Source organism: Amycolatopsis xylanica (genome assembly GCF_900107045.1).
Lineage (GTDB): Bacteria > Actinomycetota > Actinomycetes > Mycobacteriales > Pseudonocardiaceae > Amycolatopsis > Amycolatopsis xylanica.
The window spans coordinates 288,358-517,017 of record NZ_FNON01000001.1 but is presented as its reverse complement, the minus strand read 5'-3'; the positions used below and the strand labels follow the sequence as shown (position 1 = coordinate 517,017).

Genomic DNA, 228,660 nt, shown 5'->3' with positions numbered 1-228,660 from the left:
CGGCGCCGCGTAGACGACGATCTGCCGCGCGGCGGCCACGGCCGGTGTCGCGAGGGCCAAGCACGCGACGGCCAGTAGGGCACCCAGTCTGCGCAAGAACACAGTCGTTCCTTTCAGAGCCAGCCGAGCAGAGCGGTCAGCCGCGTGACCGCGGCTTCGAAGACTGCGGGATCGAGGACGGCGCCGGTGTGCCGTCCGCTGTCGATGGGCCGCGTGAAGAAGCGCGACGGCAAGGTGTCGAGCGCGGGGCGCAGGCCTTCGCGCAGGTTGTAGCGACGCATCAACGCCAGCCGCCGCTGTCCCCACGCACGCAATTCACCGGGGGTGATCGGCCAGCCGGTGACCGCGGCGAGCAAGGAAGCGGCGGAGTCCTCGTCGAGATTGCGGGTCGGCGGCGCGGCGAACAGGCACAGTCCGGCCGCGTCGTAGCCGCTCCACAGTTCCATCAGATCGGCGACGTGGTCCACTTTGGACTCGGTCAGCGTGGCCATCGGCTCCCCGGGGAGGAATCCGTCGACCGGGTCGAAGTCGATGTCGTGCTCGACGGCGTCGTAGCGCGGCCCGAGCGGATGCACCGCGTAGGCCAGCCCGAGCCCCTGGCAGCCACGCGGGTCGAAGGCGGGAAGTTCGATTCCCTTGCTGTGCATGGCATACGGCTCGAATCCGAGCAGCCGTGACGCGCGCGCGACCCCTTTGGCCAGGATGTCGTCGCCCTGGACGATCTTCGCCGCCAACGCCGTCAGAGCGTCGGCATCGCCGAAGGCGGGCCCGGCGAGCAGGCCGTCTTGGGCGAGTTCACAACGGAACGCCAGCACGCCGGCCAGCGATACCGGATCCACGCCGGTCCGGTGACACCAGGCGTTGAGCTCGAGCACGATGCCGAGGTCCTCGATCGCGAGGTTCCCGGCGAACGCGGCCACCGCCTCCTGGTGCAGGGTGTGGCCGTCGAACGACTTGAGGCAGTCCTGCGGACAGCCGGGACAGCCACCCGAAGACCTGCTCAGGCGGGCTCGGTAGGCCTCCGGGGTGAACCCCGCCAGGTTCACCCCGGAGGTGCTGTAGTTGCGGACGCCGAGATAGCCATCGAGCCCGCTCGCGGGCCACGCGCCGAATCCCGGATCCGCTTTTTGGCTCAGCGTCAGCGGATTCGCGTTGATCCTGGCCTGGTAATCGTCGGTGATCCGGACGACCGCGGCCGGATCGGCGAACTCGGCTGGGGAACCACCCGTCACCACGACGGCTTTCAGCAGCTTGGCACCCAGCATGGCGCCGAGTCCCATGCGTGCCGCCGGATGCGAGTAGTCCGCGACGACGCCGGCGAAGCGCACGAGGTTCTCCCCCGCCGGTCCGATCGCCGCCACATGCGCGCCGAGACCGTGCCGTTCGAGCAAGCGATCGGTCGTCTCCGTGGTGTCGGCGCCCCACAGATCGGCCGCGTCGAGCACCCGCGCCGAGCCAGGACCGAGCAGGAGGTAGCTCGGGCGCGGCGCTCGGCCCGTGATCGACACCGCGGTGTGCCCGAGGTCGGCCAGTGCGGGCCCGAACGGTCCCTCGACGCGGCTTTCGGCGATGCCGCCGGTCAACGGTGACCGCGCGACCAGCGAAAACCGGTTCAAGGCGAGCGCACGCCGTCCCGAAAACCCGGCGACGAACACTACCGGCTGATCCGGATGCCACAGCGGCGACGACGGCACGGCGAGCAGTTCCTCGACGGCGAGGAAGCCGCGCCGGTCCACCTCTTCGACCGCAGAGGCGCCGGTGCCGAGGTCGACCCGCAGCAGTGTCACGACCCGGCCCCGGCGTGGATATGGCCCATCACGGCCTGGCTGGTCCGCGGATAGTCGTGATCGTTGACGACCTCGCCGCGCACCGCGAATTCACGCATCACGAAGATCCGGTCGGCCAAGGTGACCATCTCGACCAGATCGCTGGTGATCAGCACCACCGCCAGCCCGTCGGCGGCGAGTTTCCAGATCAGCTCGTGGAACGCCGCTTTGGTACGCAGGTCGATGCCAACGGTCGGTTCGTCGATGACCAGGATCTCGGTGTCGGCCGCCAGCCATTTCGCCAGGCTGACCTTTTGCTGGTTGCCACCGGACAGCTCGCCGACAGCGCGGTCGACCGAGGAGAGCCGGATGCCCAGCCTGTCGACGTACCGGGCCGCGAGCTCACGCTCGGAGCGCGCGGAAATGCCCAGCCGCCGTGACAGCCGGTCCCACACCGGGACCGCGATGTTGCGCGCGATCGACTGCTCCAGAAACAGCCCTTCGTGCTTGCGGTCCTCGGGCACGTAACCGATGCGATGCCGCCGCAACGCGTCCCGCACGCCTCGGATCCGAGTCGCCTTGCCCCGCACGCGAACGGAGCCGGACGTGATGGCCGACAGCCCGAGCAACGACTTCGCGAGTTCGGTCCGCCCGGCTCCGACCAGGCCATACAGGCCGACGATCTCGCCGCGTCGCACAGTCAACGAGACGTCGTGATGCCCGAGAGCGGTGCTCACGGAATCCAGTTCGAGCATCGGCTCGGCGGGTTCGGCACGGGCGGGAAAGTCGAGCACGGTGTGCTCACGACCGACCATCGCGGTGATCAAATCGGTCCGTGACACCGAGGCCAGCGGGACGGATTCGAGCACCGAGACGCCATCGCGCAGCACGGTGACCGTGTCGCACAGGTCGTACACCTCTTCGAGCTTGTGGCTGACGAACAGCACGGCCGTGCCCGCGTCGCGCAGCCGCCGCACGACCGTGAACAGCCGCTCGACCTCGCTCGGCGTGCTCGCCGTCGTCGGCTCGTCCAGCAGCAGGACGCCCGCGCCCAGCGAAAGCGCTTTGGCGACTTCGATCAGCTGGAGCTGGGAAACCGGCAGGCCGCGCACCGGCCGATCCGGATCGAGGTCGAGACCGACGAGGTCCAGGCACCGCACCGCTTCGGCCCGCGCGGCCGCCCGGTCGAGCAGGCCGCGCTTCGACGGCGGGCGGCGCAGCATGATGTTCTCCGCGATCGAGAATCCCGGCACGAGGTTGCGCTCCTGGTGGACCACGGCGATCTCGCCGTCGGACTCCAGCCGCCCGGCGTCGGGTTTGTACACCCCGGTCAGGATCTTGATCAGGGTCGACTTCCCGGCACCGTTCTCGCCGAGCAGCGCGTGCACCGAGCCCGGCTCGATCCGCAGGTTGGCGCCGTCGAGCGCCCTGACCCCGGGGAAAGCCTTGACCAGCCCTTCCGCCCTCATATCGCCACCCGCCGCCGCTGGGTCAGCAGCACCGTGCCGAGCACGACCGCGCCGACCACGAAGCTCACCCAGCTCGGGTCGAGCGAGAACTGTGCTCGCGCGACGTCGACCAGCCGGACGATGAACGCGGCGAGCACCGTGCCCGTCACCGAGACCGCGCCGCCTGCCAAGGCCGTCCCGCCGATGATCGGTGCGGCGAAGCTGGCGAGCAGCCAGTCGCCGCCGATGCTCTGGTTGACTCCGGGCGCGGTCGCCAGCGTGACGACCGCGGCCGCGCCGACCAGCAGGCCGGACAACCCGTGCGCCAGAACCAGTGACCGATCGTTCGAGATGCCGGACAGCTTGGCCGCCAGCGGGTTGCCGCCGCTGGCGAGCATCCGGCGGCCGGCGACGGCGTGCCGCAGGAACCCGGCGACCGCTCCGGCGACGAGCAGGACCAGCACGAACACGACCGGGATGTGGAAGAGCGCGAGCGAGCCGAACGCGCGCAGCGGATAGTCCGACACCGTCGCGGTGCCGATGACCTGGTACTGCAACCCGGTCAGCATGGTCATCGTGGCGAGCGTGACGATGAACCCGTTGATCCTGGTCAGTACGACGAGCACCCCGTTGACCAGTCCGACGGCCGCGCCCAGCGCGAGCGCGCCGAGCACGGTCAGCCAGGCGGGCACACCGAGGTCGGCCATCGCCCGGCCGCCCGCGACGGCGACGAAGCCGCCGAGCGCCCCGACGGACAGGTTCATCTGGCCGACGGCGAGCGCGACCAGCTGCGCGAGCCCGATCAGGATCGGAACCGCGAGGTAGACGAGCATGGTCTGCAGCGAAGGCCCGGCCAGCAGCGAACCTCCGGAGGCCACGGCCAGCGCGGCGAACCCGGCGAGCGCGACCGCGGGAAGTGAGTACTTCATCGGCGCACCGCCCGTCGCTCGCCGATGACGTGCCGGATCCGGTCCAGCGACAACGCGGCCAGCAGGATCGCGCCCAAGGACAACGACAGGCTCTCGACGCTCGCGCCGAGCATCGTCAGCCCCTGGCGGATGACCTGCGTCAACGAGGTGCCGAGGAAGGTGCCGAGAATCGACACCGCGCCGCCGGTCAGCAGCGTCCCCCCGAGCACCGGCCCGAGGAACGACGGCAGCATGAACTCCGAGCCGATCCCCGCGGTGAACGAGCCGCTGGTCACCGCCAGCAGGAACCCGGCCAGCGCGGCGAGCGCGCCCGACAGCGCGTGCGCGCCGACGATCCGGCGCGGCACGTCGATCCCGGACAGTTCCGCCGCGACCGGGTTCGTGCCGACCATCAGCATCTCCCGGCCCGCCCGAGCCCGCCGGAACAAGTACCCGACCAGCGCCATCGCGATCAGCGCGAACACGAACAGCTGCGGCACCGCGCCGGACCCGCACAGGTCGCCGGCACAGACGTCCGCGAGCGAGTACTGCCGCAGCTCGGCCATCCCCGCGGGCTTCGAGACGAACGCCGCCGAGGTCGTGAACTCCGAGTACACCAGTGAAATCAGCCCGAGCAGCGCGAAGTCCATCGCCAGTGTCACGACGAACGAGTTGACGCCCGAGGTCGTGATGATCAACCCGGTCAGCGCGCCGATGGCGGCGCCGGCGAGCAGCCCGACGGCCAGCCCGGCGTAGAGTGGGAGGTGCCAGTTGTCGTACGCGAGGCCCATGAACATCGCGCCGAACGCGGCCATCCGCCCGACCGCGATGTTGAGATGCCCGATCGAGAGCACCGCGAGCTGCGCCAGCCCGACCACGGTCAGCGTCGTGATATCGCGCAACAGCGGGAAGAGCACGAACCGCTCGTCGAAGAAGCCCGCGCGCAGTGAGCCGAAGACCAGCACTAGTGCCACGATCAGCGCGACCAGCCCGGTGCGTTGATCGACCAGTACCCGTTTCGGCGCGAGCACGGTCATGCGACGCGCCGATCGTCCATCGCGTCGCGGTCCCACGCGATGCCGAGCCCCGGTGTCTCCGGCGCGACCGCGTGCCCGTCCACGACGGCCATCTCGGCGGTGGTGATGGCGCGCAGCTGCGGGATGTGCTCGACGTAGCGGCCGTTCGGGATGGCCGCTACGAGGCTGACGTGCAGTTCCATCAGGAAATGCGGGCAGACCTCGACGTTGAACGCCTCGGCCAGATGCGCGACCTTGAGCCAGGGGGTGACCCCGCCGATCCTGGCCACGTCGACCTGGACGATCGACGCGGCGCCGCGTTCGAGGTATTCGCGGAACTGCGCGATCGAGTACATCGACTCGCCGACCGCGATCGGGATGCTGGTCGAGCGCGCGAGCCGGGCGTGCCCGCTGACGTCATCGGCGGGCAGCGGCTCCTCCAGCCAGAACAAGTCCACAGTGGACAAGGCCTTGGCGCGGCGGATCGCTTCGGCGCACGTCATCGACTGGTTGGCGTCGACCATGAGATCGAACCTCGGGCCGACTGCCTCGCGGATGGCGCGCAGCCGCTCCAGGTCCTCGCCCGCGGTCGGCTTGCCGATCTTGACCTTGATCCCGCCCCAGCCGGCGTCGACGGCGGCCTTCGCACCGAGCACCAGCTCGTCGACGCCCAGGTGCAGCCAGCCGGTTTCGGTGTCGTACAAGGGAATCCGAGGACGGAACCCGCCTGCGACGCGCCAAAGCGGCTCGTCGGCACGCAGGCAGCGCAGGTCCCAGAGCGCGGTGTCGACGGCCGCCAGCGCGAGCGAGGTGATCGCGCCGACCGTGGTCGAGCGGGTCGACGCGAACAGCTCGCGCCAGATCGACTCGACCAGCCGTGCGTCGCGGCCGATCAGCCGGGGCAGGAGATTGTCCCTGAGCAGGGCGAGCACGGCGGTGCCGCCGGTGCCGATCGTGTAGGCGTACCCGAGGCCGACCGCGCCGTCATCGGTCCGCAGCTCGACGAAAACGGTCTCCTGCTTGAGAAACGCCTGCACCGCGTCGGTCCGCGTACGCTCGACCTCGACGTCCACGAGGAACGCGTCAGCCTTGACCACCTTGGTCACCGGGTCTCCTTGCAGGTCAGCAGCTGGTCGAATTGGGCAGTGAGCTGGGCGGTCTTGGCCTGCCGCTCGGCGTCGAACGTCGCGACCGTCGCGGCGGTGACCACGAACGAGCCGGAGTCGACGGTGACGCCCGGCTGCTTGAGCGTGCAGGCGCCGGTCGCGAGCTTGGTCAGTACCTGCGTGCCGACATAGGCCTGGCCAGCGGGGTTCTGCGCGACCGTGGCCGCGACCGAGCCGTCGCGGATCCCGGCGAGTGTCTCGGGCGCGTCGTCGATCGCGACCACCTTGACCGGCAGGCCGGACGCCTTGACCCCGGCCGCCGCGGCGACGGCCGGGTTGTACGCGGTGGTGACGATGCCCTGGATGTCCTTGCCGTGTGCGGAAAGCAGGTCCGACACGGCCTTCTGCGCCGACTGCAGGTCCTTGTCGACGTCGGTGATCGTGGTCAGCAGCGTGACCCCGGTTTCCTCGACGGCCTTGCGCACGCCCGCGATCCGGCGCTGGGTGTTGGAGTCGACGTTGTTGCCGGTGAGGTGCACCAGCGTGCCCTTGCCGCCCATCGCCTCGATGGCCGCTTTCGCCGCCTTGTACGCGGCGTCGCCGACCTCGGTCGACAGGCAGAAATCGGCGTCGACCTTGTCGCCAGCAGGACACGAACCCAGCGAGGCGACGGAAGCGCCGCGCGCTTTCAGGTCGCTGAAGGTGCTGTTGATGTCCGTCGGGGACACCCCGAACACGCCGAATGCCGTATATCCCTGCGAAGACAACGCGTTGAGCACGCTGTTCTGCTTGGCCTGGTCCCACTGGCTCGTCTCGTCGAAGGTGACCGCGCCCAGCTTGAAGTCGGTTTTGGCGCGCTGGCCCGCCGGTTTCCAGTCCTGGAAGTACGCGTGCGGGCCGCCGGGCACCAGCGCGACCTTGACCGAGTCGGCGGGCTTGGCCTGCTGCGGCGCGGCCGCGCCGGTGTTCGCGCCCCGGGTGCTGCAGGACGCGGTGAGACCGAGGAGCAGGAGCATCACGGCGAGCTTGCGGGTCGGCATCGTTGCCTCGCAGAATCATATAGGATCTTTGATGCGTGATTCTTACGCCGCGAGCGAGGCGGCGTCAACCACCGAACCAGCGAGACATCCAGCAAGACATCTGATCTATCAGAGCACTCGATCAATCATTAGTAGGACTTTTGCTGCCACAGAAGGGTTTTATCCGTTCGCAGGTTGACACTATCGAAACATAGGTCGTACGTTTCGGCGAGTGTCCGCCCTCCTGTGTTAACCCCGCCGAACGGACCTTTCATGACCAATTCCCGCCGTACCTTCCTCAAGCTCACCGGCGCCGGCCTCGCGCTCAGCGGGCTCCGCCCGTTCGAAGCCCACGCCGAACCCGCCAGACCCGAAGACGTCGACTTCGTGCCGGACGACCAGGCCAGCACGCTCTGGTACCCGGCGCCGGCGACCGAAGCGAAGATCATGGAGCAGGCGCTGCCCGTCGGGAACGGCAGGCTCGGCGCGCTCACCGGTGGCGACCCGGCAAACGATTTCCTCTACCTCGCCGACGCCTCGCTCTGGTCGGGCGACGCCAACGACGTATTGCAGGACGACGGCCAGTTCCCATACGAGACAAAGAAGTTCGGCACGTTCAGCGTGCTGGCCAAGCTCCGGATCAAGATCCCGGCGCACGCCAAGTTCACCGGGTACCGCAGGCAGCTCGACCTGAGCAACGGCGTGGTGTCGGCGAGCTACACCGTCAACGGCACCCGCTTCACCCGCGAGGTCTACGCGAGCCACCCCGATGACGTAGTGATCGTCCGGCTCAGTGGCGGTCCGCAGTCGGGCACGATCACGCTCGAGGGCACCCACGGCGAGAAGGTCACCGACGCGTCGTTCGCCGCGGCGCTGCCGAACGGCCTGAAGTACGCCGCCGTCGTCAGCGCGACCGGGTCCGGCAAGATCGCGGCCAAGGGCGCCGATGTCATCTTCGCCGACTGCCGCGACCTGCTGATCGTGTTCAGCGGCGGCACGAACTACTCGGCCGACGCCACCAAGGGCTTCCGCACCACCGGTGATCCGCTCGCCATCGCGAAGACCAAGGCGCGCGCGGCGGCGACCGCGAACGCGGCGGCGCTGCTGGCCACGCACGTCAAGGACTACCAGTCGCTGTACAACCGGCAGACGATCGACCTCGGCCGGTCGAGCCGGACGCAGCGCGCGCTCGACTCGTGGTCGCGCATCGCCGTCCGCCACACCTCCGGCAAGCCGGACCCGGAGCTGGAGGCGAGCTACCTGCAGTTCGGCCGGTACCTGACGATCACGTCGTCCCGCGACAGCCTGCCGATCAACCTGCAAGGTCTCTGGCTGCACACCAACAACCCGGACTGGATGGCGGACTACCACACCGACATCAATGTCCAGATGAACTACTGGCTGGCCGACCGCGCGGGGCTTTCGCCCTGTTTCGACGCGTTCGCCGACTATTGCGTCTCACAGCTGAGTTCATGGTCTTCGGTCACCCAGAAGCTGTTCAACGATCCCCGCAACCGCTTCCGCAACACCAGCGGCAAGATCGCGGGCTGGGCGGTCGCGTTCTCGACCAACACCCACGGCGGGCTCGGCTGGTGGTGGCATCCCGGCGGCAACGCGTGGCTGTGCAACTCGCTGTGGCAGCACTACGAGTTCACGCAGGATCGCGCGTACCTGCGCAAGATCTACCCGCTGCTCAAGGGCGCCTGCGAATTCTGGGAGTCGCGGCTGATCACGATGAAGGTCAACGGGCGCGAGGTGCTCGTCGACGACAACGACTGGTCGCCCGAGCACGGCCCGCAGGACGCCAAGGGCATCACGTACGCGCAGGAAATCGTCTGGGACCTGTTCGAGAGCTACCGCGCGGCGACGGCGGCGCTCGGTGTCGACACCGCTTACGCGACCACGATCAAAGGCCTGCAGGACCGGCTTCACCTGCCCGAAGTCAGCCCGAAGACCGGCTGGCTGCAGGAGTGGATGAGCCAGGACAACCTCGGCGAGACCACGCACCGGCACCTCTCGCCGCTCGTCGGTTTCTTCCCCGGCGACCGGATCGCCGCGGACACGTCTCCCCCGGCGCTGCTCGACGGCGTGCGGAACCTGCTCATCGCACGCGGCATGGAGAGTTACGGCTGGTCGTGCTCGTGGCGCGCGCTGTGCTGGGCGCGGCTCAAGGACGCCGACCGCGCGTACCAGTCGGTGCTCAACGTGCTGCGGCCGTCGATCAACAAGGGCAACGGCACCGCGGCCAACTTCTTCGACATGTACGCCAACGGCGATCACATGCTGTTCCAGATCGACGCCAACCTCGGCGCGCCGTCGGCGATGCTGGAGATGCTCGTCTACTCACGGCCCGGCGTGATCGAGCTGCTGCCCGCGCTCCCGTCCGCCTGGGCTTCGGGCAAGGTCACCGGCGTCGGGGCGCGCGGCGGGTTCACCGTCGACCTCGCCTGGACCGGAGGGAAGGTCACGCGCGCGACCATTCGCAGCGTCGGCGGGACCAAGACCGAACTTCGCGCGGGCTCGTGGCGCCGCACACTCACGCTGCGCGCCGGCGAATCCGTCACCGTCACCCTCTAAGGAGTCTTCATGCGCCGCTTACTGGCGTTCTTGGTCGCTATGTCGGCTTTCACCATTGTCCCTGCCGCCGAAGCGAGCGGTCAGCTCGCGTCGCCGCCGATGGGCTGGAACAGCTGGAACGCGTTCCACTGCGACATCAATGAGCAGAAGATCCGCACCGCGGCCGATGTGCTGGTCAGCTCCGGCATGCGCGACGCCGGGTACGAGTACGTCAACATCGATGACTGCTGGGCCGAGCCGCAGCGCAATGTCATGGGTGACCTCGAGGCGAACCGCAAGACGTTCCCCAGCGGTATGAAGGCGCTCGCCGATTACGTGCACGCGAAGGGCCTCAAGCTCGGGATCTACACCAGCGCGGGCACCCGGACCTGCGCGGACACCATGCCGGGCGGGCTCGATCACGAGGCCGTCGACGCGCGGACGTTCGCCGCGTGGGGCGTCGACTACCTCAAGTACGACAACTGCAACACCCAAGGCCGCCCGGCGAGCGAGCGCTACCAGGCGATGGGTGACGCGCTCAAGGCGACCGGCCGCGACATCGTCTACGCGCTGTGCGAGTGGGGCGAGAACAAGCCGTGGCTGTGGGGCCGCACGGTCGGCGCGCAGCTGTGGCGGACGACGCTCGACATCGCCGACAGCTGGGACAGCATGACCGACATCCTCGACAAGCAGATCGGGCTGGAGGCGTACTCGGGACCGGGTGGCTGGAACGACCCGGACATGCTCGAAGTCGGCAACGGCGGCATGACCGACACGGAGTACCGCGCGCACTTCGCGCTCTGGTCGATCCTGAACGCGCCGTTGATCGCGGGCAACGATCTCGGCGCGATGACCCCGGAGACGCGCAAGATCCTGCTCAACCGCGACCTGATCGCGGTCAACCAGGACTGGGGCGGAAAGCAGGGCCACAAGATCCGCGACGACGGCGACACCGAGGTCTGGGCGAAGCCGATGTCCGACGGCTCGGCCGCCGTGCTGCTGCTCAACCGGGCCAGCGCGACCAGGACGGTTTCCGCGGAGGCGTCCGCGCTGGGCCTGCGTGCGCGGGACTACCGGGTCCGGGACCTGTGGACCGGCGCCGAGACTTCGAGTGCCGGGGTCGTGCGGGCGAGCGTGCCTGGTCACGGCGCTTCGGTGTTCCGGGTGTGGCCGTCGCGAGGTGTCTTGGCGCCGCACACGACGTTGTCGCTGGACGCGCCCGAACTTTCGGGCAAGGGCGAGCCGCTGAAGACGACGGTCACCCTGTTCAACGACGGCACGACCCCGGTCGCGGCGGTGCGGGTGCGGTTCGCGGTGCCCGCGGGCTGGACGACCGATGGGTCCACCGAGGCGTCCGTACCGGTGGTCTTGCCGGGTAAGTCGTGGCAGCGGACGTTCACGGTGAAGCCGTCCGCGCAGGTTGCGGCGACCGTTTCGCCCAGTGTGTCCGCGGAGTACTGGTCTGTCGGCGGGCGCGGGACGTTGACGACGACCACCGCAACCACGCTGGCCACGGCGCCGCCCGCGGGCACAACCTCACTGTCCACAGTGGACTGGGTGAGCGCGTCCAACGGCTGGGGCCCGGTCGAGCGGAACATGAGCAACGGTGAGCAGGCGCAGGGCGACGGTCACCGGATGCGCATCGGCACCGCCGGGTACGACGACGGGCTCGGCGTGCACGCGAGTTCGCACGTGCGTTTCTACCTGGGCGGGAAATGCCGGACGCTGACGTCACTGGTCGGCGTCGACCTGGAGGCCAATGGCGGCAGCGTCAAGTTCGAGGTCATCGGCGACGGCAAGTCCTTGGCGGCATCGGACGTCGTGCGTTTCCGCGAAGAGGCCCGCCCGCTGCAGGCGGACGTGACCGGCGTGCGCGCCTTGGATCTCGTGGTGACCGACGGCGGCGACGGGTCCACTTCGGACCATGGCGACTGGGCGAACCTCAAGGTGGCGTGTTAGCCGACGACCGGGTTGGCCGATTGCGCGAATCTCGGTAACTTGGGAACTTAGAGGGACCGAGATCTGTGTTTCCAGTGGGCGAATCGACTGTCCACTGTGGAGGTGATGACCACGGCCGACGAGGTTGAAGAGCTGCGGCCAGGGTTCGACGTGACGTGGCGCGGGTACGACAGGCAAGAGGTGCAGTCGTACCTGCGCTGCGTGGAAACCGAGCTCCGGCTCCTGACCGCCGAGCGGGAAGCCGCCCGGGCACACGCGTCCGACGTCACCAGGATCCTGGAGGCGGTCGCCGAAGAGAACCGGGACCTGCGCGCCCGCATCGATCGCATCTGCCGCACCCCCATCGAACCCGACGGCCTCGCCGAACGGCTGGGCCGCATGGTCGAACTCGCCAAGGAAGAAGCGGTGGCCTTGGTCTCCGAAGCCGCCGAGGAGGCCGCCACCACCCGCGAGCGCGTCGCCGCCCAGCTCCGCGAAGCCCAAGCCCACTTAGCCGCCCTGACCCAATCCCCCTGACCACCCGCGCACAGGAACCGCGGACATCCGTACGGCAAGAGCGAACTCGAAGTTCGCCGGTCCCGTACGCGAGTTCGCCGGTCCCGTACGCGAGTTCGCCGGTCCCGTGCGTATGTTCGCCGGTCCCGTACGCGTACATAGATAGACGACACGCGTACCTGAGCGGACGACACCCGTACACAGCCGGACGACACGCGTACCTGGATGGACGACACGCCGCGCCCCAACGCGGAACACGGGGTGCGCGAGTGTGGAACACGCGGTACCTCAACGTGGGACACGGCGCCCACCCCCGCCCCAGCCCGTGTCCCACGCTCGCGCACCTCGTGTCCCGCACTCGCGCACGGCGTGTCCCGCACTCGCGCACGGCGTGTCGTCCGGTTGTGCACGCGTGTCGTCCGGCTGGGGACGCGTGTCGTCCAACCAGGCGCGCGTGCCGTCCAACCATGCGCGCGTGGCGTCCGGGTGGGGACGCGTGGCGTCCGGGTGGGGCGGGGGTCAGGCCAGGGCGGCGAGGCGGTCCAGGAAGGCGTGCTGGGACTTGAAGAGCTTGGTGCGGGCGTCGTCGAGCGAAAACCAGGCCACGCGGTCCAGCTCGGGGAACTCCTGCGTCTTGCCCGAGCGGGGCGGCCACTCCATCGAGAAGGTGCCCGGGACGACCGAGGCCGGGTCGAGGTCCGCTTCCAAAGCCCAGATCGTCACGAGCTTGCCGCCCGACTGCTTGACCTCGCCCAGCGGCACCAGGTCGCCGGAAGGCACGGGCAGGCCGAGTTCCTCCGTGAACTCCCGGCGCGCGGCGGCCTCGGGGGTTTCGTCGGGGTCGTACTCGCCTTTGGGGATGGACCAGGCGCCGTCGTCCTTCTTCGCGTAGAACGGGCCACCCATGTGGCCGAGCAGGACTTCGCGATGGGAACGGTGGAGCAGAATGCCGGCGCTGCGTTTCATGTCCGGCATTCTGCACCGGTGCTCAGTACTCGTCGTGGGGGCGCCACCAGTAGCCGGGGCCGTCGTCACCGCGGCTCTCCTCTTCCCACGCCTCCTGACGGCCGAGCGGGGTAAGATCGATGTAGCGCAGGGTCGAGAGCAGCTGGTCGCCGCCGCGGCCGGTCGTGAAGTACGTGCGGTACACCTTGTCGCCCTCGCGCAGGAAGACGCTGACGCCGAAGCTGACGACGCCGCAGTCGTCGGTGAAGGTGCTGCCCAGCGCGGAGTACCACGGGACGGTCCACTCCATGCGCTTCTTCATCGCGTCGATCTCGTCGACGGTCGCCATCGAGGTGACCACGCGCGAGATGTCGCGGTTGTGGAGCGGCTCCTGGCGGCCCATCGTGTCGACCACGAAAGAACAGCCGGGGCACGGGCCCGCCGAGGTGAACGGCATGAAGTGGTAGACGATCAGCTGGCGCCTGCCCTCGAACAGGTCGAGTAGCGTGGCCTTGCCGTCCGGTCCCTCGAAGACGTACCCGGCGTCCCACTCGACCATCGGCAGCCTGCGGCGCTCGGCGGCGAGCGCGTCCTGTGCCTTGGTGAGCGCCTTTTCCTTGACCAGCAACGCGTCACGGGCTTCCTGCCATTCTTCGGCGGAAACGACCTGTGGCATGTTCATCCCCGTTCACTTGTGAGCGACGCCAGCCGCTCGAACGTCTCCGTCCAGCCGCCCTCGTGTTCGTCGCGGCTGGCGGTGGCCGGGAACCCGACCTGGGTGAAACTCATCTTCGTTTTACCGCCGACATCATCGAACACGACGGTGACCAGCGATTCTTCGATCGTGCCGTCCACCTCGATGCCCCAGGTGAACACGAGCCGCTCCGGTTCGGCGATCTCGCGATAGAGACCGCCGGTGCGCGCCTCGAAACCGTCGGCGTCGCGGACCATGACGGCCCGCCACTCGCCACCCGGGCGGAGGTCGACGCGGATGGTGTCGAGCGGGGTGGTCATCCCGTGCGGGCCGAACCAGCGGGTGAGCTGCGCGGGATCGGTCCACGCGCGGAACACCAGGTCCCTCGGCGCGTCGAAGATCCGCGTGATCTCCAGCCGGAGGGTGTCATCCATCCGTCTTCCCTTTCCGGATCGCCCGCAGGTGGTCGTCGAGCCGGTCGAAACCGCCGTCCCAGAACATGCGGTACCTCTCAAGCCAGCTCGCGGCCGCCCCGAGCGGGCCGGCTTCCAGGCGGCACGGCCGCCATTGCGCCTCACGCCCCCTGGTGATGAGCCCGGCCCTTTCGAGCACTTTCAAATGCTTCGAGATGGCCGGAAGGCTCATCTCGAACGGCTCCGCCAGCTCGGTCACCGAGGCCTCGCCGGCCGCCAGGCGCGCGAGCATCGCGCGCCGCGTCGGGTCGGCGAGTGCCGAGAAGATGCCGCTGAGCTGGTCTGACTCCGCAACCGTCACGCTTAACCACCTAGTTAATTAACCGCCTGGTTCACTATAGCGCCGCGCCTCGTCCGGTCAAGGCCCGGAATAACCAGAAGCCGGGAAGGGTTGTCATGTGCGATCCTCAGTACCCGGCCACTCGGCAGGGGAAAACACACCAGACGAATCGCGTTGCGGGTTTCCGCGCGCGCGAGAAATTCGAGGAGGCGTTGACCATGCCCAAGGACTACATCGACTGGCGCGAAAACGCCGCCTGCCGCGACATAGATCCCGAGCTGTTCTTCCCGGTTTCCGAACTGGGCCCCGGCGCTCGCCAGGTCGCGCAGGCGAAGGCCGTGTGCGGGGCGTGCCCGGTACGCGCGAAGTGCCTGGACTACGCGCTCGACAACGGGCTCACCTCCGGCATCTTCGGTGGCACCACCGAAGGCGAACGCCGGAACCTGCTTCGCCGCAGCCGCGCCGCCTGACCGGCGCCGGGGACCTCGTGTGAGGTCCCCGGCGTCGTTTCAGCAGCCGGGCGTGAACTTGGCCGCGGCGACCCCGGCCATCAGGAACGCGCCCACGCCGTAGTTGCTCGTGGCGGTAGGACTGATCGGCTGGTACTGCGACGGATGCGAAGACGGCCCCTGCACGTAGCCGACCACACCGTTGGAACGCAGCGCCGTGCCGCGCAGCCAGCCCCACGCCTTCTGCACGACCGGCAGGTACGTGGCCGAGTCGAGGTACCCAAGCTGGATGCCTTTCGCCAGGCCGTAGGTGAAGAACGACGTCCCGCTCGACTCCGGCGCCGGATACGCGGCCGGATGGTCGACGTCGGCCGTCCAGTACCCGCCCGCCTGCTGGGTCGCCTTGAGCTTCGCGGACATGTCGCGCAGCAGGCTCACGTAGTGCACGCGATACGGGTCGTCCGCGGGCAACGCGGCCACCGTGTCGGTCAGCGCGATCACGATCCAGCCGTTGCCGCGCGACCAGTGCTGCGTGTCGCCGGCCCAGCGCTTGTCACGCCACCACAGTGACGCCTTCTTGTCGTAGATGTGGCTTTCCGTATAGGAGAACATCTTCGCCATCGCGTCCAGGTTCGCCTGCGTGTGACCCGGCATTCGCGCGAACGCCGACAGCCCGCCGAGCCGCACGGCGTCCACGTAGTCCATGTCGCTGACCTTGCCGCCCTGCACGCGCGTGGTCTGCTTCTTGACGTACGCCTGCGCGTCGGCGATGTACTTCGCCGGATGCGCCGGGTCGAGCTCGTAGAGGTCGAGGTACTCCTGGCTCGCCTCCGGCCCGTCGTAGTTGGGCGCGTTGGTGGGCAGCTTCCAGTTGTTCTTCGCGCCCCAGTCGGTGCCGAACTTGAGGTACTTGGCGTCGCCGGTCAGCCGGAACAACTCGAGGTCGCCCTTGATGAACAGGGAGTTGAACCACGTGGAGTCGGCGGGCTTGGCGTGCCCGGAGATCCAGTGGTCGGCCGCCTGCCGCAGCGGCGCTTCGTCGGGGCAGGCGGCAGTGGGTGCGGTGGGTGCGGCGAACGCCACATCCGGCAGCATGCCGATGGCCACGACCGCCGCGAGCGCGGCCGCGAACCTGGTTCCCTTCACGGAATTCCTCCTTGTGCCAGTGGGTTCCCGGAACTACACGAGAGCCGACGGCGGAGGCCCGGGGTTCAGGGTCGCCCCGTGCCCGTGCGGTGTCAAGCTAAGGTGGGTCTTATGATCACCGTGCGCAAATTGACCGTTTACGGCGCCGGCTGGTGCCCCGACGTGAAGCGCAGCCGCGCGTTGCTGGACGCCGGTGAAGTCGACTACGACTACATCGACGTCGAAGCCGACGAAGCCGCCGAAAAGGCCGTCAGGGAACTCCAAGGCGGTAACCGGAGGATCCCGACACTGGTCTGGCCCGACGGCACCCACCTCGTCGAGCCGACCGACCCCGAGCTGACCGCGCATCTGGAAGGCCGGTGAAACTCGGCTTCCCACTGGGCACCAGGGTGGTCGTGCGCTACCGCGTCGAAGGCGGCTTCACCGACGCACTCGGCTATCTTCGCGCGCTCGACGAGTCCACCTGCGAGGTCGAGACCAAGCGTGGCCTGTCGAGCATCGCGCTCGACGACATCGTGGCCGCGAAGGCCGTCCCGCCGCCACCGGCCCGCCGATGAGCAGGCGCGAGTCGCGAACCCGCCCCGGCCCGTCCGGCCCGCAGGCCGGCAAGTACCCGGTGCGGTTCGGCACCGCGGAGCTGCAGCGTGACTGGGACCGCGACAACGCCTGGCTGCTCAGCGTCGATGGTGTCGCACAGTCCTATGTGGACCTCGACGACCCCGGCCACCTCGAGTTCGACTATGTGCGCCGGATGGGTGACGTCGTCGACTCCCTGCCGCCGGGCCCGGTGGAGGCGCTGCACGTCGGCGGCGGCGCCTGCACGCTCCCCCGCTACATCGCGTTCACCAAGCCCGGCTCGCGCCAGCTCGTGTTCGACGCCGACGACCGGCTCGTCGAACTCGTCCGCGAGGAGCTCGAGCTGCGCAGTGTCGCCGCGCTCAAGGTCAGGGTCTGCGACGGCCGCGACGGTGTCGCGACCCGGCGCGACCACTCGGCCGACCTGCTGGTGGTCGACGCCTACCAGCGCGCCGAGATGCCGGGCGGGCTGGCGACCGCCGAGTTCCTGCGTGACACCGCGCGCGTGCTGCGGCCGTCCGGGACGCTGCTGGTCAACATCTCCGACGGCCAAGGCCTCAAGTTCGCCAAACGGGTGATGGCGACCGTCGCGGCGGTGTACCCGCACGCGCTGCTGCTCGCCGACCCCGGCGTCCTGCGGGGCAGGCGCTTCGGCAACCTGGTGCTCGCCGCTTCGAAGCACGAGCTCCCGGTCGAGACGGTCGCGCGCCGCGCCGCGTCGGCTGTGTTCCCCGCGCGCTGTGTGAGCGGCAGCGAGCTTGAGAAGCTTTTCGGCCGCGCGGAGATCTTCACCGACGAGACGCCGGTCGTCACCCCGCTGCCGCCGGACAACGCGCTCGGGCTCTAGGGCTTTAGCGCGCGAAGAGTCCTTCGACGGAATCGTCGTCGAACACGGCCTGGATGGCATCGGCCAGCAGCGGTGCGATCGGCAGGACCGTGAGCTGCGGGAACCGCGAGCTGTCCGGGATCGGCACGGTGTCGGTGAGCACGACCTCCTTGACGCCACAGGCCGCGATCCGCTCGCCGGCGTCGCCCGAGAGCACGGCGTGGGTGGCGGTGGTGATGACCTCGGTCGCGCCCTCGGAGAGCAGGAGCTTGGTCGCGCCGGTGACCGTGGCGCCGGTGTCGATCATGTCGTCGACCACCACGCAGAGCCTGCCTTCGACGTCGCCGACGACCGTGTGGATGCCCTTGTGCTCGCCTTCGAGGGTGTCGCGGCGCTGGATGATGGCCATCGGCGCGTTCAGCAGCTCCGCCCAGGTCTCGGCGAGCCGCACGCGGCCGGAGTCCGGGGCGACGACCGTGAAGTTCGCGCCCGCGTAGCGCGAGAGGACGTGCTCGGCGAGCATCGGCTGCGCCCGGAGGTGGTCGACGGGGCCGTCGAAGAAGCCCTGGCCCTGCGCGGTGTGCAGGTCGACCGTCATGATCCGGTCGGCGCCCGCGGTGGCGAGCATGTCGGCGACCAGGCGCGCGGTGATCGGCTCGCGGCCGTAGTGCTTCTTGTCCTGGCGGGAGTACGGATAGAACGGCAGGAGCACGGTGATCCGCTTCGCGCTGGCCCGCTTGAGCGCGTCGAGCATGATCAGGTGCTGCAGCAGCCAGGTGTTGATCGGGCGGGTCTCGGTCTGCAGCACGAACGCGTCGCAGCCGCGGACCGACCGGTCGAAGCGGACGAAGCTCTCCCCGTTGGCGAACGTGTGCTCGGTCTGCGGGGTGATCGACGCGCCGAGCTCCGCCGCGATCTCCTTCGCGAGCACCGGGTGCGAACCACCGGAGAAGAACATCATGCGCTTGGTCACCGTCGCCGTCATGGAGGCGAGATTAGTCTCAGGCGGCGACCAGCGGTTCGAGCAGGGCCAGTCCGATCTCGGTCAGCTCGGCGGCGACCCACAACTCACCTGGTCTCGGCCGTCCGGGACGCACGTAACCACTGCGCACCAGCTCATGCGCGACGATCTGGTCGCAGCAGAGCAGCCCGTCGATCCGCATGTCGGGCTCGCAGCTGCAGGTGACCTCCGCACGGCCGGCCGCCACCGCCCGCAACATCGCCTTGCCCCGGTTGGACAAGGTCCCCGGTAATCGCGTCTGTCCCATCCTGAACACCCGCCTTCACTGCCCATTGTGGTCTGGCTCACAACGATGCCGCGCCGACACGCCGAGCGGGACCGGCGAATTCCCCGGTCTTGCGACCAGGGTCATCCCTTACGCCGGGGTCAGGGAAGGGCAGCCGGGGCACTGCCCCTGGTTTCCCCTCGGGCAGGGGACGGGGCCGGCGGCGGTCCCTGCAGCCATCCGCCGGCCCCGTCATCTCAGAAGGCGAACACCGCGCCCGTCTCCGCGCGAAGGACGCAGGTGTTCGCGAAGGTCTGGACCGTGCCCGTCCGCCTGCCGTGCCACCAGCCCTGCGCGGACACGGTCACCGGCGCGTAGATCATCGGGCAGCCGCGGTCGTCCTTGGCGACGGCTCTGAAGTCGCCGTTGGCGTAGTCGAGGTCCGCGCAGGCGTCGGCGGCGGCCGGGTGCGTGCCGCCGGTCGGCGAGCACTCGAGCACACGGTAGTGGTCCACCACCGTGCTCAGGTGGGGCATGCTGACGGTCAGCAGCAGCACCGACCGGGTCGGAACCAGTTCGTCCGCTTGGGCGGCCGGCGCCGCCGTGACGGCCATCGCCGCGCACGCCGCGGCGATGCCGATCGCGTAGGAACGCCTGATACGGCCCATGATGAAGACTCCTCACAACGGGGAAACAATGCCCTGCGAACGCTAGAACCGTTGACTCACAATGGGTTCACTGCTGTGAACGATCGTGAACATTCACTCGTTCGCCAGCCGGGAGCGGCATTCGGAGCGACTACGCTGATCTCCGCCGTCCGTATCCTGAGAGGTTTTCCGTGAGCAGCAGCGCTTTTCCAGTCGACGTCGGGCACCGGATCAGGAAAGCCCGCCGAACAAGGGGGTTGAGCCTGCGCACCACGGCCGAACTCGCCGGGTTCTCCCCCGGTTTTCTTTCCATGGTGGAAAACGGCACGCGCACACTGGACAGGCTGAGCCACATCAGCGCGCTCGCCGACGCGCTGCGCGTCGCGCCTGGCGACCTCGTCGGCACCAGCCTGCCGTCCACGTCGCCGCACTGGGACACCGCGACACGAGACCTTCGCGGCACGTTGCTGGCGGTTTCGTCCGCCGTTCGCCCGCACGAAACCTCGGCCGAACTCACCAGCGCCGTCGACGACGCGTGTCACCTGATGAACCACGGCGAATACCTGATCCTGTTGCGGCGCTTGCCTTCGCTCATCGGGCGCTGCACGGACCTACGCCAGTTACTCCGGTTGTACCACAGCGTCTGCGTCCCGATGCTGCTCGACATCGGCCATCTCGACCTGGCCGCCTTCGTCGTCGAACTCGGCCGTACCCATGCCGAAGTACTCGCCGACCCGGCCGAGAACGCGGTGAACACCTTGTGGCGGAGCAAAACCTGCACGCGTGCCGGCGCGTGGACGGACGGGGCGGCGATGGCCGAGCGCGCGCTCGGCGAGTTCTCGGGTTCACCGGCCGTCCGGGGCAAACTCCATCTCGCCGCCGCGCAGGCGAAAGTCCATTTCGATCAGACGACCGCCTTCAGTCATCTGGCCGAAGCCGAACGGCTGGCCGCCTCCGCCGCGCCGGAACCGTTGGCCGCGTTGCCGTTCACACCCACGCTGGTCCGCTTCCACCGGATGCTGCGGCTGTACGACGTCGGGCGGTTCGAGCAGATCATCGAGGCCGCGGACGCCCCGTACGACGTCACGACCCGGATGTACGCGGCCGGGATCCAGCTCATGGTCGGATGTTCCTACGCGAGGGTCGCCGGGCAGGCCTCGCGCGCGGTCACCCATCTGCAACGGGCGGAACGGATCGCGCCCCTGCCGGTGCGGGTCGACGCGCACACCCGCCAAGCCGTTTCCGCGCTCCTCGGCACCCAGTCACCGGGCCGCACCGGCCGGGACATCCGCGGCCTGGCCCACCGCCTCGGCCTCTGACTTTCGTGGGTCGTGAGGGTTTTCGCCGGTTAGAACCGGCCGTACCACTCACGACCCGGTCGACTCGCGGATGACGAGTTCCGGTTCGTACACCACGGATTCGTGCTCGTGCGTGTCCTCGCCGGAGGTCTCCGCGATCAGCAGCTCGGCCGCCGTCCGGCCCAGCCTGGGCGCGGGCTGGCGGACAGAGGTGAGCGGCACCGCGGCGGCCGCGGCGAACTCGATGTCGTCGTAGCCGACGATCGCCATCTCGGCGGGCACCCGGACGCCGGCGGCGACCATCGCCTGCAGCACCCCGAGCGCGAGCAGGTCGTTGGCGCAGAAGACCGCCGTCGGCCGCGGGGTGAGCGCGAGCAGCCGCGCCCCCGCGTCACGGCCGGATGCGACGTCGAGACCACCGGCGGCCAAGACGATCGGGTCGGGCAGCACCGAGCGGACGCCCTGTTCCCGGTCGCGGCATTGGGCGAGCACCGCGGGACCGTTGACGAACGCGATCCGCCGGTGGCCGCGGTCGAGCAGGTGACGGGCCGCGAGCGCGCCGCCCGCGACGTCGTCGACGGAGACCGAGCAGGCGCCGGGCACCAGGCGATCCACGAAGACGTACGGGATCCCGTTGCGCCGCAAGCCGTCCACCGAGGCGTCGGTGACCGGGCTGAGCAGCACGCCGCGCACGCGTTGCTCCGCGAGCATGGCGAGGTAGGCCGTCTCACGGTCGACGCGCTGGCCGCTGTTGCAGGTGATGACGTTGAGGTCGGCCTCGTAAGCCGCCTCCTCCGCGCCGCGCGCGACGTCGATGAAGAACGGGTTGGCCAGGTCCAGCACGAGCAAGGCGAGCGTGCGGCTGCGGCCGGCGCGCAGTTGCCTGGCGGATTCGTCGCGGACGTAGCCGAGTTCTTCGATGACCGACTGCACGCGGACGCGGGTCTCCGGCGAGACCACGTGGGGGCGGTTGACGACGTTCGAGACCGTGCCGATCGACACGCCCGCCCGGCGGGCGACGTCTTTGATACCGACCATCCGACCTCACCCTTGCCGTGTGCCCGTGGCGGACCATACCATGTGTATGAAACGTTTCAATCGTCGGCGCGGGAGTCCGGATGGACGCGGTGAAAGCGAAACTGGCCGGTCAGCGCATAGAAACGCCTTCATGGGCGTACGGCAATTCGGGGACCAGGTTCAAGGTGTTCACCCAGCCGGGTGTCCCGCGGTCCCCCGAGGAGAAGATCGACGACGCTGCCCAGGTCCACGCCTTCACCGGGGCCGCGCCGAGCGTCGCGCTGCACATCCCGTGGGACAAGGTCGACGACTACGGCGCGCTCGCCCGGTACGCGCGCGACGCCGGGGTGGTGGTCGGCACCATCAACTCCAACGTGTTCCAGGACGACGACTACAAGCTCGGCAGCGTCACGAATCCCGACCCGGCGGTGCGCCGCAAGGCGGTCGATCATCTGCTGGAGTGCGTCGACGTGATGGACGCGACCGGCTCGCGCGATCTCAAGCTCTGGTTCTCCGACGGCACGAACTACCCGGGCCAAGACGATATCCGCGACCGGCAGGACCGGCTCGCCGAGGCGCTGGCGACCGTCTACAACAGACTGACCGGCGATCAGCGGATGCTGCTGGAGTACAAGCTCTTCGAGCCGGCGTTCTACACGACCGACGTCCCGGACTGGGGTACGTCCTACGCGCATTGCCTGAAACTCGGCGAGCGCGCGACCGTGTGCGTCGACACCGGGCACCACGCGCCGGGCACGAACATCGAGTTCATCGTCGCTTTCCTGCTCAGGGAAGGCAAACTCGGCGCGTTCGACTTCAACTCGCGGTTCTACGCCGACGACGACCTGATGGTCGGTGCGGCGGATCCGTTCCAGCTCTTCAGGATCCTGTACGAGGTGGTGCGCGGCGACGGGCTCGAGCTGGTCTCGTTCATGCTCGACCAGTGTCACAACATCGAGCTCAAGATCCCCGGCCAGATCCGCTCGATCTGCAACGTCCAGGAGGCGACCGCCAAGGCGCTGCTGGTCGACCGCGCGGCGCTCAAGTCCGCTCAGGACAGTGGGGATGTCCTGGCCGCCAACGATGTCTTCATGGACGCCTACAACACCGATGTCCGCCCGCTGCTCGCCGAGCTGCGGACCGAGCGCGGGCTCGATCCCGATCCCGTCGCCGCCTACCGGCGCTCGGGTTACCAACAGAAGATCGCCGCCGAACGCGTCGGTGGCGAGCAGGCGGGCTGGGGCGCGTGAACGAGCTGATCGCCCGGTCCAACCGGCTCGGGTCCGACCCTGCCAACACGAACTTCGCGGGCGGCAACACCTCGGCCAAGGGCACCGAGACCGACCCGGTGACCGGCGAGCCGGTGGATCTGTTGTGGGTCAAGGGATCCGGCGGCGACCTCGGCACGCTCACGGCCGACGGGCTCGCCGTGCTCCGGCTCGACCGGCTCCGCGCGCTGGTCGACGTCTACCCCGGCCCCGACCGCGAAGACGAGATGGTCGCCGCGTTCGACTACTGCCTGCACGGCCGCGGCGGGGCGGCGCCCTCGATCGACACGGCCATGCACGGACTGGTCACCGCGGCGCACGTCGACCACCTGCACCCGGACGCGGGCATCGCGCTCGCGACGGCCGCCGACGGCGAGAAACTGACCGAGCAGTGCTTCGGCGACCGCGTGGTCTGGGTGCCGTGGCGGCGGCCCGGGTTCCAGCTCGGGCTGGACATCGCGGCGGTCGAGCGAGACCATCCGGCCGCTATCGGCTGCATCTTGGGCGGGCACGGCATCACCGCGTGGGGCGCGACCTCGGACGAGGCCGAGGCGCACTCGCTGGAGATCATCCGCACGGCGGCCGCGTTTCTCGAAGAACACGGCCGCCCCGACCCGTTCGGTCCGGAAATCCCCGGCTACCAGGCCGATCCCGACCGGCTCGCGAAAGCGGCCGAGCTGGCGCCGGTGCTGCGCGGGCTCGTCTCCACCGACCGGGTCCAGCTCGGCCACTTCACCGACGCCGCGCCGGTGCTCGACTTCCTCGCGCGCGCCGAGCATCCCCGGCTGGCCGCGCTCGGCACCTCCTGCCCCGATCATTTCCTGCGTACCAAGGTGCGCCCGCTCGTGCTCGACCTGCCGCCGTCCGCACCGTTCGACCAGGTCGTCGCCCGGCTGAAGGAGTTGCACGAGGCCTATCGCGAGGACTACCGCGCCTACTACGAGCGGCACGCGACCTCGGACTCACCCGCGATGCGTGGCGCCGACCCGGCGATCGTGCTGCTGCCCGGCATCGGGATGTTCTCCTTCGGCGCCGACGCGCAGACGGCCAGGGTCGCGGGCGAGTTCTACCTCAACGCGATCAACGTCATGCGCGGCGCCGAGGCCGTGTCGACCTACGCGCCCATCGAGGAGCGCGAGAAGTTCCGCATCGAGTACTGGGCGCTCGAGGAGGCCAAGCTCGCCCGCCGTCCGAAGCCGAAGCCGCTGCAGGGCCGGGTCGCGCTGGTCACCGGCGCCGGATCGGGCATCGGCAAGGCGATCGCGCGCCGGCTCGCGGCGGAGGGCGCGTGCGTGGTCGTCGCCGACGTCAACGCCGAATCGGCGCACGCCGTCGCGGACGAGCTCGGGCAGGTGGCAGTCGCGATGGACGTCACCGACGAGGCCTCGATCGATGCCGCGTTCGCCGCCGGCGCGCTCGCGTTCGGCGGGATCGACCTGGTGGTCAACAACGCGGGCCTGTCGGTGTCGAAGCCGCTTGCGGAGACGACGGCCGAGGACTGGGATCGCCAGCACGATGTGATGGCGCGCGGGTCGTTCCTCGTCTCGAAGGCGGCGGCGCACCAAATGGTCGCGCAAGGGCTCGGCGGCGACATCGTCTACATCTCGAGCAAGAACTCCGTGTTCGCGGGGCCGAACAACATCGCCTACAGCGCGGCCAAGGCCGACCAGGCACACCAGGTCCGGCTGCTCGCCGCCGAGCTCGGCGAGCACGGGATCCGGGTCAACGGCGTCAACCCCGACGGCGTGGTCCGCGGCTCCGGGATCTTCGCGGGCGGCTGGGGTGCCCAGCGCGCGGCCGTCTACGGGGTCCCCGAGGAGGAGCTCGGCGCGTTCTACGCCCAGCGTTCGCTGCTCAAGCGGGAAGTGCTGCCGGAGCACGTGGCCAACGCGGTGTTCGTGCTGACCGCCGGCGAGTTGAGCCACACCACCGGGCTGCACGTGCCGGTGGACGGCGGGGTCACCGGGGCGTTCCTGCGGTGAGCGTCTTCGCCGCGGTCGACCTCGGCGCGTCCAGCGGGCGGGTGATGACCGCCGACAGCGCCACGCTCGAACTCCGGGAAGCGCACCGGTTCCCCAACCGGCCCGTACGCGTCGCCGGGACACTGCACTGGGACATCCTCGGGCTGTACCGGGCTGTTCTGGACGGTTTGCGCGCGGCCCGGCCGGTCGACGGCATCGGCGTCGACTCGTGGGCGGTCGACTACGGCCTCCTCGACGCTTTGGGCTCGCTGGTGGGCAATCCCGTCCATTACCGCGACGAGCGCACCGCGGGCGCGGTCCAGCCGCCAGGGCTCTACGCGGAGACCGGCTGCCAGTTCCTGCCGATCAACACGATCTTCCAGCTCGGCGCCGAGCACCGGCCCGCGTCGCGGCTGCTGCTCATCCCCGACCTGATCACCTATTGGCTGACCGGCGCATCCGGCACCGAGCTGACCAACGCCTCCACCACCGGCCTGCTCGACCCGCGCACCCGCGACTGGTCGGCCAAGGCGTTCCTCCTCATCGGCCGCGAGCCCGGCTTGTTCGCCCCATTGCGACGGCCAGGAGACCTTGCCGGGCACCTGCTTCCCTCGGCCAGCAAGGAAACCGGCTACTCCGCGCCGGTGTACACGGTCGGCTCGCACGACACGGCTTCCGCGGTCGCTGCCGTGCCCGCGGCGGACGAGAACTTCGCTTACATCTCCTCGGGCACGTGGTCGCTGGTCGGTGTGGAACTCCCCGAGCCGATCCTCACACCCGAGGCCGAGGCGGCCAACTTCACCAACGAACTCGGCGTCGACGGGCAGATCCGGTTCCTGCGCAACGTGATGGGCCTGTGGCTGCTCGAAGAGTGCCGTCGCGAATGGACAGTCGGCCTCGACGCGCTCCTGGCCGAAGCCGCGACCTTGCCCCGGCGTTCGGTCGTTGACGCGACGGATCCGCGTTTCCTGCCACCCGGGGACATGACGGCCAGAATCGCCCATGCCTGTCGGGAAACCGACCAGCCGGAGCCGGAAACCCCCGCCGAATTCACCCGTTGTGTCCTAGACAGTCTCGCGGAGGCTTATCGCTCGGCCATCGAAGACGCCGCCCGGCTTTCCGGCCGTCGTGTCGACGTGGTGCACATCGTGGGCGGCGGCGCGCGCAACACCTTGCTGTGCCAGCTGACGGCCGACGCGTGCGAGTTACCCGTGATCGCCGGGCCGATCGAAGCGACCGCGCTCGGCAATATCCTGGTCCAGGCGAGAGCGGCGGGCGCGATCCGCGGGGATCTCCGCGAACTGGTGCGCAGGACGCAACCCTTACGCCACTTCGCTTAACCCCGGGATAAAGCCCGCTTTATCCCGGGCCGGTTTGGCCTTTTGTACAAGAGAACTGCCCGCGATACCCACGACCTGTCCTGTTGTCCTGTTGACCTTTCCGGCACGCATCACAAGACTTGAGGATCATGGCGACGTTTTCCGCGATCCTCGCTCTGCTCGCTTCGCTGGTGCCCGCGCCGCAGCCTGCCGCCGGGTGGACGGTCAGCCTCTCGGGCAAAGTCACCGCCGAGGTCACGCAGACCGCCGCGGGCGGGCTGGCGTTCGGCGTCACCAGGGGCGGGCGGCGGGTGCTCGAACCCGCGCCGCTCGGTGTGCGCACCACGACCGGGGACCTGACGAAGAACCTGCGTTTCCTGAACCGCAGCACCAGGATCGTGGACGAGCGGTACACGATGACCACCGGCAAGCGGCTGCAACGGCACGCCCGGTCCGCCGAGACCACACTGGCCTTCGCTGGTGACGGTGGCGCCCGGCTGAACGTGATCGTCCGCGCGTCCGACGACGGCGTCGCCTATCGCTACACGCTGCCCTCCGCCGCGACGATCACCGGTGAGGCGTCGGCGTTCACACTGCCCGCGAACGCGCCGGCCTGGCTGCTCCCCTACAGCCCGAACTACGAGAACACCCGCGTCGAGACCACGGCTTCCGGTGCCGCCGCTGGTGATTTCGGCTTCCCGTCACTGTTTTCCGTCGGCGCCGACTACGTATTGCTCACTGAGTCCGATGTGGATGGACGGTACTCCGGCGCCAGGCTCGCGCACGCGGCCGGTTCGGGTTCCTACTCGATCAAGCTCGCGGACACCCAGGTGCCCGGCGCGCTGAGCACGCCGTGGCGGACCGCGATCGTCGGCGACCTCGCGACGGTCACCGGTTCGACGCTGGTCGACGATCTCGCGAGCCCGTCGAAACTCGCCGACACCTCGTGGATCCGGCCCGGCAAGGTGGCCTGGTCATGGCTGTCCGAACACCAGAGCCCCAGCGATCCCGCGCGGCAGAAGCAGTACATCGACTTCGCCGCCCGCAACGGCTGGCCGTACGTGCTGATCGACGAGGGCTGGGACGCCTCCTGGGTGCCCGAGGTGACCCGGTACGCGCGCGCTCGCGGTGTCGACGTGCTGCTCTGGTTCCACTGGACGCTGCTGGACACGCCCGAGGAACGGGAAAGCAGGCTCGCACAGGTCAAATCCTGGGGCGTGGCGGGCGTGAAGGTCGACTTCATGGACTCGGACTCGCAGGCCAGGTTCGCCTGGTACGACCAGATCACCGCGGCCACCGCCAAGTACCGGCTCATGGTCAACTTCCACGGCGCGACCATCCCGCGCGGCCTGCAGCGCACCTGGCCGCACGTGATGAGCTTCGAGGCCGTCCGCGGCGCCGAGCAGTTCCGCACCCGCGCCGCCACGAACACCATGTTCCCGTTCACCCGCAACGTGGTCGGCAGCATGGACTACACCCCGACCGCGTTCGTCGTGTCCGATCGCGACACCACCGACCTGCACGAGGTCGCGACCTTCCTGGTGTACGAGTCGGGCTGGCAGCACGGCGCCGACAAGCCGGAGAACTACCAGGCGCGGCCCGAGGCGCTGCGCACGCTCGATCAGCTGCCGACCGTCTGGGACGAGACCAGGCTGCTCAGCGGCCGCCCGGGTCAGGAGGCGGTCATCGCGCGGCGCTCGGGTGAGCGCTGGTTCGTCGGCGGGCTGTCCGCGCAGGCGGCGAAGACGTTCGACCTGCCGTTGGGCTTCCTCGGCGGCGGCCGCTGGCTCAGCGACACCCTGCGCGACGGGTACGTCCGCGACCTGCGCACGGTCGGCCCGGCCGACCGTCTGACGGTGCCCACGGCCACGAACGGCGGCTTCGTGTCGATACTCTGCCCGGCCAAGCCGGGCCGGACGAGCTGCGACGAACCGGTCCGGCAGGTGCCGCGCACGACGCTCACCCTCACTCCCCCGTCCGCCGAGGGCACCACAGTGGACGTCACCGGGTCGTTCACGCCGGACGCCGCGATCACCGACGTGCGGCTCGCCGCCACCGCCCCGAAAGGCTGGTCGGTGACCGGTCCGACGCTGAACCGGGACCGGCTGGCCGCGGGTGAGACGCTCACCGGCACCTGGCGGTTCACCACGGCCGGGCAGGCCGTCGGCACCACGGACCTGCCGGTCGCGGCCACGTTCCGCTTCCCCGGCGACCCCGCGAGGCTGCCCGTGCACGTCGAATCCGTGGTCCAGACCTTCGTGCCGCCGCCGAACCCGGCCGGGACGACGCAGGTCAGCGACCTGCCGTTCATCGCGGAAAGCAACGGCTTCGGGCCCGTCGAACGGGACAGCTCCAATGGGGAGGCAGGCGGGGGCGACGGGCGCACGCTGTCGATCGGCGGCACCCGGTACGCCAAGGGCATCGGGATGCACGCGCCCGGTTCGGTCACCGTGTGGCTCGGCGGCGCCTGCTCGACGTTCACCGCGAACGTCGGGGTCGACGACGAGGTCACCTCGCCCGGCTCGGTCACGTTCCGCGTCCTCGCCGACGGCCGCCCAGTGGCAGGCACCGGGGTCGTCCGCAGTGGCGACGGGGCGCAACCGGTCACTGTGGACGTCACCGGGGTGCGGCGTTTGACGCTGGAAGCGACCGACGGCGGCGACGGAAAGAATTTCGACCACGCGGATTGGGCGACCCCGGTCCTTGGCTGTGCGTAATTGGCTATCCTCTCCACCCGGAGGGGGATCCGCATTAATCCACAAAGGAATCCCTGATGCCGAAAACGGTTGGGTGGAACGGTTTCGTCGACACACAGACCCAGGCGGAGTACGAGCGCCTGAGCCTGTTGGAGCAGATCTTTGATCCGTTCAGCCTCCGCAATCTCGACCGTTTCGGAATTCGTCCCGGCTGGCGGTGCCTCGAGGTCGGCGCCGGCGCCGGGTCGGTCGCGCGGCGGATGGCGGAACTGGCGGGCGGCGAGCATGTCGTCGCCACCGATCTCAGCCTGAAGTTCCTGGGACCGCTGGAAGAACTCGGCATCACCGTGCTCCGCCACGACATCACCGCCGATCCCGCGCCCGGCGAGTTCGACCTGATCCACGCCCGGTTCGTGCTCGACCATCTGGCCGAGCGTGAAGCGGTGCTCAAGCGGCTCGCGTCCTGGCTGCGGCCGGGTGGCTGGCTGCTGGTCGAAATGGCGACGACCTTGCCCGAATTGTCGTCCGACCCGGACGTCCGGCGGTCGATGGAAACGCTCGGCCTGGTGTTGTCGCAGCGCGTGGGCACCGATCCGAATTTCGCACGCACGCTGCCGCTGCCACTGGAGCACGCCGGGCTCGTCGGCTGCGATTCCGAAGGCCTGATCATGCCCGCCCGCGGCGGCTCGCCCCTGGCGAGTTTCCTGCGCTCGACCACGCGGCTGGTCGAGGCGCACGCGGTCGAGCACGGGCTCATCACCCAGGACGTGCTCGACTCCGCCTACTCGACCTACGACGACCCGACGTTCGTGGACTACTCGTGGATGACCATCGCCGCGTGGGGGCAGCGCTGAGGGTTTCCCAACGGGTGAAACCGGAATAGCGGCCGGAGCGGCCCGGTTGCCGACAGACATGACTGAGACATATCGCGTCGTCGAGTACTCCGAGCACGGCGACTCCAGCGTGCTCAAGGTGGCCGAGCGCCCGGTCCCGGCGCCGGGCCCCGGCCAGGTCCGGATCACCGTCCGTGCCGCTTCGGTCAACCCGATCGACTGGAAGATCCGCAGCGGGAAGGCGTTCCCCGCGACCTTCCCGGTGATCCCCGGCGGCGATGTCGCCGGCGTGGTCGACGCGGTCGGTGACGGCGTCACCGAGTTCGCCGTCGGCGACGAGGTGCTGGGTTCGGCGACCGGCGGCGGCTACGCGGAGGTCGTGCTGGCCGCGGCCGACGCGCTCACCGCCAAGCCGGCCAAGCTCTCCTGGGAGCAGGCCGCCGCCATCCCGGCGGTCACCAAGACCGCGTATCGGGCGCTCGCCCTGCTCAACCTCGAACAGGGCGAGACGCTCGTGATCGACGGCGCCGCGGGTGGCGTCGGCACCGTCGCGATCCAGCTCGCCGTGCACCGAGGGCTCACGGTGATCGGCACCGCGAGCGAGACCAACCACGAGTACCTGCGCTCGCTCGGCGCGATCCCCGTCGTCTACGGCAACGGCCTCGCCGACCGCGTCCGCGCGGCGGCCCCCGCCGGGGTCGACGCGGCGCTCGACGCCTCCGGGCGCGGCTCCCTGCCCGCGCTGATCGAGCTGACCGGCGGCACCGAGCGGGTCATCACCATCGCGGCCCCGGACGCCGCCGACCACGGTGTCCGCTTCAGTGGCGGCGACCCGTCCGAAAACGTCCCCGGCGCGCTCGCCGACGGCACGCAGCTGGTCGCGGACGGGAAGCTCCAGCTCCCCGTCGCGGGCACCTACCCGCTGGCCGAGGCGGCCGCGGCGCAGGACGAGAGCGAGGCGGGCCACGTGCGCGGGAAGCTGATCCTCCTGCCGTGAAGGCCGCGGGCGGCGACCCGTTATGGTGTCCGCGGGTCGCTGCTCTCGGGGAGGGAAGTCTTGGCGCGGAAGCCGATTCCGGTGCTCATCGTCGCGGGTTTCCTGGGCTCCGGTAAGACGACGCTGCTCAACCACCTGCTCACCAATGACCAGGGCGCGCGCATCGGCGTGATCATGAACGACTTCGGCGCCATCGGCGTCGACGCCCTGTCGGTCGCCGGGCAGGTCGACGCGATGGTGTCGCTGTCCAACGGCTGCCTGTGCTGCGCGGTCGACGCGCGCGGGCTCGACGCCATGCTCGGCAAGCTCTCCGAGCCCAAGGCCGAGATCGACGTCATCGTGATCGAGGCGAGCGGCCTCGCCGAGCCCCGCGACCTGATCCGCCTGATGATCGCCAGCGAGAACCAGGCGATCACCTACGGCGGCCTGATCGAGGTCGTCGACGCGGCCGAGTTCGGCGAGAACCGCGTGCGGCACCCCGAGCTGGACCAGCACCTGGGCTTCGCGGACCTGGTGCTGCTGAACAAGACCGACCGGGTGCCCACGGCCGAGCGGGAGCGGCTCACCTCGCTGCTCGCCGAGCTCGCGCCGGGCACGCCCGTGCTCGCCACCGAGTTCGGCCGGATCGACCCCGAACTGTTCTTCGACCCCGAACCGCGGCCCAAGACCGGCCAGATGTCGTTCGACGACCTGCGCCATGACCATGCGGACCATTCCGAGCACATCCACGCCGCCTACGAGAGCGTCGAGTTCGTCTCCGACCGTCCGCTCAACCCGCGCAGACTGGTGAAGTTCCTCGAAGCCCGCCCGCGCGGCCTCTACCGCATCAAGGGCTTCATCGACTTCGGCCCGAGCGCGGAGCGCCAGAAGTTCGCCATGCAGTCCGTCGGCGCGTTCCTGCGCTTCGAGCGAACCCGCTGGGCCCGTGACGAGCAGCGTCGCACCGAGCTCGTGCTCATCGGCGCGGGCATCGACAGCCAGGCCGTGCACGCCGATCTCGCCGCTTGCGTGGAGAACGACCCGTCCGAGGCCGACGAACGCGGCATGATGCTGGTCCTTCGGCACACCCAGTCGTGAAATTCACCTCCCTGATTCGAGGATGTCAAGTTGACCAAGCGTTTCCTCGCGGCCACGATCCTCGCCGTGACCACCCTGTTGGCCGGCGGGCTGCCGGCGGATGCGGACACCGCCACGTTCACCCGTGAGCTGCCGCTCCCGTATGACGGCGACGCCGGCCAGGTGGTGACCGTCGTCGGCGCCGACGAGACCGCGACCACCGCCGAACTCACCGCCTGGCGCCGGTCCGGCTCGGGCTGGCGCGTCGTGCTGGGCCCGGTCAGCGCGTTCGTCGGCAAACAGGGCATCGGCGAGGCCAGCGAAAGCACCTCGCACACCCCTGCCGGCGTCTGGACGCTCACCGAAGGCTTCGGCAACGAGCCCGGCGACGACTACAAGATCCCTTACCTCCAGATCGACGAGAACGACTGGTGGGTTTCCGACACCGAGTCCGAGTTCTACAACCAGTACTACCGCTGCGCCCCCGGCGAATGTCCCTTCGACGAGGCGGCGGGCGAAGACCTCGGCCGGGTGGGCCGCGCCTACGACCGCGCCGCCGTCATCGACTACAACCGCGACCCGGCCACGCCCGGCGCCGGCTCCGCGTTCTTCCTGCACGTCTCCACCGGCAAGCCCACCGCGGGCTGTGTCTCCATCCCCGCGCGTGAACTGGACCTGCTCCTGAAGTGGCTCGACCCGGCCAAGGAACCGGTCATCGACATCGGCATCGCCTGACCTCCGCGGGTGGACGAATCCGGACGGCCGGATTCCTCCACCCGCGAAAGCCGACCGTGGTGGCGCCGCGTCGTCAGAACGGGGGCTCGCCGCCCACCCCCGCTCCGACCGGCACCGGCGGCGAGGCCCACGGCGACTCGGCGGGCCCGCCGCCGCCCCGGCTCACCTTGGTGAGCTTGGCCGTGACCCAGCGCAGCGAAGGACCGATTTCCTCGACGTCGAGCTCGACGACGGTGCGCCTCTCACCGTCCTTGGTCTCGTAGGATCTCTGTTTCAGTCTGCCTTGGACGATCACCCGATCGCCGCGGTTCAGCGACTCGGCCACGTTTTCGCCGGGCTGTCTCCATAAACTGCACCGCAGCGCGATCTTGTCCTTGTCCCGCCATTCACCGGACTCGCGGTCCAGCATGCGCTGGGTCGAGATGACGGTGAAGTTGGCGACGCCCGCACCGGACGTGGTGAAGTTCAGCTCCGGGTCCGCTGCGAGGTTTCCGACGACCGTGATCACGGTTTCTCCGGCCATGATGTGCTCCTTGCTCGTTCGCGGGCTCCCCGCCTGCCGGGGTGGCTCAACCGCTCACGACCATCGGAACACAGGGGTCCGACACTTTCGCGAACCCTCGGCAGCGCGTGCGGGAATCGAACCCGCGTCGCCCGGGTGAAAACCGGGAATCCGTGCCACTGGACCAACGCGCCCTGCGCACCGGTGTGAGGAGTCGAACCCCATTGCCCGGGTTTGGAATCCGGGCAGTCCCCTGGACACACCGGCAGATGAAAAAAGCCGCCGATCGGCAGCACCGATGGCGGCTTCGTCCGTGACAGGTGTTGTCACGTAAGGAAACCGCCCCCGGGTTCACGCCACGACTCGCTCATGCGGCCCAGTCTGACCGCCTCCGCCCAGCACGGTCAACGCGTTTTTCCTCGCCCTGAGGTCGTGAGCGTTGCGGGCGGTTCTAACCGCCCGCAACGCTCACGACCCACACCGCACAGACCCCTTGCGCGATAACGATTTTGGCGAGGGCCTCCCTCACCCAAGTAGCGGGGTGAGGGAGGCCCTGACCACGTATAGCTTGGTGAGGGAGGCCCTCACCAAGCCGAACCGGGTGAGGGAGGCCCTCACCCACGCGCAACATTTGGCTTTCCGCCCAATAAACCGGCCTAAGCACTCACGACCCTCGCCAGCGTGAAGCTCGACAAGATTCCGTTGGTACCAATCATGATCACGTTCATCTCGCTCGTCGCGGCCAGGATTTGGTCTATGAAGCGGGGTTGGCCGCGTCGAAGCCTTCCCGCGAGCGTGACAACTCCTCGAGGTGAGCACGCGCCCACGCGCGCGCGTGCTCGATCACGCCGAGCAGTGTGCGGCCCAGCGGCGCCAGTTCGTAGTCGATGCCGCCATCGTCGGCGCCGGGGACCGGGCGGCGGTGCACCAGCCCGTCTCGTTCCATGGCGAGCAGGGTCTCCGCGAGAACTTTCGCGCTGATCGGACGGAGGTGCCGCCGGAGAACGCCGAACCGCCGCGGACCGGCTTCAAGACACAGGACGATCATCGCGGTCCATTTGCCGCCGATCTGGATGGGAAAGGCGGCCATCGGGCAAGTCGGGTGGAACGGTGGCATCGGCGCATCAGTCCTGCTCACGGTCTCATCGTAGGTGGTTACGTTGCGGTAACCGGTGCCGTTCCACCTAGGGTCGCGCTCATGCCTGACACCTCCGGCAACACCCGGCATCATGTCGCCGTCCTCGGCGCGGCGGGCCGCGTCGGCCGCGCCATCACGACCGCGTTGCTCGGTGACGGACACACCGTCACCGCCGTGGTTCGGGACCCGGCCCGCTATGACCTGCCGCCCGCCCCAGGACTGCGCATCGTCCAGGGGGACGCCCGGCACCTTCGTCCGCTGTCGGCGGTGCTGCGTGCCGTCGACAGCGCTGTGCTGGCGGTGACACCGTTCACGGCGCCGCCGGAGTCATTCGACGGCTTCGATCTCGACTATTACGCCAAGATCGTCACCGAGATCGACCACAACTGGCACCGTCCTCGCCGACGGCTGGTCGCAGTCGGCCTGACGGCCACGTTGATGCTTGACTCGGGTGCCATCGTCATGGACGACCCGGCGTTGTTCCCGCCTCGGCTCAGACCGTTCGCCGAAGCTCACACCCGGGAACTTGCCGCACTGAACACCACGTCGCTGGGGTGGGCCATCCTGACCCCGCCGGCCGGATTCGGCACCCGGTACGAACCAGAGACCGAACTGGGATACCACCTGATCGCCGAACCCGTCACGCAGCGGCAAGCAACGGCACAGCTGTCCCACACCCTCTACGCCCGAGCCGTGATCGCCGAACTCATCAACCCGACCGTGCACAACAAACGCGTCGCCGTCATCCCCAACGCGACGTGAGAGCAGCCGGGCGGTGGAGGCCCGGGGTTTCATCGAGATTTCATCGGCCGTGGCTATTTTCCCGCCATGGCTAAGGCACGCACCATCGCGGCGGTCGTGGCGTTGCTCGTTTCGGCCACGGCCTGCTCCAGCGTAGTCGAGGGGACGCCGCGGCCGCGGCTGGTCGCGGGCACGATCCAGGCGAGCTTTCCCAGCGCCGACGAGATCAGTGCCGTCGCCGGGACTCAGCTGACGCCGGGTCCCGGGCTGGACGCGCCGCCAGTGCCGCTGGCGGCCGATCCGGCTGCCTGCGCGGTCGCGGTCGGTCCGGCCACGCAGTCGGTCTACGCGCGGGGATGGACCGGCTTCCGGTCGGCGGCCTACGAGGAGCTCGACACCGACAACGGCTACGTCGTGACGCTCGTGCTGGGCGTCTATCCCGACGAAAAGCAGGCGGGCGCGGTCTTCGGCGCCCTTGCCGAAGGCGTCAAGCAGTGCCCGTCCGCGGTGCGGACGGACGGGAACGAACAGACCTCGAAGTGGACCTACCAGGCGGGTGCCGCGACGGCGTCGGCGTTCGAGTGGACGGCGAACCAAACGCCGAGTGCGGACGAGAACGATTGGTGGGCCTGCTATCGGCGGGCGCGGCTGAAAGGCAAGGCCGTCGTCCAGGTCGCCGTGTGCGAGGCAGGTGACGGAAACCAGGCCGCGACGAAACTCATCGACCAGTTCGCCGGAAAGGTCGGTGGCTAGCCGTGAACCCGCGACGCGCGCTCGCCTTCCTGCTCGCCATGATGCTGGCGTTCGCGCTGGGCACCACGACCGCGATGGCCCAGCAGGCCGACGTTCCGTTGCCCGACACCAGCAACGCGCCCGAACCGCTCAAACCCGAAGCCGGCTTTTCCGGCGATCTCAATGCCGCCGTCGCCGCGAACGTGGCACGCCTGACGGCATGGCGGCAACGCGGCGTCGCCCTCACCGCCCAGGCGCAGTCACTCGGCAGCCGCATCGCCGCGCACAACGCCAGGGGTGACGCCTACCCGAACCGGCAAGCCCCGCCCGCGGTCGCCGGCCCGTACAACGCCGAAGCCGCCGCGCTCAACGCGGAACAGCAGTCACTGCGCGGGCAACTCTCCGCCTGGCAGGCCGAAGGCGAGCAACTGCAGGCGGAGCGTCAGCAGCTGCTGCAGCGCATGGCGGCGGCCAGGCAGGCACAGCAGAACGCCCGAGCGGGCATTCCCGGCAGCGCACCGCCCGCCGCGCAGTCACTCGGCGGTGATCGGGCCACCTCGGCGAGCCGCACCCCGCCCAAGGAGTCGTCGAACAACGGCGGCGATCCGGCGTCGCGGAGCAAGCAGGCCGACGCGCTCGCCCAGTACGCCAAGGACAAGGGCGTCCCCGTCGATCAACGGCCGGTCACCACGAGCCTGACGCCGGAGACGCTGCCGAAACTCCCCGCGAAGGAGAGCGCCAAGCTTCCGCTGGACCGCACCTTCGACGGGCTGGTCCGCAAGCCGGACGGCAGCTACAAGGGCCTCTACGTCACGACCCCCGAGAGCCCCAAGCGCAGCTCGGGCGAAACGGCTTTCGACCAGGCCATCCAGCGTGGCGCGCAAGCGTCGGCCGTCGTCGACGGCAGGCGGATCACGATCACCGAGGTCGAACGGATCAAGACCGCGCCAGGCCGGGCGCCTCCCGACTTCAAGTACCGGGGCGGCCTCTATCAGGATCTGGGCCGGGTGAACCCCGCGAAGCCCACCGCCAAGCTCGTCAACCCCGGCACCGAGCGCAACCACATTCCCCCGAAATCCGTCACCGGAATCAGCAAGATGGGCGACGGGCCCGCCATCGAGATGGACAAGCTGGACCACCGCGAGACCGCGAGCTGGGGCCCGAGCAAGGCCGCCATCGACTACCGCGCCAAACAGCTCGACCTGATCAAGAACGGCCGCTGCCGCGAAGCGGTCCAGATGGACCTCGACGACATCCACGCCAAGTTCGGCACCAAGTACGACGCCGCGATCGCCGAGATGATGAAAAGCCTCCCACCCGAATGCCGATAGGCTCCCTACGACGAACAGGAGGCCCGACTTGACCTTCACCGTGCTCGCAGGCCAAGGGCTCGACGTGGCGAAACTGGGCGAACACCGCGACGAGCTGCGCGCCCGCCTGGGTGCGTACGAGTCGTTTCAGCGGACCCCGGACGCGCCGGTGACCGATCATTTCGACCACCTCGACCTCATGCTGACCTACGACGACACCGGCCGACTCGAGCTCATCGAAGTGGCGTCGCCCGCGGACGTGGTGTTCTCGTCCGTCCCGCTGCTCGGCCGCAGCTGCCCCGATGTGGTCGAAGAACTCGCCGAGCAGGGAATCGTCGGGGTGGAACACGACTCGCTGGTGGAGTTCCGGGAGCAAGGCTTCTGCCTGTTCTCCGAAGATCTGCACGATGAGGATGTCGAGCTGGACGGCGTCGGCGTCTTCGCGCCCGGCTACTACGACCGGTAATACCCGGGCATACAATTAGCCGCAGCCAGGCGGGGCGAAGGGCAGGTCGACGAAGCCGTCGACGGTCTCCCCGGTGTCCAACCGCTTGGCGTGTACCGACATGCGGTTGGTCTGGTTGTGCCTGGCCGGGTTCGGGTGGACTTCCCTGATCCCGCCTGCCACGGAGATGTCATCGGGGTTGCCGAAGAACCCGATACCGTTGTCCGCGAAGGAAACCGACCAGTGTTGCCGTGCGGCGGTGGCGATCTCGAACTCTTCGCCCGCGACCAGCGGATTACCGACCGGCCCGTCATCGTCGTACTGGGACTTCAGTTTCCACGAAGTACCCAATGTGCCAACGCCGTCGGTCTTCACCGGCGGACCGCACCGCCGACTACCGGCCTGTGCGACGCCACCTCCCGTCACACTGCTGACGACAGCCGAGAAACTGAGGGCGACGGCGATCATGGCCATTGCTCTGCGCATCGAAGATCCTCCCACTCTGTCTAGATGCTTACATTTGTTGATATGTAAGCGGGTTACAGTCCTGGCTATCTCGCCACATCGTGGCGCGTAACCCCGGCACGTATCCCCTGATGACGCCTCAACGTCTCTATCGAGGGAGGATTTCCATGCGTTTGCCTTTCCGGGTAGCCGTGTTGGCCGCGGGCGCGGTGATCGCAGGTGGCGGCGTGGCTGTACCCGACGCGGCCGCCGCGCCCGCTCCGCGATACCGACTCGTGCTCGGCTCCGCGAAAACCTTGGAATACCGCGGGATCAACGCGCGCGGCGACATCATCGGCGTCGGTCTCGACCCGGCGTGCTTCGGGCGGGAGGAGGGCTTCGTCATCAAAGCTGGTACGACGACACCTATTTTTCTGGCCGACCCTGGCACGAACAACCAGAATTCCGTGCCGCGGTCCATCAATGACCAGGGCGTGGTGGTGGGGCGCTACCTGAAAAACGTCGTGGTCCCCGGCGGGGCGCAGGAGATCACCCGCCCGGCGATCTGGCCAGGGCCCGGCAGCGCCGGATCGGACCTCGGCGTGAACCCCACCGGGTCGGCGGACGCGTTCGGCATCAACGATCACCAGCAGATCGTGGGCTGGCAAGGCGGTCCGACCTCGATCACACCGTGGCAGCGCAACGACACCACGGTGACCAATCTGCCGCCGCTCGGTGGCTCCACCGACACCGAGGCGCTCGGCGAGAACAGCGACGGAGTGGTCGTCGGCGACGCCGCGGTCCCCGGCGGCAACCAAGTGGCACTGGAGTGGGCGAACGGAAAGCTCATTACGCTCGGCCAGCTCAACGGTGGAGCCTGGAGCGAGGCACTGGCCATCAACACCGCCGGCCAGGCGGTGGGTTCGGCGGCACCCGCCGGCAGCTCGCTCCTCGACTCCCACGCGGTGATGTTCAGTGGTGGCAAGGCGATCGACCTGAACGTGCCTCGGGGCGTCAACCAAGGCACGGCGCACGCCACCGCGATCAACACCGGCGGCGTGATCGTCGGCGACGACGCCGTATTCCCCGACATTTCGGGCATCAGCAACGGTTTCGTGTACCGCGACGGCCACGCGACCGAGCTCAACTCGCTGATCAAACGGACCCCGAACGTGCGGCTGGGCGGCGCCACCGGCATCAACGACGCCGGAGACATCGTCGGCACCGCCGTGCTCACCGCGCCGGACGGAATGGTGTCGACCGTCGGCTACGAATTGCTGCCCATCCCCGCCACGTAGCTCAACTCGGTCAGGGGTCGTGAGCGTTGCGGGCGGCTCTAACCGCCCGCAACGCTCACGACCCCTTTTCGCCTCAAGCGGGAGCTGGACGACCTCGTGCTCCAGCCCGCAATACCGACCGTTCTATCCGCTAAACTCGGCGGAATGGTGCACAACCCTCGCGCCCGGGTGTCCGAAGCGCGGTCAAGGCTGCTCGCGACGGCGACCCGGCTCTTCTACGCCGAGGGGCTGCACGCGGTGGGGATCGACCGGATCGTCGCGGAAGCCAAGGTCACCAGGGCCACCTTGTATCGACACTTCGCGAGCAAGGACGATCTCGTCGTGGCGTACCTGCGAGGTATCCACACGATGGAGCGCGATGGTTTCGACAAGGCGCTCGCCAGTGGCCTCCCGGCGGAGGACGTGCTGCGGGCTGTCGCGAAGTCGATCGCCGAGAGCATCCGGTCCGCCCAGTTCCGCGGCTGCGCCTCACTCAACGCGGTGGCCGAGTATCCGGACCCCGAGCATCCCGCTCACCAGGCCGTGCTAGCCCACCGCGAGTGGTTCCTCGATGCCGTCACCGGCTTGCTCGCCCAGGTCGGCGAACACCCGCCGGAGCCCGCGGGACGGCACTTCGTGATGATGCGTGACGGCGCGATGGCGTCGGGATGCCTGTCGGATCCGGCCGAGGTCTGCGACACGTTCCTCCAGGGAGTCGACGGGATTCTGCAGCACCGCGTCGATTCGTCGAAGTAGCGCCGACAGCGATAGCCCCCTTCAGAGCTTCGGATGACCTGGGGTCGCTGCGTTCTCCGGCCGTAAGAATTTGGATAGAACGATCTGTCTTGACTTCGCGACCTGGCGTCGCCAATCTGAGATAGAACGTTCGGTCTTGCCGGGGAGCTTCCCCGCAGCTTGAAAGGGATCATGGTGACTACTGTCGACACGCCCGCCATTGACGGGTTCGCTCCGGCGCTGCGCCGGTTGTATTTCGTGCGGTTCACGTTCGCCCTCGTGTGGGCGGCTCTGGTTTTCCTGACGACCAAGTCGGGCTTGGGTCCGGCGGGCATCGTCCTGGTCCTCGTGTATCCGCTGTTCGACGTGGGCGCGGCCGTGGTGGACGCCCGGTCGGCGAAGGGCGCCGGCCCGGTCCGCGGGCTCTACGTGAACATGGCGATCAGCCTGCTCGCCACCATCGGCGTGGGCGTCGCCGCCGCTTCGGGTATCCCGGCGGTGCTGCGGGTGTGGGGCGCCTGGGCGATCGTGGCCGGTCTCGTCCAGCTGATCGTCGGCGTCGCCCGCCGCGGGATGGGCGGGCAGTGGCCGATGATCCTCAGCGGCGGCATCTCCGTGCTGGCCGGTGCCAACTTCGTCCTCAGCGCCTCCGTGGCGAACCCGGCACTGTCCGGGGTGGCCGGTTACGCCGTGCTCGGCGGCATCTTCTTCCTCGCCTCGGCGATCCGCCTCGGCCGCGCCGCGAAAGGGGAACTGACATGACCGCTTACGACGGCGAGGTCACCGGGTAGGCCAGATGAAGTCACAGGCACGGCGCAGATATGAACGCGGGTTCGTCGACCGCGCGTACATTTCAGTGGGCTACACGAGCGAGGCGCCAGGCTCACCGCTCGCGCTTGTCCGTAAGCTCCTCGATCTTGGCGATGATCTCCCTATCGGATGCGATGCTGATCACCGTGAGCCCGCTAGGACCAGGTTCTCGTTTGAGCAGCCCGAGCTTCACCGACAGCCACGATCGCAGGTCGCCAAGCTCCCGGCGCAGCGCATCCCGCTCCGCGCGCACATCCTCGAAGCGCTCCTCCACGTCGGCCCGCTCTTTCACGATGCCAGTCTCACATATCCCGCCGCCTGGACGCACAGCGCCGATTGACAGGCCGTACTTGGTGTTTCCACGGTCTGACCTCAACCAGCGTGCACCGTCATGATGGCAGGAAGACGGTGGTCACCTCGTCGGCAAGTACCGCGGAGTGCGGGGCGTCCGGATCGGTTTGTGCTAGGTGAACCAGCCCGAGAATGGCCGCGTAGGCGACCCGTGCCCGAGCCGTCGCCCGGTCCGGTGGCAGGCCGAGTTCGCGGTAGGTACGAACCAGGAGCTCGAGCCGGGCTCGGTTCACCCAGCGAACCGCGTCCCTGACCCGAGGGTCGTTGCGGTCGCCAAGCAGGCTCAGGTGCACTGACGGCGCGAGCGGCTGGACGGAGTGCACGACAGTGGTGAGCAGCTCGCGCAGCCGCCGTTCCGGGTCGGTGATCGCGGCGAGTTCGGCGAGTCCTTCATCGCCGTGACTTCGCCGCCATTCCGCGAGTGCCGCCGCGACCAACTCGTCCCGATTGCGGTAGTGCGCGTAGAAACTGCCCTTGGTCACGCCGAGCGTCCGCGCCAGCGGTTCGACCGCGACCGCGGCCAGCCCGCCGTCCGCGATCGCCTTCACTGCGGCCCGCGCCCAGTCCTGGGCGGACAGCCGGGTCGACTCACCGCTCACCACGAGCAACAGGATACGCCGCCGTATTGACGGCGCTCACACGCGGAGGATACGGTGCCGTATCAATACGCAACCGTATCAATACGCGTGAGTATCAAGGAGTGGCCGAATGGAGCACCTGACGATTCGCCGAGTGGTCACCGGGCACGATTCCGCGGGTAAGGCCCGCGTGGTCGACGACTGCCCGGTCGAGCCCATCACGTCCGAGCTCATGCCCGGCTGCGCGGCCTACCGGCTGTGGGGCCGGGACGAGCGACCCGTCTTCCCGGACGACGGCTCGCCACGCCGCGCCACGGCGTGGTACCCACCCCGAGACGGGTCGCGATTCATGATCAACACGATCGCACCCGGCGAACTGGTCCCGCCTCCCGATCTTGACAAGGCGGCGGCCTTGGATGAGCTGGAGCGGCTGATGCCGGGCGCGATGGCCGCGATGGAGCCCGACACACCGGGAATGCACACCACCGACAGCATCGACTACGTCCTGGTCATCTCGGGCGAGGTCACGCTGGAACTCGACGATGGCGAGCAGACGGTGTTGCGGGCAGGCGATGTGGTCGTTCAGAACGGCACCCGGCACACCTGGCGCAACCACGGCACCGAGCCCTGCGCGATCGTCGGCGTCGCCATAGGCGCGGACCGCACCCGGCCCACATAGACGAGCCAGTACTCCGAGCCGATATACCGCGACCCCGCCTCACGATCAACGGGAATCAGCACAAGGTCGCCGTCGAAGCTGGCTGATTGGCACACCAGCTACTCGGCATGAGAGTCGGTTCAGGTCGTGTGAGGTCGGTCGAGGAGGCCGTTGGCTCGTGCTTTCATCAGTTCGTATCGCGCAGGTTTGGTGTTGAGCTTTTCCAATCCGCTCACGGCCCGGGATCGCAGTCGTTCGTTGTCGTTGTGGAGCTGTTCTACGAGTAATGGCAGCGCTTGTGGTGAGCGAGCCGCGCCGATGAGTTCGAGTAGCCAAAGGCGCAGGCCGTGGTCTGCCTGCTCTTGGTTGAACTCTGCGATGAGCTGATCGAGGTGTTCCGCGGCGTGGGGCCGCAGAAGCGCGAAGCCGTCTTCGCGGTCCTGCGGATTGTGCCTGCGCATGAGACGCATGGCTTGCCGGAAACGGTCAGTCACACCGTGGAGGCTAGCGGCTGGGTAGACGAGAGCGATGCCCTGCGGTCACGAGGGCGAGGCGAACATCGAAGCATGGCCGGACGCGGTTCACCGTGGCCCGCTAGCCGAGCGCCACCCTGAAGTCGAAGGTGTTCCACCGTTCCGGCCGCATGGAGATCGCGACGTTGCCAGCCGAGGTCTTCTCCGTCGAGTTCACGTAGCCGGTGGCGCGATCCGGTCCCATGTAACGAACGGCCATCTCGTAGCCCTCCCGCTTCGACGCCGTCCTGATCTCGGTGACCGGCCCCTCCACCGTCACGTAACGATAGTCGTCGACCTCGGCCACCTGCGCGCACAGCGCGAACCGGCCTGCCTGCTCGATCAGCCGGACCTTGCGCAGACCAGGGGGCGTGATCACCTTGACGAGTCCGCCAGGCTGATACTCGTACCAGATCGGGGTGGTCAGCGGCGCACGGTCCGGTTCGGCCGTGACACTCAGGATTCCCACATGCGGTTCCGCGAGGAATGCCTCTCGCTCGGCTTGAGTCATCGGACGCATAACCGACAGGCTAGGCGTTCGTACCGGCCATCACGTCCGCGATTGTTCGCACAGCGGCAGCGAAGCGCGTTCGCCGAACCACACCCTTGGCGGCATGACGATAAACGATCGAGGCGGGCTACCCGTGGAGCGCGGGTAGGCCCCTCGATCGCTCACAGCGTGGGTGAGGTCAGGACGCGGCGAGTTGCTGGTTGAGCACGTCGAATCCGGCGTCGAGGCGGATCACCTGGCCGGTGACCGAGCCGAAGCCGCCGTCGGTGAGCAGTGCGACCGCGGCGCCGATGTCCTCGGGCTCGAGAACTCGGCCGTGAACCGACCGTTGCGCGAAGGATGCGCGCCTGTCGTCGTCGAAGACGGCGGCTGTGGCGTCGGTGTTCACCGCGCCGAGCGCGATGGTGTTCACGGTGACGCCGTACTGTCCTGCGTCCGCTGCGACATGCCGGCTGTAGGTGTTCAGCGCTGCCTTCGCCGTGGAGTGCGCGGCGATCATGCCCACCATGTCGGCGAGGGTGCTGGAGATGTAGACGATCCGTCCGGCACGCTGCTCGCGCATGATCGGAAGGACTCGCTGGGTCAGGTGGTAGGAACCGGCGAGCTCGCCGACCACCTTGCCTGCGAACTTGTCCCAGGGCAGTGACGCGAGCGGCTCGAACGGCGGCTGGACCGTGTTCGCGTTGCACACGAGCACGTCCACCCGGCCATGCTCGGCACGTACCCGATCGACCAGTGCCGCCACCTGCTCTTCGTCGCACACGTCCGCCTGCTCGGCTTGAGCGGTGCCGCCTGCCGCCTCGATGTCGGCGACCACCCGCTTGCCCGCGTCGGCATTGCGGTGATAATTCACGATCACGTGGTGCCCACGCCGCGCCAGGCCGCGCGCGATCGCCGCCCCGATACCGCGGCTCGCTCCGCTGACAAGTGCCACTGTGCTCGTCATCAGGTCCTCCTTGTGTGCCATGGAGAACAGACGCTAACCACCGGGCTTACTTAAGGTAAGGACTTACCTAGGCGTAAGCTCCAAACATGGGAGAAAATGTGGAGGCCAAGCGGCTTCCGCGAAACAGGCACAGTGATCTGTTCCACAGCGAATGCGCGGGCCGGATCATTTTCGACCGCGTCACCAGCCGCTGGGCACCACTGGTCCTGGTCAAGCTCGCCGAAGGTCCGCTGCGGTTCTATGAGCTGCGTGACGAGATCGGCGGGATCAGCGAGAAGGTGCTGTCGGAGAAGCTGCGCCTGCTCGCCCGCGACGGACTGATCGAGCGCACGGTCGAGCCCGCCATCCCGCCACGGGTCAGTTACGCACTCACGGAAATGGGCTACAGCCTCGCCAAACCGCTGCGCCAGCTCATGCGATGGGTAGCCGACCACGGCCCCGCCATCCTGGCCGCCCCGCCACACCACGAAGACCAGAACTGACATCAGGCCCACGTCCGCTCATCGGCAGGAGCGGACGTGTCAGAGGGCGCGAGAAGCGTTAGGCGTCCGGATTCTCCGCCAAGCTGCTCAGGTCGGCGTTTATCTCCTCCGCTATTGAGTCAGCTACTTCGCGCAGGAGCACAACTAGTCGCTCCGGCTCCAGCGGTGGCTCGCTCTTGAAACTGAACCAGCCGAAGTTCTGGGACGCAGACGCGTCGGCGGGATCTGCTGCGGCAACCCACTCAAGTGAGACGACCCCTGTCAACGGCCGCCGTGCCGACTGTGCGCCGCCTTCATCCGCCACATCCTCACTATATCTCCGTGGATAGGCTCGGACATCGGCATGAGCGGGTGCGTTTCGCGGTATGAGGGTGCGTCGTCGATGTGTTCGGCCTGTCCTGCACTGGCATCGTGGCCTTGGACAACCCCGAAGGCGGATGCGCTGACGCGATCATCGGCTGTGGTCGGCGTTGGCTGCGCTGTGTCCAGTGCGTTCCAGCCATCGAGTCCACGTCTTACGGGTGATGTGGACCTGCGGGTTCGCGATGACGTACTGGATGAACTCAGCCCGCAGCGGCTGCTCGCGGTACAACACGTCGAGCCGGTCCGCGTAGTCAACGCGTCGCGCGACCTCGGCGTAGTTCCAGTCCTTGCGTCGGTATGGCCGCCGTAGCACGGCATCGAGCAACTCGACCGCCGAATCCTTGACCCTGGCAGGCACGCCCTCTCGGCCTAACCGACGCAGCGCTCCCTCCTTACGCGCCCACGGCGACCACATGTTCGCGTTCGGCGCGCGCCACTCTTCCGGAAAAGTGACTTCCCAGCGCAAATAAAGCACCGCGTACTCAGGCTCGCCGGTCATACCGAAGATCGTCGCGTCCTGGAACGCGCGCATCTGGGTGTAGGCGTCGCGAGCCCCTTCCGCCATCGGGCCGTAACCGCTCGCCGCCCACAGCGCATTGCCGTGCCGCAACGCACCGCGCGCCTGCACCAGCAGATCCCTGTGCCGTGTCAACGCATGACCACGCACCACGTCATCGGATGAGACCAGGTCATATACCCACGATCGATCCCCCATGCTCCCAGACACTACTCAGCTCACTCCGCGGTTCGCGCGGATTTATGACTTCCCTGCGGCAACCTCGTAGATGACCCCCAGTCCGCCCTCGTACAGCCGACCACGGCCCCGCCACGACCAGAACTGACACCAGGCCCACGTCCGCTCATCGGCATGAGCGTCCAGCACGCGGTCGGCGGCACGAGAGTGTTTGTCGATGTGTTCCGCCTGTCCTGCGCTGGCGTCGGGTGGGCCGTGGTCGGTTGCTATGAGCTGCTGGGTGTAACGGGTTCGACGGGCGAGGGGATGAGTTTCCCGGACCGGCTCTGTTTCACCATCTTCCCGAGTGCCGGTCGCTGGACGCCGAGGAGGCAGATGAAGACCGAGCCGATCACTGAGGACACCCTCGCCGAGATCCGCAAGGATGCCATGGCGCAGCCGGCGGCCGGTTTGCCCAGACTGGCTCGCAGTCTCCTGCAGTTTGGGCGGCAGGTTGACCGAGCCAGCCCCAGCAACCGCATCCCCTACTTCGAAGAGGCCGCGGCCATCTACCGGCGTTTAGTCACCGACGGAACCGAAGAACACCTCGGCGCCGCGATGCACGCGATCTCCTCGCTTGGCCAGCAGTACTCGCTCGTGCACGCCGACAACCTCGCACTGGCCGCGAAACACGAGGCCGCAGCACTCGCCCGCCGAGTCAACTCGCACCGCGAGGACGGCAAACAGGAGACCAAGATCCTCGCTGACCTCGCCAACGGCCTGGCCGAGTGTGGACAGTTCGCTCAAGCCGTGACTGTTGAACGGGAGGTGGTTGACATCCACCGCGCTGCCGTCAGCCGGGACAGCTACGAGGTGTCCGGCCTTCTCGCCTGGTCTCTGCTGGACTTGGCGATCTTCCTCGACCTGGACGGCCAGGGCGAAGCCAGTCTGGAGATCGAGCACGAGGCCCTGGCTCTTCAGCGCCGCGCGACAGAGACCGATCCACACCGGCGGCTGCCCACACTCGCGATCTGGACAGCTGGAGCCTCGCTGCGGCTCGCCGACGCCGGGCACCCGCACCAAGCGCGAGAGCTGCTGCGGGAATCCATCGCCGCCTGCGACCGGCTCCCGGCCGAGGGCGAGCGTGGCAACTTCGGATTTCTCCAAGCCGTGTACGCCGCGCACTTCGCCAGATCAGGCGTCCACGACGAACAGCCCGACGCCGACGGCACGCCCCCGATCGGCGTCAACCCTGACCAGTACTTGCAACCCGTGTTCGGATTGAGTTTCCACCACTGGTCCTTCAGCGTCAGGCATGTCTACCGCACGGGATTGGCCGCCATCGACGAAGTGATCATCGCCAGCTCCCAACCGAGCCCACCCGACCCGGCGCGGCTGGCCGAACTGGGGACCCTGATGCGCCGCCGAAACATCCGTTCCTCGGTGCTCTCCGGCTTCGAATACGGCACCGGCCACTACCCGAACGTGCTCATCCCCGCACTGGCGCACGGCGTCGAGCTTGAGCGCTTGCTCCTCGCCGCCGATCCCAGCCGAAGCCCCCAGCGGCTCGTCCGGGCTCTGACCGACCACGCCACCGCATGTCTAGCCGTGAGCGCGAACGCGAACGCGGCCAACATCCTGCGCGAGGCACATGCTCTCTCCTGACCATCGACAACCGGCCGGACTAGCTGACAAAAAACCATCGACGAACAGACTGCTCATCCAGGCGCTTCTGATATCCGAGTTACGCGCCCCCGGCAGATATGGCCAGGTGCCGGACTCGGATCAGTGCTCCTCGCCCGTGGCCGATCCACTCCGCTCATCGACATGAGCGGACGTTCCCTGCCACGTATCTGGAAGTAGCTCGAGCTAAGAGTGCGATGATGATCTGTGATCAGGGTTCGAGCACAGGCTTGATGAGTGAACTGTCGGCCCGTGGCAACAGCTGTAGGTTCTCGCCACTTGTGACACGTCGATCTAGGGGGACCTGGGCGTTCTCGGTTGTCTCACGATGACGTCGTCATGCTCAGTCTCAAACTCTTGGTATTTCCTCAGATGTGGGATGAGCCTGTATCTGCCGGACCGGGTCGTGCCGCCCGACCGCGTTCTCCCGCGCGGCCATCGGGCGGGTCACGGTCCCGGTCAGCCCGAACGGCTGCTACCGCACCTCCGTCGGTTCGGAAAAGGGGCTTGTCCTCCGGCACCGTCAACTGCGGCCAGCCGGTGCAGAGTGGATCATCCGCGTCGGCCAGCCTCGCGACGTCGCTCACAGCGACCACAGCGCTTCACGACCACAGCACAACAGCAGGCTGCGGCATCTCACCTGATCGTCCGCTGAGGCAGCGGGGGCCGCCGTTGCTGCCGAATCCTCGGCCGCTCGAGGATGCAGAGGACGCGGCCGCGGCGCCGCAGAGGGGTGGACGCGGTATCTATGCTGCTCAGATGATGCTTGGGGGGACCATGAAGAGGTTCATGCTGCTGATGACCGTGCTGCTGGCAGCCGGGTGTGGGTCGGAAGTCGAGGCCCCATCGCGGCCGCAGCCGACGGCGAACGGGCTCGGCCCGGCCACCTCGGCATGCCCGATGCCGATCACCTTCCAGCTGCTCGACGGCTGGCGCGGTGTCCGCCAGACCCTGAAGACACGGCAAGGTGATGTGCTGTGCCAGGTGCTGGTCGGTCCCACGATGGACAGCGGTTCCATGCGGATCTATCGCGTCGCCGGCACCACCGACCCGCGGGCGGCACTGGAGCCGCTCAGCGAGATGCTTCCCGGCGCCGAAAACAAGACCTACCAGCCGGTGTCCGTCGGCTCGGGAGCCGCGACCGAGCTGAATTACGTGGTCAACTGGGGTGACCGGCTAACCAAGTTCCGAATGCTGGCCGTGCCCTACGCCGACGGCGTCGCCGTGCTCCACATCATGGGCGGGAGTGATCCGGCGGCGTTCGACGCCAGCACCAAGGCCTTCGAGCAGGCCAAGAGCACGCTGACCTTGACGTAGATCGTCCCGAAGGACGGGGATGCCTTCGGTGTAGCAGTGCGCACATGGAAGCTGGCAGTTACCTGTGATGCCCAGCCAGGCGAAGGAAATCGGCTGCATGCCGCCTCCCTGTGTCACGCGAGTCCGGACAACGCTACCGAAGCGGTCAACGGTCGATGGCTCCATAGGGGTTAGTTGGGCGGCGCCGCACGCCCCGGCTTCATGCGGCGAATAGAGCTGAAATTGGAAGCGGTCCGTCTGCTCCAGGCCACTTACTGGAGAAGAAGAACTGTCTCGGCCCGACGCGGACAGGACCAACCGGTCGAGGTGAGCCCCGAAACGATGGGAGTTCACCTCGACCGGTGCGTCGCCGCGACTGTGAAAGCGGTGCCCCAGACGGCGCGGTTCGTGGTCAGCTGTCAGCAGAAGACCTGAACGCGGAACGCGCGGTCACGCGAATCCAGTGCTTTCTCACTCCAGGCCGGTACGTCGACGGAGTAAGTCATGGGGTAGGTGGTCTGCCTGTCCTCCAAATAGATTCTAAATGAGTTGCCGTGGGCCTTGGCGTAGTTGTAGTAGTCGTCGAGGCCACTCACACCGCAGCCTTCGATGTTCCAGACCTGCCCGTCGACGTGGTAGACGCAGGCCCGGTCGTCATTGCACCGATAGTTCCAGAACTGCGGCTGGGCCTCCGTCGCAGAGGCGCTGCTGGGGGCGCTGATCAGTGCGGCGGCTCCCACTGCGACCGCCATGGCTGTCCGCGTCCCCAGCTTCGTGATCGACTGCATTCGAACCTTCCTTCTCCAGGTTTCTCGCTGCTGTTGCCCGCACAACTCTGCTGGTGTGCGACGCAGACGAACGGTCTTCATCATGAAGTTGCCACTTCTGTTGGTCGTTCTTTGGGCTTTCTGGCGGCGCGACGTTTCCGGCGTCGTTGCTGCCCGGCTGACATCGCCGAAAGAGAAGCCCGAGTTGTCTGTACTGCTACGCCTTTGTCTCGTTCTAGCTGTTGGCAAGGAGTGTCCAAGCCGCGAGCCGGTCATCGGCGAGGTGTGTCAGTCACTCACTGTGGCGCGCCTTGCGTGGTGTAGGCGGACGGTTTGCGTCCCGCCGCACAAGTTGTATGTCGTCAGATCCCCCTGTCCTCGCGTGTCCCCAGTTGTCGTAGGCAACTCATTGATCGCCCGAACGGACTACGACGGGTACTGCCCCGGTGATCGGGACCGGCCGGTGGCTTCGTCGGTTGAGAGTTGCTTCGGGCTCATGTTTAGCGGACCGAAAGTTGTTCAGTGCCGGTCGTGACGTGCTAAACAACGAGGTGGGGCATGAATTTCACGGCAAGGGGGCATGCCGGGTGCCGAGACCGGAGAATCCGATCCACGATGTGCATGGCGAGTTGACGGCGTTCGCGGCGGACTTACGACGGCTGCGCGAGAGGGCGGGTTCACCGACCTATCGCAGTCTCGCTGCGCGGTCCGGGTATTCGGCTACCGCGTTGTCGCAGGCTGCCGCGGGCCGGAAGCTGCCGACGCTGGCGGTGACGCTGGCCTTCGTCACGGCATGCGAAGGTGATCCCGCTGACTGGGAGTTCTGTTGGCGGGAAGTGTCGGACGTACTGTCCGACAAAGGCACGACTGCATCTCAGGACGCGGCGCCCTATGTCGGTTTGGCGTGTTTCCAAGCGGCTGACGCTGATCGATACTTCGGCCGCGACCTGCTGGTTGAGGAGCTGCGGTCCGCTGTCGCCGACCATCGACTGGTCGGAGTGTTCGGGGCGTCCGGCACTGGCAAGTCCTCACTGCTTCGTGCCGGGTTGCTGGCTCAGCTGCAGGTCGATGGCCGGCCGGCGCTGTTGTTCACCCCTGGGGAACGGCCACTGGATGAGTGTGCTGCGCAGATTGCCGCAGTGACCGGTCAATCGGTGGCTCAGATACGCGCCGAGTTCGACACTGGGCCGGACGCGTTGCCGCGAATTCTCGCGGACCAGGTGCGTGAGCTGGTCATGGTCGTCGACCAGTTCGAGGAGGTCTTCACCCTGTGCTCGGATCCGGTTCAGCGGGATTGGTTCGTCAGGGCCGTTGTGCTCGCCGCGGCAGCGGAGGGCGCCGACATACGGGTGGTGCTGGGCACTCGCGCCGACTTCTATGGGCATTGCGGTCAGTATCCGCAACTGGTGGAGGCGTTGCGTGGCGCCCAGGTACTGATAGGCCCGATGGGTCCGGATGACATTCGCGAGGCCATCACCGGTCCTGCCCTGCAGGCCGGCAACACGGTCGAGACGGCGTTGGTGTCGAGGCTGGTCGCCGATGCTGTGGGGCAGCCCGGAGTACTGCCGTTGCTCTCGCACGCGCTCCTGCAGACGTGGCGGCGCCGTAGCGGCATGACACTTACCCTCGCCGGTTATGAGCAGACCGGCGGTATCGAGCATGCGCTGGCTCGCACCGCCGAGCACGTCTATCGCGGTTTCGACGACGAGGAGCAGGACCTCGCGCGGCACCTTTTCTTGCGATTGACCGCACTGGGGGAAGGCACCGAAGACACGAAACGTCGTGTGTCCCGGCGCGAGCTGGACGCTGATCCGCAACTTGAAGGTGTGCTGAATGCGCTCGCTGCCGCTCGGCTGCTCAGCCTCGGTGAGGATACGGCAGAGTTAGCACATGAGGCGTTGATCCGCCATTGGCCGCGGCTACGCGACTGGCTCAATGAAGATCGAGAAGGATTGCGGGTTCATCGTCATCTGACGCAAGCCACCGACGACTGGGAATTCCTCGAACGCGATGCCGGGGCGCTGTATCGCGGTGTGCGCCTTGCCACCGCGCATGATTGGGCAGCCCAGCACCGCAGGGCCATCACCGCGAGAGAACGGGCATTCCTTCGTGCTAGTCGCCGGGCCGACCGGCGGCGGACCCGACGGCTCGTCCTGCTCCTGATCGCCGCGGTGGTTGTCATGATTACCGCTAGGGATCTGCATAGTGCCGCCGCGCAGCACAATCTCGTCACAGCCCGCGATGCTGTCGACCGCGCGATCCAGTTGGAGAAGTCGAACTCCTCTCTGGCACTGCGCCTCAAACTGGCCGCCTACAAACTCGCGGCCACCCCCGAGACGACCAGCACGTTGCTGAACGCCTTCGCGACGCCCTACGCATCACGACTTGACTTGCCTGCCGGAAAAATCATGGCCTTCACGTTTACCCGGAACGGAACTGTCACCGCGACCGCGAGCGACGATGGCGTGGTTCGCCTGTGGGACACCGGCCGGCCAGAACAGCCACGGCTTCTCACCACGATGATCGACATCGGAAAGGTGACCAGTCTCGAGTTCAGCCCGGATGGCCGTGTGATGCTCTCGACGAACGAGGACCTGACGACCTGGCTCTGGAGAACAGACGACCTGAGCCACCCGGTTCGCGTCCAGGCACTCGGCAACGGCACAAGCGGGGTTTTCAGCTCGAACGGCAAGAGCCTCGCTGTGCACCGCTCAGGACAGATTCAGCTCTGGAACCTCGCAGACCCAAGCTCTCCGGTGCAGTGGGGAGCGCTACCGGGAACCTCGGCGACGTTCAGCCCGGACGGGCAGCTGCTCGCGGTCACCACGGAAAGCGGAGGACGGCTGTGGGACGTCAGCGACGCTCGCCAGCCACGGCCACTGCAAGTGTTCCCTTTTACAGCAACAGGTGCGTCCGTACCGGTGTTCAGCCCCGACGGGCAGACCCTCGCCGTCGACAACACCGGCGTGTGGACCCTGTGGGATATCACCGATCCGGCGAATCTTCGCCAGTTGTCGACCATCGACGGTGGTCACATCCTCGGCTTCAGCCCCGACGGCAAAACGGCCGCGACCAACGACCGCAGCCAAGCAGGCCGATCCGTGCGGTTATGGGACCTCAGTGACAGAAACAGCCCGCGGCAGACTCACAGTCTCGATTATCACGTTGATCGGATCTTGGGACTCAGATTCAGCGCGGACGGCCGCTGGATCACCAGCTTGACGACCAGTTCGATACTGGCTTTGGACCGGGCCGGACTGCCATTGACCAGCCCCACAGGAAGTGCCATGACCTCCGCGACGTTCCTCTCTGACGGCCGGACTCTATTAGTCGGTGAACAGGGCAGCGCCCGGCTGTGGAACGTCGCGGACTTCCGCCACCCCAGCCAGCTCAGCACCATCCAGACGTCCCGGCCCGACAATCGAACGACGGTGTTCTCCGCCGCGGTTACCGACAGCGGGTCCGTCCTACTCGGCGGCAATCAGCTCGATACTCAAATCTGGAACACCACCGAACCTGCCCGGCCCCGTCGGACAGCAACGCTCACCGGCGCCGGCGAAGTCCGGGCGCTCTCAAACCAAGGCATTCTCGCGACCAACTCCGCACACCACGCTCAGCAGGCAACCGAGCCTTCGCCACAACTGTGGGACGCCATCCACGGTCTCAAGCTGAGTACGCTACCCACCACAGCCGACATCGGTTCCGCCGCTTTCGCCAACCGCGTGCCGATTCTTGCCACGGTCTCCTCGCGCGGCGACGCAGAACTCTGGGACCTCAGTGATCCACAGCGGCCATTTCAAACCGGAACACTCCCGGTTCGCGCCGTCGTCGCGGCGATCAACCGTGACGATCAGCTCCTGACCGCTGGCCCAGACGCTTCGGTGAGACTGTGGACGATCGCCGACCCGCACCAACCCACATTGGTCGCGCAGTTCGACACCGCGAGCCCCGTCACCGCCGGCGCCCTCAGCCCCGACGGACACACAGTCGCTCTCGGCGGAAAAGACGGCACGACAAGCTTGTGGTCCATCGCCAACCCGCAGAAGCCACCCCATCTCGCCACCCTCGCAGGGCACACCGACGAAATCACCGACGTCCACTTCAGCTCCGATGGCTACGGCCTCGTGACCACCAGTCTGGACGGAACCGCTCGGCTCTGGAACACCGACACAACCCGGATCATCGAGGAGATCTGCCGCACCCTCCAGCCCATGACCGTGAACGAATGGCATGCCACGGTTCCCGATCTTCCGTACACACCAACCTGTACCTGAACCGGTCTGGCGCGCCCAGTGCGCCAATCCCGTCTACGCCGCCCGCTCGACACCTGACCAGCCGTGCGCAATTCCGCACTTTCGCCGAGAACCGCTCCGCGGCGCGTTCCATGATGGGTGCGGCGCGACCAGACGGGGTACGAGAGGCGTTCAGTGCCAACGGTGATGTACTGCGCGTGGATCCGCGGACCGGATACTTCGGCATCCGGACAAAAGGAGGGCGTTATCCGAGCCACCATCCAGCTGCACCTGCGGGACTTTACCGAGGTGGACAATGGCAAGACGCCTGGCCCGGTCATTTGGAGGACGGCAGCGTGCTCGCCGGGGCCGTGGCCGAGAACCCGCGGATGGGCGGACAGGTCTGGTTCGGCGAGGACGACGCCCGCGACGCCGGCCGTGGCCGGCCGAACGGGGTCGGGCTCGCCGACGGTTCGGCAGTCAACTACAAGCACGTCAATGCTACCCTTGGCAACAAAATACCTTTGGTGAGCTTGAAGCCATCCCGAAATCCGGGCGCCTGGATCCGGGAACACTTGGGGTTCCTCGATGCTGATCGGCCCCGAGGCGGGCGCGAGAGGAAGTCTGAGAGTGTACGGACGCGCGAAGTGGGCACAGACTGATCGGATCGGCGGTCCGCTTGACCACATCTTTGATTCATTGCGGGCGTCCTTTTCCGAGCTCCGGATCGAACGGCTCACCGTGACGAACGAGAGTAATGAAGAGCTCCTTTGGTTCATTTCTCTCCCGGGCAAGCCGGTCGTGCTGCAGATCGAGTGCAGGCCCGCCGGCGAATCTCCCTTTCTCGTCGAGTCGGACGATGAAAGTAAAGAGACGAACGAGGTCGGTGTGGCCGTCGAAACGCTGACCGCTTGGCTCCGCTGACCTTCAGACGGCCGTCGCGAAAGCGGAAATCCGGATGTTGAAAGATCTTTCCCCAGTGTGTCTTGATGTTGTCTACGTTGGTCGGCGCAACGACGGCCTCGCGCCCCGCGAGAAGACCTCCGGCGCCTTCACCGGACGGACCACACTCACCGGCCAGCGACGGGCCCAGTCTGCGCTTCGCCGCCTGGCGCGCGGTCTGGGGCGCCCAGCGCGCCAATCCCGTCTACGCCGACCGCTACCGGCATCTGACCAGCCGCGCCGAGAACAAGCTCACCCCGACCCAGGCGCGAGCCGCGATCGCCGCGAGCATCCTGCGTCACCTGCACGCCGTGATCACCACCGGTCTCCGGTGGGATCCCCAGACCGCAACACACGGCACCGGAAACACCACACCATCGGCTATCGCCGCCTGAACGGAGGCAGCCACCGAGCAGACGGCCGGGGCGAGCCCCACGCGGCATAGAGACACCTTGTGATCTCGACGCTCATCACGGGCAGCCCCGTCCGTCGTCGAACCGACCCGATTACACGCCGCTGGGACCACCCCCATGACCGCTATGCAGGGACCGACGACGGACGAGGCACCGACCATCCGCTTGACACAGAACGCCTTACGCTGATGAGAGTGTGTTTTGCAGCTGCGCGCTTTCGTGTTCGCGGTGGTGCTGCGTCACCTGCCCAGGGCCCCACTCGCCTGGAGCAGTGAGCGTGGGAGCACGTGGTCATAAGGTAACCGTGATGCACAGCAACGAAGAAGCGAGTCCGGCTGGCCGCGCTGACGACCGGAGCAGAGGCGGAACGGAGCCTGCCGGCCAACTTCCGCCGTCGACGCGGGAGGAGGAAGGCCCCACCTATGAGGTCCTGCGATCACGCACGGTCGTGTGGCTCGCGGTCCTCATGTTCGCGATCGGCATCGGCGTCGCGGCGTGGCTGGTGCTTGCCTATGGCCGAGGTGACCCGCAGAACAGCCTGGAGGCGATCAAGACCGCCGGCACGATCGTGATCGGCTCCGGTGGTGCGGTCGCGCTGTGGCTCGCGGTCCGCCGCCAGCGGACCGCGGAGCTAGCCATCGCACAAAAGGATCGTGAGCTCCGCCAGAAAGACCGCGACCAGGACCACACCGCCCGCGACGCGGTGGAACGGCGGGCCACCGAGCTGTACACGATGGCCGCCGTCCAGCTCGGCTCCGAGCATGCCCATGTGCGGATCGCGGGCATCTACGCACTGGAACGCCTGGCGCAGAACAACCCTGACCAGCGCCAGGTCATCGTCAACGTGCTGTGCGCCTACCTGCGCATGCCCCACACCACCGATGACACCGACCCGGCGGAGCCCGACCCGGACCGCGAACTGCGCCGAACCCAGGAACGACAGGTCCGGCTGACCGCCCAACGCCTACTGGCCACGCACCTGCGACGAGGCGGGCCGGCGGACGCGTTCTGGCCCGGCATCACGCTGGACCTGGCCGGCGCCACTCTCCTCGACTTCAACCTCGAGCGCTGCCATCTGCACGGCGCCACGTTCGCCGGTGCCCGGTTCCACGGCGCCACCGACTTCAGCCTGGCCGAGTTCACCGGCCCACTGGCATTCGACAACGCCCGGTTCACCGGCGGCGCCCGGTTCATCAACACCGTCTGCGCGGAGCCGGTCGACTTCACCCAGGCACGGTTCGACCACGACGCCACCTTCGCGCAGGCCACGTTCCGGTCGAGTGCCACCTTCAAGCGAACACAGTTCGACGGCAAGGTCGAATTCAGTGGTACGCGATTCGACTATGTCTGGTTCGACAACGCGCGCTTCGCTCAAACAGCCATGTTCGACGGTGCGCGGTTCATCGGCCCTGCTGAATTCGGTGGCGACAAGCACAGCGCGCCCCATTTCAACGGGTGCACCTACTTCCGTGCCGCGCAGTTCGAGAAGGACGTGGTCTTCGGTGGCACACGCTTCGGCGACACCGTCGTCTTCGACGATGCTGTCTTCCACGAGTTCGCCGGCTTCAACGACGCGGTCTTCGCGGGCAGCGCGATCTTCACCGAGACGAAACTGCTTGCCGAGGCGAGGTTCCGCAGAACCCGATTCGACGGCAAAGCCCTGTTCGGCGGTTCGGAGTTCGGCCGCCACGCCAATTTCGACAGCACCTTGTTCGGCGCGGAGGTCTGGTTCAGCGACGTGACGTTCAGCGGCGCCGCCACGTGCGCGGGCGCATACGCCCGCCTGGACGTAGACGACGTCCGGATCTGGCCAAGCGGCTGGCTGCTCGCCACACCGCCTGCCCCGGACACGGTACGTCTGCCCGACATGCCGGGCCGCTGGGGCCGTCTGTACGACCGGTGACGGTCCTGATCCCAATGTGGCTTTCGTCAGGTTCCGTCTGACGAAAGCCACATTGGCGGACTGAAAACTGACCAAAGCCGCATTGGGATTTTTTTGACCAGGTGAGCGGGGGTCAGAAGTTGAATTGGCCGATGTTGTCCTTGGTGAAGACCGTGGGCGGGCCGAGGATGACCTCGGCTTTCTTGCCGATCGTGTATTCGCCGAGGGAGCCCGCGGTGAACTTCTCGCCCTCGGCGCCGGTGATGCGGCCGGAGATGAGTGAGGCGGCCGCGATGGTCGCGAGGTAGCCGAGCTTGGCCGGTTCCCAGAGCGCGAGGGATTTGACGGTTCCGTTGTTGACGTATTCGCGGAGCTGGTTGGGGGTGCCGAGGCCGGTCAGCGCGACCTTGCCCTTGTATTCCGACGAGCTGAGGTAGCGGGCGGCTGCGGCGAGGCCGACCGTGGTCGGGGCGATGATGCCCTTCAAATTCGGGTGCGCCTGCAGGAGGCCCTGGGTCTTCTGGAACGACATCTGGTCTTCGTCGTTGCCGTAGACCGTGTCGACCAGCTTCAGGCCGACGTACTTGGGCTTGGCGAGTTCCTCTTTCATGATCGCGATCCAGGTGTTCTGGTTGGTCGCGTTGGCGGTCGCCGAGAGCAGCGCGATCTCGCCGGAGCCGCCGATGGCCTCGGAGATCAGCTCGACCTGCTTGACCGCGATCTCGGTCGAGTCGACCTGGTTGATGAACAGGTCGCGCGCGTCGGCCGCGACGTCGGAGTCGAGGGTGACGACCTTCATGCCCTGCGCGCGGGCGGCCTTCAGGGCGGGCGCGACCGCGTTCTGGTCGTTCGCCGCGAGCAGCAGGGCGTCCTGGCGTTGCTGGGCGGCGGTGTTGATGTACGTGACCTGCGAAGCGGCGCTCGCGTCCGAGGGGCCGGTCGCCTTGTACTCGCCCTTGACCTCACCGGCCGCCTGCTCGACGCCCTTGCCCACCACCGAGAAGTACGGGATGTTCACCGCCTTGGGCAGGTAGGTGAACTTGAGGCCGGTCTTCAGCTCGGCCTGCGCGTTGGCCGCGCCGGTGGCGCCGCTGGGGCCGCCGGGCTTGGCTCCGCTGTCCTTGGTGGTGCCGCCGCACGCGGTGAGCACGAGCGCCAGCGCGGCGACCGTGGCCAGTTTTCGGATCATCTTGTCGCTTCCTTCAGTATGGAACGGCCTGCTGTGGAACGGCTGGCTCGCCAGCGCGCGAACCGGACCGCGCTCGGCGGCGCGAGCACGCCGACGAGCAGCAGCAGGCCGGTGACGATGGTGAGCGTTTCGGTGGACACGTCGTCGAGGATCAGCAGATTGCGCAGCCCGCCGAGCAGCAGCACCCCGGCGATCACCCCGCCGAGCGAGCCTTTGCCGCCGAAGATGGACACCCCGCCGAGCAGGACGGCCGCGACGACGGCGAGTTCGAGACCGGTGCCGTTGTCCGCACGCGCGCTGGAGAAACGCAGCGTGTAGACGACACCGGCGAGCGCGGCGACCGCGCCGGTCAGCGTGAACAGGATCAGCTTCGTGCGCTTGACCCTGATCCCGGAGAACCGCGCGGCCTCGGTGTTCGCCCCGATCGCGTAGATGGCCCTGCCGAACGAACTGCCGTGCAGCAGGACGCCGAACGCGACCGCGAGCACGGCGAAGACCATGATGGGATAAGGGAAATCGGTACCCGGGACCGGTGTGGTGCCGAACCGCGTGTAGCTCGCCGGGAAGTCGGCCACCGCCGTGTCGCCGAGCAGCACGAGCGCGAGCCCGCGATACAGCGCGAGCGTGCCGATCGTGACCGCCAGCGACGGCAACCCGAACCCGGTCACCAGCAAACCGTTGACAGCGCCGCACACCGCGCCCGCGAGCACCACGATCGGCAGGATCGTCTCCAGCGGGAGCCCCGCGTTCCACAGTGTCCCGATGAGCGCGCTCGACAGCCCGAGCACCGACGCGACCGAAAGGTCGATCTCGCCCGCGACGATGACCAAGGTCAGCGGCAACGCGATCAGCGCGATCTCGCCGATGTCGAGTCCGAGGTAGAAAAGGTTCTTCCCGTTCAGGAAATCCCCGCCGCCGACGAGCGCGACCACCACGACGGCGAGCACCAGCACGGTTTCCCAGCGCAGCAACCGGTCACGCATCGTGGTCCGCCTTCCGCCGGTCCGGACGCAACGCGGCGGCGAGACGCAGCGACACGATTCTGTCGACCGTGATCGCGGCCAGCAGCAGCGCGCCGGTGATCGCCTGCTGCCAGAACGCGGGCACGCCCAGCACGATCAGGCAGCTGGTGATCGTGCTCAGCAGCAGCGCGCCGAGCGCCGCGCCGAGCACACTGCCCGAACCGCCGAAGATCGCCACCCCGCCGACCACGACCGCCGCGACGACCTGCAGCTCGAGCCCGGTGCCCGCCGCCGCGTCGACCGTCCCGTAGCGCGCCATCCACAGTCCGCCCGCGAGCCCGGCGACCGCGCCGGAGACGGCGAACGCGGTGAACACGCGGCGCTGCACCGGAATCCCGGCGAGCATGGCCGCTTCGGGATGCGAACCCATCGCGTACAGCTCGCGGCCCGAGCGGTACGAACGCAGGTAGAAAGCGGCCGCGAGCACCACGACGAGCGTGATCAGCACCAGGTACGGCACCCCGAGCACGCGCCCGCTGCCGAGCCCGAGCAGCGACGGCGGCAGGTCGGCGGCGTTGACCTGGGTGCCGTGCGCGAGCGCGAAGTCCAGGCCGCGGAACACGTACAGCGTGCCGAGCGTGACCACCAGGCTCGGCACCTGGCCGAGCGACACGACCAGGCCGTTCACCATCCCGCACACCAGCCCGAGCGCGACGCCGAGCAACAGCGCGCCCACGACCGGGATCCCCGGATGCTCGGCCACGATCGACGCGGTGATGAACGCCGACAGCCCCAGCACCGAGCCGACCGACAGGTCGACGTTGCGGGTCACCACCACGATCGTCTGGCCGACGGTCAGCAGCGCGATGATCGACGCGTTGATCAGCAGATCGCGCAGGCTCTGCGGTTGCACGAACCGGGGATTGGCCACCGCCGTCCCGGCCACCACGAGCACCAGCACCAGCCCGACACCCAGCTCACGCACGCGCCCGGCGCGGTCGAGCAGCCGTCGCGCGCCGCGCGAGGGTTCGACGCTTTCGGCACGCGCCTCGACCTGCGCGGTCATCCGCGACCAGCCGCGGCAAGCGCGATCGACTCCTCGGTCAGCGGCGCGGTGAGCTCGGCGGCGAGCCTGCCCTCGTGCATCACCAGCACCCGGTCGGCCATGCCCAGCACCTCGGGCAGCTCGGAGGAGATCATCAGCACCGCGACGCCGTCGGCGGCCAGCTCCGAGAGCAGCCGGTGCACCTCGGCCTTGGTGCCGACGTCGATGCCACGCGTCGGCTCGTCGACGATGAGCACCTTCGGCTTGCGGGACAACCACTTCGCGAGCACGACCTTCTGCTGGTTGCCCCCGGAGAGCACGCCGGCCGGGTCGCTCAGCTTCGCGAACTTCAGGCGCAGCTTGACCGCCCAGTCCTGCGCGAGCGCGCGTTCGTCACGGCGGCGCACGATCCCGCCCTTGCTCAGCTTGCCGAGCGACGCGAGCGCGGCGTTGCGCTCGATCGACGCGTCCATCACCAGTCCCTGCTGCCGCCGGTCCTCCGGCACGAACCCGATGCCCGCCGCCATCGCCGCGCTCGGCGATCCGCTGGGCAGCACCCGGTCACCGACGCGCACCTCGCCCGCGTCGAGCCGGTCGATGCCGAACACCGCGCGCGCGACCTCGCTGCGCCCGGCGCCGACGAGCCCGGCGAGCGCGACGATCTCCCCAGCGCGCAGCTCGAACGAGACGTCGACGAACACGCCTTCGCGGGTGAGCCGCCGCGCGGACAGCGCGACCTCGCCCGGTTCGTTGGCCTGCTTGGGAAACAGCGCCGACAGCTCACGGCCGACCATGCGCTTGACCAGCTCGTCCGGAGTGGTCTGATCCAGTGGTCCGGACCAGACATGGCCGCCGTCGCGGAGCACGGTGGCCTCCTCGCAGAGTTCGAAGACCTCGTCGAGCCGGTGTGAGACGAACAAGACCGCGACCCCCTGTCCCAGCAAAGCCCGTACGACACCGAACAGTCTGGCGACCTCAGCCGCGGACAACGCGGCCGTCGGCTCGTCCATCACGATCACGCGCGCGTCGACGGAGAGCGCTTTCGCGATCTCGATGACCTGCTGGTCGGCGATGGACAGTCCGCGCGCGGGCCGGTCGGGATCGAGTGTCACGCCCAGCCGCTCCAGCAGCGCCCGGGTGGCGTTCTTCGTCGCGGTATGGTCGATGCGACGGCCCGATTTCAGCGGCTGGCGGCCGATGAACACGTTCTCCGCCACCGAGAGATCGCCGAACAGCGTCGGTTCCTGGTAGATCACCGCGATGCCGGCGGCTTGCGCGTCGCCGGGGCCGTGCATGCGGTGCGGGGCGCCGTCGAGGTGGATCTCCCCCGCGTCCGGCCGGTGCGCGCCCGCGAGTACCTTGATCAAGGTCGACTTGCCCGCGCCGTTCTCGCCCAGCAGGGCGTGCGCGACGCCGGGCCGGAGTTCGAGTGAGACGCCGGAGAGTGCCCGAACCGTGCCAAAACTCTTGACTACGTCACGCAGCGCCACGACCGGCGGCTTCGCGGCGACACGGTTCACCGTGCGTTCCCCTCAGACGGTAATGAATCGTTTCAATACAGCGTCAACAGGGTGGTGCCGAAGTAACGGCCGTGTCAAGGGTTAACGAACTACTCGCGTCGCGCAGCGCCGGGAAACCATGCTCAGCGCGGCGTTGAGTCCACTGTGGACAATGAGCTGACCGCGGCGAGCACCCGGCCGAAGAACCGTTCGGCGTCAAGGCCGACCGCGACCCGCGCGTTCGGCGCCAGGCCCAGCCTGCCGTCGAGGTCGACCACGGTCGCCCCGCGAGTGTGCGTACCGGCCGTTTCGATCGCGACATGCGCCTCGACGCAGGGCACCAGCGCCGGATCGATCACCCGCGCGACCGCGACCGGGTCGTGCAGCGGCGGCGCCGGGAAGCCGAACAGCTCACGGTAAGTAGCGCCGAAGAAGGTCATCAGCTCGGCGCACAACCGCCCGAGCTCGGTGCCGAGCGCCTCGAAGCCCGCGACCACCTCCGGCGTGACCAGCGCCTGGTGCGTGACGTTCAGCCCGCACATGGTGACCGGGACCCCGCTGCCGAAGACGAGCGCGGCGGCCTCCGGGTCGGCGAAGATGTTGAACTCCGCGTACGGCGTGGTGTTGCCCCGCTCGGTGGAACCACCCATGAGGACGATCTCGGTGATCCGGGCGGCGTCGCCCGGATATCTGGTCAGCAGTGTGGCGATGTTGGTCAGCGGACCGGTCGGCACGAGCGTCACCGGCCGCTCGGCCAGCAGCCGGTGCATGAGGTCGACCGCGTGCCCGTCCACCACGCCGACCGAGGGCGCGCCGAACGCCGGGCCGTCCAGCCCGGACTCGCCGTGCACGTCCTGCGCCACCCGCAGCGGGCCCGCGAGCGGGCGCGCGCAGCCCGCCGCGATCGGGACGCCGGTGATCCCCGCGACCGTGCACACCCGCCGCGCGTTCAGCGTGGTCTTCTCGAGCGTCTGGTTGCCCGCGACGGTCGTGATGGCCAGCAGGTCCAGCGCCGGGTCGGCGGCGGCCAGCATGATCGCGATGGCGTCGTCGTGCCCCGGATCGCAGTCGAGTACCACAGGGATGCCCATGCGCCCATTCTCGGCGCGAGGGCATCACCCGGCTACTGCGGCGCGGGGCCCGGGTCGGTGGCGTTGCGCACCTTCTGCAGCACCCCGCCGATCTGGCCGTGGTACTTGCCCTTGGTCCGCTTGTCGACGAATTCCGCGGCCTGGCCCGCGATTTTGTTGACCTTTTCCGGGTTCTTCTTCGCGTAACTGCGGACCGCGGCGGCGGTGCCCGCGAGCGCGGCGAGCTTCTTGAGCGACGGCATGTCCCATCCCCTTTCGTCCGATCCCTCTTGCCAGCACAACGTGCGCGGCAGCCCCGAAGTTCCCGTGCGTCCGCGATTCCAAACCGAGCCATGCCTGGGAAAGACAATTTCCGACTATCGGCCAAGCGCTTTTCAGGTTTCCGTTGCATAACCAGAGCCATTTCCGGTAACAGCGTCGCCGTCCTGTTCGACACCCAGATCACAGGGCACGGAGGGGTGGGCCTGATGCCGGTGAACAGCGCGCTGGTGGCGGATACGAGGAGATGGTGGCTGCCCGCCATCACGGAAACCGGCGCGGTGCTGGCCGTCGTGGCACTCGCGCTCTGGCAGTTCGACCGCTGGGACCATCTCACGCTCGATCATGCCGCCTACGACATCTTCGTCGTGCTCGCGCTCGCCGCGGCTGGCACCGCGACGGCGGTCGCCGTGGTGGCGGCCGCGAGCCCGGAATCACCTCGCCTTTCCCACCGCAGGCTCGCCGTGCCACTGGGGTTCTACGGGCTGGTGATGATCCCGGCGGGCATCGTCACCGAGCCGGGCACCGGCGAGATCGCCCGGTTCGTCGCGGCCGGGTGCTTCCTCGTGCTGATGGCCGACGCGCTGCGCCTGCGGCACCGGCTCCGCTGGTCGGTGCTGCTCGGCGGCGCGGTGCTGGTCGTCGGCATGGCCGACGCGCTGGCGGACGGCGTGCCCGCCGCGCCCGCGCTCGCCCAGCGGGTCATCATCGGCGGCTGGTGGGCGGTCGCCACCGGGTTCGTGATGGTCGGCGCGCGGCGGCACCAGCCGCAGACCTGGCGCGTCGGCATCGGGCTCTCGCTGATCGCGGTCGCGCATCTGGAGGGCTTCACCGGCACGTCCACCTTCTCCTCCCCCGCGCTCGAATTCGCCGGGCTGCGACTGCTCGGCCTGCTGATCGTGTTGCTGGTGCTGGCGAAACCCGCGATCGTCACGCTGCGGGCGGCAGGCCGGTCGGCCTCGGAGGCGGCCGTGCGCGAGCACGAGATCCGCAATGTCCTTTCCGGACTGTCCGGGGTCAGCCACCTGCTGTGCGCCGACGCGGAAACGCTGGGGCGCGCCGAACGCGCCGCGCTCGCCTCCGCCGTGCAGGCCGAGCTGGACCGGATGCGGGAGCTGCTCGGCGACGGTTCCGCCGCCGCGACCGGCGCCACCCGGCTGCATCCGCTGCTGACCAGGCTCGCCGCGCTGCGGACCGCGCACGGCGAACGGATCGACCTCGACGTGCCCGCAGGCCTGCGCGCCGACATGCCGGCGCACGCGCTGGCGCAGGTCATCACCAACCTGCTGGCGAACTGCGCCCGGCACGCGCCGGGCAGCGACGTCCGGATCAGCGCCTGGCACGAAGGTGAATCCGTGACGATCACGGTCGCCGACAACGGGCCCGGCCCGCGTGCGGGCCATCGGTCGGCGGGCATGGGCATCGGGCTCACGGTGTGCGAGCGGCTGCTGGCCGAGCACGGCGGCTCACTGCGGATCGGCGGCGGCGAGCGCGGCTGCGTGGTCACCGTCGCGGTACCGGCCACTGTGGACATTCCGGCGCCGCGGCTGCGCCAGACCGCATGACCGGGGTACTGGTGGTCGACGACCACCCGCTGATCAGCACCGCGCTGGTGGTGGCGCTCACCGCGCAGGGCATCGACGCGCGGCGGATCCCGGTCGACGACTCGATCCTGCGTGCCGTCGGCAGGCACGAACCGGGACTGGTGCTGCTCGACCTCGACCTCGGCGAGAACGCGCCGAGCGGGCTCCGGCTCATCGAACCGCTGCGCGCCGGCGGCTGGGCGGTGCTGATCGTCACCGCGTGCCGGGACCGGACCTCCATCGCCGAGGCCGTCGCGCTGGGCGCGCTCGGCTGGGTCAGCAAGGCCGAGTCGTTCGAACGGCTGCTCGCGGTCATCGTCGACGCCGCCGCCGGGCGGGAAGTGCTGTCGAGGGCCGCGCGCGCGGAGCTGATCCTGCTGCACCAAGCCTTCCAAGACGAGCGGCGGCTACTCGTGCAGCGGCTGGGCAGGCTCAGCGCCCGTGAACGCCAGGTGCTCGACCGGCTCGCCGCGGGCCGGTCGGCGGCGGCCGTCGCGGCGGAGTTCACCGTCTCGCTGGCCACCGTGCGGGCCCAGATCCGTTCGATACTCACGAAACTCGACGTGCGCTCGCAGCTCGCCGCCGTCGCGATCGCCCATGAGGCGCAGCAGGCCGGTCTTCCTCAATTTTGACGATGCGGGCGGCCACGCCGGATTCCGACAATGGCCGCGCGGACGTCTGCGGAGGGAGCACCTGCCATGACGCGTTGGATCGTCGGACAGAGCGTGCGGCTCAGGCTGCTGGTGCTGCTCGGCGCGGTCGCCGTGCTGCTCTTCGGGTTCGTGCGGATCCGGGACGCGGCGGTCGACGTGCTGCCGGAGTTCTCCCCCACCTCGGTCGAGGTGCAGACCGAGGCGCTCGGCCTCTCCGCCGCCGAGGTCGAACAGCTCATCACCGTGCCGCTCGAGGCCGACCTCCTCAACGGGGTCGCCTGGCTGGACACCATCCGCTCCGAATCGGTGCCGGGCCTGTCCTCGCTCACCCTGGTCTTCGAGCCGGGCACCGACCCGCTCCGCGCGCGCCAGGTGGTGCAGGAGCGCATCACGCAGGCGAAAGCGCTGCCGAACGTGTCCAAGCCGCCGATCATGCTCGAGCCGCTGTCGTCGTCGAGCCGGGTGCTGATGATCGGCCTGACCCCGAAAGAGCTCTCCCTGATCGACACCTCCGTGCTCGCGCGCTGGACGGTCAAACCCCGGCTGATGGGCGTGCCGGGCGTCGCGAACGTGGCCATCTGGGGCCAGCGCGACCAGCAGCTGCAGGTCCAGGTCGACCCGAAACGCCTGGCGGCCAACGATGTCTCGCTCGCGCAGGTGCTGCAGACCACCGGCAACGCGATGTGGGTGTCCCCACTGTCCTATTTGGAGGCTTCGACGCCGGGCACCGGCGGCTTCTTCGACACGGCCAACCAGCGGCTCGGCATCCAGCACGTGTCGCCGATCGTCTCGGCCGAGGACCTGGCGAAGGTGACCGTCGAAGACACTCCGAACCGGATCGTGCGCCTCGGTGACGTGACCACCGTGGTCAAGGACCACCAGCCGCTCATCGGCGACTCGGCCAACCACGGCAAGCCCAGCCTGATGCTGGTGGTCGAGAAGTTCCCCGGCGCCGACACGCTGGCCGTCACCGAGGGCCTCGACAAGGCGATGAGCGACCTCGCGCCCGGCCTGCGCGGCATCGACGTGGACACCGGCGTGTTCCGGCCCGCGACCTTCCTCGAGTCGGCCATGGGCAACGTCGGGCTCTGGCTCCTCATCGGCGGCGTGCTGATGCTGCTCGTGCTCGTCCTGGTCCTTTCGTGGCGCGCGGCGCTCGTGGCGGCGGTGTCGATCGCGGTCTCGCTGGGCGCGGCGGCGCTCGTGCTCGGGCTGACCGGCGCGACGATCAACCTGATGACCGTCGCCGGGCTGGTGACCGCGGTCGGGTTCGTCGTCGGCGACGTGCTCGCCGATCTCCACGCGGCACGGCGGGGCACGGGGCTCGTCGACGCGTTCACCGCGGCCCGCCGCCCGGCGCTGTTCACGACCGCGATCTCGCTGCTGGTCGTGGTGCCCGTGTTCTTCCTCGGCGGCCAGGCTCGCGAGTTCTACCAGCCGCTCGCGCTCGCTTACGGGCTCGCCGTGCTCGCTTCGCTCGTCGCCGCGCTCACGGTCACCCCGGCGCTGTCCGCACTCCTGCTCTCCCGCGGCGCGAGTGTCCGCCGGGAACCCCGGTTCCCGGCGGGCGCTTTCGCCCACCCACGGCGGATCGTGATCGCCGCGTTCGTGGTGGTCCTCGCGACGCTCGCGCTGACGCCGCTGCTGAACCGATCGCTGCTGCCGTCGGCGAAAGACCCCGACCTGCTGGTGCAGTTCGACGCCCCGCCCGGCACCTCGCTGCCGGAGATGAACCGCATCACCGCGCGGGCGAGTGACGAGCTGAGCCGGATCGGCGGCGTCAAGAACGTGGCCACCCAGATCGGCCGGGCGATGCTCGCCGACCAGGTCGTCGGCACCGGCTCCAGCCAGCTGTGGGTCACCCTCGACACCGGCGCGGACTACGACCTGGCGCTCGGCGAGGTCAAGCGCGCGATCGCGGGCTACCCCGGCATCAAGAGCGACGTGCTGACCTACGACAAGCGCCGGTCGGCCGAGCTGCTCGGCACCGCGAGCAAGGACCTCACCGTGCGCCTCTACGGCCAGGATCCCGCTGTGCTGCAAGGAAAAGCCGCCGAAGTGCTCAAGCTGGTCTCCGGTGTCGAAGGCGTGGTCAAGCCGCGCATCGAGACCGAGGCGGAAGAGCCGACCATGCTGGTCGAGGTCAACCTCACGGCCGCGCAGAAGTTCGGCATCAAGCCGGGTGACGTCCGGCGCGCGGCGGCCACGCTGGTCAACGGCACCGAGGTCGGCAGCCTGTACGAGGGCCAGAAGATCTTCGAGGTCATCGTGCGCGGCACGCCCGACGCCAAGCACAGCCTGTCCGGCGTCCGCGACCTCACCATCGAATCACCGGCGGGCACCCGGGTCCGGCTCGGCGACGTGGCCGACGTGAAGGTCGGGTCCAAGCCGACGGTCATCAAGCGGGAGGACGTGTCCCGGCGCGTCGACATCACCGCCTCGGTGTCGGGCCGGTCCGTCGGCTCGGTGTCGGCCGATGTCGAAAGCAAGATCAAGAACGTGGCGTTCCCGCTGGAGTACCACGCGGCCGTGCTCGGCGACCGCGCGCGCGAACAGTCCGACAACTGGCGCGTGCTGGCGATTTCGATCGCCGCGCTGATCGGTGTGTTCCTGGTGCTGCAGCAGGCTTTCTCGAGCTGGCGGCTCGCCACGGCCACGTTCTTCGCGCTGCCGTTCGCGCTCGCAGGCGGCGTGCTCACCACGTGGCTGGTGAACGGGGAGCTGTCGCTGGGTTCGGTGGCCGGGTTGCTGCTGGTGTTCGGGATCGCGGCGCGCGGCACGCTCGCGCGCGACAACCTGGGCGTGCACCTGGCCGTGGGCCTGTTCTTCCTGCCCGCGCTGTTCTTCGGACCGGCCGCGGGACTGGAGATCATCCATCCGATGGCGATCGCCGTACTCGGCGGCCTGATCACCTCACTGCTGCTGACCACGTTCGTGGTGCCCGCACTGACCCCCGCAGCGACCAAGGAGGGAACCGAAGATGCGCACCAGTAAGCTCGCCGCGCTCCTCGCGGCGGCGGGGATCGCCCTCACCGCCTGCGCCGCGGGCGAAGCGGCGCCCGCCACCGGTGACGAGCCCGCGACACTCGAGCCCTCCGGCGTCGAAGGCATCAGCAGGGTGACGCTGAAAGCCGAAGCGGCGGAACGGATCGGCCTGCAGACGGGCGCGATCGCCGAGGAGGCCGTCTCGGGCGTCCAGCGCAAGGTCATGCCGTATTCGGCACTGCTCTACGACGCGAAAGGCGAGACCTACGCGTACGGGAACCCGTCGGAGCTGGTCTTCGTGCGGGTCAAGGTCACGGTCGACACCATCGCAGGCGACAAGGTCGTGCTGACCGACGGCCCGGCGGCGGGCACGAAGGTCGTGACGGTCGGGGCGCCCGAGTTGTTCGGTGCGGAGTTCGAGGTCGGCGAATAACGCGGGGAGTCGCTCCATGTTGCGGTGGATTGTCGGTTCCAGTCTCAAAGGCCGGTTCCTGGTGCTCGCGCTGGCCGGGGTGCTGCTGTTCTTCGGCTCGGTCGAGCTGAAGCGGTCGCCGGTCGACGTGTTCCCCGAGTTCGCGCCGCCGCGCGTGGAGGTGCAGACGCTGTGTGTCGGCCTCAACACCACCGAGGTGGAGAGCCTGGTCACCGTGCCGCTGGAGCAGGCGTTCAACGGGATCGCGGGGCTGGAGACGATCCGCTCCAAGTCGGTGTCCGGGGTCTCGTCGATCGAAATGATCTTCACCCAGGGCACCGACGTGCTCCAGGCGCAGCAGCTGGTCTCCGAACGGCTCGGCACCGTGCAGCACCAGCTGCCGACGTGGGCCGCTCCCCCGGCGATCCGGCCGCCGCTGTCCGCGACGAGCCGCGCGATGCATATCGGGGTCAGCTCGTCGACCGTCGATCCGCTGGAGATGTCGAACATCGCCTACTGGACGATCCGGTCCCGGCTGCTGCGGGTTCCGGGGGTCGCGAACGTGGCGATCTGGGGTGAGCGGCTGGACCTGCAGCAGATCCAGGTCGACCCGAAACGCTTGCGGGACAACGGGGTCACCCTCACGCAGGTGATGGAGGCGACGTCGAACTCGGTGGACTCCGGGCTGCTGCAATTCACCGACGGCGCGGTCGTCGGGACCGGCGGGTTCGTCGACACCCCGAACCAGCGGCTCGGGCTGCAGAACCTGCCGCCGATCGTGAGCACGAAGGATCTGGCCGAGGTGCCGATCGAACGCGCGACCGGCGGGCCGATCCGGATGGGCGACATCGCCGACGTGGTCCGCGACCATCCGCCGCTCATCGGCGACGCGGTGATCAACGACGGCACCGGGCTGATGCTGGTCGTCGAGAAGTTCCCGTGGGGCAACGCGCTCGACATCGACAAGGGCGTGGAGCAGGCCATCGACGAGCTGCGGCCGGGGCTGCCGGGGCTCGACATCGACACGACCATCTTCCGGCCTGCCACGTTCATCGAGTCGGCGCTGGGCAACCTGACCAGGTCGATGATCATCGGCGCGCTGCTGATGATGCTCATGCTGCTGCTGTTCCTCTGGAACTGGCGCACGGCGCTGATCAGCGTGATCGCGATCCCGCTCTCGGTGGTCACCGTCGGGCTGATCCTCGACGCCCAGGGCTACACGATCAACACCATGATCCTGGCCGGGCTGGTGATCGCGCTCGGCGACGTCGTGGACGACGCGATCGTCGACGTCGAGAACGTTTTCCGGCGCTTGAAACAGAAGCCGCCCGGCCAGTCGACCGCGCGGGTGATACTCGAAGCGTCGATCGAGGTGCGCAAGGCGATCGTCTACGCGACCGCCATCGAGGTGGCCGCGGTGGCCCCGATCATCCTGCTGCCGGGGTTGTCCGGGTCGTTCTTCCGGCCGCTCGCGCTGGCCTACGCGCTCGCGATCCTCGCGTCGATGACCGTCGCGCTGACCGTGACACCCGCACTGTGCCTGATCCTGTTGCGCAAGGCCAAGCTGGACCGTCGTGAATCCCCGATCGTCCGCTGGCTGCAGCCGCGCTACGCCGCGGTGCTCGGGCGCGTGCTTGTGAAGCCTCGCCGCGCTTTCGCCGCCGTCGGCGTGCTGGTGATCGCCTGTGTGGCCGTGCTGCCGTTCCTCGGGCAGTCGCTGTTCCCGGAATTCAAGGAACGCGGCTTCCTCATCCACTGGGTGACCAAACCCGGCACCTCGCTGACCGAAGAACGCCGGATCGTGGAATCGCTGAGCAAGGAACTGCGCGCGATCCCCGGGGTGCGCAATTTCGGCTCCCATATCGGGCAGGCGTTCCTGGCCGAGGAGATCGTCGGCGTCGACTTCGGCGAGAACTGGATCAGCATCGACCCCGGCGTCGACTATGACAGCACGCTCGAGGCGATCAAAGAAGTCGTCAACCATTACCCCGGCCTGTTCCGCAACGTCGAGACCTATCTCGCGGAGCGGATCGAGGAGGTGCTCACCGGGTCGAGCTATCCGGTCACCGTGCGGATCTTCGGCGACGACCTGCAAACCTTGCACGCCAAGGCGGAAGAGGTGCAGAACGCGATCTCGTCCGTGCCCGGCGCCGCCGACGTGAAGCTGGAGCTGCAGCAGGACGAGCCACAGCTGCAGGTCGTGGTCAACCTCGACAACGCGCAGAAGTACGGGCTCAAACCGGGTGACGTGCGCCGGGCGGCCGGCGTGCTGATGGCGGGCGAAGAGGTCGGCGACATCTACCGCGGTGGCAAGACCTACGACGTGCAGGTGTGGTCGAAGCCGTCGACCCGCCAAAGCGTCACCGATGTGCAGAACCTCCTGCTGGACACGCCTTCCGGTACGCAGGTCGCGTTGAAGGACGTGGCGGACATCAGCGTCGTGCCGGTGCCCAACGGCATCAAGCACGAGAACACCGCGCGGCGGCTGGACGTGGTGGCCAACGTGGCAGGCCGCGATCTCGGCGCGGTCGTCGGCGACATCGAGCAGAAGCTGCGCGGCGTCGAGTACCCGCGCGGGTATCACGCGGAACTGCTCGGCGACTACCAGGAACGGCAGTCCGCGCAGAACCAGATCCTGCTCGTCGCGATCGGCGCGGGGATCGTGATCCTCTTGCTGCTGCACGCCGCGTTCCGCAGCTGGCGGATGGCGGGACTGGCTTTCGTCGCGCTGCCGGTGGCGGTGGTCGGCGGGATCCTCGCCGCGCTGTTCCTCGGCGGGATCGTCTCACTCGGCGCGCTGGTCGGGCTGTTCACGGTGTTCGGCATCGCCGCGCGCAACGGGATCATGCTGATCAGCCACTACCACCACCTCGAGGAATCGGAAGGCGAGACGTTCGGGCCCGCGCTCATCGTGCGCGGCGCGAAGGAACGGCTCCGGCCGATCGTGATGACCGCGCTCGCCACCGGGCTCGCCGTGCTGCCGCTGGTGATCGCGGGTGACATCCCCGGGCACGAGATCGAGCATCCGATGGCCGTGGTGATCGTCGGCGGCCTGGTGACCGCGACCGTGGTCAACCTGTTCGTGCTGCCACCGCTGTACCTGAAGTTCGGCAAGTCGAGGAGTTCCGATGCGTCTGTTTAGCCTGCTCGCGGTCTTCACGCTCGCCGCGTGCGCGACGGCGGAAGCACCCACGGCGCCGCCGTCCCCGGTGGCCAAGCCACCGGCGAGCACGAGTTCCACCCCGCCACCGCCGCCCCCCGTGGCCGTGCCGACCTGCGACCCGGTCAAGATCCCGCCGTTGAAGCAGGACGATTTCAAGGATCCCGCGAAGATCGACGGCAAGTGGATGCCGCTGACCCCCGGCAGCCGGATGGTGCTGGAAGGCCGCGCGAACCGGGGCGGCGGCGTGCTGCCGCACCGGATCACGTTCACCGTCACCGGCCTGACCAAGGTGATCAACGGCGTCCGCAACGTGGTCACCTGGGACGTCGACACCAACAAGAAGACCGTCGCCGAGGCCGAGCTCGCCTTCTTCGCGCAAGACAACGACGGCAACGTATGGAACTTCGGCGAGTACCCCGAGGAGTACGACAAGGGCAAGTTCACCGGCGCGCCCAGCACCTGGCTCGCCGGACTGTCCCACGCGGACGCCGGCGTCCAGGTGCCCGCGAAGATCCAGATCGGCGGTCCCGAGGTGTTGCAGGGCTCGTCACCCGACGTCGAGTTCCTCGACTGCGCCAAGGATGTCCAAGCGGATCAGCGGGTGTGCGTGCCGCTGGGGTGCTACGACGGGGTCCGCGTGGTCGACGAGCGGAGCCCGCTGGTGCCGGACAGCGGCGTGCAGCGGAAGTACTACATGCCCGGCGTCGGCAACGTGCAGGTCGGAGCGATCGGCGACCCTGAAGGCGAGACGCTCGTGCTCGTCGAGCGGACCACGCTGAGTCCTCAAGAGCTTGAGAAAGCCAACAAGGAAGCCGAAAAGCTCGACAAGCACGGGCGCGACACCCACCCGATCTACCGCCAGTCGGAACCGCTCAGCCGATGAACAGCGGCAGCTTCGCGGCCAAGTCACCCAGCTCGGCCAGCTCCGCGTCGCTCGCCGCCCGCCGTCCGGTGCCGACCAGCAGCACGTCCTTGTCGGAGAACGACGCCGGGAACTCCGCGCCCGCGAGCCGCTCGATGATCGAGCGGGTCTTGGCCATGGACTCGGCGGGCGGTTCGGTCCGATCGTCGAGGTGCGCGATGAGGTCGAGGTGGTGGAGGGTCCACTCGAGCACGTACGCGGAGAGGTAGTCGCCCGCGGTGAGCACGAAGCCCTGCGTCCCGACGCGCATCCCCGGGTCGGCGAGTTCGGCCGCCCGGCCAGCCGCGGAGCCGACGTCGTCGAGGTGGAACTTGAGCAGCCTCGGTTCCTGGTAGGCGGCGGCCAGCCGGACGACCAGCTCGTCGAGCGGATCGTCGCCGATCGGCGGGTTGTCGCTGACCGCCCAGTAGGTCACGGCGTTGCGGGTCGGTTCGGTTTCGGCGGGGGTCGCCAGCGTGATCAGGACGTCCTGAGCGTCGATCACCAAGTGGCAGACGAGGTCCTGGACAAGCCAGCCCACACAGCCCGACGGCTGGGTGAAGTCCTCATCGGAGAGATCGGCGACGGCCTTGAGCAACGCGTTCCACGAGCGCGAGAAGAGATCCACAGCGGGACGCTAGCAGCACGCGGCCCTTGGAGCGACCAAGTTTCCGGGACTCGTGAGTGTTTAGACCGGTTAGAACCGGCCGGAACACTCACGACCGCGGCAAGCGCACCCGGACCTCCGAGGCACCGGCGACCCAGGCCTCTCCCCCATGCGCGACCGCGACCTCCCGCACGATCGCCAGCCCCAGCCCAGCACCCCCGCTGTCCCGGTCACGCGCGGGCTGCAGCCGATAGAACCGATCGAACACCCTTTCCCGTTCCTCCACCGGAATTCCCGCACCATCGTCGGACACGGCCAGCAAGGCCCACCCCTCCGCGAGCGACAACCCGACGACGACACGGGCGGCCGCGTGCCGCTCCGCGTTGTCCAGCAGGTTGCGCACCACACGGCGCAGCTCGCCGGGATTTCCCTTCAGCCGCAAGGCTTCGAACGGCGACAGCTCCACCGAGACCCGGCCACGAGCACGGAGCGCCTCGACCTCCGCGAGCACCAGCTCGTCCAGGTCGACGTCCACCGGCCGACCGTCCACTGCGGACAGTGCGAGCAGGTCGCCGGTCACCTCGCCCAGCCTGGCCGCCTCGCGATGGGTGTCCCGCGCGAGCGAGACCCAGTCGGTGCGGTCCGGGTGCGCGAGGCCGACCTCCAGCCGCGTGAGCATGCTCGCGACCGGGCTGCGCAGCTCGTGCGCGGCGTCCGCGACGAAGCGGTCCTGCCGCGCCTTGGCCTCCCGCTCGCGTGCCATCGAGCGGCCGACGAGCATCCAGGTCAGCCAGGCGAGCAGCGCGAACAGGACCGGGGCCGCGATGGACAGCGCCGTGGTCGTCGCGTCGACGGCCTCGGCTGCCGGGTCGAGCGAACTCGCCGCGTACACCGTGAACTCGCCTGCCGCGACGCCAGCGACGGTGTAGTCGTGGTCCTCGCTGATGCCCGGATCCATCAGCACCACCGGGCGGGCGACCGGGCCGGTGAGCAGTGGCGGCCTGCCCGCGAGTTCCGGGCTTGACGCGAGCACCCGGCCGCCGAGCACGACCTGCACCAGTGCCGGGCCGCGCGGTATCCCGGGCAGGCCGGGCGACGCGGCCACGTCGTGGGCCCGTTGTGTCGCCTGGTCTTCCGCGGTGGCGGTCAGGCTCTGGCGCACGAGCGTCACCACGACCGCGCCGCCCGCGAGCAGGCCCAGCCCGGCCACGAGCACCACCAGCACGGTCAGCCGGACCCGGACCGTGCCCACGCGTTCGCGGAAAGCCTTACCCGCCATCGGGATCGAGCCGGTAGCCGATACCGCGCACGGTGCCGATCGCGCGGCGCCCGAACGGCTGATCGACCTTGCGCCGCAGGTACCCGATGTACACCTCGAGCACGTTGGTCTCCTCGGCGAGCGCGTGGTCCCAGACCTCGTCGAGCGCGAACCGCCTGGTCACCACCTGGCCCGGCCTCGTCATCAGCAACTCCAGCAGGCTGAACTCGCGCGGCGTCAGCTCGATCTCGGCCGTGCCGCGACGGCAGCGCATCGCGGGCCGGTCGAGCACGAGGTCGCCCGCGGTCAGCACCCCGCGCGGGCCCGCCCGCCGCAGCAGCGCCCGCGACCGCGCGACGAGCACGCGGTAGGAGAACGGCTTGGGCAGGAAGTCGTCGGCGCCGATGGTGAGCGCCTGGACCTGATCGGTCTCGCCGGTCCGGGCCGTGAGCACCAGCACCGGGGTGCCGACACCGGCCCGCCGCAGCCGGGCGCACAGGTCCAGCCCGCCGAGCCCCGGCAGCATCAGGTCGAGCACGATCAGGTCGTAGCGCCGGTTCAGGCCCAGATCGAGCGCGAGAAGGCCGTCGCCGGTCGTCTCGACGGCGAAACCGTCCTGTCTCAGGCCGTCCGCGAGCGCGTCGGCCAGTGTGCGCTCGTCTTCGACGACCAGGACCCGCGCGCTCACGGTCACCTCTCGATGTTAGGCGCTGATCAGCGGTTTTTCCGCAGCCGATACCGGAAAGCACCCGCACCGAGGCCGAGCGCCAGCGGCACGGCGAGCACCACCGGCAACGCGCCGCCCGCGTCCAGCGCCCGCCTGCCCGCGACGTCGACCCGCACGGCCGGGCTGACCGTGAGCGGACCCGGCGACGTCGGCAGCAGCACGGTGTAGACGTCGAACGTCCCGGCGCTGACGGCCTGGATCGGCCAAGTCAGCTTGACCGACTCGCCGGGCTCCAGCGGTTCGATCTCCTGCGTGCGATCCGACGACCAGTCCTCGGGGTCGACATAGACACTCGGCGTCAGGCTCACGATGTTCAGGTGCGCGAGCCGCAACGGCGTCGGCTCCTGGCCGGAGTTGGTGACCGTGCTGGTGAGCGTGATCCGCTCACCGACGGAGATCGCCGCGTTCGGCCGGTCGAAGGTGACGTCCGAAGTGCTCAGCAACAGCAGTAGCAACAGTGTTTTCATGCGAACAACCTCACGAGCCGCGGGCCGCGGACGAGCAGCCAGCCGCCGGCGAGCACGATCACGGCCACCGGCGAGATCAGGTAGTTGAGGTCACGGGCCGCGCCGGTGGTCAGGTAGTGCAGTCCGGACGCGACCGGGTTGGCGCGGAGCAGCACGTCGAAGAACCAGCCCTTGGGTGTGCCGCCGGGCAGCTGCGTCGGCGCGAACAGGGCCAGCAGCAGGAAGAGGCTGATCGCGAGACTCGCCTTGTTGCTGTTGGTCTTCGCGCTGATCAGCAAGGCGAGCAGCGACAGCGCCACGGCCACCAGCGTCCCGACGAGCAGGCCCCGCGTCAAAGCCGCTCGCACCACCGAAATCCCGTGCCCGAGCACCCAGATGTACGGAATCGTCACCAGATACGCACCGAACCAGACCGAAAGCGCGGCCACGAACTTCCCGGCCACGATCGCCCGGCGCGAAACGGGCGTGAGCAGCAGGCTTTCCAGTGTCCCGCGTTCGCGTTCGCCGCTGAGGGCGTCCGCGCTCACCACGAGCGTCATCAGCACGCCGACACCGACCGCGATCTGCAGGGTGAACGTGACGGCTTCGCGTTGCTCCAGGAAGTTGAGCGTCTGGTCGATCGCCGTGAAGTAGGTGATCGCGCTGACCAGCAGGCTGAACCCGAACAGCAGCGTCGGCGCCCGCCCGCTCAGCCACAGGTCCCGGAGTTCCTGCCCCGCGACGATCATCGGGTCATCGCCAGGAAGGCGTCGCTGAGGCGGTCCACCCCGGCGGATTCGGCGATCTCCCGGGGCGTCCCCGCCACCAGCACCTTGCCGCGGTTGAGGATCAGCACGCTGGTGCAGATCTCTTCGACCTCGTGCAACGTGTGCGTGCTGAGCACGACCGTCGTGCCGCGCCGCGCCGCGACCTCGCGCACCAGCGTGAGCACCTGCGCCTGGCCTGCCGGATCGAGGCCGAGCGTCGGCTCGTCGAGGAAGAGCACGACCGGCTCGTTCACCAGCGCCCGCGCGATGCCCAGGCGTTGGCGCATGCCCCGGCTGTAGCCCGAGATCCGGGTGCGCCCCCGGTCGGCCATGCCCACCTCGGCGAGCAGCCGGTCGGCCACCGCGCCCGCGGCCGAGCGCTCGATCCCGAACAGCCGCGCGTGATAGCGGAGGTACTCCCGGCCGGTCTGGATCGCCGGATAGCCCGCGCTCTCCGGCAGCACGCCCACCCGCCGCCTGATCTCGGCGGGCGCGCTCTCGCCCGCCACCGTGAATTCGCCGCTCGTCGCGGTGAGGATGGTGGTGAGCAGCCGGATGGTGGTCGTCTTGCCCGCTCCGTTGGGGCCGAGCAGGCCGACGATCTCACCCTCGTGCGCCGTGAAACTCAAGTCTTCGACAGCGGTCCTGGCGCCGTAGCGCTTGGTCAGGCCGGTCGCTCTCAGCGTGACGACTCCCATGTCAGGCAGTGCACACCTGACGGATGTGAGAACGATAAGACGGAGTGACGCCGGCCACTCCAAGGGATGGGTTTCGTTCTCGCCCGATCGGGGTAGCAAGCGAACGTGCCTGAGGAGGAAACACCGGTCGGCAGGCACGCGCCCGAGGGTGACGTGGATCAGGTCGACCCGGATGAGATCGCCGCGAACATGCGGTCAGCGGTCGCGCGGCTGCGCGGCCAGGTGACCGACGTCTACAACATGGTGGTCAACGACCGCCCGAGACCGGATACCCCGCGAAGCGGGCAGCCACACCTGAACTCGTGAGCCCGAAGTCGGCGAGCGAGTACCGGTGCGCCGGCTTGGCCTGACCCGAGGTGCTCTGCTCGTGCAGACGCCGCATCGCCCCCTCGGCCCGCTCACTGAGCGGCAAGCCGAAATGACGGTAGACCCCCGCCGCCGTGCCCAGCGGGTCCGCGACGAACTCCCGGTAGTCGACATCGAAGAACTGTGACTGATCGTGGCGGGCCCGTTCGGCGGTGAATCGATCCAGCCCACGTGCCCAGGTGTCCACCTGATCCCGGCCGACGACCGAGCCGCGGAACCGCTCGGACCAGCCGGCCGACGCCTGCTCGGTCAGGCTGCAGACCGAGGCGATGATCGTGCTCGGTTCGCGATGGGTCTGCACGATCAGCGCGTCGGGATACACCTCGAGCAGCGCGTCGAGCGCGAACAGATGACTCGGGTTCTTCAGCACCCAGCTTTTCCCCGCGTCGGGCAGGCCGATGAGCTGCAGGTTCCGGCGGTGCCGCCGGTAGGCGCCGGTCCAGTCCTGGCCGTCGAGCCACTGGGCGTAGGTCGGCAGGTGCGCGAGGCATTCGTAGGACACGGACTTCATCGACTGCCGCAGCAGCTGCCAGCACTCCTCGACCTGGTCAGCGGACATGTGGTGCACGCCCATGAACTCGGGATGGTCGATGTGGTGCTGCTCGTACCCGGCTTGGATGTGCTGGAAGACCGGGTCGGCCGCCCACTTGTCGCGCGGCGGGCGGGGCTGCGGGACCTCGGCGAGCCAGACCTCGAGGCCTTGGTGCTCCGGATCGGCGGCGAGCAGGCGATGCAGCGCGGTGGTGCCGGTGCGGGGCAGGCCGGTGACGAAGATCGGGCGTTCGATCGGCACGTCCGCGTGCTCGGGATGCCGCTGCCAGGCCGCTTCGCTGAGCAGCCGCGCCACCAGCGCGCCGCGCAGGAACGACCGGTGGACCCGGTTGCCCAGCGGCGTCAGCTGCTCGTCGCGGGCATAGGACTCCAGCAGGACTTCGAGTCCTTCCAGATACTCGTCGTCGCCGAAGTCCTCGAGACCGGTGATCTTGGTCGCCGAAGCGTGCAGATCGGCGACGGTGCCGACGTTGTCCCGTTGCACAAGCACTCCTCAGTGGTGGTATTCGCCGCCGTTGACGTCGAGACATTGACCGGTGATCGCCCGCGCGAGCGGCGACGCGAGGAACAGGACCGCGTCGGCGACCTCGTCGGGCTCGGGCAGCCTGCGCAGGTCGATGGTCGCGGCGGTCTCGGCGTAGATCTCCTCGGCCGTGACGCCTTTTTCCTTGGCCAGGTAGGCGAAGTACCACCTCAGGTTGTCCGCCCAGATGTACCCGGGCGCGACCGAGTTGACGCGCACCCCGCGCGGCCCGAGCTCGGTCGCGAGGCTCTGGGAGATCGCGAGCAGTGACGCCTTCGCCATCTTGTACGCGCCGAAGGTCCGCCGGGAATGGCGCACCACCATCGAGTTGATCATCACGACCGCGCCGCCGCTGTCCTCGAGCGCGGGCGCGAACAGCCTGGTCAGCCGGAGCGCGGCCAGCGTCGTGGTGTCCAGCGCGGTTTTGAGGGCTTCGAGGTCGATCTCGAGCAGATCGACCATCGGCGGCATCGCGAACGCATTGTTGACCAGCGCGTCCACCCTGCCGAACCCGGTGAGCGCGGCCTCGCGGAGCGCGGCGGCCGACGTGTCGTCGGTGATATCGGTCGGCACCACGAGCGCTTTGCGGCCGAGCGCGTCGACCTCCTTCGCGACCTCGTGGAGACGGGCTTCGTTGCGGGCGGCGAGCACGACGTTCGCGCCCGCGTGCGCGCCGCGCAGCGCGATCGAACGGCCCAGCCCCGGACCGACCCCGGACACGACGACGACCTTGTCTTCGAGCATCAGCCCAGCATCCTTCGCGCGACGGCGGCCTGGCGCGCGGCGATCCGCGCGGCCCAGTCCTCGGGGGTGATCGGGGTGTGGAACGGCAGTTTCGCGGGCAGATCGGCGAAATCGACGATCTCGACCTCGGGGCCGTCGTCGGGTTTGAGGTCCCGCGTCAGCCGTTGCCAGCGGATCTGGACGTAGCCGTGGGCGTGCCCGGTGCGTTCGAGCCAGTTCGCGACGCCGGGATCGCGTTCGCTGATGACGAAGCGGATCTTGCCGTCCGGGTCGGTGTGCGCCTGGTCGGCGGTGAGGCTGGTCTGGCGGTTGATGTAGTCCAGCGACACGTACCATGGGCTGCCGAGCTGGATCCCTTGGTACGGCGCGGTTTCCTTGCCCGCGTTCGGCACGGTGACGATCATGACCTGATCGTCGGTGAGGTCGTAGTGCCCGGCGGAGGAGAACTGCGTGGTGAGCCCGCCCGGCGTCGGCCTCGGCTCGGTCATCGTGTTGACGGGCAGGTCGAGGTAGAACCATTTCGGGAAGGCGAGGAACGTCTTCAGCCTGCTGAGCAGGATCTTCCCGGCGACGCCATAGCGTTTCGCCATGGCATCCCGGCTCAGCGGTTTCGGCGCGCCGCCCCGGGTGTCGACGCACTGGATGGTGATCTCGCCCTTGCGTTCCGACCAGTCGCTGAAGACCTCGCGGACGACGAGCATCGAGGCGCCCGGCCCGAGCGTGAAGTAGTTCGGCCCGGCTTTTCCCGGCCCGAACCGGATCTCGAACGTGCCGTCCTCACGGATCTCGATGGCCCGGTCGTCGAAAGCGGCCAGGCTGTCCGGCACCACGACCGGCGAGTAGTCACCGTTGAGGATCTGGAAACTCAGGTCGGCCGTGGTGCCGCGGACGCCGGTGACCAGGTATTCGCGGTCCTCGCGGATGTTGGCGTTGAAGTACAGCGTGTCCGGGTTGTCGAGGCCCATTTTCGTGTAGGGCCCGGTCGACTGCGTGAAGAACGGGAAGTCGCGCTCGTAGGCCCAGGCCATCTGCAGCGAGGCGCGGATGCCGCCCGCGAGGTAGTCGTACCCCTCGAGCAGATCCTGTTCGGTGCGGATGTGCGGCGCCTCGGTGATGATCTTCTCGGCTTCGGCGATCGCGTCGGCGAACGGCTGCGTGAGCACAAGCGACTCCTCGCGGTACAAATATGGACCGGGCTGGTACAGTTTGCGTTCGCTGAGAGTAGAACCTGTTCTAGGTGGTGGTCAATGCGCACTTCCCCGCCCACGACCCGTGTGCTCCAGGTGCTCGATCACCTGGTCGCGGCGGGCGGCAGGCGCTTCGGCCTGTCCCAGCTCGCGCGCGAGCTGGACCTGAGCAAACCGACCTGCCTGGGCATCCTCACGGCGATGACGGACGGCGGCTACCTCCTGCGCGACCCCGTCACCAAGACCTACGGCCTCGGCCCGGCCCTGATCACGGCCGGTCGCGTTGCCCAGGAAGGCTTCACCGCGGCAGGCCTGGCGCGGCCGCTACTCGAGGAGCTGGCCGAGCGCTACTCGTGCGTTTGCTCGGCATCGGCCGTCGTCGGCGACCAGATCGTGGTGCTGGAACGGACCGGCCCCGGCGTGGCAGGCCAGCGTTACCCGTTCGCTCCCCCGGTCGGCCTGATGTACGTGTTGTGGGGCCCCGACGCCGAGTTCGAGCGCTGGCTCGCGAAGCCGCCGACCCTGCCGGTCAAGCTGAACCGGGGCCGCCTGCGCCAGGTCGTCGCCGAATGCCGCGAGCGCGGGTACCTGGTGGAAAGCCTGACACTGGCCGGCGTGCGGCTGCACTCGCTGCTGGCCGGGGTCGCGGCGTACGAGCTGCCGGCCGAGGTACGGGACCTGGTCGGCCAGATGGTCTCCAACCTGGGCGAACGCTTCTACCTCGCCGAGGATTTGGCTCCCCGCAAGAAGCAGCCGGTCAACTTCATCGCAGCGCCGACGTTCAACGCCACGGGCGCCCAGGAGCTGGTGCTCACGCTGTCGGTCGGCACGACCATCACGGGCGCCGAGATCGCCCGCCGTGGCCAAGCCCTGACCGACGTCGCCGCCAAAGTCACCGCCTCCGTCGGCGGCTGACACTTCGGGGTCGTGAGTGTTGCGGGCGGTTATTGAGGGGAAGGGCAAATGTGGCGTGCCCGATGCGGCTGGGTGAGGGCCTTCCTCACCCGGTTGCAGGTGGTCAGGGCCTCCCTCACCCGATATTTCGGGTGAGGGAGGCCCTGACTCGGTGGGTTCGGGTGAGGGAGGCCCTGACCCAAGCCCACCGACTGCGAGGCGGGTCCCTCGGGGGTCGTGAGTGTTTAGGCCGGTTAGAACCGGCCGTACCACTCACGACCCCCGAGCCCAAGCCGACAGTCACGCCACCTTTGCGTTCCCCCTCAATAACCGGCCAAAACACTCACGACCCCAGCTTGGCGACCAGCTTCTGGGGCGCGATGAGGCGGTAGGCCTCGGTGATGAGTTCCTCGAACTCGGCCCAGTCGGCCGGAACGTCCAGGTAGACGCCCACCCAGCCGGTCCCGCCGAACGGCGGCTCGAAGAAGCGCTCCGGCTCCGCCGCGACCAGCGCCTCGAGTTCGCCGGGGCGCGCCGGGCACCAGAAGCCGACCCTGCCCTCCGGCTTGCGCTCCGAGTACGTGACCAGCGTTTTCCCGCGTACGGCCCACGCGGGTTCGCCATGGTTGAGCCGCTCGGTCACCTCGGGCAGCGCCAGGCACAACTCACGCAGCCGTCGCAGCGGTTCCATGCCCCATTCTGTTCCGGCACGCGCTAACCCGCAGCCCAGCGGTTGGCCGTCAGCTTGAAGCTCGGCATGTCGTCCAGCGACACCGTCGACTCGTAGGTCCGCAGGTATCCGGTGCGCGAGATCCGCCAGCCGGACTCCGAGCGGACGTAGGTGTCCTCGTAGAACGCGGAGCCGCGGATCATCACGCGGTGCTCCGGGACGATGATCGTGTCGTCCAGGCACCAGGTGCCCGTGGCCGTCGAGCCGTCGATCTCCAGCTCGGGGTGATGGCAGTGGTGGACGGTGATGATGTCCGACTCCAGCCAGGTGCGCATGAACTTGACTATCTCCGCGCGGCTGCCGAACCGCAGGTGCTCGCCGTAGTCGGCGGTGGCGTCGGGGGCGAGGGTGGCTTCGAACTCGTCCCACAGCTTCAGGTCGAGGCAGCGGAGGTAGCGGTACTTGAGCCGCTTGAGCTCTTCGAGGGCGACCAGGTCCATGGGTACAGCGTCCTCGCGGGGTTGACCGACCGCAAGAACTTGTTCTAGTTTTTTCGCTCGTGACCACAGCGTACGAGCTCTCCCATCTGGATACGCTCGAAGCGGAGGCGGTGCACGTCTTCCGTGAGGTCGCCGCGACCTTCGAGCGGCCGGTGCTGTTGTTCTCCGGCGGCAAGGACTCGGTCGTCATGCTGCACGTGGCGGCCAAGGCGTTCTGGCCCGCGGCGGTCCCGTTCCCCTTGCTGCACGTCGACACCGGGCACAACTTCGACGAAGTGATCGAGTTCCGGGACGCGCGCACCCAAGATTCCCGGCTCTTGGTGGCGCGAGTCCAGGACGACATCGACGCCGGGCGCGTCACCGACGACGGCGGGAGCCGGAACCGGTTGCAGACGGCGACCTTGCTGCGCGCGATCGGCGAGCATCGGTTCGACGCCGTCTTCGGCGGCGCGAGGCGAGACGAAGAGAAGGCGCGTGCCAAGGAGCGAGTGTTCAGTTTCCGCGACGAGCACGGCCAGTGGGATCCGCGACGGCAGCGCCCCGAACTCTGGTCGCTCTACAATGGACAGCACCGCAAAGGCGAGCACATCCGGGTGTTCCCGCTGTCCAACTGGACCGAACTCGACATCTGGCAGTACATCGAGGCCGAGGACATCCGGCTGCCCGGCATCTATTACGCGCACAAACGCCAGGTCTTCCAGCGCGACGGCATGCTGCTCGCGCACACCCGGTTCGTGACGCCCGGCCCCGGCGAGGAGCCCTACGAGGCGACCGTGCGCTTCCGGACCGTCGGCGACGCGACGTGCACGGGGTGCGTGGAATCCACCGCGGCGACCGCGGCCGAGGTCGTCGCCGAGACCGCGGCCAGCCGGGTCACCGAGCGCGGCGCGACCAGGGCCGACGACCGGATTTCCGAGGCGGGCATGGAAGACCGGAAGAAGGAAGGGTACTTCTGATGGCCCAGCTGCTGCGGCTCGCGACCGCCGGGAGCGTCGACGACGGCAAGTCCACCCTGATCGGCAGGCTGCTCTTCGACTCCAAGACCGTGTTCGAGGACCAGCTGGCCGCCGTCGAGCGCGCCAGTCGCGACCGCGGCGAGGACTACCCCAACCTCGCGCTGCTCACCGACGGCCTGCGCGCCGAACGCGAGCAGGGCATCACGATCGACGTCGCGCACCGGTATTTCGCCACGCCCAAACGGAAGTTCATCATCGCGGACACCCCGGGCCACGTGCAGTACACCCGCAACATGGTCACCGGCGCGTCCACGGCGGACCTCGCGCTGATCCTCATCGACGCGCGCAAGGGTGTCGTCGAGCAGTCGCGGCGGCACGCGTTCCTCGCGAGCCTGCTCGGCATCCGGCACCTCGTGCTCTGCGTCAACAAGATGGATCTCGTGGACTGGTCCCAGGAACGGTTCGTCGAGATCCACGAGGAGTTCCGCCGGTTCGCCATGAAGCTCGACGTCCACGACCTGACGTTCGTGCCGATGTCGGCGCTGCTCGGCGACAACGTGGTGCACCGCAGCGCCGCGATGCCGTGGTACGAGGGCACTTCCCTGCTCCACCAGCTCGAAGAGGTGCACATCGCCTCCGATCGCAACCTGATCGACGCGCGCCTCCCTGTACAGTACGTTATACGCAAGCCTGACTTCCGCGGTTACGCCGGGACGATCCAGGGCGGCGTCTTCAAGCCGGGCGACGAGGTGCGCGTCGCCGGGTTCACGACGACGATCCGCGCGATCTGGGGCCCTGGCGGGAAACCCATCGCCGAGGCGTTCCCGCCGCAGGCCGTCGCCGTCGAACTGGCCGACGAACTCGACGTCGGCCGCGGCGATCTGCTGTGCCGCCCGGGGAACCAGCCGCAGGCGAGCCAGGACATCGACGCGATGCTCTGCTGGTTCGGCGAGCGGTCGGCGCTGACCGAGGGCCACGAATACTCGCTGCAGCACACCACCAGCCGCACCAAGGCGACCGTCCGCAAGCTCGACTATCGGCTCAACGTGACCACCCTGCACCGCGACGAGACCGCGAACTCGTTGTCGCTCAACGAGATCGGCCGCGTCCGGCTGCGCACGCGCCGCCCGCTGCAGTTCGACCCGTACCGCCGCAACCGCGGCACCGGCGGCTTCATCCTCATCGACGAGACCACCCACGACACGGTCGCCGCCGGCATGATCACCGGCGTCGCCTCGAACGTCGTCTGGCACGAAACCGCCGTCACCCGCAACGACAGGCCGACCAGGGGCATGACCCTCTGGCTTACCGGCCTGTCCGCGTCCGGTAAATCGACCATCGCGGCGGAACTCGAACGCCGCCTCGTCACCGCAGGCAGGCCCGCGTACCTGCTCGACGGCGACAATCTGCGCCACGGCCTCAACAACGACCTCGGCTTCAGCGCGGCCGACCGCGCCGAGAACGTCCGCCGCGTCGGCGAGGTCGCGAAGCTCTTCGCCGACGCCGGGATCGTGGCGATCGCGTCGCTCATCAGCCCGTACCAAGCCGACCGCGACCAGATCCGCCGTGCGCACGAGGAAGCCGGACTGTCCTTTGTGGAGGTCTTCGTCGACACCCCGCTCGAGGTCTGCGAATCCCGCGACCCCAAGGGTCTCTACGCGAAGGCACGCAAAGGCGAGATCAGCGACTTCACCGGCATCAACGCGCCCTACGAAGCACCGGTCAGCCCGGACGTCGTCCTCGGCCCCGCCGTCGACGACCCGGCGGGCACCCTGCTCCGGCTAGTCCAGCACGGAGCGCACTGACTCCTCGGACCGCCCGATGACCGCCGCGTCGTCGGCCGTGATGATCGGCCGCTGGATCAGGATCGGGTTCTCGGCCAGCACCGCGAGCCAGCGCGCGCGGTCCTCACGCGGCCACGTCTTCAGCCCGAGCGTGCCCGCGACGGTCTCGCCGAACCGGGTGATGTCCCACGGCTCCAGCCCGAGCCGGTCCAGCACGGCCTCGAGCTCCGCGACCGTCGGCGGCTCCTGGAGGTAGTACCGGACCGTGTACTGGGCCTCCTCCGCGTCGAGCACCGACAACGCGGACCGGCACTTCGAGCACCTCGGGTTGATCCAGATCTCCATAAGCCGGGCAGTTTACTCGGCGAAACCCCGAGCGGCCCGGCCGGAGCGACCCGGCCCGAACGCCGTCGTGTCGTCCATCCGCGTACGCGTGTCGTCCAGCTGTGCACGCGCGTCGTCCGTCTATGTACGCGTGTCGTCCAACCGGGTACGGGCAACGGCCGCGATCGACTACCCCAGCCCCCGCGATGGGCGGGGCGGGCGCAGGTACGCGGATGGACGGCACCCGTACACAGACGGACGACACGCGTACGTCGATGGACGACACGCGTACCTGGACGGACGACACGCTAACCGGAGCGGGTTACTCGGCTGCCAGGAGCTGGGTGGCCGCGAGTTCGCGGTACAGCTCGTCGTCGTCCACAAGGGACCGATGGGTGCCGACCGCGCGGACGTTGCCGTGTTCGAGCACCACGATCTGGTCGGCCTCGATGACCGTCGACAGCCGGTGCGCGATCAGCACGACCGTGCAGTGCGCGGCGAGCCCGGTCACCACCTCACTCAGCGCCTGCTCGTTGCGGGCGTCGAGCTGGGCGGTCGCCTCGTCGAGCAGGAGCACCTGCGGGCGCCGCAGCAGCGCGCGGGCGATCGCGAGCCGTTGCCGTTCGCCGCCGGACAACGTCACGCCGCGCGGGCCGACCGGGGTGTCCAGTCCGTCGGCGAGGCGGGTGATCAGGCCGTCGAGCCGGGTGACGCGCAAGGCCTCCGCGATCTGGTCGGCGGACGCTTCCGGCGCGGAGTACAGGAGATTGGCCCGGATCGTGCCCGCCATCGCGGGTGCGTCCTGCTCGACGTAGGCGATCCGGCGGCGGACCTCGGCGCGTGAGAGCGTCGAGATGTCCACTCCCCCGATCAGGACTGTGCCCGCGGATGGCTCGTAGAACCGTTGCAGCAGCGAGAAGAGCGTGGTCTTGCCCGCGCCGGACAAGCCGACCAGCGCGGTCTGGGTGCCGCCGGGAATGCTGAACGAGATCCCGTTCAACGCCGGCGCCCTGCCGGGGTAGGCGAACTCGACGCCGCGCAGTTCGATCGCGGGTGGCGGTCCGGCGACCAGCGGGACGCCCGGCGCCTCGACGTCCTCCTCGATCGGCATCCCGGCGACCTCGCCGATGCGGCCGACCGCGCCGAGGCCCTGCTGCAGCATGCTCGTGCCGGTCACCAGCGAAGCGATCGGGCTGGCCAGGAAGAACACGTAGAGCAGGAAGGCGATCAGCTCGGACACGGCCATCGAGCCGTTGGCCACGAACACCCCGCCGACCCCGAGCACCACCAGGAACGCCGTTTGGATCGACGCGCCGCCGACCATGCTGACGATCGCGCTGTACCGGGCGCCGACCAGGCCCGCCTGGTACGCATCCTCGACCGCCTCCTGCGCGGCGGCCGTCTCGCGGGCCTCGGCGCCGTTGGCCTTGACGGTCCTGGTCGCGCCGAGCGTCCGGTCGAGCATCGCGCCGATGACGCCGACCGAGTCCTGCGCGCGGGCGACCGCGGCCTTGATGCGCGGCAGCACGATCGTCATGACCACGCCGACCAGCAGCAGCACCACGAAGGTGATCGCGAGCAGTCCGAGATGCAGCGTCGCCATCATGACGATGGCGCCGATGAACGTGAGCACGCCGTTGACCGACATGATCAGGCCCTCGGTCGCCGCGCTCTTCAGCAGCGTGCTGTCCGAGGTCACCCTGGCGATCAGATCGCCGGGCGGGCGCTGGTCCAGCTCGGGCACCCGCAGCCGGATCAGCCGGAAGACCAGGTCACGGCGCACCTGCCGGACGACACGCTCGGAGGTCCGCTGCTGCAGCCAGGCGTTGAGCCCGGTCAGCAGCGCGCCGGCGACGAGCAGGATCGCGAGGATCAGGATCGGCCCGGCCACGCTCGTGCCGAGCGCCAGCCTGCCGAGGATCTCCTGCGCGAACTTCGGCTGGATCAGCCCGGACGCGCTGGCCAGCAGTGTGATGCCCAGCGACGCCGCCAGCACCTTGCGATGCGGCTTCGCGTACGCGAGCAACGCGCCGAACGACCCGGGTGCGCTCATCAGTTCCCCACTTTGACTAGCAGGCCTTCGAGGTGGTCGGCGGCGCCGGTGGTGCCGCCCGCCGCGCGGAAGGAGAGGCCGACGGTTTCGGCCGCCCGGCGGTAGCCCTGGGCGGGGTCGAGCACGGCCGTGACCGCTTCGGCGATCTTGCCGGGGGTGGACCGGCCGAAGCGCAGCCGGACGCCGGCGCCCGCGTCGACGACCTGGCCCGCGACGATCGGCTGGTCGTCGCGGATCGGCGCGACCACCAGCGGCACGCCGTGCCACAGCGACTCGCACACCGTGTTGTGCCCGGCGTGGCAGACCACCGCGTCCACCCGCTCCAGCAGCGGCAGCTGCGGAACATGGCCGCGTACCAGCAGATTCTCGCCGACCGGGCCGAGCACGCCACCGGGATCGAGCACAACGGCGCGGACGTCCATTGAGGACAGAGCGTCGGCCGCGGCGGTCAGGAACCCGGCGCCCGCGTCCACATTGGCCGTTCCCAGCGTGACGAGCACGGTCGGCGACGGCGAATCCAGCCACTCCCACGGGAAGTCCGAAGTGGACGGACGGGTCGCGATCGACGGGCCGATCAGCCAGACGTTGTCCGGCAACGACACCGGTCCGAGCAACTCGCGGGTGGTGAACGCGAGCACGCCGTGCGGCGACATCCGGGGGTCGGCGTCACCACGCCCGGCGATGCGGCCACGCAGGTCGCCGATGAGCCCGTCCAGCCAGGCGGCCACCTTGGGCAGGCCGCTGAGCGGGTTGATCAGCTCGGCGGACGTCGTCGCGGAGGTGACCCAGGTCAGGCCGAGATCATCGGCGATCAGCCCGCCCGCGACGGCCTGCTGGTCGGAGATCACGACGTCCGGCTCGAACCGCTCGATCGCCGCGCGGACCCCGGGTCCCATGTGGTCGGCGAGCGGGATGAGGAAGTCCTCCCAGAGGAACTGGAAGGCAGCCGGTCCTTTGAGGTCGGCCGTGCGCCGCAGCCCGCCTTCGGGCGCGTAGCAGTCGAAGATCGTCGCGGCCGGACCGGCGAGGCGGGTGAGGATCTCCGCGGCGCCCGCCCACGCGACCTCGTGACCGCGCGCGGTCAGCTCGGCCGCGACGCCGATGGTCGGGTTGATGTGCCCGACCAGCGGCGGCACCACGAACAGGAAGCGGCTCACTCCGCCTCCACCAGTGCGTGCTCGGCGACCCAGTCGCCGATGAGCGTGGTGATCTCGTCGGTGCGCTCGACGAGCACCGAGTGGCCCTGGTCCGGCAGCATGGTGACCCGGCCGCGTTCCAGGTACTTCTCCATGTGCTCACGCTGGATGGCCATCGGCGAGTCCTCGCCGAACACCGCGAACACCGGGCACTTGATGTCGCCGAGGTAGTGGTCGATGGTCTTGCTGCGCACCACTTCCTCGGCCAGCGCGGTGACCTGCAGGATCCGCCCGGCGGCCTTGGTCAGCCGGGCCACGTGACTGCCGTGCTCGGCGCTGAGGTTCGCGAGGTAGGCCTCCGAGGCCAGGTTGACCTTGGCGTCGGCCAGCGTGTCGCCGAGCATCTCCGCCCACAGCGGCACCGGCGGCGTGCCCTCGATCGCGACGATGCTCGCCACCCGGTCGGGCCGCGAGGCCGCGTAGCCGTAGGCGACGGTCGCGCCGAAGCAGTTGCCGATCAGGTGCACCGGCCGGTCGACGCCCAGCACGCCGAGCATCAGGTCCAGGTCGTGCACGAAGTCCTCGAGCAGATAGCCGGTCGGCGGGCGGCTGGACTTCCCGTGCCCGCGCAGGTCGTACATGATCACGTCCATGCCCGCGTTCGCGAACGCGGGGCCGAGCGTGAAGTAGAAGCTGGCGAGACTGTCGTAGAGCAGGCCGTGGATGAGCACCACGATCGGCGCCTCCTCGCCGGCGGGCGGGGGCACGACCGGCGGCAGCCGCTGCACGTGGACGTCGATGTCACCGACGCGGATCTTGCTCATGACAACGACTTCACGACGAAGAGCACGAGCTCGCCGACCGTCATCGCCATGATCTCGCCGAGCTCCTTGTCCGCGATGAACTGGGCGAAGTTGATCGTCTCGCCGTAGCGGTCGCGCAGCGAGCCGGACAGCGCGACCAGGTCGATGCTCTCCAGCTCCAGGTCATCGTGGAATTTGGTGTCCATGGTGATCTCGGTGTCGTCGAGGCCGTACTCCTCGAGCAGGTCCCGCAGCATCCCTGAGATGTCCGCGAACACCGACGCTTCGTCCACCACCGTGGTCTCAGTGCTCATTTCTTCTCCTCTTCCTCAGTCCACGCCACGACGTATTCGCGCTCCGGCAGCCCGGCCGGGTTCGCGACCCTCCGGTGCCACACCGGGTACTCCTCGCCGTCCACCCGGACGGTCAGCACCTCGGGGTCGGCCTTGACGACCTCGAAATCCCTCGGCTCGCCCCTGAGCCCGGTGCCGCGCAGCTTCGCGACGGCCTCCTTGGCGGTCCAGAACCGGGTGAACCACAGGTCTTCCGAGTCGTCGTGATGCTTCGCGGCCTCGATCAGCCGCTCCCACTCCCCCGCGGTCAGCGCCGCGGAGAAGGTGGTGTCGCTGCGTTTCATGACCTCTTCGATGTCGATGCCGCAGCGTCCACTTCGGACGATGGCGACGCCTGCCTCGCCGCGGTGCGCGATCGACACGGTCAGCTCCGGCAGCACCTTGCCGTAGGCGCCTTCGACGAGCGGGCGGCCCGCGCGATCGTTGGCCACACGCAGTTCCGCCGGGAAGATGCCGCCCTCGCCGCGGTTCCACAGCCAGCGGCGCACGGCGTCCTTGGCGGCGATGCGGCCGAGCAGCCACTGCCGTTTCCCGCGCGGGGAATGGCTTTCGTACTGCTCACGCTCGGCGCCAGCCAGGATGTTGCGCATGATCAGCTCGCGGGTGGCGAGGTCGGGCCACTGCTCGTGGACCAGCGCCCAGCCGCCCGGCTGGATCTCGGACAGCGTGTTGTGCTCGGGCACGCGGTCCATCCGGCGGATCACCGGGTTGCTGTCGAACCGGCGGTCGACCCAGCCGCTGAACTCGGCCCACACCTGTCCCTTGTGGACAAGCTGCATGTCGGCCTCGAGCAACGCGTCACTGAGCGAGGTGATCCGCACGAGGCATTCCAGCTCCTCACCCGCCGCCGGATGGTCGCCGTAGAACCGGATCTCCTTCATGCCCACCGGGAACACCGTGGTGCGCGACGGCAGCTGCGACATGATCCAGTAGCCGAGCACCTGGCCGACGTTGTCCAGCAGCGCGCCCGGCGCGGCCGGGGTCGTGAGGATAGCGCGGGTGTGCGCGTCACCGACCGCGAGCAGTTCCTTGACGCCCTGGAAACGCGGACCGTGGAACATCCAGCGTTCGGTGTAGAGCGCCTCCGCGGTCAGCTCGGGCGCGCGTTCCTCGTAGGCGGGGAACGTCCACGGCGCGGGCCGGTTCGCCGGGAAACCCGGCGCGAGTTCGACGGTCGCCTGCGAGTAGCCGCCCAGCGAGGCAGTCACCCGGTGCGGGCCGTCCGGCACGATCTTGACCGGCACGTCGTGCGCCGGGATCGCGGTGATCCACTTGTTCAGCCGGACATCGTGCACGGCGACCGCGCGCGTGCCCGGCGCGGCCTGTTCGGCGAAGTCCATCAGATGCCCGATGACCGTGGTCGCGGGCACGACCGGCCACGAGTCGGCCGGGTCCGCGCCGGCCGGCTGCTTGAAGAAGCAGTGGTCGAGCAGGTACGGCATGGTCTCGATCGAGACGCGCAACGTGCTTTCGAGCGCACGCGGAACGGCGGGTCGCTGGATCGTCCGCGTGGCACCGGCCCTGAGCACATCGGACGCGAGCGCCGCGGTGTCCTTGAGCAGCGCGGAGAACTCGGCGGCGATCGGGGAACTCAACGAGTCCAAAGGAGACGGACCGGACGGTGCGAGCCCGGCGGAGACCTCTTTGCGGGTGCGTTCGTCGAGCGAGACGAGCGCGCCGCCGAGGTCGAGCCGGACCGGCTTGCGCGGCGAAGGCTTCTTGCCCACCAACGGTTCGGCGTCGGGTTCGGCGCCGTCCGCCCACAACGCCGTGACCACGCGGTGCAGCTGCGCGAGCCCAGGCCGGTGCGCGGAATGCGCCGGCACGACGAGGTGATCCTTGCCCTGCAACGTGTCGCCGATCAGCGAGCCCAGCTGTCCAGCGCCGAGCTGGATGAACGCGCGGAAGCCCTGCGCGTGCATCGCCTCGATCATCGGGCGGAACCGGACCGGCTCCAGCAGATGCCGGACGAACAGGTCGCGGATCGCCTCGGGTTCGCTGGGATAGGTCGACTCCGTCGTCGCCGACCACACCGGCAGCCGCGCGGGATGCAGTGAGTAGGTCTCGGCAGCCTCGCGGATCGGGCCGAGGTACGGCGCGAGCATCGGCGTGTGGAACCCGGACTGGAACGGCAGGATCTGCGAGATCACCGCCCGGTCGCGGAACCGCCGCACCAGCGATTCGACGGCTTGGGCCGGGCCGCAGATCATGGACTGGTTCGGGGCGTTGTCGTGGGACAGCACGACTTCCGACTGTCCTTTGAGGACTTCGAGGACCTGGGGCGCCGGTGCGCCGATGACCGCGAACGCCAGGCCGGGCACCCGCAGCGAGTCAGGGTCGAACGTGGCCAGGAAAGCGTCGACCTCGTCCTCGGCATGGATCCCGGCGGCGGCCATCGCCGTCCACTCGCCCAGGCTGTGCCCGGCGAGCGCGTCCGGGAGCACGGAAAGCCTGCGCAGCGCGGAGTTCAGCAGCCTGCCGAGTTCGAAGACCCCGGTGCCCTGACGGCCGACGTCACCGACCTTGATGTCCTCAGCGGACAGTGACCAGCGAAGGCCGAAATGACGCGCGATGTCCTCGGAATTCAGTTCGAACTCGGCCTCGAGACCGGGGAAGACGAAGGCGAGCTTGCCACCGCCGGGACCGAGCAACGGCTCCGGCACGAACCACAGATCATTGCGGCCACGCCACGCCTTGCCCTTGGCGACGGCCTTGCGGGCCAGCGCGAGCCGCTTCGCCGTCGGGTCGACGAGGCCGAGGCGAGTCGGGCCACCGGCCTGGATCCGCTCGTCGAGCCCGGCCGCGAGCACCTCGCTGTCGTCGGCGTCGAGAACCTCGGCCAGCTCGGCCGGGCTCGCGGCCGCCAGCCGCAGCACCCGCTCTGGCTCGCGCACCTCGACGGCGGGCCTCGTGGCCGCCTGTTCCAGCACGACGTGCGCGTTGATCCCGCCGAACCCGAACGCGTTGACCCCGGCCCGGCGGACCGGCCGCTCGTCGGTCGTCTGCCACGGCTGGGCAGTGTCCACAGTGGTGAAGCGCGTGCGGGCGAGCGCCGGGTTCGGGTCGTCGCAGTGCAGGGTCGGCGGCAAAACACCGTGGTACACGGCCAAAGCCGCCTTGACCAGACCGGCGACACCGGCGGCCGGCATGGTGTGGCCGATCATCGACTTGACCGAGCCGATCACCGCGCGTTCGCCGTCCGGCTCCCCGAACACCTCGGCGAGCGTGGCCAGCTCGGCGTTGTCACCGGCGGGCGTCGCGGTGCCGTGTGCTTCGAGGAGGCCGACCGAGCCGGGTTCGGCCGGGTCGAGCCCGGCCGCCGCCCAGGCCTGGCGCACCGCGCGGACCTGACCACCCGAGTCGGGGTTGAGCAGGCTCACGGTCTTGCCGTCGCTGGCCACCCCGGTGCCGGTGATGACCGCGTACACCCGGTCGCCGTCGCGCTCGGCGTCTTCGAGCCGCTTGAGCACGACCACGCCGGTGCCCTCGCCGATCAGCACCCCGTCGGCGCCGCGGTGGAACGGCCGGATCCGCTGGCTCGGCGACAGCGCGCCGAGCTGGTTGAACACGCTCCAGAACGTAATGTCGTGGCAGTGGTGCACCCCGCCGGCGAGCACCACGTCGCAGCGCCCGGTCTGCAGCTCGCGCACGGCGTGGTCGACCGCGACCAACGAGGACGCGCACGCCGCGTCCACTGTGTACGCCGGGCCGCGCAGGTCGAGCCGGTTCGCCAGCCGGGACGCGGCGAGGTTCGGCACCAGGCCGATCGCCGACTCCGGCGCCTCGGGGCCGAGCTGGTCGGTGAACGCCTGCCGCACCTGCTCCAGCCGCTCCCCCGAAAGCTCGGGCAGCAGCTCACCCAGGGTCCTGACCAGCTGGCTCGCGGTCCGCACCCGCTGGTCCAGCCGGACGAGACCGGGCGTCAGGTACCCGCCGCGGCCCAGGATGATCCCGGTCCGCTGGCGGTCGGACGGCAGCCGCTCGTCGCCGCCCGCGTCCGCGATCGCCTGCGCCGCGACCCGCAACGCGATCAGCTGATCGGGTTCGGTGGCCGCGACCGAGTTCGGCATGATGCCGAACCCGGTGACGTCCACTTCGGCCAGTTCGTCGACGAAACCGCCGCGCTTGCAATAGATCCGGTCGGCACGGGGTTCCGCGCCCGGCGCGTAGTAGTCGCCGTCCCAGCGCCCGGCCGGCACGTCGGTGATCGCGTCGACGCCCTGCACGAGGTTGCGCCAGTACGTGTCGAGATCCGGTGCTCCGGGGAAGAGCACCGACATCCCCACGATCGCGACGGGCGAGGACGGCACCGTGGTCACCATCCGGAGGCCGTGTAGACCACCGCGGTGGCGTCCTCGGTGCCCCAGGCCAGCTCACGGAGCAGGCTCAGGGTGCCCTCTTCGGGGTCGATCAGCTCAATGCCGCGCTTGGCGTAGTTGCGCATCAGCTCGGGGGTGACCATGCCGTTGTTGGTGCCGGTCGGCGCCCACGGTCCCCAGTGGACGGTCAGCCCGCGCCGTCCGTCCACTTCGGACCAGCGGCGGCCGAGCGTCTCCAGCGCGTCGTTGGCCGAGGCGTAGTCGGACTGGCCGCGGTTGCCGAGCGTGGCGGCGATACTGCCGAACAGCACCGCGAACCGAGGGCCGAGCGGGAGCGTGCCCGCCGCGTCGAGCAGCGCCTGCGCGCCGTCGACCTTCGTGCTGTAGACCCGGCTGAACGACTCCGGCGTCTTCTCGGCGATCAGCTTGTCCTCGATGACGCCCGCCGCGTAGACGATGCCGTCGAGCCTGCCGTGCTCGGTGTGGATCTCCTTGATCGCGCGCTGCACGGCGGCACCGTCGAGCATGTCCACCGAGTGATAGCGGACCTGGCTGCCGAGTTCGGTGAGCCTGCGGACCGTGTCACGGACCTCCCGCTCGCCTTGGATCCGGCCGACCGCCTTCTCGATCTCGGCGGGCTTGCGCAGCCCGCTCGCGATCAGCGCGGAGCGAAGGTCGGCTTCGGTGGACGCGCTCGCGGTCGCGGCGTCCTCGTCGGCGGTGAGCGCGGTCCGGCCGAAAAGCTCGATGCGGCACCGGCTGGCGGCCGCCAGCGCGGTGGCGAACCGGGCGGTGATGCCCTTGCCCCCGCCGACCAGCAGCACCACCGAGTCACGGTCGAGCCCGAGCGCGGCGGCTTCGGCCGCGCCGTCACCGGCGGGCCCTGCGCCGGTGCTGCCGAGCAGCCCGAGCGCGGTCTCCTCCATGCGCAGCCCGTGGCGGGTCTCCCCGGTCCGGATGACGACCGGCTCACGGTCCACACCGGACAGTTCCGCGACCAGCCCGTCCGCGATCACCTCGGTGTCACCCGACTGCTCCACCACGCGGGCGATCATGTCCGGGTATTCGCGGGAGACCGAGCGGAAGAACCCGCGCAGACCCTCGGCCGGTCCGCTCGCGAGCACCCAGCGCGGCGCGGTGGCCAGCACCGCCTGGTAGGTCGGGAAAGCGTCCGGCAGCACCGGGTCGCTCAGGTCGCCGAGGAAGTAGACGCCGTCGAACCTCCTGGACGCCGGGGCCTCGGTGGTGACCAGCGCTTCGGCGCCCTGGGCGCCAAGCTTGGCGGCCAGCGCGTCGGCGAGTTCGCCGCTGCCGAGCACCAGGAACTCGCGTCCGGCCAGCTCGCCAGGGCTGAGTTCGGCCTTCGCCAGCTCGAACTCGGTCATGACCAGGCGCTTGGGCGCGACGATGACCGGCTCGTCGGTGCTGACAGGCTTGGCCGCGACCGGGGCGGGCTCGGTCTCCCCGCCGCCGACGATCAGCGCGGTGATGGCTGCGGCCGTGCGTGCCTTGGCGAGTTCCTCGGAATCCCCGTCGAGTGGCAGGCTGAGCCGGGTCGCGAGTTCACCGGCGATCTCGGCACGCTTGATGGAGTCGACACTCAGGTCGGCTTCGAGGTCGAGATCCGGCTCGATCATGTCGACCGGGTAACCGGTCCGCTCGCCGATCACCTCCAGCACGACCGACAGCACATCCTGCTTCGGAGCCGCAGCGGCCACGGGCGCGGGCGCCCTGCCGCTGATCAGCGCGGTGATGCTCGCGGCGGTCCTCGCCTTGGCCAGCTCTTCGGAGTCACCGTCGAGCGGCAGGCCGAGCCTGCTCGCCAGCTCACCCGCGATCTCGGCACGCTTGATCGAGTCCACACTCAAGTCGGCTTCGAGATCCAGATCCGGCTCGATCATGTCGACCGGATAACCCGTGCGCTCCCCGATCACCTCCAGCACCACCGACAGCACATCCTGCTTGGGTGCGGCGACGACCTCGACCGGCTTCTCCGCCACCACGGGCGCGCTCACCGGAGCGGGATAAAGCGGGCTAGATCCCGCAGCGGAGTTTAGCCCGCTAAATCCCGTTTGGGCGGGGGCGCTGGGGAGGGCGTCGACGTAGGTGATGGCCGGGCGGGCGCCGGGGTCGGTGCCGAGGTAGCCGAGCAGGACGTCACGCTGGGCCGCGACCATTTCCCTGCTGGTGCGCAGGAATTCGGCGATCAGGGCCTCGGAGCCGCTGGTCTGACCGGGGGCGGCGTGTCCGGTGGTTGTCACGAGAGCCTCCGAAATGCGCTGGGCGGGGTGAAGGGCCGTCGCGGGGATCGTCCCGTCGACGGTGCGAAGCAAATGGCCGTCGACCGTCCAACCCGCGCGCTTGCGGCGGGTCGCCTTGGCGGCGTCGACAGCGTCACGACCCTGGAACAGCCAGCCGGTGCGGACGTCCACCCCGGCGACGGCGAGCTGCGCGAGCGCGCCGAGGAACCCGGCGAGCCCAGAGCGGCGCCTGCCCTCCAGCGACACCGTCCGATGTGGATGGTCTTCGAGGATGGCCTGCACCAGCTTGGTCAGCACCGAACCCGGCCCGGCCTCGACGAACACCCGGGCGCCCGCCGCGTACATGGCCTCGATCTGCTCGACGAACCCGACCGGCGCGCCGATCTGCGCGGCCAGCTCGCCGCGGATGGCGGCTGGCTCGTTCGGATACGCGCACGCCGTGCGGTTCGACCAGACCGGGATCTCCGGTTCGGCCACCGGCTCGACGCCGAGCACCTCGGCGAAGGTCTCCCCCGCCGCCGCGACCAGCGGGCTGTGGAACGCGCACGCGACCGTGATCCGCTTGGCGCCCAAGCCTTTCGCGCGCAGTTTCTCGACCGCCGCGTCCACCGCCTCGGTCGGCCCCGAGATCACGGTCTGCTTGGGCGAGTTGCGGTTGGCGGTGACGACCGTGTCGCCCAGCCCGGCGTCCGCGAGCGCCTCGGTGACCTCCGACGCGCCCGCCGAGACGGCCGCCATCGTGCCGGGATCGTCGGCTCCGGTCGCCTTGAGGATCGCCTCGGCGCGGGCGGTGCTGCACCGGAGCAGGCTCTCCGGGCTCAGCGCGCCCGCCGCGGTCAGCGCGACCAGCTCGCCGTAGCTGTGCCCGGCCATCATCGCCGGGCGCACGCCCGCCTTGGCCAGCAACGCGTTCGCGGCCAGCCCGGCGATGCCGAGCGCGGGCTGCGCGACGCGGGTGTCGGTGATCGCGGCGAGCTGCGCCTTGCGCCCGGCCTCGTCGAACGCGGCTGGCGGGAACAGCGCCGCGGCCGTCGCGCCGCCGAGCCGCAGATACCGCTGGATCTCCGGGAAGGCGACGAACAGCTCGGCGAACATGCCGGGCCGTTGACTGCCCTGCCCGGGGAAGAGGAACGCCAGGTCCCCGGTTTCCTCGTCCGAAGCCTGGAAAAGCCCGAGGTCGGGATTGTGCTCACCGTCGATGGCCCGGCGCAGCAGCCCGGCCAGTTCGTCCACAGTGGACGCGAGCACCGCGATCCGGACGCGCGTGCCCCTGGTGGCACCGACCTCGGAGCGGCGCGAGGCACTGAGCGCGAAGTCGCGCAGGCGCCACGGCTCGTGCTTGCCCGGGTCGGCCTCGACCAGCGCGAGCAGCTCCTTCGCCACCTTGGCCGCGGCGGCGTGGTCGGCGCCGCGGAAGGTGAACAGCTCGACCGGCCACTGGTCGGCGGTGTGCACGGGCGGCGCGCCGCCCTGGTGCGCGCGGAGCACGACGTGGAAGTTGGTCCCGCCGAAGCCGAACGCCGAGACGCCGGCGATCCGGTCGGCTGGCGCCGCGGCCCACGGCCTGGCCTCGGTGTTGAACGCGAACGGGCTGCTTTCCGGCTCCCAGGCCGGATTCGGCTTCTGGACGTGCAGTGTCGGCGGCTTGACGCCGGTGTACAGCGCGAGCGTCGTCTTGATGAGCCCGGCGAGACCGGCGGCGCACTTGGTGTGCCCGATCTGCGACTTGACCGAACCGACCGCGCAGGCACCCGGTTCGGCGCCGGCTTCGGCGAACACCTTGGTCAGCGTGCCGAGCTCGGTCCGGTCGCCGACCACGGTCCCCGTCCCGTGCGCCTCGACCAGCCCGACCTCGGCCGGCGAGATCCCGGCGTTGCGATACGCCCTGGTCAGCGCGTTGTGCTGGCCTTCGGGCCGCGGCGCGGTGAGGCCGAGCGCACGCCCGTCGCTCGCGCTGCCGACGCCCTTGATGACCGCGTACACCCGGTCGCCGTCGCGTTCGGCGTCCGCGAGCCGCTTCAGCGCGACGCAGGCGACACCCTCGCCGAGCGCGATGCCGTCGGCCGCGCTGTCGAACGTGGCCGAACGGCCCGTCGGCGAAAGCGCGTGCACCGAGGCGAACAGCAGGTAGTCGTTGATGCCGTTGTGCAGGTCGGCGCCACCGCAGAGCACGAGGTCGCTGGTACCGGCGGTGAGTTCCTTGCACGCCACGTCGACCGCGGTCAGCGAGGACGCGCAGGCCGCGTCGACCGTGTAGTTGGCGCCGCCGAGGTCGAGCCGGTTCGCGACCCGGCCCGCGATGACGTTGGCCAGCACACCGGGGAACGAGTCCTCGGTGAGCTTGGGCAGCTGCGCGTCGAGCGCGGGCGGGATCTCGCCGACGTACGACGGCAGGACGGTCCGCAGGGTCATCGCGTTCGACAGGTCGCTGCCCGCCTCCGCCCCGAACACCACGGAGGTCTTGGAGCGGTCGAAGTCACGGTCGCCGTAACCCGCGTCGACGAGCGCGCGGCGCGCGGCTTCGAGCGCGAGCAGCTGCACCGGCTCGATGCTCGACAGCGACGACGGCGGGATGCCGTAGCTCAGCGGGTCGAACGGGATCTCCGGCAGGAACCCGCCCCAGCGCGAAGGCGTGCGGCTGCCGTCGCCGTCGGGGTCGTAGTAGAGCGACTGGTCCCAGCGCCGGTCCGGCACCTCGGTGACCGAGTCGACGCCGCCGAGGATGTTGGCCCAGAACGTGCCGAGATCCGGCGCCTGCGGGAACATGCAGGACATCCCGACGATGGCGATGTCCAGCGGCTCCGGTGTGGAATCGATTTCCCCGGCGGCAAGACCGAGCTCCGCGACCCGGCCGGCGAGGAACTCCCGCGCGCCCGTCCCGACCGCTTCGTGCAGCGCGGCGATGGTGGTCACCTCGGACCGCAGCACCGCGACCTCACCGGCCATGAACATGCCTTCGGCGAGCTGACGGTCTTCGGCGACTTCACGCAGGTCGTCGCCGACGCGCTCGATTCCCTTGCTGGCGAGGCGAAGCCGCCCGACGTTGAGCTGTTCGAGCTGCTCCCACGCCTCACGGCTGGGCACCTCGCGCTCGGCGAGGTCCTTCTTGATCGCGGCGTATTCGTCGGTGAACGGGCTGCGGACGCAGCGGGTCGCGTGGCCAGGCGCGGTCTCCAGCAGATCGGTGTGCTCGGCCTCGATCACCTGCTGCTGGAACAACGGCAGCACCGCGCCCGCGGCGACGGCCTCTTCGGTGAACAGATAGGCGGTGCCCATCAGCACGCCGATCTTCGCGCCGCGCGCGCTCAGCGGGGCGGCCATCGCGGCGACCATGGCGGCCGACCGCTCGTCGTGCACCCCGCCCGCGAAATAGAGCTGCAGCTCCGGCGCGAGGTCAAGGTAATTGTCGAGCACCCCGAGTTGCGCCTCCCACAAGGGGAAACTGTTGCGCGGGCCGACGTGCCCGCCGCATTCGGAGCCTTCGAAGATGAACTTGCGCGCGCCCGCGTCGAGGAACTGCTTGAGCAGGCCCGGCGAAGGCACATGCAGGAAGGTCTCGATACCCACCTCTTCGAGCGCGGCGGCCTGCGCGGGGCGCCCGCCCGCGATGATCGCGTGCGACGGCCGGATTTCGCGAATCACTTCCAGTTGCGCGGTTTTGACATTCTCATCGGCGAATCCGAGAACACCGACACCCCACGGCGCGTCGTCAAGTGCGGATTTAGTCTGCTCCAAAATCGTGCGGGTCTGTGCGGCGCCGGAAAGCGCGAGCGCGATGAACGGAAGACCGCCCTCGTGCGCGACCGCGGCGGCGAACGCGGCTTGGTCACTCACCCGGGTCATAGGGCCTTGCGCGACCGAAAGCACAGGCGGCGGCACGGCGAGCGCGCCGGTCACCGCGTCCCGCACGCCGCGGACGGCGGCGGCGACGGTGCCCCAGTCCTCCTGGAAGCGGCCGGCGAGAAAACCGTCTTGACCGACCGGGAGCGTCTGGCCGGACGAGTCGGCGCCCCGTCGCTGCAGGTACCGAATACCTTCCACCACTGCGGTTTCCGAGCCGTCGAGCCCGGTGAGCGTGGTGGTGATCTCGGCGGGAAGGTCCACTTCGGCCAGCAGCGCGAGCTGCGTGTCGAGCACCACACCGGCCGCGCCGCCTGCGACCGCCGCGGCCGCGGTGTGCGGACCGGCGCCGCCCCAGACCCACACCGGCAGGTCGTGGGTGGTGTCGGCGAGCAGTTGCTGCAGCAGCACGAAGCTGCTCAGCTCCCCGATCCGGCCGCCCGCCTCGTGCCCGCGCGCGATCAGGCCGTGCGCGCCCGCCGCGGCCGCGCGCCTGGCCTGCTCGCGGCCCGTGACCTCGGCGAGCACCCGGCGACCGGGGAAGTCCTCTGCGGACAGTGCCGTGTCGACGGTCAGCACGACCGTATGCGCCGCCTCCGGGAGAACTTTCACCGGAAAGTCGCCTGTGTGGGCAAGACGCACACCGTAACCGCGCACGCCCCATTCGGCGGTCAGCGCGAGCTCTTCGGTGGCCGCGCGCCCGCCCGCGGTGAGATCGAGAACGCCCAGGCCACCGGCCTGCGCGGCGGCTGCGACGACCCGCGCGGAAGGGAGTCCGAACGGGGTCACCGCGAGGACAAGATCGGCACTATTCGCCGACGCAGCGTCATTGGTGCCGAGTTTCGACACGCGCATGAGAACCCCCGCAACACGGAAGTGGGAAAAAGGGTGACGGTCTGTACTTAAGCGCGCGATCGCGGTCCCGTCAATGGCTAAACGCGGTTAACAGGGGTCGTCTCACGAAATTGGCACAGATCCCATCCAACGGGCAATCCGCGGTCGACTGGAGTTAGCATCGCCGACACACAGCCGACACGAAGCGGCTTTCCCGGTGAACGATCATGGCCTGGCGCTGGGGATCTACCCGGCCAATAGACGGGCGGCCAGGTTATTTTCGCAAAATTAACAACAACAGGGAAGCCGACGGCACTCGCTCCCACTATGTGAGCGAACGCTTTGTGAGGCGCTGATAATACGACCGTCTGAAAGGCTTCCGTAAATGAACAGAAGGTGGACCGCGGCAGCGGATGATCTCGACCGTTAATCGGCGGTTCAGCCAATGGCCGAAGCGCTGGAGCGGCGCTAAGGTCCGCCACCCGGCGCGAGGGTGAAGCCCGGTGCCCCACTCGCGATCGCGCACGTGATCATCAGCCCGCTGGAACCCTCCCGCCTGGATCGGACTCGCCGGTAACTTGCGGCGGTGACTATATCGGTAACCGGGCGATCGCGGTAAGTCCCGTCGGGAATTAACGAACAAAAGGCCGGGACCAGCGTGAACCGGTCCCGGCCTTCCTTTGTGGACAGTGCGATCAGACGTGCACGAGCAAACGCGCGAGCAGCTCGGGGTGACCCTCAAGTCCTTGGCGCAGCGTGGCTTCCGCCCACGGATGGAACATCTCGACCGGCGCCGCGGACCAGTCCAATGGGCCGAGTGGTGGCTCCGGGTCGTACTCGATCATGAACTGGACACCGCGCTGCACCTCGTCGCCCGCGATGCGCCCGACCAAATGCAGTGCCAGGTCGATACCGGCCGAGACACCGGCCGCGGTGATCACCGGGCCGTCCTCCACCCAGCGCTTCGCGACCGGCGTCGCGCCGAACTCCTTGAGCGTTTCGCGGTAAAGCCAATGGGTCGTCGCCTCGCGGCCGTCGAGCAGCCCGGCCGCGCCGAGGATCATCGAACCGGTGCACACCGAGGTGACGAACTCCGCGCGCTCGGCCGCGCCACGCAGATACGACAGCAGGGTCTCGTCGGTGAGCGCGCGAATGGTCGGCGTGCCACCGCCCGGCACCACGACCGCCGCGGGCTTCGGGATCTCCGCGAAGGTGTGCGTGGCGAGCAGCGACATCGGGGTGTCCGTGCCGATCGGCTCCTTGCGCTCGGAGACCGTCACCGCCCGGTAGGGCAGCCCGAGATCCGACAGCGCGCCGAGCACCTGCAGCGGGCCGGCGAGGTCGAGCAGGGTAAGGCCCGGATAGAGGACGAACGCGATGGTCTTGGGTTCATCTGTCATGTCATCGAGGGTCGCGCCGACCAGGCGATCGCGGGGCGTGGATGTCTCAAATCCTGCGAACCACGTCCAACGGCCAGGTGAGACTGCTAGCGTCGCCGACCATGGAGCGCATTCCCCGCCGAGTGGTCCTCGTCGGCTATCCGGACGCGGAACTGCTCGACCTCGCCTGCCCGGCCGACGTCTTCGACGCCGCGAACCGGCTCGGCGTCCAGCCCCGGTACGAGCTGCGCACGGCCACCGTCGACGGCCACGGCATCCGCTGCCAGAACGGCCTCACCCTAGGCGCACAGCAACGGCTTGACCAGGTCGAAGGCGGTCTCGACACGCTGATCGTCTCGGGTGGCCTCGGCTGCGAGAAGGCGGCGGAGGACATCCGGCTGATCAACCACATCCGCCGCCTCGCCGACAGCTCCCGCCGCGTCGCGTCGGTGTGCAGCGGCGCGGCCGTGCTCGCCGCGGCCGGTCTGCTCAACGGCTGCCGCGCGACCACGCACTGGATCTACGCGGCCAGGCTGGCCGAGCGGTACCCGGCGGTGACCGTCGACCCGGTGCCGCTGTTCATCCGCCACGGCTCGGTGTACACCTCGGCCGGCGTGACCAGCGGACTCGACCTGGCATTGTCCTTCGTCGAGGAGGACCACGGCCCGACGCTCGCCCGCGAGGTCGCGCGGATGCTCGTGACCTACCTGCAGCGCCCCGGAAACCAGGCCCAGGTGAGCATGTTCATCTCCGGCCCGCCGCCGGAACATCGCGTGGTCCGCGACCTCGTCGCGCATATCGCCGAAAAGCTCGACGCCGACCTCGGCACGCCCGCGCTCGCCGCGCACGCGGGCATCAGCACCCGTCAGCTCAGCCGCCTATTCGAGGCGCACCTCGGCACGACGCCGAGCAAGCACGTCCGCGCGACCCGCACCGAAGCCGCCGCCCATCTGCTCTCGACGACCGAGCTGCCGCTGGCCGCGATCGCCCGCCGCTGCGGCTTCGGCTCGACCGAAACGCTGCGGCAGGCCTTCCTCGACCATTACGACACGCCGCCTTCGGCCTATCGCCGAGTCCACCTCCGCCACTCCCCCGCCTAACGCATGCGGCGGACCAAGTCCTCGCGGGGCCGGACACCGAGGCCGGGGCCGTCAGGAAGACGGACACGGACCCCGTTGCTGTCCAACGGCTTTTCAAGGATGTCCTCGGTGTAATAGTGGGCGCCAATGATGTCCGACGGGACCTCGGCGCTCAGCTCCGGCAGCGCGCAGGCGACATGTGCCTGCGCGGCGGCGCCGAGCCCGAGTTCGCCGTTGGAACCGACAACGGTGTCCAGGCCGAACGCGGCGGCCAGCGCGCCCATCGCGACCGCGCGGCCGGGACCGCCCGCCTTGCCGACGTACAGGCTCACCATGTCCGCGGCGGCCGCCTGGATCACGCGCACGAGATCGCCGGTGCCGAACACCGACTCGTCGGCGACCACGGGCAGGCCGAACTCCCGCATCGCGGCCATGCCTTCCAGATCACCCGGCACCACCGGCTGCTCGACGAAAGCGGGCCGCGAGACGTCCAGCTCGCGCAAGGCAGCCGCGGCTTGCGAGCGCGTCCAGCCGCCGTTCGCGTCGAGCCCGAGGAAAGCCTGCGCGCCCGCGAGTTCGCGCGCCCGCGCCACCCGCGCGATGTCACCGCGCACGCCGAGACCGACCCGGACCTTGAACGCGCGAAACCCGGCGGCGACCGCGGCCGCGTAGGTCCGCTCGAGCGTTTCGCCGTCGCCGGACAGGGAAAGCTTGATCGGCACCTCGGTCCGGTACGGCCCGCCGAGCACCTCGGCCAGCGGCAGGTTCAGCGTCCGCGCGTAGACGTCCCACAGCGCCGTCGACAATCCCGCCTTGGTGAACGGGTTTCCGGCGAGCGCTCTGTCCATAAGGGACTCAAGCCCGCCGATCGGGGCGAGTTCCTTGCCCAGCAACGCCGGCGTGAGCACGTGCCGGATGAAATGCGCCGCGCTCGCCGCGTCCTCACCGCTCCAGAACGGCGTCGCGCTCACCTCGCCGTAGCCCTCGGCCCCGCAGGTGGTCACCACCCGCACCAGCAGGAAATGCGACCGGTCGTGCGCTCCCCTGGCGCCCCGCACCACCAGATCGGGATCCGGGGCGAGGTCGACGGCTGCGGTGTGGACAGCGGCGATACGCGTCACCGGCGTTCCTTTCCTGCTGCATAGTCGGTTTCATCCCATCAAACCCCTGGCGAGATTGGCGATCCGTTCGCTCAGCGCGAGCGCGGCCAGCCCGTCGGCGAGATCGGGCGTCGGCTCGGCGCGCACACCGGTGATCAGCTCGACGAAGCGTTCCAACTGCAGGTCGAAACACCGCGTGCGGTGATCGGGCTCGAATTCGACGCGCTCGGCGCCGTCTGCGGTGATCAGGTCGAGCACGAAACTCCCGGTGTCGAGCCGCGCGTGCCCGCGATCGCCGACCACGCTCAGCTCGGCGTGCGGGAAAGCGCTTGCCAGCCAGCCGAACTCGGCCAGCACGACCGTCCCTTTGGGATAGACGAGCCGGGCGCCGCACACATTCGGCTGCGCGAGGCCCGACCGGGTGGGGAACGCCCAGGTGTCCTCGACCGTGCGCGGCCCGCCGTCGAACAGATACGACAGCCAGTCGAACACATGCGAACCCTCGTGCAGCACCGGCATGCCGTGCACGAGCGCGGCCTCGATCCGCTCGGTGTGCTTGGGATCGGCGCGGTCGCGCAGCTCGCCGTAAACGTGGACGCGCACGAGCAGCGACTCGCCGAGCTTGCCCCGGGTGATCCAGTCACGCAGCACCGCGAGCGCCGGGTCGTGCCGGTACGCCAGGCCGGTCTGCACCCGCGAGCGGAACTCGGTCGGCAGCGCGGACAGCGGCCGCGCCGCGCGGCTGGTGGTCGCCAGCACCTGGCCGGTGAGCACGCACCGTCCACTTCGGACAAGCCGGTCGAGCAGCGCGGGCGTGACCCACGGCGGTGTGGCGAGGATGAACCCGTCCACCGACGGGTCGTCGAGGAACGGCGTCACGTCACCGAACGCGGGCGCCCTGACGCGCTCCTGCGCGAGCACGCGGCGCCGGTCGATCGGATCGACCAGGCCGGCCACCCGGACCGCCGGATGCCGGAGCAACGCGGGCAGGTGCGCGGTCAGCGCCGTCTCACCCAGGCCCACCAGCACGATCCCCGCCCGGCTCACCGCGGAGCCCCCGAGCCGTCCATCCCCGCTCCCTCCCTCGCCCGTCCCCCGACGGAGCCTGGTGAGGAGGTGTCGCGAAGATCCGCCGCACCCCTGATTCGAAGATAACTTCTCGCGCGCGGCCGCGCTAGAACCTGTTGCCGCTCAGGCAGCCGAGCTTGACGGAAATCTGCTTCGCCTGGCGCACAACGAGATCGGCCGCGGTGTCGAGCCCGGCCCCGGCGAGCTCGCGGGTGAACCCGGTGACCCCGACCGAGCCGGCGACCCGGCCCTGGGCGTCGAAGAAGGGTGCCGCCAAACAGGCGACATCCGTTTCGTCTTCTTCGTCCTCCACGGCGTAGCCCAATTGCCGTACCTTGGCCAGCTGCGAGCGGAAAACCCGCGGCGTGGTCCGGCCGGTGAGCAGCGGCTCGAGCTGGGCATCGGGCAGATGCGCGGCGATCACCCTGCCGAGCGCGGTGGAATTGAACGGCACCGCCTTGCCGGGATAGGTGTCGAACTGGATGAAACCGGGACTCGTCGCCTTCGCGACGTAGACGACCGAAGCGCCGTTCAGCACGCCGACATGAGCGGGCATCCGGAGTTTGTCGGCCAGTAGCCGCAATTGGGGTTCCGCGACTTCCGAGATGTCCTCTTGCCTGATCAACGGCGCGGCGAGTTCGTACAACCGCAAAGTCACCCGCCAGAAATGGCTCCTGCCGACGACGAGCCTGCTCGCGTAGCCGCGTTTCTCGAGCGTGTAGACGATCGACGCGCAGGTGGCGAGCGGGATGCCGGTGGCGCGGGCGAGCGCGGTGAGCGTCAGCCCGCCTTCGGTTCCGACCAGGGTCTCCAGCACCGTGAGCGCCCGGTCCACGGCGGGCGAAGCGGGCCGGGTCGCGGCGACGGGTGCCCCCTCTCCGCCGGATTCGTGCGCCACGGATCTCCCCCGATCGTCGCTTTTTCCCGAATTCCCGGCTACCAGTATGGCTCAGCCGGTGTCCCACCGGCGGGCGGAAAACCGCCCCCGGGCAGAGGTGGCGCGCGGCACTGTGCACGATGTTCGCGTGGATCGTCATTCCCGCGCCGATGAGGGCGACAACGAGGTCACCGGCCCGATTCGCCGGATAACCGACGCGCCGTCCCGTCCGGTGCGGCGCAGGCCACCCCCCGCCCGTGAGTCCGCGCGCCAGGCCGACCGGCCCCGCCGCTCCGCCGCGCGCCCGGAACCACCCGAGCCGGCCAAGCAGGCGGCGACCGGGCACGGACATGGCCACGGTCATGGGCACGGCCCGGCGGCACCGGCCTCACGCCGGGTCCGCCTGCTGCTGATCTGGCTGCTCGCCCCGCTCGCCGCCGCGACGGTGCTCGGCATGATCGTGTTGTACCCGTGGGGCAAGGCGGCGCCGACGAGCGTGGTCCCGCAGGGCACCCCGGTGCACGGCACGATCACCACGACGGTCACCGGGCCGTGCCTCGGCCAAGGCGAGGTTCAGGTCGGCGCGCCCAAACCGGACGCCAAGCCGTGCCTGACGGTCGAGCTGAAACTGACCGACGGCCAGGCGAGCGGGCAGCCGCTCAAGCTGACCGTGCCGATCGAGCCGAGCACCCCGCGGTTCAGCGCGGGCGACACGATCGTCTTGTCCTACAACGGCGGCAAGGCCGACGACCCGTCCGCGTACCAGATCGTCGACTTCCAGCGCGGGCTCCCGCTGGCGCTGCTGGCCGGGCTCTTCGCGCTGGCCGTGATCGTCCTCGGCCGCTGGCAGGGCGTCGCCGCGCTCGTCGCGCTCGGGCTGAGCTTCCTCGTGCTCGCGTTGTTCGTGCTGCCCGCGATCCTCGCCGGGGAAAGCCCGCTGCTGGTCGCGATCGTGGGCGCCGGGGTGATCATGTTCATCGCGCTGTATTTGACGCACGGGCTGTCGGCGAGAACCTCGGTCGCGGTGCTGGGCACGCTGGTGAGCCTGGCGCTGATCGGCGTGCTGTCCGCGGTGTTCTCCGCGGCCGCGTCCCTGACCGGGCTCGACGACAACACGTCCAACCTCATCGGCTCACTCGGCCACGGCATCGACGCCCGCGGCCTCCTGCTGGCCGGCGTGGTGATCGGCGCGCTCGGCGTGCTCGACGACGTCACGGTCACCCAGACCAGCTCGGTCTGGGAGCTGCGCCGCGCGAACCCGGCGCTCGGCTGGCGCGAGCTCTACGGCGCGGGCCTGCGCATCGGCCGCGACCACGTCGGCTCGGCCGTCAACACCCTGGTGATGGCCTACGCGGGCGCCGCGCTCCCGGTGCTGCTCTATTCGTCGCTCTCGGGCATCGGGCTGGGCGCGATCCTCGGCTCGGAGGACATCGCGCAGGAGATCGTGCGCACACTGGCAGGCAGCGTCGGCATCGTCGCGGCCGTCCCGGTGACGACGGTACTGGCCGCACTGATCGCCTCCCGCGAGCCGGTCGAAGAACTCACCAGCACCACCAGTACCCAGTAGTCACAAGGGCGAACCCCCACCGCGGCCGCCGAGGTCAGGTGGGGTACGAAGTGGCGGTGGCCGACCTCCTGTTCGCCCTCCCCCGCGCGATGCTGACGGTGGCTCGCCGCGTACTGACGGCCGTCGACGCGGTCCCCCGGATCGCCCGCGCGCTCGACGACATCCACAAGTCGATGGCGCACGTCGAGCGCCTGGCCACGTTCGCGGCCGAGGAACTGCCCGAGCTCGTATACCAGCTCGAAGCCGTCCAAGAACGCCTGCTCGACCTCGAAAAAGCCATCCGCGAACCACCCCGTCACCTGGGGTCGTGAGTGTTTTGACCGGTTCTAGCGGACGGGTACTTGGCTACCTACCGCCCGAGTCTCGCGCGAGTGGAAGGTTTGCTCCGTTGGGTGCAGAAATTCTTCCACTCGCGCGGGCTCGTCCGCCGTCACACGTGACAAGGGGGACCCTTGTCACGCTCTGGGTGACAAGGGCCGCCCTTGTCACCCAGACCGCGGCCGGGTGAGCGGGAAATAGGCGTTCAACGCCTTAACCAGCACACATAAGCCACTTTCGTTCCCCTGAGCGTGACAAACGCCCCGTCCGGGCGCACCAGCCAAGGCCACGTCACGGGCAGGTCGTCGAATACCGGTTCGCTCTAACCGGCCTAGCCACTCACGACCCCCGATGCGCACCCGCGCGTGATGCGGGAGTTGCCGCAGGGGCGGGTGTGACTCCTGGGGCTCGCGTGGCGCTGGGCCGGGCGGTCGATCCACATGAAAGCCACGTTCATTACGTTGAGCGTTGCGAACGCCCCGTTCATGTCGTCCAACCAGGGCAAAGGGGCCCGGTCGTGAGTGGTTAGGCCGGTTAGAACCGGTCAGAACACTCACGACGCTTTTAGTCGAGGGTGGCGACGAAGCGGCTGACCGCCTCCATGGTGAACCGCTGCGCGATCTTGCCCGAGGGCGCGGCCGAGGCGAGCCGGTAGAGCGGGCGGTCGCCGAGACCGTCGCCGCGCGCCTCGGACTTGAGCTGCGCCACCAGCAGCTCCGAGAACACGAGGCCGTTCGCCTCGACGTTGTTGACCAGCGCGTCGGCCAGCCTGCGCAGCTGCAGGATGCCGAGCTCGCGGCCACCCGTCCCGGCGTACAGGGCGAGGTCGATCTTCACGGTCTTGCGGCGCTGGCCGGCGTTGATCAGCAGCGCGACCGTGCGGGTGCCGCGGATGTCGGTGACCAGCAGGTCGATGCGCTCGGCGGTGACCAGGTCGATCCGGCGGACGCCCCAGGTGCGGACGAGCACGACCGTGCCTTCGAGCCACAGGCGCCTGCGGAGGTTGAACAGCACGACGTAGAGCAGCGCCAGCCCGGCGACGGCCGCCGTGACGAGACCGGCGACGCGGCCGCCGATCAGGCCGGCGATGCCGCCGAACGCGGCGGCGAACACGAGCACGCCGATCATCCCGGACCAGGCTCGGCGGCGGCTCAGCGCGGGGTCGTCGTGGTAGAGCGGGAGCCGTTCGGGCTCGTTGGTCATCGGGTCACTTCTCCGAAGTACGGGTTGGCGGTGCGCTCGGCGCCGATCGTGGTCGCCGGGCCGTGCCCGGGCAGCAGGACGGTGTCACCCGGCAGGGTCATCACTGTGGCACGCAAGGAGTTCCGGAGTTCGTCGGCGTCGCCGCGCCCGACGGACCCGGCGAACACCGTGTCGCCGGTCAGTGCCAGCTTCCCGCCCTCACCGCTCTCCAGCCGCAGCACCACCGAGCCGGGGGTGTGCCCCGGCGTGTGGTCGACGGTGATCGCCAGCTCCGCGACGGTCATGGTCCCGGCCTCGAGCGGGGTGAAGGTGATCGGCTCCGGCGGCAGGTCGCGGTCGGCCTCGTGCAGCCACACCGGCACGCCGAACGCGGCGGCCGAGGTCACATGATCGAAGTGGCCATGCGTGAGGAGCACGCCGTCCGGGGTCAGCCGGTGCCTGCGCAGCGCCGCGGTGATCGGCTCCAGCGCGTCCTGACCGGGGTCGACGATCACGCAGCCCGCGCCCTCCGAGGTCGCGAGCAGGTAACAATTGGCCGCCAGCGGTCCACACGCGAACCCTGCGACGAGCAAGAACCCTCCCTCTGACCGGGTATGAATCCCCATTTCAGGCGATTTCGGCCAGCCTAGCCAACCCTGTACTCCGGCCTTACAGGCTGTGCCCATACACTGCCGCTACCCCAGGCGTGTGACACCTAGTGGAACCGGGAGGACGCGGGTGGCGACCAACCAGCAGCGCCGTGAGGCCGCGAAGCGCAAGCTCGAAAGGCAGCTTGTGCACAGGGCCGAGCGTGCGAAGCGGCGCAGGAACGTCGGTATTGGCGTGACGATCGGTGCCGTGATCGCGGTCGCCGGCGCCATTTGGTTGATCGTCGCGACCAACGGCAGCGACTCGACCGACACGCAGGCCTCGGCCACGCCGACCAAGCCGCCGGAGATCAAGATCCCGACGCAGCGCGCCGAGCCCGTCAAGCGGCCGACCGCGCTCGCGAACCCGATCTCGTGCGAGTTCAAGGCCGAGGCCGACCGCCCCGCGTCGAAGCCGGCCAAGGCTCCCGCGAACGGCAACTTCGCCTCGACCGGCACGGTCAACGCGACGCTGAAGTCGACGGCCGGTGACATCAAGATCACCCTGGACCGCTCGCTCGCGCCGTGTGCCGTCGAGAGCTTCATCAACCTCGCCAAGCAGGGCTACTTCACCGACACCGAGTGCCACCGGCTGTCCACCGAAGGCCTGCAGATGCTGCAGTGCGGTGACCCGACGGCCAAGGGCACCGGCGGCCCCGGCTACTCGTTCAAGGACGAGGTCTTCCCCGAGCTGAAGTACGGCCGCGGCGTGCTCGCGATGGCCAACAGCGGCCCCGACACCAACGGCAGCCAGTTCTTCATGGTCTACGGCGACGCGGGCCTCCCGCCGAACTACACGGTCTTCGGCAGCATCTCCGACGAGGGCCTCCAGGTGCTCGACAAGGTCGCCAGGGCGGGCATCGACCCGGCCAGCGCCGCGACGAGCCAGGACGGCACCGGCAAGCCGGTCACCCCGGTCAAGTTCACCGCGGTGAGCGTCGAAGGCTAAACGCGCTTCGCACCAGGGGCCCCGCCGGGCGGTTGACGGCGGGGCCCTTCTTCGTGGTCGCTCTGGGGTCGTGAGTGGTACGGCCGGTTAGAACCGGCGAAAACACTCACGACCCCAGCCTTGGAAGCGGAGCACACGTGACAAGGGGCGCCCTTGTGACGCTCTGGGTGACAAGGGCCGCCCTTCTCACCTCACGACCCCCAGGCGGCAAGCTTGTCCGCGCGCGAATGCCGAGTTTGGGGCGTTGGGTGTCCAGGTTCGCGAGCACGCGTCCCCAACGTTCGGGTCGTGAGTGGTACGGCCGGTTCTAACCGGCGAAAACACTCACGAGTACTTGAAGCGAGGCACCCGCCTGCTCAGGAAGGCGTCGACGCCCTCGGCGTAGTCCTCGCCGTGGAGAGCGTCCAGGCGCAGCTGGTCCACCTCGGCGTCCGGCTCGACCTGCCCGGCCAAGATCTTCTCGATGATCCGGTTCATGCCCCTGATGGACGTCTGAGACCGCGAACAGAGCGTCTCCGCGAACCGCGCCACGGCGTCCTCAAGCTCCGAAGGCGCGAAGACGTCGTTGAGCAACCCGATCTCGCGGGCGCGCGCGGACGTGATCAGCTCGCCCGACAGCAGGAAGTACCGCGCGTGCGCGGGCCCGATCAGCGCGACGAGCTGACGGGTCGAGACGAAGTCGTAGACGATGCCGAGCTTCGCAGGCGTGATGCCGAAGCGGGATCCGTCAGCGGCGAAACGGAAGTCGCAGGCGACCGAGATCTGGCAGCCGCCGCCGATGCAGTTGCCGCGGATCATCGCGATGCTCGGCTTGCGCATGCCGGTCAGCGCGCGCACCGCCGCTTCGATCGCCTTGTCGTAGACGGCGGCGCCCTCGGCATTCGAGCGCAGCTCGCCGAACTCGCTGATGTCGGCGCCCGCCGAGAAGTCCTCGCCCGCGCCGGTCAGCACGAGCACCTTGACCGCCGGGTCCGCCTCGACGCCCGCGACGATCTCCGGGAGCGCCGACCACATCGCGTGCGTGATGGCGTTCTTCTTCGACGGCCTGGCGAACGTCAGCCGGGCGACGGCGCCGTCGCGGGCGAACTCGAACCCTTCAGTCATGCCCGCACCCTAGACGGGACGGCCTAGGAAGCGGAGGTGACGCGGTACACGTCATAGACGCCTTCGACGCTGCGGACCACCTTCAGGACGTGGCCCAAATGCTTGGGGTCGCCCATTTCGAAGGTGAACCGCGAGACCGCGACCCGGTCACGCGAGGTCGTCACCGACGCCGACAAGATGTTCACCTTCTCGTCGGCGAGCACCTTGGTGACGTCCGAGAGCAGCCGGTGCCGGTCGAGCGCCTCGACCTGGATCGCCACCAGGAACACCGACGACGCCGACGGCGCCCATTCGACCTCGACCAGCCGCTCGGGCTGGGCGTGCAGGTCCTCGGCGTTGGTGCAGTCCGTGCGGTGCACCGAAACGCCGCCGCCGCGCGTGACGAAGCCCAGGATCTCGTCGCCGGGCACCGGGGTGCAGCACCGGGCCAGCTTGGCCCAGATGTCCGTGGTGCCCTTGACGACCACACCGACGTCGTTGGAGCCGCGGCGGCGGGTCACCGTGGACGGTGTGGCCCGCGCGGCGAGTTCCTCTTCGGCCTCGTCGACGCCGCCGATCAGCGCGACCAGGCGGGAGACCACGTGCTTGGCGCTCGTGTGGCCCTCGCCGACGGCCGCGTAGAGCGAGCTGATGTCGCCGTGGCGCAGCTCGGTGGCCACCATGCCCATCGACTCCGCCGAGACCAGGCGCTGGATCGGAAGGCCGACCTTGCGGACCTCCTTGGTGATCAGCTCCTTGCCCGCTTCGATGGCCTCGTCGCGGCGCTCCTTCGCGAACCACTGCCGGATCTTGGCGCGGGCCTTCGGCGAACCGGCGAACGAAAGCCAGTCGCGGGACGGGCCCGCGGTCTCCGCCTTGGACGTGAAGATCTCGACGACCTCGCCGTTTTCGAGCTTGCGCTCCAAGGCGACGAGACGCCCGTTGACGCGCGCGCCGATGCAGCGGTGGCCGACCTCGGTGTGCACGGCATAGGCGAAGTCGACCGGGGTCGACTCGACGGGCAGCGTGATCACGTCGCCCTTGGGCGTGAACACGAAGATCTCGCGCGCGGCGAGCTCGTAGCGCAGCGATTCGAGGAAGTCGCCGGGGTCGGCCGCTTCCCGCTGCCAGTCGAGCAGCTGCCGCATCCACGCCATCTCGTCGACGTCGACGGCGTTGGTGTTGTGCGTGCCCTTGGTCTCCTTGTACCGCCAGTGCGCGGCGATGCCGTACTCGGCGGTGCGGTGCATCTCGTAAGTGCGGATCTGGACTTCCAGCGGCTTGCCGTCCGGCCCGATCACCGTGGTGTGCAGCGACTGGTAGACGCCGAACCTCGGCTGCGCGATGTAGTCCTTGAACCGGCCGGGCACCGGCTGCCACAGCGCGTGCACGACACCCATGGCGGCGTAGCAGTCGCGGACGTCCTCGACCAGGATCCGCACGCCGACCAGGTCGTGGATGTCGTCGAGGTCGCGGCCGCGGACGATCATCTTCTGGTGGATCGAGTAGTAGTGCTTGGGCCTGCCCTCGACCTTCGCGGTGATCCGCGAGCCTTCGAGGTTGGCCGTCAGGTCGGTGATGACCGAGCGCAGGTAGATGTCGCGCGACGGTGCGCGGTCGGCGACCAGCCGCACGATCTCGTCGTACTTCTTGGGCTGCAGGATGGCGAACGCCAGGTCCTCCAGCTCCCATTTGACCGTGGCCATGCCGAGCCGGTGCGCCAGCGGGGCGAGCACCTCGAGGGTCTCGCGGGCCTTGCGAGCCTGCTTCTCGGGCGGCAGGAAGCGCATGGTGCGCATGTTGTGCAGCCGGTCGGCCAGCTTGATGACCAGCACACGCGGGTCGCGGGCCATCGCGATGACCATCTTGCGGATGGTCTCGGCCTCGGCCGCGGTGCCCAGCTTGACCTTGTCCAGCTTGGTGACGCCGTCGACGAGCTCGCCGACCTTGTCGCCGAACTCGGCCTTCAGGCTGTCCAGCGAGTAGCCGGTGTCCTCGACCGTGTCGTGCAGCAGGGCCGCGACCAGCGTCGTGGTGTCCATGCCCAGGTCGGCGAGGATGGTCGCGACCGCGAGCGGGTGCGTGATGTACGGGTCACCGGACTTGCGCCGCTGGTCGCGGTGCAGCTCCTCGGCAACGTCGTAGGCCCGCTGGAGCAGCGCGAGGTCGGCGTTCGGGTGCAGCTCGCGGTGCACCACCGCGAGCGGTTCGAGCACCTGCTTGACCGAGGCAGGCCGCTGCGCGGTGATCCGCCTCGCGAGCCTGGCCCTGACCCGCCGGGTGGCCGACGGCGTCGGAGCGGCGCCGTTCTGGGCGGGCACTACGGAATCGAGCTCTTGGCTCACCCGCACCTCCTGCTGCATGTGCTCTGAGCGTCAAGGGTAACGCCCAGCCACGACAGAGCGTCGCGATCCCCGAGCTAGCAGGCCTGAAGTGCGTGTACTCCGTTACCTTCGAGCACCGCCCGGCCACCGAGCGCGGTCAGCTCCATCACGACCGACACGCCCTCGACGACCGCACCACCGTCGCGGAGCAGCTTGCACGCCGCGGCGGCCGTGCCGCCCGTCGCGAGCACGTCGTCCATCACTACAACGCGCTGACCCGGCGAAACGATCCCGGCGGGCAGTTCGACCGAGGCCGTCCCGTACTCGAGCTGGTAATCGACCCGGCCCGCGACGCGCGGCAGCTTGCCCGGCTTGCGCACGAGCACCACGCCGATGCCGCGGGCGTACCCGACGGCGGCGGCGAGCAGGAACCCGCGTGCCTCGACGCCCGCGATCAGGTCGACCTCGGGGCCGACCGTCTCCGCCAAAGCGCCGACCACCGCGGCGAAACCCGCGGGGTCGGCGAACAGTGGGGTGAGATCGCGGAAGAGCACGCCGGGCTCGGGAAAGTCCGGCACCTCGGCGATGAGGCCGAGCGCCTTCTGCAGTTCCATCTCTTACTTCTTGCGCTTCTGGTTCGGCTTGTTCTTCGGGATCCGGCCTGGCACGCTCGCCGCCGCGGCGTACGCCTTCTCCTTGCGGAGTTCGGCGGCCAGCGCGTCGTCGTCGCTCGCGTCGAAGTCGTCGTCGGCGGCGGTCGCCGTCTTGGCGACCTTCGCGCGGCGGGCGGCCACGCGGGCGGCCTGCTGCCGGTACTTCGGGTCACGCAGCTTCAGGTCGACCAGTAGCGGCGTGGCCAGCGCGACCGAGGACAGCACGCCGACGATGGTGCCGGTCAGCTGCACCAGCGCCAGGTCCTGCAGTGTGCCGGAGCCCAGCAGGATGGTGCCGACGACCAGCAGCCCGAGAATCGGCAGCAACGCGATGAACGCGGTGTTGAACGACCGCATCAGGGTCTGGTTCAGCGCCAGGTTGGCCGCCTCGGCGTACGTGCGGCGGGTGAGGCCGAGCAGGCCGCGCGTGTTCTCGCGGACCTTGTCGAACACCACCACCGTGTCGTACAGCGAGAACCCGAGGATCGTCAGCAGGCCGATGACGGTCGCGGGCGAGACCTCGAAGCCGACCAGCGAGTACACGCCCGCGGTCACCACGATGTCGTGGATCAGCGAGATGAACGCGGCGGCCGCCATCCGGAGGTCGAAGTAGATCGCCAGGAAGATGACCACGGCGACCAGGAAGATCGCGAGCGCGATCAGCGCCTTCTCCGAGATCTCGCCACCCCACGACGCCGAGACGGCGCTGTCGGAGATGGCCTGCGGGCCGGTGACGCCGTTCGTGCCGAGCGGAGCCAGCTTGGTGGCGATCTCCTGCTTCACCTTGAACACGTCGGCCGCGTCGAGCGTGCCGGTGCGGATCTGCAGGGTGGTGGCGCCGCCGGTGCCGACCTTCTGCACCTCGTCGGCGTCCTTGCCAAGCGCGTCCTTGAAGGCCTGCTTCGCCTGGTCCTCGGTGATCTGACCGTGCGACCCGTTCGCGGAGAACTGGATCTGCGTGCCGCCCTCGAAGTCGATGCCGAAGTTGAATCCCTTGATCGACATCGACAGGATGCAGCCGAGCACCAGCACGCCGAAGAACATGTACCAGCGCTTGCGGGCGCCGACGATGTCGAACGCGCCGGTGCCGACGTACAGCCGCTGGAAAATGCTTTCCTTCTTGGCAGGCGCCTTCGCGGCGTCCGTGCCCAGGTCTTCAACGCCCACGTCAGGCCTCCTTCACGTTCGCGGAAGCGCCGACCGCGCCCACTTTGGGGGCGGCCGTCTTCACGTGCGAACCCACTTCCTGCACCGCGCCGAGCCCGAGATGCTTCGGGTCCGACAGGAACTTCGACTTCGACTTGGAGATCATCGCGATCAGCGGGTGCGTCACCAGGAACACGACCACGAGGTCGAGGACGGTGGACATACCCAGCGTGAACGCGAAGCCCTGGACGTCACCGACGGCGAACACGTACAGGATCAGCGCGGCCAGGAAGCTGACACCGTCGGACGCCAGGATCGTGCGCTTGGCACGGACCCAGCCTCGCGGCACGGCGGACCGGAAGCTCCGGCCTTCCCGGATCTCGTCTTTCAGCCGTTCGAAGTAGATGACGAACGAGTCGGCGGTGATACCGATCGAAATGATCAGGCCCGCGATGCCTGCCAGGTCGAGCGTGTACCCGATCCAGCGGCCGAGCAGCACGAGCACCGCGTACACCAGCGAGAACGACAGTGCCAGCGAGAAGATCGTCAGCACGCCGAGCAGGCGGTAGTAGAACAGGCAGTAGATGAAGACGATCAGCAGGCCGATGCCGCCCGCGATCAGGCCTGCCTCGAGCGAGGCGAGGCCCAGCGTCGCGGACACCGTGGTCGCGTCCGAGGACTCGAACGACAGCGGCAGCGAGCCGTACTTGAGTACGTCGGTGAGGTCCTTGGCGTCCTTCTGCGTGAACTGGCCGCTGATCTGGGTGTTGCCGTCCAGGATGGTGGCCTGGATGGTCGGCGCGGAGACGACCTTGGTGTCCAGCACGAACGCGGCGCGCTGCTGCAGGTTGTCCTTGGTGAAGTTGCCCCAGATCTTGGCGCCCTCGCTCTTGAAGCTGAGGTTGACGACCCAGCCACCACGCTGGTTGTCGAAGCCGAAGGTCGCGCCCGCGATCTCGGTGCCCGGCAGGAACTCCTTGTCCATCAGGAGCTTCTCGGTGCCCTTGACGTCACAGGTGACCAGCGGGAGGTCGACGCGGTCGTTACCGACCAGCGGGTCCTCCTCGCCGGGGGCGCAGGTGATCGAGTTGTAGGCGGCCTGCAGCGCGGCCTGCGTCTTGGGGTCGTCCGACTTGCCAGCGAGGTCCGGGTTCTGGCGGATCGCCTGCGCGGCCTGGATCTGCTTGGCCGTGTTCGCGTCCGTGTTGCCGTCCTGGGCCGGTGCGGGCGCGGGGGCCGGCGCCGAAGCGGACGGGCTGGGCGTGGGCGTCGGGGTCGGCTGCTGGGCCTGCGCACCGGCGGCGCCACCTCCACCGGGCTTCGCCGAGGAGCTCGGGGCCGCGGGCGAGGAGGGCGCGCCGCTCGACGGCGGCGGGGTCGCGGTGGCCGAACCGGACGGCGGCGGGGTCTGCGGCATGCCGGGCGGCGTCACCTGCGTGGTCGTGATGACCTTGCGGAAGCCGAGCTTCGCGGTCTTGCCGAGCGTCTTCGCCTGGTCGCCACCCTGCTCACCGGGAACGGTGATGACGACGTTGTTGCCGTCGAGGAGCACTTCGGTACCGCCGACGCCGATACCGTTGACGCGCTTCTCGATGATCTGGCGAGCCTGGTTGAGGGACTCTCGCGAGGGGACCCCACCGTCCGGCGTGCGCGCCGTCAGGGTGACCCGGGTGCCGCCCTGCAGGTCGATGCCAAGCTTGGGCTTGGGGCTGTGGTTACCGGTGAAGAACACCAGTGCGTACAGCACGACGACGATGCCGGCGAATAAGGCGAGATAGCGTCCCGGGCGGAGGTGCCCGGCCGGTGATGCCACGGTGCTTCGGTCTCCTCGAACTGAGGGTTTCCCCATGGATGGTGTGTGGTGCTACCGCTTCCACGCGCGAATATATGACGGCGGGCACGCACGCAGCACCGAGACACTACTCGGTGCTGCGTGAGTCCGGCGTAACCCCCGCCCCCGACGAAAGTCGGGAGTTTTCGGGAGCGCGTGTACTACTTCTTGCCGTGCTCCAGCGGCTCGGCGACCTGGGCGGTCGACTTCTGCTCCTCGATGCCCGCGGAGGACTCGATGATCGACGACTCCTCGGCCACGACCTCGTCCTCGGTCTCCTCGACCTCGGGCTGGACCTTCTCGCGCACGGCGAGACGCAGCCACGTGGTGATGACGCCAGGGGCGATCTCGATGTCGATCGTGCTGTCGGAGCTGGCGTCCGCGACGGTGCCGTAGAGACCGGAGGTGGTCATCACGCGGTCACCGGGCTGGATGCTGTCCTGCAGGTCCTTCTGAGCCTGCTGCACCTTCTTCTGCTTGCGGGAGCCCATGAAAAGGGTCGCGCCCAGCACGAGGACCAGAAGCAGGGGCAGCGCTAACTGTTGCATGATTCTCCGTTCGACGGACGCCGTGTGGGGGTCGATACGTCCGGTTTTGGGGTATGTGCTCTTTCGAGTGTGCCAGGTTACGGCTGGTCAAACAGTCCCGGGTCGGGCAGTACGCGTTCCGGGGGCTGAAGGCCGAGGTGCTCCCACGCCGCCGCGGTAGCCACCCGGCCACGCGGAGTGCGCGCGAGCATACCGGCGCGCACCAGGTAGGGCTCACAGACCTCCTCCACCGTGGTCGGCTCCTCACCGACCGCGACGGCGAGCGTCGAGACCCCGACCGGGCCGCCGCCGAACGACTTGACCAGCGCGCCGAGCACCGCGCGGTCGAGCCGGTCGAGGCCGAGCTCGTCGACGTCGTAGACCTCGAGCGCGGCGCGCACGACCTGCTTGGTGGCGACCCCGTCCGCCCGCACCTCCGCGTAGTCGCGCACGCGGCGGAGCAGGCGGTTCGCGATCCGGGGCGTGCCGCGGCTGCGCCGGGCGATCTCGGCGGACCCGAGCGGGTCGATCTCGATGTCGAGAATGCGCGCGGCCCGCCGGACGACCTGGTCGAGCTCGTCGTCGGAGTAGAACTCCATCTGGCCGGTGAAGCCGAACCGGTCACGCAGCGGGCCGGTCAGCGCGCCGGACCGGGTGGTCGCGCCGACGAGGGTGAACGGCGCGATCTCCAGCGGGATGCTGGTCGCGCCGGGGCCCTTGCCGACGACGACGTCGACCCGGAAGTCCTCCATCGCGAGGTACAGCATCTCCTCGGCCGGGCGGGCGATGCGGTGGATCTCGTCGATGAACAGCACGTCGCCTGGCGCCAGGTTGGACAGCATCGCCGCGAGGTCGCCCGCGCGTTCCAGCGCGGGGCCCGAGGTGATCCGCAGCGCCGAACCCAGCTCGGCGGCGATGATCATCGCCATGCTCGTCTTGCCGAGGCCCGGCGGGCCCGACAGCAGCACGTGATCGGGCGGCACGCCGCGGCGGCGCGCGCTCTCCAGCACCAGTTCGAGCTGCTCACGGACGCGGGGCTGGCCGATGAACTCGCCGAGTTTCTTGGGCCGCAGCGTGACTTCCACGTCCTGCTCGCCGGTGTGCGCGAGCGCGGACAGCGTCTCGTCGTCCGGCTCGGTCATGGCTTCATACTCCACGCCGGGCGCCTACCGCTTCCGGCCGAGGGTCGCGAGCGCGGCACGCAGCACGGTCGACGTGTTCGCGTCGGCCTGCTCGGAGAGCACCTTGTCGACGGTGAGCTCGGCCTGCTTGGCCGGGAAACCCAGTCCTGCCAACGCTTCCACCACCTCGGCGCGGATCGCCGACGGCGCTGCCGAGGTGACACCCTCGGCGCCGGGGATGGCGTTGACCTTGTCGCGCAGCTCGAGCGTGAGCCGCTCGGCGCCCTTGCGGCCGATGCCGGGCACCTGGGTGAGCACGGTGATGTTGCCTTCGACGAGCGCGGCGCGGAGCTTGTCCGGGTCGAGCACGGCGAGCGTCGCCAGCGCGAGCCTCGGCCCGATGCCGGAAACCGTCTGCAGCAACCCGAACAGCTCGCGCGCGTCGGCATCGGCGAACCCGAAGAGGGTCAGCGAGTCCTCGCGGACCACGAGCGCGGTGTGCAGCCGGGTCTCCTCGCCGCGGCGCAGCGTGGCGAGCGTCGACGGGGTGCACTGGACCGCGAGGCCCACTCCCCCGACCTCGACGACCACATGGTCGAGACTGACGGAGAGAACTTCGCCGCGTACTGAGGAAATCATCGCCTACCTGCCTGTTTCGCGGCCGCCGCCAGCCTTGCCTTGTGCACCTTCGCCATCTCCTTGGCCCTCGCCTCCGCCTCCTCGAGGCGGACCCGCATGGGCTCGCGCCAAAGATGGCAGATGGCCAAGGCGAGCGCGTCGGCGGCATCCGGCGGGCCAAGGCTTTCGGTGATCTTCAGCAGCCGCATGACCATGCCGGTGACCTGGGCCTTGTCCGCGCGGCCCGAGCCGGTGACCGCGGCCTTGACCTCACTGGGGGTATGGAACACCACCGGCAGGTTCCGCCGCGCGGCGGCCAGCGCCACCACACCGCCCGCCTGCGCGGTGCCCATCGCGGTCCGCACGTTGTGCTGCGCGAACACCCGCTCGACGGCCACGGCCTCCGGCTTGTAGAGGTCCATCCAGCGCTCGGCGGCGTCGGAGATCCCCATGAGCCGCTGGGCGAGGTCCATGTCGGCGGGCGTGCGGATCACGTCGACCGCGACAGCACTGACCGACCGGCCGGTCCCGCCGTCGACGACGCCGAACCCGCACCTGGTCAGACCGGGGTCGACCCCGAATACCCGCACGTGTGGTTTTCCTTCCCGCGAACACCAGTTCGAGGAATCAGGCTACCGTTCGACGGGTGAGCTCAGCCGCAGACATGCCGACCCCTTCGGAGATCATCGAACACCTGGGCCTGGTCCCGCTCCCGGTCGAAGGCGGTCTCTTCACCCAAAGCCACCGCTCTTCCGAGGCCTCGGCGATCTACTACCTGCTGGAGCCGCCCTCGGTCTCGGCGCGGCACCGCTTGGACCGCCTCGAGATCTGGCTGTTCCACGGGGGTTCGCCGGTCGCGATGACCCTGGAGTCCCCCGACGGCTCGATCTCGCACGTGGTGCTCGGCCTGGACGTCGCCGCCGGTCAACGCCCCCAGGTCGTCGTGCCCGCCGGGGTGTGGCAGTCGGCCTCGTCCCTGGGCACCTGGAGCCTGGTGGGCACCGTCGTGGTCCCGCCCTACACCGACGACTCGGTCGAGTTCTCGGGGTCGTGAGTGTTTTGGCCGGTTAGAACCGGCCGCGCCACTCACGACGCCTGAGCACGGCGCTCAGAAAAGCCCGAAAGCCACTTTCGTCAGATGAGACCTGACGAAAGTGGCTTTCGGGCTTTCAAACGCCGTCTACGCCGGGTGTCCAGCTCTCGGGGAGACCGGATTCGGTGAGCACCGGCTGCCAGTCGGCGAAGCCTTCGGGCGCCGAGGGACTCCACGGCCAGTGCCCGTCCGGGGTGGCGACGATCAGCTGCAAGGCCGGGAAGTCGCCGTCGGGGTAGATCAGGAACGCGCTCCCGAAGAACTCGGGATAGTGTCCCTTGGCGACCCATTCGAACGTGACCGAGACGCCCTCGAAGAAGTCGACGTAGCGACGCCCGGTCTCGAAGTCCTCGCCGGCGGCGGCTCGGTCCACATAGGCGTCGAGCAACACCGGGCCCATGTGCGCGGGCAGGCCGATGACGACCGCCTCGGGCACCTCGTGGAGCGCCCAGGCGCAGGCGGTGAAGCAGTAGCCGGCGCCGTCGGAGTCCTCAGGGACACTGATGACGGCGTTGCCCCGCTCCTTCGCCTGCGCCTCGATCCACTCGACAAGCTGAGATTCCTGGGCGGTGAGGGAGTCGGTCGTCGTCACGGCGGCCATTCTGCCCCACGCCCTCGTTCATTCCCAGTGTGCCAACAAAAAAAGTCAGCCGACTTCGGCCATGACCTCATCGGAGACGTCGAAGTTGGCCCAGACGTTCTGCACATCGTCGCAGTCTTCGAGCGCGTCGATGAGCTTGAAAACCTTCTTGGCGCCCTCGACGTCCAGCGGCACGCTGACCGACGGGAGGAAGGTGAGGTCGGCCGAGTCGTACTCGAAACCGGCTTCCTGCAAGGCTTTGCGCACCGGCAGCAGGTCGGTCGCCTCGGAGACGATCTCGAAGTTCTCGTCGAGGTCGTTGACCTCTTCGGCGCCGGCGTCGAGCACGGCCATGAGGACGTCGTCCTCGGTCGCGTCGGCCTTGGGCATGATCACCACGCCCTTGCGGTTGAACATGTACGACACCGAACCCGGGTCGGCCAGCGAGCCGTTGTTGCGGGTGAGCGCGGTGCGCACCTCCATGGCGGCGCGGTTCTTGTTGTCGGTGAGGCACTCGATCAGGACGGCGACACCGTTGGGGCCATAGCCCTCGTAGGTGATGGTCTGCCAGTCGGCGCCGCCCGCCTCTTCACCGGCGCCGCGCTTGCGCGCGCGCTCGATGTTGTCCTGGGGCACCGAGTTGCGCTTGGCCTTCTGGATGGCGTCGTAGAGCGTCGGGTTGCCGTCCGGGTCGCCACCGCCGGTGCCGGTGCGCGCGGCCACCTCGATGTTCTTGATCAACCTCGCGAAGAGCTTGCCGCGCTTCGCGTCGAGGTTGGCCTTCTTGTGCTTCGTAGTGGCCCATTTGGAGTGGCCGCTCATCTCTCCTCCATCTGCAATGCGCAGCTGCTGCGCCTACGCCTCGCGCACGATTTCCACGAACAACCGGTGCACCCGCTCGTCCCCCGTCAGCTCCGGGTGGAACGCGGTGGCGAGCACCGTCCCCTGCCGGACCGCGACGATCCTATCGGCCGCCTCACCGGCCGACGGGGTGCGCGGCACGCGGGCCAGCACCTCGACGTCGTCGCCCGCCTTCTCGACCCACGGGGCGCGGATGAACACCGCGGGCAACGGACCGTCCAGCCCGGCGAACTCCAGATCCTCTTCGAACGAGTCGACCTGCCTGCCGAACGCGTTGCGCCGGACGACGATGTCGAGCCCGCCGAGCTGCTGCTGGTCGGGCCTGCCGTCGAGCGCCTGCTTGGCCAGCAGGATCATCCCGGCGCACGAGCCGAACGCGGGCATGCCGCCCGCGATGCGCTCACGCAGCGGCTCCAGCAGCTCGAACGTCTCGAGCAGCTTCGACATGGTGGTCGACTCGCCACCCGGCAGCACCAGACCGTCCACTTCGGACAGTTCGTCGAGCCTGCGCACGCCGATGGCGCGCGCGCCGGCGTGCTCCAGCATCGCGACGTGCTCACGCACGGCGCCCTGCAGAGCGAGCACACCCACCAACGGCCGAGCGACCGACACCTGACCTCCCGAAGACCTTCCCACTACTCTAGGCGATCCGCCCAGGTCACTGGCGGCTAGGGCACACCTGCCAGGCGAAGCAACGCCGCCGTGGCCGCCGCGGCGAGCACGACGACCACGAACGGCGCCTTGCGCCAGGCCAGCACTCCCCCGACCAGCACACCGGCCGGGCGCGCGATGCCCGCGAAACCGTGACCTTCCGTGAGCGCGGCGATGCCGACCAGCGCGGCCAGCAGCACGACCGCCGAGACGGTCATGAGTTTCTCGGCACGCGGGGACAAGGTCATCTTCGCGCGCAGCACCGGGCCCGCGAACCGGAACGCGAACGTGCCGGCCCCGAGCACGAGCCCGGCGATGACCAGCGTCAACGGCTCCATCAGCTCATCACCTCCACCTTCTGGCGGTCGACCGCCGCGAACACGCCGACCAGTGCCAGCAGCACCGGCAGCCCGGCGGGCAGGAACGGGGTGGTCGCCAGCGCGACGACCACGCCGATCGCGACCGGCAGCCGGGTCGCGCGGTCCTTCAGCGACGGCAGCACGAGCGCCAGCAGCACCGCGGGGAACGCCGCGTCGAGCCCGAACGCGTCCGTGTCACTGATCGCCGTGCCCGCGAACGCGCCGATGACCACACCGATGTTCCAGCAGACGAAGAGCCCGATCCCGCACGCCCAGTACGCCGCGCGGCGCTTGGCCGCGTCCTCCTGCGCCAGCGCGAAGGCGACCGATTCGTCGATCATCAGGTGACTGCCCGCCACGCGGCGCGCCCAGCCCCGGCCGAGCGCGTCGCCGATGGCGAAGCCGAACGGCAGGTGCCGGGCGTTGACCAGCAGCCCGGCCACGACGGCCGCGACCGGGTTGCCGCCGGAGGCGACGATGCCGATGAACATGAACTGCGACGCGCCGGCGAAGACCAGCAGCGACAGCAGCATCGGCGACCACACCGGGAAGCCGGAGCTGACGGCGATGGCGCCGTACGAAACCCCCACAATCGTGTCGGCGAGACAGACCAGGCCGATGTCCCTGGCGAGCCGCCGATCCAAAGTTCGCCAAATCGAACGCATAGCATCATATACTGAACACTTCGCGCCCGTTCGTCAAGTCGAACGGAACGACCGCTGGAGCGAACACATGCAACACGACCAGCCCAAGGGCGGCCCACCACTGGACGTGATCGCGGCGTCACTACGCCGCGAGCGCTCTCACGCGGGGCTTTCGCTCACCGAGGTCGCCAAACGGGCGCGCATCGCCAAGTCGACGCTTTCGCAGCTCGAGTCGGGCACCGGCAACCCGAGCGTCGAGACGCTCTGGGCGCTCGCGGTCGCGCTGGACGTGCCCCTGTCGCGGCTTTTCGAGCCGCCGGTTCCGCAGGTACGGCTGATCAGGGCCGGCGAAGGTCCCCAGGTGTACTCGGAGCGCGCGCACTACCTCTGCACGCTGCTCTCGTCGTGCCCGCCGAACGCGCAGCGCGACCTGTACCAGATCGTCGCGCAGCCGGGCTCGGCCCGCGTTTCCGAACCGCATATGCGCGGCGTCATCGAGCACATCGTGATCGCGACGGGCCGCGCGCTCGTCGGGCCACTCGACGACCCCGTGGAGCTGGGGCCGGGCGACTACATCTCCTACCCCGGCGACGCGCCGCACATCTTCGAAGCACTCGAGCCGGACACGAGGAGCTTCGAGATCTCAGAGCACTCGTGAGTGGTACGGCCGGTTAGAACCGGCCGTACCACTCACGAGCCCCAGGAGTCACACCCGCCTCTGCAGCAACTCCCGTTCCACACGCGGGTGTGGGTATCGGGGTCGTGAGCGTTGCGGGCGGTTAGAACCGCCCGCAACGCTCACGACCTCTGCCACGCTCAGGGGAACGAACGTGGCTTATGTGTGGGTTGATGAGTGGGCGGACGTGCGGCTGGGGTCGTGAGTGGCGCGGCCGGTTAGAACCGGTCAGAACACTCACGACCCGGTCAGCGCGTGAGGCTGGTGTAGCCGGAGGCGACGGGGTCGTGGGGGCGCGGGTTGTCGAACACCGCTCCCCAGGCCCGGAACGTGTAGTGCCCGCTCAACCCCGTGAACTTCGGCGTCCAGCAGCGGGTCTGCCCGGGTAAGACCTTGCCGTTGCCGCCGGAGCTGTCGCAGGTCACGTAGCTCTCCCACTTCCCGTCGCGGTAGCGCTCGAGGTAGCCCTGCCCATGCTGGCCGGACGACGGCGACCGGTTCAGCAGCAGAAAGGCCCAGTACCGGTAACTGCTGTCACGGCAGAGCTGAATGGCGCCCATCCCGCCTACCTGCGCGGAGTCGACGCGGGTGCCGTAGGTGTCGCCGTACTGGCAGTTCGGCGCGGCTTCGACCTGCGCCGTCGCCGCGGGCGCCAGGCTCACCATCGCGGCGATCGCGCAGCCGGCCGCCGACAAGATCCTCTTCATGGTCATGCGCGGCAGCCTGGCAGCGTGGCCGCCCAGATTGCGCCCACGCGCGCCGATCAGTCCACAGAGGACGCTATCGAGGGGCGCGCATGAAGTGCATTTCGATGGAGTTGAGGAACGGCCCGTACTCGATCAACCGCCAGCCCTGCGGTTCGACGCGGCGGGTGATGAGGTCGATTTCCTTGCGGACCATCCTCGCCGTCACCCTGGCGCGCGTATCGATGTCGATGTCGACGGTGAACGTCAGGTCGCCCCTGTTGAACGCGATGGTGGCGTCCGAGACGACCTTCTGGACGCGCCAGGCGTGAAGCAGTCCCATTCGTCCTCCTCGGGGGTCGGGGCCGGAACGCTATGCGGGCGCGATGAAATCCCGATGAAACGGCCTCCGCCGGTACGCTGCGCGGTGATGGACTTGCGCACGCTCCGCTACTTCGTGGCCGTGGCCGAAGAACTCCACTTCGGACGCGCGGCCGCGCGGCTGCACATGAGCCAGCCGCCGCTGAGCCGGGCGATCAAGCAGCTGGAGACCGACCTCGGCGCCACGCTGCTGCACCGCTCCCCCGCCGGGATCACGCTCACCCCGGCCGGGGACGCGCTGCTGGAGCAGGCCAGGCTGATGCTGAACCTGGCCGAGCAGACCAAAGCGCGAGTGGCCGCCGCGGACGGGCCCGGCGTGCTCGGGGTCGGGTTGCTGGGCGAGGGAGACGACGTCGCCGCCACCCGGCTGGCGGACGCGTTCCGGCGGCGGCATCCCGCGGTCGAGGTCCGCGTCCGCGAGACGGACCTGACCGATCCCACCTGCGGGCTGCGAGCCGGGCTGGTCGATGTCGCGGTCACGCGGGCGCCGTTCGAGACGGCGGGGCTGTCCGTGCACGAGTTGCGGGCCGATCCGGTCGGCGTGGTGCTCCGCACCGACGATCCCCTCGCGGAGCACACCGAGCTGGCGCTTGCGGAACTGCGGGAACGACGCTGGTTCCAGTTCCCGGCGGGCACCGATCCGCTGTGGCAGTCCTATTGGAACGGTGGCGAGCCGAGGGAAGGCCCGGTCGTGCGCGCGGTGCACGAGTGCAGGCAGGCCGTGCTGTGGAGCGGCACGATCGGGTTGACGCCACTGGGGAACCGGCATCCGGCGGAGCTGGCCGTCGTGCCGTTGACGGGCATGGAACCCAGCCGGGTCGTGGTCGCCTGGAACGGGAACGACCCCGGACCACTTGTGCGATCGTTCGTCCAGCTCGCCGTGGCCGCCTATCGCGACGTGGGCTGATACCCGGGCGGTTCGGGGAGTGCGGCATCGGTATTGGCGCGCCGCCGAAGCGCCGGTCTCTACTGGGGATCGTGAACGAACGATCAATGACCGTGTGGACCGAACGAGCGCCACTGCCCGAGGCGCGGGCCGAGATCGGGGTCGCCGAACTCGGCGGCGAGATCCACGTGCTCGGCGGCACGCTCCAGGCGGCGGGAGCGCCGCTGTGGGCCTGCGCCCGCAACACCGTCTACGACCCCGCCTCGGACACGTGGCGCGAGCGGTCCCCGTTGCCCGCGCCGCTGAGCCACGCCGGGGTCGCGGTGCTGGACGGGCTGCTCTACGCCGTCGGCGGTTTCCTCGAGCCCGTGCACATGCGGCCGCGTGACTCCGTCTTCGCCTACGACCCCGCGACGGACGACTGGCACGTCTTGCCCTCCCTGCCCGAGGCGATCGGGTCGGTCGCGGTGGCCGCCGCGGGCGGGCTGCTGCACGTCTTCGGCGGGCGGACGTCCAGCCGCATCGTCAAGCTCGACACCGGCCCCGGCGGGCCCGAGCTGTCCGCGGGCTTCGGCACGGTGAGCACTCATCGCACCTACGACCCGCGCACGCGGGCGTGGGCGACGGCCACGCCGGTGCCCGGCCCCGCGCGCGACCATCAGGGCGTCGCCGTGCTCGGCGACCGGGTCCACCTTTTCGGCGGCCGCCGGGAGGACATCAGCGACAACCTTTCCCGGCATGACGTGTACGACACCGCCACCGGTGAATGGTGGGCCGCGGCGGAGCTGCCCGCGCCCCGTTCTTCAGGCGCGTACTGCGTGCTGGACGGCAGAATCCGTTATGTGGGCGGGGAATGCTCCGCCAACGGGGACGCAGCGAGCTTCGACGCCTACACGGACGCGTTCGAGTACGACCCCGGCGCCGACGCGTGGACGACGCTGGTGCCGCTGCCCGCACCGCGCCACGCGTTCGGCGCGGCAGCCGCCAACGGGACCGCCTACTTCATCGGCGGGGCGCCGAAATGCGGGGGCGGAGCGTCCACGACCGTCTTCGCCCTCGGCTGAAAACCGATCAGGCCGCCCACGATCACCGCGAGTTCGGCCGCCACGAGAGCGGCGACGCCGTAGGCCGCGGCCGGTCCCGCGGTGAAGTCCCCTCGGCGGACGAGGACCGCGATACCGATGAGCACGAGCATGACCACCTGAACCTCGAGCTGGAGACGCACTCGCGACGCACGGGCGTCCACCGCGATGAGCACATTGGCCACGCCCAGCGCGTACACCGCGGCCAAGGTCCGCGCGGTCAGCGGAGTGACCGCCCAGGGCCAGAACCCGCCCACCTGGCTCGGCAGCACGAACAAGCCGGTGGCCACCAGCAGTTCGGTCGCGCCGGTCGCGCCGAGCACGATCCGGAAGACCGGGTGCAGACGGGGTTCCCCGGCGGACGCGGGTGCGCGAGACGCCCTGCTGTTCAAGGTGGCGATCAGCACCACGAACACGGGCGCGGTGAAATACAGGGTGGCCCACGCGATGAAGGAGATATGGCCGTGGGTGAAGCGGTCCCAATGCACCACTGTCGTGACGCCCAGCAGGGACGCGAACAGTGCGACCGGCGGAAAACCGAGCGCGATCTCCGACCAGCGCTTCGCCATCGCCACCCGGACGAAGAAGAACGCGCCTCCCAAGTAGACGGAGGCGAGGAGCATCGCCGTGAGCGGAGGTTTGATGCCCCAGGCGAACAATTCGAGTGTTCTGGACGGCATCAGGTAGCAGATCACGAAGGCCGCGAGCAGGAACGGCACGATCACGAGTGCGAGCACGCGCGTGGCCGGGAGCACCCGGTCGCCGCGATCGTGCAGGTTCATCACTCGAATATAAGCGCGGGACCAGGCGAAACAGATGACGAACCGCTTACGTCGAATGTTCGACGCCCAGGGCCCACACGGTGTGGGCCCTGGGCGTCTTGTTTACCGGCGTTTACCAGCCGCGCTCGGCGAGACGGTGGGGCTCGGGCACGTCGTCGACGTTGATGCCGACCATCGCTTCACCGAGGCCGCGCGAGACCTTGGCGATGACGTCCGGGTCGTCGTAGAAGGTGGTCGCCTTGACGATGGCCTCGGCGCGCTGGGCCGGGTTGCCGGACTTGAAGATGCCGGAGCCGACGAACACGCCCTCGGCGCCGAGCTGCATCATCATCGCCGCGTCGGCCGGGGTGGCGATGCCGCCGGCGGTGAACAGCACGACCGGGAGCTTGCCCTTGGCCGCGACCTCCTTGACCAGCTCGAACGGGGCCTGGAGCTCCTTGGCCGCGACGTACAGCTCGTCCTCGGGCAGCGAGGACAGGCGGCGCAGCTCGGCGCGGATCTTGCGCATGTGGGTGGTCGCGTTGGACACGTCGCCGGTGCCCGCCTCGCCCTTGGAGCGGATCATCGCCGCGCCCTCGTTGATGCGGCGCAGCGCCTCGCCCAGGTTGGTCGCGCCACAGACGAAGGGCACCGTGTACTGCCACTTGTCGATGTGGTTGGCGTAGTCGGCCGGGGTGAGCACCTCGGACTCGTCGATGTAGTCGACGCCGAGCGCCTGCAGCAGCTGGGCCTCGACGAAGTGGCCGATGCGCGCCTTCGCCATGACGGGGATCGAGACGGCCTCGATGATGCCGTCGATCAGGTCGGGGTCGCTCATCCTGGCGACGCCGCCCTGCGCGCGGATGTCGGCGGGCACGCGCTCGAGCGCCATGACGGCGACGGCGCCCGCGTCCTCGGCGATCTTCGCCTGCTCGGCGTTGACCACGTCCATGATCACGCCGCCCTTGAGCATTTCCGCCATGCCGCGCTTCACCCGGGCTGTACCGGTCACAGCGTCGTCGGCAGTGGGCTGAACGTCAGTCACTGAAGTGGCCTTTCCAAGAGGGGTCTGTGCCACCCAGTCTAGGTGCCACGTGGACCGCTCACCCAGGCCAGTACGCGACGATTTCAGCAGTCCACTTCGCCACCCGAGGCCACCAGACCGTCGGCGGCCCCGGTCCGCACATAGAGCGTCTCGCGGCCTACTTTCTGTGCGCTGACCAGGCCCGCAGCCCGCAAAGTGGTCAGCTGCCCGCGCACCGCCGCCGGGGTCATGCGGGTCCTCGCGGCGAGCTCGGAAGTGGCCACCGGGGCGGCCAATTCCGTGAGCAATATCGCTCTCCCCCGGCCGACGACCGCGGCCAGTTCGCGGGGCGCGGCCGCGCCGCCCTCGTCCCACAGCCCGGCGAGACCGCGCGCCGGGTAGCGCAGCACGGGCTGCCAGCGCGGATCGGTCTTCGAATACACCTTCGGCCACGCGAAGGCGGACGGCACCAGCACCAATCCGCGCGCTCCGAGCGGGTGGACGGCGTGCAGGTGCGCGTGCGCGACCGTCAGCGCGCCCTCGTGCCAGGCGACCATCGGCGAGAGGTCGTCGAGCAGGCGCTCGGCGCCGTGCTCGGCGAGCAGCCTGGCCCGATGGAGTACCTCGGCCTCGAGCAGCGCGCTGATCCGCCGCCAGCACGGTTCGAGCACCAGCGCCCAGTACGCCTCGATCAGCGACGCCAGCCGCTCCAGGCCTTTCGCCGGATCGCGATAGAACTTCGCGAGACCACCGGAGCCGTACGAGTCCATTGTGTCCAGATCACGGCGGACCACCCGCGCGGGCACATCACGCAGGACGTCGAGTTCGTGCTCCAGGTCCGGGACCGGCGTCGACGGGGTCGGCGTGAGGAACGCGGGCAGCTGCCGGTCGGGCACCAGGTCGCCCAGCAGCCTGATGTCCAGTCCCGCTTGGGAAATCCGCTGCTGGGCCCGCTTGGCCCACGGCAGGTGCACCGCGTGGCCGCCGGGGTCTTTGAGCACGCGCACACTCGCGACGCATTCCCACAGCGGGGAGAACGCGAAGCGAGTGTGCGCCATGTCCTGGGCGGTCAGCGCGAATTGCGGCACCCCGCCGAGTCTAAGGTCACTCCTTTGTAGACAGACCTTGCGCGAACGCGAACAACCCTTCCGGGTCATATTTCCTCGCGACCCGGCGCAGCCTCGGCAGATTCCGGCCGTAATAGGCGTGCGCCCAGTCCGGCATTTCCGGGTCGAGGTAATTCACGTATCCGGCGGGCCCGGTCATCCTGCCGATCTCGTCGCGGACCTGGCCGACCTGCCGCCGCACGGTGGCCTCGTCGCCGGTCGACGGCCCGACGTCGAGCAGGATCTGCGTGCTCGACACCGCGTCGCGGTGCGGGAACGCCGAATCCCCGCGCGCGATCGCCCCGCCGAAGGTGTCGACGATCGTGTACATCGTCGGCGTCGCGGTCACGACCTCGGCGAAATGCGCCGGGTCGGACAGCGGAGCGGAGATCATCCGCGACGCGCCCACGTACGCGCCCCTGGCGTACTGGCCTTTCCCGCCACTCCAGCTCGGGCCGCACTTGGGCGCGGTGAAGTCACCGCAGCCACCGAACCGTTCCATGGTCGCGAAGTAGCTCAGATCCTCCGCCGACCGCGAAGTCGGCTTGCTGCCGACCCGCCGGACGAGGTCGTCGAGGAACGGCGCGGCCGCGCTCGCGGGCCCGGCGAAACAGCCTTCGAGCCCGAACGACGGCTGCACACCACCCGAGATCCCGATGCTCGCCCACATCTCGTCCGGCGTCGACAGCACCCAGTCGTGCCAGGCGGCGAGCACCGACGGCAGCGCCTCCGGCACGAAACCCAGCGCGAACACGGAAAGGTCGCGCGCGGGCGCGGTGTCGAAGGTGAACGAGGTGACGATGCCGAAGTTACCGCCCCCGCCGCCACGCAGCGCCCAGAACAGCTCAGGTTCCGAGGACGCCGACACGGTCCGCAGCCGCCCATCCGGCGTGACGACCCGCATCGAGACCACCCGATCGCAGGTGAGCCCGTATTTCCGGCCGAGGACGCCGATCCCGCCGCCGAGCGCCAGCCCGCCGATCCCGACCGTCGCGCACGATCCGGCAGGCAGCAGCCTGCCCGCTTTCGCGACCGCCGTGTAGACCTCGCCGAGCCGCGCCCCCGCACCGACGACCGCCCGCCCGTCCGGGTGAACCTCGATCGCGTTCAGCGGCCCGAGGTCGACCACCAGGCCCCGGTCAGGCGTCGAATAGCCGACATAACCGTGGCCGCCGCTGCGTGCGGCGATCGGGATGTCGTATCTCGCCGCGAACTCGACGCACGCCTGGACGTCCTCCGGCCGCGCGACCTTGGCCACCGCGGCCGGGAACTGGTCGTCGAACATGGTCATGAAGCCCGTGCGGACACCGTCATAACCAGGATCCGACGGCAGATAGAGCTGCCCCTTGAGTTTGGCTCGCAGCTTGTCCCAGCGCGGATGCGCGAGCCGCGGCGCCGACGCTCCGCTCACCCCGATCACCACCGCGCCCGCTCCGGAAACGCGCAGGAATGTACGCCGATTGAATGTCATACCCCAGCCCCCTAGCCCCAGGTCTTGCCGCCGCCAGCATATCGGGTGTGTGATCGAGGGCACACTGCTCGATGAGGAGAGTGAAATGGCCGACAAACAAAGCAGGAACGGAGACTCCGGGGCCGCCGTCGCTGTGGACGATCCCGCGAAGGTGCGCAATGTAGTGCTGGTCGGCCCGTCAGGGTCCGGCAAGACCACCCTCACCGAGGCGTTGCTGGCCGCCTCGGGCACCGTGAACAGGGCCGGGTCGGTGGTCGACGGGACCACCGTCTGCGACCACGACCCCGCCGCCGTCCGGCAGCAGCGCTCAGTCGGGCTGTCCGTGGCTCCGGTCGTCTACAACGGCTACAAGATCAACCTGATCGACACGCCAGGGTACGCCGATTTCGTCGGTGAGCTGCGTGCCGGTCTGCGCGCCGCCGACGCCGCGCTGTTCGTGGTGTGCGCCGCCGAAGGCGTCGACGCCGCCACCATCGCGCTGTGGGAGGAGTGCGCGGCCGTCGGGATGCCGCGCGCGGTCGTCATCGCCAGGCTCGACCACCACCGCGCCGACGCGCAGGCCGAGATCGCCGCCTGCCAGGCCGCGTTCGGCGGCGGCGTGCTCCCGCTCTACCTACCGGCGGGCAACGGCCTGGTCGGGCTGATCACGCAGCGGTTCTTCGACTACTCGGAAGGGTTCCCGCCGAAGGTCGCCGACCCCGACCCCGCCGACCTGGACCGGATGACCCAGGCGCGCAACGAGCTGATCGAGGGCGTCATCGCCGAGAGCGAAGACGAGACGCTGATGGACCGCTATCTGGCGGGCGAGGAGGTGCCGGAGGCGACGCTCATCGCGGACCTGGAGACCGCCGTCGCGCGTGGTTCCTTCCATCCGGTGATCCCGGTCTGCTCCACGACCGGGCTCGGGCTTTCCGAGGTGCTCGAGGGCATGATCAGGGCGTTCCCGTCACCGCTGGAGCACCCGCTGCCCGAGGTCACGGCGCCTGACGGCACCCCGCACGCGACGCTGACCACCGACCCCGACGGGCCGCTCGCCGCCGAGGTCGTCCGCACGGCCGTCGACTCCTACGTCGGCCGGGTTTCACTCGTCAGGGTGTTCTCCGGGACGCTGCGGCCGGAGCGCCCGGTCCACGTGTCCGGGCACGGCCTCGCCGAACGCGGCCACGAGGACCACGACGCCGACGAGCGCGTCGCGCACCTCTATTCCCCGCTCGGCGCGAACCTGCGCGAGGTCCCGTTCTGCGTGGCGGGCGACCTCTGCGCGCTGACCAAGGTCGGCTCTGCCGAAACCGGCGACACGGTGTCGTCACCGGACGAGCCGCTGCTCATGAAGCCGTGGGCGATGCCGGAGCCGCTGCTGCCGGTCGCGGTCATCGCGAAGACCCGCAGCGACGAGGACACGTTGGCGCGCAACCTTTCCCGGCTCGTCGCGGGCGACCCGACGCTGCGGCTCGACCGCAACGCCGAGACGAACCAGCTCGTGCTGTGGTGCATGGGCGAGGCACACGCCGACGTCGTGCTCTCGCGCCTGCGCGCGGGCGGCGCGGACGTCGACACCGAACCCGTGCGCATCAGCCTGCGCTCGACCTTCGCGGCGCCGGCGCGCGGGCACGGCCGCCACGTCAAGCAGTCCGGCGGGCACGGGCAGTACGCCGTCTGCGACATCGAGGTCGCGCCGCTCCCCCGCGGCGGCGGTTTCGAGTTCGTCGACAAGGTGGTCGGCGGCGCGGTGCCGCACCAGTTCATCCCCAGCGTCGAAAAGGGCGTCCGCGCCCAGCTAGCGCGCGGGCTGGTCGACGGTCACCCGGTCATCGACGTCCGCGTCACCCTGGTCGACGGCAAGGCGCACAGCGTCGACTCCTCGGACGCCGCCTTCCAGACGGCAGGCGCTCTGGCGCTGCGCGACGCGGCCGCCAACGGCCGGGTCTCCCTGCTGGAGCCGCTGGACGAGGTCGCGGTCCGCCTGCCGGACGAACACCTCGGCAACGTACTGGGCGACCTGTCCTCCCGCCGAGGCCGCGTCATGGGCACCGAGGCCGACGACGGCGGCCGCACGATCGTCCACGCCGAAGTCCCGGCAACGGAACTGATCCGCTACGCGATCGACCTGCGTTCCCTCACCTCGGGCACGGCGACGTTCACCCGCCACCACGCCCGCTTCGAACCCATGCCCCAGGGAGCCGCCGCCCACTGACCCGGCCTTGTTTTGCCCGAAAGTGACTTTCGTCAGGTCTTATTCCCCGAAAGTGACTTTCGTCAGGTCGCATCTGACGAAAGTCACTTTCGGGGTTTTTCGAGCCTTAGAAGGTGAAGCCGCCGGGGCGGGCGTTGCGGTCGGCGATGAGGCCTGCCAGGGTCGCGATCGCGATTTCGGCGGGGGTGCGCGAGCCGATGTTCAGGCCGACCGGGCGATGGACACGGGCGATGTCCGCGGCGGGGACGCCGAGCGCGGTGAGGGCGTCGACGTGCGGGCCGGGGTGGCGGGGGTTGCCGAGCACGCCGATCCAGCGTGACGGGCCCGCGAGGACGTCGCGCAGGACGGAGCCCAGCTCGGGGCGGTGGTGGTCGGTGACCACGATGTCGGCGTTGGCGTCGACGTCGGGCGCCGAAAAGAAGACTTTGACACCTGTGGGCAGTTCGCGCATGGGGTCGGGTTCGAAGAGCATCGGACGGTAACCGAGGTCCCGGGCGTAGGTGAGCAGGAAGCGCGCGACGGGCGAGGCAAAGACGGCGACGAGGGTGCGTTCCGCCGTTTTGGGTGCCGCGTTGCCGTGCGCAACTTCGCAAGAGGAATCTGGTGCAGCCATGCGGGCTAGTGTGCCACCGTCACGCACTCACTACCGTTTTCCGTATGACGAAAATCGTTAAGCAAGCCCTGATGATCGCGGCCGCCGTGTCGTTGCTAGGCGCTCCGCTCGCATCCGCCGTCGAGACAAGGGATTTCCGCGGTGACGGCGACAGCAGCTTCGGCCCGGAATTCGCCTTGATGTACGCGCGCTGGGACGCGCAAGGCAAATCCGACGCCGCCGGGTTCACCGATTGCTACGAGGCCGAGAAACATGTGTGGGCCTACAGCGCCTGGGTCATCAGACGCTGCACGCGCTGAGATGGAGGTCCGGCATCACACGATCGTTGTCGTGGACATCGAAGGTTTCGGGGACCGCCGCCGGACGAACACCCATCAGCGCGGTGTCCGTGACGGGCTTTATCAGGTGGTGGAGAAGGCCTTCACCACAGCCGGATTGCCATGGGCGGACTGCTACCGCGAGGACCGCGGTGACGCGATCTTCATCCTCGCCCCGGCAACGGCACCGAAGCCGCTCTTCGTCGAATCATTGCCGCCCAACTTGATCACCGCGCTCCGGGTGCACAACGAAACCCACCCTGACGCGCAACGGATCCGGTTGCGGCTGGCATTGCACGCCGGGGAGGTCTACTACGACGCCCACGGCGTCACCTCGGCGTCGCTCACGCTGGCATTCCGGCTCATCGACGCCGCGCCGTTGAAGGCAGCGCTCGCCGCCTCACCGGGTGTGCTGGCGGTGATCACCTCGAACTGGTTCTTCGACGACGTCGTACGACACAGCCCGGGCGCGGCACCCGCGACCTACCGCCAGGTTTCGGTGGCGGAAAAGGAAACCACCACCACCGGATGGATCACGCTTCCGGACCATCCCTATCCGCCCGATGCCGCGAGCTCGCCCACGGTGCCGCGGAACGTGCCACGACAGTTGCCACTCGCGGTCCGCGACTTCACCGGACGCGCGGAGCATCTGGCCGCGCTCGACAAGCTGATACCGCCCGAAGGCGAGGAGATGCGGGCGGTCGTGATCTCGGCGGTCGACGGGTGCGCGGGTATCGGCAAGACCACGCTGGCGGTGCATTGGGCTCACCGCGTACAGCACCGTTTCCCCGATGGGACCTTGCATATCAACCTGCGCGGCTACGGCCCCGGCGAACCCGCCAGCCCCGGCGAGGCTTTGGACGGATTCCTTCGCGCGCTCGACACCCCAGCCGACAAGATGCCGACCGGAGCCGACGCCCAAGCCGCCCTCTACCGGTCACTGCTCGACGGACGGCGAATGCTGATCGTGCTCGACAACGCCAACAGCGCGGCCCAGGTCCGTCCCCTGCTCCCGGGCACGCCTGGCTGCATGGTGCTCGTGACCAGTCGTGACAGCCTCACCGGGCTTGTCGTCACCGAGGCCGCGTACCGGCTCAATCTGGACCTGCTCAGCCCGCCCGAAGCACTCCAGTTCGTCAGCGGCATCATCGGCACCGACCGCACCGAAGCCGAGCCGGAGGCGGTGAAAGGCCTGATCCGACTTTGCGCCCAGCTGCCACTCGCATTGCGCATCGCCGCCAGCAAGGTCGCCGCGCACCCGCAGACCACAGTCGCGGAGGTCGTCGCCGAACTGGCTGAAGAAGGGCTGAATGCTTTGAGTCGCGGTAGCGACGAGTTAGCCACAGTGCGGACCGTGTTCGACTGGTCCTATCAGCGCCTGCCCGCCGATCAAGCACGGCCGTTCCGACTTCTCGGCCTGCATCCCGGCCCCGATCTCACCCCGCGCAGTGCGGCTGCGCTCACTGATCTCGATCTGCCGACGGCTCGCAACCTCCTGGACGACTTGGCCGCAGCGAATCTGGTTGAGCCAACAGGGCGTGGCCGCTATCGGCTCCATGACCTACTTCGCGCCTACGCCGCTGACAGAGCGCATCACGACGACTCCAATGAAAGCCTCATGAAGGCCATGGAAACTCTTCTTGGCTGGTACACCCATATGGCTCTCGCCTGTGACCAAGTGCTATTCCCCGCTCATCCTCGACTCAGCTTAAGGCTGCCTGCTCCCACTGACGCGGCACCATCTCTTGATCGAGCACGCGCGTTCGAATGGTTCGAGTCAGAAAGGAGAAACCTCCTTGCCGCTCTACACAACGCAGTTAACAACCAATTACACGAGCATGCCCTCCATTTAGCCGAATGTACGCGGTTCCTTGGGTTGTCTGGCAGCTGGGATGAACGTCTCGACAGCGCAAGTTTAGGTCTGGCGGTAGCACGATCCTGCGGAGACCTTGAAGCGGAAATGAAATTCCTTAGCATCCGCGGCGAAGCGTTCATGGACTTGCGACGATGGAACAAGGCGCAAGACGACCTCGACTACGCCTTGAAGCTCGCCCGTACCGCTCACAACCGAACTCAAGAAACAGGGGCACTCAACAACCTTGGCGCTATGTACTGCGACCGAGAGCAGTTCGAGAAAGCGCTACGTTATCTGCAAGAGACGCTGCCCTTGACTCGGGATAATGCCAGCGAACGACAAGAAGCGGTCGTCGAAGGAAATTTGAGCCGCGCTTATTCCGGCCTCAATCGCTACCGGGAGGCAATCGAACATGGGGAGCGCGGTCTCGAGTTCCGCCGACGCTCCGGCGATCTCACTGGAGAGTCAGGTGCTCTGCGCCTTGTGGCCGAAGCATGGCAAGGGCTCGGCAACCACGAAAAGGCGATCATGCTTTGTCGGGAAGCGATCATCCTCAGCCGAGCAGTCGGCCAATTCCAGACCTCTACAGCCGAAGCACTGGCCACGCTCGCGATATCCCTGTACCAAACCGGCGAAGCCGCCGAGGCCATCTCATGCTGGCGCGAGGCCGCAGCGCTCTTTGATGAGTACGGCGGCCCTCACCGTGCCGCCGACATCCGGCAACGGTTGCGCGAGGTGGAAGGGGGTTAGACGTCGGGTTCGGCGATCTCGAAGTACACCGGGTGCGGGGCCGTGCCCGCCAGCTTGAAGTAGCGGACCTTGCGACGACGCCGCAGCGCGAGGGTGTCCCGGACGGCATCGTTGTACATGCGCCGCGCGATGACGACGCGGTGCTCGGCATCAGTGAGCTCGTCGGCCAGCGAAGCAGGCAAGGTGCTGCGGTCGATTTCCGCCAGGCGCAGCGTCAGGTCGTTCTCCTCGAACTCGCGTTCCGCGCGCGGGGCCGCTTCGGCGCGCTCGGCCAGCGCGTGCAGACCGGGGAAGCCGTTCAACGAAGCGACCGTCCGGGCGACGACCGCGCGGCGGGCGAGTGCGGCGTCGAGGGCGAGCCAGCCGGCGTCGAGGCGGACGTGGAGGCGGTCGAGGCGGTTGGCCGTCGCGACCAAGAACAAGCCGCCGAGTACGAGTAGGGCGACGAGCAGCGCGATCAGCCAAGTCACGAGAACTCCCGCTCAGAGTCGCTCACCCGGCGCGGGTCGGCCGCGACCGCGGTCTCGTAGACGCGCAAGACCTGGGTGGCCACCACGGACCAGTCGAAGATCGCGACCCGCTCGCCCGCCGCGGCGGCCAGTGACAGGCGGCGGGCGGGGTCTTCGAGCAGCTCGCGTAATGCCGAGGCGAGTGCGAGTGGGTCGCCTGTTTCGGTGAGGACGCCCGCGCGGCCGTCGTCGAGGACGCGGCGAAACGAGTCCAGGTTGCTGGCGAGTACCGGGGTTCCGGCGGCCATGGCCTCCGTGAGGATCATGCCGAAGCTCTCGCCGCCGGTGTTCGGCGCGCAGTAGACGTCGACGCTGCGCAGCGCGCGTGCCTTCGTCTCGTCGTCGACCTGGCCGAGGAGCTCCAGGTGCGGGGCCAGTGCGGGACCGGCCTCCCGGCGCAGCTCGTCGGGGTCGCCTCGGCCGACGACCAGCAGGCGCAGTTCCGGGAATTCGGGCAGGAGCGAGCGAAGCGCTTCAAGCAGAATGCCCATGCCCTTGCGCGGCTCGGTGAAGCGGCCGACGAAACCGACCGTGCCGCCGTGCCTCGGGTAACCGTCGAGGGGCTTGGCCGAGGCGAAGAAGTCCGTGTCGACGCCGTTCGGGATCTCGACCGCGTCGCCACCGGCGTGCTCGACCTGGACACGGCGCGCCAATGCCGACACCGCGATGCGCGCGGTGATCTTCTCCAGCAGAGGGCGCAGCACCGGCTGGAACGCGGCGAGCGTGCGGGAACGGGGCGTCGCCGTGTGGAAGGTCGCGACGATCGGGCCGTCCGCGATCTTCAGTGCCAGCAGCGAGAGGCTGGGCACCGCGGGCTCGTGGAGGTGCAGCACGTCGAAGTCGCCGTCGTGCAGCCAGCGGCGGACCCGTGCATAGGACACCGGGCCGAACTGCAGGCGGGCGACCGAGCCGTTGTAGGGAATACCGAGTGCCTTGCCCGCTGGGTGCACAAAGGACGGAACGTCGGAGTCCTCGTCGGCGGGCGCGAGCACGGACACGGTGTGGCCGCGCTCGATCAGCACCTTGGCGAGGTCGACCACATGCCCCTGGACGCCCCCGGGGACGTCGAACGAGTACGGGCAGACGATGCCGATCTTCATGCGCCCAGGCTGACTCGGTGCTCGGCCTCGAGGTCGGCGATCCAGAACTTCTGCAGCATGTGCCAGTCCGTCGGATGGGCGGCGATGTCACCGGCGAAGATGTCGGCCAGCGCCTGCGTGGCGGCGGGCACCTCCTCGCGGGCGTTGACCCTGATACGGGGGTGCAGCCGGATCTGCCAGCCGTCGTTGGTGAACCAGCACCCGGCCGGGATGAGCGCGGCGCCGGTGGCCGCCGCGAGCCGGGCCGGGCCGCCCGGCATGCGGGTCTGCTCGCCGAAGAACTTCACCGGGACGCCGGAGTTGGTGAGGTCGCGGTCGCCGACCAGGCAGATCGCCTTGTTCTCGCGCAGCCGCTTGAGCAGCACGCGCATCGCCGCGCTGTCGCCGGTCAGCGGCACGATCTCGAAGCCGAGCGACTCGCGGTAGGCGACGAACCGCTTGAACAGCGACTCGGGCTTGAGCCGCTCGACGACCGTGGTGAACCCGCCCAGGTAGTCGGCGAGCCAGACACCGGCGGCGTCCCAGTTGCCGCTGTGCGGCAGCGCCATCACCGCGCCGTTGCCTTCGGCGAGCGCGGCGTCGAGGTTCTCCACGCCGGTGATCAGACCGGCGACCTTGCGGCTGACCTCCTTGTGGTCCATCGACGGGAGCCGGAACGACTCGTGCCAGTACCGGGCGTACGAGCGCATCGCGCGCTTGGTGAGCTCGTCCAGCTCGGTCGCGTCGGCCTGCGGGACGACCCTGGCCAGGTTCTTGCGCAGCTGCTGGACGCCGGCGCCGTCACGGCGGGACGCCAGGTCCGCGCCGAGCGAGAACAGCCCGGAGCCGGTCGACTCGGGCAGCATCTTGGCGAGCTGCCACCCGGCGGCGTAGCCCCAGTCGGCCAGGCGTCCCGCGAAGCTCATGCTTTTTTCGCCTCCCGAGCCGCCTTGGCCACCGCGGCCATCCGCTGGAGCAGCGTGACCACCGAGAGCGCCGCGAGCAGCCAGAGCGAGATGTCCACCGTGTACGGAATGCCGAAGCCGTGCAGGCCGGTGCCGACCAGCGCGATGATCAGCCGCTCGGCGCGTTCGACCAGGCCGCCGTCGGCGGAGAAGCCGGAGGCCTCCGCGCGAGCCTTGACGTAGGAGATGACCTGCGCGAGCACCAGGCAGATCAGCGCGGCCGCGGCGGCGGGGTGGTTGTCGTCCCGTGCGAAGCACCACCAGGCGATCGCGGCGAACAACGCGCCGTCGACCAGCCTGTCGCAGGTGGCGTCGAGCACCGCGCCGAACGGGGTGCCGTAGCCGCGGGCCCTGGCCATCGCGCCGTCGAGCAGGTCCAGCATCGCGAAGCCCCACACGGTGAAGGTGCCGGTGAGCAGCCAGCCGTTGGGGAAGAACACCAGCGCGCAGGCGATCGCGCCCGCCGTCCCGATCACGGTCATGGAGTTCGGGGACAGGCCGAGGCGCACCAGCGCCTTGCCGATCGGATCGGTGACGCGGGAGACGGATTCACGCGCGAAGATGTTGAGCATTATGCGAGGGGCACCTGGCTGCGGGGGAAGGTGGGCGAAGGCAGCCTATCCATTGGCACCGACGGTGCTGACACGCTGGTGGGTGCCCGTGCGTTCGCTCACTCTGCTTCGGCGGCTTCCATGGCCGCCTGCGCGGCCTCACAGCGTGGCGAGAGGTTGCTGCGGATCGCCCTGCTGATCTCGCCGAGCGTCTTCACCTGTTCGGGGGTCAGCGGGTCGAACAGGCTCTCCCGCACGGTCTCGACATGGCCCGGCGCGGCCGCTTCGAGCGCGGCGAACCCCCGGTCGGTGAGGATCGCCCAGGCGCCCCGCTTGTCGCTCCCGCACGACTCGCGCCGGACCCAGCCGTTCGCCTCGAGCCGGGCGACGGCGTGAGATAGGCGACTCCGCGAGGCCTTGCGCGCGTCGGCGAGCTCGCTCATCCGCAGGCGCCTGCCAGGGGCTTCGGACAGCGCGACGAGCACGCCGTAATACGCGTGCGGCATGCCGGATTCGTGCTGCAGCTGACCTTCGATGTGCGCCATGAGCATCCCGGTGGCCGCGGTGAACTCACGCCAGACGTTCTGCTCGTCTTCGCTGAGCCATCGGGTTTCGGACATGCCGTCATGATACCCCTAGTTGAGCTCTCAACTAGATCGCGCTATGGTCGTTGTTGAGAGCTCAACCACCAGACTTGCACAAGGAGCACCCCGCCATGAGCGCACCGACTCAGATCCCCGGCTACGTCACCGGCACCTGGGCGATCGACACCGCCCACTCGGACGTCGCCTACAGCGTCAAGCACCTGGGGATCGCCAAGTCGCGCGGCAACTTCACCGGCTTCGGCGGCACCGTGGTGACCGCGGAGAACATCCTCGACTCGCACGTCACCGTCGAGATCGACGCGGCCTCGGTCGCCAGCGGCAACGGCCAGCGCGACGACCACCTGAAGACCGGCGACTTCTTCGACGTCGCGAACCACCCGACCATCACCTTCCGGTCGACCGGCATCCGCGAGGACGGCGGCGACTACAAGATCGACGGCGAGCTGACCTGGCGCGGCGCGACCGTCCCGGTCACCCTCGACGCCGAGTTCAACGGCATCAGCCCGAACCCGTCGAACAACAACGTCGACACCATCGGCGTCTCCGCCTCGGCCACGGTCAACCGCCGTGACTTCGGTGTCGGCCCGGAGGGCAACGCCTTCCTGTCCGAGAAGGTCAAGATCGACATCGAGATCCAGGCCGCGCTGCAGTCCTGAACCCCAGCGGGATAAAGCGGGCTTTATTCCGGGCGCTTTTCCCGGCATAAAGCCCGCTTTATCCCGTTCTTGCCCTAGCCGCGGGCGAGGGTGGCCACGTCGGCCAGGTGGGCCCGGACGTTGGCGGTGAGGCGCTTCAAGCCGAGCCTGTCGAGCACCGCGCGGAAGAGCGCCTCCTCGTCGGCCCAGCCGAGCGTCCCGGCCACCTCGGTCATGACCGCGGCCAGTTCGCGCGGGGGCATGTCGTGCAGATCACGGGGTCCCAGCTCCCGGAGCCGGACGAGTGGCTGGTCCGGGAGGCGGTAGGTGATCGGCCGGACCCCGGATTGCCCGAGCGGGTCGTCCGCCAGCAGAACGCCGCGACGGACCGCCAGGCTCACCGCGGAGTTGAGTGAGCGGGCCAGCTCCGAGCCGACCCGCCGCCCGCCCGAGCTTTGGATGTACACGCGGTGGATCCGCTCGCCGAGCACCGGGCCCTCCACCGCAACGATCTCGGCGATGCCCTCGATCAGCTCGTTGCGTGACACCTCCGAGACCGGTGGCTGGACGCCGGAATACGCCACGTAAGCCTCCGGGCCGACCTCGTCTTCGACGGGCCACTCGGGCTCTACCACCACTTCCGGCTCGGCCATCGGTGTCCAGCCAGCCGGCCGGATCTCCTCGTCGCTCAAGATCTCCCACAGCCCGGCGAGCGCGGCGGCCGGATCGATGTCGAACGCGGACCCCGGGACGCGGACGAATCGCCAGCCACAGCGTTCGAGGTCACGCTGGCGCGCCAGATCGTGGTCATAGGCGTCGGGCCCGTGCCACCGGTCGCCGTCGCATTCGACCGCCAGCCTGCCGTGCCCGCCGACGATCACCAGGTCGATGCGATACCCCTGCGCCTCGTACTGCGGGATCACCGTGTAGCCGCGGTCCACGATCCGGTTGAACACCCGCTGCTCGAACAGCGAGTCGAACGGCTCGACCCGCCGGTCCTCCGGCACCGCCTCGCACGCCACGTCCGCGCGCCCGCGCTCGAGCACGCCGTAGCAATAGTCAAGCAGCTGGAACCGCATGCATTCCCGGTTCGGCAGCTCGTCGGGCCGCACCGAGTGGAACACCCAGACCTGGTCCTTCGCACGGGAAACGGCGACGTTGAACCGCTGGACGTACTGCTCCTGCGTCAATGCCGCCATGCGTTTGTCCGGCATCGGGGCGGCCACCATCGACAGGAACATCACGTCCCGCTCGGAGCCCTGGAAGTCCGCGGCGTCCCCGCAGCGGAGGTCGCGGCTCGCCCATTCCTCACGCGGGATCCGCGCGAGCAGCAGCGACTCGATGGTCTTCGCCTGGGTGGGACCGAGCAGCGAGATGACGCCGAACGTCTTGCCGTCGTAGGCGGGGTCGGCGACGCACTTCTCGATCTGCTCGGCGATCGCCTCCGCCTCGACCGGGTTGCTCTTGTGCGTGACGCCTCGCTCGTAGCCGTCCGCGAGGTAGACCGCCTTGACCGGGTCGAGCCGGTCCACTCCGTACTGCCGGACCGGGATCAGCCGGATGCCGTCCGGCTCGTAGGCGATCCGGTTGGAGAACCCGATGATCTCGGGCACGCACCGGCGATGCTCGGTCAGCGTGATCAGCCCGCCGTAGCGCATCTTGGCCTCGTCGAACAGGCTCCGCTTCGGGTCCTGCCAGGAATCGCGGTACCGGTCGTCTGCCAGGTACTGCCGCGCGAGATCGCGCAGCTCCTGCTGGTCGACGCCCACGGCGGACGGCGAAACCTGCTTGTCGTCGCCGATCACCACGATCTTCTTGGCCAGGTACTGCAGGAACACGGCCTCGGTGCCCGCCTGCGACGCCTCGTCGACCACGACCACGTCGAACATGTCCGGCCGCACGCGCAGCTGCTCGGCGATGCGGTAGATCGGCATGATCCACACCGGCACGGACGGGCGGCAGCGGTCCATCGCCTTGCGGATCTCCGCGCGGCGCTGGTGCCGGTAGGCGCCGGTGTTCTTCCCCGCCCGCTGCACCAGCTGCGCGTACTGGGTCAGGTCGGCGCGCGCGGTGCCGCTGAGCCGGTCCGGGGACGCGGCGTGGTCCCAGGCCCGGCAGGCCGCGACGGCCTCGACCTCCTTCCGGAGGCTCCGCTCGATGCCGCTGATCTGGGACTGCACCGCGTTCACGTCGATCGCGTCCAACTCGGTCACCCAGGCTCGGGTGGCCGCCCAGCGCCAAGCTTCCGCGAACCCCGGAATCCTGGTCTGCCAAACGCTTTCGTGCCGGGTTTCCTCGATCACGCGACACAGCTCCGGCGCGACATCACCGAGCCGCGAGGCGAGGTCATCGCGACGTGCGGCCTGCTGCCGCACCTCCCACAGTCTGGCCAGTTTCCGGTGCGCGGTGGCGAATTCCTCGTGACGGCGGCTCCGCACCGCGCCCAGCAGGTCCACGACGCACCGCGCGGCGTCCGTCCACTGTGCCGCTTCACCGATCAGCGTCTCCAGCTCGCCGAGCGGCTTTCTGGCCGCTGCCAAGGCTTCCTGTGCCGACACGGCGTCCACGAGACCCGCGTACCAGCGGACGTCGGCGAGGTCTGCCCAGTTCGGCGGCGGGAGCTTCAGCCACTGGAGCCGCTGCTCCTCGGCGGTCAGCCGGTCGGCGAGGGCGAGCACCCGATGCAGCTGGGCGAGTTCGGTGACGTGCCATTGCAGCCGTTCCTGCACGGTGTCCTCCGCCGGGATGACCGTGTTCTCCGGCCACGCGCGGTCCAGCGCGGTCAGTGCCTTGGTCGCCTCGGCCCACGCGATGAACGTCTCCAGCTGCGGGATCGACGTCGGCGCGACACCGTCGACCCTGACCGCGTCGAAGAGCGGCTGTGCCTGCTTGACGGTCTTGTGCGCGAACGCGCCGATCTTCGGGGAGCCGTCGGCCAGCGTCTTGATCGTCCCGCCGCCGTCGAGGAACCTGCGCACCTCGGTGGCCAGCGCGACCTGTCCGCCGATGTCGCCTTCCCGCACCGAAACCTCGACGAGCGGGCCGACACGGTTCGCCGAAGTGTCGCAAGTGGACACCAGATCCGCGATCGTCGCGGCCCGTGCTCGCCACGGCTCCGCGCGTCCACATCGGACGTCACGCAGCGCGTCGGCCAGCCACTGCTCGGGGCGGCCGCCGAGCTGCTCCGTTTCGGCGGCGAGTTCGCGCAGCCGCTGCCGGACCTCACCGCGCTGACCGGGTTCCAGCCTCGCCACAGCGGCGAATGCCGGGTGCCTGACGACGCGGGCGAAACGTTGCGCCTGCTCCAGCGCGGCACGTTCGGCCGCGGCCAGCCGCGCGAACCGAGCCGGGTCGGGCAGCCGGTCCAGCTCGATCAATCGGCTTCGGGCTTGCGCTTCGTCGGCTTCGAGACCGCAGTCGAGCAGATACCCGAGCCATTCCGTCGCCTCGCGGCCACTCAGCGGTGGTTCACCCGCGGCGTGCTCGAGCCAGCCGTACTGATCCTGTTCGGCGGTGATCCGCTGGGCGATCGCCGACAGCGTGCCGCGGTAACCCTGGTGTTCGCGGTCCCTGACCTCGCGTTCCCGTGCTTCGAGCAGCCTGCTGTGCAGCTTGGAGCGCTCGCGGGCCAGCCGGTCGATCGTGGCGAGATGGTCCCGGATGACCTGGGCGTTCGCCTCGGCGTCGTGGTCGCTCGCGGCCGCCGCGATCTCCTGGACGGCGAGCTTGAGGTCGGCCATGTCCTCACGTGAGGTGCCGACGACGGCCACGGCGAGCGGCTTGATCTCGTCCGGCAGCTTCTCGCGAACCTCGCGCAGCGCGCGGTCGGTCTGCGCGGTGACCAGCACGCGCTTGCCCTGCGCGAGCAGATGGGCGATCAGCGCGGCGGCGGTGTGCGTCTTGCCGGTGCCGGGCGGCCCCTGCACCAGCGTCTGGGCGAGGACGTCGACCCGCCTGATGACCGACAGCTGCTTGTCGTTGACCGGCATCGGCAGGAACGGCTCGCCGTCGACGTTCAGGATCGCGCCTTCGCCCGCGGCCTGCGGCGCCGACGGGACGTGGTCGGGGTCGAGCAGCGGGATCAGCCCGTCCGGCACCTCGCCGGTCCGGTCTAGCTGGGCGAGCATGGTGTCGAAGATTTCGATCAGGCCTTGGTAGTTGCGCCTGCGCAGGATGAGCGCGGGCGCGAACGCGGCGACCGCGTGCCTGCCGGCGGGCGCGTGCTCGTTCTCGTCGCGGTACTCGCCGTCGGGATCGAGGCTGTGCACGAGCCTGCGGACGAAGTCGCCAGTGGCGGCCCGGTCGAGCGCCGGTCCTTCATAAGCTTTGACATCCGCCTGGATGTCGTTGATCTTTTCGGGCGCGGTGATCAGTCCCGGGTCGACCATGTCCAGTTCGAGCCGCACCGGCTCGCTCGACTCGACGGCACGGACCTCCAGCACCCCGGTCCGGTCGTCGAAATGCACCGCGACGGCGCTGGTGAGCAGATGCCGCTTGATCGGCTCCCAGCTCAAGCAACCGGTGCCGACGATGAGTTCGAAGTCCTCCGGGCTCTCCGTCGACTTGATGTAGATCTGGTGGAGCTTCCCGTAGAGGTCACGCGCCGGGCGGTCGATCCGGGCCTGGTCCGCCCACGATTCCCAGCGTGCGAACCAGCTGCTGTAGCGCGCCCGCATCCGGGTGAAGTCGCTCAGTTCCAGCGTCTTGGGACTGTCCTCATCGGACGGTTCGACAATGCGCTCGCGCAGCGACGGCTCCTCGTCCGGCTGGTCGAGCGGCTCGGTCAGCCACCGGCCCAGCTCGTCGCCCGGGTCCGGCGGATCGGCCACCATCACCCGCTCGACGGCCAGCAGCGGCCCGTCGCCGCCGTCCTCGGACACGGTGATCGCCGGGTGCTCGGGCACATCGGAAAGCCAGAGCACCTCACCCTCACGCTGATAGACGTCCACCGAGCGCACCGGGCTGGACTTCAGCCGCTGCGCACCCCGCAGGAACTCGAACAACCGACGCGCCCGGCCCGCCAACGACGTATCCATCCCACCACCCAAGCTTCTGAAACCCGATCGCTGTCCTCTCAGTGGTTCTCGCGCTGAGCCCGCTCGATCACCTCCTCGACGCGCAGCGGACTAGCCGGGTGATGCGTCAGGCACAACGGCGTGGTGACCTGCCGGAACCCGAAAGCCTCGCTCGCCACGTAGAACTGAGCCCGCTCCAGCCGTGAGATATCGGCGACAGGGCTGCCCTTCGCCCTGGCGAGGTCGTTGGCGGCCGCGATCTGTGCCGGGCTGTTAAGCCTTCCGAAGAACTGGGTCATGGCATTGCCGACGACCTGGTTATGCAAGCCCTTCGGCGCTTGAGTGGCGAACAGGAGTCCAAGCCCGTACTTACGCGCTTGAGAAGCCAGCACGATCGTGCTGCGCGTACTCGCCGTGAGAGTCCCCGAAGCGGCGAGTGTCTGCGCTTCGTCCATCACGAACAACGCACCCAGCGGCTTGTCACCGGCCGGATTCCGCTTGACCCAGGCGAAAAGCTCCATTTGCAGCTGGTTGACGAAGTTCTGCCGCTGCTCCTCGGCGGGCAGCCCGATGAAGCTGATCACGGACACCCGCGCGCGCTTGCCAGGACTCGGGGTGAGCAAAGCACCGGGATCGACGGGCTCTCCCCCACCGGCCAGCAGCGGGTCGTTGACCATCGCGGCCTTGAGCGCCTCGGCCAGATCCCCGGCGACGCGCCCGCTGTTGTTGAGCGTGCTCACGCCTTCGGGCAGATCCGAGAGCACCTCGATCAGCCCGGGCAGGCTCCGCGACCCGGTCCGCGCGTGGTGCACGACCGCCTGCCGCAGCACCGCCAGCCCGATATTGGTCTTGACCGTGGTCCCGGTCAGCCGCACCTGCGGAGCCAGCGTCGCCACGGCCACCTCGACCGCCGCGGCGAACTCGTCCTCGTCGTCGAGCACGCCCGCGAAGTCCGGCAGCGGCTGGAACGCCAGCGGCCTGCCGGAAGCGCGCCCGGGTGTCCACACGACGACGTCTGTTTCGGCGAGGTACCGCTTGGCCTTGTGCGCGTCGTCGGGTCCCCACGCCTCGGGCTCCTCCGGCCAGGCGTCGCCGAGCCGCGCGAGGTCGTTGTTCGGGTCGAGCACGATCGTGGAGACGCCCAGCAAGGCGCACTCTTCGATGATTCGCCTGAGCAGCACGGTCTTTCCGGAGCCCGAGCCCGCGAACACCGCGGCGTGCTTGCGCAACGCGGCCAGTTCGATCCGTATTGGGCCGCCGCCCTTGACCAGCGCGCCGAGTGTGATCTCGCCTTCGACGGATGGCGGCAGGTGTGTGATCTCCTCCTCGGTGACGGCCCGCTCCGGTGGTTCGGTGGCCTGCTCCGGTGGTTCGCCGAGCCGCTGCGGGACTCCGTCCGGCAACACGGCCGACAACAACTTCGACTGACGTGCATGGCGCCGTACCACCAGCCACTCGTGCAGCCCGGCGGGAGCCTCAGCGAACATCCTGTCCAGTGCCCAGAACGTGCGGGCATCCGATTCCGCCAGCTCGAAGTGCTGTCCACCAGCGGCTTTAAATGATTCGAGTTCAGATTGGGTTTTCGGCCCAGGCGACCACGGCAAGTTGCGGAGCAGGATCAGGTGCCGGTTGTCGGCGCCCTGACGCAAGCCCGCCGCAGACCGCGCCTTGCGAAGGCGATGCAGCACAGCGAGGTGATGGGGCGCGAAGATCACCCTGAATGCCCAGTGTTCTTCGAGGTCCGAAGCTTCGTCGAGGGTACAGGTGAGCCAGGCGTGCAGTTCGTTTCGCTCATTGCGAGCGGCCCAAGCCCACTCCAGGTTGTCATTGCCGACCTCGGTGATCCAGCCGCGCAATGCGGCGGCCAGCAGGCCAGGCATGACCTTGTCCTCCGTATGCACGTCGAGCAATGCCGCGACGTCCGCTTCCGCGCACAGCTCCTTGAACCGCGCATCCAGCTCCGCGAAACGGTCCGGCTTCAGCTCGGGCTGCGGTGTGACGACCTTGGCGGCCACCTGATCGTCGAAAGTGGTCAGCTCACGGATCTGGCCGGTGCGCACGCACTGGTCGATATGCGCGCTGACGCGCTTCAGCAGCTCACGCGGTGTCCACTCGTCCCAGTCTCCGTCGAACGCCTCCGGCGCTACGGGCCAAGTCGGGTGCGGCGGAACAAAGCCCATCTCCTTATACGCGGCGCCGAGCCGTTTCGCGATCAGCTCGCGACCGAGTCCGGCGTCGGTGACGCGGCCCAACGTCAGGTGCTCGCGGAAGCGGTCTGGCACCGTGTCGGCAGCCTTGGACTTGATCTGCATCCAGGTGTTGGGCAGGCACGCGAGCACCGTCACCGTCCGGCGGGTCACCTCACGCAATCGCATTAAGCCGTCCGCGATTTGCCCGACGAGCCGGTCGCTTTCGGAGATCGTCCCGATTTCTTTCGTGCTCAGATCGGAGCGCGCGATCAACGTGTCGAGCTGGTCGACGGCAACTACCACCGGCCCGGTCAACGCCAGCAGCTTGCTGATCTCCCGCACGGTCGCCAGCGCGGGCTTTGGCTGCGGCCGGATTCCCCACTTGCCCCGGTCGCCCGCCTTCGACTCCTCGAAGCCGCCGAGGTAGTCGTCACCGATGTAGCTGGTCGTCGTGTCCTCACTGCCGTAGAGCACCATCGCCCGCGCGGTGTCGGCGCACTCGGTCGCGACCTGACGGTCGATCCCGCGTAGTCCTTTGAGGAACTTATCGAGATCCTCTTTGGTCAACCTCCGTCCATTGAGGATTCTTTCGGTGGACTTCGCGTCGATCCCGGCACGCAGGCAGACCCGCCGCAGGAAGCTCGTCAGCTGGGTCGCCCCTGACTCGTCAACACGGGACAGGCCACCGCGCATCGCCTCGGCGGTGTTCTCCCAGAACGCGTCACCCGCGGTGAGGTCGTCAAGGAAGAAGTACCCACGGGCCTGGTACACCTGCCGACGAACGAGCCCGAGCAGGTGCGTCTTGCCGACACCCTTTTTTCCTTGCAGCACAAGGCCGATCGGGCTCGGACCGTCACTGGCCGCGGCGTCCCGGATCCCCTTGTCGACTTCAGCCGCGACGTCGGCATGCAGGCCGGCGACGTGATACGGCGAGTCACGCCAGACGTGGTCGGGGGTGTCGGCCCAGTCGAAGCGCAGGTTCGACAGCGCGGTCAGCTGGTCCATCATGACGCCTCGATGGAGAGCAGGTGGTTATCCTCACCGCCGATGCGGATCGCCGCCTCGCGGTCGGCGGCCGTGAGCGTCTTCCGGTTGGACTCGGGCACCAGGTGCGCCTGCCCCGACCGGCTCAGCTGTCTGAGCATGGCGTCGACGGCTTCGGCGGGCGTGCCGCCGAGGAGCGGCCTCAGTTCAGCCAGCCCCACCCAGTCACGTGGCGCACCCGCGAGCTTGCGGTAGGCGGCACGGATCTGGCTTTCGACGTCCTCGGGAGTCGCCTTCGGCGTGTCCACTTCGGGCGCGAAGAGATCGGACAGGTGCAGCTTTTCGCGCTGCATATAGCTTTCCAGCCCACTAAGCAATACATAGAGCGCACTCACCAGTGTGCTGCGCACAGATGAAGGCGCCGGTTCACCGGCGCGCATCTCATCCTCGCACCAAGCCCAGCCCCGGTCGGTCAGCTCGTGCGCCAACGGACGACCGCGCTTCCGGCTGTCGACGAGGCCAAGCTCGTTCAGCTGCCTGCGTTCCTTGCCGTCGAGCCGGAAGCCCACAATGGACTCCAGCTCGAGGTTGTCCACCTCGCGGGCGAGCACCATGAGCGTGAACAGCGCCGCGGTCTGCTTGTGTCCCAATCGATCCGTCATCCGAGATCCTCTCCCGCCCGGGTCTGATCCCGGAGATTTCCCTTGAATTGGTGCCGGCTGCCGAGGAACCGTTCAACCCACTCGATCGCCTCCTGGGTGTGCGGTGGCACGCCGACGTGCTGATCGCTGCCGTTCTCCGTGGCACGACGCCGGATCGCGAGCGTCAGGTCCGCGCCGAGTTCCTGAGCCCGTGCGTCATCACCCCCGCCGACCGCGCTGGTCAGCGCTTCGACAAGCTCGTCCACGAGTTCCCACAGCCGCGGGCGCAGCCGCGCGGCCGAAACCTGCCGCATGAGGGTTACAAGGTCGACATCGCCAGCGTCGACAAGTCCGACGACACCGGTGAGCTGCTCGACCAGACCGCGCGCCACTTCGGCTGGCCCACGCGAGAGCCCGAGCCGCAAATACCGCAGATTGCCGATATAGCCCGGCAAACTGTTGGGTTCCGTTCCGGCGGTGAGCACCGGGATGAGCCTTCGGTCCTGCCCCAGCGTCCGGTGGAGGAAGAGTTCGACCTCCGCCGCCTGCCATCGGCTGACCTCCTGGTCGACGATCAGGCACAGGTGCCTGGCCCCGTCGTCGGTCTTGGCGAGCAACGTCCGCTCGCCGGACAGCGAAAGCTCGGCGTGGACCCCCTCGGTCTCCAGGTGCCGCACCAGCTCGTTCGCGACCTGCAAGGTGGACCGGGGAGTGCTCACCCGGATCTCGCGCGTGAAGGTGCGGTTCTCGGCACGGACGGCCGCGACGTACGCGTCGCGGTTCTGGGCGAGCAGATCCGTGCGATCGAAATGATGGCCGATGACCGCGGCGACCGTTTCCAGCGCGTAGCTGATCTGGTCGGCCGTGGGGTTCGGCTCCGCGCGGACCGGGAGTTCCTCGCCGAAAGTCCAGTAGGAGACGTAAGGCAGCGTCAGGTGCCGGGACATCAGCTCTGGCGGGACGTCGCGGTCGAGCCAGTTGCTGAACAGTCCCTTGGTCTTGTCGAGGCAGATGCGGCGCCACTCGTCGGCGCGGGCGTACTCGTCGCGGGCGTCGAACCTGGACAGCACCGGCAGAACCGTCAGCCGGGGCCGGTCGTACGGCATCCGGTCGCGGGCCACGTCCGCGCGCTCGGCGATGTAGACCGCGCCGTCCATGCTCTGGACATTGGCCGTGAACAGCACGACGAGCCGGTCAGGGAGGTGAGCCGTGCAGATGCCGCCGACGTCGGAGATGCCGGTGCGGCTGTCGAGCAGGATGAAGTCGTACTCGGCCGTCCACTGCTCGCGGCATCGTTCGAGATAGTCGCCGAATCCCTTGTCGTACAAGCTGTCCCAGTCGATGGCCTGCACCCGGCCGGGGTAGGCGAGGTCGTCACGGCCCGCCGCGATCAGGTCGAGCTTGCCCATTCCGGTGAGCCGGGTCGTGTGCCGGGCCGGCCAGATCCGGTCGGCGAGGAAGTCGTCGACGAGATCCACCACGCCGCCGGCAGGGTCGGCGCTCATCAGCGGCCGGAAGTAGTGGTGCAGACCAGGCGCCTCCAAATCCCAGTCTATGCACAGGACCCGGTGACCCCAGCGGGCCAGCAGCACCGCGATATTGGCGAGTGTGAAGCTGCGACCTACGCCACCCTTGAACGAATAGAACGCTACGACACTGCCCGACATATTCAGAACCTCGGCAGCTTCGAACCAGGGGGCTGCTCGGGCATCGGTGTGCGCACCGGCCAATCCGGTTGCCATTCCGGCACTCGCTGGATGATCTCGACCAGCTCCTCGACCATGTTCTGCACCTCTCGGTGGAAGTCGTGGTATTCGAGACTTTGCTGGTACTGGGGATAAGGCTGGTTCCACCTCTTCAATGACCGCATGCGCCGTTCCCGCGCGTAGCCGGGGAAGTTGACCGAATCGCTGAAGATCACCGGATAGATCAACCGCTCATGGTCCGCGATGCCGGAGACCTTTTCCCGCTCCGCCATGGAGTGCCATTCGGCGAGACACCATTCGTCATGGAAATACTTCGGCGAGCAGACCGGGACCAGCACGCGCGTCCGTTGCAGCGCGTCACACACCTGGCGCGGCCACTTCCCGCCGACACCGACGTTGTCGTCGTAGAAGATCTTCGCCTGGTGTTCGACGTTGTCCTGCAACAAGTCCACCAGCAACGGATAGAAGTGCGTGCGCACCCAGGCGGGCGCGTGCCCGCCGCCCGCGCGGGAGTAGCTGATGAACACGTCGTACTCGTACACCCGCGTCATCGCTCCCTCGTCCCCCGGCCATCGACAGCCACCGATGGTAGGGCGACGGGGCGTAACCGAAACAGGTCCAAAAAATCGACAACTTCTGGACAATTCCCGGCCACGGCATACGCGGAAGACGGCTCCGGCGACTCTGATCGGGAACGACGTCCACAAGCGAAGATCACGCTCAGGGCGGGCGGGACAAAATCACGGAAAAAGACAGAAAGATGACAAGCAGCCGACAAGTCCGGGTGGCGACCGGCGCGCCGGTCCAGAATGCGTGTCACCGAGTTCGAGCGAGCAGGAAAAGGAGCGCCGATGTCCGGCCACGACGCGCCAAGGGTTTTCGTGACGTATTCGCATGATTCGCCTGACCACGTGGAGAAAGTGCAGCTTTTCGCCCGCTTCCTGCGCACCGTCATCGGCTTGGACGTACGGCTGGACCAGTGGGACGACGACCGCAGGCGTGACTGGTCATTGTGGGCGATCGACCATCTGAGGGAGGCCGACTACGTGCTGGTCATCGCCTCGCCCGAGTACAAACGGCGTGCCGACGGCCTGGCACCGCCCGACAAGGGACGCGGCGCGCAGTTCGAGGCCGCGATGATCCGGGACAACCTGACCAGGAACCAGGCCGAGCAGACCGAACGGTTCCTGCCGGTCGTGTTCCCCGGGCGGTCGCTCGACGACATCCCGAGCTTCCTGAATCCGTACTCCACCACGAGGTTCCGCGTCAACGAGTTCACCGAGGACGGGGTGGCCGACCTGATCGCCGCGATCACCGGGCGGGCGCGGTTCCCCATGCCCGAGCGCGGGCACTGGGCGCACGGGGAGGCCGCCGGGTCGCAGAAGGTGTTGCTGGCCAACGGCTTGCCTTGGCTCTCCAGCAGCGCCCAGGTGCGAGTGGGCCCCGCGTCGATCAACGGGGTGCGCTACGAGGACAGCATCGTGTACCGTCCGAAGACGCTCGGCACGGACTCGGTGGGGTTCGTCGAGATCGACCTCGGTGTCTCCTACCGGCGGTTGACGGCGGTCGCCGGGGTGCTCGATGACGCCGCGGAACCGTTCCAGGTAGGACACTTCCGGATCTTTCTCGACGGTGTCCCGCAGCCCGAGATGACCGTCTCGCTCGGAAAGCCGAGCCTCGTCGACCTCGACATCACCGGCGCGCTCAAGATGCGGCTCGAGATGTGCCGGCCGAACCCGTTCGCCGAACGTGGCCCCGCGGCGGTCCGGCTTCCTGAACTGGCCTGGGGTGGCCCGAAGCTGGCCTAGAACTCGTCCCGCTCGATCATCGCGCGCAGCTTGCGCAGCGCGCGATGCTGCGCGATCCGTACGTTGCCGGAGGTGGTGCCGAGCGCGGCCGCGGTCTCGGTGACGGTCAGGCCGGCCATCACGCGGGAGGTGAGGATCTCCTGCTGCATGCGCGGCAGTGTGGCCATCAGGCGGCCGAGCCGGGCGCCGAGATCCGCGTGCAGCGCCTCGTTCTCCGGCTCGTTGGCGGTGAGCGTGGTCTCCGGCAGTTCGGGCATCGGCTCCGACTTGTCCCGCGAGACCGCGCGGTAGGCGTCGACGACCTTCTTGGCGGCGATCGCGCGCGCGAGGTAGTAGAACGAGCCGCCGCGGTCTTCGTAGCCCGGCAGCATCTTGCACAGGGCGAGACAGGCTTCCTGGGCGACATCGTCGGCCGAAAGGTACGAGAAGTCGCGGCGGCCCATGCGGCCACGGCAGTAGCGCACCAGCGCGGGCTCGATGACCTTCAGCAATCTCTGCAGCGCGCCGGGCTCGCCCGATTTGGCCGCCAGCACGAGCGGGCCGAGTTCCTCCTTCGCCCACCGTCCGTCCGATCCGGACGGTGCGGCCACGTCGACGATATCCATGTTCTGCTCCCGGGGGTGATGCGGTTTCCGATGCCCGATGGTCGGCCGGACCACCCGCACATGCCACGGTGCACGGCTTACTGTCCACGTTTTGTCCGGCACTTCCGGAATCGGTCGCCAAAATCGGGACAGTTCCGGAAAACCTGGTACCACGGCATTCCCGCGCGCCGATCCTTGTCGCGTACCCGGAAGATCCCCGAGCGGAAGAGAGTGCACCCGATGACCGGATCAGCGCGTTTCGTCGGCCGTCGCCGCGAACTCTTGGCGATACACAAGACAGTGAGCACTCCGCACTCGGCGCTGGTGGTGCAAGGACCGCCGGGAATCGGCAAAACGACACTGGCCGAGCACTACGCTTTTGATTTCCCGCACTCGTTCACCGGTGTCGTCCGGCTCGGGCCGTTCGGTCACCATCCGCCGGAGGAATTCCTTTCCCAGTTCCATCTTTCGCTCGCGCGGGCGATGACCGACCGGCTGGGGTTCGACGTCTCCGGCATCACGCTCGGCAGGCTACTCGGGCTGTGCGCCGAGAACGTGCTGGTGCTCATCGACGACATCCCCGCCGACCTCCCACCCTCGACGCTGCACCGGTTTCGCCCGCCGTCGGCGCTCATCACGACCAGGGCCGACCAAGCGGATTGGGGCGTTCCCACGCTCGATCTGGCGGGCTTGACCGAGGACGAAGGAGTCCTTGTCTTCGACTCGGCCGACGCCGGGCGTCCGGCGGTGCGGCGCCTGGTCCGGCGCTGCGGCGGGCATCCGTTCGCACTGCGCGCGATCGGCCTGAACGTGCGGCGCCGGAACACGGCGGCCGACGACTCCGTGCTCGCCGGCCAGCCGGATACCGCCACGGAAGCCATTCGTGCGCTGCTCGAGGACGTCAGCCCGCTCGCCCGGCAGGTGCTCCGGCTCAACCTCGCGCTAGCGCCAGTGCCGTTCCCGCTGGAACTCGCCGCCGCGGCACTCAAATCACCCGTTACGGCCCACGCCGCCGACGAACTCGCCTCGCTCGACCTGGTGTCGCATGTGGACGGTGGACTCCGCGTGCCCGCGCTGGTTCGCGCGGTGGCGGGCGCTCTCTACGATCCCGCCGAACTCCGCGAGCGCGCGGCCGAGGCACTGCTCGGCATGCCGCTGGACCATGACTTCCTGCTCCAGCACGCTCGCGCCGTCGCCGAGCACACGCCGCTCCACCGGGCCCGGCTCCTGCGCCCGGTCGCCGCGGCCTACGAGCGGCTGGGTGACTGGCACGCGGCGGGTGAGACTCACGCGCTGATCCTGTCGACCGGCGACGCGGTCGCGGCGGATCTCACCGCGGCCGCCCGCGCCGAGATCGGCTGCGGGCTCTACGCGGAGGCGGCCGGGCACGCCCAGGCGGCGCTGGCGCTGGCGGACGAGCCGGACCGGATTCCGGCCGCCCTGACTGCGGCGCAGGCGCTCGACTGCCAGGGGGATTACGCCGCGGCCGACCGGATCTTCTGGCGCGAGCACGGCGACCGGCTCCCCCCTGGCGAGCCCGACCGGCTGCGCTTCCTGGTCGCCCTCGCCCGTGCCCGGCGGCTGCGCGGCCGTCCGGCCGAGGCCGCTGCCCTGCTCGAAGGAGCGCTGCCGGAACCAGCGTCCGGCGACGACGTGACCCAGTCCGCCAGGCTCGAGTACGCGATCAGCCTCCTCGACGCGGGCCGGCTCGACCGAGCGCGGAAGGCCGCCGCCGAGGTGGTCGCGGCCTATCGGGCTCGAGGCCGCGACCGGCATTCCCAGTGCGTCGAGGCCGAACTGGTCGGCGCGGAAGCGACGGTGAGCCTCGCGCGTGAGCAGCCACGGGCACTCGAAGACGCCTTCGCCAAGCTCCACGGCCCCGACGCGCCGCTGACACTCACCGCCAGAGTCATGGCGGACCGTGCGCTGCTGCCGCTCGGGAACCCCGGGCACGCACTGCGCACGCTGGCCGTGACCGAGCAGGCGGTGCTGCGCGTGCTCGGTCACGGGCATCGGCTGCATCACCGGGTGGTGCACGCGATGGCGGCCGCACACGGGCGGCTGCACGAATTCGGTCAGCAGGCGGATCTGCTCGAGACCATCCTCGAGCCGCGGATCAGCATGCTGGGGCTCGGCCATCCCGAGACGGTGGCGACCCGGCACGAGCTGGACATCGCGCTCGCACTGTGCGGACGGCCGGGCCGTCAGCTCACGTCGGCGGGTTCCCAGCGCACCCCGTAGGCGAAGCCGGGCGCGAGGTTGCGGAACTGGACGTGCACCTCACCCGACTCGTTCGCGGTCAGCCGCTCGCCGCGCGCCGCCGGGTCACGGGCGTCGTCCTGGAACACATTCTCCAATTTGACGATCGCGCCGGGCACCGACCGGGGGAACTTGACGTGCAAGTCGAATAAATCGACCGGGTGCCGGGGCACGCAGACATAGTGCGGATGCCGCAGCTTCGCCCGGAAGCGCAGGGCGATGTCGTGCCGCGCTCTCCGGGCCAGCGGTTTGGGCAGGCGCAGCATCAGGCCGAACCGCTCGCTCGATTCCATCACCGGCTCCGCGAGCCTGCCACCATAGAAAACATCTACTTCGAGATCATTTCCCACCATCGTCTCACGACGTTTCCCCGCATTGGTGAGCGTCACCGCAAGATCCAATTCTTCGATGTCGTCGGCGTCGGCGACGACCCGGCGCACCTCGAACACCTCGGGCACCTGCTGATCGAGTGCCAGCGCCACGCGGAGCTCCTCGGTGTGCCAGCTGCGGCTCGGATAGGCGGGTTCGGACTGCCCGTTCTGGGCCGAGACGGCGAGTTCCGCGATGCGCTGGATGCCTTCGTCGATCCGGCGGCGAGCCGTCCGCTCGTCGCGGTCCAGCGCCTTGGCGACCCAGCCGACCCTGGCCTGCAGAAAAGGATGCCTGGCCTGCTCGTGCAGGCCGAACGCGGCGAGCGCGGCGGTGCGCAGGTCATCGGGAAGAGACCCGGCCAGTCCGACCAGCGACTCGGTGAGCTTGCGCCGGATCTCGGCGGTGTCGTCGGAGCCGGTGATGCCGAACGCGGCGCGCATCGCCTCACCGACGCGTGGCCCCAGCTGGACGACCGAAATCCCCCTGCCCTTGCGCAGCAGTTTCAATTCGCCGACCAGGTCTGTCGCGCTCACGTTCACCAGTCCTCCCAAGCGGGTTAAACGCACGATCGCCAATACTCGTCACTCCGGTCGCCGGTTGTCCACTCGATCACGGCCACCGGCCGCGATCGTTATTTTGCGGCTTTCTTTCCTGCCGCTGTTGGAAACGGGAAACTCCTTGTCGCGGCGCTTCCGCCGAACACATTCTTGGTGAGCCGCACCGAATCCGCGGCGAAACCCCGGAAACCACGCCAGTTCCCGTGTTCTCGAGTGCTGCCTGGAAGCTGCCCATCGGAGGCGACGGAATGAAGATCCTGTGTTCGTTTTCCCTGCTGCTGAGGTTCGCTTTCTGGCTGTCGCTGTGCGCACTGACGACCGGTGTCGTGCTCGGCACGACGCACGGCACCGCACCCGCGAAACCGGCCGATGCCGTGGTTCCCGCTCACCGAAAGGAGGTGCGCTGATCATGCAGACCCACGAAGTCATCGGCCTGATCCTGACCCTGCTGACCGTCGCGTTCGGCTGAGGCCGGCGATGACACACGAAAACGCGTTGCGCGCGCAGCCACCGGCCGGGTCGTCGGACCCGGCCGGTCCGCGGGCGCACCGGAGACGCCGCCGGGCCATCGCGGCCATACTGGTCCTCCGACGAGGGTGGGTGCTGATGAGCGAACGAGCGACCTTCGGCGCCGAACTGCGGCGCCTGCGCCGCGCGGCGGGCATCTCGCTGACCGAGTTCGCCGCGCGCACCCATTACAGCAAGGGCTACCTGAGCAAGGTCGAGACCGGGCTCGCGGTGCCGAACGCGGCGTTCGCCGAAGCCTGCGAACGAGAACTCCAGCTCAGCGGGGCGCTGACCGCGCTATTACCCCGTGAACCGGCCAAACGGCGTACCCGTCCCGACGCCCGGCCGTCGGGGCTGCCGCCCGCCACCACCGTCTTCACCGGCCGCGCCGCCGAATTCCAGGCGGTCCGCTCCGCGCTGGAGGCCGACGGCGGCGTCTGCGTCATCTCCGGCATGGGCGGGATCGGCAAGACCGAGCTGGCGAAGCGGATCGCGCACCGTCTCGAAGCCGGGTTCGCCGACGGCTGCGTGTTCCTCGACCTGCGTGGCCACAGCCCCGGCGAGACGGCGGACGAGCCGTCGGCCGTGCACGACCGGCTGCTGCGCAGGCTCGGCGTCCCGGCGACGCGGATCCCGTCCGATCCCCACGACCGCGCGATGGTCTACCAATCCCGGCTCCGCGGCCGCAGCCTCCTGCTGGTGCTGGACAACGCGGCCAGTGCGGCACAGGTGCGGCCCCTGCTCCCGGCCGAGCCGAAATGCCGGGTGCTGATCACCAGCCGGTCGAGGCTGAGTTCGTTGGACGACACCCGGCACGTCGCGCTCGACGTGCTGGACACCCCCTCGGCGGTCGACCTGTTCGTCTCGCTCACCGGCACAGCGCCCGGCGAGGTGGTCACCCGCGTGGTCGAGCGGTGCGCCGGGCTGCCACTCGCCATCCGGATCGCCGCGGCGCGGCTGAGCGCCCATCCGACCTGGACGGTCGACGAACTGGACCGGCGGCTCGCCGCCGAAGCCGAACGTCTCGGCGAACTCGACGACGGGGAGCGGTCGCTGCTCGCCGCGTTCCGGTTGTCGTTGCGGCAGCTCTCCCCGGCGGAGGCGCGACTGTTCGGCCTGCTCGCCCTGCACCCCGGCGCTGACCTGGACCTGCACGCGGCGACCGCGCTCAGCGCGCTACCGGCGCGCGAGACCGACCGGCTGCTGAACCGGCTCCACGACGCCTACCTGCTCACTCAGCCCGCCCCTGACCGATACGGCTTCCACGACCTGCTGAAGTTGTTCGCCGCCGACGTCGTCACCGAGCGAGACGGCGCTTTCCGGCGGCTGATGGACTTCGCCGTGCAGGTGGCCGCGCACGGCGATCACCTGCTCACGTCGCGCCGGTTCGTGCGTAAGCGGATCTTCGGCGAGCACCCACCCGAGCCGATGCCACTCGACGACGAAACCGCCCTCTCCTGGTTTCGGGCCGAATGGCGTGGCCTGGTGTCGCTGTGCCGGGCGGCCGGTGAGCGCGGCGAACACGAACGCTGCTGGCAGCTCGCCTACTTCCTGCGCGGGTTCTTCTTCACGGCCAAGCTGTGGGACCCCTGGAAGGCGACGCACCGCTGGGCCCGCGCGTCCGCCCAAGCGCTCGGCGACCGCTGGGTCCTCGCGACGACGACCACGAACCTCGGTGTCGCCCTCGTCGACAGCGGCGACGTCGAAGCGGCCTTCGCGTGTTACGACGAAGCGCTCACGCTGTACCGCGAGCTGGGCGACGAGCACGGCGAAAGCATGGCGCTCGCCCATCGCGCGTGGGCCGATCACTACAGCGGCAAGCACACCGAGGCGCTGCGCGACTTCCAGCACGCGCAAGCCTTCTACGCCCGGACGGGTAACCGTCGCAACGCCGCGATCACCGACCGGGGCATCGCACTGGTGCTGATCCCGCTCGGCCGGGCCCCCGAAGCCGCCGCGCTGGCCGCGTCGACGCTCACCACGTTCAATGAACTCGGGCTGGACCTCGACGCCGCGATGGCCCTCAACTGCCTGGGCTGGGCATGGTTCCATGCCGGGCACCACGACCGCGCGACGACGGCCTATCACGACGCCGCCGATCGCGCGCGTGCCTGCGGAAGCAGCTACGAGACCGCGCGTGCCTACACGGGCATCGGCAACATCGCGGCGGCGCGGGGCGAGCACGCCCTGGCGGCCGACTTCTGGGAGCGGGCCGACGACGTCCACCCCGACCTCAACCCCCTGATGGTCGGCGAAACCCGCGTCCGCTGGGGGTCGTGAGTGTTCCGGCCGATTCTAACCGGCCGGAACACTCACGACCCCTGGAAAAGCGGTGGCCCCGGATCCGCGGATCGGTGATACTCCCGCGGGGGTTTGGGGGAAGCATGACGACATTCCTGTGCGTGGACTGCGACACGGTGGTGAGCTCACCGGTGGCCGAGGTCGCGTTGCCCGCTCACGCGCTCCGCTGCAAGCTGGGAAACGGGATACGGAACATGCCGTCACTGATGGCGGCGGGCACATATGCGGTCGACCCGGAACCGGCGGGGCCGCCGTGGCGGAAGTGGAGCGAGGTCGGCGCGGAACTGGCCGCCGCCCGCGGGGTGTTCGCACCGGTGCCTGTCGTGTCGTTCGGCCTCCCGGGCAAGATCGTCCTCGCGCCCGGTGATGCCGTGGGCACCGTCCTGATACCGGAGCGCCACAGCGGATACTGCTGCGGGCTCGATGGCGGCGACGGCCCGAACCTGGCGTGCGCGGGGTGCGGGCGGCCGGTCGGCACCCGCATCGACGACTGCTCACTCTGGCAAGCCGTCTGGCTGGAACCCGACGCCGTGCGCCGCGTGCCCGGCGACCTTCCCGCGCCGGTGCGGGAGTTCGCCGATCAGCACGGGGAACTGGCGGCGGCCAGCGGAGTAGTGCTGGCGCACCTGCTCGTGGCTTCGGAGGGCGGCCCCGTGAAAGTCCAAGATGGCGCGATCGCGGACATCTTCCGCCGAGCGCTCGACGGACTGCTCCCGGTCGGCGGACCGGCGAAGACCGTGGCACTGGCCGGACCCGGCCTGCCCGATCCGGAGGCCGACATCTGGTTGGCACCACGGGACTTCCCGAGCACCGCGCGGACGATCGCACTACCCGACGAGGTCTGGCGGCATCTCGCTTTCCCGAAGACCTGGCCGCCGATCCCGGCGACCGGAGGGTTCCCCGACGGTGTGCTCCGTGACGACCCGCCACCGGCGCCGAGGTGGCCGGACGTGCGCGTGGACCGCGAGGTCTTCCTCCACACGCTGGCACGCCTCCCGGCGGTCCGGCAGCCCTGGCTCCGCGACATCTACGACCGGGTGAGCGCCGATTGGCACACGCTCAGGTACTCGTGAGTGTTTTGGCCGGTTAGAACCGGCCGGAACACTCACGACCATCTACCAGGCGTTGGCGAGGAGTTTGCGGGTTTCGGTGAGGAGCTGCGGCAGGACCTTCGTGTGGCCGATGATCGGCATGAAGTTGGCGTCGCCGCCCCAGCGCGGCACCACGTGCTGGTGCAGGTGGGCCGCGATGCCCGCGCCCGCGATGACGCCCTGGTTCATGCCGATGTTGAAGCCGTGCGCCGACGAGACCTCGCGGACCACGGCCATCGCGCGCTGGGTGAACCGCGCCAGCTCGACCGTCTCCTCCGGCGTGAGGTCCGTGTAGTCCGCGACATGGCGGTACGGGACCACCATCAGGTGACCAGGGTTGTACGGGTACAGGTTCAGCAACGCGTAGACCGACTCGCCACGGGCGAGGACGAGCGTGTCCTCGTCGGACTGGCTGGGCGCGTTGCAGAACGGGCAGCCCTCGTCGGGCTTCGACGCCTGGACGTAGGCAAGGCGATGCGGGGTCCACAGACGCTGCAACGCGTCCGGGACCCCGGCACCGTCCTGCGGAACGGGCTCGGTCACTTAATGACCGCTTCCAGCGCCTCCACGTTCGGCGAAGTGTTCTCCCGGCGCGCGACCCAGCCGGCGATCGCCTCGACGGCGGTGTCGACCGGCACGCCGTTGATCTGGCCGCCGTCGCGGAAGCGGAACGAGACCGCGCCCGCCTCGACGTCCTTCGCGCCCGCCAGGAGCATGAAGGGGACCTTCTGCGTGGTGTGGGTGCGGATCTTCTTCTGCATGCGGTCGTCCGAGGCGTCCACGTTCACGCGGATGCCCTTGGCGCGCAACGCCTTCTCGACGCCGCGGAGGTGGTCGACCTGGTCCTCGGTGATCGGGATGCCGACGACCTGGACCGGCGAGAGCCACGCCGGGAACGCGCCCGCGTAGTGCTCGGTGAGCACGCCGAAGAAGCGCTCGATCGAGCCGAACAGCGCGCGGTGGATCATCACCGGGCGCTGGCGGCTGCCGTCGCCCGCGGTGTACTCGAGCTCGAAGCGCTCCGGCAGGTTGAAGTCGAGCTGGATGGTCGACATCTGCCAGGTGCGGCCGAGCGCGTCCTTGGCCTGCACGGAGATCTTCGGCCCGTAGAACGCGGCGCCACCCGGGTCCGGCACGAGCTCCAGGCCGGAGTCGAGCGCGGCCTGGCGCAGCACCTCGGTCGCGTTCTCCCACACCTCGTCGGAGCCGACGTACTTCTCGTCGTTCCGAGTGGACAGTTCGAGGTAGAAGTCGTCGAGACCGTAGTCGCGCAACAGGTTCAGCACGAAGTCCAAAAGGGACTTGAGCTCACCGGGCACCTGCTCCGGGGTGCAGAAGATGTGCGCGTCGTCCTGCGTCATGCCGCGCACGCGGGTGAGGCCGTGCACGACGCCGGACTTCTCGTAGCGGTAGACGCTGCCGAACTCGAACATCCGCAGCGGCAGCTCACGGTAGGAACGCCCGCGCGAGCGGAAGATCAGGTCGTGGAACGGGCAGTTCATCGGCTTGAGGTAGTAGTCCTGGCCGGGCTTGCGGACCGTGCCGTCGTCGTTGTACTCGGCGTCGAGGTGCATCGCCGGGTACATGCCGTCGCGGTACCAGTCGAGGTGACCGGAGACCTCGAACAGGTTGCCCTTGGTGATGTGCGGCGAGTTGACGAAGTCGTACCCGGCCTCGACGTGCCGCTGGCGCGAGTAGTTCTCCATCTCCTGGCGGATGATCCCGCCCTTGGGGTGGAACACGGCCAGCCCCGAGCCGATCTCGTCGGGGAAGGAGAACAGGTCCAGCTCGACACCGAGCTTGCGGTGGTCGCGGCGCTCGGCCTCGGCCAGGCGCTCCAGGTAGACGTCCTGGGCCTCGGTGGACTCCCACGCGGTGCCGTAGATGCGCTGCAGCTGCGGGTTCTTGTCGTTGCCGCGCCAGTACGCGGCGGCGACGCGGGTCAGCTTGAACGCCGGGATGAACTTGGTGGTCGGCACGTGCGGGCCGCGGCAGAGGTCACTCCACACGCGCTCCTTGGTGCGCGGGTCGAGGTTGTCGTAGATCGACAGCTCGCCGCCGCCGACCTCCATGATCTCCGAAGTGTCCACATCGGACTTGATGTCGACCAGCTCGAGCTTGAACGGCTCGTCGGCCAGTTCCTTCTTGGCCTCGTCGACCGAGTCGAAGACGCGGCGGGAGAACTGCTGCGCGCCCTTGACGATCTGCTTCATGCGCTTTTCCAGCGCCTGCAGGTCTTCGGGGGTGAACGGGGTGTCGACCGCGAAGTCGTAGTAGAAGCCGTCCTTGATGGGCGGCCCGATGCCCAGCTTCGCCTGCGGGAACTGCTGCTGCACGGCTTGGGCGAGCACGTGCGCGGCCGAGTGGCGGATGACGCTGCGGCCGTCCTCGGTGTTCGCGGCGACGGGCTCGACCTCGGCGTCGGCCTCCGGGGCCCAGGCCAGGTCGCGGAGGTTGCCCTCGGCGTCACGCACGACGACGATCGTGTCCGGCCCCTTGGTCGGCAATCCGGCTTCCCGGATCGCGGTGCCCGCCGTAGTGCCCGCCGGTACCACCACGCGCGAGGCGGTTACGGCTGCTACTGACGACGGCTGGGACACGGCGGACTCCTCATGGTGGTCAAAACGTTGACCACCAGATGCTAGTCGTCGCGGCCCAGCCGTTTCACTCGGATTAGGTCGTGCGCGTTGCGGGCGGTTAGAACCGCCCGCAACGCGCACGAGTCCTCAAAGGGTCTCGACCACGCGGTCGTACTCCAGACGCGGCAGCCGGTCGAACCACGGGTTGTCGCCGGGCTTGCCGACGTTGATCACGACCAGGGACTTCCACGGCTTGTCCGCGAAGAACTCCTTGTCGATGCCCGCCGCGTCGAACCCGGTCATCGGGCCCGCGGCCAGTCCGGCGGCGCGGACGCCGATGATGAAGTAGCCGACCTGGAGCAGCGAGTTCAGCTTGGCGACCTCTTCGCGGGCGGCGTCGTCCGGGGTGAACATGTCCTTCGCGCCGGGGAAGTGCGGGAACAGCTCGGGGAGGTTCTCGTGGAACTCGGTGTCGGCGGCCAGCACGACCACGACCGGCGCCTTCTCGGTCTTCGCGCGGTTGCCCTCGGCCATGTGCGGCAGCAGGCGGGCGCGTGCCTCGGGGGTGCGGACGACCAGCGCGCGCAGCGGCTGGGTGTTCATCGAGGTCGGGGCCCACTTCACCAGGTCGTAGATGGCCTGGATCTGCTCGTCGGTCACCGGCTCGTCGCTGAAGCTGTTCGCGGTACGGGCCTCACGGAACAGCAGGTCCTGCACGTCGCTGGGCACGTTCAGGATGTCTGTGGAAGCAGTCATGTCACTTCACAACATAGTTGAGCGTTTGACTATTTCCGGTGTGTGCGGGGTCACAGCAAGTGAGTACAGCCGCAGGCACGAATAGAGCTGCCCGAGTGCCATCAACCAGGGCACGAGCGCCAGCGGGAAGTCCAAGATCAACGCCAGCGCCGCCAGCGCGAGCCCCGCGACCGAGTCGACGACCCGCACCAGGAACACCGCGCGCGACCGCTTCTGGGCGACCACCGCGGTGACGAACGGCAGCCCGGCCGCCCACGTCGCCAGGTAGACGACCCAGCCGAGCACCAGCCAGCCGTCGACGGGCGCGCCCGTCATCAGGCGCCCGAGCGGCTCGGCGGCCAGCGTCAGCACGACTCCCCCGCCCAGCGTCACGGCGGTGAGCTTCAACGAAACCCGCCACGTCCCCTGGACCTTCCCAGCCGCGTACCCGGCCAGCAGGAAGCTCCCGGCGCCGTTGATGATCACCTGCAGCGGCGCCACGACCAGCCGCGCGGCCTCGAGCAGCCCGACGGCCGCGAGCGAGATCAGCTGCGCCACCAGGACCCTGGCCAGCAGCAACGCCGTCGGCCGCAGCGCCGCCTGCGCCGCGCGCCAGCCCGCGAACGACGCCACCTCGCCCATCCCGGCCCAGCCCGGCCGCAGCGCGCGCAGTTCCGATCGCGGCAGCTGCGCGAGCCCGGCCACCACGGCCGTGCAGGCGCCGACGCCCATGGCCGCGAACAGCATCGGCATGGTGACCTCGCGGGCACGCAGGTACCAGGCGCCCAGCGCCACGAGCGTGCCCAGCAGATAGGAGACGTCGTTCCAGACGAGCTTCCAGAACTCCATCCGCGCCATCAGCAGCCGCCGGAGCGTCTCCTCGGCCAGCCACAGCACCAGCATCCCGGCGAAGAGCAGCCCGGTCCCGAGGTCACGCAGCACGAGCGCGAACACGACCCCGGCCGTCCCGCACAGCCCGAACGACAGGAGAGCACTGCTCACCACAGCGGCCCGGATGCGGAGGTCGAACCGGTCCAGCACCGCGAGGCTGTCCCCGACGTACCCCGCGTGCAACGCCGTCGCGCTCACCAGCAACGCCAGGAACACCGCGAACACGCCGTACTCGGCGAGCCCGAGCTGACGAGCCGCGACCACCTGCAGCAACAGGCTCGTCCCGGCCGTGACGCCTTGGGAAACGACAGGCGCTAAAGCACGCACTAGTGGCGGACGATCCGCTTCGGCGCGTCCCGCCGCGGCTTCGCGAAGGTGAACAGGTACCCGGTGATCGTCCCGCCGAGCAGCCCGATCTGCTCACGCAGCCGGTGCACCGCCCGCGTCTCGCGGTCACGCCGGACCACCACCACGACCCCGTCCGACTCGCGGATCAGCGGCGTGACCTCCGGCGCGATCGCGGGCGACGCGCAGTCGATGAGCACCAGGTCGTAGGCCGAGCGCATGGCCGCGACCGCCTTCTGCAGCAGGCTCGACCGGAAGTGGTCCAGAGTGGACTCCTGGTACTGACCGGCCGGGATCGCCCACAGGAAGACCCGGTCACCGAGGTCGACCACCCTGGTGCAGTCGTCGGTCCGCATCGCGCCGACCGCGATCGAGGTCAGCCCGTGCGGGTCGTAGCGCAGCGCCAATGCGTCGGACAGCCCGTGTGTGCGCACCGCCGCGTCGACCACCAGCACCCGCGCGCCGCTCAGCGCCGCGGCGGTCGCCATCTGCAGGGTGGACGTGGTGCCGCCGTCGCCGGGCGCGCTCGACGTGACGACCACGACCCCGCGGTCGACCGCGGTGCGCAGGCCGGACGCGGCGAACTGGTACGGCCACAGCGGCGGGCTGCCCACCTCCTTGAGCGCGGCGACCTCGGCGTCGGACAGCGTCTCGATCTCGGCCAGCACCGGCTCGCCGGTCGCCGCGGCCAGCTCGTCGGCCGCCGAGACCCGGCGGTCGCGGTCGGCGCGGGCCCACGCGACGGCCGCCGCGATCAGCACCCCCAGCGCGACGCCGATGCCGAGGTCACGCACCAGCGAGCCGAGCAGACCGGACGCGCCGGCCGATGCCTTGTCCACAAAGGACACGCCGTCGCCGAACTGCTCGGCGGCCACGCGCACCTGGGTGGCCTGCTTGTCCAGGTCGCTGATCGTCTGCCCGGCCGCCGCGTTGGCCGGGTCGCCGGGTTTGGCGCCCGCGTCGGGGCCGACCGCTTCGACGACGTCCTTGCGCCGCGCGGCGAGCGTGTCGAGGATCTTCTGCGCCGACGCCTGCACGTCCGCCTTGGACTCCGACTGATACGCCTTGGTCAGCGCGTCCGCGATCCGCACCGAGTTCCCGGAGTCGCCCGCGGCGACCGTGATGTCGATCGAGTCACCGTTCGAGGACGCCTTCGCGGTGATCTGCTTGCGCAGGCTCTCGACCGGGACCGAGTTCGCCACGTTCGAGCTGGTGACCGTGAGCACGCGGTCGGACACCACGAACAGCGCGCGCTGGTTCACATATCGGACGAAGGCCGACTCACTGCTCGCGTCGACGCCGACGACGCCCGCCTTGTCCGGCGCCTTGAGCACGATGCGGGTCTGCGCGCTGCCGCTCTCGCGGACGAACAGGGCGACCAGGACGCTCAGCAGCGCCACGACGCCGACTATCCCCAGTGAACTCCAGCGGTACCGGTGTAGTGAGTCCAGAATCTTCGGCGACGGCTGGTCGTCCATGCGGGCGTGGTCCGATCTGCGAACGGGGTGAGCGAATCGAAATATAGCAGTCAGCAGGAAACTGCTAGCGTTGCCGATCGTGAATGCCCCCGCGAAGAACGGTTATCGCGCCGCTCTGGAACGGCTGCCCGCCGCGCAGAAGACCGCCAAAGGCGCTCCGGCGTACTCCCGTTTCGTCAACCGCCGCCTGGGTGGTCATCTCGCCGCCGCCGCGTATCAGCTCGGGATGTCGCCGAATCAGGTGACCGGGGTCAGCGCGGTGTTCACGTTTTCCGGGATCGCGCTGATCGCGCTGGCCGAGCCGTCGCCGCTGATCGGCCTCGCGGTCTGCCTCGCGCTGGTCATCGGGTACGCGTTCGACGCGGCGGACGGCCAGCTCGCGCGGCTGCGCGGCTGCGGGAGCGTGGCCGGTGAATGGCTCGACCACGTGATCGACGCGGGCAAGATCGCCGCACTGCATTTGTCCGTGCTGGTCTGCGCTTACCGTTTCTTCGCGTTACCGGCACCGGCTTTGCTGGTGCCACTCGGCTTTTCCGTTGTCGCGACCGTCATGTTTTTCGCAATCATCCTGAACGACCAGTTGCGGCGGCGCCACGGCGTCAAGCCGGACACCTCGGGTAAGCCGTCTACCCTCCGTTCACTGCTGGTGATCCCGACGGACTACGGGTTGCTGTGCCTCACATTCGCGACTTTGGGCTTCCCGCGCGTGTTCTCGGTAATCTACGCTGCCCTTTTCGGAGCGAACCTGATCTTCCTGCTCGCCGCGCTGAGGAAGTGGTTTCACGACATGGAGGCACTCGAGCAGTGAGCGAGCACAGACCCGTCGTCGGTTACGCGCCCGGCGTCTACGACCTGTTCCACGTCGGGCACCTGAACATCCTCGCGCGCGCGGCCGCGGCCTGCGACCGGCTGATCGTCGGTGTGGTCACCGACGACGTCGTGCTCAAGGTCAAGGGCCAGCCGCCGGTCGTCCCGTTCGAGGAGCGGCTCGAGATCGTGCGCGCCATCCGGCACGTCGACGAAGCCGTGCCCGACCCGTTCCGCGACAAGTTCGACTGCTGGGAAGCACTGCGGTTCGACGTGTTGTTCAAAGGGGACGACTGGCGCGGTACCGAGCGCGGCCGCAAGCTCGAAGCCGACCTCGCCGGCGTGGGCGCCAGGGTCGAATACTTCCCGTACACCATCCAGACCTCCAGCACCGCCTTGCGGAAGCTGATCTCCGTGCCATCCTGAGCAGATGATCAAGCCGCGCTGGCTCATCGCGGGCGCCGTCGTGCTCGCCGGGGTCGTCACCTCGGTCGTCGTGCTGATGCCCCGTGACCTCCCGGCGACCCGGCCCGGCGGTGGCGCGGCGACGCCCGCCGCGGTCGCGTTGCCCGCCACGGACTACCCGGTGCCCGACGGTGCGCTCGTGGTCTCCCCCACCGGCGACGACGCGGCGGCGGGCACGGTCGACAAGCCACTGCGCACGGTCGCGGCGGCCGTGAAACGCGCGCCGTCCGGCGGGACCGTCGTGCTGCGGGCGGGAACGTACCGCGAAACGGTCGGCCAGGTGTCCAAACGGCTCACGCTCCAGCCGTACCCCCGTGAACAGGCTTGGCTCAAAGGCAGCGTCGAAGTGACCGGCTGGGCGAAGACCGGCAAGGGGTGGCGCCATGGCGACTGGGCGCCGCAGCTGTGCCAGACCTGTTTCACCCCGGAGATCATCGATCCCGAGTATCCGCTCGCCGGTTCGCCGGACATGGTGTTCGTCGACGGCGCGCCACTCAAGCAGGTGTCCACAGAGGACGAGGTCGGCCCCGGCAGGTTCTTCGCCGACCGGAAGGGGCACGCGCTGGTCATCGGCGACGCCCCGGACGGGCGGCTCGTCGAGGGCACCGTGTTCGACCGGCTGCTGCAGTTCGACTCCGCGAACGCGGCGGGCAGTGTGTTCCGCGGGCTCGGCGTCGCGCAGTACGGGTCCAATCAGGACTACGGCAAGCGTGGCGCGATGGTCGTGGTGAACGCGCCGGACGTGACGATCGAGAACGCCACCTTCGCGTGGTCCGCGTCCAGCGGCGCGGCCGTTTTCCAGCCGGGTGGCACGGTTTCCCGAAGCTCCTTTGTGGACAACGGGCTCGTCGGGCTGGTCGCGAATCGTGCCGACAATCTCCGGCTGACGGAAAACGGTTTCGAGGCCAACAACCAGGAGCATTTCGCGCTGACCGGCGAGGCGATCGGCGCGGCGGGCGCCAAGATCACGCGCACGCAAAAGCCTTATGTGGCCGACAACAGGTTCGTCGACAACATCGGCAGCGGCTGGTGGTGCGATCTCGGCTGCACCGACGCGACCGTCATCCGCAATCTCGCGCGGGGCAACGCGGGCAATGGTTTGTACTACGAGGTTTCCTCACGCGCGCTGATCGCGTCCAACGTGCTCGTGGGCAATCGCACCCGCGGGCTCAAGATCTCGAGCTCCGATCACGTGCGTGTCTTCCACAACACCTTCACCGGCAACCAGGTCGCGCTCGGCGTCTACAACGACAAGCGCGACCCGGACCCGTTCAGCTCCGAACACGGGCTCAGCTGGCTGACCACCGGCACCGTGCTGGTCAACAATCTCTTCGCGCACGGTGAACCGGTCATCGAATCGGCGGACTACAAGGACGATCCGGCGAAGAACCCGCCGTTCGTCTCCGAGAGCGACGGCAACGCGTTCCTCCGATCAGGTGACGGAATCCTGGTCGGCTGGTACCTCGGCGGCGGCCGTACGGCGAACTACGGCACGGCGCGAGAACTGTTCAGCGCTACCGGGCGTGACGAACACAGTCTCGACCGGATCGTCACTTCGTCACCGTTCCACGACCCGGACCACGGGGATTACTCCCTTCGGCCCGATGCCCCCGGCGTTCGGGCGGGCCGCCCGCTACCCGGGGACATCGCGGCCGTGCTCGGGATCACCCCCCTGGCTACGCCGAATGCCGGAGTCCTGTCTCGGTGAACGGGACCAGTCAGATCGAGGCCTGTGGTGACCCAATGACAACGCCGTCCGCGTCGACCGCCCGAATGTAGTAACTCCCGCCCCCGGGAGCGTCACGGTCGAGGTAGCTCATCTCGGGCAGCTCCCACGGCCGCGACGGCTGCGTCTCCTCGTAGAGCGGCGCGGAGACGCCCACCCGGTACACCCGGTAAGTGATGTCCGAGTTCTGTGCGTCCCAAGTGCCGGTCCAGGTGACCAGGACACTGCCCTCGTCGTCCTTCTCCAGCGACGGCGCGCGGAACGGCGTCTGCGGTCCCTTGTTGACCGCGCCGGGCACGCCACGGGCGGCGAAGCGCACAAGTCCCTGCTGCGCCTTGCCATTGACGGTCGTGAACTCGCCGCCCGCGACGACGTACTTGTCGTTCGAGTCGAGCGCCCAGGTGCCGTTCTTCCAGTAGCTGTCGGCCGGCCCGGCGTTCGTGTTCGGGAACCACGGCAGCATCTCCGGGATCGGGTCGCCGGCATGCACGGTGTTCACGTCGGCCGCCGCTTCGCCGGTCGCCGCCGCGGTCTCGGCGACGAGCCGGTAGTAGTCGATCGGGCCGTTTTCGGGAGCGGCGTTGATAGCCGAACAGTCGTGCGTGTGCGAGGCGCTGTAGAGCACGCCCCGGCTGACCGTCACGGCCTGGGTGTCGCCGTAGCAGCCGTCGGACCAGTTCAGATCGCCGCTTTCGATGTCGACCGCGACGCGGCCTTCGTACCGCACGTCCGGACCGATGGAGTTGAAGCCGCCCGCGTAGGCGGTCGTGCCGTCGGTGACGATGTCGGTGATCACGTCGTTCACGCCGAGCTTGTCGCTCCACGGGGCGTCCGCGCCGGTGAACGCGTCGACCGCGTTCCAAGCGTGGTGCGTGACCCCGTTGACCTTGTCGAACTGCCCGCCGATCAGCACCCGCCCGAACTCCGGCGCCGGTGCCAGCGCATAGACCTCGGCGTCGGCCGTCGGCGCCCAGTCGCGCATGGTCCCGTCGAAGGCGAACGCCGCGAGCTTGTCCCGGTTGATCCCATTGACCTTCTTGAAGCCACCGCCCGCGTAGACCGTGTCCTGGGTGACCGCGATGCCGCGCACCCGGCCGGCGACGGCGGGCTTGAAGTCGAGCGCGAGCGTGCCGTCGTCGATGTCGAACGCGGCGAGGCGCGAGCGCCACTGGCCGTTGATCTTGTCGAAGTCGCCGCCGACGTAGATCCGCGTGTTGTCCGGCGACTTCTTGATGCGGAAGACGGTGTCGCAGACATAGGTGCTCGCGCCGACCGTCTTGCAGAACGGGCCGGGGTTGGTGCCCGAGGTGTACTGCGAGCCGCTGACGTCCGGCGCCCACGGCAGGAGTTTGCCGGTGCTCAGCGAAAACGCGAGCAGGTTGTGCCGGTCGACCTCGCCGGGCCCGCCCGGCGCGACGCCGGCGGGGCGGGCCTTCGAGAACCGGCCGCCCGCGAAAACCGTGTCGCCGACGATGGCGACGGTGAACACGATCCCGTCCACCTGCGGCGCGGCCATGGCGCCCGCGGTGACGGCCACCGGGAGGTCGGCGGCGGTGGCGGGCACTGCGGTGGCGAGCGCGGCGCCGGTCAGGAGCGTGACCAGCGCACAAGCCTGCTTCCGTATGCGGAACATGCGGATTTCCTTTTACTTCGGCGGGTTTTGGGGAGATCTAGCGGTTCAAGCGCAGCGCGAGCTGCTCGTACTTTTCGGCGACGCCGTCCCACTCGTACCGGCCGAGTGAGGCGACCTGGTCCCGGCCGCGGTCCGTCGTCGCGGCGGGGTCGGCCTCGGCGGCGTCGCAGAGCGCGGCGAGTTCGCTCGGCCGGGTGAAGTAGCGGCCGTGCTCGCCGAGTACTTCGCGGTTGAAGGAGACGTCGAAGGCCGAGGTCGCGGCGCCCGCGCCCATCGCGCGCAGCAGCGAGGGGTTGGTGCCCCCGACCGAGTGACCGTGGATGTAGGTGAGCGCGTTGCCGTAGAGCTGGTCGAGCAGGTCCTGATCCCAGACCGAGCCGAGCAGCCGGACGTTGCCGCGCGCGGCGAGCGCTTTGATCCTGGCCGTGTACCGGTCGGCGTAGGGCGCCGCGCCGACCACGACCAGCGGCCGCTCGGCCCCGCTTTCAAGATAGCCCTCGACGGCCAGGTCGACATGGTTCTCCGGCTCGAAGCGAGCGACCACCAGGTGATAGTCACGGCTCGCCAGGCCGAGCCCGGCCAGCCGTTCCGTGCCGGGATTGCCGAGAATCGGTGCGCCGTAAGGAATGTAGTCGGTGGGCACGTGAAAACGCCGGGAATAGTAATCCTGAATGCCGACCGCGTCGGCGATGAGCGCGTCCGACCAGCGCACGGCGAGCGCTTCGGCGCCGCGGTAGTAACGGCGGCCCAAAGCCCCCCACTTGGCACGTTTCCACTCGAGACCGTCCACGTGGGTGACGACCGGAATGCGCCGCGCCCGCAGTATCGGCAGCAGCGGCGCGTTCGCGGCATTGAAGACGAACGCGACGTCGGGCCGGTGTTTCACCGCGTGCAGCACGGAAAGCGCGGTATGGCTGAGCGTTTCGAGGCTTTTGCGGCGCAGCGCGGGCAAAGTCACCAGCCGCATGCCCTGGTACTCGCCGAACCCGTCGCCAGCGTCGGGATCCTCGGTGCGGCGGCAATAGACGGTGACCTCGTGACCCAGCTTGACCAGGCGATACCCGACTTCCTCGATGCAGGTCTCAAAGCCGCCGTAACGCGCCGGAACACCGCGCGTGCCTATCATCGCAATGCGCATCCGTCACCGATCGGGTCAAGTTCACCGGAATCCGTCACCCGTTCAGCACAACGCCGACCTGGTGGTCTGGACTGGACCCGGTCGGCGTCACACGTATGAGTGCCAGCATAGTAATATCAGTGATCGCCTCCGGTGTTACACCGTTCGCGGGATTCGTCTGGTCCAATCGGTCAATTCGAGGGAACCCCATGAGCTTCACCGGTGCGCGGGCCCGCATTCCGGCGGCGGGCAGCCTGGGGAATCCCGGGGCGATCTGGCCGGTCGCGTGCGTACTCGCCTTGGTCGTGGCCAGTGACTACAAATTCCGGCTGCGCGCCAATGACCAGGCGGTCACCGGGAACGCCGACCTGTTCGTGCTCGCCGAAATCGGAACTTACGCACTGGTCGCGATCTTCCTTTTCGTCCGGTTCCGGCCGGACACCCGGGTCCGCCGTCCAGATGTGGTGACGTTCCTCTCTTATGCGTACGCGCTCATGCTCGCGGGCTCGGCGCTGTATTCGCCTTACCTGAAACTCGCGCTGGTGCGGGGCGCGCAGGTGCTGGTCGTGCTCGCGCTGTCCCGGGCGCTCGCGCGACACGCGAAACCCGCCGACATGCACCGCGTCGCGCACGGGTTCTTCGTGCTGATCGCCGGTTCGGTGCTGCTCGGCCTGCTGGTGCGCTTCCCGCAGGGAAAGCTGCAGGCAGGCCGGTTCACCTGGCTTTACGTGCACCCGGTCGAGGCGGGCGAGATGCTGGCGATCGCCGTGGTGCTGCTCGCCGGATACGTGCTCGCGCACGGCCTGGAGCGCGCCGGGCCGCGCTGGCCGCTCCCGGTCTACCTCGTGCTGCTGGCGATCTGCGCCGGCGGCCTGATCGCGACGAAGACCCGCGGCGCGGTGATCGGCGCGATCGTCGGCGTGCTCCTGGTGGTCTGGACCAGATGGCGCGGGCAGCGCAAGGTCGAGGCGGGCGTGGTGCTCGCGGTCGTGCTGATCACGATCGCGCTGAGCAGCTCGTCGGCCATCGAGTCGTTCTTCGCGCGCGGCGAGACGCTGGCGAAACTGTCCACCTTGAACTCGCGGACCGACCTCTGGGGCTACGCGTTCGAGCTGTTCCCCGAGCATCCGCTGTACGGCTTCGGGCTGACCGCCTCACGCGGGCTGTTCCTGGAGAGCATCGGGCTCGGCGGCGGGCACAACGCGCTGGTCAACCTGCTGATGGACACCGGGATCCTCGGCGCGGCCTGCTGGCTGGCACTGCTGGTGGCCATCCTGCTGGCGGCGCGGCGGCTGACCCTGCCGGTCGAGCGGATGATGATCCTTTCGGTACTGCCCGCGATGATCGCGAACTCGGTCTTCACCGAAGGGCTGGGCGCGCCCGCCAACGTCGGCTGCACCTGGCTGTTCGTGCTCGCCGCCTGGGTCGGCGTGGCGAGGCGCGCGTGAAGATCCTGATGGCGCACGCGTCGGCGGAGCTGTACGGATCGGACCGCGTCTTCGCCGAATCCGTGCAGGCGTTGCGCGACGCGGGACACGAGGTCGTCGTCACCCTGCCGCAGGACGGGCCGCTCGCCGCCGCGCTCGGCGAGGTCACCGTCTGCCCGGTTCCGGTGCTGCGCAAGGCGGCGCTGCGGCCATCCGGGCTCATCGGGCTACTCCGGGAGACGGCGTCGAGCCTGCGGCCGATGGTCCGTCTGATCCGGACACACCGCCCAGGCGTGCTGTACGTCAACACGGTCACCGTGCCGCTGTGGCTGCCGCTGGCGCGCCTGCTCGGCGTCCGGGTGCTCGCGCACGTCCACGAGGCCGAAGACGGTGTCGCGGCGCCGATCCGGGTCGCGCTGGCCGCTCCCCTGCTCGCCGCGCACACGGTCGTGGTGAACAGCCTCGCGACCGCGGGCGTGCTCCACCGCGCGCTGCCCCGGCTGGCCGCGCGGACCCGCTTGATCTACAACGGGGTTCCCGGGGCGCCGGTGACCCCGGTGGCCGGCCCCGGGTTCCGGATCGTGCTCGTCGGGCGGATCTCGCCCCGCAAGGGCACCGACGTCGCCGTGCGTGCGCTGGCGCTGCTCAGGCGTGCCGGGATCGACGCGACGCTGGAGCTGGCCGGGTCGATCTTCCCCGGCTACGAGTGGTTCTCCGACGAGATCGACGGCTTGATCCAAGCCGGGAACCTGACCGGTTCGGTGCGGCTGAGCGGTTTCCGTGACGACGTCTGGGACGCCTACGCCTACGCGGACGTCGCGATCGTGCCGTCGCGCGTCGAGCCGTTCGGCAACACCGCGGTCGAGGCTCAGCTCGCCGGCGTGCCGGTCATCGTCACGGACGCGCAAGGGCTGCCCGAAACCGTCGATCATGGACGGCGGGGCGCGGTCGTCCCGGCCGGTGACGCCGAGGCGCTGGCGGCCGAGCTGCGCAAGGTCTTCGAAAACCCAGGCGCCGCAACGGAAAAAGCCCGGTTGGCCACTGCCGAGGCCACCGGGCTCTTCGCACCCCAGCGCTACCGCGCCGAGATCGTTTCCGTGCTCACCGCGCTCAGTACGCTCCCTCGCCGCCGACCACGGCGCGCACGGTCTTCCAGAGGATGACCATGTCGAGCGCGAGTGACCAGTCTTCGACGTAGCGCAGGTCGAGCCGGATGCTCTGGTCCCATGTGAGGTCACTGCGGCCGCTGACCTGCCACAACCCGGTCAGGCCCGGCTTCACCAGCAGGCGGCGGCGAGCGTCGGAGCCGTACTTCTTGGTCTCTTCGGGCAGCGGCGGGCGCGGCCCGACGAGCGACATCCTTCCGTAAAGGACGTTGAACAGCTGGGGCAGCTCGTCGAGCGAGTAACGCCGCAGCATCGAGCCGACCTTGGTGATGCGGGGATCCTTGCGCATCTTGAACAGTGGCCCGGCGCCTTCGTTGTCCTTCTCGAGTGTTTTCCGGACCTTGTCGGCGTCGGTGATCATCGTGCGGAACTTGAACATCGTGAAGGAGGCGCCGTCGCGGCCGATCCGGCGCTGCTTGTAGATCACCGGGCCGCGGTCGTTCAGCTTGATCGCCAGCGCGATCATCAGCAGCAACGGGGAAAGCACGGTCAGCAGCAGCGCCGAGGCGCACCGGTCGACGAACTCCTTGACGAGCCGCCTGCCGCCGGTGAAGCGCGGGGCGGTGACCCGCAGCAGCGGCATGCCGAGCACGCTCGAGACGTTCAGGCGCGGGCCCGCGACCTCCATCAGCACCGGCGCGACCACCATCTCCGCCGAGGTGCCTTCGAGGTCCCAGGCGAGCTGCTGCAGCCGCTGCGGGGTCCAGTACTGGTCGGCGGTCACCGCGACCACCCGGTAGCCGCCGCGGCGCACGTGCTCGGCCAGCTCGTCGAGCCTGCCGACCACCGGCACACCGTCGACCTCGCCGGTGTCCCGCTCGGCGCCCGTCCCGCTGAACGTGCAGGCGGCCTCGACCCGCCACCCCACATGGGGTTCGGTGCGCGTGCGGCCGATCAGGTCGGCGACCGTGTCCGGGGCGCCGGCGGCCATCACCGGCAACAGGCAGCGACCCTGCCTGCGCTGGCGGTGCAGCACCTGACGGAGCAAATACCGTTGCGGGAAGGTGATGAGCGCGATCACCGGCACCACGATGAACACCCACGGCTGGACGTCCAGCGCGCCGAACAGCAAGCCGCCCAACGCGACCAGCACCGCGGCGGTCACCAATCCCCTGCCGAGGCGGCGGTACTCCTCCGCGCCCTCGCCGAGCACCCGCTGGCTCCACGCGCGGCTGGCAGGCAGCGCGCAGAGCACGGCGGCGATGGTGCCGATCGCGTGCATGTTGTGCAGTTCCAGCTTGTCGATGATGGCCGCGCTGATCGCGATCACCACCAGTGTCGCCAGCACATCGGCCCCGATGACCCAGGCGCGGTAGTGCGCTTCCCAGGCCGTCGAAGGTGTCTTCCGCGAACTGTCCTCGGCGACCACCGCGCGGGGAGTCCGCTTGGCAGGGCGGGGAATCTGGCGAAGGTCGATATGCGGAGTCGCCTCACCCACTGGTGAAGATGACCGCACCGACTCTTCCATCGGACCTCCTGCGTCGTTCACTACCGGATACACGCCGCAAACCTTGAGTTAACCCAAAACCAACTACAGAGAGTTATTGATCCCCGTATGTCGTCAGTCACCAATCGGGCGACACTCGCCAAGGTATCGGTGACTCTCACGACGGCGTTACAGGTGTCACAGAAGGATTTCGGCGTCCCAGGAAGCGAAATGATCGCCGGAAAGATAACGAGAAGATGACGGCGAGTGATCAGCCGCTCGAATTCCACAACTACACAATGTAGTCGGAAAATCAATGACTCCACCGGTCCCGCGGCTCACCCAGCGTCCACTACTCCAGTCAGGTGACAAACCCCTTCCATTCCACAATGGACACTGCGCTGAGTAGACTTTCCACAGTGGACAAAGCGGGCAGCGGCCACCGGAACGCGGCGGCCGGACTGTCCAACGAGCCACCGCGCGGGCGGTGACGTTCACCACCGAAAGTTCCCGGTACGAATTTTCCGTCGCAGCCGCGAGCGTCCACAGTGCCCCATTCGGGTGTCCCGCGTCACATCCCGGCAGCCCAGGCCGCACCTATTACAACAAAGATCTCGCGCTCCGCACGCGTCCTGTCGACCTTTGCGCCCGGCGCCCGGATGTCACCGGAAGCCGCAACCGGCGCAGGAGTGAAAGGTGAACGGCTCACCACGAGCGTGGAATGCGCGTCACAGCGGCACTTCATCACAGCCCCGTCACCGGATCTGCAAGTTGCAGAATCGGCGGCGCTGAAAAACCGGCACCCGGAAAGAGCAAAGCCCCCGGACTCGGTGAGTCCGGGGGCTTTGCTTGTGGTGGGCGATACTGGGATCGAACCAGTGACCCCTTCGGTGTGAACGAAGTGCTCTCCCGCTGAGCTAATCGCCCGCCTCGCGGTGTGAAACACACTCTAGCGGACGACTTTTGGACTCCGGCAAAGGGGTGGTTCAAAGCGTGCACGGACCGCGCTGCCCCGGCCACGGAGCGAACAACACAGTGCTAGCGAGGGCTGTGCGGTGCACCCATCCGGGCAGCGACGTTCGACATTCGTGCGACGGTGCTATCGCGGGCCGGATAAACCGAGCAAGATGTATCCAGGACGACCTCAGGGGTGCATGCGGAGGCCTGCGCGTCGAGGGTGATGATGGGGTGAGGACCGGCGCTGAGCCCCCGTACGGGTGATCTAGACCAAACCCGCGAGCGGAACAGCGTTTCGGTACGTCTCTCCATCAGCACTCGGTCGACCGGGCCGGGAAGGGAGAAGAAGGGTAGGACGATGCGCAACGATCACGTGACGCTCCGCTCGACGGCGGTCTTCGACCTGCTGGCCCCGCGGACGCCCGCGGTTCCGGTGAAGGTGGAGCTGCGATACGACACCCGCGACCCGTACGCCGTGGTCGCCGCCTTCCGCACCGGACGGGCAGGCTGGGTCGAATGGGTGTACGCCCGCGACCTCCTCGCCGACGGCCTCCTCGCCGACGCCGGCGACGGCGACGTCCGCATCCGCCCTTCGGTCGAAGACCCCGAGTCGGTCCTCATCGAGCTCAACTCCCCCTCCGGGCACGCGATGTTCGAAGCCTCCGCCCAGGAGCTCGCCGACTTCCTCGACCGCACCTACGACGTCGTGCTGCCGGGCAACGAGCACCTCTGGGTCGACGTCGACGACGCGCTGACCCACCTCATTCCCAACGATTTGAGCTGATGACGCGCCTGCGACACCGAAAGGCCACCCCCCTGTCACAGGCGTTTCCGGGGTGGGATATTGTTTTCACACACCACGGCGACGGGCTCCCGGAACCGAGGTAGTGCGGATGTAGCGCAGCTGGTAGCGCATCACCTTGCCAAGGTGAGGGTCGCGGGTTCGAATCCCGTCATCCGCTCGGAAGGCCCTCTCGGGCCTGACACGGTGGAGTGGCCGAGAGGCGAGGCAACGGCCTGCAAAGCCGTGTACACGGGTTCGAATCCCGTCTCCACCTCGCGCGATTAGCTCAGCGGGAGAGCGCTTCCCTGACACGGAAGAGGTCACTGGTTCAATCCCAGTATCGCGCACCATACTTTTTCACAGATCAAAGCCCTGTCCCTCTTCATGAGGGATGGGGCTTTACTGTTGAGCCAGTAAGAACCTTCACGCAGGCATCTTCTGGGTCCACTGCCGCGATATTCCACTAAGGACAGTCAGGGCCGGGCGGAGCGAACGCCACCTGACCGTATTCGGCCCCGGCACATCCCGCCCCTTGCCTGTGCCGACGCGGCGAGCTAACGTGCCACCTCATCAAGTGGCATGCCACTCTATGGAAGTGGCTTTCCACACCACGACGGCGTGGGTTCGGAGGCATGATGTCGCGTGTGCTGCCCAGAGCTGGGAGCCCGATCGAGACGGCCGCGATGCGGAAAGTGACCTGGCGGGTCGTTCCGCTGCTGGTTCTGGGGTACTTCGTCAGCTACCTGGATCGGATCAACATCAGTTTCGCCAAGTTCGGCTTGGAGCAGGAGTTCGGGATGAGCGCGACCCAGTACGGGTTCGCGGCCGGGATCTTCTTCGTCGGCTACATCCTGGCCGAGGTGCCCAGCAACATGATCCTCGCGAAGGTCGGCGCCCGCGTGTGGCTGTCCCGCATCCTGGTGACCTGGGGCCTGGTCGCCGCCGCGACGGCGCTCGCGCCCAATCTCACCACCGTCTACGTGTTGCGGTTCCTGCTCGGCGTGGCCGAAGCCGGGTTCTTCCCCGGCATCCTGCTGTACCTGACGCGGTGGTATCCGACCGCGCGGCGCACCAAGATCGTCGCGACCGTCATGGTGTCGATCCCGGTCGCCAGCGTGATCGGGAATCCGGTCAACGGCTGGATACTCGACACCTTCGACGGCGCCTGGGGTGTCGACGGCTGGCGCTGGGTGTTCATTCTCGGCGGGGTTCCCGCGGTGGTGCTCGGGATCGTCGGGTTCTTCGCGCTCACCGACCGGCCGGAGAAGGCTCGCTGGCTCACCGGACCCGAACGCGAATGGCTCGCTTCGACGCTGGCGGCGGAGGAGGCCGAACGGGCGGCGAGCGCGCCGCGCGGGCATTGGGCGGCGCTGAAGGACAAGCGCGTGATCGCGTTGTGCGCGGTCTACTTCTTCGTGCTGTGCGGCGCTTATCCGCTGACGTACTGGATGCCGTCGGTGATCAAGGGTGTCGGGCGCGGGCTCAGCAGCACCCAGGTCGGCTGGCTCTCGGCCGTGCCGTTCCTGCTCTCCGCGATCTGCATGTACGTCACCGGCAGGCTCGTGCCGCCAGGCGGGTCGACGCGGCCGGTCACCGTCGCGCTGATCATCTCGCTGGTGACGTTCGCCGGCACCGCGCTGCTGCTGGGTGTCCCGGTCGCCGCCTTCGCCGTGATCACGGTCGCGACCATGGCGGCGCAGACGGCGAAACCGCTGTTCTGGGCTGTGCCGACCGCGTACCTGGCCGGCGTCGGCGCGGCCAGCGGACTCGCGCTGATCAACTCGCTGGGCAACGCGGCGGGCTTCGTCAGCCCGTTCGCGGTCGGGTGGATCAAGGACGCCTCAGGCGGCGATACCGGCTTGTCGATGCTCGTGATGATCTCGGCGAATGTCGTCGGACTGGCCGTGCTGACCGGGTTGGCGATCTCCGCACGCCGGCGCGGGGCAGCCGGGCTCGTGGGCTCCTAAGCGATATGCTGGCAGGCACGGCCGGTGACCCACTGTGCCCGCCAGCATTCCCGGAGAGGCCCGTGACGCAGGAGACCCAGGCGGAGAGCAAGTCCGAGCAGATCGCCGCCGACATCCGGGACGCGATCCGCGCTGGCAAGCTGACGCAGGGCGTGCTGTATTCCTCGCGCGAACTCGGCGAGATGTTCGGCGCCTCGCGGACACCGGTGCGTGAGGCGCTGCTCAAGCTGGCCGATGTCGGCCTGGTCCGCATCGAACGCAACCGCGGCGCCCGCGTCGTCGGGCAGGACGGCCGCGGCATCGTCGAGCTGTGCAGCCTTCGCCTGCTGCTCGAGCCGCCGGCCTGCCGCAACGCCGCCGCCGTGCTGACCTCACGCGACGACGAGGAAATGCTGGCCGAGTACCGGATCATGGAGTCGCGTGCCGACGCGGGCCCGGAATACTTCGCCGCGGACGAACGCCTGCACGACCTGATCCTGCGCGCAGGCGGCAACGCCCGGCTCGCCAAGGTGGTCAGCGAGCTGCGTCAGACCTTGGCATTGGACGGCAGGCTCAGCGTCCCGCGCTACCAGCCGGTCGAAACGGCGCTCAAAGACCACTGGGCGATCGTCGACGCGCTGCTCAAGCGTGACGGGCTGGCCGCGGAGCGCGCGATGCGCAAGCACATCTTCCGGTCCGGGGACCTGCTGGTGACGCACAGCAGCGAGGACAACCGCGGGCTCGTCGCCGAATGGCGCCGATGGGTCGAGATCGCCGTCCCGGCCGGGGAGCAGATCGTCCTCTGATTCCGCGGTCACGCGGACTGTGACCCTTCACATTCACTAGTTGCATGCTACTTGGTCATAGTAGTACGTTACGCCGCACTGGAAGGAGCTCCATGACTAGCTACGCGACCTCGGTCGCCGACGGCATCCGCGCGACGAAACCGGACCTCATCGGCTATGTCCCGTCCGTCAGCGTCGCACCGGTGATCACTGATCTGTCCGCACACGACGCCAAGGTTTTCCCCTTGTCCCGCGAGGAAGAAGCGATCGGCGTACTCGGCGCGCTGCCGCTGGCCGGTGGTTTCGGCGCGATCGTCATGCAGGACAACGGGTTCGGCAACGCACTGACCGCGCTCACGACGTTTTCGATCGCCTATCACCTGCCGCTGCTGATCGTGGCCAACACCCGCGGCGGACTCGGCGAGTACAACTCGATGATCCACACCTTCAGCCAGCACACCCCCGCACTCCTGTCGCGGATCGGAGTGCCCGCGTTCGAACTCGACCGGCGCAGCACGCCCTCGGACTGGGCGGCCGTGGTCGAGGAGGCGGGCACACACGCGCGGATGACCTTCCGCCCGGTCGCCGTGCTGGCACATTTCTGGTCCACCGACGGAAAGGGGGCCTGACGGTGAAACGCTTCGACGCGCTGGCCGTGCTGGCCGAGCTCACCCGCGACGTCCCGGTGGTGGTGACCTGCGCCGCGTCCAGCCGGGAACTCGCCGCGATCGCGGACCGGCCGAATCACCTGTACCTGCTGGATTCGATGGGGCTGGCCGGTTCCGTCGCCACCGGACTGGCATTGCGTCTCGGCGACGCGCCGCTCCCCCGCGTCGTCGCCATCGAAGGCGACGGCTCGCTGCTGATGAACCCCAACGTGCTGGCCACCGCCGGATATCTGCGGCCGCGAAAACTGCTGATGGTGTTGCTGGACAACGGTGTCTACGGCGCCACCGCGAACCTCCCGACCCACGCCGGGCGCCTCGACCTCGGCCGGATGGCGGCCGCGGCGGGCTGGACCACCCGAGTCACCGCGACCGCCGACGAGTTGTGTGACGCGTGGACCGAACTCGAAGGCATCGAGGGGCCCGTTCTGCTCCACGTGCGCATCGAACCCGGCAACGCCACGGATATCCCGAAACTTCTGGAAGACCCCGTGATCTTGGGGCGGCGGTTCCAGGACTGGCTGCTCACGCACGCGGGAGCCACGCGATGATCACCACGGTGAACCCGGCGACCGGCCGTCCACTTGAGACATATGCGTACACAGCTCCGGAAGATCTCGACCGCGTCCTCGACAGCGCGCTCGCCGCGGTTTCGGATGAGGATCGGGTGAAAGCGTTGCGGCGCCTGGCAAATCTCCTGCGAAACCGCGCCGCCGAGCACGCGCTGCTGATCACCACCGAGATGGGCAAGCCACTCCGCGAATCGCTCGCGGAAATCGAAAAGTGCGCGTTCGCGTGCGACTACTACGCCGACCGCCTGCCCGCACTGCGCACCCCGCGGCAGGTGCCCGTCCCGCCGGACACCGCACGGGTGGAGATCACCCCGCTCGGGGTGGTGCTGGCGATCATGCCGTGGAATTACCCGTTCTGGCAGGTCATCCGTTCGATGGTGCCGGTCGTCGCGATCGGCGGCGCGGTGGTGCTCAAGCACGCCGACAACGTCTCGGGCTGCGCTCGGGCCGTCCAAGGATTGTTCGACGAAGCTTTCGGCACCGGCACGCTCAGCTCGGTGCGCTTGCCGCCGGACCGGATCGGGGCGCTCATCGACGATCCGCGCGTCGCGGCCGTCGCGTTCACCGGCAGCAACAAGGTCGGCGCGCTCGTCGGCGCCCGAGCGGGCGCCGCGGTGAAGAAGACCGTGCTGGAACTCGGCGGCTCCGACCCCTTCCTCGTGCTGAGCGACGCCGACATCCCCGCCGCCGCGGCGGCCGCGGTGCGGTCACGCTTCCTCAACACCGGACAGAGCTGCATCGCGGCCAAGCGGCTCATCGTCCACCAAGACGTCGCGGACGAGTTCATCGACGCGGTCGTGGCCGGGGTCGAAGGGCTGGTGGTCGGCGACCCGGCCGACCCCGGCACCGACCTCGGCCCGATGGCGCGCGCGGATCTGCGCGACGAGCTGCACCAGCAGCTGACCACGGCAGTGGGCGCGGGAGCGCGACTGCTCACCGGCGGCCGTCCGGACTCTCGCCCGGGCGCGTGGTTCCAGCCGACCGTCATCGAGGTCCCCGACCCCGGCGACATCACCTTCCGCGAAGAGACCTTCGGCCCACTTGGCGCCATCCTGCGCGTGCCGACCGACGCCGAAGCGATCGCGGTGGCGAACGCGAGCCGGTACGGGCTCAGCGGTTCCGTCTGGACCGCCGACCCCGGCCGCGCCGAAGCCGTCACCGCTCAGCTCCGGGTGGGTTCGGTGTTCGTCAACCGCATCTCCGAATCCGATCCCCGGCTGCCCGTCGGTGGAGTGAAGGCCAGCGGGCACGGCCGTGAACTCGGCACCGCGGGCGTACTCGAATTCGCCAACCTCAAGACCATCCGCGCCGCCTGACCACAAAGGACGATCACTCGTGAAGATCAGCACCATCCGCACCCGTGCCGTCAGCGTCCCGGTCAGCCAGGCGACCAGGATGTCCAACCGCGTGCTCGCCGACCGCCACTACGTACTGGTCGAGGTCACCGACTCCGACGGCCGCACCGGCCTCGGCTACACCTACGCGGGCACCGCGGGCGGGCCGCTCACCCGCACCGCGGTCGACGAACTCCTCGCGCCCGGTTACCTCGGCGCCGAAGCCGACGACATCGTCGGCCTCTGGAGCCGCGCCTACCAGGAAACCCTGCTCGCCGGACGCCGCGGCGCGATCATCCGCGCGCTCTCGGCACTCGACATCGCGCTCTGGGACCTCAAAGCCCAGCGCGCCGGTCAGCCACTGGCCGTACTGCTCGGCGGCTCGACGAATCCTCTGCCCGCCTACGCTTCCGGCGGCTACTACCGGGACGGCGATGGTGACTGGACCGACGCCGTCACCGCCGAAATCGCCTTCAACAAAAGCCAAGGCTTCACCGACCACAAGATCAAGGTCGGCGGCCTGAGCATCGCGGAAGACGCCCGCCGCGTCGCCGCGGCCACCGAGGTCATCAACGGCACCGGCCGCCTCGCACTCGACGCCAACAACGCCTACCGCTCGGTGGCCGAAGCCCGCGCGGCGATCACGGCGTTCGAACGCGCGGCAGGCGAGACCGGCCTCTGGTGGTTCGAAGAACCCCTGTCCCCCGAAGCCATCACCGGCCACGCCGAACTCGCCCGCCACACCGTCACCCCGGTCGCCACCGGCGAGATCCACCAGACCCGCTGGGAGTTCCGCGCCCTGCTGGAAACCGGTGCGGCGGCGATCATCCAGGCCGACGCGGGCGTCGCGGGCGGCGTCACCGAGTGGCTGCGGATCGCCCACACGGCCGACAGCTTCGGCGTGCCGATGGCCCCGCACTGGCACCACAACCTCCACACCCACCTCTGCGCCGCGATCGCGAACACCCTCGTCGTCGAGTACTTCGCAGCCGAGAAAGGCATCTACAACTTCGAAACACTGCTGACCGAAGCCACCCGCCTGCGCTACGCCGACGGACACGTCCTGGTACCGCATCGGCCGGGGCTGGGCATCGACCTGGACGAGTCTTCCGTCGCGCGACACGAACTGCCTCGCTGAGCCACTTGTCTGCCATGAAGACCTTGCTTCGCTCATCCGGCAGGCCGAGCCGGCCAGGTCCAGGCGGAGCGCAGGATGAAGGCCAGTAGCAGCACCTCGAGTCCGATGGAGAGGCAGTAGAAGTAGGAGTAGGTCCACGTCTCCCCTGCCGCGTTGAACAACGAGACGGGGATGTAGAGCGTCGCGACGACGAGGTTGAGGGTGCGGTCGGCACGGGCGGGCAGTGTCACGGAGAGCAGGATCATGAGGATCGGGATGGCCATGAGCGCGAGCGCGATGGTGATGAACGTGGGGCCGGTGTGGAACTCGTGGACGGTGCCTGCCAGTAGGCCGTCGAGGAAGCCGGGCTTGTACAGGGCGAGGTAGTCCACGTAGATGTAGAAGAACATGAAGCTGGTCCATGCCGCCGCGAGTTTGACCCGCACGGGCAGGCGCAGGTCTTCCAGCGTGTTCCGGGACTGCGGATTCTCTGGTGCGGTGCGGGACTGAGGTGTTCTCATCGGTGCTCCTCGGCTTGCTCGGTTGGGTGCGTTCACCTTCACGGATGCGGGCGGCGGGCACATTGGCCCCGGAGCCGGATTCGACTTGGCCGTTGGCACAGCCGAGCTCTTGTACTTTCGGCGGAGGCACCGAGCACATGGACTGCCTAGGCTGATCGGATGGCCACCAACGCGCTCCGCTCGCTGTGGGCCGAACCTCGGCCCACGAACGCTCCGGGCCCGAGGCCGCGGGACTGGGCCTTGGCCGCGGTACTGATCTGCTGGTCAGTGCTGGAAGTGGTGCTTCGCCAAGACATGGCTCCGCTCCCGCTGCAGCTCTTCGCGGTGCTCGCGGTCCTCGGCCCGCTGCTGTGGCGACGCACGCACCCACTCGCCGCGGTCGCGGTCTCCTGCGGCACGCTGACGATCGTCGACATCGTCAGAAGTCTCACCGGCGCGCAAGGCACCCTGGTGAACAGCACCCTCGCGGTGCTGATCCTGGCGTACGCCCTGTTCCGGTGGGGCTCCGGCAGGGAAGCCGCGAGCGGCCTCGGCGTCATCCTGCTCTGGCTGGCCGCCATCATCACCCACGGCGCCGACCCCGTCACCCCGACGGAAGCGGTCGCGGGATACGCGTTCTTCCTGTTCGCCGCCGCGCTCGGCGCCGCGATCCGCTATCGCGCGAAGATCCGCGTCCGCGACATCGACCACGCCAAGGCCCGCGAACGCGAACTGCTCGCTCGCGAGCTCCACGACACCGTCGCCCACCACGTCTCGGGGATCACCATCCAGGCCCAAGCAGGACGTGCCGTCGCGGCCTCCCATCCCGAGCGTGCCGTCGAGGCACTGGCGGTCATCGAGGACGCGGCGAGCCGCACCCTCACCGAGCTGCGCGCCATCGTCGGCGTGCTGCGCGCCGCACAGGACACCGGGTTCGCGCCGCAGCCCGGCGTGGCCGAGGTCGAACGGCTCGCCGCTGCCGGCCAGAGCGGTCCCCGCGTCAAGGTGACGCTCTCCGGCGAGTTCGACGACCTCAGCCCGGCGGTCGGGGCCGCGATCTACCGCCTGGCCCAGGAATCCATCACCAACGCTCGACGGCACGCCCGCCACGCGACCGAGGTCACCGTCGCCGTCACGGGCGACGCCGACCAGGTACGGCTGACCGTCGACGACGACGGCTCCACCCCGGGCGGCCGCGCCCCGGCTGGCTACGGCCTGGTGGGCATGCGCGAACGCGCCTCACTGCTCGGCGGCACCTTCCACGCGGGCCCCGCCGCGGAACGGGGCTGGCGGGTGGAGGCGGTCCTGCCCAGGACCGGGACGCCACGATGAGCATCAGGGTCCTCATCGCCGACGACCAGCCGATCGTGCGCACCGGGCTGACCATGCTGCTCGACGCCCAGCCCGGCATCGAGGTGGTCGGCGCGGCCGCCGACGGGCGCGAGGCGGTCCGCCTGGCGCTCGAGCTGCGCCCCGACGTCGGCCTGTTCGACATCCGCATGCCGCTGATGGACGGCATCGAAGCCACCCGGCGCCTCGCGGGCCCCGAGGTCACCGACCCGCTGCCGATCGTGGTCATCACCACCTTCGACCTCGACGAGTACGTCCACGGGGCGCTCAAGGCCGGTGCCCGCGGGTTCCTGCTCAAGGACGCCGGATCCGCACTGCTGACCCAGGCCATCCACGCCGCCGCCGACGGAAACGCACTGATCGCCCCCAGCGTGACCGTCCGGCTGCTCGCAGCCTTCGCCCACGCGCAGACCCCACCACCGAAGCAGCCGATAGAACCGCTCACCGCCCGCGAGGAGGAAGTCCTCGTGCCTGTGGCCCAAGGCCGCACCAACAATGAGATCGCCGGCGACCTCTACATCACCCCGAGCACCGTCAAAGCCCACCTCGCCAGCCTCATGCGCAAGCTCGGCGCCCGAAACCGCGTCGAGGTCGCCATGTGGGCCTACGAGACCGGCCGTATTTGAGGCTGATGAACCGGTTCTGATCCGCGTACCCTCTGCGCGGTGAGCATCCTGTATCGCGAACCCGAACTCGACTACGACGAGATGGTGGAGCACGTCACCCTCAATTACCGGGTCGAGGAGCTCCCGGCGTTGCAGGCGACCGCTGGTAAACCCGGCGAACGCCTCTGGTTCATCGAGGACATCGGAACCGTCTACGTGATACGCCGCGAGAACGACAAATCGTCCGGCTTCTGGCAGCTGGAGCACCAGCACCCGCTGGACACGGTGCGGTGGCTCACCGGCAGGCTCGAGTACACCATCCTCACCAGGCTGCGCAGGCCGCACCGCTCCCGCGAATACGCGCTCGACCCGGAGCTGGCGGAGCGCGATCTCGCCGTCCTCGACGAACTGGAACGGGTGTGGCTCTCCGGCACCGGCCCGGCTCAGATCCCCTCCCTCAACATCCGGATCCAGGAGATCGAAGCCGACCTCGCCCAAGCCAAAGCGATGCGCGCGCGGCATCTCCTGACCGAGTTCGGCGACGACCCGGCCCGAGTCGCCACCGAACTCGGGGTCGACCACGACACCGCCCGCGACATGCTCACCGTGCGCGACCGGTACCACGCCTGGATCCGCCGCGGCACGGTCAAGTCCCGCGAGGCCTTCCCGGTGCACACGCCCACCGGGGCGACCGGCCTCCCCGACCGGCTCGCCACCCGGCTGATGACCGCGGCCTGCGGCGACGAAGACGTCGTGCCCGGCAAGACTTATCCGCGGCCCCTCCCCGCCGAACTCGCTCCCTGGTACGTCTACATCGGCACGGTCGGGCACTGCGTCGCCGTCGCCATCGACGGCATCTATCAGCAGGACGGCGACCCCTGGGACTACATGGCCGTCGTGCCCGTCAAGACGGTCCTCCGCGCCGGGTGGACCATGACCGACGGGGTCGTCGTATCCCCCGTCCCTTACGAAGAATTCCTCGGCTGCGCCGCCCTCGACGAAGACGACACGGAACTCTGAAACGTAGTCTCGGCGGATGGCTGGCGCGCCTGGTCACCGGAATCCCGCGATCATGGGCATGTCAACGGCTGGTAGGCCCGGTCGGGCAGGTACTGCTGCCACTGTCGTGGGGTGATCGGGTCGCCTGCCGCGGTGCAGAGTGTGGTGAGGATGCGTTCGGGATCACTGTCCCAGAGGTCGACTCCTCTGTCGCTCGGGCTGGAGCGAGTGACGGCGATGGTGCGGCCATCGGGACTGAAAGCGAGCGTTTCGAACTCGAAAAGCCTTGCGGGCAGGTAAAACTGGAGCTGCGGAGAGTCCGGATCGGACACATTCCACACCTCGGGGCGATCCTCCAGGCCCCAGGCGGCGTTGCGGTTCCTGGCGATGAACGCGAGGCGGGTGCCGTCGGGGCTGAAAGTCATCGCCGCGGTGTCGATCCGGGTAACGCTCACGGGCGCGGTGGTGGTGGGTCTCCCGCCCTCGGCCCGCCAGAGACGCACGGTCGCGCCGAAGGAGACGGCCAGCATCTTTCCGTCTGGGCGCAGGGCGAAAGTCGGATATACCGCATCCGGTGGCAGCGGAAGCCGCCACCGTTCGGCAGGCCGCGCGGTGTCGCTGACGTCCCAGCCGTGTATCTCCTGGTTCGTCTCTTGCCGGTTTCGTGGTGGTTCCCCGACCGTCGCCTGGACGACCAGAGTGGCGCCGTCGGCGGAGAAGGCCATTTGGTAGGTCTCAACCGGGATCTGCGCGAGTTTCCGGGGATTTCGGGGATCTGTGATGTCGTACAGCCGGACCGCGGGCGGTCCCGGTTTGCGCCCCGCCGCTGTGTTGCCGTCGGACACGGCGAGGATCGGTTTGGTGGGATGGAACGCCAGAGCGGCCACGCCGTTCGCGATATCACCGATCGTGCCGACGGCGGGCATCCCGGGTGCTCTCGTGTCACGCAGATGGACGACCAGCCGTTCGCCGTCAGCAGGCTCCCCGGCGGCGAGGATGGTCCCGTCAGGGCTGAGAGAGACCTCGGCGGCGTATCTTCCGCGGTGCGGGAAAGAGGACGTGCCCACCTTCGCCGGATGAGCCATGTCGGTCACATCCCACAAACTGGTGGCGTTGTTTTCCTTCACCACCAGGAGCTGCCTGCGGCCATCGGACCCGAAATCGAGTGCCGTGGAGAAGTACGGCTGGGACGGCAGGGAAACCAGCGCGCCGGGCTGGTCCGCGTTGGCCACATCCCACACGTACACTCCGTTGCCCGTGGCTTGGAGCAGCCGCCTGCCGTCGCTGGGATCGAACACGGCCGCTCCGTACGCGATCCGTGCGCCTGGACTGACCGAGGCACCCGGCGACAGCGCGCCGATGTCGGGGCCGGGCGTGTATTTCAGGAGGTGCCATCCTCCGCCGCAGGTGACGACCACACGGTTGTCCGAGGGGCTGAACGCGACGGATCGGACGCTGTCGGAGCTGCCACAAGGGCTGGGGCGCCTCCCGCCGAGCTGCTCGTCATCCGGCTCGTACGGAACCAGGCGCGGCGCGTGCGGGTCATCGAGCCGCCACACGTGCGGACCGGTCTGCCTGCTGCCGGGCGTGGCGAGGAGGCTGCCAGCCGGATCGAAAGCCACGCGGTGCAAGGGAAGTTGCACGTCCTGGGAGGATTGGGGCAGGTCCCTTTCGTCGAAGGCCGTGACAAGTACCGGGTGAGCGCTGTCGGCGGTGCCCCACAGTTGGATGCGCCCGTCCACGCTGGCGCTGGCGATCAGGTCGCGCCTCGGTGACACCGCCAGCGAGTCGACCTGGGTGGAATGTGCGCGCATGGAAGCCACAGGTTCGAGTTTCGCTGGAGCACGGATATCCCAGACGCGGATCTCGCCTGCGGACATGCCTGTGTAGAGAGTGCCGCTGTCCGCGCCGAAGGCGACCGAGGTCACGGTTCCGTCTACTGTGGACGCGGCGATCGGCCGGGGCGCCGACGGGTCGGCGAGGTCCCACAGCCGCAAAGTCGTCGTCCCAGCCGCTGAGGACTTGTCGTTGTCCGTCACGGCGAGCAGTGTTCCGCCCGGATTGAGGGCGATCGGGCCGGTCCGCGTTCCCTGGGTCCGGCCTGGGTCAGGTACGCCTTTGGCGCGGATCACGACCCCATCGGTGGTGGGGATGGCCAGGACGCGGCCATCGGTGCTGTGCACGATGTCGGAAGCCGGTTCGCCTTCGTTGATCACGCCGGGCGTGCGCTGACTGTTCAGTACCGCGCCCCGACCCGCCTCCGGATGAAGCCGATAAGACAACAGGCTCAGCTGCTTGGCCAAACCTGGTTGCTTGTCGCGGAGGCTTTCCGCCTCGGCGGCGAGGTAACGGGCCAGATCACGGTTCTCGGCCTGTGAGGCCTGACGCTGGAACGCGATGGTGCCGGTCAGGCCGATCGAGGTCAGGAGCACCAGCACACCCAGGAGCGCCCAGGAGAGCCGTTTGCGACGAACGGCCCTGCGTTCGTGCTGCCACGAGTCGGTCAAGAATTCCACGAGTACGGGCTCGAGGTCCGTGGCGCCGGTCGGAGCCTGCGCGGCCCGTTCCCGCGTGGCCGTCAGCCGGTTTCCGCGGTAAAGCCGAGCTTCGTCGCGTCCCGACTGTTCCCATGCCTTGGCATCGTCGGCGAGTTGCTGGTGAACGTGCAGCCAGTCGCGGTCCGCGTCGATCCATTCCCGCAGTCGCCGCCAGGCACTCAGCAGAGCCTCGTGGCTGACGCGGGTGGTGTCGCGGTCGAGCGTGAGCAGCCGGGCCTCGGTGAACTTGTCGATCGCCCGTTGCGCGGCGTCCAGGTCCGGCAGGCCGTGCACCAGCGTGGAACGTTCGACCGGGCGAGCGGTGTCGACGTTGCTCTCCCCCACCCGGACCAGCCGGGGCAGCATGAGTCGCGTGGCCTCCCGGCCAGGCTCGTCCAGGGAGGTGTACACCTGCTCGGCGGTCGTCGCGATGGCCTGGGTGATGCCGCCGGAGGCGCGATAGCCCGCGAAGGTGAGCCTGGTCGCGGTTCGTTGCCGCCAGGTCGCCCACAACGCATGGGACAGCAGGGGAAGCGCCGCGGCGGATGAGGGTCCACCGGTCGTCGCGCCGAGTTCGTGCAGGATCACATCGGCCAGCCCGTCATCGAGTACCAGCCCGGCGGCCGCGGCCGGACGCTCGATCGCGGCGCGCAGCTCTTCCGAGGTCATCGGCTCGACCAGTACCTGGTGATCACGCAGCGCGGCGAGCAGTTCCGGGTGTGCGGCCGCCTCGCCGTAGAAGTCGGCCCGCAACGCGAGTACCACCAGCGCTCGCGGCGGGTTGCCCCGCACGGGCTGGGTGATCGCGGTTATCGCCCGTAGGAAGACGTCGCGCTCCGACGGATCCGGGCAGAGCGTGAAGAGTTCCTCGAGTTGATCGACCAGCACGATCAGCCGGGCATCCGGCCGGTCGGCCAGAAGATCGTCGACCAGGGCGACCGCGCGGCCCGGATCCTCGCGCACCAGGCCCGCCGCGTCGAGGGTCACGGCGTTGAGCTGCGTGACCAACCGGTTCACCGGGTTCGCGGCAGGGGTGAAGCGGAGGACGGGCCAGCTCGCTGATCCCGGCAGGCCGGGTAGCCCACCCTGGTGCAGGCAGGCCAGCAACCCGGCGTTGAGCAAGGATGTCTTGCCGGAGCCGGACGGGCCGATCAGGATCCGCGGCCCAGGCTGGTCAGCGGACGCCATGACCGCGGTGAGGAGCGTGCCGGTCATCCGCTCACGCCCGAAGAACACGTCGGAGTCGTCGGTTCCGAACGCGTCGAGGCCCGGATAAGGACAACGACCTGGGTGCGGCGGTTCATCGGCCTGTTCAGGCTGTGCGGGTATCGCCGGGTTGGGCGCGATGACGAGGCTGCCGGAGCGGTCTCCCGCCTGCCGCCGGGGCAACGGCCGTTGCCGGTCTCGCATGGTGCGGAACACCGCGTCGTACACCGCGTCCAGCGTCAGCGCATGCGGCCCGCGAGCGTCACCGCCGGTCAGCAACTCCAGTAGCGCTCCGGTGAACGCGGTGTGCGTGGCCTCCGGCGGGGCGAGCGCGAGCTGTTCCGCGGACCCGATGAGGTACATCCCGTACCCCGGCGCCTGGGTGAACGCGGGCACCGTGGATCTGCCGCCCAGCGACACCTTCCCGGAGAAGCAGCAGTCGAGCACCACCACGACCGACGTCGCACGACTGGCTTCGAGCGCTTGGCGCAGCGTCGAAAACGACAGCGCCTGATGCTCGGCCATACCGGGAACGAGCCGGTCGGTGCCGCTGGCCGCCAGGTACAGTTCGCCGCCCGCGTCGAGCAGACCGTGTCCGATGAAGTAGACCACCAGCACGGTTTCCGCGCGTTGTGCCTGCTCGGTGACGGCCAACGCCATGCTCTGCGCGTCAGGCGGGTCGAGTACGCCGACCAGGCCATCCTGCTGAACACCACATTTTTCCCGAAGAACCGTCCGCAAATCCTCGAATGTCCGCGTCACGGACGGCACCGACGGCAGTGTGGGGCCGTGGTGGGTGGCGGTCGCGATCAGCAGAACCCGCACCCCGTCACCGGATAAGTCGGTCATCGATCGTCGAGTGGCTTCGATCCCTGTTCGAGCATCGCGGCTATCCGGGCCACTTGATGTTCAAGAGCGGCGGCGTCAAGTTTGGCGACATTCGTGGCCGTCAATTCCACTGATCGGTTCTCTCCGAAGGTCGCTTTGATACGCACCTCACCGCGCCGGGTCCGGAGCCAGGAGATCACCGCGGTGGAGACCGCGGTCGCCGCGCCGGCAGGACCGAGCGCCACCACGAGTGCTTCCAGAACGGGCCCCAGGGTTCCCGGCTCGGCGGCCCGTTCGCTGAGACCGATCCTGCCGCGCAACTCCCCGACGTCGCGTAACCACTCGTGCAATGATCGCAGCTGATCAGCGGAATCCGGTCCGTCCGCGCTCACGACCACATCCACGTTGACTCCCCCCTGGTAGCCGACAGTGCGTCCGAGCCCAGGGTAGCGTCTTGTGAACACGGCCGGGGTGAGCGAGTGGTACCTCTGCTCCGTTAGCCGCAGCGGAGTCACCACTCGCGCGGACACACAACTCTGGCCGAGCTCGATCGCGCGACGAGGGGGTGCGGACGTGGCCGGCGGGTTCGGCGAGCTGCTGCGGCAGTTACGGCGTGCGGCGGGAATGACACAGCAGCAACTGGCCGAGAGTTCCGGCGTGTCCGTTCGCTCCATCAGCAGGCTGGAAGCCGGACAACGGACCAACCCTCGCTTGGACACCGTGCGCGGGCTGGCCGACGCGCTCGGACTGGAGCCGGACGCGCGGCGGGGACTGCTCGCCGCCGCGGGCGGTGACACAGCGGTCGCGGCGGATCCAGGTCCGCCCGCGCAGCTTCCCGTCCGGTCGGCGATGTTCGTGGGGCGCAGGGACGAACTGACCAGGCTGGACAGGACCTTCCACGCCGCCGGGCCGGGTGGGACGGTGGTGGTGTCGGCGATCGGCGGCGGGGGCGGCTTCGGCAAGACCTGGCTGGCCGTGCGGTGGGCACACGACAACGCCTACCGGTTCCCCGACGGGCAGTTGTTCGTCGATCTGCGCGGCTACAGCCCCACCGGCCAGCCGATGCCACCGGAAGAGGCGATACGCGGATTCCTCGACGCACTCGGCGTGCCGCCCGCCGCGATCCCGATCGGCCTGCCAGCCCAGACCGCGCTCTACCGGGAAGTCATGGCGGGACGGCGGATGCTGGTGGTGCTGGACAACGCCCGCGACACCGACCAGGTACTCCCCCTGCTGCCCGGCGGGGACACGCACGCGGTGATCGCCACCAGCCGCGACCGGCTCGCCGGCCTGATCACCGGCCACGGCGCCACGCCGCTGCCGCTGGACGCGCTGGACGACACCGATGCCTGGCAGCTTTTAGCCCGGCGCCTCGGATCGGACCGGCTGCGCGCCGAGCCCGGCGCGGTCACCGAACTCCTGGCCCGCTGCGCCGGTTTGCCACTGGCGCTGGCCGTGACCGCCGCCCGCGCCGCCTTGCGGCCCGACGTTCCGCTGGCCGAGTTGGCGGGCGAGCTGCGCGACAGCGGGGCCCGCCTCGGGGCGCTGGACACCGGCGACCCCGCCGCCAGTGTGCGCGCCGCCCTGTCCTGGACCCACGACGCGCTCACCCCCGCTCAGGCCGAGGCGTTCGCGTTGCTGGGGCTGGCCCCCGGACCGGACATCAGCCTGCCCGCGGCCGCCAGTGTCACCCACCTGTCCGACGAGCAGGCCGGCGAAGTGTTGCGAGCACTGGAAAGGGTTTCACTCATCCAGCGCCACGCGCCCGGCCGCTACCGCATGCACGACCTGGTCAAGCTCTTCGCCGCCGACCAGGCCCGCCACGGCCTGCCCGTGCCGGTGCGGGAGGCGGCGCTGCGCCGGCTGGCCGACTTCTACCTGCACACCGCTTTCGCCGGCGGCAGGCTGCTCGACCCCCATCGCCAGCCGATCGAACTCGGCATCCCCGCGGCCGGGTGTCACCCCCACCCGCTGCCCGACCGCGCGGCAGCCCTCGAGTGGTTCGAAGCCGAGCACCCCAACCTGCTCGCCACGCAACGACTCGCCACCGAACACCACTGGGACCGGCAGGCGTGGCAGATCGCTTGGGGGCTCAACGACTTCCTCTGGCAACAGGGGCACAGCCGCGACTTCCTCGCCGTGTGGTCCGCCGCCCTGACCTCGGCCGAGCGGCTCGCCGACCCCTTGGCGCGCAGTCTCGCCCACCGGGGCCTGGGCCGGGTCCACTCCCTGCTCGGCCACCACGACGAGGGCCTGGACCACCTGCGCCGCGCCTTGGCCGTGGCCCAGGACGCCGGCGACCAGCACGGCCAGGGCCATGCCCACCGGTACCTCGCCTGGGTCTGTGACCGGCAAGGGAACTGCCGGCAGGCGCTACAGCACGAATCCGCCGCACTGGAACTGTTCCGGGCACTCGACCTGCCCGCCTGGCAAGGCGATGTGCTGAACATGATGGGCTGGAGTGCGGCGCTGAACGGCGACCACGACCAGGCTCGCGAACACTGCGAAGCCGCGCTGGCCCTGCTGCAGCGTCACGACTTCCCCCTCGGTGTCGTAGCCACCCTGGACAGTCTTGGCTACATCGCCCGCCAAACCGGCCGCCATGCCGATGCCTTCGACTATTACCAGCGGGCCCACAGCCTGTGCCGCGACCTGGGCCATACCAACTTCGAGGCCGAGATCCTCGACGGGCTGGCCCACGCCCACCTCGCGCTCGGCAGGCCCGAGCAAGCCCGCACGGCTTGGCGACAAGCTCTGGGGATGTTCCAAGCCCAACACCGTGCCACCGACGCCGATCTCGTCACCCGGCGGCTGGCCACCCTTCAGGACTAAAGATTCCGGTACGGCCTGCTGAAGAATCCGACCGAGAAGGCCGCTGACACGCCCAGCCCGGCGACGATGATCACGACCTCCGGGGCGGCCGTGCCCAAGACGGCCCCGGCGAGCAGCGCGGAAACGGGGTGGGCGAGACCGGCGCAGGTCGCCAGCAGGCTCATGACCCTGCCCAGCGCGCGGGCGGGCACCGTCCGCTGGAGCATCGTCATGTAGAAGACGTTCACCAAGGCCTGCAAGGACGCGGCGGTGAACATCGCCGCGGTCGCCACCACCAGCGACGAGCCCGCCGGGATGACCGCCAGTGCAAGCCCTTCCGCGATGCCGACGCAGAGCGCGATCAGCCCGCGACGGCGCAGGCGAAGCAGCGCCGGGCCCAGCAGCGCTCCGATGACCGAGCCTGCGCCGAGGCCCGCCATCATGACCCCGAACCCGAAGGCGCCGCGGCCCAGCGAATCCTGGGCGAAGATCGGCAGCGCGACCTCGATCAGGCCGACAGCGGCCAGGTTGAACACGAGCGTGGTCAGCAGGTTCATCCACACCAGCGGAGAACCGGCGGCGTAGCGCAGCACCGATCGCCAAGTCTTCAGCCGTTCGCCGTCCTGGACGTCGTCAGTGTGCGTCTCCTCGGTTTTCGCGGCCGCGGGCTTGGCCGGGCGGATCGCCAGCAGGGTCAGGCTGGACACCAGGAAGGTGGCCGCGTCGATCAGCAGACCCACGCCGCTCTTGAATGACCCGACGAGCGTGCCGCCCAGCGCGGGCCCGGTGACCCTCGACGTGCTCTGCATGATCTGGATCAGGGAGTTGCCCGCGGCGAGCGAGCCGGGGCGGACGATCTGCGGGAGTACCGCGAACGAGGCGGGCATGAAGATCCCGCCGAGTGCGCCGAACGGGACCGCGACCATGATCATCGCCCACAGCGGGATGCGGCCGCCGGCGGCGAGCCCGACGAAACCGAGCACGACGAGCGCGCGGAGCGCGTCCGCGGCGAGCATCACCGGCCGGGAGCCCAGGCGGTCGGCGAGCGTTCCGCCGACCGGGAGGAAGGCCAGCCTGGCCAGTCCGTAGCAAGCCAGCACCACGCCGAGGTTCGCGGGGCCGCCACCCTGGTTGAGCATGATGAACGGCAGGGTGACCAGATAGATGCCGTCGCCGATCTGGGAGAGCAGCTGGCCGATGAGGTACAGCGCGAAGCGCCGGTCCCGCAGCGGAGCCAGCAAGCGGACGGTGTTCTCCTCGGCGGTCAAGGCCGGTGCGGTCATCTTCCTCACCAGGTGACAGGCAGATTGTGGATGCCGTAGAGGAGCGATCCGTCCTTAAAGGACAGTTCCTCGACGGGGGCGGCCAGCCGGAGGCCGGGCACCCTGGCGAACAGGGTGGTGAACACGACCTCGAGTTCGACGCGGGCCAGGTTCTGCGCGACGCACCGGTGGATGCCGTGACCGAAGGCCAGCTGCTGCCGCGCGTCGCGGTCGAAGTCGAGTTTCTCCGGATGAGGGAAGACGCTTTCGTCCCAGTTGGCCGCCGCGGTGGACACGACCACGCCGTCACCCTTCTTGATCATCATGTCGCCGACCTCGATGTCGGCCAGCGCCACCCGCAGCCCGCTCGGGTCGGTGATGCTGGTGTGGCGCAGGATCTCCTCCACCGCGCCCGGGGCGCGGGCCGGGTCGGCCCGGAGCGCGGCGAGCTGCTCGGGGTTCTCGAGCAGCAGCACGGTGCCGAGTGAGATCACGTTGGCCGTGGTCTCGTGCCCGGCCGTCAGGAGCGACAGGCACAACGCGGAGATGTCGTCCGGTCCGAGTACGCCTTTCTCCCGGTTCCTGGCGATGACTCGGCCGATCAGATGATCTCCCGGCTCGCCGTCCTCGTTCAGCTTGGCCGCCACCAGATCGCTGAGGTACTCCCGCAGCATGGCGTCCGCCTTGTCGCGGTCGTCCGAGCTGCTGTTGCGGTCGGCCATCACCTTGCTGGTCGAGTGGAAGAGGTCGCGATCGTGATATGGGACGCCGATCACCTCGCAGATGACCTGCGACGTGATCGGGCGGCACAGCGTCTCCACCAGGTCGGTCGGCCGGTCGCCGTCCAGCATCATCGTGATGTGCTCGTCCACGATCTTCTGCACGCGGGGCCGCAGCTGCTGCGCGCGTTTGTGGGTGAACTCGGGGATCACCATCCGGGTCAGCACCGTGTGCTCCGGCGGGTCCAGGCTCATGAGGGACGCGTTGACGTCTTCTCTCAGTTTCCGGGACAGCGGCAGGTAGAACGGAAAATTGGGGTGCAGCCGGTTCGTGCTGGCATTCCGGTCGGCGAGGAATCGGCGTACGTGCTCATAGCGCGTGATCAGCCAGGCGGTCCGCCCGCTGGGCAGGGTGATCTCGGCGAGCGGCGCCCCGGCACGCAGCTCAGCGTACTGGTCCGGCGGACGCATCGGGCAGGACCGGGGCATCGGGTACGCCAGTGGCTCCATCTCGAGACTTTCCTTTCGGACGTGGCATGAACGCCTTCTCGGCCGCGGCGAGGGCCCGCGCGCACCCTGCGACGGTGTCGTCGACGACAACGCTGTAGGCGTAACGAAGTGAGCGCCGATCGGGCGCGGGGAACGCCTCCGCCACGTCCACGGACAACGGCAGCCGGGTCTCGTCCGCGTGCACCGGGCCGATGGCGGTATCCGGTTGCGCGGTAAGGAATCCGACGGCGGCGACGCGGTGGGCGCGCGCGGGGATCGGGTCGGGACGTAGTCCGAGTGCGACCTGCACCAGGACACGGCCGGGGTTGACGCCGTCGGCGATCGACGCGGCGTAGGGCACGAGGTCACCGCTGAGTCCCCAGTGGACACTGACGACCTTCGGTCCGCGTGCGGTGCGTGTCACCCGGGTGTGGGTGACGCCGTAACGCACGCCCGCCGACCGCTGCGCGGCCATCGCCACGGCGGTCGTCTCCTCGTCGGCGAACGTCGAATCCACTATATAACCCGAACCTGTCAGCTCGGGAAGAACGGCGTCGATCCGCCTGCTGACGAACAGCGGATACGGTTCGCCGTCGACACAGGCGATGTCGAAGGTGAGGTCGTCGGCCGACACGTCGTGGACTTCGTCCTGCTTGTGGCTTCGGGCAACGACTTCCGGCTCAGTGGCCGGCAGCCCGAGCGCAGCGGCGGCGTGTGCGCACGCCACCGAACCGGCACCGTCCAAACACGACACTCCGTCGACCGTCGCCCGTTCGGCGAGGCGCGTGGCCGCCTCGGCCACGGCCGCCGCGTCGCCGGTGTCCACCACCGTGTAGCCGGAGACATAGAGTTTCTCCCAGGTCGGCTCGGCATCCCCCAGCAGCCACACCCGTGCGTGTTCGGCCATCAGGCTCAGCAGATACTCGTGGTACACCCGATGGCCGCCGCCGACGACGATCAGCACTGGTGATCGGCCTGTCATGGCTCCCCTCTCCGGACTCGGTCACGCCGCCCGCAACGAGTCCTCACACGCGCGAAGGTCCTTGAAGTAGTCGATGCCCTGAGCCGTCCACTCGGCTTCCCTGCCGAGGATGTCCAGGCTTTGCGACAGGTTCTTCAGCGCCTGTTCCCTTCGCTCGTGCGCCTCGTCGGGAGCGCCTGCCTCCACGGTCCAGCGGTGCAGGCCGGTGGCCATCCGGGCCAGTACGTGCGCCGAATGCAGGACGCCGAAGATCGGCCTCGGGTCCGGCCGCAGCGGATGCGAGGCCAGCGCCGAGCCGTTGAGCACGAACGGCCCGAACGAGTTCCGCAGATACAGGGCATGATGACCGGTCTCGTGCAGCAGCATCTCGAACGCGGCGGCCACACTGCCCAGCGATTGCGGCGCGGCATAGATGACGCCGTACGTCTGCTCGACCGTCGCCGAGCGGAACACCGTCCCGTCCACGTACACGATCGACTGCACCAGGGTCCGGAACTCCCGCGCGGCGGCGGGCCACACCCTGGCGAGCACCTCGGCGGCTTGGTCGACGTATGCCTGGGAACTCAGGGCCAGCGGCCGGGACAGCGTCAACGACTGGGCGTTGTCGACCCGCTGGATGTCGTCTTCGAGGTAGCGAACGCTTTCGTCGAGCCAGCGCACGCCGTCGCGCTCGGGCAGATGCTCCAGCGGTGGCCGGGCCGGTCCGCCGTCCACGGTGTACAAACCGGCGTCGGCATGGAGAGCGTCCGCGTCCACGGGGCCGACCGTGACCATGCGGACGACACTCGGGTGCAGCCACGTGAGACGCCGCCAGCCATCGGGTCCGTCCGGCGGCGTGCCCTGTCCGGCGAGACTCGTCCAGAGGCGGCGGCCGAGCCGCCGGTGATACACCGTCGCCAACGCGGCGGTCGCGTCCGGGTCTATCTCGAATGAGGTGAGCTGATTTCGCAGATATTCCTCGGCGGAGGATGTCATCGCACTACGCTCCTGAGTCATTACAAGCGACTGCGTTGATATTCGGCGTCAATTCCCGAGTCTACATGCGCGGCAATAAGCCACCATCGCCGATGATGGCCTGTTCATGCCGCGCCGTTCGCTGGCAGGAACTGACCACTCGCGACAGGCGAACGCGTGCAGAAACATGGGGCTCGCCGGCAGGTAGCCGGTGTGGTCTCGACGGAAGGTTCACGCAATGCCTGACTCTCAGGAGCTGCAGACCCTGCTCACCGCCATGGCCGAGTCCGAGCCCGAGCCCGGCAAGGCCGAGCAGACCGAGTTCGGAACCATCGCCTGGTATCTGGCCACGCAGTAAGGGATACCGACGGCACGGCGAAGTAATTGCCGCGACGCGTTATCAAAGGTCGGTGACTCCGTCGGCACTCATGCCGGCGGAGTCACCGCACCCGGCCAGTAAATCGTTCACTTCGGGCGCTATTCAAGGAGCAACAATGACTGCGCAGATGGTCGACGAGCGGGTCTTCGAGGGAGTCGGCTCGCTGTTGGATGACTATGTGATGATCCGCGACCAGGACAAGTTCGTGATCACCTACACGCCCGACAGCCGAGAGCCCGCGGCGTGGGTCGCGCTCGGGCTCAAGCACCGCGGTGTGCCCGCCGACATCGTTCCGATGCGCCCGCTGGAGGACAGCGAGTTCGCCGAGCGGATCGGCAAGGTGCTGCCGGATCCGGACACGCTGCCGGGCAGGCTGGTCATCATCACCCTCGAGCGGGACACGATGTCGCACTTCGACGTGCTCGCGCCGCTGCTGAGCCGGTACGGCCATGACAAGATCATGATCCTGCGGATCATCAGCGCGTCCGCCGACTTCTTCACCAGGGCGCTCAACGTCAGCCCGGCGGAGTTGTCGTCGCTCAACGGCACGCTGCTGCACCGGCTGGACAACGCCAAGCGAGTCCGCGTGACCACCGAGGGCGGAACGGACATCACGGTCGACCTCGACAGCGAGAAGTACCAGTGGATCAGCAACCGGGGAATCTGGCGTCCCGGTGGCTTCACGATCCTGCCCGCCGGGGAGATCGCCACCTACCCGGCCAACGTCGAGGGGGTCCTGGTCGCCGACGGCGCCTACAACGCCAACATCATCAGCGACCTGAACGCGAAACTGGCCGACAACCCGGCCAGGGTGGAGATCGAGGCGGGCAAGGCCGTGTCGGTCAGCTGCGACCGCCCGGAGCTGCAGGAGATGTTCCAGCTCTGCCTGGACAGCCCGAACGGCCGCAACGTCGGCGAGTTCGGCCTCGGCACGAACCACGGTGTCGGCGAGTTCAGCACCACGAACTCGCACATCAACGAGCGCAGCTGCGGTCTGCACCTCGGATTCGGCGCGCACAACCAGAGCTTCACCCGGGTCGAGTACATGGCGTGGGCCCACCTCGACCTGATCACCATCGGCGGTCTGATGTGGATCGACGACGAGACGGAGCCCATCGACCTGACCCGGGTCCAGCCGCTCGACGTGCCCCACCCGGTGGACGCGCTGGACGAGGACATCACCGGCGACTGCTGCGGCATGGGATACCGCCAGCTCAAGGGGCTCTCCGAGGACCCGTCCTGCCAGGTCCCCGGAGTCCGGCCGGGACACTAGTCCAGGTCGTCGAGATCGACCCAGCCTCGTGCCACGGCCCGTGCGCCCGCCTGGAACCGGCTCCGCGCGTCCAACCGCGCGAGCAGCTCCGAAGCGACGCGGCGGGCCGTGCGCACCGAGACACCCAGGCGGCGGGCGATCACCTCGTCGGTGCACCCTTTCCCCAGCAGCTTGAGCGCCTCCCGACCCTGGTCGGTCAGGCCGTCCGCGGCACGTGGCCGGGGCAGCCCCAGCGGCGTCGAGGTCCGCCACACCGACGCGAACAGGGTGTACAGCGCACTGACGACGCCGCCGATCGAGACGACGACCGCCGATTCGTCGTCCTCGTCGTCGGCGTTGACCGGCACCATGGCGATCCGCCGGTCGACGACGAACATCCGCTGGGGCAGCGACGGCGCGGTGCGCACCTCGCTGCCGAGCTCGGACAGCCACTGCGCGTACCCGGCCGCGGCGGGATGGTTGCGGATGCTGTCGAGGTAGATCGTGCGCAGGCGCACGCCCCGGTCGATGGCGTCGGAATCCAGGAATCGATCGCCGGGCAGGTTCTCCGCGAACTCCGCGCCGCCCGGCATGAACGAGCACACCTCCCATTCACACGACGCCGCTATCTCACGGAGCCGCCGCCGGATCGCCGCCGCGCCCGTTAAGTGCTCGACGCCGGAATCAGCCGATTTGGGCCGGGATTCGGAATGCTGGGAAAGCAACCGCGCGAGCGCGAGTTTGCTTTCTTCGATTTCCTGCTGCCTTCGCGCGATCTCGGCCTGCTGCCTGGCGATCAATGCCGCCATACCGATCTCGGGATCGACGAGCTTCGGTGTCCGCTGCCGGCCGGTGTCACCTTCCTGCAGCAACGCCATTTCCGTCAATTCGTCCAGCGCCTCACGGACTTCGTGTTCCGTGAGATCGAGATGATCGGCGAGATGGTGCTGGTCACCGCCCGCACAGTCCAGCAACGCCAGATATACCATCTCGGAGGTACCACTGAGCCCCAGTGCTTCTAACATTAGAATCATCCCCCAGGATGCAATTCTGTAGTAGAATTACACTATTGTAACGCCCGAGCCGTTGTCAACAGGGCCACTGAAACCACCAAACCGGACAGAACAACTCGGGAACGTTAAGCTTTCGCTATAGCAGAACTTTTCCGAGCGCGCATAACGAGAAACCCACAGGGACAGCACGCGAGCGGGTTCTGATCACGCACCGTGACAACGGACGGTGCGGCCGGCGGGCACCGAGCGGAGTTTGTCCCGCAACTCGGCGATATTGCTGTAGAACAGCTCGACACAGGGCGTCGGCACCCAATCCCCGATGCGAGTGCCGAAGGCCACGAGCGGGCCGGACAAATGGACCCAGCCGTCCACCGTCTCCGGCTCGCTCCACTGGCCAGGGATGACGCCGCCCCTCCCCCGGAAGTCGAAGTACGCGGGATGACCGAGGACCTGATCGAGCACCGCGACGATCTTGCCGAGATCAGTGCGGGGGAACGCGATCCCGGACGCGGTTTCGGTGTCCTCGAAGGTGAACGGGTAGCGGTCGTGCCGGATGGTGAGGACGGCGTGCCGGGGCGGGTCGTCGGGGTCGAAGAACAGGTCCCCGTCGCCACGCAGGTACGCGCTGACGCGGCGGATCTCGATCGTCCACTCGCCGACGGTCACGGATGACGCCGGTGCCGAGCGGGCCACGCGGTGCTTTTCCAGCCAGTCGCGGCATTCGGCCAGCTGCGCCCGCTGCCGCCGCAACGTCGTCTCCTGCGAGCGCGAGAGTGCCTCGACCCGCGCATGGTCCCAAGTCGCGTGCAGACGTTCTTGCGTGGCCAGCGAATGCGCACGCTGGGCGAGCATGAGGGCGGCACGCGCGAGCGCGGCACGCGCGGCTGCTTCGGCGGCGAGACCCTGCATCACTCCAGGATGCGTGAAACAGGCCTCCTACATCCACAGCCTGCCGTCAGCCGCCGAAAGTCACGCCGTACGAAGGCTGGCCCATTCGAGGAAGCGGTAGTGCAGACCGGTCGAAGACTCCTGCCACGCACCGGCGGAATCCGGCGCGTGCCCGACTTCGGGAGCGTAGGTATCGCCTTCGAAGTGCTCCTGGATCTCGGTGACCACGACGCGATCCGCGAACGGCAGCGCGGCCCGGTACACCGCCGCGCCGCCGATCACCCAGACGTCCTCGGACACCGCGGCGAGCGCCTGTTCCAGGCCGGGGAAGGTCTCCACGTCCGGCTGGGGCGTGCTGGAAAGCACGAGGTTGCGCCTGCCCGGCAGCGGGCGGAACCGCGGCGGCAGCGACTCCCAGGTGCGGCGGCCCATGAGCACGGCCGCGCCCGCGGTCAGGGTGCGGAAGTGCTTCAAGTCCTCGGGCAGGTGCCAGGGCAGGGTGCCGTCACGGCCGATGACCCCGTTCGCCGACTGGGCCCAGACGAGCCCGATCACACCGCCACCGGCGCCTTGATGCCGGGATGCGGGTCGTAGCCGCCGAGCGCGATGTGCTCGTAGGTGTACTCGAACAGGTCGTCCGCGGGCTTCAGGCTGAGCGTGGGGAACGGCCGCGCCTCGCGGGCGAGCTGCGTGCGGACCTGGTCCTCGTGGTTGTCGTAGATGTGGCAGTCGCCACCGGTCCAGATGAAGTCACCGACGCCGAGGCCGACCTGCTCGGCGATCATGTGCGTCAGCAGCGCGTAGCTCGCGATGTTGAACGGCACGCCGAGGAACAGGTCCGCGCTGCGCTGATAAAGCTGGCAGGACAGCTTCCCGTCGGCGACGTAGAACTGGAAGAGCAGGTGACACGGCGGCAAGGCCATCCGCCCGATGTCGGCGACGTTCCACGCGGACACGATCATGCGCCGGGAATCGGGGTTCTCGCGCAGCGTCCGCAGCACTTCGCCGATCTGGTCGACGTGCCCGCCGCCGGGTGTCGGCCACGACCGCCACTGCACCCCGTAGACCGGGCCGAGATCACCGTCGGGCGCGGCCCACTCGTCCCAGATGGTGACGCCGTTGTCCCTCAACCAGGTGACGTTCGCGTCACCGCGCAGGAACCACAGCAGCTCGTACGCGATCGACCGGAAATGGACTTTTTTCGTTGTGATGAGCGGAAAACCGTCGTCCAGCCGGTAGCGCATCTGATGCCCGAAGATCGACCGTGTGCCCGTCCCGGTGCGATCTTCCTTACGGGCGCCCGTTTCGAGCACGTGGCGAAGCAGGTCTTCGTACTGCGTGTCCGGCATGCGTGGGAGCTTAGACGAGCCGGGGACCCATCAGCCGAGGTGGGCGAGGTGCTAACCGCAGAGCCGGCGGAACGGCACGGTGAAAACGCGCCGGTCCCACTGGTCCGGCGACAGCGGGCTCGCCAAGGCGCACAGCCGCCCCGCGACCTCCGCCGGGTCCGTGCTCCACAGCCGGACCGTCTGGTCCTCACCGCTCGAAGCCACCTGCTTGCCGTCGGGGCTGAACGCGACCACGTAGGCGAGCCCGGTGTGGCCGGTCAGCACCGCGGGTGGGTTCGGCTTGGCACGATCGGTCACCTCCCAGATCCGGGACGAGCCGTCGTCCGACGCGGTGGCCACGAGCTTTCCGTCGGGGCTGAACGCCACCGAGCTCACCGGCGCCGCGTGCCCGGTGAGCTCCGAGAGCAGCACCGGCCGTGCCGGGTCGCCGAGATCCAGCAGGTGGACGGTGTGGTCGTTCGACGCCGTGGCCAGCGTGCGGCCGTCCGGCGCGAACGCGACCGAACTGACCGCGTTGGTGTGGTCGGTCAGCCTGGTCAGCAGCCGCGGCGCGCGCGGGTCGGCGACGTCCCAGAGGCGTCCGCTGTAGTCGTTGCTGCCGGTCGCCAGCAGGCGCCCGTCCGGGCTGAACGCGAGGCCGAAGATGTCGTTCCCGTGGCCGCTGAGCGCGGGCAGGCGCACGGGCCACGCGGGCTCGGTGGTGTCCCACAGCGTCACGGTGTGGTCGACGCCGGTGACCGCGAGGACGCGGCCGTCCGGGCGGAAGGCGAGCGCGTGTCCCGTCGTCCGGTCGCCCAGCGACGCGACCACCCGTGCGTGCGCCGGATCGGCGACGTCCCAGAGCCGGGTGACCTGGTCCTCGCCCGCGACCGCGAGCACCGGGCCGCGCGGGTCGTAGGCCAGCGTCCCGACCGGGCCACCCTGCTCGCTCAGCACGCCGAGTTCGCGCCGGTCGCCGAGCGCGCGCAGGTGCACCCTGCCTTCGCGGTCGCCGACGGCGAGCTGCGGCCGGTGCGGGTCGAAGGCCAGCGTCGTGGTGCCAGCCCGGTCGGCGAAGACAGGCGGCGGCAGGTGCCACAGCCACAGCCCGCCCGCGGCGTCCCCGGTGGCGAACATCCTGCCGTCCGGGGAGAACGCGGCCCGGCGCGCGGGCTGCGGCTGCGCCATCGAGGTCAGGAGCGTGCCGTCCGCGGCGGCCCACAGGCGGACGGTCTGGTCGTCGCCCGCGGTCGCGATCGTGCGCCCGTCCGGGCTGAAGGTGAGGCCGCGGATCGCGTTGGTGTGGCCGCTCAGCCGCAGCCCGCGCACCGGCCGCCGGACGTCCGCGAGCGAGAAGAGGTCGACGCTGTGGTCGTCGCTGCCGGTGGCCGCGGTGGTCCCGTCGGCGCTGAAGGCGACCGCGCGGATCGTCGCCGTGTGCGTGTCGAGCGAAGCCAGCCGTACCGGTGGCCCCGCCAGATCCCACAGCCCGCCCGCGAAGTCGTCGCCGCCGGTGAGCAGCAGTGACGCGTGCGGGGCGAAGACGAGGCTGCGCACGGCCCCGCGATGCGCGGGCAGCGTCCCGCGAGCCACCGGGCGCGCGGGATCGCCGACATCCCAGACCGCGACGCCGCCGTCTTCCTGCCCGATCGCCAGCAGCCGCCCGCCGTGGCTCAGCGCCACCGCCGTCGCCTGCCCAGGGCCCGCCACCTCACCGGCCCGCACCGGCCGGCCGTCGGACGTGGTCGTCCACAAGCCGGTGGCGGCCGGCTTGTCTGCTGTGGCGAGCAGGCCGGTGACCGGGTCGAGCGCCAGCGCGGTCACCGTGGCGGCTCCCGTCCGCAGCACGGCGCCGGGCACCGGCTCGCCCGCGTGCGCGACGTCCGAGAACCGGGTCGTCCCGTCCAGTCCCGAGGTGACCAAGGTGCGGCCGTCGGCGCTGAACGCGAGGTCGGTGATCGTGTCGGAGTGCGGCTTCGAGCTGGTCACGTGGACAGTGCCGGACGCGCTCAGCAGGCCGCCGCGTGCCTCGGGCGTGTCGGCGACGCGGTACGCGGCGAGGTTGAGCTGCGCCGCCAGCGACGGATCGGTCAGCCGGGTCTGGCCCGCTTCACTGGCGAGCTGCCGCGACACCGCGATGTCGCGTTCGCGGGCCGACGCCGAGTTCTGCACCACCGCGATGGTGGTCGCGACGCCCGCCAGCACGGTCAGCACCGCGAGCCCGGCGACCAGCAGCCGCAGCCGCCGGGTGTGCCGCCGCTCGCGCTCGGCCACCGCGCGTTCACGATCTTGGCTGGCCGTCAGGAAATCGCGTTCCGCGCCGCCGAGCCGGTCGGCGTGCTCGGCCGCCCAGTCCGCGGCGAGCACCAGCCGCGGGCCGCGGTAGAGCATGCTCGGGTGACGGCGCTCGGCCTCCCACGCGGCGGTCGCCTCGGCCAGCTGGTGATGCACGCGGAGGCCGTCACGGTCGGCGTTGATCCAGTCCCGCAGCCGCGGCCAGGCGGACAGCAGCGCCTCGTGCGCGATCGTCACCGTGTCGGCGTCGGTCGTGAGCAAGCGCGCGGAGGTCAGTTCGCCGAGTGCCGTTGCGCTGTCGGACGCCACCGTGTCCAGGCCGGCGGGGCGCCGGGTGTCCTGCTCGCGTTCGCCGATCCGGACCAGGCGCAGCAGCAACCGGCGCGCCGCGTCCCGGTCCGGCGGGGTGAGGGCCGCGTAGACCTGTTCCGCGGTCGACGCCACGGCGTTCGCGATGCCGCCGGTCCGGTGGTACCCGGCCACGGTCAGCGTCGTGCCTTCGCGTTCCGCCCAGGTGGCCATCAGCGCGTGCGACAGCAGTGGCAGCGCCTCGGCGTCATTCACCAGCAGCTCGACGAGACCGGCTTCCAGCGTCAGCCCGGCCCGCTCGGCCGGGCCGGTGATCGCCGCGCGCAGCTGCGTTTCCGTCATCGGGCCGACGGTCACCTGGTTCTGGCGCAAGCCTTCCAGCAGATCCGGGTATCTCAGGCACCTGGCGTAGAAGTCGGCGCGCAGGCTCAGCACGACCAGCGAGCCCTCGGCGGCGATCCCGGCGAGCGACTCGATGAACTCGCGCCGGTCGCGCTCGTCGTCGCGCAGCGTGAAGATCTCCTCGAACTGGTCGACCACCAGCACCTCGGGTGCGGCAGGCCGTTCGATCACCGGCGACGACGCGGGCGTCAGCACGCGGACCGGCCGCGCCGGTCCGGCCTCGGCCAGCGCGGGCAGCAGCCCGGCACGCACCACCGAGGACTTCCCCGCGCCCGACGGGCCGACCACGACGACCGGCTTGCGGTTCCCGAGTGCGCGCTCGGCGACGGCGAGCAGCTCGCGCGTGGTGTCCTCGCGTCCGAAGAACCACGCGGCGTCCGCTGACCCGAAAGCGGCCAGCCCGCGATACGGGCACTGCGGCCGCTGAGCCGCTTCAGCCAGCCGGACCAGCAGTCCCGCCGCGTCGAGCGCGTCGTCGAGCTGGTGCGCGAGGTCCACCGAGACCGGCCTCGCACCGGTTTCGAGCTTGCTCAGGTAGCCCCTGCTGTAGTGGACCAGGTTCGCCAGATCGGCGAGCGACATGCCCTGCCCGGTCCGGATCCGCCGCAGCTCAGCGCCGAACGACGGCGACTCCTCCATGCCCGTTCCTCGTCGGTCGGCGGCCGCCGGTCATGATCGAACCGGCCGCCGCCAGGCTAACCGGTCGTGGCGCGCAGATACGTCAGCACGGCGAGCACCCGCCGATTGGTGTCCTCCGTCTGAGGCAGGTCGAGCTTGGCCAGTATGTTGCCGACGTGCTTGCCGACGGCCGCCTCGGTGACGACCAGCCTGGCCGCGATCGCCGCGTTCGAGTGACCTTCGCCGACCAGGGCGAGCACCTCGCGTTCGCGCGGCGACAGGCGGGCCAGCGGGTCACGGCGGCGCGCCAGCAGCTGGCGGACCACCTGCGGATCGACCACCGTGCCGCCCGCCACCACCTGGCGCAGCGTCGCGACGAAGTCCTCCACGTCGACGACCCGGTCCTTGAGCAGGTAGCCGACCCGCACGCCGTCGCCGGAGTCCAGCAGCTCGGCGGCGTAGCTGCGCTCCACGTACTGGCTCAACGCGACGACCGCCAGTCCCGGATCCGCCCGGCGCAACGCCACGGCGGCCCGCAGGCCCTCGTCGGTGAAGCCCGGCGGCATGCGGATGTCGGTGACCACCAGGTCCGGCCGGGTCCGCTCGACCGCGTCGGTGAGCTCGTCCGCGGTGCCTGCCTGGGCGACCACGTCGAACCCGAACCGCTCCAGCAGCCCGGCCAGCCCGGCACGCAGCAGCACGCCGTCTTCGGCGAGCACGACTCGGATCACGGGCACGGCAACTCCACGCGCACCACCGTAGGGCCACCCGGCGGGCTGGACAGGAACATCCGCCCGCCCACCACGGCCGCGCGGTCGGCCAGCCCGGTCAGCCCGGTGCCGCCCGCCGGATCGGCGCCGCCCACCCCGTCGTCGCTGACCTCCAGCACGAGCGACCCGGCCTGCCGGGAAGCGGAGACACCCGCCTGGGTCGCGCCGCTGTGCTTGGCCACGTTGGTCAACGCCTCGGCGACCACGAAGTACCCGATCGCCTCGACCGGCGCGGGCAGGCGGCCGGGCAGGTCGGCACGCACGCTGACCGGGACGGGCGCGCGATCGGCCAGTTCGCCCAGCGCCGCCGGGAGACCGAGGTCGGTGAGCACCCTCGGGTGAATGCCCCTGACCAGTTCCCGCAGCTCGGTCATCAGGTCCTTGGCTTCGTCGTGCGCGGCCGCGACCTCGGCGTACGCGGGCGAGTCGGACGGCAGGTCCACTTTGGCCAGTCCGAGCCTCAGTGTCAGCGCGACGAGCCGCTGCTGCGCGCCGTCGTGCAGGTCACGCTCGACCCGGCGGCGCTCGGCCTCGAACAGGTCGACCAGCCGGGCCCTCGACTGCCCGACCTCGACCAGCTCGGCGCGCAGCGGGCCGCCGTCGTCGCGCAGCAGCGCGCGGGCCACCGCGCCGTGCGCCGACGTCAGCAGTGCGACCGGGTACGGCGACAGCACGAGCACGACGCCCGCCGTCACGGCGTAAGGGATCGCACCCGCAGTGGTGGTGACGGTGGTGAAGCCGAGCGAAACCGGCGAAGTGCCGTCCACCAGATACGGCGACCCGGCGAGCAACGCGAGCAGCAGCACCAGGCCACAGGTGGCGGCCGCGAGCGGCGCGCCGACCGTGACCAGCAGTACCAGATAGGCCACGGCGCGCCAGGTAGCGGGGTCGCCGTACCGGACCGGTCCGCGCGGTGGATCGCCGAGCGGGCGGTCGTCCACCAGGCGCAACCGGCGACGTTCCAGCCTGGCCACCGGGACGGCCACCCAGGGCAACGCCGCCGCGAGCAGCAGGCCGCCCGCGAGCACCAGCACGAGCATCGAGATCCACGGCGTCGGCTCCCCGAGCCTGGACGCCAGCAGCCAGGGCACGGCCGGTATCGCCAGCGGCGCCAGCGCCATCGCCGCGATCACCGGTGTGCCGGCGAAATGTGCGTACGCGCGCCACGGCCACGCGGTGAGCAGGAACCTGCCGGTGGTCAGCGCCTCGCGCGCCGTTCGTGGTTTCCCCCTGGTCATGGGGCAACCGTATGCGCAGGGGCGTGCCGTGTCCCACCCACTCGGCGTAGTTCCGGGGTAGGCCTGGCCCTACCTCCGAATGGCCCGCTGCTGTCAATGACCGCGCACCCGTCCCGATGATCTTGTTGCGGCATGACCACTGTGCAAGCCCGGCTGAACGGGCTCCCTGTTTTCCTCGGCCTCGCGTTCGGCCTCGCCTGGCTGGGCATGATCGGCGCATGGGCACTCGGCTTCTCGCTGGTGAACCCGTTGGTACAGCTGCCTTTCGCGTTCGCGCCCGCGCTGGCCGCGTTCGTCGTGCGGCGCTGGGTGACCGGCGAGGGTTTCGCGGACGCGGGCCTGCGGCCGCGGCTGCGCGCGGCGTGGCCGCAGTACCTGATGGCCTGGCTCGGCCCTGCCGTGCTCGTCGCCGCCACCGCCGGTGTCGCCGTGCTGTTCGGCGAACATTTGGCTCCTTTGGACGGCCAGATCGGCGGCATGCCCGGCTGGGCGCTGATCGCGGTGCTGTTGCTCGTCGTCCCCTTGCTCACGCCGATCTATTGGGGTGAGGAATTCGGCTGGACCGCCTATCTGCGGCAGCGGGTGTTCCCCGGCCGCCCGGTGGCGGCGACCTTGACTACCGGCTTGATCTGGGCGGTGTGGCACTACCCGCTCGCGTTCGTCGGCTACATCGAGTTCGACGACGTCGTGGCGGGACTCGCCGTCTGGACGCTTTCGTTCGTGTGCCAGGAGGTGCTGCTGAGCTGGCTGCGGGTGCGCGGCGGCAGCGTGTGGACGGCGAGCCTCGCCCACGCGGGCAACAACATGGTGCTGTCACTGCTGACCGGGTTCCTGCTGGCCGGCGTGAACGTCATGGCCGTCACCGTGTACCTGACCATCCCGATGGCGGCGCTCGCCGCCTGGGTGCTGGCCACCGGACGGCTGCGTCCCTAGTCCTGGTCTATTTCGGACGCTACCGGCGAACCCGCTACGCCCAGCCGGTTTCCCGAAACTGTCGGTGCCTCCTGCTATCACTGGATCATCGAAGAACCAGCACACGAGGACAGGAGACGGACATGAAGATCTTGGTGGCCACCGGCCAGACCCAGGGCAAGCGGACGAACGACTACAACTGGTGCGTCGAAGGCGAACTCGTCTTCATCGAGCCCGCCTGCGCCAGCGACGAACGGGACGCCGACGGCGAATGTGGCTGTGGCAGAGCGTTTTCCGGGCTCAGTTCCCATCGGGCGACCACGACCGCGCGGGTTGCCGAACTGGCCGGCTTCACGGAGGCCGGGTACGTCGAAGCGCTCCGGGCGAGTCTCGCTGACCAGGGCTACCCGGCCTGGCTGGCACCGGAAATGGCGGAGTCGCTGCTCGATCTGGTCAGTCTCTGGCCGCCGGGCACGGTGGTGGAACGAAGACTCGACGAGATCCGGCCGCGCGTGGTGTTCGCGCGGTCCCGCCCGCCGGATTAGTCAGTGCGCGACTCAGTCAGGGCGCAACGACGAAAGGAGCAGGTCGGCGTAATGGTCACCGACCTGGCGAGCCGAAAGCGAACCGCTGCGGCGGTACCAGGAACCGAGGTGGTGCACTGAACCGAAGAAGAAGTCGACGATGACGTCGGCGGGCTTGTCGTCCCGGAATTCGCCGGTGGACTGCCCTTCCTCCACCAGGGTGCGGAAGCGCTCGTGGTACTTGCGGCGTTCCGCGCGTACCGCCTTCTGCTTCTCGGCGCTGAGCTGGTGCATCGACTGCATGAAGATCTTGTTGTCGTCGAGGTTGGCGATCGTGGAGACCACGACGTCCGACGCGGCGGCGCGCAGGCGCTCACGCAGTGGCTGCTCGGTGACGGCGACGTTCTCCAGCTGCTCGGTCTGCTCGCGCAGCACGCGCGCGTAGATCTCGTAGAGCAGATCGTCCTTGGAGCCGAAGTAGTGGTACATCGCGCCCTTGGTGACGCCAGCCGCCTCCACGATCTCCTGGACCGAGGTGCGGTCGAAGCCCTTCTTGGCGAAGAGCTTCGTGGCGTGGGAGAGCAGCCGCCGCGGCACGGACGTCTCGTCGGCGTGCACGTCGACGGCGACGGCCGGCTTACGGGTACTTGCTCTCGTCATCGCTGTGCCACCTTCGTCACCTTGCCTGGCCCGCCAGGCCGCGGACCGTCCCACTCGGACAGTAAGCGTACCGACTGGTTGGTCTCGGCGTGGCATCGTCACCCGGACAGCCATGAACACTACCCCCGTCGAGTTGGCTCGTGGTCAGCGCGATCCGCACCTCACTCGAGGCGGCGACGCCGGAAATGTACGGATTCCACTCGGACTGGGAGCACACGATCGCGCGGACACCCGCGTCGGAGAGCACGTGCGCCAGCTCGCGGTCGCGGTACATCGGGCCGGGCGCGGCTTCGACGCTGCGACGGAAGGCGGCCGGCAGGCTCGTGCCCGGCGCCGGTGGCGCGTCGCGCATGCGCTCGTCGCAGCGGCCGAGCCAGGGCTTCGCGTCATAGCGGCTCATCCAGGCACCCTCCACAGTCCGCACCGACCAGTCGGTATGCCGACGTTAGGAGGCGCCGCCTGGCCCGTCAACCCCTCGACGAAAGCTAAGCGCCCGCTTAGTATGGAGCCATGAGCCCAGGATCCGATCAGCAGTCCACAGTGGACGGTGTCGGCCACGTGGTCGACGGCGCGGTCGCCACGGTGACCTTCGACCGGCCCGCCCGGCACAACGCCATGGACCAGGCCATGCAGATCCGCTACGGCACCTTGCTGCGCCGGGCGGGCGAAGACCCGGCGATCCGCGCCGTCGTGGTCACGGGCGCCGGGCGCGCCTTCTGCCCCGGCGCGGATCTCGGGCTGCTCGACGACATCTCCAGCGCGCCGCCGACCGCGGACCTCGACGACCACGAGGGCTTCCGCAACGTGCTCGCCGCGGCCTTCACCCCGAAACCGGTGATCGCCGCGATCAACGGCGGGTGCGCCGGGCTCGGCTTCGTCGTCGCCTGCGCGGCGGACATCCGCTTCGCCGCCGCCGGCGCCAAGTTCGCCACCTCGTTCGCCCGCCGCGGACTGGTCGCCGAATACGGCGTCGCGAAGCTGCTCCCCGAACTAGTCGGCCGAGGCCGCGCGCTCGACCTCCTGCTCTCCGGCCGCACGTTCACCGCCGAGCAGGCCTTCGACTACGGCCTCGTGCAGGAAGTCGTGGCGCCCGAAGACCTCCTGCCCCGCGCGCGGGAGTACGCCACCGAGCTGGCGACGCACAGCGCGCCCCGCTCGATGGCCATCATGAAGGAACAGCTCTTCCGCGAAGCCGCGCTCCCACTGGAAGCCGCCGCGAAAGAGGCCACCGCGCTCATGCTCGACTCGTTCGGCCGCCCGGAACTCCCGGAGGGACTCGCCAGCTGGAACGAGCGCCGCCCGCCGAACTTCCCCGCCTACCCCTGATCCGACCCCACAAGTGGCGCGCCCGGTTCTGACCCCCATGCCGGGAGCGCTTGGCCTGCGAGATGAGGGCTGCCAGTGCGAAACCCGAGTTCAGGCCATCCAATGGCCTGAACTCGGGTTTCGCGAAGATCGGCTCCTCGGACATCGCGGCCACTCCCGTCCATTTGCCCGGTTTTGGGTTCTGGATGGAATGAACGGGGCCTATGTGTCGCTCAGCGTTGCGAAAGTGGCGTTCATGCGGATCGGCGCCCACGCGCGCCCGGACCGGCCGTGCGCGACGACGTGAGCGCCACTTTCGCAACGTTCAACGTTGTGAAAGTGGCGTTCATGCGGACCGACCTAGGGCTTGATGCGTTGCCTGGCTCTGCCGGTCAGTAACCGGGCGCGGCGCTCACGACTCGTCGCGGATGACGAGGACCGGGCAGGGGGCGAGACGGAGCACGTCCTTCGAGGTGCTGCCGAGCAGGAGTTCGCTCAGCCTGCCGTGACGGTGCGCGCCGACGCCGATCACCGAGGCCTTGTGCTCGGTCGCCAGCCGGACCAGTGTCTCGGCCACGGTCACCGCGTCGGCGACGGCGAGCCCTTCCGCACGCAGGCCCGACTTGAGCGCCAGCTCGGCGCCCCGGCTGGCGGTCCGCTGCGCGGAGTCGTGCGCGGCCTTGTCGAGCTGCTCGGCGGTGCGCAGGTCGATCGGCGCCACCGGCCCGGTCAGCGTCGCCGCGGGCCCGGCGCCCAGGTCGAACACCCGGCCCGTCTCCCACACCGTCACGACCAGCGCGTCGCGCTCCCCCAGCAGCTCGCCGACCTCGGCGACCATGCGTTCGGACACGGGCGTCCCGTCGAAGCCCAGAATCACCGGACCGGTTCCCATAGCTCTCACCTCGCCGGGAAGGTACCCGCCTGATCACCTTTCAAACGGGTGTCAGGGTCGCACCCCGAACGACGGCCTGCCCAGCAGTTTCGGCAGCACCCGGTAAGCGTCCTTCACCCACTCGCACAGCAGCGGCCGCGACTCACGCGGGTCGATGACGTCCTCGACGGCGAACTTCTCGGCCGTGCGGAACGGGGAGCGGACCGCGTCGAGGCGCTCGCGGATCGCGGCGATGTGGGCGGCCGGGTCGTCGGCGGCCTCGATTTCCGCGCGGTAGGCGGCTTCGATGCCGCCCTCGACCGGCAGCGAGCCCCAGTCGCCGGACGGCCAGGCCCAGCGGCGGACCAGCCGGTGCCGGTTGGTGATGCCCGCGCCGCCGACGCCGAACACCCGGCGGACGATGATCTCCGCGACCGGCACGCGTGCCTGGTACACGGCGGTGATCGCGCGGGCGCCGCGGCGGATCGAGCCGCGTTTCTCGCCGGCCAGGCCGATCACCATGCCCGCCTGGTCGGTCAGGTTCACGATCGGCAGATGGAAGGTCTCGCACAGGTCGACCAGCCGGGTGATCGCGTCGGCGCCCTCGGCGGTCAAAGTCGCGCCACGATAGGGATCCGTGGCGATGACGCCGACCGGATGACCGTCCAACCTGGCCAGTCCCGCGTACGCCGAGCCGCCGTAGCAGGCGTAGTCGAACACGGAACCGGTATCGAACAGGGCGTTCAGCAACGGCCGCAGCCGATAGGGCTTCCGGCGGTCGCGGGGCACGAGTGAAAGCAGCCCTTCGTCGCGCCGCGCGACGTCGTCCGTGCTCGCCACCACCGGCGGCAAGAAGTCCACATTGGACGGCAGGTATGCCAGGAAATCGCGGATGGCCTGGAAAGCGGCTTCCTCGGACGGGACGATCACGTCGACGGCGCCGCTGCGGCGATGCACGGCGGCCCCGCCGAGCTCCTCCTTGGTGAGGTCCTCCCCCGTCGCGTGTTTCACCAGCGGCGGCCCGGCGACGAACAGCTGGCCCGCGCCTTCGACCAGGACGCAGAGGTGGGACATGACCGCGCGGGCGGCGCCGAGGCCCGCGACGGGACCCAGGCACGCCGAAACCACCGGCACCGCCGAGAGATTGTCGACCACCAGATCCCAGCCGGGATTGAACGGCACGTACGTGAAACCGTGCTGCTCCAGCATCTTCACGCTGCCACCACCGCCGGTGCCCTCGATCAGCCGCACCAGCGGCATCCCGAGCTCGTTGGCCAGCCGCTCGGCGTAGATCTGCTTGCCCATGATGCCCGCGTCGGCCGCGCCGCCGCGGACGGTGAAATCGTCACCGCCCACGGCGACCCGGCGACCGTCGAGCCGGGCGGTGCCCACCACGAAATTGGCGGGCACGAACGAGGACAGGGAGCCGTCGGTGGCGTACTCGGCCGCACCGGCCAGCGCACCGACCTCGTCGAAGGAACCCTGGTCCACCAGCGCTTCGATGCGCTCGCGGACCGTCAGCCTGCCCGCGCCGTGCTGACGGGCGACCTTTTCGGGGCCGCCCATCCGCTCGGCGAGCGCGCGCCTGCGCTGGAGCTCTTCGACTTCGGGCTTCCAGTCCTCAGCCAAGTGCGTCTTCGACCTTCCGCTGCAGCTTGTTCATCCCGCCGAGCCAGCGGCCGGTGTCCGTCGCGCGCGCGGCGTAGTACTGGGCGACCTCGGGGTGCGGCAGGATCAGGAACTCGTCCCCGCCCACGGCCTTGAGCACGTCCTCGGCCACCTTGTCCGGCTCGATCAGCGACGCGCCCATGAGCAGCGCGCCCGCCTCACCGGTGGACTGGTACATGTCCGTGTTGACACCCTGCGGGCACAGCGCCTGCACGCTCACGCCGCGATGGCGGTACGTGGCGCTCAGCCATTCGGCGAACGCCAGCGCGCCGTGCTTGGTCACCGCGTACGGCGCGGAACCGAGACTGGTCAGCAGACCCGCCGCGGAAACCGTGGCCAGGAAATGACCTTTGCCGCGCTCCAGCCAGTCCGGCAGCAGCAGTTTGGCGGCACGCACGTGCGCCATCACGTTGACGTCCCAGGCACGGGCCCAGACGTCCTCGGGGGTCTCCGGGCCGCCGTTGGGCGCGATGCCCGCGTTGGCGCAGAACAGGTCGATGGCGCCGAGCCGCTCACGCGCGACCGCGATCAGCCGCTGGATGCCCTCTTCGCTCGCCGCGTCCGCGGTGACGGCGGTGCCGCCGATCTCCTCGGCGACCGCCTGCGCGCCGTCCGCGGACAGGTCGGAGACGACCACCCGCGCGCCCGCGCCGGCGAACTTGCGGGCCAGCGCGGCGCCGATCCCGCCGCCGCCACCGGTGATGACGACGCCCGCGCCCGCGATCTCCGTGCTCAAATGCCACCGACCAGCGTGATGCCGCCGTCGAGGACCAGCGTCTGGCCGGTGACCCAGCCCGCCTCCTCCGACAGCAGGAAGGCGACGGCGCCCGCGATGTCGGACGGCACGCCGAGGCGCTTCATCGGGTACGCCGAGGCGACCTCCTCCTCACGGCCTTCGTACAGCGCGGTGGCGAACTTGGTCTTGACCACGGCGGGCGCGACGGCGTTGACCCGGATCTTCGGGCCCAGCTCGGCGCCGAGCTCGGTGGTCATCCGGATCAGCGCGGCCTTGCTGACGCCGTACATGCCGATGCCGGGCGAGGCGAACAAGCCCGCGACCGAGGCGACGTTCACGACCGAACCGCCGTGCTCACCCATCCATGCGTCACGCGCGGCACGCGTCCACGCGAGCGGGGCCAGCAGGTTCACGGCCATGATCTTGGCGGCGGCGTCGAAGTCGATGTCCAGCATCGGGCCGTAGACCGGGTTGATGCCGGTGTTGTTGACCAGCATGTCGAGCCTGCCGAACGCCTCGATCGTCTTGGCGACGGCCTCGGCCTGGTGCTCGGCGTTGTCCGACTTGCCCGCGACGGCGATCGCCACGTCCGGGCCGCCGAGCTCGTTGACCGCCTCGGCCAGCGGTTCCGGGTTGCGCGCGGTGATGCACACCTTGGCGCCGCGTTCCACGAGTTCCTTGGCGATGCCGAGCCCGATGCCCCGGCTGGCTCCGGTGACGATGGCCACCCGATCTTTGAACGAGTTCACTTGTGCGGATCTCCTGTTCTGACTAAGCGCCCGCTTATTACACTGGGCGGAACGTGCGGGGTGTGTCAACCCCGCCGGTGATGGAGGAGGAACCGGCGATGACCGTGTCGCTGTCCGCCGAATTGTGGCCGGACGTCCAGCCCGAAGCGGCACGCCGCCTGATGCTCGCCGGGGTCGAGTCGTTCGCCCGGCGGGGCTACCACGCGACCACGACCAGGGACATCGCCGGCGGCGCCGGGATGAGCCCCGCCGCGCTCTACGTGCACTTCCCGTCCAAGGCCGCGCTGCTCTTCGCGATCTCCAAGAGCGGCCACGAGCAGACGCTCGCGCTGGTCGAGAACGTGGTCGCGCGCAAGGCGGGCCCCGCCGAGACGATCCGTGAGCTGACCCAGGATTTCGTCGCCTGGCACGCGCGCAGGCACACGGTCGCGCGCGTGGTCCAGTACGAGCTGCAGGCGCTGCCCGAGAAGGAGCTCGCGGTGGTCGCCGAGCTGCGCCGCCGCATCGAGCAGACGGTGCGCGACGTCATCGGCCAGGGCATCGCCGACGGCGTGTTCACCGTCCCCGACCCGTGGACGGCCGCTCGCGCGGTGCTGTCCCTCGGCGTCGACGTCGCACGCTGGTACACCGACCGCACCCGGCAGTCGCCCGCCGCGCTCGGGCGCGACTACGGCGAGCTGGTGCTGCGGATGCTGGGCGCGGGGTGACACCGCGACAGCCTCGCATACCGACTAGTAGGTATCCAAGCGCGGGTTACGTCACAGCGGGCTCGTAGGTGGCGACGTACGCGCCGCGCACCACGTGTTTCAACGGCTTCGAGCCACCGATCACGTACGCGATCGGGTAGCGCTTCGGCGTCTCGTCCATCGGCATCAGGCGCAGGCCGATCGCCACGCCCACCACGGCGCACACGGCCGACACCAGCACTCCGGCTCCCCAGGCGAACGGGATGATCCCGGCGAGGAAGCCGAACCAGGCGAAGGCGGTGACCCGGAACAGGCCGTCGTCACGCCGCGGCTCACCCATCGACCGGTCATAGCGCGAGCCGTGCACCATCACGCGCAGCGTCGAGTCGCAGCAGTCGCAGCGCACGCTCGCGAAACCCCGCCTGCCTTTCCGTACGGTGACGAGCTGTCCCCGGCCGAAGCGGGATCGGCGCGGATCTTCACCTTGCTCTCTGTGCCCGACAGTCACCCACAGGCAGTCCTTGTCGCGTTCTTCTGCCCCCATGCGGCTCATTGTGCCGGACGCGGGTTGCACCGCGGTCACAATGGAAAACGATTGCGTCACTTGGATACCGTCCAGTCGGTACCCGTTCACCCAGATGAGACGCAGACCACATCTCGGCGGCGGAGCGGCGGGAATAACCGGCAGGTTAGTCACGTATCATGACTATCATGATTCTTGACTAGATCGGGGAGCTTGCCGATGTCCGTCATCGAGATGACCACCTTCACGGTGGAGCCGGAGCGCACGCGGGCGATGCTGGAAGCCCGCCGGGGCATGCTCGAGGCGTTCCGGGCCGACCGCCGCGGGTTCCTCGCGGCGAGGCTGGTCCGCGTCGACGAGCGCACCTGGCTCGACTTCGTCGAATGGACCGACGACGCCGCGTGGGACGAGTCGAAGGCGAAGGGCGCGAACCTGCCCGCGATCGGGGCCTTCTTCGCCACGATCGACGGACTGGTCGGCGCCGAACGCGGGGTGCGCTACGACGATCCGGCGGGCGGCCGGGTCCGCACCGTCGCGTACGGCACGGAGCCCTCGCAGGTCGGCGAGCTGTACCTGCCCGAGGGCGACGGCCCGTTCCCGGTGGTGACCGTCGTGCATGGCGGCTACTGGAGCGCGATGTGGGATCGCCGCCAGATCACCGACGTCGTCGACGACCTGGTCGCCGTCGGGTACGCGGTGTGGAACATCGAGTACCGCCGCATCGGCGAGCCGGGTGGCGGCTGGCCCGGCACCTTCCTCGACGTCGCCGCCGCGGTCGACGCGCTCGAGGGCATGGATCCGGCGCTCGACACCAGCCGGGTCGTGCTGCTCGGTCATTCCGCGGGCGGCCACCTGGCGACCTGGGCCGGTCACCGCGCCGCCCTTCCGTCTGAGGCGCCGGGCGCCGGACCCAAGATCGTCCCGATCGGCGTCGTCTCCCTCGGCGCGCCACTCGACCTGCGCGCCGCCGACGCCACCGGGTTCGGCAAGGTGCTCGCCGACCCGGACGCCGAGCCGCCCAAGGACGCGCCCGAGACCGCGCGGCCCGAAGTGTGGCCGGTCGTGGCCGACATGGTGGGCGACGGGATCACGAAAATCCTTACGGGCGGCCACTTCGACTGGACGTCCCCGCTCGAGCTGCCCGGCGCGGGAGTGCCGATGCTCGCCGTGCACGGCACGGCCGACGAAGCCGTGCCCGCCGAATGGAGCCGCCGCTACGCCGAGAAGACCGAAGGCGCCCGGTATATCGAGGTCGACGGCGGCACCCACTTCGACGTGGTCCACCCGCACCACCCCGTCTGGCCCGCCGTCACCGCTTGGATCGGCGAGGTGATCGAGCGGCTCGACCACGAGGCGATCCTGGAGCAGGCGTGGAACGCGCCGGGCACGACCACCGTGGAGCTGCCGCCCGTGCGGGTGAACGAGGTGCTGCGTGAGCGCTACGACGTGCGGCCGCCGTTCGCGTACACGGGCGCGTTGCTGTGGGACATGGAGTCGCGCAAGGCCGCGGCGCCGGACAAGTACATCCCGTCGGTCGTGAAACCGGGCAGCGCCGAGAAGTTCCCGAGCACGTGGCACGGCCGGTTCGAGGACTTCACCAGGGTTTCCGAGCAACGGCTGTGGGCCGACCCCGGGCGGTACGCGACGGTCATCGAGCATGTCCGGCTCGACCACGAGAACCGGCGCGCCTTCTTCGTCGGTGCCGAGCGGTTCGAGGCGCCCGACGGCCGCGTGTTCACCGCGGGCGCCGGGCAGCCGATCTTCCACGTCGAGCATTCCGTCACCGGCACGGAGAACGATCCGCGCAACGTCTGGCGTGTGGTGCACCTGACCATCGAGCCGGATCCCGCGCTGGCCGCGGCCTTCGAGCCGCTGGCGAACGACCGCTACCTGCGTGACTTCATCGAGATCCACCTCCGCGACGACCTCGGGCACGAGCTCGTCCGCCGCTGAAGACGCCGTCGCCGATACAGTGACGGGCGGAACCGTCAACGACCGCACAGGGAGAGCAGCGATGGTCACCCGCGCGGAGCGGAACGCGACCGACCCCGATCTGGGCGTCCTGTCCGGGCGGCTGCTGTTCGCGGTGCAGCGCGAGCTTTTCACGACGCTCGCCGAGCAGGGTTTCGACGATCTGAAGCACCGGCACGGCGCCGTGCTCGCCTACCTGGATCCCGAGGGCGTCCGGGCGACCGACCTGTCCCGTCTTTCGGGGCAGCACAAGCAAATCGTCGGCACGCTCATCGACGAGCTGGAACTGCTCGGCTACGTCGAACGCCGACCAGACCCGAGCGACCGCCGCGCGAAGCTGATCTGCCCCACCGCGCGCGGCCTGGCCCAGATGCGCGCGGCCGACGCCATCATGGCGGCCATCCAGGACCGGCACGCGCGACGCCTCGGCCACGACGAGTTCAAGCGCTTCAAGCGCATGCTGACCGACGTGACCGAGCACCAGCGCGGCTTCGGGTCGTGAGTGTTCCGGCCGGTTAGAACCGGCCGGAACACTCACGACCCCCTAGGCGGTCGCGCGGCGCAGTACCAGCCAGGCCCCGCCGCCGAGTGCCAGCGCGAACGCGAGCGGATACGCGGTGAACAGCGCGAACGAAGGCTGGCCGCCCAGGAATCGCCCGATCGAAGACCACCAGTCCTGGGTCGTCGCCAGCGCCCCGGCCGCGGCCAGCAGCGCGGCGCCGCCGAAGACCGCGACGTAGATACCGGTCTGGCGCCAGCGTTGGAACACCGCGCCCGCCGCCACGCAGATGGCCGACACGGCGACGAGCGGCCCGGCATAGGCGAGCCATTGCGTGAACGGGCCGTACTCGTGGAGCGCGCCGACCCCGAAGATCCGGGCTTCGCGGCCCCATCCGCCGCTGAGCCGTTCGATGACACCGAACACCACCAGCACCAAGCCCACCAGCAGCGCCTGCGCGGCGACGACCAACGCCGTCGCCTCGGCGAACTTGCGGCGGGTCACCCCCAGTCCCAGCGCGAACGGGAAGACCTGGGTCATGGTCTGCAGATGCGCGGCCGCGGCCACGGCGCACACCACCGGCAGCAGGTAGACCTCATGCGGGCCGGTGGCGGTCTCCCCGTTGGATATATCGATGACCCAGCCCAGCAAGGGCATCGCGACCACGATGGCCAGCGGGTAGGCGAGCAGGGCGAGCCAGTTGACCAGCTGGATCCGGGCGACGTCGAGCGTGCGTGTCATCGGGCATCCTTCCCGGCGGCGACCGGCCCGCCGTGGCGTTGGGTGGTGCGGACGACCAGCTGCTGCAAGGAAACCGGCTCGAAGTCCAGTCCGGGTTCCGACCGGTCGGGCGCGCCGGTGAGGATGACGCGCAGCGAGCCGCCGAGGCGTTCGCGGTGCAGCTCTTCGTGTCCGGCGGCGAAACGCTCCACGGCGTCGGCGGGCCCGGAGACCGAGACGGCCTCGCCACGCAATGACTCCGCGTCGGCGTCGATGAGCACCTGGCCGCGGTCGAGCAGGACGACGTGTTCGATCAGATCGCTGACCTCGTCGATCAGGTGCGTGGAGAGCACGATCGTGCGCGGATGCTCGGCGTAGTCGGCGAGCAGGCGGTCGTAGAAAAGCTGGCGTGCGACCGCGTCGAGGCCGAGATACGGCTCGTCGAACAGGGTCAGCGGCGCCCGCGATGCGAGCCCGATGATCACGCCGACCGCCGAGAGCTGGCCACGCGAAAGCTTGCCGAGCAGGTGGCCCGCCGGGACGGCGAAGTCCGCCAGCAGCTCCGTGGCGTACGCGTCGTCCCAGTTCGGGTAGAGCAGCTCCGCGGCACGCAGCGCGTGCCGCACTCGGAACCTTTCCGGGTAGTGCTGACTTTCCTTGATGAAGCAGACGCGGGAAAGCACGTCGGCGTTCTCGTACGGATGCTGCCCGAACACCTCGACCGTGCCGCTCGTTTCGAAGCTTTGGCCGGTGAGGATCCGCATGAGCGTGGTCTTGCCAGCGCCGTTGCGGCCCAGCAGGCCGTGGATGGTGTTCTCGGCGAGCTCCACGCTCACCCCGGCGAGCGCGTCGAGTGGACCGTAGTTCTTGGTCACCCCGGCTGTGCGCACCACGTTCATGGTTGTGGCTCCCAGACGTCGATGAGCTTCTTGATCTCCTCGGCGTCCATGCCGAGCTTGCCCGCCTCCGCCATCAGCGGGGCGAGGAACTGCCGCGTGAAGTCCCCGCGCCGCCGTTCCAGCAGCTGCGCGCGAGCGCCTGTGGCGACGAACATGCCAATGCCTCGTCTCTTGTAGAGGATCCCGTCGGCGACGAGCTGGTTGATGCCCTTCGCCGCGGTCGCCGGGTTGATCCGGTGGAAGGCCGCGAGCTCGTTGGTGGAGGGCACCTGCGTATCCGCGGCCAGGCTCCCGTCGACGATCGAGTTCTCGATCTGCTCGGCGATCTGGAGGAACAGCGGCCGTCCGTCGTCCTTCACGCCGACCACCGCGCGCTGCGGTTCGTCGGTTCATTACTCATGTAACTAACCATGGAGGCTCACCCTCGTCCCTGTCAAGCTCGAACAAAAAACCGCCGCCGGGCGCTGGGCCCGGCGGCGGTTCTTCGACGATCAGGTCAGGGCCGCCGCGCGACCAAGACCACGGTCGGGCCGACCGGCCCATCAGCCGGAAGCCGCAGCTCCGCGGTCGGCTTCAGCCCGGCCTGCTCGAGCAGCTCGGTGAGCTGTTCCGGCCGCCACAGGTGGGTCGTCCAGCGGACCGGGACTCCTCCGTACGCCTCGGTGCGTTCCACATCGCCGTCACCGACATGCGTCGCGATCATCAACTGTCCCTGGGGTTTCAGGGCGCGCGCGAAGGACGACAGCACTTTCGGCAGCACGTCACGCGGCAGGTTGAACAACGACCACCAGCCCAGCAGCCCGCCCCACGACGCCTCGGCCAGCTCGAGTTCGGTCGACGATCCGACCCTGAACTCGCAGTCCGGGTAGAGACGGCGCGCGTGCTCGATCATGCGCGGCGACAGGTCCACACCGGTGACGTCGAGACCGCGTTCGGCCAGATAGGCCGTGACCGTGCCCGGTCCGCAGCCGACGTCGAGCACGGGCCCCAGTCCGCCGACCGCATCGGCGAACACGTCCATCACCGCACGGAACCACGGGTGGGTGCGGATGTCGCCGATGCCCGTGGTCCGCACCATGTCCACGTAGTTGTCGGCCACTCGGTCATAGGAATCGCGGACGGCGTCAAGGTCGGCTGGCTGCGAGATCATGCACGCGACTCTAGGGGATCGAGGCCGGTGAGATCGACGCTGGCGTCCCAGACGCGGCCCGCGAGTTCCTTGTCGGCCAACAGGTTTCGCACGGTTTCGAGCCTGGGTTCACCCCGAAGTCCCAACACCCTGGGACCCCAAAGCTGGCCGCCTTGGACGGACGGATCGAGAACAGCGCGGACCGCGGGCCACGCGCCCGCCTCCTTGCCCTGCAAGAGAAGACCCGCCGGCAGGCCGCGCAGAAGCCGGCCCGTTGTCCGGACGTGGAACGGCGGACGGGACGGGGTAAGGGAATCGAGCGCACCACCGGGGTGATTCACCACGCTCGCCGTGGTGCTGCCCGCCGCACGGAGACGGCGGTCGAGTTCGAACCCGCACAACATCTGCGCGAGCTTCGAGCGCGCGTACGTGTCCTTCGGCCGATAGTCGCGCGCGGACTGGAGATCGCCGAGGTCCAGCCGCGCCGACTTCGCCGTGAAACTGCCGGTCGTGACGATACGACCGCCGGACAGCAGGGGCATCAGCTTGCCGATCAGCGCGAAGTGCCCGAGATGATTGGTCGCGAACATCAGCTCATGACCGTCCCGGGCCATGCGCCGTCCCGGCTCCTCCAGCAGCACGCCCGCGTTGCACACGACCGCGTCAAGTCGATCCAATTCGTCCACTGTGGACTTGAGTGACGAGAGGTCGGCGAGATCCAGCCGGACGTGGCGCACCCGCGCACCGGGGACCCGAGAGCGGATCGAGGCCATCGCGGCCTCGGCCTTCGCGGCGTCCCGGCTGCCGAGGATCACGGTCGCGCCGGTACCGGCGAGCTGCTCGGCGACGAAGTACCCGATGCCCGCGTTGCCCCCGGTGACCAGGAAGTCCTTGCCCTCGGCGCGCGGCAGCCGACGGACGTCCCACTGCTGATTTCGGATGACGGCCCCCTGCGAAGTCGAAGTGACTCCGAAATTGTACACACTCTGACTTCGGAGAGGTTCTGACTAGCCGGTACTGTGCCGCCATGGACCGAACGCAGGCACCCGGGCGGCGCGAGCGCAAGAAGGCCGCCACGCGCCAAGCACTCGCCACCGCGGCACGGCGGCTGTTCCTGGAGCGAGGGTTCGACCAGGTCACCGTCGCCGAGATCGCCGACGCGGCCGACACGGCCGTCTCGACGCTGTTCGCGCACTTCCCCGGTGGGAAGGAGGCATTGGTCCTCGGCGACGGCGCCGAACGCGAGCACGCTTTGACCACCGCGGTACGGGATCGCCCGGCAGGCGTCTCGATCCTGCGAGCCCTTCACGATTTCCTCGCCACGCGCGGCCCCTTCGATCCCGCCCCCGACCCGAAATCACGCGCGATAGCCGACCTCGTGGTCTCGACGCCCGCGCTGCGCGCCTACGCGAGGACACTGTGGACAAGCTGTGAGACCACGCTCGCGCACGTCATCGCCGAGCAGACCGGCCAGGACCCGGGCGACCTGTCACTGCGCCTGTTCGCCCGCTATGTCCTGGAAATCCCCGACATCGCGGGCACCGAGCCCGACCCGCCCGCCGCGCTGGCCGTCGCCTTCACTCACCTTCAGCGTGGCTGGCCCGACCTGTGACCTCGCCCGGCAATCGGCGGTCGTGAGTGTTCCGGCCGGTTCTAACCGGCCGCAACACTCACGACCCCGAGTTGCGGCACGAACGCCGACTTTCGTGCAGTCGTCGCCTCGGCGGCCGAAGACCTAATACGATCTTCGCTCCGAGATCGAGGGGAAGCACGGCGGATGAGGCTGCGACGATCATGGTGCGCCCTGCTGGTGGTGGCCACGAC

207 protein-coding genes and 5 tRNA genes (2 of these 212 cut by a window edge) are annotated in these 228,660 nt (G+C 69.1%); 87 read left to right on the top strand and 125 right to left on the bottom strand.

Going from position 1 to position 228,660, the window contains the following annotated elements; genetic code table 11:
• The 7 genes in view from BLV57_RS02185 to BLV57_RS02155 are tightly spaced (at most 11 nt apart) and all read right to left on the bottom strand, a layout consistent with a single transcriptional unit that may run on beyond the window.
• Positions 1-102, bottom strand: the 5' portion of a protein-coding gene (locus BLV57_RS02185) for a GDSL-type esterase/lipase family protein (RefSeq protein ID WP_091285883.1). The gene continues 4,074 nt to the left of window position 1, outside the view; only the first 102 of its 4,176 coding nucleotides appear in the window; its start codon is at positions 100-102; its stop codon lies off the left edge, out of view.
• Positions 103-113: 11 nt separating this feature from the next.
• Positions 114-1,787 carry an aldehyde ferredoxin oxidoreductase C-terminal domain-containing protein gene (locus BLV57_RS02180; protein WP_091285880.1) on the bottom strand — a complete coding sequence of 558 codons (1,674 nt, stop codon included), beginning with the start codon at positions 1,785-1,787 and terminating at the stop codon, positions 114-116.
• A complete protein-coding gene (locus tag BLV57_RS02175; RefSeq protein ID WP_091285878.1) occupies positions 1,784-3,235 on the bottom strand; it encodes a sugar ABC transporter ATP-binding protein in 1,452 nt (483 codons plus the stop codon). The genes BLV57_RS02180 and BLV57_RS02175 overlap by 4 nt, the downstream gene beginning before the upstream one ends.
• A complete protein-coding gene (locus BLV57_RS02170; RefSeq protein ID WP_091285877.1) occupies positions 3,232-4,143 on the bottom strand; it encodes an ABC transporter permease in 912 nt (303 codons plus the stop codon). The genes BLV57_RS02175 and BLV57_RS02170 overlap by 4 nt, the downstream gene beginning before the upstream one ends.
• Complete coding sequence (locus BLV57_RS02165; protein WP_091285875.1) at positions 4,140-5,159, bottom strand: ABC transporter permease; 1,020 nt, start codon at positions 5,157-5,159, stop codon at positions 4,140-4,142. The genes BLV57_RS02170 and BLV57_RS02165 overlap by 4 nt, the downstream gene beginning before the upstream one ends.
• Positions 5,156-6,244, bottom strand: a complete 1,089-nt coding sequence (locus tag BLV57_RS02160) for a mandelate racemase/muconate lactonizing enzyme family protein (RefSeq protein ID WP_091285873.1) — start codon at positions 6,242-6,244, stop codon at positions 5,156-5,158. The genes BLV57_RS02165 and BLV57_RS02160 overlap by 4 nt, the downstream gene beginning before the upstream one ends.
• Complete coding sequence (locus BLV57_RS02155; RefSeq protein ID WP_176968470.1) at positions 6,241-7,284, bottom strand: sugar ABC transporter substrate-binding protein; 1,044 nt, start codon at positions 7,282-7,284, stop codon at positions 6,241-6,243. Before BLV57_RS02155 ends, BLV57_RS02160 begins: the two co-directional genes overlap by 4 nt.
• A gap of 252 nt (positions 7,285-7,536) precedes the next feature.
• Between BLV57_RS02155 and BLV57_RS02150 the strand changes: the two genes are divergently transcribed.
• From BLV57_RS02150 to BLV57_RS02140, 3 genes are all read left to right on the top strand, one after another.
• Positions 7,537-9,840: a glycosyl hydrolase family 95 catalytic domain-containing protein gene (locus BLV57_RS02150; protein ID WP_091285870.1), complete on the top strand. Its 2,304-nt coding sequence runs from the start codon at positions 7,537-7,539 to the stop codon at positions 9,838-9,840.
• Positions 9,841-9,849: 9 nt separating this feature from the next.
• The gene (locus tag BLV57_RS02145; RefSeq protein ID WP_091285867.1) at positions 9,850-11,778 is read left to right on the top strand and encodes an NPCBM/NEW2 domain-containing protein; all 1,929 of its coding nucleotides are present in this window, start codon (positions 9,850-9,852) and stop codon (positions 11,776-11,778) included.
• A 105-nt stretch (positions 11,779-11,883) separates the two neighbouring features.
• On the top strand, positions 11,884-12,294 hold the full coding sequence (locus BLV57_RS02140; protein ID WP_091285864.1) for a hypothetical protein: 411 nt from the start codon (positions 11,884-11,886) through the stop codon (positions 12,292-12,294).
• 498 nt (positions 12,295-12,792) lie between these two features.
• Here BLV57_RS02140 and BLV57_RS02135 read toward each other — a convergent pair whose 3' ends face one another.
• Genes BLV57_RS02135 through BLV57_RS02120 form a run of 4 tightly spaced genes read right to left on the bottom strand, consistent with a single transcriptional unit; the run spans position 12,793 to position 14,686 of the window.
• The gene (locus tag BLV57_RS02135; RefSeq protein ID WP_091285861.1) at positions 12,793-13,239 is read right to left on the bottom strand and encodes an NUDIX hydrolase; all 447 of its coding nucleotides are present in this window, start codon (positions 13,237-13,239) and stop codon (positions 12,793-12,795) included.
• A gap of 22 nt (positions 13,240-13,261) precedes the next feature.
• Positions 13,262-13,900, bottom strand: a complete 639-nt coding sequence (locus BLV57_RS02130; protein WP_091285858.1) for a DUF899 domain-containing protein — start codon at positions 13,898-13,900, stop codon at positions 13,262-13,264.
• Positions 13,897-14,346, bottom strand: coding sequence for an SRPBCC family protein (locus BLV57_RS02125; RefSeq protein ID WP_091285855.1), 450 nt, complete (start codon positions 14,344-14,346; stop codon positions 13,897-13,899). The genes BLV57_RS02130 and BLV57_RS02125 overlap by 4 nt, the downstream gene beginning before the upstream one ends.
• The gene (locus tag BLV57_RS02120) at positions 14,339-14,686 is read right to left on the bottom strand and encodes an ArsR/SmtB family transcription factor (protein ID WP_091285852.1); all 348 of its coding nucleotides are present in this window, start codon (positions 14,684-14,686) and stop codon (positions 14,339-14,341) included. Before BLV57_RS02120 ends, BLV57_RS02125 begins: the two co-directional genes overlap by 8 nt.
• Before the next feature lie 197 nt (positions 14,687-14,883).
• Between BLV57_RS02120 and BLV57_RS02115 the strand changes: the two genes are divergently transcribed.
• A complete protein-coding gene (locus tag BLV57_RS02115; RefSeq protein WP_091285849.1) occupies positions 14,884-15,135 on the top strand; it encodes a WhiB family transcriptional regulator in 252 nt (83 codons plus the stop codon).
• 39 nt (positions 15,136-15,174) lie between these two features.
• On the opposite strand, the gene BLV57_RS02110 is transcribed toward BLV57_RS02115, so the two are convergent.
• Positions 15,175-16,260, bottom strand: coding sequence for a glycoside hydrolase family 88 protein (locus tag BLV57_RS02110; protein ID WP_091285847.1), 1,086 nt, complete (start codon positions 16,258-16,260; stop codon positions 15,175-15,177).
• A gap of 120 nt (positions 16,261-16,380) precedes the next feature.
• Here BLV57_RS02110 and BLV57_RS02105 point away from each other — a divergent pair, with 120 nt between their 5' ends.
• The 3 genes from BLV57_RS02105 to BLV57_RS02095 are packed head-to-tail and all read left to right on the top strand — an operon-like array spanning position 16,381 to position 17,683.
• Entirely contained in the window at positions 16,381-16,623 is a 243-nt protein-coding gene (locus tag BLV57_RS02105; protein WP_218134667.1) for a glutaredoxin family protein, read from the top strand.
• Positions 16,620-16,817: a putative acetyltransferase gene (locus tag BLV57_RS02100; protein WP_091285841.1), complete on the top strand. Its 198-nt coding sequence runs from the start codon at positions 16,620-16,622 to the stop codon at positions 16,815-16,817. Before BLV57_RS02105 ends, BLV57_RS02100 begins: the two co-directional genes overlap by 4 nt.
• The gene (locus tag BLV57_RS02095; RefSeq protein ID WP_091285838.1) at positions 16,814-17,683 is read left to right on the top strand and encodes a spermidine synthase; all 870 of its coding nucleotides are present in this window, start codon (positions 16,814-16,816) and stop codon (positions 17,681-17,683) included. Before BLV57_RS02100 ends, BLV57_RS02095 begins: the two co-directional genes overlap by 4 nt.
• A gap of 4 nt (positions 17,684-17,687) precedes the next feature.
• Here the strand turns inward: BLV57_RS02095 and BLV57_RS02090 are convergent, their stop codons facing one another.
• The 3 genes from BLV57_RS02090 to BLV57_RS02080 form a co-directional block, all read right to left on the bottom strand.
• Positions 17,688-18,647: a ribose-phosphate diphosphokinase gene (locus BLV57_RS02090; RefSeq protein ID WP_091285836.1), complete on the bottom strand. Its 960-nt coding sequence runs from the start codon at positions 18,645-18,647 to the stop codon at positions 17,688-17,690.
• Positions 18,648-18,663: 16 nt separating this feature from the next.
• Positions 18,664-18,930 carry a hypothetical protein gene (locus BLV57_RS02085; protein WP_091287823.1) on the bottom strand — a complete coding sequence of 89 codons (267 nt, stop codon included), beginning with the start codon at positions 18,928-18,930 and terminating at the stop codon, positions 18,664-18,666.
• A gap of 215 nt (positions 18,931-19,145) precedes the next feature.
• Positions 19,146-19,556 carry an SSI family serine proteinase inhibitor gene (locus tag BLV57_RS02080; protein WP_091285833.1) on the bottom strand — a complete coding sequence of 137 codons (411 nt, stop codon included), beginning with the start codon at positions 19,554-19,556 and terminating at the stop codon, positions 19,146-19,148.
• Between the two features lie 170 nt (positions 19,557-19,726).
• Here BLV57_RS02080 and BLV57_RS02075 point away from each other — a divergent pair, with 170 nt between their 5' ends.
• Entirely contained in the window at positions 19,727-20,854 is a 1,128-nt protein-coding gene (locus tag BLV57_RS02075) for a helix-turn-helix domain-containing protein (RefSeq protein WP_281244377.1), read from the top strand.
• Between the two features lie 48 nt (positions 20,855-20,902).
• Here the strand turns inward: BLV57_RS02075 and BLV57_RS02070 are convergent, their stop codons facing one another.
• Complete coding sequence (locus BLV57_RS02070; protein ID WP_091285830.1) at positions 20,903-21,871, bottom strand: LacI family DNA-binding transcriptional regulator; 969 nt, start codon at positions 21,869-21,871, stop codon at positions 20,903-20,905.
• Between the two features lie 80 nt (positions 21,872-21,951).
• Here BLV57_RS02070 and rhaI point away from each other — a divergent pair, with 80 nt between their 5' ends.
• The 8 genes from rhaI to BLV57_RS02030 all read left to right on the top strand — a co-directional run bounded on the left by rhaI (position 21,952) and on the right by BLV57_RS02030 (position 32,715).
• Positions 21,952-23,100 carry an L-rhamnose isomerase gene (rhaI, locus tag BLV57_RS02065; protein ID WP_091285827.1) on the top strand — a complete coding sequence of 383 codons (1,149 nt, stop codon included), beginning with the start codon at positions 21,952-21,954 and terminating at the stop codon, positions 23,098-23,100.
• Complete coding sequence (locus tag BLV57_RS02060) at positions 23,088-25,100, top strand: bifunctional aldolase/short-chain dehydrogenase (RefSeq protein WP_091287822.1); 2,013 nt, start codon at positions 23,088-23,090, stop codon at positions 25,098-25,100. The genes rhaI and BLV57_RS02060 overlap by 13 nt, the downstream gene beginning before the upstream one ends.
• Positions 25,097-26,419 carry a rhamnulokinase gene (locus BLV57_RS02055; protein WP_091285824.1) on the top strand — a complete coding sequence of 441 codons (1,323 nt, stop codon included), beginning with the start codon at positions 25,097-25,099 and terminating at the stop codon, positions 26,417-26,419. Before BLV57_RS02060 ends, BLV57_RS02055 begins: the two co-directional genes overlap by 4 nt.
• 128 nt (positions 26,420-26,547) lie before the next feature.
• Complete coding sequence (locus BLV57_RS02050; RefSeq protein ID WP_218134560.1) at positions 26,548-29,115, top strand: NPCBM/NEW2 domain-containing protein; 2,568 nt, start codon at positions 26,548-26,550, stop codon at positions 29,113-29,115.
• Between the two features lie 56 nt (positions 29,116-29,171).
• A complete protein-coding gene (locus BLV57_RS02045; protein ID WP_091285821.1) occupies positions 29,172-29,948 on the top strand; it encodes a class I SAM-dependent methyltransferase in 777 nt (258 codons plus the stop codon).
• A gap of 58 nt (positions 29,949-30,006) precedes the next feature.
• Complete coding sequence (locus tag BLV57_RS02040) at positions 30,007-30,924, top strand: NADP-dependent oxidoreductase (RefSeq protein ID WP_091285817.1); 918 nt, start codon at positions 30,007-30,009, stop codon at positions 30,922-30,924.
• Between the two features lie 60 nt (positions 30,925-30,984).
• Entirely contained in the window at positions 30,985-32,001 is a 1,017-nt protein-coding gene (locus tag BLV57_RS02035; RefSeq protein ID WP_091285815.1) for a CobW family GTP-binding protein, read from the top strand.
• A gap of 30 nt (positions 32,002-32,031) precedes the next feature.
• Positions 32,032-32,715 carry a L,D-transpeptidase family protein gene (locus BLV57_RS02030; protein ID WP_176968468.1) on the top strand — a complete coding sequence of 228 codons (684 nt, stop codon included), beginning with the start codon at positions 32,032-32,034 and terminating at the stop codon, positions 32,713-32,715.
• A 73-nt stretch (positions 32,716-32,788) separates the two neighbouring features.
• Here BLV57_RS02030 and BLV57_RS02025 read toward each other — a convergent pair whose 3' ends face one another.
• The 3 genes from BLV57_RS02025 to BLV57_RS02015 all read right to left on the bottom strand — a co-directional run bounded on the left by BLV57_RS02025 (position 32,789) and on the right by BLV57_RS02015 (position 34,355).
• On the bottom strand, positions 32,789-33,238 hold the full coding sequence (locus BLV57_RS02025; RefSeq protein WP_091285814.1) for a single-stranded DNA-binding protein: 450 nt from the start codon (positions 33,236-33,238) through the stop codon (positions 32,789-32,791).
• 101 nt (positions 33,239-33,339) lie between these two features.
• Positions 33,340-33,411, bottom strand: a tRNA-Glu gene (locus BLV57_RS02020).
• Positions 33,412-33,971: 560 nt separating this feature from the next.
• Positions 33,972-34,355 carry a winged helix-turn-helix transcriptional regulator gene (locus BLV57_RS02015; protein WP_245757106.1) on the bottom strand — a complete coding sequence of 128 codons (384 nt, stop codon included), beginning with the start codon at positions 34,353-34,355 and terminating at the stop codon, positions 33,972-33,974.
• A 60-nt stretch (positions 34,356-34,415) separates the two neighbouring features.
• Here BLV57_RS02015 and BLV57_RS02010 point away from each other — a divergent pair, with 60 nt between their 5' ends.
• From BLV57_RS02010 to BLV57_RS01995, 4 genes are all read left to right on the top strand, one after another.
• Positions 34,416-35,117 (top strand): NAD(P)-dependent oxidoreductase, encoded by a 702-nt coding sequence (locus tag BLV57_RS02010; RefSeq protein WP_091285811.1) that lies wholly within the window; start codon positions 34,416-34,418, stop codon positions 35,115-35,117.
• Positions 35,118-35,183: 66 nt separating this feature from the next.
• Positions 35,184-35,849, top strand: a complete 666-nt coding sequence (locus BLV57_RS02005; protein ID WP_091285809.1) for a sensor domain-containing protein — start codon at positions 35,184-35,186, stop codon at positions 35,847-35,849.
• A 2-nt stretch (positions 35,850-35,851) separates the two neighbouring features.
• Positions 35,852-37,159: a hypothetical protein gene (locus BLV57_RS02000; RefSeq protein ID WP_091285806.1), complete on the top strand. Its 1,308-nt coding sequence runs from the start codon at positions 35,852-35,854 to the stop codon at positions 37,157-37,159.
• Positions 37,160-37,187: 28 nt separating this feature from the next.
• Positions 37,188-37,604 carry a hypothetical protein gene (locus BLV57_RS01995; RefSeq protein WP_091285805.1) on the top strand — a complete coding sequence of 139 codons (417 nt, stop codon included), beginning with the start codon at positions 37,188-37,190 and terminating at the stop codon, positions 37,602-37,604.
• A gap of 15 nt (positions 37,605-37,619) precedes the next feature.
• Here BLV57_RS01995 and BLV57_RS01990 read toward each other — a convergent pair whose 3' ends face one another.
• Positions 37,620-38,069: a hypothetical protein gene (locus tag BLV57_RS01990; protein WP_245757105.1), complete on the bottom strand. Its 450-nt coding sequence runs from the start codon at positions 38,067-38,069 to the stop codon at positions 37,620-37,622.
• An 80-nt stretch (positions 38,070-38,149) separates the two neighbouring features.
• On the opposite strand from BLV57_RS01990, the gene BLV57_RS01985 reads away from it, so the two are divergent.
• The 3 genes from BLV57_RS01985 to BLV57_RS01975 all read left to right on the top strand — a co-directional run bounded on the left by BLV57_RS01985 (position 38,150) and on the right by BLV57_RS01975 (position 40,801).
• Positions 38,150-39,325, top strand: coding sequence for a hypothetical protein (locus BLV57_RS01985; RefSeq protein ID WP_245757104.1), 1,176 nt, complete (start codon positions 38,150-38,152; stop codon positions 39,323-39,325).
• A 168-nt stretch (positions 39,326-39,493) separates the two neighbouring features.
• Positions 39,494-40,060 carry a TetR/AcrR family transcriptional regulator gene (locus BLV57_RS01980; RefSeq protein ID WP_091285802.1) on the top strand — a complete coding sequence of 189 codons (567 nt, stop codon included), beginning with the start codon at positions 39,494-39,496 and terminating at the stop codon, positions 40,058-40,060.
• Positions 40,061-40,231: 171 nt separating this feature from the next.
• Positions 40,232-40,801: a hypothetical protein gene (locus tag BLV57_RS01975; RefSeq protein WP_091285801.1), complete on the top strand. Its 570-nt coding sequence runs from the start codon at positions 40,232-40,234 to the stop codon at positions 40,799-40,801.
• Positions 40,802-40,922: 121 nt separating this feature from the next.
• On the opposite strand, the gene BLV57_RS01970 is transcribed toward BLV57_RS01975, so the two are convergent.
• Both BLV57_RS01970 and BLV57_RS01965 read right to left on the bottom strand, forming a co-directional pair.
• Positions 40,923-41,141 carry a hypothetical protein gene (locus BLV57_RS01970; protein WP_091285800.1) on the bottom strand — a complete coding sequence of 73 codons (219 nt, stop codon included), beginning with the start codon at positions 41,139-41,141 and terminating at the stop codon, positions 40,923-40,925.
• 97 nt (positions 41,142-41,238) lie between these two features.
• Complete coding sequence (locus BLV57_RS01965; protein ID WP_245757102.1) at positions 41,239-41,802, bottom strand: TetR/AcrR family transcriptional regulator; 564 nt, start codon at positions 41,800-41,802, stop codon at positions 41,239-41,241.
• Between the two features lie 106 nt (positions 41,803-41,908).
• Between BLV57_RS01965 and BLV57_RS01960 the strand changes: the two genes are divergently transcribed.
• Positions 41,909-42,457, top strand: a complete 549-nt coding sequence (locus tag BLV57_RS01960) for a cupin domain-containing protein (RefSeq protein WP_091285798.1) — start codon at positions 41,909-41,911, stop codon at positions 42,455-42,457.
• A gap of 119 nt (positions 42,458-42,576) precedes the next feature.
• Here BLV57_RS01960 and BLV57_RS01955 read toward each other — a convergent pair whose 3' ends face one another.
• The 3 genes from BLV57_RS01955 to BLV57_RS01945 form a co-directional block, all read right to left on the bottom strand.
• The gene (locus tag BLV57_RS01955; protein ID WP_218134558.1) at positions 42,577-42,930 is read right to left on the bottom strand and encodes a HEAT repeat domain-containing protein; all 354 of its coding nucleotides are present in this window, start codon (positions 42,928-42,930) and stop codon (positions 42,577-42,579) included.
• Positions 42,931-43,030: 100 nt separating this feature from the next.
• Complete coding sequence (locus BLV57_RS01950) at positions 43,031-43,468, bottom strand: pyridoxamine 5'-phosphate oxidase family protein (protein WP_091285794.1); 438 nt, start codon at positions 43,466-43,468, stop codon at positions 43,031-43,033.
• A gap of 169 nt (positions 43,469-43,637) precedes the next feature.
• Entirely contained in the window at positions 43,638-44,405 is a 768-nt protein-coding gene (locus tag BLV57_RS01945; RefSeq protein WP_091285793.1) for an SDR family oxidoreductase, read from the bottom strand.
• Positions 44,406-44,491: 86 nt separating this feature from the next.
• Here BLV57_RS01945 and BLV57_RS01940 point away from each other — a divergent pair, with 86 nt between their 5' ends.
• A complete protein-coding gene (locus tag BLV57_RS01940) occupies positions 44,492-44,887 on the top strand; it encodes a winged helix-turn-helix transcriptional regulator (protein ID WP_091285792.1) in 396 nt (131 codons plus the stop codon).
• Positions 44,888-44,945: 58 nt separating this feature from the next.
• Here BLV57_RS01940 and BLV57_RS42755 read toward each other — a convergent pair whose 3' ends face one another.
• Both BLV57_RS42755 and BLV57_RS01935 read right to left on the bottom strand, forming a co-directional pair.
• Positions 44,946-45,191: a hypothetical protein gene (locus BLV57_RS42755; RefSeq protein ID WP_143046957.1), complete on the bottom strand. Its 246-nt coding sequence runs from the start codon at positions 45,189-45,191 to the stop codon at positions 44,946-44,948.
• Between the two features lie 147 nt (positions 45,192-45,338).
• The gene (locus BLV57_RS01935; RefSeq protein ID WP_143046956.1) at positions 45,339-45,902 is read right to left on the bottom strand and encodes a hypothetical protein; all 564 of its coding nucleotides are present in this window, start codon (positions 45,900-45,902) and stop codon (positions 45,339-45,341) included.
• Positions 45,903-46,118: 216 nt separating this feature from the next.
• Here BLV57_RS01935 and BLV57_RS01930 point away from each other — a divergent pair, with 216 nt between their 5' ends.
• Positions 46,119-47,588, top strand: coding sequence for a tetratricopeptide repeat protein (locus BLV57_RS01930; RefSeq protein WP_091285790.1), 1,470 nt, complete (start codon positions 46,119-46,121; stop codon positions 47,586-47,588).
• Between the two features lie 795 nt (positions 47,589-48,383).
• Positions 48,384-48,923 (top strand): lipoprotein, encoded by a 540-nt coding sequence (locus BLV57_RS01925; RefSeq protein ID WP_091285789.1) that lies wholly within the window; start codon positions 48,384-48,386, stop codon positions 48,921-48,923.
• A gap of 398 nt (positions 48,924-49,321) precedes the next feature.
• On the opposite strand, the gene BLV57_RS01920 is transcribed toward BLV57_RS01925, so the two are convergent.
• Positions 49,322-49,690, bottom strand: a complete 369-nt coding sequence (locus BLV57_RS01920) for a hypothetical protein (protein WP_091285785.1) — start codon at positions 49,688-49,690, stop codon at positions 49,322-49,324.
• Positions 49,691-50,256: 566 nt separating this feature from the next.
• Here BLV57_RS01920 and BLV57_RS01915 point away from each other — a divergent pair.
• The 4 genes from BLV57_RS01915 (at position 50,257) to BLV57_RS01905 (ending at position 57,159) form a co-directional block, all read left to right on the top strand.
• Positions 50,257-53,943, top strand: a complete 3,687-nt coding sequence (locus BLV57_RS01915; protein ID WP_143046954.1) for an nSTAND1 domain-containing NTPase — start codon at positions 50,257-50,259, stop codon at positions 53,941-53,943.
• A 546-nt stretch (positions 53,944-54,489) separates the two neighbouring features.
• On the top strand, positions 54,490-54,825 hold the full coding sequence (locus BLV57_RS01910; RefSeq protein WP_176968467.1) for a hypothetical protein: 336 nt from the start codon (positions 54,490-54,492) through the stop codon (positions 54,823-54,825).
• Positions 54,826-54,890: 65 nt separating this feature from the next.
• Positions 54,891-55,238, top strand: coding sequence for a hypothetical protein (locus BLV57_RS42745; RefSeq protein WP_143046952.1), 348 nt, complete (start codon positions 54,891-54,893; stop codon positions 55,236-55,238).
• A gap of 325 nt (positions 55,239-55,563) precedes the next feature.
• Positions 55,564-57,159 (top strand): pentapeptide repeat-containing protein, encoded by a 1,596-nt coding sequence (locus BLV57_RS01905; protein WP_091285775.1) that lies wholly within the window; start codon positions 55,564-55,566, stop codon positions 57,157-57,159.
• Between the two features lie 112 nt (positions 57,160-57,271).
• Here BLV57_RS01905 and rhaS read toward each other — a convergent pair whose 3' ends face one another.
• The 6 genes from rhaS to BLV57_RS01875 all read right to left on the bottom strand — a co-directional run bounded on the left by rhaS (position 57,272) and on the right by BLV57_RS01875 (position 63,166).
• Entirely contained in the window at positions 57,272-58,327 is a 1,056-nt protein-coding gene (gene rhaS, locus BLV57_RS01900; protein ID WP_091285773.1) for a rhamnose ABC transporter substrate-binding protein, read from the bottom strand.
• Positions 58,324-59,310: an ABC transporter permease gene (locus BLV57_RS01895; RefSeq protein WP_091285771.1), complete on the bottom strand. Its 987-nt coding sequence runs from the start codon at positions 59,308-59,310 to the stop codon at positions 58,324-58,326. Before BLV57_RS01895 ends, rhaS begins: the two co-directional genes overlap by 4 nt.
• Entirely contained in the window at positions 59,303-60,355 is a 1,053-nt protein-coding gene (locus BLV57_RS01890) for an ABC transporter permease (RefSeq protein WP_091285769.1), read from the bottom strand. Before BLV57_RS01890 ends, BLV57_RS01895 begins: the two co-directional genes overlap by 8 nt.
• Positions 60,352-61,854, bottom strand: coding sequence for a sugar ABC transporter ATP-binding protein (locus BLV57_RS01885; protein WP_091285767.1), 1,503 nt, complete (start codon positions 61,852-61,854; stop codon positions 60,352-60,354). The genes BLV57_RS01890 and BLV57_RS01885 overlap by 4 nt, the downstream gene beginning before the upstream one ends.
• A 122-nt stretch (positions 61,855-61,976) precedes the next feature.
• Positions 61,977-62,924 carry a nucleoside hydrolase gene (locus tag BLV57_RS01880; RefSeq protein WP_091285763.1) on the bottom strand — a complete coding sequence of 316 codons (948 nt, stop codon included), beginning with the start codon at positions 62,922-62,924 and terminating at the stop codon, positions 61,977-61,979.
• A gap of 32 nt (positions 62,925-62,956) precedes the next feature.
• Complete coding sequence (locus tag BLV57_RS01875) at positions 62,957-63,166, bottom strand: antitoxin (RefSeq protein ID WP_091285760.1); 210 nt, start codon at positions 63,164-63,166, stop codon at positions 62,957-62,959.
• Between the two features lie 225 nt (positions 63,167-63,391).
• On the opposite strand from BLV57_RS01875, the gene BLV57_RS01870 reads away from it, so the two are divergent.
• The 6 genes from BLV57_RS01870 (at position 63,392) to BLV57_RS01845 (ending at position 72,861) form a co-directional block, all read left to right on the top strand.
• Positions 63,392-64,747, top strand: coding sequence for a sensor histidine kinase (locus BLV57_RS01870; protein WP_143046951.1), 1,356 nt, complete (start codon positions 63,392-63,394; stop codon positions 64,745-64,747).
• The gene (locus BLV57_RS01865) at positions 64,744-65,397 is read left to right on the top strand and encodes a response regulator (protein ID WP_091285754.1); all 654 of its coding nucleotides are present in this window, start codon (positions 64,744-64,746) and stop codon (positions 65,395-65,397) included. Before BLV57_RS01870 ends, BLV57_RS01865 begins: the two co-directional genes overlap by 4 nt.
• 66 nt (positions 65,398-65,463) lie before the next feature.
• Positions 65,464-68,412 carry an efflux RND transporter permease subunit gene (locus BLV57_RS01860; RefSeq protein ID WP_091285751.1) on the top strand — a complete coding sequence of 983 codons (2,949 nt, stop codon included), beginning with the start codon at positions 65,464-65,466 and terminating at the stop codon, positions 68,410-68,412.
• Complete coding sequence (locus BLV57_RS01855; RefSeq protein WP_091285748.1) at positions 68,399-68,836, top strand: RND family efflux transporter; 438 nt, start codon at positions 68,399-68,401, stop codon at positions 68,834-68,836. Before BLV57_RS01860 ends, BLV57_RS01855 begins: the two co-directional genes overlap by 14 nt.
• Before the next feature lie 16 nt (positions 68,837-68,852).
• Complete coding sequence (locus BLV57_RS01850) at positions 68,853-71,957, top strand: efflux RND transporter permease subunit (RefSeq protein ID WP_091285743.1); 3,105 nt, start codon at positions 68,853-68,855, stop codon at positions 71,955-71,957.
• Positions 71,944-72,861: a hypothetical protein gene (locus tag BLV57_RS01845; RefSeq protein WP_143046950.1), complete on the top strand. Its 918-nt coding sequence runs from the start codon at positions 71,944-71,946 to the stop codon at positions 72,859-72,861. The genes BLV57_RS01850 and BLV57_RS01845 overlap by 14 nt, the downstream gene beginning before the upstream one ends.
• On the opposite strand, the gene BLV57_RS01840 is transcribed toward BLV57_RS01845, so the two are convergent.
• The 6 genes from BLV57_RS01840 to BLV57_RS01815 all read right to left on the bottom strand — a co-directional run bounded on the left by BLV57_RS01840 (position 72,851) and on the right by BLV57_RS01815 (position 77,382).
• The gene (locus BLV57_RS01840) at positions 72,851-73,507 is read right to left on the bottom strand and encodes a maleylpyruvate isomerase N-terminal domain-containing protein (protein ID WP_091285738.1); all 657 of its coding nucleotides are present in this window, start codon (positions 73,505-73,507) and stop codon (positions 72,851-72,853) included. The two genes, BLV57_RS01845 and BLV57_RS01840, sit on opposite strands and share 11 nt — an antisense overlap.
• Before the next feature lie 88 nt (positions 73,508-73,595).
• Entirely contained in the window at positions 73,596-74,765 is a 1,170-nt protein-coding gene (locus BLV57_RS01835) for a sensor histidine kinase (protein ID WP_091285736.1), read from the bottom strand.
• A complete protein-coding gene (locus BLV57_RS01830) occupies positions 74,755-75,438 on the bottom strand; it encodes a response regulator transcription factor (RefSeq protein WP_091285733.1) in 684 nt (227 codons plus the stop codon). The genes BLV57_RS01835 and BLV57_RS01830 overlap by 11 nt, the downstream gene beginning before the upstream one ends.
• A 20-nt stretch (positions 75,439-75,458) precedes the next feature.
• Positions 75,459-75,938, bottom strand: coding sequence for a COG1361 family protein (locus tag BLV57_RS01825; protein WP_091285732.1), 480 nt, complete (start codon positions 75,936-75,938; stop codon positions 75,459-75,461).
• On the bottom strand, positions 75,935-76,666 hold the full coding sequence (locus tag BLV57_RS01820; protein ID WP_091285729.1) for an ABC transporter permease: 732 nt from the start codon (positions 76,664-76,666) through the stop codon (positions 75,935-75,937). Before BLV57_RS01820 ends, BLV57_RS01825 begins: the two co-directional genes overlap by 4 nt.
• Entirely contained in the window at positions 76,663-77,382 is a 720-nt protein-coding gene (locus BLV57_RS01815; protein ID WP_091285726.1) for an ABC transporter ATP-binding protein, read from the bottom strand. The genes BLV57_RS01820 and BLV57_RS01815 overlap by 4 nt, the downstream gene beginning before the upstream one ends.
• Positions 77,383-77,487: 105 nt before the next feature.
• Here BLV57_RS01815 and BLV57_RS42740 point away from each other — a divergent pair, with 105 nt between their 5' ends.
• Positions 77,488-77,688, top strand: coding sequence for a hypothetical protein (locus BLV57_RS42740; protein ID WP_143046949.1), 201 nt, complete (start codon positions 77,488-77,490; stop codon positions 77,686-77,688).
• Here BLV57_RS42740 and BLV57_RS01810 read toward each other — a convergent pair.
• Genes BLV57_RS01810 through BLV57_RS01800 form a run of 3 tightly spaced genes read right to left on the bottom strand, consistent with a single transcriptional unit; the run spans position 77,630 to position 80,730 of the window.
• Entirely contained in the window at positions 77,630-78,790 is a 1,161-nt protein-coding gene (locus BLV57_RS01810) for a sulfotransferase family protein (protein WP_091285725.1), read from the bottom strand. The genes BLV57_RS42740 and BLV57_RS01810 overlap by 59 nt on opposite strands.
• 3 nt (positions 78,791-78,793) lie before the next feature.
• Positions 78,794-79,567, bottom strand: a complete 774-nt coding sequence (locus BLV57_RS01805) for an SDR family oxidoreductase (protein ID WP_091285722.1) — start codon at positions 79,565-79,567, stop codon at positions 78,794-78,796.
• Positions 79,567-80,730, bottom strand: coding sequence for a hypothetical protein (locus BLV57_RS01800; protein ID WP_091285719.1), 1,164 nt, complete (start codon positions 80,728-80,730; stop codon positions 79,567-79,569). Before BLV57_RS01800 ends, BLV57_RS01805 begins: the two co-directional genes overlap by 1 nt.
• Before the next feature lie 84 nt (positions 80,731-80,814).
• On the opposite strand from BLV57_RS01800, the gene BLV57_RS01795 reads away from it, so the two are divergent.
• Positions 80,815-81,669 (top strand): IclR family transcriptional regulator, encoded by an 855-nt coding sequence (locus tag BLV57_RS01795; RefSeq protein WP_091285718.1) that lies wholly within the window; start codon positions 80,815-80,817, stop codon positions 81,667-81,669.
• A gap of 322 nt (positions 81,670-81,991) precedes the next feature.
• Here the strand turns inward: BLV57_RS01795 and BLV57_RS01790 are convergent, their stop codons facing one another.
• A complete protein-coding gene (locus tag BLV57_RS01790) occupies positions 81,992-82,339 on the bottom strand; it encodes an MmcQ/YjbR family DNA-binding protein (protein ID WP_091285716.1) in 348 nt (115 codons plus the stop codon).
• Between the two features lie 23 nt (positions 82,340-82,362).
• A complete protein-coding gene (locus tag BLV57_RS01785) occupies positions 82,363-82,818 on the bottom strand; it encodes a nuclear transport factor 2 family protein (RefSeq protein WP_091285713.1) in 456 nt (151 codons plus the stop codon).
• Positions 82,819-82,877: 59 nt separating this feature from the next.
• On the opposite strand from BLV57_RS01785, the gene cysD reads away from it, so the two are divergent.
• Together cysD and cysC are read left to right on the top strand one after the other, a co-directional pair.
• Complete coding sequence (gene cysD / locus BLV57_RS01780) at positions 82,878-83,774, top strand: sulfate adenylyltransferase subunit CysD (RefSeq protein ID WP_091285712.1); 897 nt, start codon at positions 82,878-82,880, stop codon at positions 83,772-83,774.
• Positions 83,774-85,579, top strand: coding sequence for an adenylyl-sulfate kinase (gene cysC / locus BLV57_RS01775; protein ID WP_091285710.1), 1,806 nt, complete (start codon positions 83,774-83,776; stop codon positions 85,577-85,579). Before cysD ends, cysC begins: the two co-directional genes overlap by 1 nt.
• On the opposite strand, the gene BLV57_RS01770 is transcribed toward cysC, so the two are convergent.
• The 8 genes from BLV57_RS01770 to BLV57_RS01735 all read right to left on the bottom strand — a co-directional run bounded on the left by BLV57_RS01770 (position 85,556) and on the right by BLV57_RS01735 (position 102,881).
• Positions 85,556-85,903 (bottom strand): ArsC/Spx/MgsR family protein, encoded by a 348-nt coding sequence (locus BLV57_RS01770; protein WP_091285709.1) that lies wholly within the window; start codon positions 85,901-85,903, stop codon positions 85,556-85,558. The genes cysC and BLV57_RS01770 overlap by 24 nt on opposite strands.
• Before the next feature lie 301 nt (positions 85,904-86,204).
• On the bottom strand, positions 86,205-87,935 hold the full coding sequence (locus BLV57_RS01765) for an ABC transporter ATP-binding protein (protein ID WP_091285706.1): 1,731 nt from the start codon (positions 87,933-87,935) through the stop codon (positions 86,205-86,207).
• Positions 87,935-89,092, bottom strand: coding sequence for a glycosyltransferase (locus BLV57_RS01760; RefSeq protein ID WP_091285705.1), 1,158 nt, complete (start codon positions 89,090-89,092; stop codon positions 87,935-87,937). The genes BLV57_RS01765 and BLV57_RS01760 overlap by 1 nt, the downstream gene beginning before the upstream one ends.
• The gene (locus BLV57_RS01755) at positions 89,089-89,895 is read right to left on the bottom strand and encodes an alpha/beta fold hydrolase (RefSeq protein ID WP_091285703.1); all 807 of its coding nucleotides are present in this window, start codon (positions 89,893-89,895) and stop codon (positions 89,089-89,091) included. The genes BLV57_RS01760 and BLV57_RS01755 overlap by 4 nt, the downstream gene beginning before the upstream one ends.
• A complete protein-coding gene (locus BLV57_RS01750) occupies positions 89,892-90,188 on the bottom strand; it encodes an acyl carrier protein (protein ID WP_091285701.1) in 297 nt (98 codons plus the stop codon). Before BLV57_RS01750 ends, BLV57_RS01755 begins: the two co-directional genes overlap by 4 nt.
• Entirely contained in the window at positions 90,185-94,507 is a 4,323-nt protein-coding gene (locus BLV57_RS01745) for a beta-ketoacyl synthase N-terminal-like domain-containing protein (protein WP_245757201.1), read from the bottom strand. Before BLV57_RS01745 ends, BLV57_RS01750 begins: the two co-directional genes overlap by 4 nt.
• 35 nt (positions 94,508-94,542) lie before the next feature.
• Positions 94,543-101,502, bottom strand: coding sequence for a type I polyketide synthase (locus BLV57_RS01740; protein WP_091285696.1), 6,960 nt, complete (start codon positions 101,500-101,502; stop codon positions 94,543-94,545).
• Positions 101,503-102,176: 674 nt separating this feature from the next.
• Positions 102,177-102,881 carry a DJ-1/PfpI family protein gene (locus BLV57_RS01735; protein WP_091285695.1) on the bottom strand — a complete coding sequence of 235 codons (705 nt, stop codon included), beginning with the start codon at positions 102,879-102,881 and terminating at the stop codon, positions 102,177-102,179.
• 101 nt (positions 102,882-102,982) lie between these two features.
• Between BLV57_RS01735 and BLV57_RS01730 the strand changes: the two genes are divergently transcribed.
• Positions 102,983-103,960: a GlxA family transcriptional regulator gene (locus tag BLV57_RS01730; RefSeq protein ID WP_091285692.1), complete on the top strand. Its 978-nt coding sequence runs from the start codon at positions 102,983-102,985 to the stop codon at positions 103,958-103,960.
• On the opposite strand, the gene BLV57_RS01725 is transcribed toward BLV57_RS01730, so the two are convergent.
• The 3 genes from BLV57_RS01725 to BLV57_RS01715 all read right to left on the bottom strand — a co-directional run bounded on the left by BLV57_RS01725 (position 103,957) and on the right by BLV57_RS01715 (position 107,005).
• Positions 103,957-105,060 (bottom strand): mandelate racemase/muconate lactonizing enzyme family protein, encoded by a 1,104-nt coding sequence (locus tag BLV57_RS01725; protein WP_091285689.1) that lies wholly within the window; start codon positions 105,058-105,060, stop codon positions 103,957-103,959. The two genes, BLV57_RS01730 and BLV57_RS01725, sit on opposite strands and share 4 nt — an antisense overlap.
• Before the next feature lie 30 nt (positions 105,061-105,090).
• Complete coding sequence (locus BLV57_RS01720) at positions 105,091-106,086, bottom strand: Gfo/Idh/MocA family protein (RefSeq protein ID WP_091285687.1); 996 nt, start codon at positions 106,084-106,086, stop codon at positions 105,091-105,093.
• A gap of 127 nt (positions 106,087-106,213) precedes the next feature.
• Positions 106,214-107,005, bottom strand: coding sequence for an IclR family transcriptional regulator (locus BLV57_RS01715; protein WP_091285684.1), 792 nt, complete (start codon positions 107,003-107,005; stop codon positions 106,214-106,216).
• A 127-nt stretch (positions 107,006-107,132) separates the two neighbouring features.
• Here BLV57_RS01715 and BLV57_RS01710 point away from each other — a divergent pair, with 127 nt between their 5' ends.
• Entirely contained in the window at positions 107,133-108,551 is a 1,419-nt protein-coding gene (locus BLV57_RS01710) for a YibE/F family protein (protein ID WP_245757101.1), read from the top strand.
• A gap of 38 nt (positions 108,552-108,589) precedes the next feature.
• Positions 108,590-108,862 carry a hypothetical protein gene (locus BLV57_RS01705; protein WP_245757100.1) on the top strand — a complete coding sequence of 91 codons (273 nt, stop codon included), beginning with the start codon at positions 108,590-108,592 and terminating at the stop codon, positions 108,860-108,862.
• A 571-nt stretch (positions 108,863-109,433) separates the two neighbouring features.
• On the opposite strand, the gene BLV57_RS01700 is transcribed toward BLV57_RS01705, so the two are convergent.
• Both BLV57_RS01700 and BLV57_RS01695 read right to left on the bottom strand, forming a co-directional pair.
• Complete coding sequence (locus BLV57_RS01700) at positions 109,434-110,072, bottom strand: hypothetical protein (protein WP_091285678.1); 639 nt, start codon at positions 110,070-110,072, stop codon at positions 109,434-109,436.
• Positions 110,069-110,644, bottom strand: a complete 576-nt coding sequence (locus BLV57_RS01695) for an MBL fold metallo-hydrolase (RefSeq protein WP_091285674.1) — start codon at positions 110,642-110,644, stop codon at positions 110,069-110,071. The genes BLV57_RS01700 and BLV57_RS01695 overlap by 4 nt, the downstream gene beginning before the upstream one ends.
• 145 nt (positions 110,645-110,789) lie before the next feature.
• On the opposite strand from BLV57_RS01695, the gene BLV57_RS01690 reads away from it, so the two are divergent.
• Complete coding sequence (locus tag BLV57_RS01690) at positions 110,790-111,647, top strand: peptidylprolyl isomerase (RefSeq protein WP_091285670.1); 858 nt, start codon at positions 110,790-110,792, stop codon at positions 111,645-111,647.
• Between the two features lie 324 nt (positions 111,648-111,971).
• Here BLV57_RS01690 and BLV57_RS01685 read toward each other — a convergent pair whose 3' ends face one another.
• The 9 genes from BLV57_RS01685 to ruvC form a co-directional block, all read right to left on the bottom strand.
• Positions 111,972-112,751: an enoyl-CoA hydratase/isomerase family protein gene (locus BLV57_RS01685; RefSeq protein WP_091285667.1), complete on the bottom strand. Its 780-nt coding sequence runs from the start codon at positions 112,749-112,751 to the stop codon at positions 111,972-111,974.
• Positions 112,752-112,774: 23 nt separating this feature from the next.
• Positions 112,775-115,075 (bottom strand): RelA/SpoT family protein, encoded by a 2,301-nt coding sequence (locus BLV57_RS01680; RefSeq protein ID WP_091287818.1) that lies wholly within the window; start codon positions 115,073-115,075, stop codon positions 112,775-112,777.
• A 74-nt stretch (positions 115,076-115,149) separates the two neighbouring features.
• A complete protein-coding gene (locus tag BLV57_RS01675) occupies positions 115,150-115,668 on the bottom strand; it encodes an adenine phosphoribosyltransferase (protein WP_091285664.1) in 519 nt (172 codons plus the stop codon).
• Positions 115,669-115,671: 3 nt separating this feature from the next.
• On the bottom strand, positions 115,672-116,874 hold the full coding sequence (gene secF, locus BLV57_RS01670) for a protein translocase subunit SecF (protein ID WP_091285661.1): 1,203 nt from the start codon (positions 116,872-116,874) through the stop codon (positions 115,672-115,674).
• Position 116,875: 1 nt separating this feature from the next.
• Complete coding sequence (secD, locus tag BLV57_RS01665; RefSeq protein WP_245757098.1) at positions 116,876-118,666, bottom strand: protein translocase subunit SecD; 1,791 nt, start codon at positions 118,664-118,666, stop codon at positions 116,876-116,878.
• A 179-nt stretch (positions 118,667-118,845) separates the two neighbouring features.
• Positions 118,846-119,232: a preprotein translocase subunit YajC gene (yajC, locus tag BLV57_RS01660; RefSeq protein ID WP_091285655.1), complete on the bottom strand. Its 387-nt coding sequence runs from the start codon at positions 119,230-119,232 to the stop codon at positions 118,846-118,848.
• Positions 119,233-119,309: 77 nt separating this feature from the next.
• Complete coding sequence (gene ruvB, locus BLV57_RS01655; RefSeq protein ID WP_091285652.1) at positions 119,310-120,353, bottom strand: Holliday junction branch migration DNA helicase RuvB; 1,044 nt, start codon at positions 120,351-120,353, stop codon at positions 119,310-119,312.
• A 24-nt stretch (positions 120,354-120,377) separates the two neighbouring features.
• The gene (ruvA, locus tag BLV57_RS01650) at positions 120,378-120,971 is read right to left on the bottom strand and encodes a Holliday junction branch migration protein RuvA (RefSeq protein ID WP_091285649.1); all 594 of its coding nucleotides are present in this window, start codon (positions 120,969-120,971) and stop codon (positions 120,378-120,380) included.
• Positions 120,968-121,540: a crossover junction endodeoxyribonuclease RuvC gene (gene ruvC, locus BLV57_RS01645; RefSeq protein ID WP_091285645.1), complete on the bottom strand. Its 573-nt coding sequence runs from the start codon at positions 121,538-121,540 to the stop codon at positions 120,968-120,970. The genes ruvA and ruvC overlap by 4 nt, the downstream gene beginning before the upstream one ends.
• A 74-nt stretch (positions 121,541-121,614) precedes the next feature.
• Between ruvC and BLV57_RS01640 the strand changes: the two genes are divergently transcribed.
• Positions 121,615-122,004 carry a cupin domain-containing protein gene (locus tag BLV57_RS01640; protein WP_091285643.1) on the top strand — a complete coding sequence of 130 codons (390 nt, stop codon included), beginning with the start codon at positions 121,615-121,617 and terminating at the stop codon, positions 122,002-122,004.
• A gap of 115 nt (positions 122,005-122,119) precedes the next feature.
• Here BLV57_RS01640 and BLV57_RS01635 read toward each other — a convergent pair whose 3' ends face one another.
• The 5 genes from BLV57_RS01635 to BLV57_RS01615 are packed head-to-tail and all read right to left on the bottom strand — an operon-like array spanning position 122,120 to position 125,159.
• On the bottom strand, positions 122,120-122,644 hold the full coding sequence (locus tag BLV57_RS01635; RefSeq protein ID WP_091285640.1) for a DUF4262 domain-containing protein: 525 nt from the start codon (positions 122,642-122,644) through the stop codon (positions 122,120-122,122).
• Positions 122,645-122,689: 45 nt separating this feature from the next.
• Entirely contained in the window at positions 122,690-123,445 is a 756-nt protein-coding gene (locus BLV57_RS01630) for a YebC/PmpR family DNA-binding transcriptional regulator (protein WP_091285636.1), read from the bottom strand.
• Between the two features lie 33 nt (positions 123,446-123,478).
• Positions 123,479-124,096, bottom strand: a complete 618-nt coding sequence (gene pdxT, locus BLV57_RS01625) for a pyridoxal 5'-phosphate synthase glutaminase subunit PdxT (protein ID WP_176968466.1) — start codon at positions 124,094-124,096, stop codon at positions 123,479-123,481.
• A gap of 56 nt (positions 124,097-124,152) precedes the next feature.
• Entirely contained in the window at positions 124,153-124,473 is a 321-nt protein-coding gene (locus BLV57_RS01620) for an AzlD domain-containing protein (protein ID WP_091285629.1), read from the bottom strand.
• Positions 124,473-125,159: an AzlC family ABC transporter permease gene (locus BLV57_RS01615; RefSeq protein WP_091285625.1), complete on the bottom strand. Its 687-nt coding sequence runs from the start codon at positions 125,157-125,159 to the stop codon at positions 124,473-124,475. The genes BLV57_RS01620 and BLV57_RS01615 overlap by 1 nt, the downstream gene beginning before the upstream one ends.
• Before the next feature lie 67 nt (positions 125,160-125,226).
• Between BLV57_RS01615 and BLV57_RS01610 the strand changes: the two genes are divergently transcribed.
• Entirely contained in the window at positions 125,227-125,796 is a 570-nt protein-coding gene (locus BLV57_RS01610) for a helix-turn-helix domain-containing protein (RefSeq protein WP_091285622.1), read from the top strand.
• A gap of 266 nt (positions 125,797-126,062) precedes the next feature.
• On the opposite strand, the gene BLV57_RS01605 is transcribed toward BLV57_RS01610, so the two are convergent.
• Positions 126,063-126,527 (bottom strand): hypothetical protein, encoded by a 465-nt coding sequence (locus tag BLV57_RS01605; RefSeq protein WP_143046948.1) that lies wholly within the window; start codon positions 126,525-126,527, stop codon positions 126,063-126,065.
• Between the two features lie 67 nt (positions 126,528-126,594).
• Positions 126,595-126,840 (bottom strand): hypothetical protein, encoded by a 246-nt coding sequence (locus BLV57_RS01600; protein ID WP_091285614.1) that lies wholly within the window; start codon positions 126,838-126,840, stop codon positions 126,595-126,597.
• Between the two features lie 87 nt (positions 126,841-126,927).
• Here BLV57_RS01600 and BLV57_RS01595 point away from each other — a divergent pair, with 87 nt between their 5' ends.
• Together BLV57_RS01595 and BLV57_RS01590 are read left to right on the top strand one after the other, a co-directional pair.
• Complete coding sequence (locus tag BLV57_RS01595; RefSeq protein WP_091285611.1) at positions 126,928-127,785, top strand: LysR family transcriptional regulator; 858 nt, start codon at positions 126,928-126,930, stop codon at positions 127,783-127,785.
• Between the two features lie 71 nt (positions 127,786-127,856).
• Positions 127,857-128,828 (top strand): Kelch repeat-containing protein, encoded by a 972-nt coding sequence (locus tag BLV57_RS01590; RefSeq protein WP_245757097.1) that lies wholly within the window; start codon positions 127,857-127,859, stop codon positions 128,826-128,828.
• Here BLV57_RS01590 and BLV57_RS01585 read toward each other — a convergent pair.
• From BLV57_RS01585 to BLV57_RS01570, 4 genes are all read right to left on the bottom strand, one after another.
• A complete protein-coding gene (locus tag BLV57_RS01585; protein ID WP_091285606.1) occupies positions 128,762-129,628 on the bottom strand; it encodes a hypothetical protein in 867 nt (288 codons plus the stop codon). The two genes, BLV57_RS01590 and BLV57_RS01585, sit on opposite strands and share 67 nt — an antisense overlap.
• 112 nt (positions 129,629-129,740) lie before the next feature.
• Entirely contained in the window at positions 129,741-130,652 is a 912-nt protein-coding gene (pdxS, locus tag BLV57_RS01580) for a pyridoxal 5'-phosphate synthase lyase subunit PdxS (RefSeq protein WP_091285603.1), read from the bottom strand.
• An 83-nt stretch (positions 130,653-130,735) separates the two neighbouring features.
• On the bottom strand, positions 130,736-131,719 hold the full coding sequence (locus tag BLV57_RS01575; protein WP_091285601.1) for an ArsR/SmtB family transcription factor: 984 nt from the start codon (positions 131,717-131,719) through the stop codon (positions 130,736-130,738).
• A 16-nt stretch (positions 131,720-131,735) separates the two neighbouring features.
• Positions 131,736-133,208, bottom strand: a complete 1,473-nt coding sequence (locus BLV57_RS01570) for an FAD-binding oxidoreductase (protein WP_091285599.1) — start codon at positions 133,206-133,208, stop codon at positions 131,736-131,738.
• 85 nt (positions 133,209-133,293) lie between these two features.
• Between BLV57_RS01570 and BLV57_RS01565 the strand changes: the two genes are divergently transcribed.
• Positions 133,294-135,402, top strand: a complete 2,109-nt coding sequence (locus BLV57_RS01565; RefSeq protein ID WP_091287817.1) for an elongation factor G-like protein EF-G2 — start codon at positions 133,294-133,296, stop codon at positions 135,400-135,402.
• Between the two features lie 106 nt (positions 135,403-135,508).
• Here BLV57_RS01565 and BLV57_RS01560 read toward each other — a convergent pair whose 3' ends face one another.
• The gene (locus BLV57_RS01560) at positions 135,509-136,015 is read right to left on the bottom strand and encodes an XdhC family protein (protein WP_091285598.1); all 507 of its coding nucleotides are present in this window, start codon (positions 136,013-136,015) and stop codon (positions 135,509-135,511) included.
• Between the two features lie 44 nt (positions 136,016-136,059).
• Here BLV57_RS01560 and BLV57_RS01555 point away from each other — a divergent pair, with 44 nt between their 5' ends.
• Both BLV57_RS01555 and BLV57_RS01550 read left to right on the top strand, forming a co-directional pair.
• On the top strand, positions 136,060-136,314 hold the full coding sequence (locus tag BLV57_RS01555; protein ID WP_245757095.1) for a hypothetical protein: 255 nt from the start codon (positions 136,060-136,062) through the stop codon (positions 136,312-136,314).
• Between the two features lie 31 nt (positions 136,315-136,345).
• A complete protein-coding gene (locus BLV57_RS01550; RefSeq protein ID WP_245757094.1) occupies positions 136,346-138,937 on the top strand; it encodes an ATP-binding protein in 2,592 nt (863 codons plus the stop codon).
• Here BLV57_RS01550 and BLV57_RS01545 read toward each other — a convergent pair.
• From BLV57_RS01545 to BLV57_RS01525, 5 genes are all read right to left on the bottom strand, one after another.
• Positions 138,934-139,407 (bottom strand): NUDIX hydrolase, encoded by a 474-nt coding sequence (locus BLV57_RS01545; RefSeq protein WP_091285591.1) that lies wholly within the window; start codon positions 139,405-139,407, stop codon positions 138,934-138,936. The two genes, BLV57_RS01550 and BLV57_RS01545, sit on opposite strands and share 4 nt — an antisense overlap.
• Positions 139,404-140,546: a glycosyltransferase family 4 protein gene (locus tag BLV57_RS01540; protein ID WP_091285590.1), complete on the bottom strand. Its 1,143-nt coding sequence runs from the start codon at positions 140,544-140,546 to the stop codon at positions 139,404-139,406. The genes BLV57_RS01545 and BLV57_RS01540 overlap by 4 nt, the downstream gene beginning before the upstream one ends.
• On the bottom strand, positions 140,543-141,451 hold the full coding sequence (locus BLV57_RS01535; RefSeq protein ID WP_091285587.1) for a phosphatidylinositol mannoside acyltransferase: 909 nt from the start codon (positions 141,449-141,451) through the stop codon (positions 140,543-140,545). Before BLV57_RS01535 ends, BLV57_RS01540 begins: the two co-directional genes overlap by 4 nt.
• Complete coding sequence (pgsA, locus tag BLV57_RS01530) at positions 141,448-142,062, bottom strand: phosphatidylinositol phosphate synthase (protein ID WP_091285586.1); 615 nt, start codon at positions 142,060-142,062, stop codon at positions 141,448-141,450. Before pgsA ends, BLV57_RS01535 begins: the two co-directional genes overlap by 4 nt.
• Before the next feature lie 98 nt (positions 142,063-142,160).
• Positions 142,161-142,661: a MarR family winged helix-turn-helix transcriptional regulator gene (locus BLV57_RS01525; RefSeq protein ID WP_091285582.1), complete on the bottom strand. Its 501-nt coding sequence runs from the start codon at positions 142,659-142,661 to the stop codon at positions 142,161-142,163.
• A gap of 95 nt (positions 142,662-142,756) precedes the next feature.
• Between BLV57_RS01525 and BLV57_RS01520 the strand changes: the two genes are divergently transcribed.
• On the top strand, positions 142,757-143,302 hold the full coding sequence (locus tag BLV57_RS01520) for a YceI family protein (protein ID WP_091285579.1): 546 nt from the start codon (positions 142,757-142,759) through the stop codon (positions 143,300-143,302).
• A gap of 74 nt (positions 143,303-143,376) precedes the next feature.
• Here the strand turns inward: BLV57_RS01520 and BLV57_RS01515 are convergent, their stop codons facing one another.
• Genes BLV57_RS01515 through BLV57_RS01495 form a run of 5 tightly spaced genes read right to left on the bottom strand, consistent with a single transcriptional unit; the run spans position 143,377 to position 154,367 of the window.
• Positions 143,377-148,317, bottom strand: a complete 4,941-nt coding sequence (locus tag BLV57_RS01515; protein ID WP_091285577.1) for an AAA domain-containing protein — start codon at positions 148,315-148,317, stop codon at positions 143,377-143,379.
• Positions 148,318-148,355: 38 nt separating this feature from the next.
• Positions 148,356-151,493, bottom strand: a complete 3,138-nt coding sequence (locus BLV57_RS01510; protein ID WP_091285574.1) for an ATP-binding protein — start codon at positions 151,491-151,493, stop codon at positions 148,356-148,358.
• Positions 151,490-152,131 carry a hypothetical protein gene (locus BLV57_RS01505; RefSeq protein ID WP_091285572.1) on the bottom strand — a complete coding sequence of 214 codons (642 nt, stop codon included), beginning with the start codon at positions 152,129-152,131 and terminating at the stop codon, positions 151,490-151,492. The genes BLV57_RS01510 and BLV57_RS01505 overlap by 4 nt, the downstream gene beginning before the upstream one ends.
• A complete protein-coding gene (locus tag BLV57_RS01500) occupies positions 152,128-153,777 on the bottom strand; it encodes a CATRA system-associated protein (RefSeq protein WP_091285570.1) in 1,650 nt (549 codons plus the stop codon). The genes BLV57_RS01505 and BLV57_RS01500 overlap by 4 nt, the downstream gene beginning before the upstream one ends.
• Before the next feature lie 2 nt (positions 153,778-153,779).
• Entirely contained in the window at positions 153,780-154,367 is a 588-nt protein-coding gene (locus BLV57_RS01495) for a TIR domain-containing protein (protein WP_245757093.1), read from the bottom strand.
• A 300-nt stretch (positions 154,368-154,667) separates the two neighbouring features.
• Between BLV57_RS01495 and BLV57_RS01490 the strand changes: the two genes are divergently transcribed.
• Positions 154,668-155,624, top strand: a complete 957-nt coding sequence (locus tag BLV57_RS01490) for an SEFIR domain-containing protein (RefSeq protein ID WP_176968465.1) — start codon at positions 154,668-154,670, stop codon at positions 155,622-155,624.
• Here BLV57_RS01490 and BLV57_RS01485 read toward each other — a convergent pair.
• A complete protein-coding gene (locus BLV57_RS01485; RefSeq protein WP_091285565.1) occupies positions 155,621-156,229 on the bottom strand; it encodes a sigma-70 family RNA polymerase sigma factor in 609 nt (202 codons plus the stop codon). The genes BLV57_RS01490 and BLV57_RS01485 overlap by 4 nt on opposite strands.
• A gap of 219 nt (positions 156,230-156,448) precedes the next feature.
• Between BLV57_RS01485 and BLV57_RS01480 the strand changes: the two genes are divergently transcribed.
• The gene (locus BLV57_RS01480) at positions 156,449-158,449 is read left to right on the top strand and encodes a P-loop NTPase family protein (protein ID WP_091285562.1); all 2,001 of its coding nucleotides are present in this window, start codon (positions 156,449-156,451) and stop codon (positions 158,447-158,449) included.
• Here BLV57_RS01480 and BLV57_RS01475 read toward each other — a convergent pair.
• Positions 158,413-159,372, bottom strand: coding sequence for a hypothetical protein (locus BLV57_RS01475; RefSeq protein ID WP_245757092.1), 960 nt, complete (start codon positions 159,370-159,372; stop codon positions 158,413-158,415). The genes BLV57_RS01480 and BLV57_RS01475 overlap by 37 nt on opposite strands.
• A 272-nt stretch (positions 159,373-159,644) precedes the next feature.
• Between BLV57_RS01475 and BLV57_RS43150 the strand changes: the two genes are divergently transcribed.
• The 3 genes from BLV57_RS43150 to BLV57_RS01465 all read left to right on the top strand — a co-directional run bounded on the left by BLV57_RS43150 (position 159,645) and on the right by BLV57_RS01465 (position 163,277).
• On the top strand, positions 159,645-159,803 hold the full coding sequence (locus BLV57_RS43150) for a hypothetical protein (RefSeq protein ID WP_176968463.1): 159 nt from the start codon (positions 159,645-159,647) through the stop codon (positions 159,801-159,803).
• A 199-nt stretch (positions 159,804-160,002) separates the two neighbouring features.
• Positions 160,003-162,183 (top strand): ATP-binding protein, encoded by a 2,181-nt coding sequence (locus tag BLV57_RS01470; protein ID WP_091287814.1) that lies wholly within the window; start codon positions 160,003-160,005, stop codon positions 162,181-162,183.
• 104 nt (positions 162,184-162,287) lie between these two features.
• The gene (locus BLV57_RS01465) at positions 162,288-163,277 is read left to right on the top strand and encodes a hypothetical protein (protein ID WP_091285561.1); all 990 of its coding nucleotides are present in this window, start codon (positions 162,288-162,290) and stop codon (positions 163,275-163,277) included.
• A gap of 42 nt (positions 163,278-163,319) precedes the next feature.
• Here BLV57_RS01465 and BLV57_RS01460 read toward each other — a convergent pair whose 3' ends face one another.
• The 5 genes from BLV57_RS01460 to BLV57_RS01440 form a co-directional block, all read right to left on the bottom strand.
• Complete coding sequence (locus BLV57_RS01460) at positions 163,320-163,838, bottom strand: HIT family protein (RefSeq protein ID WP_091285558.1); 519 nt, start codon at positions 163,836-163,838, stop codon at positions 163,320-163,322.
• Entirely contained in the window at positions 163,835-165,895 is a 2,061-nt protein-coding gene (gene thrS / locus BLV57_RS01455) for a threonine--tRNA ligase (protein WP_091285557.1), read from the bottom strand. The genes BLV57_RS01460 and thrS overlap by 4 nt, the downstream gene beginning before the upstream one ends.
• A gap of 126 nt (positions 165,896-166,021) precedes the next feature.
• Entirely contained in the window at positions 166,022-166,630 is a 609-nt protein-coding gene (locus BLV57_RS01450; RefSeq protein WP_091285554.1) for a malonic semialdehyde reductase, read from the bottom strand.
• 6 nt (positions 166,631-166,636) lie between these two features.
• Positions 166,637-167,827 (bottom strand): MATE family efflux transporter, encoded by a 1,191-nt coding sequence (locus tag BLV57_RS01445; RefSeq protein WP_091285552.1) that lies wholly within the window; start codon positions 167,825-167,827, stop codon positions 166,637-166,639.
• Complete coding sequence (locus tag BLV57_RS01440; protein ID WP_091285549.1) at positions 167,827-169,323, bottom strand: AAA family ATPase; 1,497 nt, start codon at positions 169,321-169,323, stop codon at positions 167,827-167,829. Before BLV57_RS01440 ends, BLV57_RS01445 begins: the two co-directional genes overlap by 1 nt.
• A gap of 79 nt (positions 169,324-169,402) precedes the next feature.
• On the opposite strand from BLV57_RS01440, the gene BLV57_RS01435 reads away from it, so the two are divergent.
• The 3 genes from BLV57_RS01435 to BLV57_RS01425 are packed head-to-tail and all read left to right on the top strand — an operon-like array spanning position 169,403 to position 172,303.
• Entirely contained in the window at positions 169,403-170,131 is a 729-nt protein-coding gene (locus tag BLV57_RS01435; RefSeq protein WP_245757199.1) for a CDP-alcohol phosphatidyltransferase family protein, read from the top strand.
• Complete coding sequence (locus BLV57_RS01430) at positions 170,128-170,556, top strand: FAD synthase family protein (RefSeq protein ID WP_091285545.1); 429 nt, start codon at positions 170,128-170,130, stop codon at positions 170,554-170,556. The genes BLV57_RS01435 and BLV57_RS01430 overlap by 4 nt, the downstream gene beginning before the upstream one ends.
• Before the next feature lie 4 nt (positions 170,557-170,560).
• On the top strand, positions 170,561-172,303 hold the full coding sequence (locus BLV57_RS01425) for a right-handed parallel beta-helix repeat-containing protein (RefSeq protein ID WP_245757091.1): 1,743 nt from the start codon (positions 170,561-170,563) through the stop codon (positions 172,301-172,303).
• Between the two features lie 10 nt (positions 172,304-172,313).
• Here the strand turns inward: BLV57_RS01425 and BLV57_RS01420 are convergent, their stop codons facing one another.
• On the bottom strand, positions 172,314-173,954 hold the full coding sequence (locus BLV57_RS01420) for a hypothetical protein (RefSeq protein WP_245757090.1): 1,641 nt from the start codon (positions 173,952-173,954) through the stop codon (positions 172,314-172,316).
• Positions 173,955-173,991: 37 nt separating this feature from the next.
• Complete coding sequence (locus BLV57_RS01415; RefSeq protein ID WP_245757089.1) at positions 173,992-175,080, bottom strand: DUF1972 domain-containing protein; 1,089 nt, start codon at positions 175,078-175,080, stop codon at positions 173,992-173,994.
• Between the two features lie 200 nt (positions 175,081-175,280).
• On the opposite strand from BLV57_RS01415, the gene BLV57_RS01410 reads away from it, so the two are divergent.
• Together BLV57_RS01410 and BLV57_RS01405 are read left to right on the top strand one after the other, a co-directional pair.
• The gene (locus BLV57_RS01410; protein WP_091285540.1) at positions 175,281-176,519 is read left to right on the top strand and encodes an O-antigen ligase family protein; all 1,239 of its coding nucleotides are present in this window, start codon (positions 175,281-175,283) and stop codon (positions 176,517-176,519) included.
• Positions 176,516-177,661 carry a glycosyltransferase gene (locus BLV57_RS01405; protein ID WP_245757088.1) on the top strand — a complete coding sequence of 382 codons (1,146 nt, stop codon included), beginning with the start codon at positions 176,516-176,518 and terminating at the stop codon, positions 177,659-177,661. Before BLV57_RS01410 ends, BLV57_RS01405 begins: the two co-directional genes overlap by 4 nt.
• Here BLV57_RS01405 and BLV57_RS01400 read toward each other — a convergent pair.
• Complete coding sequence (locus tag BLV57_RS01400; protein ID WP_091285537.1) at positions 177,609-179,132, bottom strand: sugar transferase; 1,524 nt, start codon at positions 179,130-179,132, stop codon at positions 177,609-177,611. The two genes, BLV57_RS01405 and BLV57_RS01400, sit on opposite strands and share 53 nt — an antisense overlap.
• Before the next feature lie 810 nt (positions 179,133-179,942).
• Positions 179,943-180,017: transfer RNA gene (locus BLV57_RS01395), tRNA-Val, on the bottom strand.
• Between the two features lie 388 nt (positions 180,018-180,405).
• Here BLV57_RS01395 and BLV57_RS01390 point away from each other — a divergent pair.
• The 10 genes from BLV57_RS01390 to BLV57_RS01345 all read left to right on the top strand — a co-directional run bounded on the left by BLV57_RS01390 (position 180,406) and on the right by BLV57_RS01345 (position 187,271).
• A complete protein-coding gene (locus BLV57_RS01390; protein ID WP_020672550.1) occupies positions 180,406-180,831 on the top strand; it encodes an SsgA family sporulation/cell division regulator in 426 nt (141 codons plus the stop codon).
• 105 nt (positions 180,832-180,936) lie between these two features.
• Positions 180,937-181,009 (top strand) — tRNA-Gly (locus BLV57_RS01385).
• 25 nt (positions 181,010-181,034) lie between these two features.
• Positions 181,035-181,105: transfer RNA gene (locus BLV57_RS01380), tRNA-Cys, on the top strand.
• 1 nt (position 181,106) lies between these two features.
• A tRNA-Val gene (locus BLV57_RS01375) sits at positions 181,107-181,181 on the top strand.
• A 285-nt stretch (positions 181,182-181,466) separates the two neighbouring features.
• On the top strand, positions 181,467-182,798 hold the full coding sequence (locus BLV57_RS01370; protein WP_425425957.1) for an MFS transporter: 1,332 nt from the start codon (positions 181,467-181,469) through the stop codon (positions 182,796-182,798).
• A gap of 62 nt (positions 182,799-182,860) precedes the next feature.
• On the top strand, positions 182,861-183,583 hold the full coding sequence (locus BLV57_RS01365) for a GntR family transcriptional regulator (protein WP_245757087.1): 723 nt from the start codon (positions 182,861-182,863) through the stop codon (positions 183,581-183,583).
• A 92-nt stretch (positions 183,584-183,675) separates the two neighbouring features.
• Positions 183,676-184,191: a thiamine pyrophosphate-binding protein gene (locus tag BLV57_RS01360; RefSeq protein WP_091285533.1), complete on the top strand. Its 516-nt coding sequence runs from the start codon at positions 183,676-183,678 to the stop codon at positions 184,189-184,191.
• Between the two features lie 2 nt (positions 184,192-184,193).
• Positions 184,194-184,778 (top strand): thiamine pyrophosphate-dependent enzyme, encoded by a 585-nt coding sequence (locus BLV57_RS01355; RefSeq protein WP_091285530.1) that lies wholly within the window; start codon positions 184,194-184,196, stop codon positions 184,776-184,778.
• The gene (locus BLV57_RS01350; RefSeq protein ID WP_091285527.1) at positions 184,775-186,115 is read left to right on the top strand and encodes an aldehyde dehydrogenase family protein; all 1,341 of its coding nucleotides are present in this window, start codon (positions 184,775-184,777) and stop codon (positions 186,113-186,115) included. The genes BLV57_RS01355 and BLV57_RS01350 overlap by 4 nt, the downstream gene beginning before the upstream one ends.
• Positions 186,116-186,134: 19 nt before the next feature.
• A complete protein-coding gene (locus BLV57_RS01345; protein WP_091285524.1) occupies positions 186,135-187,271 on the top strand; it encodes a mandelate racemase/muconate lactonizing enzyme family protein in 1,137 nt (378 codons plus the stop codon).
• Between the two features lie 32 nt (positions 187,272-187,303).
• Here BLV57_RS01345 and BLV57_RS01340 read toward each other — a convergent pair whose 3' ends face one another.
• On the bottom strand, positions 187,304-187,771 hold the full coding sequence (locus BLV57_RS01340) for a DUF6326 family protein (protein ID WP_091285521.1): 468 nt from the start codon (positions 187,769-187,771) through the stop codon (positions 187,304-187,306).
• 159 nt (positions 187,772-187,930) lie between these two features.
• Between BLV57_RS01340 and BLV57_RS01335 the strand changes: the two genes are divergently transcribed.
• From BLV57_RS01335 to BLV57_RS01325, 3 genes are read left to right on the top strand one after another with little or no spacing between them, the layout of a single operon-like run.
• On the top strand, positions 187,931-189,082 hold the full coding sequence (locus BLV57_RS01335; protein ID WP_091285518.1) for a sensor histidine kinase: 1,152 nt from the start codon (positions 187,931-187,933) through the stop codon (positions 189,080-189,082).
• Positions 189,079-189,726 carry a response regulator gene (locus BLV57_RS01330; RefSeq protein ID WP_091285516.1) on the top strand — a complete coding sequence of 216 codons (648 nt, stop codon included), beginning with the start codon at positions 189,079-189,081 and terminating at the stop codon, positions 189,724-189,726. The genes BLV57_RS01335 and BLV57_RS01330 overlap by 4 nt, the downstream gene beginning before the upstream one ends.
• Before the next feature lie 39 nt (positions 189,727-189,765).
• Positions 189,766-190,725, top strand: a complete 960-nt coding sequence (locus BLV57_RS01325) for a hypothetical protein (protein WP_091285513.1) — start codon at positions 189,766-189,768, stop codon at positions 190,723-190,725.
• Positions 190,726-190,775: 50 nt separating this feature from the next.
• Here the strand turns inward: BLV57_RS01325 and BLV57_RS01320 are convergent, their stop codons facing one another.
• Both BLV57_RS01320 and BLV57_RS01315 read right to left on the bottom strand, forming a co-directional pair.
• Positions 190,776-195,296 (bottom strand): caspase, EACC1-associated type, encoded by a 4,521-nt coding sequence (locus BLV57_RS01320; RefSeq protein WP_091285510.1) that lies wholly within the window; start codon positions 195,294-195,296, stop codon positions 190,776-190,778.
• Positions 195,293-195,679, bottom strand: a complete 387-nt coding sequence (locus tag BLV57_RS01315; RefSeq protein WP_143046947.1) for an effector-associated constant component EACC1 — start codon at positions 195,677-195,679, stop codon at positions 195,293-195,295. The genes BLV57_RS01320 and BLV57_RS01315 overlap by 4 nt, the downstream gene beginning before the upstream one ends.
• 169 nt (positions 195,680-195,848) lie before the next feature.
• Here BLV57_RS01315 and BLV57_RS01310 point away from each other — a divergent pair, with 169 nt between their 5' ends.
• A complete protein-coding gene (locus BLV57_RS01310) occupies positions 195,849-198,107 on the top strand; it encodes an ATP-binding protein (protein WP_091285505.1) in 2,259 nt (752 codons plus the stop codon).
• On the opposite strand, the gene BLV57_RS01305 is transcribed toward BLV57_RS01310, so the two are convergent.
• Genes BLV57_RS01305 through BLV57_RS01290 form a run of 4 tightly spaced genes read right to left on the bottom strand, consistent with a single transcriptional unit; the run spans position 198,104 to position 202,513 of the window.
• Positions 198,104-199,369, bottom strand: a complete 1,266-nt coding sequence (locus BLV57_RS01305) for an MFS transporter (RefSeq protein WP_091285502.1) — start codon at positions 199,367-199,369, stop codon at positions 198,104-198,106. The genes BLV57_RS01310 and BLV57_RS01305 overlap by 4 nt on opposite strands.
• Before the next feature lie 5 nt (positions 199,370-199,374).
• On the bottom strand, positions 199,375-200,577 hold the full coding sequence (locus BLV57_RS01300) for a cytochrome P450 (protein WP_091285499.1): 1,203 nt from the start codon (positions 200,575-200,577) through the stop codon (positions 199,375-199,377).
• Positions 200,513-201,538 carry an ATP-grasp domain-containing protein gene (locus BLV57_RS01295; RefSeq protein ID WP_143046946.1) on the bottom strand — a complete coding sequence of 342 codons (1,026 nt, stop codon included), beginning with the start codon at positions 201,536-201,538 and terminating at the stop codon, positions 200,513-200,515. The genes BLV57_RS01300 and BLV57_RS01295 overlap by 65 nt, the downstream gene beginning before the upstream one ends.
• 21 nt (positions 201,539-201,559) lie before the next feature.
• The gene (locus BLV57_RS01290; protein WP_176968462.1) at positions 201,560-202,513 is read right to left on the bottom strand and encodes an aKG-HExxH-type peptide beta-hydroxylase; all 954 of its coding nucleotides are present in this window, start codon (positions 202,511-202,513) and stop codon (positions 201,560-201,562) included.
• 473 nt (positions 202,514-202,986) lie between these two features.
• Between BLV57_RS01290 and BLV57_RS01285 the strand changes: the two genes are divergently transcribed.
• Positions 202,987-204,144 carry a 2,5-dihydroxypyridine 5,6-dioxygenase NicX family protein gene (locus tag BLV57_RS01285; protein ID WP_091285487.1) on the top strand — a complete coding sequence of 386 codons (1,158 nt, stop codon included), beginning with the start codon at positions 202,987-202,989 and terminating at the stop codon, positions 204,142-204,144.
• On the opposite strand, the gene BLV57_RS01280 is transcribed toward BLV57_RS01285, so the two are convergent.
• From BLV57_RS01280 to BLV57_RS01250, 7 genes are all read right to left on the bottom strand, one after another.
• Positions 204,141-205,112 carry a helix-turn-helix domain-containing protein gene (locus BLV57_RS01280; RefSeq protein WP_218134553.1) on the bottom strand — a complete coding sequence of 324 codons (972 nt, stop codon included), beginning with the start codon at positions 205,110-205,112 and terminating at the stop codon, positions 204,141-204,143. The two genes, BLV57_RS01285 and BLV57_RS01280, sit on opposite strands and share 4 nt — an antisense overlap.
• 228 nt (positions 205,113-205,340) lie before the next feature.
• Positions 205,341-206,045 (bottom strand): hypothetical protein, encoded by a 705-nt coding sequence (locus tag BLV57_RS01275; RefSeq protein ID WP_091285481.1) that lies wholly within the window; start codon positions 206,043-206,045, stop codon positions 205,341-205,343.
• 60 nt (positions 206,046-206,105) lie between these two features.
• Entirely contained in the window at positions 206,106-206,579 is a 474-nt protein-coding gene (locus tag BLV57_RS01270) for a dihydrofolate reductase (RefSeq protein WP_091285478.1), read from the bottom strand.
• Positions 206,576-207,373: a thymidylate synthase gene (locus tag BLV57_RS01265; RefSeq protein ID WP_091285476.1), complete on the bottom strand. Its 798-nt coding sequence runs from the start codon at positions 207,371-207,373 to the stop codon at positions 206,576-206,578. The genes BLV57_RS01270 and BLV57_RS01265 overlap by 4 nt, the downstream gene beginning before the upstream one ends.
• Before the next feature lie 51 nt (positions 207,374-207,424).
• Positions 207,425-210,997, bottom strand: coding sequence for an nSTAND1 domain-containing NTPase (locus tag BLV57_RS01260; RefSeq protein ID WP_091285473.1), 3,573 nt, complete (start codon positions 210,995-210,997; stop codon positions 207,425-207,427).
• A gap of 56 nt (positions 210,998-211,053) precedes the next feature.
• Positions 211,054-211,704 (bottom strand): response regulator, encoded by a 651-nt coding sequence (locus BLV57_RS01255; RefSeq protein ID WP_091287809.1) that lies wholly within the window; start codon positions 211,702-211,704, stop codon positions 211,054-211,056.
• Positions 211,704-212,984 carry a sensor histidine kinase gene (locus tag BLV57_RS01250; protein WP_091285470.1) on the bottom strand — a complete coding sequence of 427 codons (1,281 nt, stop codon included), beginning with the start codon at positions 212,982-212,984 and terminating at the stop codon, positions 211,704-211,706. Before BLV57_RS01250 ends, BLV57_RS01255 begins: the two co-directional genes overlap by 1 nt.
• A gap of 132 nt (positions 212,985-213,116) precedes the next feature.
• Here BLV57_RS01250 and BLV57_RS01245 point away from each other — a divergent pair, with 132 nt between their 5' ends.
• Both BLV57_RS01245 and BLV57_RS01240 read left to right on the top strand, forming a co-directional pair.
• The gene (locus BLV57_RS01245) at positions 213,117-213,917 is read left to right on the top strand and encodes a CPBP family intramembrane glutamic endopeptidase (RefSeq protein WP_091285468.1); all 801 of its coding nucleotides are present in this window, start codon (positions 213,117-213,119) and stop codon (positions 213,915-213,917) included.
• A 122-nt stretch (positions 213,918-214,039) separates the two neighbouring features.
• Complete coding sequence (locus BLV57_RS01240) at positions 214,040-214,441, top strand: DUF7715 family protein (RefSeq protein WP_091285466.1); 402 nt, start codon at positions 214,040-214,042, stop codon at positions 214,439-214,441.
• A gap of 12 nt (positions 214,442-214,453) precedes the next feature.
• Here BLV57_RS01240 and BLV57_RS01235 read toward each other — a convergent pair whose 3' ends face one another.
• Positions 214,454-215,080: a TetR/AcrR family transcriptional regulator gene (locus BLV57_RS01235; protein ID WP_091285463.1), complete on the bottom strand. Its 627-nt coding sequence runs from the start codon at positions 215,078-215,080 to the stop codon at positions 214,454-214,456.
• A gap of 140 nt (positions 215,081-215,220) precedes the next feature.
• Here BLV57_RS01235 and BLV57_RS01230 point away from each other — a divergent pair, with 140 nt between their 5' ends.
• Positions 215,221-215,472, top strand: coding sequence for a hypothetical protein (locus BLV57_RS01230; RefSeq protein ID WP_091285461.1), 252 nt, complete (start codon positions 215,221-215,223; stop codon positions 215,470-215,472).
• A gap of 118 nt (positions 215,473-215,590) precedes the next feature.
• Complete coding sequence (locus BLV57_RS01225; RefSeq protein WP_091285458.1) at positions 215,591-216,406, top strand: enoyl-CoA hydratase-related protein; 816 nt, start codon at positions 215,591-215,593, stop codon at positions 216,404-216,406.
• Positions 216,407-216,797: 391 nt separating this feature from the next.
• On the opposite strand, the gene BLV57_RS01220 is transcribed toward BLV57_RS01225, so the two are convergent.
• From BLV57_RS01220 to BLV57_RS01205, 4 genes are read right to left on the bottom strand one after another with little or no spacing between them, the layout of a single operon-like run.
• Entirely contained in the window at positions 216,798-217,277 is a 480-nt protein-coding gene (locus tag BLV57_RS01220; protein ID WP_091285457.1) for a universal stress protein, read from the bottom strand.
• Positions 217,278-217,328: 51 nt separating this feature from the next.
• On the bottom strand, positions 217,329-218,885 hold the full coding sequence (locus BLV57_RS01215) for an acyl-CoA carboxylase subunit beta (protein WP_091285454.1): 1,557 nt from the start codon (positions 218,883-218,885) through the stop codon (positions 217,329-217,331).
• Complete coding sequence (locus BLV57_RS01210; protein WP_091285452.1) at positions 218,878-219,660, bottom strand: SDR family oxidoreductase; 783 nt, start codon at positions 219,658-219,660, stop codon at positions 218,878-218,880. The genes BLV57_RS01215 and BLV57_RS01210 overlap by 8 nt, the downstream gene beginning before the upstream one ends.
• A complete protein-coding gene (locus BLV57_RS01205; RefSeq protein ID WP_091285450.1) occupies positions 219,657-220,409 on the bottom strand; it encodes an SDR family oxidoreductase in 753 nt (250 codons plus the stop codon). Before BLV57_RS01205 ends, BLV57_RS01210 begins: the two co-directional genes overlap by 4 nt.
• Positions 220,410-220,507: 98 nt before the next feature.
• On the opposite strand from BLV57_RS01205, the gene BLV57_RS01200 reads away from it, so the two are divergent.
• Positions 220,508-221,116 (top strand): TetR/AcrR family transcriptional regulator, encoded by a 609-nt coding sequence (locus BLV57_RS01200; RefSeq protein ID WP_091287808.1) that lies wholly within the window; start codon positions 220,508-220,510, stop codon positions 221,114-221,116.
• Positions 221,117-221,162: 46 nt separating this feature from the next.
• On the opposite strand, the gene BLV57_RS01195 is transcribed toward BLV57_RS01200, so the two are convergent.
• Positions 221,163-221,639, bottom strand: a complete 477-nt coding sequence (locus tag BLV57_RS01195; RefSeq protein ID WP_143046945.1) for a hypothetical protein — start codon at positions 221,637-221,639, stop codon at positions 221,163-221,165.
• A gap of 198 nt (positions 221,640-221,837) precedes the next feature.
• Here BLV57_RS01195 and BLV57_RS01190 point away from each other — a divergent pair, with 198 nt between their 5' ends.
• Positions 221,838-223,571, top strand: coding sequence for an alpha/beta hydrolase fold domain-containing protein (locus BLV57_RS01190; RefSeq protein WP_091285444.1), 1,734 nt, complete (start codon positions 221,838-221,840; stop codon positions 223,569-223,571).
• 61 nt (positions 223,572-223,632) lie between these two features.
• Complete coding sequence (locus tag BLV57_RS01185; RefSeq protein WP_091285442.1) at positions 223,633-224,091, top strand: MarR family winged helix-turn-helix transcriptional regulator; 459 nt, start codon at positions 223,633-223,635, stop codon at positions 224,089-224,091.
• Positions 224,092-224,133: 42 nt separating this feature from the next.
• Here the strand turns inward: BLV57_RS01185 and BLV57_RS01180 are convergent, their stop codons facing one another.
• The 5 genes from BLV57_RS01180 to BLV57_RS01160 form a co-directional block, all read right to left on the bottom strand.
• On the bottom strand, positions 224,134-224,829 hold the full coding sequence (locus BLV57_RS01180) for a hypothetical protein (protein ID WP_091285440.1): 696 nt from the start codon (positions 224,827-224,829) through the stop codon (positions 224,134-224,136).
• Entirely contained in the window at positions 224,826-225,707 is an 882-nt protein-coding gene (locus BLV57_RS01175) for an ATP-binding cassette domain-containing protein (protein WP_091285437.1), read from the bottom strand. Before BLV57_RS01175 ends, BLV57_RS01180 begins: the two co-directional genes overlap by 4 nt.
• Positions 225,704-226,075, bottom strand: coding sequence for a GntR family transcriptional regulator (locus BLV57_RS01170; RefSeq protein ID WP_176968461.1), 372 nt, complete (start codon positions 226,073-226,075; stop codon positions 225,704-225,706). Before BLV57_RS01170 ends, BLV57_RS01175 begins: the two co-directional genes overlap by 4 nt.
• 128 nt (positions 226,076-226,203) lie before the next feature.
• Positions 226,204-226,857, bottom strand: a complete 654-nt coding sequence (locus BLV57_RS01165) for a class I SAM-dependent methyltransferase (RefSeq protein WP_143046944.1) — start codon at positions 226,855-226,857, stop codon at positions 226,204-226,206.
• On the bottom strand, positions 226,854-227,777 hold the full coding sequence (locus BLV57_RS01160; RefSeq protein ID WP_091287805.1) for an SDR family NAD(P)-dependent oxidoreductase: 924 nt from the start codon (positions 227,775-227,777) through the stop codon (positions 226,854-226,856). The genes BLV57_RS01165 and BLV57_RS01160 overlap by 4 nt, the downstream gene beginning before the upstream one ends.
• Positions 227,778-227,863: 86 nt before the next feature.
• On the opposite strand from BLV57_RS01160, the gene BLV57_RS01155 reads away from it, so the two are divergent.
• A complete protein-coding gene (locus BLV57_RS01155; RefSeq protein ID WP_091285432.1) occupies positions 227,864-228,448 on the top strand; it encodes a TetR/AcrR family transcriptional regulator in 585 nt (194 codons plus the stop codon).
• A gap of 165 nt (positions 228,449-228,613) precedes the next feature.
• Positions 228,614-228,660, top strand: the beginning of a protein-coding gene (locus tag BLV57_RS01150) for a glutamate ABC transporter substrate-binding protein (protein ID WP_091285431.1). 778 nt of this gene lie beyond the right edge of the window; the window shows 47 of its 825 coding nt (coding positions 1-47); the start codon lies at positions 228,614-228,616; the stop codon falls past the right edge of the window.

Coding starts and splice junctions, on each gene's coding strand:
- BLV57_RS02175 (WP_091285878.1), bottom strand. CDS start 3,235: ATGAGGGCGGAAGGGCTGGTCAAGGCTTTCCCCGGGGTCAGGGCGCTC.
- BLV57_RS02170 (WP_091285877.1), bottom strand. CDS start 4,143: ATGAAGTACTCACTTCCCGCGGTCGCGCTCGCCGGGTTCGCCGCGCTG.
- BLV57_RS02165 (WP_091285875.1), bottom strand. CDS start 5,159: ATGACCGTGCTCGCGCCGAAACGGGTACTGGTCGATCAACGCACCGGG.
- BLV57_RS02155 (WP_176968470.1), bottom strand. CDS start 7,284: ATGCCGACCCGCAAGCTCGCCGTGATGCTCCTGCTCCTCGGTCTCACC.
- BLV57_RS02150 (WP_091285870.1), top strand. CDS start 7,537: ATGACCAATTCCCGCCGTACCTTCCTCAAGCTCACCGGCGCCGGCCTC.
- BLV57_RS02145 (WP_091285867.1), top strand. CDS start 9,850: ATGCGCCGCTTACTGGCGTTCTTGGTCGCTATGTCGGCTTTCACCATT.
- BLV57_RS02140 (WP_091285864.1), top strand. CDS start 11,884: ATGACCACGGCCGACGAGGTTGAAGAGCTGCGGCCAGGGTTCGACGTG.
- BLV57_RS02135 (WP_091285861.1), bottom strand. CDS start 13,239: ATGAAACGCAGCGCCGGCATTCTGCTCCACCGTTCCCATCGCGAAGTC.
- BLV57_RS02130 (WP_091285858.1), bottom strand. CDS start 13,900: ATGAACATGCCACAGGTCGTTTCCGCCGAAGAATGGCAGGAAGCCCGT.
- BLV57_RS02125 (WP_091285855.1), bottom strand. CDS start 14,346: ATGGATGACACCCTCCGGCTGGAGATCACGCGGATCTTCGACGCGCCG.
- BLV57_RS02115 (WP_091285849.1), top strand. CDS start 14,884: ATGCCCAAGGACTACATCGACTGGCGCGAAAACGCCGCCTGCCGCGAC.
- BLV57_RS02095 (WP_091285838.1), top strand. CDS start 16,814: ATGAGCAGGCGCGAGTCGCGAACCCGCCCCGGCCCGTCCGGCCCGCAG.
- BLV57_RS02090 (WP_091285836.1), bottom strand. CDS start 18,647: ATGACGGCGACGGTGACCAAGCGCATGATGTTCTTCTCCGGTGGTTCG.
- BLV57_RS02085 (WP_091287823.1), bottom strand. CDS start 18,930: ATGGGACAGACGCGATTACCGGGGACCTTGTCCAACCGGGGCAAGGCG.
- BLV57_RS02080 (WP_091285833.1), bottom strand. CDS start 19,556: ATGGGCCGTATCAGGCGTTCCTACGCGATCGGCATCGCCGCGGCGTGC.
- BLV57_RS02070 (WP_091285830.1), bottom strand. CDS start 21,871: ATGGTCGGTATCAAAGACGTCGCCCGCCGGGCGGGCGTGTCGATCGGC.
- rhaI (WP_091285827.1), top strand. CDS start 21,952: ATGGACGCGGTGAAAGCGAAACTGGCCGGTCAGCGCATAGAAACGCCT.
- BLV57_RS02050 (WP_218134560.1), top strand. CDS start 26,548: ATGGCGACGTTTTCCGCGATCCTCGCTCTGCTCGCTTCGCTGGTGCCC.
- BLV57_RS02045 (WP_091285821.1), top strand. CDS start 29,172: ATGCCGAAAACGGTTGGGTGGAACGGTTTCGTCGACACACAGACCCAG.
- BLV57_RS02040 (WP_091285817.1), top strand. CDS start 30,007: ATGACTGAGACATATCGCGTCGTCGAGTACTCCGAGCACGGCGACTCC.
- BLV57_RS02025 (WP_091285814.1), bottom strand. CDS start 33,238: ATGGCCGGAGAAACCGTGATCACGGTCGTCGGAAACCTCGCAGCGGAC.
- BLV57_RS02010 (WP_091285811.1), top strand. CDS start 34,416: ATGCCTGACACCTCCGGCAACACCCGGCATCATGTCGCCGTCCTCGGC.
- BLV57_RS02005 (WP_091285809.1), top strand. CDS start 35,184: ATGGCTAAGGCACGCACCATCGCGGCGGTCGTGGCGTTGCTCGTTTCG.
- BLV57_RS01990 (WP_245757105.1), bottom strand. CDS start 38,069: ATGCGCAGAGCAATGGCCATGATCGCCGTCGCCCTCAGTTTCTCGGCT.
- BLV57_RS01975 (WP_091285801.1), top strand. CDS start 40,232: ATGGTGACTACTGTCGACACGCCCGCCATTGACGGGTTCGCTCCGGCG.
- BLV57_RS01960 (WP_091285798.1), top strand. CDS start 41,909: ATGGAGCACCTGACGATTCGCCGAGTGGTCACCGGGCACGATTCCGCG.
- BLV57_RS01950 (WP_091285794.1), bottom strand. CDS start 43,468: ATGCGTCCGATGACTCAAGCCGAGCGAGAGGCATTCCTCGCGGAACCG.
- BLV57_RS01945 (WP_091285793.1), bottom strand. CDS start 44,405: ATGACGAGCACAGTGGCACTTGTCAGCGGAGCGAGCCGCGGTATCGGG.
- BLV57_RS01940 (WP_091285792.1), top strand. CDS start 44,492: ATGGGAGAAAATGTGGAGGCCAAGCGGCTTCCGCGAAACAGGCACAGT.
- BLV57_RS01930 (WP_091285790.1), top strand. CDS start 46,119: ATGAGCGTCCAGCACGCGGTCGGCGGCACGAGAGTGTTTGTCGATGTG.
- BLV57_RS01925 (WP_091285789.1), top strand. CDS start 48,384: ATGAAGAGGTTCATGCTGCTGATGACCGTGCTGCTGGCAGCCGGGTGT.
- BLV57_RS01920 (WP_091285785.1), bottom strand. CDS start 49,690: ATGCAGTCGATCACGAAGCTGGGGACGCGGACAGCCATGGCGGTCGCA.
- BLV57_RS01910 (WP_176968467.1), top strand. CDS start 54,490: ATGCTGATCGGCCCCGAGGCGGGCGCGAGAGGAAGTCTGAGAGTGTAC.
- BLV57_RS42745 (WP_143046952.1), top strand. CDS start 54,891: ATGTTGTCTACGTTGGTCGGCGCAACGACGGCCTCGCGCCCCGCGAGA.
- BLV57_RS01905 (WP_091285775.1), top strand. CDS start 55,564: ATGCACAGCAACGAAGAAGCGAGTCCGGCTGGCCGCGCTGACGACCGG.
- rhaS (WP_091285773.1), bottom strand. CDS start 58,327: ATGATCCGAAAACTGGCCACGGTCGCCGCGCTGGCGCTCGTGCTCACC.
- BLV57_RS01895 (WP_091285771.1), bottom strand. CDS start 59,310: ATGCGTGACCGGTTGCTGCGCTGGGAAACCGTGCTGGTGCTCGCCGTC.
- BLV57_RS01890 (WP_091285769.1), bottom strand. CDS start 60,355: ATGACCGCGCAGGTCGAGGCGCGTGCCGAAAGCGTCGAACCCTCGCGC.
- BLV57_RS01880 (WP_091285763.1), bottom strand. CDS start 62,924: ATGGGCATCCCTGTGGTACTCGACTGCGATCCGGGGCACGACGACGCC.
- BLV57_RS01875 (WP_091285760.1), bottom strand. CDS start 63,166: ATGCCGTCGCTCAAGAAGCTCGCCGCGCTCGCGGGCACCGCCGCCGCG.
- BLV57_RS01870 (WP_143046951.1), top strand. CDS start 63,392: ATGCCGGTGAACAGCGCGCTGGTGGCGGATACGAGGAGATGGTGGCTG.
- BLV57_RS01865 (WP_091285754.1), top strand. CDS start 64,744: ATGACCGGGGTACTGGTGGTCGACGACCACCCGCTGATCAGCACCGCG.
- BLV57_RS01860 (WP_091285751.1), top strand. CDS start 65,464: ATGACGCGTTGGATCGTCGGACAGAGCGTGCGGCTCAGGCTGCTGGTG.
- BLV57_RS01855 (WP_091285748.1), top strand. CDS start 68,399: ATGCGCACCAGTAAGCTCGCCGCGCTCCTCGCGGCGGCGGGGATCGCC.
- BLV57_RS01850 (WP_091285743.1), top strand. CDS start 68,853: ATGTTGCGGTGGATTGTCGGTTCCAGTCTCAAAGGCCGGTTCCTGGTG.
- BLV57_RS01845 (WP_143046950.1), top strand. CDS start 71,944: ATGCGTCTGTTTAGCCTGCTCGCGGTCTTCACGCTCGCCGCGTGCGCG.
- BLV57_RS01835 (WP_091285736.1), bottom strand. CDS start 74,765: ATGGCGGGTAAGGCTTTCCGCGAACGCGTGGGCACGGTCCGGGTCCGG.
- BLV57_RS01825 (WP_091285732.1), bottom strand. CDS start 75,938: ATGAAAACACTGTTGCTACTGCTGTTGCTGAGCACTTCGGACGTCACC.
- BLV57_RS01820 (WP_091285729.1), bottom strand. CDS start 76,666: ATGATCGTCGCGGGGCAGGAACTCCGGGACCTGTGGCTGAGCGGGCGG.
- BLV57_RS01815 (WP_091285726.1), bottom strand. CDS start 77,382: ATGGGAGTCGTCACGCTGAGAGCGACCGGCCTGACCAAGCGCTACGGC.
- BLV57_RS01805 (WP_091285722.1), bottom strand. CDS start 79,567: ATGCTCGAAGACAAGGTCGTCGTCGTGTCCGGGGTCGGTCCGGGGCTG.
- BLV57_RS01795 (WP_091285718.1), top strand. CDS start 80,815: ATGCGCACTTCCCCGCCCACGACCCGTGTGCTCCAGGTGCTCGATCAC.
- BLV57_RS01790 (WP_091285716.1), bottom strand. CDS start 82,339: ATGGAACCGCTGCGACGGCTGCGTGAGTTGTGCCTGGCGCTGCCCGAG.
- BLV57_RS01785 (WP_091285713.1), bottom strand. CDS start 82,818: ATGGACCTGGTCGCCCTCGAAGAGCTCAAGCGGCTCAAGTACCGCTAC.
- cysC (WP_091285710.1), top strand. CDS start 83,774: ATGGCCCAGCTGCTGCGGCTCGCGACCGCCGGGAGCGTCGACGACGGC.
- BLV57_RS01770 (WP_091285709.1), bottom strand. CDS start 85,903: ATGGAGATCTGGATCAACCCGAGGTGCTCGAAGTGCCGGTCCGCGTTG.
- BLV57_RS01765 (WP_091285706.1), bottom strand. CDS start 87,935: ATGAGCGCACCCGGGTCGTTCGGCGCGTTGCTCGCGTACGCGAAGCCG.
- BLV57_RS01755 (WP_091285703.1), bottom strand. CDS start 89,895: ATGAGCAAGATCCGCGTCGGTGACATCGACGTCCACGTGCAGCGGCTG.
- BLV57_RS01750 (WP_091285701.1), bottom strand. CDS start 90,188: ATGAGCACTGAGACCACGGTGGTGGACGAAGCGTCGGTGTTCGCGGAC.
- BLV57_RS01745 (WP_245757201.1), bottom strand. CDS start 94,507: ATGTCGGTGCTCTTCCCCGGAGCACCGGATCTCGACACGTACTGGCGC.
- BLV57_RS01740 (WP_091285696.1), bottom strand. CDS start 101,502: ATGCGCGTGTCGAAACTCGGCACCAATGACGCTGCGTCGGCGAATAGT.
- BLV57_RS01735 (WP_091285695.1), bottom strand. CDS start 102,881: ATGACAGATGAACCCAAGACCATCGCGTTCGTCCTCTATCCGGGCCTT.
- BLV57_RS01730 (WP_091285692.1), top strand. CDS start 102,983: ATGGAGCGCATTCCCCGCCGAGTGGTCCTCGTCGGCTATCCGGACGCG.
- BLV57_RS01700 (WP_091285678.1), bottom strand. CDS start 110,072: ATGACCAACGAGCCCGAACGGCTCCCGCTCTACCACGACGACCCCGCG.
- BLV57_RS01685 (WP_091285667.1), bottom strand. CDS start 112,751: ATGACTGAAGGGTTCGAGTTCGCCCGCGACGGCGCCGTCGCCCGGCTG.
- BLV57_RS01675 (WP_091285664.1), bottom strand. CDS start 115,668: ATGGAACTGCAGAAGGCGCTCGGCCTCATCGCCGAGGTGCCGGACTTT.
- yajC (WP_091285655.1), bottom strand. CDS start 119,232: ATGCAACAGTTAGCGCTGCCCCTGCTTCTGGTCCTCGTGCTGGGCGCG.
- ruvB (WP_091285652.1), bottom strand. CDS start 120,353: ATGACCGAGCCGGACGACGAGACGCTGTCCGCGCTCGCGCACACCGGC.
- ruvA (WP_091285649.1), bottom strand. CDS start 120,971: ATGATTTCCTCAGTACGCGGCGAAGTTCTCTCCGTCAGTCTCGACCAT.
- BLV57_RS01640 (WP_091285643.1), top strand. CDS start 121,615: ATGCCGACCCCTTCGGAGATCATCGAACACCTGGGCCTGGTCCCGCTC.
- BLV57_RS01635 (WP_091285640.1), bottom strand. CDS start 122,644: ATGGCCGCCGTGACGACGACCGACTCCCTCACCGCCCAGGAATCTCAG.
- BLV57_RS01630 (WP_091285636.1), bottom strand. CDS start 123,445: ATGAGCGGCCACTCCAAATGGGCCACTACGAAGCACAAGAAGGCCAAC.
- BLV57_RS01620 (WP_091285629.1), bottom strand. CDS start 124,473: ATGGAGCCGTTGACGCTGGTCATCGCCGGGCTCGTGCTCGGGGCCGGC.
- BLV57_RS01615 (WP_091285625.1), bottom strand. CDS start 125,159: ATGCGTTCGATTTGGCGAACTTTGGATCGGCGGCTCGCCAGGGACATC.
- BLV57_RS01610 (WP_091285622.1), top strand. CDS start 125,227: ATGCAACACGACCAGCCCAAGGGCGGCCCACCACTGGACGTGATCGCG.
- BLV57_RS01605 (WP_143046948.1), bottom strand. CDS start 126,527: ATGACCATGAAGAGGATCTTGTCGGCGGCCGGCTGCGCGATCGCCGCG.
- BLV57_RS01600 (WP_091285614.1), bottom strand. CDS start 126,840: ATGGGACTGCTTCACGCCTGGCGCGTCCAGAAGGTCGTCTCGGACGCC.
- BLV57_RS01595 (WP_091285611.1), top strand. CDS start 126,928: ATGGACTTGCGCACGCTCCGCTACTTCGTGGCCGTGGCCGAAGAACTC.
- BLV57_RS01585 (WP_091285606.1), bottom strand. CDS start 129,628: ATGAACCTGCACGATCGCGGCGACCGGGTGCTCCCGGCCACGCGCGTG.
- BLV57_RS01570 (WP_091285599.1), bottom strand. CDS start 133,208: ATGACATTCAATCGGCGTACATTCCTGCGCGTTTCCGGAGCGGGCGCG.
- BLV57_RS01565 (WP_091287817.1), top strand. CDS start 133,294: ATGGCCGACAAACAAAGCAGGAACGGAGACTCCGGGGCCGCCGTCGCT.
- BLV57_RS01560 (WP_091285598.1), bottom strand. CDS start 136,015: ATGGCTGCACCAGATTCCTCTTGCGAAGTTGCGCACGGCAACGCGGCA.
- BLV57_RS01555 (WP_245757095.1), top strand. CDS start 136,060: ATGACGAAAATCGTTAAGCAAGCCCTGATGATCGCGGCCGCCGTGTCG.
- BLV57_RS01540 (WP_091285590.1), bottom strand. CDS start 140,546: ATGAAGATCGGCATCGTCTGCCCGTACTCGTTCGACGTCCCCGGGGGC.
- BLV57_RS01535 (WP_091285587.1), bottom strand. CDS start 141,451: ATGAGCTTCGCGGGACGCCTGGCCGACTGGGGCTACGCCGCCGGGTGG.
- pgsA (WP_091285586.1), bottom strand. CDS start 142,062: ATGCTCAACATCTTCGCGCGTGAATCCGTCTCCCGCGTCACCGATCCG.
- BLV57_RS01525 (WP_091285582.1), bottom strand. CDS start 142,661: ATGTCCGAAACCCGATGGCTCAGCGAAGACGAGCAGAACGTCTGGCGT.
- BLV57_RS01520 (WP_091285579.1), top strand. CDS start 142,757: ATGAGCGCACCGACTCAGATCCCCGGCTACGTCACCGGCACCTGGGCG.
- BLV57_RS01515 (WP_091285577.1), bottom strand. CDS start 148,317: ATGGATACGTCGTTGGCGGGCCGGGCGCGTCGGTTGTTCGAGTTCCTG.
- BLV57_RS01510 (WP_091285574.1), bottom strand. CDS start 151,493: ATGATGGACCAGCTGACCGCGCTGTCGAACCTGCGCTTCGACTGGGCC.
- BLV57_RS01505 (WP_091285572.1), bottom strand. CDS start 152,131: ATGACGGATCGATTGGGACACAAGCAGACCGCGGCGCTGTTCACGCTC.
- BLV57_RS01500 (WP_091285570.1), bottom strand. CDS start 153,777: ATGTCGGGCAGTGTCGTAGCGTTCTATTCGTTCAAGGGTGGCGTAGGT.
- BLV57_RS01495 (WP_245757093.1), bottom strand. CDS start 154,367: ATGACGCGGGTGTACGAGTACGACGTGTTCATCAGCTACTCCCGCGCG.
- BLV57_RS01490 (WP_176968465.1), top strand. CDS start 154,668: ATGTCCGGCCACGACGCGCCAAGGGTTTTCGTGACGTATTCGCATGAT.
- BLV57_RS01485 (WP_091285565.1), bottom strand. CDS start 156,229: ATGGATATCGTCGACGTGGCCGCACCGTCCGGATCGGACGGACGGTGG.
- BLV57_RS01480 (WP_091285562.1), top strand. CDS start 156,449: ATGACCGGATCAGCGCGTTTCGTCGGCCGTCGCCGCGAACTCTTGGCG.
- BLV57_RS43150 (WP_176968463.1), top strand. CDS start 159,645: ATGAAGATCCTGTGTTCGTTTTCCCTGCTGCTGAGGTTCGCTTTCTGG.
- BLV57_RS01470 (WP_091287814.1), top strand. CDS start 160,003: ATGAGCGAACGAGCGACCTTCGGCGCCGAACTGCGGCGCCTGCGCCGC.
- BLV57_RS01465 (WP_091285561.1), top strand. CDS start 162,288: ATGACGACATTCCTGTGCGTGGACTGCGACACGGTGGTGAGCTCACCG.
- BLV57_RS01450 (WP_091285554.1), bottom strand. CDS start 166,630: ATGACTGCTTCCACAGACATCCTGAACGTGCCCAGCGACGTGCAGGAC.
- BLV57_RS01440 (WP_091285549.1), bottom strand. CDS start 169,323: ATGGACGACCAGCCGTCGCCGAAGATTCTGGACTCACTACACCGGTAC.
- BLV57_RS01425 (WP_245757091.1), top strand. CDS start 170,561: ATGATCAAGCCGCGCTGGCTCATCGCGGGCGCCGTCGTGCTCGCCGGG.
- BLV57_RS01420 (WP_245757090.1), bottom strand. CDS start 173,954: ATGTTCCGCATACGGAAGCAGGCTTGTGCGCTGGTCACGCTCCTGACC.
- BLV57_RS01415 (WP_245757089.1), bottom strand. CDS start 175,080: ATGATAGGCACGCGCGGTGTTCCGGCGCGTTACGGCGGCTTTGAGACC.
- BLV57_RS01410 (WP_091285540.1), top strand. CDS start 175,281: ATGAGCTTCACCGGTGCGCGGGCCCGCATTCCGGCGGCGGGCAGCCTG.
- BLV57_RS01400 (WP_091285537.1), bottom strand. CDS start 179,132: ATGGAAGAGTCGGTGCGGTCATCTTCACCAGTGGGTGAGGCGACTCCG.
- BLV57_RS01390 (WP_020672550.1), top strand. CDS start 180,406: ATGCGCAACGATCACGTGACGCTCCGCTCGACGGCGGTCTTCGACCTG.
- BLV57_RS01370 (WP_425425957.1), top strand. CDS start 181,467: ATGTCGCGTGTGCTGCCCAGAGCTGGGAGCCCGATCGAGACGGCCGCG.
- BLV57_RS01360 (WP_091285533.1), top strand. CDS start 183,676: ATGACTAGCTACGCGACCTCGGTCGCCGACGGCATCCGCGCGACGAAA.
- BLV57_RS01350 (WP_091285527.1), top strand. CDS start 184,775: ATGATCACCACGGTGAACCCGGCGACCGGCCGTCCACTTGAGACATAT.
- BLV57_RS01340 (WP_091285521.1), bottom strand. CDS start 187,771: ATGAGAACACCTCAGTCCCGCACCGCACCAGAGAATCCGCAGTCCCGG.
- BLV57_RS01335 (WP_091285518.1), top strand. CDS start 187,931: ATGGCCACCAACGCGCTCCGCTCGCTGTGGGCCGAACCTCGGCCCACG.
- BLV57_RS01330 (WP_091285516.1), top strand. CDS start 189,079: ATGAGCATCAGGGTCCTCATCGCCGACGACCAGCCGATCGTGCGCACC.
- BLV57_RS01320 (WP_091285510.1), bottom strand. CDS start 195,296: ATGACCGACTTATCCGGTGACGGGGTGCGGGTTCTGCTGATCGCGACC.
- BLV57_RS01305 (WP_091285502.1), bottom strand. CDS start 199,369: ATGACCGCACCGGCCTTGACCGCCGAGGAGAACACCGTCCGCTTGCTG.
- BLV57_RS01300 (WP_091285499.1), bottom strand. CDS start 200,577: ATGGAGCCACTGGCGTACCCGATGCCCCGGTCCTGCCCGATGCGTCCG.
- BLV57_RS01295 (WP_143046946.1), bottom strand. CDS start 201,538: ATGACAGGCCGATCACCAGTGCTGATCGTCGTCGGCGGCGGCCATCGG.
- BLV57_RS01290 (WP_176968462.1), bottom strand. CDS start 202,513: ATGACATCCTCCGCCGAGGAATATCTGCGAAATCAGCTCACCTCATTC.
- BLV57_RS01285 (WP_091285487.1), top strand. CDS start 202,987: ATGACTGCGCAGATGGTCGACGAGCGGGTCTTCGAGGGAGTCGGCTCG.
- BLV57_RS01280 (WP_218134553.1), bottom strand. CDS start 205,112: ATGGTATATCTGGCGTTGCTGGACTGTGCGGGCGGTGACCAGCACCAT.
- BLV57_RS01275 (WP_091285481.1), bottom strand. CDS start 206,045: ATGCAGGGTCTCGCCGCCGAAGCAGCCGCGCGTGCCGCGCTCGCGCGT.
- BLV57_RS01265 (WP_091285476.1), bottom strand. CDS start 207,373: ATGCCGGACACGCAGTACGAAGACCTGCTTCGCCACGTGCTCGAAACG.
- BLV57_RS01260 (WP_091285473.1), bottom strand. CDS start 210,997: ATGGAGGAGTCGCCGTCGTTCGGCGCTGAGCTGCGGCGGATCCGGACC.
- BLV57_RS01250 (WP_091285470.1), bottom strand. CDS start 212,984: ATGACCAGGGGGAAACCACGAACGGCGCGCGAGGCGCTGACCACCGGC.
- BLV57_RS01245 (WP_091285468.1), top strand. CDS start 213,117: ATGACCACTGTGCAAGCCCGGCTGAACGGGCTCCCTGTTTTCCTCGGC.
- BLV57_RS01240 (WP_091285466.1), top strand. CDS start 214,040: ATGAAGATCTTGGTGGCCACCGGCCAGACCCAGGGCAAGCGGACGAAC.
- BLV57_RS01235 (WP_091285463.1), bottom strand. CDS start 215,080: ATGACGAGAGCAAGTACCCGTAAGCCGGCCGTCGCCGTCGACGTGCAC.
- BLV57_RS01225 (WP_091285458.1), top strand. CDS start 215,591: ATGAGCCCAGGATCCGATCAGCAGTCCACAGTGGACGGTGTCGGCCAC.
- BLV57_RS01220 (WP_091285457.1), bottom strand. CDS start 217,277: ATGGGAACCGGTCCGGTGATTCTGGGCTTCGACGGGACGCCCGTGTCC.
- BLV57_RS01200 (WP_091287808.1), top strand. CDS start 220,508: ATGACCGTGTCGCTGTCCGCCGAATTGTGGCCGGACGTCCAGCCCGAA.
- BLV57_RS01195 (WP_143046945.1), bottom strand. CDS start 221,639: ATGGGGGCAGAAGAACGCGACAAGGACTGCCTGTGGGTGACTGTCGGG.
- BLV57_RS01190 (WP_091285444.1), top strand. CDS start 221,838: ATGTCCGTCATCGAGATGACCACCTTCACGGTGGAGCCGGAGCGCACG.
- BLV57_RS01185 (WP_091285442.1), top strand. CDS start 223,633: ATGGTCACCCGCGCGGAGCGGAACGCGACCGACCCCGATCTGGGCGTC.
- BLV57_RS01180 (WP_091285440.1), bottom strand. CDS start 224,829: ATGACACGCACGCTCGACGTCGCCCGGATCCAGCTGGTCAACTGGCTC.
- BLV57_RS01175 (WP_091285437.1), bottom strand. CDS start 225,707: ATGAACGTGGTGCGCACAGCCGGGGTGACCAAGAACTACGGTCCACTC.
- BLV57_RS01165 (WP_143046944.1), bottom strand. CDS start 226,857: ATGATCTCGCAGCCAGCCGACCTTGACGCCGTCCGCGATTCCTATGAC.
- BLV57_RS01155 (WP_091285432.1), top strand. CDS start 227,864: ATGGACCGAACGCAGGCACCCGGGCGGCGCGAGCGCAAGAAGGCCGCC.